A 225,352-nucleotide genomic window follows, 5' to 3' on the forward strand; every position below is an offset into this window, starting at 1 on the left:
CGCGGCCAGGAATGGGGCTGCCATGAACTGACAATCATGAACGCCAACCTGACCGGTATCGTGCTGTTTGCCCCGGATCTGGAGCGTTCGCACGAAACGGTTCGGGTAGTGGCCTATATTCCCGACGACCCCGAACACCCGATCAAGGAGTATTCCTCCACCGGCGCATTCGCCCAGGAACTGATCCAGCGCTTGCGCAACCATGACTATCAACAGTTCTTCAGTCGCTTTATCGACCATGAGGATCGCGGGCACTTTTTCGCTCAGCTGAACAACCGCCTCACCCCCATCACCTGGCAACCGGTTCAACCTGGCGATTCGCGCCCCACGTGGAGAGAAAATCCAGACCAGCGCGTCAACCTGCAAATGGCAGCAGTGCCGATCCAGGGCGATCTGTGGACTCATCTCTACCAGCGCAAACTGGACAAGATCCTCAACGATGCACGGGTCATCGCGGTAACCACTGCCCTGGTCGACCAAAAAGCCCGATGGGCGTTATGGGACTCCTTCACAGAAATTGCCTCGGCGCTGCTGAACATCGCAGCCGTTGTCGCCCTGCCGTTCGTGCCGCTCCTCGGCGAACTGATGCTGGCCTACGTGGCGTACCAATTGCTCGACGAGACCTTCGAAGGCATCGTCGACTGGGCAGAAGGCCTGACAGATCAAGCGCTCGAACATTTCATGGAGACGGTTCAGTCCGCGGTACAGCTGGGCACCTTTGCGGTCGGAGGCACCCTCGTCGTGGGGGAGTTTCGTTCAGTCCTGCCTCGAGAAGTCGTTGAGTTCATTGACCGTTTCAAACCGGTCAAGACACCGAATGGCGAAACCCGCTACTGGAAGCCCGATCTGGCGCCGTTCGAACAACGCGCAGAACTGCCCAAGGGTTCGCCAACCGACGAACGCGGGCTGCACAACCATCAGGGCAAATCCCTGTTGAGGCTGGAAGACAAACTCTATGCCGTGATCGAGGACCCGCAAACCGGCCAGCACCGCATCGACCACCCGACTCGCCCCGACGCCTATAAACCAGTGCTCAAACACAATGGCGAAGGTGCCTGGCAGACTGAGCTGGAGCAACCGCTGGAATGGGATCAGGCCAAGTTGTTGCGCCGTATCGGTCCCGACATGGAACGTTTTTCCGCCATCGAGCGTGAGCGCATGCTCAAGATCAGCGGCGACGATGAAAATACGCTGCGCAAGATGCACACGGACGTCGAACGGCTGCCACCAATGCTTGCCGACACCCTCAAACGGTTCAGGATCGAACAGGACATTCAAACCTTTATCGAACAGATGAACAGTGACCGGCCTGAAGACTTCCTCAAGGCCGATCCCGTGACACAGCTGGAATTACTCCATGAAAACGGCTACTGGCCCGAGCGCAAAGGCCTGCGCCTGATTGATGAAAAGGCTCAAACCCTCTGGCAAAGCCCCGGCTCCACGGTGCCGGACCTGCAAATCGATGTCACACAACTGAACGACGGCGACTTGCTCAAAACGTTTCTTCTGACACTGGATGAAGCCGAAATAAAAACGCTGATGGGGGAAGAATTCGGAACCTCCGTCACCCGTCTCGACACCCGCACTCGCACACTGCGTCGCACGCTGGCTGAGATTGTCGAACGCAAAAGAGCCATCTTGTTCGACTATCGCTACCGCAAACTCGAACGCGGCGCTCGCGCACCAGCACACACCATCATCAACGCCGAACCCGGCCTGCCGACGAGCTTCGCAGAAGCGGTGCTCGACACGGCGAGCGATCAGGAACTGCAACAACTCAAACAGGGAACATTGCCCGGACGACTGGCGGACCTGAGCCGTGAGGCCGCGTTGCAAACACGGGTGACACGCGCCTACGAAGGCCTTGAGCTTAAGTCGACCGCCGATAACCTCGACACACAGCGACTGGCCCTGCACTCGCTCGAACGTTTACCGGGCTGGTCGGGGCAAGTGCGCATCGAGCTCCGGCAGTACAGCTATGAGGGACAACTGATCGATAGCGTCGGCAACGTCGATGCGTCGCTGCGCAAAGTCCTGGTCATGACCGAAGAAGGCCCGTTTCAGGCTTATGACGAGACAGGCCAGGCACTCAACTCCGTCAGCGACTTGTATACCAGCATGCTGCAGGCACTCCCCGACATCGAGCGTAGCGCGTTGAAGATCCATATCGGCGAAGGTGAAAAACTCAAACAATCGATCCGCGAACATGCCTTGAGTCGCGACGAGTTGCGCGCACTGCTATCGCATCACCCCATCTTCAAACCCACTTACGACCCATCAGTGATGCGTCTGCTGGGCGGCTCCGACGGCTATCGGCGTATGCCGAACCAGCCACTGACGTTACAAGCCAGAGCCCATAGTCTGTTCCCCCATCTTTCGGCCGAAGAACTGCAAGCGTACGTCGAACGGCTACAGCTGCATCCGAGCGGACCGCGAGCAGAATTGACGCGACTGATCGGCGAACACGAAAGGCTCGTCGATGAACTGCAACTCTGGACCGGTGATATCCCGCTGTATATCCCGGATACCGATGTCAGAATCGTCGCCAACCAGTTCTCCACACAACAACGCAATCGCAGGCAGTTCATGAACCAACTGCTCGACTGCTGGCGTCGGCAGGCTTCCCACCCGCTGACCGACACCTGGCACGTCGATTTTATTTTTTCCCGGCCGATTTTGGGCGAGCTCCCGGTGCTGAGCGTCGATTTCACTCACGTGAGCAACCTCTCATTGACCGGCCATCGAGCCACTGGGGGCGTGAATGGATTCTTGAAGCGCTTCTCCGGGCTGCATCGTTTGGCCCTGCGCAATTTCAACCTTGGCAATATCCCGGACGCCATCACCCAATGGCCGCACCTCAACGAACTGATTATCAGCGACTGTGCGCTCACCCTCACCCCGCAGAGCCAGGCGACACTCGCTGCACTGAGCGAGCTGACAACACTGGAGCTGTATCACAATCCGCTGGGGTTACTCCCCAACGTCGAAAACATGCACGATCTGGATTACATCGATGTGGCAGGGACCGGCATCTCCAGCATCCCCACCGGTTTGCTGACGCGTCCCCATCTTCGAACCGCCCTGCTCAATGACAATCGGATCCCGGAACTGCCTGCCGCCCTCTTCGAATTGCCACCGGACATACAGAATGGCTTTGACCTGGGCGGCAACCCGATTTGCGCAACAGACCGCGAACGCATCAAGCGCTACTTCGTCAAGACCGGCCTTGACTTCGGTGTCTTTGCTGAACAGGCGGATATCCAACGATTACAACGACTCTATCCGCGACTGGATCAAGAGCGAGCCAGCGATTTCATTTATCGCCTGCCTGGCACATTGCAAGAGGGCCAAACAGAGCTGACACGCCTGGAAGGCGAGTTCGAAACGCTGAGGACCACCCTGGAAATCTGGACCCAGGACATTCCCACCCACCACCCGGTTTCTGGCCAAGCCCTGACGGACGCGGAGCGGGTACTCGAAGAGTTGAACCGAATTGAAACCAAACGGATTCTGGAGCGTTGCTGGCGCCATGAAACCAATGTGGATGGCTTCAACGCGACACTGACGCCCACTTATGATTTGACGCTGACCATCAACATCACTGGCAACCTGCCGGTGCTGAGCGCCGACTTCAGTCACGTCACACTGCTCTATTTGCACAGTAATGCCGGCATGACCTCAGGGGCCGGGCGTTTTCTGGAATGCTTCCCCCGCCTCAAAAGCCTGACCATCCGCGAATACACACTGAACGAAATCCCCGACGCCGTTTTCAGGATGGGCGATCTGACAGCATTGGCCCTGACCCGGTGTCAACTCACATTGACCACGCAAACCCTGCTCGAACTGGCGCAAATGGAGCGCCTTGACTATCTGGAGCTGAGCAACAACCCATTGGGGCTGACACCCGACGTCAGTCAGATGCCCGAGCTTGCCGTACTGCTGTTAAACAACACCGGCATCACTGAGTTTCCCCCAGGGCTGCTGCAACTCGAGTTTCTGGACGTGGTTGATCTGAGTGCAAACGCGATCATTGAGATACCCAGCGACATTCTGGAGCTGCCGATGGAAATTGGCGAAAGCCTCAACCTGAGAGGGAATCCGTTGTCCGAAGACAGCCTTCGACGACTCTTTGATTATTTCAGGTTGAACAACGTTGACTTCGGGCTTGATGAAATCATCGATAACGCGCAAATGGAGGTGTCGTCCTCTGGAAACTCAGAGGTTGACGAATAATCAACGCCTGGTTCGAGTGCAGCCTTGCGCAGATTCAACCGCGCTCGGACGGCACCGACGACAACTCGAACGGGCTGCTGCTGCGCCGCTGGTTGCGATCTTCCCGCGGCGTGGCGCCGAAGAAGTTGCGGTAGGCGCTGGAGAAATGCGGCCCCGAAGAAAAGCCACACGACAGGCCGATCTGGATGATCGACTTGCTGGTTTGCATCAACATCTGTCGGGCCTTGTTCAGGCGCAATTCCAGGTAATACTGGCTCGGCACACGGTTGAGGTATTGCTTGAAGATGCGCTCCAACTGCCGACGCGATACGCACACATGCTGGGCGATTTCGTCGGTGGTCAGCGGCTCCTCGATGTTGGCTTCCATCAGCAACACCGCCTGGGTGAGCTTCGGATGACTGGAGCCCAAGCGGTTCTGCAACGGAATGCGCTGGCGCTCGCCGCCCTCGCGGATTCGTTCGACCACCAGTTCTTCCGACACCGCACCGGCCAGTTCGGCGCCGTGATCGCGAGCCAGCACCGCCAGCAGTAAATCGAGCACCGACATCCCGCCGCACGCGGTCAAGCGATCGCGATCCCAGTCGAACAGATGGCTGGTGGCAATCACCTTCGGGAAACGCTCAGCGAAATCGTCCTGCCAGCGCCAATGCACGGCCGCGCGGTAACCGTCGAGTAAACCCAACTGCGCCAACGGGTAAACACCGGCCGACAACCCGCCGATTACACACCCGGCGCGCACCAGTTGTTTCAGCCCACTGCTGAGCGCCGGCGCAAGCGAGGTCGGCGGCTCGTCGGCGAGCAGGAACAGTTTCTGGAAGTTCTCGAGCCTGCCGGCCCAGGGTTCGCCCGGCAATTGCCAGGCGCCTTCGGTCGGTGGTTCGGCCTGCAAAAACGACAGTTCGTAAACAACGTCCGGATGCACACGCTGGGCAACACGCAAGGCCTCCTCAGCCAGCGCAAGCGTCAGAGCTTTTGTGCTGGGCCAAATCAGGAAACCAATTCGATGGGCAGTCATGGCGGGCAATCCGAAGCAAAGAACAGAATGAAGGCATGGGCCAAGGCTAGCCCGTAAATGAACACAAATCTTGAAACCGATGGAAATCAAACTGTGGGAGCTGGCCTGCCAGCGATGGCGGTGTGCCTGTGCCAAAGATGCAAACTGGCCCACCGCTATCGCTGGCAGGCCAGCTCCCACAGGGATCGGGACCGGCCTCTAAATCGCGAAGCATGCACTATCGCGGTGCACAACGGCAGTCCTGATTATTTCAAGCTGCCGGACAAAAATTGCTGCAAACGCTCAGACTGCGGATTGACCAACACTTCGCGCGGGTTGCCGCTTTCTTCGACGACGCCTTTGTGCAGGAACACCAACTGGTTCGACACTTCACGGGCAAAGCCCATTTCGTGCGTCACCACCACCATGGTCCGGCCTTCCTGCGCCAGGGCCTGCATGACTTTCAGCACATCACCGACCAACTCAGGGTCGAGGGCCGAAGTCGGTTCGTCGAACAGCATCACCTCAGGCTCCATCGCCAGCGCACGGGCAATCGCCACACGCTGCTGCTCGCCGCCGGACATGTGGCCAGGGTAAGCATCTTTGCGATGAGCAACACCGACCTTGTTCAGGTAGTGCTCGGCCTTCTCGCGGGCTTCGGTCTTGGACATGCCGAGCACGTGCACCGGCGCTTCCATGATGTTTTCCATCGCGGTCATGTGCGACCACAGGTTGAAATGCTGGAACACCATCGACAGGCGCGAACGCATGCGTTGCAGCTGTTTCGGGTCGGCGGCTTTCAGCGCGCCGTCCTTGTTGGCGACCAGCTTCAGCTCTTCGTTGTTGAGCAGAATCTTGCCGGCGTGCGGTTGCTCGAGCAGGTTGATGCAGCGCAGGAAAGTACTTTTGCCGGAGCCACTGGAGCCGATGATGCTGATCACATCGCCAGCCGCCGCTTTCAGGGACACGCCCTTGAGCACTTCGTGACTGCCATAGCGTTTATGCAGGTCTTGGACTTCAAGTTTGTACATGCGGTCGGTTCTCACAAAAACAGTCAGTCAGTCGTTGAGCAAGCGCCCGTGACGCAGCGCTTCGCGCCCCGCCACCTTGGCCAGCCAGAAACCGGGTTGGGCATAACGCAGCCGTTCAATGGCAAACAGCACCCCGGACGTACCAGCACACACCGTGCTGACCCGATCCGATAACGGATCGATCACTTCAAAAATCTCGTCACCCGCTTCAACCCACTCACCGGGTTTACGCAGAAAACTCACCACGCCCGGATGCGGCGCGAACAGCAATTCAGTGCCTTCGAACGGCATGCCTTCGCAAGCGTCTTGTGCAGGCTTTGGCCATTCGCCGCTGATCAACCCTTGTTCAGCGAGGAACGCCAGAATCCCTTCGGCGTAAGCCACAGCCTCTTCGCGACCGGTATCGGACTGGCCACCCAACTCGATGGTCGTTGCCAGGCACGCCAGTGGAATCTGAGCGTCCGGAAACAGCCGCGACAGACGCAGCCATGGCAGCGAACACGCTTCATCAAAGGAGCTGCCGCCGGAGTCTTCCGCCAACAGCCCGACCTTGACGTTCAAGTGTGCTGCCAGCGAACGCCAATGCGGCCAGTGTTGCGGCAAGGCGTACATGTGCAGCGCCGCTTCGCAATCGCAATGCAAATCCAGCACCACGTCGGCATTGCAGGCATGGCTGAGCAAGATGCGCTGCATGCCTTGCAACTGACTCGCGGCAGGCGGCAAGGCAGCCAGCACATCGCTCATGGTTTCACGGATCAAACGGACATTGGCGTGAGGATCGTCACCCAGATGCCCTTGCAGCTCAGCGGCCACGGGCTCGCTCAGTTCGACGAAATCGCGGTTGAAATTCTTGCCGCTGCCCGCCTCGAAACGCCCCTGATGGTTACCCTGAAGCAGTTGACCCAGGCCCAGTGGATTGGCCACCGGCACCAGTTCGATCACACCGTTCAGCAAACCCTGAGCTTCGAGTTCGGTCAGGCGCTTTTTCAGCTCCCAGGCCGTGCGCATCCCCGGCAGTTCATCGGCGTGCAGGCTGGCCTGGATGTAGGCCTTGCGCTCGCCAGCGCCGAAGCGGAACACCGAAATCCGGCGTTCACTGCCCAGGTGGCTCCACGGCAATACATGATCGATGCGTTCCATATCAGTGCTTCCGCGGGGCCAGATAGCCCAGCCAGCGGTGCTCGGCCATCTTGAACAGGCGCACCAGAATGAACGTCAGGCACAGGTAGAACACGCCGGCGGTGATGTAGGCTTCAAACGGCAAGTAGAACTGAGCGTTGACCGTGCGCGCGGCACCGGTGATGTCAATCAGGGTCACGATGGACGCCAGACTGGTGGTCTGCAGCATCATGATCACTTCGTTGCTGTACTGCGGCAGTGCCCGGCGCAGGGCCGATGGCAGCAGGATCCGCTTATACATTTTGACCCGCGACATGCCCATGGCCTTGGCCGCTTCGATCTCGCCGTTCGGCGTGGCGCGCAGGCTGCCGGCGATGATTTCAGCGGTGTAGGCGCTGGTGTTGATGGCGAAGGCCAGGCACGCACAGAACGTGGCGCTGGACAGCCATGGCCAGAGGAAGCTTTCACGCACCGCCTCGAATTGCGCCAGACCGTAGTAGATCAAAAACAGCTGCACCAGCATTGGCGTGCCGCGAATCACGTAGGTGAACAACCAGGCACTCATGTTGACGACCGGCTGCTTGGAGACGCGCATCAGCCCCAGCGGCAGTGCCGCCAGCAGACCGAAGAACAGCGACAGCGCGAGCAGTTTGAGGGTGGTCACCAGGCCGCCGAAGTACAGCGGCAAGGCCTCCCAAATGACGTTGTAGTCGAAGATCATAGATCAGCCGCCCTTACGCCTACCGAGTAGCGCTTCTCAAGGTGACGCAATGCCAGCAACGAGACGCTGGTGATCACCAGGTACATCGCCGCCACTGCGAGGAAGAAGGTGAAAGGCTCGCGGGTAGCGTCTGCCGCCTGCTTGGCCTTGAACATCATGTCTTGCAGACCGACCACCGAAATCAGCGCGGTCGCCTTGGTCAATACCAGCCAGTTATTGGTGAAACCCGGAATTGCCAGACGAATCATCTGCGGCACCAACACCCGGAAGAACACCTGAAAACTGCTCATGCCGTACGCCATGCCGGCTTCGGCCTGCCCCTTCGGGATTGCCATGAAGGCACCACGGAAAGTTTCCGACAGGTACGCACCGAAGATGAAACCCAGGGTGCCGATACCGGCGGCCAACGGATTCAGGTCGATGTAGTCGTCATAACCGAGCATCGGCGCGACACGGTTGAGCAGGTCCTGGCCGCCGTAAAAAATCAGCAGGATCAGCACCAGATCGGGAATACCGCGGATCACCGTGGAGTACAGGTCGCCCAGCCAGGCCAGCCAGCGTATCGGGGACAGACGCAGCGCAACGCCGATCAGACCCAGAACAATGGCCAGGACCATGGACGACAAGGCGAGCTGAAGCGTCAGCCATGCGCCATCGAGGATGACAGCCCCGTAGCCTTTCAACATGATTCAGGTCCTCGAAAGTTGGGATGAAAAAATGGCGCAAACCTCAGAGATCCTGTTGCTTGCGCCATTTCGCAGGTGTTGCGGGGACGATTACTTGCCGTAGATATCGAAGGCGAAGTACTTGTCCTGGATTTGCTTGTACTTGCCGTTCTCGCGAATGGCCGCGATCGCGGTGTTGATCTTGTCTTTCAGCGCGTCGCCCTTGCGAACTGCGATACCCACGCCGTCGCCGAAGTACTTGACGTCGGTGAAGGCCGGGCCAACGAAGGCGAAACCTTTGCCGGCGTCGGTTTTCAGGAAACCGTCATCCAGCAGGGTAGCGTCTGCCACGGTGCCGTCGAGGCGACCGGCGGCCACGTCGAGGTAGATTTCGTTCTGCGAACCGTAAGGCTTGATCTCGACACCCAGCGGAGCCAGGACTTCGCGGGCGAAACGCTCGTGGATCGAACCACGTTGCACGCCGATGTTCTTGCCCTTCAACTCAGCCAGGTTTTCGCTGACCTGAGTGCCGGCCTTCATGACCAGGCGAGCCGGGGTGTTGTAGTACTTGTTGGTGAAGTCCACGGACTTCTTGCGGTCTTCGGTGATCGACATGGACGACAGGATCGCGTCGATCTTGCGCACCTTGAGTGCCGGGATCAGGCCGTCGAACTCTTGCTCGACCCACACGCACTTGACCTTCATCTCTTCGCACAGGGCGTTGCCGATGTCGTAGTCAAAACCCACGATGCTGCCGTCCGGCGCCTTGGAGGCGAACGGAGGGTAAGCTGCTTCGATACCGATTTTTACGGGCTTGTCATCGGCGAAGGTCGGCAGGGACAGCACGGACAGCGCCAAGGCGCCAAGCAGCACAAGTTTCTTCATCTTGGGACTCCATCGGTAAAGGGCAAAAACGGCAGAGTGAGCAACAGCCCAATATGCGAATGGGTTAAACCGCAAAGCGGTGCTGCGTCCTAGGAACCGTGCGCTGATTTCAACACAGGCAACGACGAGCGAGTGATCGGCATTCTAACGACAGGCCCGAAGCCGATATTTCTTCAATGCGACAACAAATTACAGATGCACCGAGAAAGCCGCTTGAACGCGTTGACAGCCTTGCAATTTCATGCAAGAGCAAAAGACAGTGAACCGATCTATATTGCAAATTGCGGGCCTATTATTGGCAAACCCTTCTAATCCGGCAAGCGCAGCGTGGTGTCTTATTTTCAAGGCCGGATTGAAGGGCCCTGAAACGGGGCTTTGCGTTTCCCAATGCCTCGTATCGGAACGTGCGGTTACACATTCAGTCACTTGAAGGGTGATGGGTAACAGTGGGAATGGGCCTACATAGGAAGCCGATAATTATTGGTCGTTGTTTATGTGGTGTCGGACCTGGCCTCATCGCGGGCAAGCCCGCTCCCACAAGGATTTGTGGCGTGCGGGCAATCTCAACCAATCCCGAAAACCTGTGGGAGCGGGCTTGCCCGCGATGAGGCCCGGACAGCCAAAACATAAACCGCAGACCAAAAAAGCCCCATCCGGCACGACACCGGATGGGGCTTTCACTAACTCAGAACCGTGCTTACGCGACGTTCATGGTCTTGTGCGTATCAATCAAATGCTGCACCACACCCGGATCGGCCAGGGTCGAAATATCCCCCAACCCATCGTATTCGGCCGTCGCAATCTTGCGCAGAATCCGGCGCATGATCTTGCCCGAACGGGTTTTCGGCAGCCCCGGCGCCCACTGGATGACATCCGGCGAAGCAATCGGACCGATTTCCTTACGCACCCAGTTTTTCAGTTCCAGGCGCAATTGCTCGCTCGGCTCTTCGCCAGCATTCAACGTGACGTAGACATAAATGCCTTGGCCCTTGATGTCATGCGGCACACCGACCACTGCCGCTTCGGCGACTTTCGGGTGCGCGACCATCGCGCTTTCAATCTCGGCGGTACCCATGCGGTGCCCGGATACGTTAAGCACGTCATCCACGCGACCGGTGATCCAGTAGTAACCGTCTGCGTCACGACGTGCACCGTCACCGGTGAAATACATGCCACGGAACGTCTTGAAGTAAGTGTCGACGAAGCGGTCATGGTCGCGATACAGCGTGCGCGCCTGGCCTGGCCACGAATCGAGAATCACCAGGTTGCCCTCGGCAACGCCTTCGATGATGTTGCCCAGATTGTCCACCAGCGCCGGCACCACGCCGAAGAACGGCCGTGCCGCAGAGCCAGGTTTCAGGCCATGAGCGCCCGGCAACGGGCTCATCAGGGTCGCGCCGGTTTCGGTCTGCCACCAGGTATCGACGATCGGGCAACGGGATTGACCGACATTCTTGTAGTACCAATCCCACGCTTCCGGGTTAATCGGCTCACCGACCGAACCCAACAGACGCAGGCTGCTGCCATCGGCGCCTTCTACAGCGGCGGTGCCCGACGCCATCATTGCGCGGATCGCGGTCGGAGCGGTGTAGAGGATGTTGACCTTGTGCTTGTCGACGATCTTCGCCACCCGGGTGATGTCCGGGTAGTTCGGCACGCCTTCGAACAGCAACGTGGTCGCGCCGTTGGCCAGCGGGCCATAGACGATATAAGTGTGGCCAGTGACCCAACCGACGTCAGCGGTGCACCAGTAGATTTCGCCCGGACGGTAGTCGAACACGCGCTCGTGGGTCATCGCCGCATACAGCAGGTAACCGCCAGTGGTGTGCTGCACACCCTTCGGCTTGCCGGTGGAACCGGAGGTATAAAGGATGAACAGCGCTTCTTCAGCGCCCATCTCTTTCGGCGCGCACACACTGCCCGCCACTTTCATCAGGTCTTCGTACCAGATGTCGCGATGCTGGTTCCACTTGATGTTGCCACCGGTGCGCTTGCACACGATGACTTTCTGGATGCTGCTCGTTTCCGGGTTGGTCAGCGCGTCGTCGACGTTGGTCTTCAGCGGAATTTTCTTGCCGGCACGAATGCCTTCGTCAGCGGTGATCACCACTTTCGAGCGGCAGTCGATGATGCGACCCGCCAAGGCTTCCGGCGAGAAACCGCCGAACACCACCGAGTGAATCGCGCCGATCCGGGTACAGGCCAGCATGGCGACCACGGCTTCGGGGATCATCGGCATATAGATCGTCACCACGTCGCCGCGATGCACATCCTGGCCGCGCAAGGCGTTGGCGAACTTGCAGACTTGTTCGTGCAGCTCGCGGTAAGTGATGTTGCGGCTTTCGGCAGGGTCATCCCCTTCCCAAATGATCGCGATTTGATCGCCGCGCTCGGCCAGATGACGGTCGAGGCAGTTGTAGGAAACGTTCAGCGTGCCGTCGGCGAACCATTTGATGTCGACGTGGTGATCGTCGAAGGACGTTTGCTTCACCGTGGTGAAAGGCTTGATCCAGTCGAGGCGCTTGGCTTGTTCACGCCAGAAGCCGTCCGGGTTGACGACCGACTGCTGGTACATGGCCTTATAGGTGGCCTCGTCAGTCAGCGTGTTGGCTAGAACCTCGGGACGAACGGGATACAAAGAAGCCGCACTCATCTTTCTTACCTCGGTGGAATAGTTGTTTTTGTATGGCTCCAGTTGTAGCCGGGCCGGGCCTATAGAACCATTCGACGATGGTAGTAACAAGCCCCTACAAAATGTGGCTATACCGCGACAAGACGCTCAAACCCGGCTATTAGGGCCTGCGTAGAAGCGGGCGAAGCCTGTGATCTTTTGATCTTCGGCTTTTTAAGTCGAAAGAACGCAATCTTCGGCAGATTCTGCGCAGTGGAAATGGGCGGGCTCTCGAGGGATTGTTACCAAATCTGCCAAAAGTGTTTATCAAAAGCACGGCTATATGCACGCCACCGCCAGGCCTAAAATCAGCCTCGCCAACAAGGCAACGTGATTAACCCAGTTGCAGCCCCCACGAAGGCAGTTAATCCAAGACTCTTTATTAAAGCTCCACACGCAATCCAAAAAAGATTGCGCGACCCCATTCGACCTCAGAAAGGTAAATTTGAAATGAAAGCTTTATGGGTTCTGGTCCTCAGCAGTCTGTGCGTAACCGCCATGGCGGATGAGGTCCCGACTGATGTCGCACAGCAACAACCCGCTATCGAGGAATACACCTACTCCACCCACCTGGACATCGCCAAAGTCATATCGATGAGCGAAATCCCGAATGTCTGCGAAGTGGTTCCGGCCAAAATGGAATACGACGACTCCAAAGGTCAGCGGCACATTCTGCGCTACAGCGTCATGGGCAACGGCTGCTCTAACGGCTGATCCGCCCCCCTCTTATTTATCAAGGCTCGACCCACCCGCCCGCTTTAAAGGCAGATGAAGCGCCGAGCATTACATCGATAAATACGATTGCTTTAAGCGTTTTTTTGCGCTTTTTTATCAAAATAGTTGGCGTAGGATGAATTCCACACCCAAGGCACACAACGCCAACGAACCTGGAGATACCACCATGAAAACCAAACTGATCCTCGCCCTGACCCTTTCCGTCCTGGCCGCTAACACCTTTGCCGCTGATGGTTACGACCACACTGGTTCGGCTGCTTTCACTGAAGCGGCTGTCGCTTCTGACGGTTACGACCATACCGGCTCGGCTTCTTTCGCTTCCGATGGTTTCGATCACACTGGCGCTGCCAAAGTCGCTGCTGACGGCTTTGATCACACCGGCGCTGCCAAGGTCGCTGCCGATGGCTCTGATCACGTAGGTGCTGGTCGCCTCAGCTGAAAACCGAAAGCGACATTACAGCCCGACTTCGGTCGGGCTTAGTTGTGTCTGGAGTGGTCAAAAATCGACCAAAACCACTACATGTAGTAAAAAATGCCGTTTCTGGTTGTTTTTTGAGCAATCCATTTCAAGAACATTTTCAGCCAAAAACTGCACTCCAAGAAGCGACTCCCCTCCCCCGAAAGCCCCGCCCCACCTGGCTTGCAACACAACAGCAGACCATAACCACGCGAACACCCAGCCCTCACCGTCAAAAACCAGCCAAAACAGACGAAAAAAAAACTTCCTCCGCCAAAGCCCTGTAAACCCTCGCTCCAACCTGAAAACGGCCTTCGCCGACCACTCTAGGTGCCATTTCGCCGCACCACGGGGCCGAAAATTTCCTTATAATGCGCACTTAAACGGGCCTGCAATATTCCCTTACAGGGGTGAAAAGCCAGTCTGAAGCCCACGCAGAGCGGTTCACGTTTTCTGCGCCCATCAGTGGCTTCGGAACACCCGTACAAAATTCTGTTTATTGCCTGCGTTGTACTGCTGCAAAAAACGATTTCCTTTAGATCCAACGCGGCCAGAAACGGCTGTGTGAAAAACCAACCTATCAGTTTTCACACGGGCAATCTGGCCCTCACGCAGGAGACGACACGTCATGCTGAGCTGGGACGAATTCGACAAAGAAGATGACGGCGAAGTCGCTGTAAAAGGCGCCAACGCCGGCCACGCTTCTGAAGCCAACATGGACCGCCTCGACAGCGCCGGTGGTGCCGCCGCTCAAGAGGCCCGCGCCGTGACCGCGACGGACTCCGCCGCGATCGCCCGCGCCAAGGCTGCCCTGGATTCCCTCGACGTCGCCGAAGGCCTCGCCGAACTGGAAGGCGCCTCCGCTCGTGTAGCTGTCGATGAAAAGCGCATGATCAACTGCCGCGCCGACCTCAACCAGCTCGTCCCATTCAAATACGACTGGGCATGGCAGAAGTACCTGGACGGCTGCGCAAACCATTGGATGCCGCAAGAAGTCAACATGACCGCCGACATCGCCCTCTGGAAAAACCCGGAAGGCCTGACCGACGACGAGCGCCGCATCGTGATGCGCAACCTCGGCTTCTTCTCCACCGCCGACTCCCTGGTTGCCAACAACCTGGTCCTGGCCGTGTACCGCCTGATCACCAACCCGGAATGCCGCCAGTACATCCTGCGCCAGGCCTTCGAAGAGGCGATCCACACCCACGCCTACCAGTACTGCATCGAATCGTTGGCCATGGATGAAGGCGAGATCTTCAACATGTACCACGAGATCCCATCGGTCGCGAAAAAAGCCACCTGGGGCCTGAAATACACCCGTTCGATCTCCGATCCGAAGTTCGAAACCGGCACCGTCGAAACCGACAAAGAGCTGCTGCGCAACCTGATCGCCTACTACTGCGTTCTGGAAGGCATCTTCTTCTACTGCGGCTTCACCCAAATCCTCTCCATGGGCCGCCGCAACAAAATGACCGGCGTCGCCGAGCAGTTCCAGTACATCCTGCGCGACGAATCCATGCACCTGAACTTCGGCATCGACGTGATCAACCAGATCAAAATCGAAAACCCGCACTTGTGGGATGCTGAAATGAAGGAAGAAGCGAGCCAGATGATTCTGCAAGGGACTCAGCTGGAGATCGAATACGCACGGGATACCATGCCTCGTGGGGTGTTGGGCATGAATGCGGCGATGATGGAGGATTACCTCAAGTTTATTGCTAACCGTCGTTTGAGCCAGATTGGGTTGAAGGAAGAGTATCCGGGGACTACGAACCCGTTCCCTTGGATGAGCGAGATTATGGACTTGAAGAAAGAGAAGAATTTCTTTGAGACTCGGGTTATTGAATACCAAACTGGTGGTGCGCTTAGCTGGGATTGATTTCCAAGCTCACCGCGATTTGAATGATAGCGATCTGAATCGTCAAATCGAAAAGCTGAAAGCCCCGACCTGATCGGGGCTTTTTTATTGGACGGGAATAATTTTTTTATCCCTACACAACGCCGCTAAATCTCCTACAGAACTTACGGCTGCTTCCGTATTGATGACTATTCAAAGCACCTCTAAGCTCCATCGCAGGTGCCTAAGAAACGCCCAACGTAAAAGGCTTAGCCAATCACACAGATTCGCAATTCACCCTTTGGTGGTTTGTCGTTGGTATGTGATGGCTTTGCTCGTTGGGATTTCTTAATTCCACTCTACGTTGGGTCAGGCCCTGCCCCCTTAATACGTAGAGGTCACGGATTATGTCCACTCAACTCGCATCCAGAAATTTATCCACACCAATGAACGACGAGTGGGAGCCTCTCCCATCCACCCTATTCACTCGCCACGACATTCATCTCCACGCCCTACTCTTCGAAAACCAAGCCTGGTTTTGCGCGCGCGATATAGGGCGGTTGATGGGCAAGTATTTGGACGAGCGAATGTCCCGAAAACTCGATATGGATCAGCGACGGATGTTATTGGTACATGCTCATGGAGCAGCAGAGGAGCGACTGATGCTCAGCGAGTCGGGCGTGTATGCATTATTGGTTTATCACTATTGCCCGGAATATCGCTCACTACGCGAATGGCTGACGCATCAGGTTGTAACTGCACTGCGTGACGCAAGACCGGCGCAGGCAGTTGAGCGTCCAACCTTGAGCGTTTTGGATTGGCCTCAGATGCAACTGAGTTTGTTGCACCGGCGGAATGAACCATGGATACGGATGCGGGACATGCCTTGCATCCTGCTGCCCCAACAGCAAACATCTTGGTGGAGGAAAGCTTCACGGCTATTTCTATTTTAGAAAGCCGCTAAAGATGGGTGCAGCTTTCTGCACCCATTTGATTGGGAGCGTTGAGCATCACGCCAACCGTTCACTTGATCGCTGTTGCTGAGAGTGAAGCGGGAACCCTTCAGGAGCCCCTAACAATACGCCACGTTCCATATCAAACGGCAGCACCCAAAGCTTGAGTTGCGATGCAAACTCAAATACCTGCAACGGCGCATCAAACGCAGATCGTCTTGGATAAATCAGCACCAACTCCCCCTCACCCCCTAGGTATTTGTGGCCATAGGCGAACAACTGATAGAAATCGGACTGCTTCAAACCGTAGCTCTTATCCTCACCAGATGAGTTCAACCGCTTCCATTTTGTGTCCAGCACCCAGCTTTTATTCTGATGGTGAACCATCAAATCCGGCCGCAATTGAAAGAAGTTTTTGCCTTTGTGCTGACACAAATATTCAGTGTGGGCTTGAGTTTGAAGTCGAGCGTCTTGCAGCAGATCCCTGTCTAGACTCGCAGCTACATAACGCTCAAACAGCTTCTCCATAGGAAACAACAAGCTCATGCCATGCCACTCCCCGGCGACCGCCAAAGGCATCTTTTGCTTGATAATCAGCTCACACCAGGGTTTCACTGGCATGTAGTGCGCCATCAGCCGCTCGCTGCTCCATTGGTTGAAATCCTGCTGCACATTGCGGCTTGTAGGAACCTCTAACAACACACTTCTTAACTCGTGAGCCAGACGCCAGTTACCAGCATCTTTTGTTGCTTTGCAAACCTCATCTAACGCGAATTTGAGTAAGCGGTTTTCTGGTCGGTCGGGCAAATAGATATCGTGTCGAATCTGGAAATGGTGCTGGCGTCCAGGGGGTTGACGCATTTGCTTAACCACATCCAATTGACCACGTAGGAACCGTTGTTCCTCCTCTACGCGCTGGTAGTCAAAGCGTAGACCTCGCTTGATCAAATGATCCAGAGCCAGTAGGAATCGGCCCATGACCCATTCGCTCAGCGGTGCATCGAAATTTTGAAGATCTGCCGCGCCGACTTCACGGGTAGATAAATTTAGAGAAGCTTGGATCATGCGCCGCAACAACACTCTGCTCTGCTTAATGCAGTCCTCTCGCTCAAAATGTTTGGGGAGAATTTCAAGACGAGTGCCACAGGGTGTTTCCAACACACCAACGTAGTTGTCGAGTTTGAGTAAACACCGATTTTCAAGCTGAACCAGTGCAGTTCCAGCATTGCTGAAAGTAGCATTCAATTTGCACAGCCAGTCAAAGGCGGAAACCGATACCTGAGCAAGATCCAATGTCGGCTCAGTGATTTTATCTGTCGTCAGCCTCGCGTACTCGCGGACCGTGATGACGGGTTTCACACCGTCACGCCTTTCAATGCGCTGATTACGGCCGCGCCAAGATGGCGAGTATTAAACTCAAGACCACTTGCATGGTGTGTTGTCAGGCCATGCGCTGCGGCAAGCTCTCGCAAAATAGGTTTAGATGGGCTGACGATCTTCCCAGACTTTAAAACCTCGATTGATCCGCTTTCAAGCTGACGAACCTGAATGTCGTCTTTTTCAGCTTCGATAGCCTCCTGGACCTTTGGAGGTACTGCTTGGTGATCAATGACACCCCAAAAAGACTCAATCCGAGCAAAGGCGTCTTCGTTGATGATCCATTGGTTATTTTGGTTACTTAGCACCACTTGATCGCCAAACAAAGATCCTGAGTTGAATAGCGCCTGCGCGATAAAGCAGTTTTCAGCGGCCTTGCGATGATCGTTAAGGACCCATTGAATCCGTAGCCAATCTTCGAAGAAATACTCTTGCAGCAATGGGAGCACTTGCTCGCGAAAGATTTGGCCCAATCGCTCCAGCGTTGGCTCATCCTTTAACGGCATGAAATACGCGTGTCCTAAGCAATGATCTCGGTCTAAAAGCATTTCAATTCGTTGATTCATCACTATTAGGAGTTGGGCAACATTGAGTTCCCCCACGGTGACGTCGTTCAGCAGCTCAGGCTTAGGCGGCATTTCGCGGAACGTGAAACGACGACGCAGTGCGATATCTAGACCGGCCAATGAACGATCAGCGGTGTTCATGGTGCCAATGAGGTAGACATTACTCGGTACGCTGAAATGATCCTTCGAATACGGCAGCGTCACCTTTAATGCCTCGTCGACTCCTGCACGCTTGGATGGCTCGATGAGAGTAATCAGCTCACCGAAAATCCGAGAGATATTGCCGCGATTTATTTCATCGATGATGAGTACGCGTGCGTCGCTGGATTGAGTTGTTTCCTTGACCTTTGCGTCGTCGGATGACGTTTCCAAAATCCGCTGAACCAAAACCGGCAAAATATTGTTGTAGCCATTGATGAGATATGGTTCCAGCTTAGTTTCTGACACTTTGTCAAAAACTAGCTTGTTGCGAACATCTGCGACGGTTAACCGCCCTGCGCGCACATATTCAGCGAGCGTGTGAAGAATACTCATCCCAATCGGTAGCTCTTTACCATTAGGTTTAACCAAGCTCAGCAACTCAGCAGATGCACTCGCGACTATGTACCCCGAACCAAATGACTCCCCCTTTATAAATAGAGCACCGGGGCTCTTTACTTTGGCCATGGCAGAGGTGCACATTTTTTTGAACACTCCATCGACGACTTCGTAGCGCAATTGCCCATCTTCTCCGCTTTCAGCACGTAGACCTTCGACGAAGTCCTCGTAGCTGAAGCTTTGATGAAAGGTGACGAACTCAACGTGCCCATCTTCGGCTAACTCATCAAAGCGCTTTTTTAAAGCCACCCGTTTGCCTTTGTTGGCCCGAAGAAACTCAGGAGCAAGAATTTCCAGCGCGGCCTCGATAGTGGCGAACGTCTTACCGGTTCCCGGTGGGCCAAACAAGATTTGGTTAAGTGCAGGCGAAGTCATCGAGTCGCTATCCTTGCTACGTGAGCAAATGGTCATTGCGGGGTGCGGCTCGATCACGGTCGACACGGGTTGCAGAAACCGAAACTCGACGTAGGAAATAGCGCACAGCCGCAGGAAATTTATCCTACAACGGTAGCTACATTGCCATCACTGGTAAAGCCGCACAGAGAAGTAGATCGCGCAGTGGAAAAAGCTGTGCAGGACGAAAGCTTAGCGACTATAGAAACGATCCCCTCAAAGAGCCCGATAGCCCATGAAATTCGACCTTGCCTACTGCCTCAGCCTCGACGACAAGCTGTCGATCTATGACGTGCGCGATTTGAATTTCGACGAAACCATGGAGTTCGATTCCGCCAAAGAACACTTCCAGTGCCCCAACGATGCCTGCCGCTTGGCGTTCGATGCGACCAACGTGTTGGGGACGTTCAACGCCAAGAACGTGAATTACGTGCGTACGCCGCACTTCAAGAACATCCCCAGCACGCGGCATGTTGAGGGTTGTCCTTATGTCAGCCTGAAGACGCCGGCGTCGGGCCTGGAGGCGGACGGTGCGGAATCGGATGACAGTCGAGAGGAGCATTTTCCGTCGGAGTTGTTGCTGACTCGGCGTGAGTATGTGCGTAAGCCTGCGAGCCCGGCGGTGGCGGCGGATGTCATGCGGGATGACCCAAAACCAGCTTCAGCGGCCAGTAATGTCGAGCACCCGAGCCGGGAGTCGGCGCCGGACAAGACCAGTGTCTTCGCCCATCCGGTGGAGTGTTTTGTGTCGAACTTCGAGGACAAGGAGCTGCTCAAGCGCATGCCGCTGAAGATTGGCGAGCACTCGGCGCCTTATGGGTCGTTCTTCAAGAAGATCGAGTATCTGCAGGACAACAAGGGGCTGATTTACTGGGGCAAGATCAAGGAGATCAAGGATTACACCCAGAGCTTTCGCATCGATTTCGAGCAGAAGGTCTGGTTCAAGCAACCGGACGAGGCGAAGAAGAAGCCTTATTCGGTGAACGTTTACTTGAGCAAGAAGCTGATCGACAACTACCGCAAGCGCAAGGCGTTTCTGGAAGAGATCAAGCACGCGGTCGACAGTGACGCCGAGTTGTATTGCTTCTTTTATGGGGTGACGCCGGAGTTGAAGCAGGTGCCGAGCAAGAAAAACCCCGAACAGACGTTCGGGGTGTTCAGTGCCAATATCGAAAACCTGGATCACTTCATCATTCGTGAAGCGCCGGGGTTGGCGGGTAACTAATCGGTGTCACAGCGTTATTGCTGTGGCTGATATCGCGTCGGGACGGCGGCCATCGTGTCGTTCAAACACGTGCTCTGCGCAGATAACGCCGATACAAAACAACCCCCATAACAATCGAAAGCATCCCAACCCCCGCATTACCCAAAAGCCAAATTGCAAAGTTCCGACGTTGGTCCGCTTCACTTTCGTAGAACGGCCCAAAGTAGTCAGACACTGCCACGAATAACAAATTAAATGCCCCAATGGCCAAGGTAACCATAAGGATGACGAACAATGCCCCTTTAACAATTTTCATATGACCTTCCAAAACCATATTTCCTTCGACTCGTGGTAGTCGGAGAAACTGCCCTCAATGGAAAACCCCAACTGAATACGAGGGTAGCTCAGCCAGTCCGTTAGAACCTGGATCACTTCATAATTCGTGAAGCACCGGGGTTGGCGGAGAAGTAAATTCGCCTCAGGGCAGTTGCAGCGCTACCCCGCCTGGGTGTTGTTTTATGAGGTTGTAGGGCAGGACGCTCCATTCAACATACCCACACGAAGCGGCTACATGAGGAAATGATGGCTCTAGCTTGATGCCGTTTTCGGCGAAATGCCAAGACAGGAAACGCCACGGTTCTACATCACTGTAGGCACAGTCTTCATCACTGGTCATCTGATCCGGATAGAGCTTACTGAGCTGGTCCACCAACCATGGCGCGAACTCGTTGGAACGGTACGCGGAAAACGCGGTGAACGTGTCAGGTGACTGATCGCTTTCACCGTCGAGTTCATCGTAATGCAGCGGTTTCCCCTCCCCCACCCAAAGAACATCCTCAAGTACCAAGGGCTTGCCGGTCTTGGCATCGAGGTTGAGCGGCACATCGTTCTGATCCGGGTAAGCGCCGCCACAGCTGTACTCAGTACCGATGTTCACGCTGATGACCGAAGGCGTCATCAACAACGGTTTGATCGTTTGGTGATAGAAATTCACGCCACCGCCGGCGAGACATCCGTAATAACCCACTACTTCCAGCCACAAGCGCCCCATCAACTGTTGATTGATCCGCTGACGCTCTTCGGCGGTGTAGCCCGAAACGACTTCAAATAGCGTCGTCTTGGTTTGCGGCTCGCTCCACCATTGCAGCGAGTAGCCATTAAACGTTTCGGTCTTGCCTTGTTTGAGCGTCATGCCTTGAAGGCGCAAGTATTCGTAAGGCGAGTTTTCATGGAGTGCTGCGAGATAGGGCAAGGTATCGGCGGAAACTGGCGGGAGATTCGCTTGCTGCAACTCGACCTTGAGGACTTTGCCCTGAGGGCTGGTCCATTCGCCGGACCAACCGTTGGGTTTGTCCTGCAAGCGAATTTGCGGAAGAGCAGTATCCTCACCATACCGCTGGTTTCCCTCGACAAGGACCAGGGTTTCCCCTTCCTTTGTGCCACTGAGCACCAAGTCCTTACGGTACTTCTGATAGAAATAGCGGCCCTCACCGCTGTTGACGTTCAGCTCCAGCACAATCGGCATTTTGCCCAACGTGCCGGTGTAAACCCGCTCGCCATTGCCGGCCCACAGCACGGTCGAAAAAGTTGAACAGGCCAGCGCGACAATGCCGGTCAGGCCAAACAGTCCTTTGAACATCACATCATCCTTGAAGGAAGCGAGCATCTGCTCGCGAAAAAGTGGCGCGGAGTATGGCGAATCAGCGTCTGAGAATCGATATGGGCAATGTCCGATCAATCCTGCTCAAGCTGCTGCATCAGTTCTTGAGTTTCCCGTCTTCCTTCTTTGCGCCGATCACGTGCAGCCTGGATGCCGGACTCGTCGAGACCGCAATACTGACGTAACCAGTGCACCATCATCTCTTCGCTCGGGAAGTAATAGTCTTTATGGCCTTTACTGCCTCTGAGGAAGTCGTTCATCTGCGCGTCGAAGCGGCCAGCCGCATACTCGTCCGGCGGTAAGGTGCCCCACTCTGCAGCGCAATCCTGGAAGAACCAGGCGATATCGTCGATGTGCTTTTGCGCACCGCGATGTCGGCGTTTGTACAGTCGGTACTCGCGATTGCTTTCCTCAAAGCGCTCCATCATTGGCTCATCTTCGACCCAGCGAAGGATGTCGTGCTGCCCCGCATGATGGATCAGGCCGTTTATCCATCGCTCGGAAAAACGTTGAACAAAACCTGCGACATCGGCCTTTTTCGCGTCCGCGAAAATCATGCAATAACGGGTTTGCACATGGATGACGAACAATACGTGCTTGCGTTGAACGGTAATCGCATGGACCAGCCACTGTTCGGTGGATTCAACTGACTCATCGTCTTCGATAACAGGCGATGGCGGTTTCTCCACCGAAGTGATTTTCTTGCCCTTGCTCACGCGACTGAAGAAGTCACTGGCCGCTTCGGTGCAGTTGAAGATCAACATCCTTGGTCCTTTTGGTCCATGTATTGAAGGACACTCAGTCCTGTCTCACGATCTCGTCAACCCATTCAAGCTCATAGGGTTGGCGAACAACTTCCGAGATGTAGTCCAGCGCATCTTCGCTGAGAACTGATAATTCGGCGTCGGTCAGCAAGTCGTGCATGACCATCAACCACAAGCCTCTGAGCGCACTGGAACGGGATTGACTGTTATGGTCAAAGGCTTGGGCCATGTCCTTGTTCCGATCCTGGATCAATCCATAGAGCATTCCGTATCGAGCGTGAGCTGACAGCGCCCCGTGTTGGGCGATCGTCTTGGCATCGGCAAGAACACCTTGGCAAAATCTATCGAGCGCAATCTTGCGCAGTTCCTTGAACTTCTTCCAGTCACTTTCGAGGATCGGCATGACATTCTCCTGCGTGAAATCTTGAACAGTGCGAAGGCCTATTCTTGCGAATAAGCCGACTGATTCCAACCTCACTTGGCGCACAGACTCAGCATCACCAAAACTAGCAAACCAATATAAACCCGCGCATGTATTTGGTCCGGTATCCGCCCGATCCACGGCGTCGCCAGGCGAATCCCCACCAGCGACCCCACCGACAACACCGCAAACGCCAGCACATCCACATAACCGACAAACCACGCCCCCAGATCAAACTCGGTAAACCCCGCCATCGCCATGTAAGTCAGCGTCCCGGCCAGCGCAACCGGCAGACTCAACGGATTGGCCATCGATGTAGCCCGAGACATGCTCAGCCCACAACGTCGCAATAACGGCACGGTCATGACGCTGCCGCCCACGCCGAGAAACGTGGCGATGGTGCCGATGCCTACACCGCCGCCCGACACTTCTGCCCTGCCCAATCGCCGTGGGATGATGGCGTCGGACTGGGTGAGAAAACCGCGTCGGAACAGGCAGTCCAGAATCGTCACGCCGAGGTAGGCGATGAAGGCAAAACGAATCAACTCGCCACTTGCCCACATCGCTGCAACGGCGCCGATGATCGCGCCCAGGCCGATGAACCCGCCCAACGGCCACAGGTAATGGCGAATGAGATTACCGGCGCGGTGATGTTTACCGGTGGCGATCAGGGCGTTGACGATCATCACGCAGGTCGAGGTGGCCACGGCGATGTGCATCGCCGATTGACTGATGGGATCGTCGGCCCCGTGGCTGGCCGTAAGCATGCGGTACAGCAAGGGCACGACGACGAAGCCGCCGCCGAAGCCGAACAGCACGGCGGTGACGCCGGTCATGCAGCCGAAGAGTGCCAGCAAGAGGTAGAAGAACATCGCGCATCGTCCGTTGGTTGGGAGTGGTCGACGATAGAGCGATGGGGGTTGGCCTGCTTCAGCAAGTCAGCCAATAATGTTTGCGTTTACGCCAACCGCTGGGTACCGCTCGATGCGCAATGTTTCGATTGATCTGCTGGACGACACGCCACGCTCGGTGGTGGCCCTCGGCACGGATTACCCCGACGGTCATCAGTTGCCGCACCATACCCATCGGCGGGCGCAGTTGTTGTACGGCGCCACCGGGGTGATGCAGGTGAGTACGCACGACGGCAATTGGGTGGTGCCGCCGCAGCGGGCGGTGTGGATTCCGCCGGGGGTGGCGCATGAGGTGTTGATGTTGGGGGTGAGCACTCGCAGCTTGTATATCGAACCGGGGGCGGTTGATTTGGGCAATCGCTGTCAGGTGATCAGTGTTTCGCCGTTGATGCGGCATTTGTTGATGGAGGCGGTGGAGGTTGCGCTGGAGTACGACGAGGCCGGGCGCGACGGTGCGCTGATCGACTTGCTGCTGCACGAGTTGGCCCGTAGCGCTCACTTGCCGTTGCACATTCCGCTGCCTATGGATGCGCGGCTGCTTGGGTTGTGTCAGATGTTTCTCCAGCAACCGAACACTCATCAATCGCCGCAACAATGGGCTGATCAGTTGCATATCAGTTTGCGTACTTTCAATCGCCTGTTCCGCCAACAGACCGGGCTGAGTTTCAGCCAATGGCGGCAGCGGGCTTGTGTGGTGCTGGCTTTGGCGCGGCTGGCGGTGGGCACGCCGGTGACGCGGATTGCGCTGGATTTTGGCTATGACAGCCCGGCGGCGTTCTCGACGATGTTTCGTCGCGTGCTGGGGCAGGCACCGTCCGTTTGGCTGGAGGGGGCGAAATAGCGAGGCCAAAAAAAGCACCTGCCAAGTGCAAAACCTGTGGCGAGGGAGCTTGCTCCCGCTCGGCTGCGAAGCAGTCGCAAATCCGATGCATGCGGTGTACCTGACAGAACAAGGTTGCAGGTTTTAGGACTGCTGCGCAGCCCAACGGGAGCAAGCTCCCTCGCCACAGGTGCAATGTTCGTCTCACAACTCCATAAGCGTCAGCCACTACCTTGTTCTGACAGCAACTCAAAACTCTGCTCCTTCACATTCTGGGAATCCAGGCCGATTTGCACCCGGAACTCACCCGGCTCGGCGGCGTATTCCAATTGGGTGTTGAAGAACTTCAAGTCGTTCTCATTAATGCTGAAATGGACCGCTTTCTCTTCTCCGGCCTTGAGCATGATTTTTTGAAAGTTCTTGAGTTCTTTGACCGGACGGCTGACGGATCCCACGACATCGCGGATGTACAGCTGAACCACCGTTTCGCCGTCGCGCTGGCCGGTGTTCTTCACCATGACGCTGGCGACGAGGTTGTCGGTCTTGCTCAGCGTGGTCGACGACAGGGCCATGTCGGTCAGGCTGAAGTCGGTATAGCTCAGCCCATAGCCGAAGGGATAAAGCGGACCGTGGGATTGATCGAAATATTGAGACGTGTAGTTGCGAAGCGCACCCGCTATGTAGGGGCGACCGGTATTCAAGTGGCTGTAGTAATTGGGGATCTGGCCCACGGAGCGTGGAAAGGTGATGGGTAATTTGCCAGACGGGTTGTAGTCGCCGAATAGCACATCAGCCACGGCGTTGCCTCCTTCCGAGCCGCTGTACCAGGTTTCCAGAATCGCATCGGCCTGTTTCTGCTCCTTGCCGATGGACAGTGGCCGGCCGTTCATCAACACCAGTACCAACGGCTTGCCGGTGGCTTTCAGGGCGGTGATCAATTCACTCTGGCGCCCAGGCAGGTCGAGGCTGGTTCGACTGGCCGCTTCGTGAGACATGCTGCGGGGCTCGCCTACCACTGCGATCACGACATCGGCTTGCTGTGCAGCCTTGACCGCTTCATCAATCATTTCTGCCGCCGGGCGAGGGTCGTTCGCGATTTCGGACACTCCCTGGTATTCCAGGTATTTAACGACCTCCTGATCCTCCTCGAGATTGGCGCCTCGGGCATAGATCAGCGAGCCCTGGTTCATCGCGTTTTTCAGGCCGTCGTAGATCGTCACCGATTGCGCGGGCACGCCGCTTGCGGACCAACTGCCCATGATGTCGACGGTACTTTTTGCCAATGGGCCTATGAGTGCGATCACGCCCTCTTTTTTCAGCGGCAAGAGGCCGTTTTCATTCTTCAGCAGCACCAATGTCTTGCGTGCCACCTCACGGGCCTGGGCTCTGTGCAGACGGTATTCGGCATTGTTGTCAGCGGGGTCTTCACTGGCAATGCCGATGCGCCGGTAAGGGTCTTCGAACAGCCCCATGTCGTACTTGGCACCCAGTACTTCCCGCACCGCGTTATCAATATTGCTCTGGGAAATAGCGCCCGACTCAAGCAGCCCCGATAGCTCCGGACCGTAGGAGAAGTCGTTCATGCTCATATCGACGCCCGCCTTGATCGCGAGCCTGGCGGCTTCTCGGTGATTCTTCGCCACACCATGCTGAACCAGATCGTTTATCCCGTTGTGGTCGCTGATGACCAGCCCCTTGAAGCCCCATGCCTTGCGCAGCAGGTCTTGCATCAACCAGGCATTGGAAGCGGCTGGCACGCCATTTATCGAGTTAAGCGCAACCATCATCGCCCCCGCGCCCCCCTCAATTGCCGAACGATAAGGTGGCAGGTAATCCTGGTGCATTCTGGCCAGGCCCATGTCGACGCTGTTGTAGTCGCGCCCACCCTCGACAGCCCCGTACAACGCAAAATGTTTGGCGCTGGCCATGATGCTGTCGGGTGCATTCGGGCTTGCGCCCTGGTAGGCCTGAACCATCGCTTTGGCAATGCGCGAAACGAGGTAGGTGTCTTCGCCAAAGCCTTCGGAGGTGCGCCCCCAACGAGGATCCCGGGCGATATCTATCATCGGGGCGAAGGTCAGGTCGATACCGTCCGCACTGGCTTCTTTTGCCGCTATTCGACCGCTTAGCTCAATAGCGCCAATATCCCAGCTGGAGGCCAGTGCCAGACCAATGGGGAAAATGGTTCGATGGCCGTGTATCACGTCCCAGCCGAAAAACATCGGGATTTTCAGGCGGCTTTGTTGAGATGCGTCCTGCATGGGGCGGTTTACGAAACGGCTTACAGAGCCGTAGGTACCGCCGATTCGCCCGGCGGCGATCTCTTCGCGTATTTTTTCGGGGGTCATCTTTTCATCAATAGCGATCAGCCGCAGTTGGCCGATTTTTTCCTCCAGGGTCATTTGATTTATCAGGTCGCTGACAAAGGCCTCTTTGCTCAACGATGCCATATCAGCCGCGACGGGCAAGCTTGTAAAACCGATCAGGGCACATAGCAGACGTAGTCTTTTCATGATTCCCTTCCCTGCATAACGCGGTGGCGCACTGCGTCATAAACGCCACTTTCCCTGTATTGAAAATCAGAAAGCTGACGTTCAATCATTGCTGCTCACGGGCGTTGAAAGCCTTGAGCTTTCAGGTGCCCGCATAGAAACAGCGTAGTCGCTCTCAAGCGCCTGCCGGAGCGAAAAACAGAATCGATCAAAAAAATGAGTTTGATCCGGGATCAAAACAACTGTACAAAAACACAGTATATTTTGAATCAGCACTCTCGAGCCCGGAGAACACCATGGCCACTCTTGCGATGAAAATCACCCTGGAACGTATCGCCCTCTTCCAGTTCACCCCCGCCCACTGTGCCCAGGCCCGAGCGATGCTGGGCTGGAGTGTTGAAGAGTTGTCCGAGGAATCCGGGGTTTCCGTTGACGCCATTCAGCGCTTCGAGGCAGAACGCGAGGTGCTCGATGTCACCCGGCTGGCGTTGGCGTATCGGTTTGAGTCGCAAGGCCTGGTGTTCTTCCCGGGATTTGCACCGGGCAGAGGGATGAATGTGAGAGGGTCGACACCGGATCCGGTGGGGCGGGCGGATTATGCAATGGTTGAGTGAGGTGTCAGCAAATGAATGAAATCGATGGAAGCAACCGCTGCGTTCATGAGGCGCCGGGCTACCCCGAGGCGGGTGAGATGCGGGCCAAAGCCGAACACGTCATGAAGATTGGCCTGCTCCTCCAAAACGGTCGGCTGAGCAAGACTGAGGCCGCGCAAAGGCTCGGACTGTCGCAGGAAGAACTGGACGAATTACTGAGTGGAAAATTTCGCGATTTGACCGTGGCAAAAATCTCGGAATATCCAAACCTGCTACTGGATGAACGTAGATAGATCGATCCAGAACTCGGGCCGCCCCCACGGCAAGCGGCCCGGCAGCACAACATCAAGCGTTCTGAGGCGCCGCCTGATCGCTTTCACCTTCCACCTCAAACCACCACGCACTGCCCCGTTGCGGATACATCACGTTGAACGCTTCGCCCATCTGCGGCGTGGTGATCGACACGCTCCGCTCCCAGGCCAATGCCAAAATACGGTCGAAGGGTTCGTACCAGGCGTGCATCGACAGGTCGAAGGTGCCGTTGTGGATCGGCAGCAACCAGCGCCCTTTAAGGTCGATGTGCGCTTGCAGGGTTTGCTCGGGCTGCATGTGAACATGCGGCCACTCGACGTTGTAGGCGCCGGTTTCCATGAGCGTGAGGTCGAACGGGCCGTACTGTTCGCCAATGCGTTTGAAGCCGTCGAAGTAGCCGCTGTCGCCACTGAAGAAGAGCCGCGTGTCACCGTCGATCATCACCCACGATGCCCAAAGGCTGCGGTTGCCGTCGAACAGGCCGCGACCGGAAAAGTGCTGCGAAGGGGTGGCGACGAATTGAAGGCCATCGACCTCGGTGCTCTGCCACCAATCCAGTTGGCGCACTTTGCTGGCATCGATGCCCCATTTGATCAAGGTGTCGCCCACACCCAACGGAGTAAGGAAGTATTGGGTCTTGTCCGCCAGTTTGAGCACGGCCTGATAGTCGAGGTGGTCATAGTGGTCGTGAGACAGGATCACCGCTTCAATCGACGGCAGGTCTTCGAGGCTGATCGGTGGCTGATGGAAACGCTTCGGGCCGGCCCATTGCACTGGCGAGGCGCGCTCGGCGAAGACTGGGTCGGTGATCCAGAATTTATCTCGCAGTTTCAGCAGTACAGTGGAATGACCAAGGCGATAGACGCTGTGGTTGGGCGCAGCGATCAACGCTGCCTGGGTCAGGGTTTGCACCGGGACGGGAGCAGACGGACGGGTGTCGCGCGGTTTGTGGAAGATAAAGTCCCACAGAATGCGCAAGGTTTTGCGAAAGCCTTGGCGCTTCACCGGTACATGATTTCGATATTGCCCTTGCGCCTGTCGTGAAGCTTCAGGCGTTGCGGCGTTATCCGCTGGAGAAGTTAAAGTGGCCATGACTGAATGACTCCAGGAAAACCGCAGATTCGCGATTTCCCCCCTTGGGGACGATAGATGGCCAAAGCACGCACGCATCAGCCGCAGATTCTATTTTTTACTGGGCAGGATTAACAAAACATTACACTGCACAGTGTAGTTTCAAGGTTGCATCAAAGCCGTTCGCAAGTAAACTGCCAAGTGTAGTTCTCCCCTTATTTTTGCCTAAGCGTATTTATGACAGCTCCACAACGCCTCACCGATCGTAAACGCGAAGCCATTATTCAGGCGGCGATTGCCGAATTCCGTGCCAATGGTTTCGACATCACCAGCATGGACAAGATCGCCGCCACCGCTGGCGTGTCGAAGCGCACCGTGTACAACCACTTCCCGAGCAAGGAAGAGTTGTTCGCCGAAATCCTCAATCAATTGTGGGCGCGGGTAACGGCCGAACAGGAAACCGCCTACCGCCCTGACCTGCCCCTGCGCGACCAGTTGCGCCTGATGTTGCAGGCGAAATTGCAGATGCTGGCCGATGACAATTTTCTCGACCTGGCACGAGTAGCGATCGCCGCCACCATCCATTCTCCCGAGCGCGCGCAGAACATGGTCACCCGAATGGGCGAGCGCGAAGAAGGCATGACTGTATGGATTCGAGCTGCTCAGGCCGATGGCCGATTGAAACCGGTCGCACCCGAATTCGCCGCACAACAGGTCCAGGGATTGCTCAAGTCCTTTGCGTTCTGGCCGCAGATCTCCATGGGCCAGCCAGGCTTGTCGCCCGAGATGCAGCACACCGTTGTGGAGTCGGCCCTGGACATGTTTCTGGCCTGTTATCAGCGCTGAATCGGGTTGCAAAAAATGACAATGTCCGCCGCGTTATCGCTGACTGGTCGCTCTGAGTAGAAACACCGAAATGTGTTTCAGAATGAAACTGGCGCTGGGTCTATAGTGAGCCTCAGTCCCAGCAGCCATGCAGAGAGCACCATGAGCACCCCGACCCGCGAAACCGAAATCCCCGGTTCCATCGATCACCTGCGCTTCCATCGCCCTCACGCTCATCTGGCGCCCACTTTCGGCACTGACCGTTTTGCCCTGCGCGCCGAGGCCTTTGCACGGTTCTTCGGCACGCCGACTTTTCTCGGTGCCCAAACCCTGATTGTGGTGGTCTGGATTTGTCTGAACCTGTCAGGCGTGACTCAGTTCGATGTGTACCCGTTCATCCTGCTTAACCTGGCGTTCAGCCTGCAAGCGGCCTATGCCGCGCCGCTGATTCTGCTGGCCCAGACGCGCCAGGCGGCGCGGGACAAAGCCCACTCAGACGCCGATGCGCGACATCGTGAAGCCTTGGCCGTCGCCAACAGTGAACGTCAGGCCCAGGCCGCGCGACACACCGCGCAACTGTTGGAACTGCTGGAGCAAAACACCCGGCTTACCGAAATCACCAAAACCCTGACCGAGCGTATCGAAAGTCTGACGTCGGAAATGCATCAACACTTCGTAGGCAAAGAGCCACCGAAGGCGTGATCCGACTCAAGGAAACTTCAGCGCGCGCCCCAATTCATCGAACAACGTCACCACCGAGCGCAACGCGCGGCAGTCCGGGCGTGTGAGCAACCACAGTGCCGTGTCGTAACCGTGCAAGGGCTCGGTCAACGGTTGCAGTCCATCACCGATCAAAAAGTCCGGCAACGCCGCGACACCCAGCCCGGCCCGCACTAACTCTGTCACTGACAACATGCTGTTACAGCGATAACCAGGCGTCACGCCAGGCAACTGCTGACGCCGCCATGCGACGGTGGGGTGATCGGGCAGGAAGTCGTCCGGGGCGATCCAGGTCAATGCAGCCAGGTCGTGGGAATCGACTGATTGCAGATAGGCCCCGCTGGCACAGACCCGGTAGGAAATATCCGCCAACCGCCGACCCACCAAATGTTCGGGCGGTGTGCGGGTCAAGCGCAAGGCGATGTCGGCGTCGCGACGGCTGAGGTTGGCGAAGTCGTTGGAGGTGCAGAGTTCAATGGTCAGCGCCGGGTAAGACGGCATGAACCGCGCCAGCGCCGGCAACAACAAACTTTGCAGGACCGAATCGGTGCACGTCAGGCGCACCGTGCCGCTGATGATTTCACCGCCCTGCTCCACACCAATGCGCGCCGCCTCCAGCGCTTGTTCGGCGCGTTCAGCCTGCTCGGCCAGGGTCTGCGCCAGCGTGGTCGGCAGGTAACCGGCGCGGCTCTTCTCGAACAGTTGCTGACCCAACGCGGCTTCCAGTCGGCGGACGGCGCGAAACACCGTCGACACGTCGACCTTCAACAACGCGGACGCCCGGGCCAGAGAGCCGCCGCGCACCAGGGCGAGGATCAAGGACAGATCCGGGTAGTCCAGTCGATAGTGCATCGGTGCATTGATCACTTGGGATAACGCCAATATTGATTGCGTGAACGCCAATCTATAGTGGGTGCCAGGAATCAACAAGCGTCGAGATCACTCATGGAAACCAGCGCCATCCGCATCGCCCTGATCGGCGATTACGACCCACAGGTCACCGCCCACCAAGCCATTCCCGTCGCCCTCGGCATGGCTGCCGAACACTCAGGCCAAGACATACAGCTCCAATGGTTGGCCACTGATACCGTCAACGCCGCTACGCCACTGAATGACTTCGATGGTTTCTGGTGCGTGCCCGCCAGCCCTTATCGCGACATGGACGGCGCGTTACGGGCGATCCGTTTTGCCCGCGAGCAGCAGCGACCTTTCCTCGGCACTTGCGGTGGTTTTCAGTACGCGGTGCTCGAATTCGCCCGCAACGTTCTGGGCTGGAGCGATGCCGAACACGGCGAGACCTCGCCCGATGCGACGCGAGCATTACTCACGCCGCTGACCTGTTCGCTGGTGGAAGCCGTCGACAGCATTCATTTGGTTGAAGGTTCGTTGATCGCAAAGGCGTACGAAAACGCTGAAATTCGCGAGGGATATCGCTGCCGTTATGGTGTGAATCCCGAGCTTGAACGGGAGTTGCTGAAACAACAGTTGCACGCGGTTGGCCACGATTCAACGGGAGGGCTGCGGGCGGTGGAGCTAAAAGATCATCCGTTCTTCGTCGCCACGCTGTTCCAACCGGAACGCGCCGCGCTTAAGGGTATTCTGCCGCCGTTGGTCCGGGCGCTGATCGAGGCCTGTGCGAGGCAACAATCATGATCGCCCAAACGCCTGCAGCGCCTTACTACGCGGTGATTTTCACCTCACTGCGCACCGACGGCGATCACGGTTACGAACAGGCCGCCGAACGCATGGTGCAACTGGCCCGGGAGCAACCCGGCTTCCTTGGCGTGGAATCGGCCCGAGGTGCGGATGGGCTTGGAATAACAGTGTCCTACTGGGATAGCGAAGCGGCGATCCTGGCCTGGAAACATCACCCTGAGCACAGTGCGATTCGCGAGCGCGGGCGGTCGACCTGGTATTCGGCGTGTCATACGCGGGTGTGCAGGGTTGAGCGGGCGTATCTGTTTGAGCAGTGATTGCTGTGGTGTTTTTAGCATCGCCTTCGCGAGCAAGCCCGCTCCCACAGGGGGATCTCCTGCGCACACAAGATTTGTGCCCAACAGGGATCAAATGTGGGAGCGGGCTTGCCCGCGAAGAGGCCCGACCTGACACCACAAAACCCTCAACCCCGCACCAAACTCCTCACCGCCGTAATCTGCGGCACTTCCCGCCGATTCATATACACCCGCAACGGTTCGGTGATGTTGATCCGGTCGTCGATGTTCTGGTCCAGCAGCAACTGGATCAGTTCTCGCTTGAGCGTCATGGTCTGCTCGGGGCCAGGAGCCCAGACGAATTCACTGGTGGGGATGATGCCGTCATCAGCCACGTCCATGCCGAACGAGTCTTCGCTAAAACGAACGATGTACTGGCCGGTCTTGCGATTGAGGCCGACGAAGCCTTTGAGTTGGTCGGCGGCCTGGCAAATGAGCTGGGAAGTGATGCGCATGATAAACCTCACAAAAGGTCGCAAAGGACCGGTGATCGATGGTTTACACGCTGGGCAAGCGAACGGGTTTCCCTCTGCCGGGGAAATTGCCGGAGCCAAGAGTACTGCAAAGAACCGCACAAATGCGCTGAAAAAACTCCTTTAAACACGTTTATGTCGGTCTGGCGATAGCGCAAGCGGCGCTCAGTTGTTAAAAGATACGTCTTTGAAAACCCATCGCAAAAGGACTTCGAGCATGCCTGTCAACTTCACCAAGAGCGCCTTGCTGCTGAGCCTGATGCTCGGCCTCGGCCAGGCACAGGCCACCAACGAGCCAAGCCCCACCGCACTGGCGACCCGTTTGGGCATTCCGCACCCGGCGGTGATCGCTCACCGTGGCGCGTCTTTCGATGCACCGGAATCCACCGCTGCGGCCTACAAACTGGCCCGTGATCTGGGTGCCGATTACCTGGAATTGGACCTGCAACGCAGCAAGGATGGCGTGCTGTTCGCCCTGCACGACAACAACCTGCAACGCACCACGGATGTCGCCACCAAGTTCCCTGAGCGCAAGGACAGCCTGGCCAACGAGTTCACTATTGCCGAACTCAAAACCCTGGATGCCGGCAGCTGGTTCAACCGCGCTTACCCGGATCGCGCGCGTCCGGGCTACGCAGGTCTGAAGATCCTGACCCTGGATGAAATCATCGACATCGCCCAGGGCAACCCGCTGCACAAGCCGGGCCTGTACATCGAAACCAAAGAGCCGAAGCAGTTTCCCGGTATCGAGCGCGACCTCAAGGATAAATTGCAGGACCGCGGCTGGCTGAGCCCGGTCGGTTCGAAACTGGCGAAGAGCGAACTGGCGGTCGGCCAGGGTAAAGGCAAGGTGGTGCTGCAAACCTTCGAGAAGAGCAGTCTCGAACTGCTCGAGAAGGAAATGCCGCAAGTGCCGAAAATCCTGCTGCTGTGGGTGGGCGAAGGCAGCATCGAGCCGAAATCCAAAGTGACGTTCGCCGAGTCCGGTGACAAGGACAAAGCGACCTACTACGCCAGGCAGGAGCCAAAAGACAAAGCCGAATTCCAGCAATGGGTCGAGTACGCCAAGGCCCAGGGCGCTATCGGTACCGGCCCTTCGGCCGCACTCACCAAGGGTGGCGATCAGAGCTACTCGGACCTGGTGAAACCGTGGATGAACCAGTACACCCACGATCAGGGCCTGTTGGTGCACGTCTACACCATCGACGATGCGGTGGATTATCAGAAAGTGGCGGATGCCGGGGTCGATGGCATCTTCACCAACCGCGCCAGCGAACTGCTGAAGTTCTATAAGCGTCCGGCGGCGGCGAGTGTTGCGCAGTTGTTGCAGAACAACGGTTACTGAGTGACGCAAAATAACGAGTGGACAGGCCACCTGTGGTTAGGGCGTGATTATGGTCTGATCCATGGAAAGCTGGGGCGCACTGCGCCCCATGCCCATTACGCCCATCAACTGATCCTGGCCCCTGATCGACCGGTCACCGTCAATCTCGACGGCGTGAACCAAACGGCCCATCGCCTGTTCATCCCCTCTCAAATCTGCCACTCCATTGTCGAGGCGCCGGATGCGGTGTTCACGGTCTATGCAGAACCACTGATATTCGACGCCCAGGCGCTGAACAACGTCGTCTTCAAGGCCGCATTGTCCCTTGAAAGCCTCGACAACGCCGTTCGTCATTGCCCACGCCGATCCCTTGGCGATCCTCGGATCGAGCGCGCCTTGTCCACCCTCGACGGGTTGCTGACGACCAAGGTGCCGGCAAGCGCATTGGCTGCCGAGGCACACCTGTCCTTAAGTCAATTGCAACGGCTGTTCGCCAGCCACCTCGGCCTGCCTGTGCGCAGGCTGGTGCTATGGCGGCGACTGCGGCTGTCGATGGTGCTGATCCTGGCCGGCAGCGCCGTGACTGACGCCGCGCACGAGGCCGGGTTTGCCGATTCTGCGCACTTCTCCCGGAGTCTGAAAAAGCTCTTCGGCGTGACCGCTCGCCAAGCGTTGCAACACATCGATCTGCGTCTACTGGCTTGATTCAGCGCCGCAACGGCTCAGGTACCGCGGGTTCTTTGCTCAACGACACCGGTCCGAACGGGTCCAGCAGTTGCGCTACGTAGTCCCGAGGGAAGTCTGGTCGGCTGCCGATGCCCAGGTCGCCCTGACGGATTTCATAATCCGCCGTGTAGAACCCGGTCCCCAGAAGCCAGTCCCACAGGTTGAAGAACAAGGCGAAATTCACGTCGCCGGCCCGTCCATATTTCATGTGATGAAAGCGATGCACCGGCGCCCAGGCGAATATCCAGCGCAAGTACCCCAGCTGCATATCGACATTGGAATGTTGCAGCAGCAACTGGATGGCGATGGCAAATGCCAGCAGTGCCGCCACGTCCGGCGGGATGCCCAGCAGCAACAACGGCAACAGCCCCGCAGAGGCTTCCAGCAGTTGATGCAACGGATGTTTCATCAAGCCATTGAAGCCGTATAGCCGTTGAACGCTGTGATGCACCGCATGCAGACGCCACAACCACTGCACGCGGTGGCTGGCGTAGTGCATCAGGCTGAGACCGGCGTCGGCGATGAAAATCGCCAGCGCCAGTTGCAACCACAGCGGCCACCCCCTTGGCCATGCCCCATCGAACGACAGCAGCGCCACCAGGCCCGGTAACGCCAGCAAACCGAGAGCATTCAACGCCTCGTTGACCAACCCGTGAACGATGTCACGAGCGCGATCACCGACCGAGCGATTCCAGCACACCTCATAGGGTAAAGCCCATTCGGCCAGAAACGACAGGGCCAGGGCTGCGAGAAACAGCGGCAACAGCCACCCCTCTCTTAACCCGGCAACTCCCGTTAGCCAAAGGCTGGCCCCAATAAATCCGCCCCAGAACGCTGGGGCATAGATCCGCGCAAAGATGTATTTCATCACCACCTCCATTGATCGAGGTCGCAGCATGAAAGATTGTCGGGATGACGGAATTGAACAAACGGCGCAATCGAAGCCCGAAACGTTTTTTAAGGGTGAATTAAGTTGCGCGAGCTAACCTGATCCCACTTAAACAGTTCACCCAAGGAAAGAACTTCATGAAAACTTTAACTGCCCTGTTCACCGCTGCTGCCCTGACCCTCACCGCTGGCCTGGCCCAGGCTGACGTTCGCGTCGACCAGATCCCCGAGTTGGTCAAGAGTGGCAAGATCAAACCCCTGGAAGAACTGAACCAGGCTGCCTTGAAGTTGCACCCGGGTGCCACGATTACCGACACCGACCTGGATAACCACTTCAACGGTTACGAATATGAAGTTGAACTGCGCTTGGCTGACGGCACCGAGTGGGACGTGGACTTCGATGCCACTACCGGCAAGGTTCTGAGCAACAAACAAGACACGTGATTTATCTGCAAAAAGCCGCACGATCCTCGGGTCGTGCGGCTTTTTTGCGTTCAGCGTCAGGCAGTTCGCTGAAGCGACGAACGAAGCCGCGACAATTCGCGCAAGCCCGCTAGAATCCCTCAAAACCATTTGGCATGTTGAAGTAGAGAACCAAGGATATGGGGCAAACAGCGGCAGCAGACATCGCCACAATCGGCCGGATCAGCGCGGTGCCGGCGATTCTCCGGGTGATCAGTGAGTTGACCGGTTTGCGGTTCGCCGCGGTGGCCCGTGTTAACGAAGACTCCTGGACTGCCTGCGCGGTGCTTGATCGACTGGATTTCGGTTTGAAGGTGGGCGATGAGTTGGACCTGGTGTCCACCCTGTGCAACGAAATTCGCCAGGGCCACCACTCGGTGGTGATCGACAAGGCCAGCGAAGATCCGCTCTACCGCGATAACCCCACGCCCCGCACCTATCAATTCGAAAGCTACATCGCCGTGCCGATTTTGCGCACCGACGGACGTTTTTTCGGCACCATTTGCGCCCTTGATCCCAACCCTGCGCCGCTCAAGTCCAGCACGATCCAGAGCACCATGGAATCGTTCGCCCGAATGCTCGCGTTGCAAATAGAAGCAGAAGAAACCCTGCAACAGACCGAAGCGGCGCTGGTCAAGGAACGCCAAACCGCCGAACTGCGCGAACAATTCATCGCTGTGCTTGGCCATGACCTGCGTAACCCCTTGTTCGCCATCAGCGCCGGTGCCGAAATGCTCCTGCGTAAACTTTCCGACCCCGCGAATGAGCAGCGCGTCCGACACATCCTCACCAGCGCCCGACGTGCGACCAAACTGGTGGAAGATGTGCTGGACTTCGCGCGGGGTTCACTGGGCCGAGGCATCCCCGTAAATATCGAGCCGTGCCCGGATCTGGCGGATGCATTGCGGCATGTGATTTCCGAGATCCAGAGCATTCACCCCAGACGCATCATTCAGTCGTCGATTGGCGACCTGAGCAACGTTCATTGCGATCGCGAACGGGTCGCACAGTTGCTCTCCAATCTGCTGGCGAACGCCGTTGTCCACGGAACTCCCGATGACCCGGTCGAGGTCAGTGCGCAGGTCGACGATGGACACTTTGTGTTGAGCGTGAAGAACCAGGGGCTGATTGCCGAAGATGCGCTGCCGTATCTGTTCCTGCCCTACTCGAAACCAGCCGGCGGCACACCGCAGGTCGGCCTCGGGTTGGGGTTGTACATTGCCAGTCAGATTGCGCAGTCCCATGGCGGGAAACTGGAGGTGCTATCGACCGAGCAACAGGGCACGACGTTCACCTTCAGCTTGCCCTCACGGGCTTAAGCAAATCCGTGATCGACGGGCACGGCTTAAACTTGAGAGCGACTGTGTACCGATTCGGTAACCGAACCGGTACACAGTCCATTTCACTAGGCGCTCAACCGCGCCGTGACTTCATTCAACTGCCCCGACAAACCATGCAGATTGTGGCTGGCCGCTTCGGTGCGCTGCACGTTGTCCAGGTTAGTACTGGCGATGCTGGTGATTTCGGTGAGGTTGCGCGAGATGTCTTCGGCCACTGAAGTCTGTTCTTCAGCGGCGGTGGCGATCTGGCGGTTCATGTCGCGAATGGCCTCCACGGCATGGGTGATGCGCTCGAGCATGGCGCCGGCCTGGGTCACTTGCTCGACGCTTTCTTCGCTGCGCGACTGACCGCTTTCGATCGCCTGGGCCGCGTCCACTGCGCCGGTTTGCACGGTTTGAATGATCTGGTTGATCTCGATGATCGACGCCGCCGTGCGCTGGGCCAGGCTGCGTACTTCATCGGCGACCACCGCAAAACCACGCCCGGCTTCACCGGCACGGGCCGCTTCGATTGCGGCGTTGAGCGCCAGCAGGTTGGTCTGTTCGGCGATGCCGCGAATCACTTCCAGCACTTTACCGATGCGCCCGCTGTCGGCTTCCAGACGACGGATGACCGTGGCGGTGTTGGCGATTTCGCCGCGCATTTGGGTGATGGTGTGAATGGTGCCCTGCATGACTTTTTCGCCCTGCTGGGCGGACTGGTCGGCGTCATCGGCCGCACGTGCCGCGTCGGCTGCGTGACGCGCGACTTCTTGCGCGGTGGCGGACATTTCGTTCATCGCCGTGGCCACCTGATCGGTGCGGTTGAATTGCTCGTTGGTGCCGCTGGCCATGAGGCCGGCAATCGAGTTCAGTTCGCCGCTGGCGCTGTCCAGATCCGTCGCGCTGCGCTGCAAACGGCTGAAGGTTTCGGCGAGGAAATCGCGCAAGGTGTTGGCGGCCTTGGCCAGGTTGCCCAACTCGTCCTGACGGGTGCTGGCCACGCGCTCGGCGAAGCGCCCTTGGCTGAGCTGCGCCACGTAGTCGATCAGTTTGCGGATCGGTTCCACCAGGTTGCGGTTGACCAGCCACAGGCTCAACAGGCCAATCAGCAGACCCGACACCAGCATCACGATGATCCCCAACCACACCGTCTGATCGGCGCTGGCGCTGATCAGCTTCGATTGCTCGGTGCCCTGCTTGCGCAACTCACTGACCAACTCGCTCATCTGCTCACTGGCTGCACGGTCCACGCCTTTGACCGCGTTGTCGCCGGCTGTTGGGTCGGCACCGGCCGCCACGTAGGCATCACGGCCCTTCTGATAGGCCGCACCTAATACACGATGCTCTTCACGCAGGCGTTCGATGCGGGTCTTGAGTTGCGGCTCGATGCCTTTCTGCCCGGCCAGTTCACCGAGGATGCCCTGCACGTCGCGCTGGCGGTCCTCGAACTGCTTCCAGTATTTGTCCAGGTTCGCAGGTTCCTTGCCACGCAGCAGAACGTTCTTCCACTCCTGAACCTGCACCTTGAATTGCAGGTTGGCTTCATCGATCAATTGCGAGGTGTGCAACGGACCTTCAATCAGGTTCGCGTAGTTCTGAACGCCATTGGACAGGAAGTGAAAGCAGGACAAAGCGATCAGCAACATCGCCAACAGGCTGCCGCTCAACAGGGCGAGGATTTGCGCTCTCAGGGATTTTTGCAAAAACATCGAGTGATATCTCATGACAGGGAAAAGGCACGCCCAAGGGGTATGCAAGATGTCTGGACATCCCTGTCAGCGACACTGGTTCACCACCAGAATCGGAAGATCAACATCAGCCTCATCGGCGCGCCAGAGCCTTTCTTGAGCGCTCTCCGACGACCGGTAGAAGGTAGATTTGCGGCGCTGTCCAACCGTCACAAAACCTTCAAGTTGCGTTGCGATGATGAGGCTCAAGTGAACCTGTGAAACCCGCGACAGGCGCTTCCTCGCAGCGAGACCTCATGAACCACAGCATCGACCAGCGCCATCGCGATTCCGACCTGTTCGGCCTGCTTTACGGTTTCAGTTTTCGCCCTGGTGAGCGTGGCCGGGAGATCGACTCGGCCAAGGCGCTGCACCGCCTGCACCAACCTGAGGACAGTGACGAATTCCTCTGGCTGCACCTGAATCTGGCCCATGCCGCCTGCGAGCGCTGGATGAAAAGTCATCTGGCATTGCCCGATGAATTTTTCGAAGCACTGCACGAAGGTTCTCGCTCGACGCGCATCGAGCATGTCGATTCGGCGTTGCTGGCGGTGGTCAACGACGTGGTGTTCAACCTCAGCAGCATGGTCTCCTCGGATGTCTCGACGCTGTGGGTCTGCGCCCGCAGTCGGCTGATCGTCAGCGCACGCCTGCAACCGCTGCACTCGGTGGACAAGCTGCGTTCTTCGGTGAAGGCCGGTGAATGCTTTCGCTCACCGCTGGAGCTGCTGGTGCATTTGTTGCGCGATCAGGGCGAAGTGCTGACGCAGATCGTGCGCAAAACCAGCCTCAGCGTCGATCAGATCGAAGATGAGCTGCTGTCTTCGCGCCTGTCCACCAACCGCGCAGAACTGGGCGCCAATCGGCGGGTGCTGGTGCGCCTGCAACGCTTGCTGGCGCTGGAGCCGGGCTCGCTGCTGCGCCTGCTCAATCGCCCACCGCAATGGTTGCAGAAGGAGGACGTCAAGGAGCTGCGCAAATCCACCGAGGAGTTTGCGCTGATCATCAACGACCTCACGGCCCTCGGTGAACGGATCAAGCTGTTGCAAGAAGAGATCGCCGCCAATCTCAACGAACAGAGTAACCGCACGCTGTTCACCCTCACCGTGGTCACGGTGCTGGCGCTGCCGATCAACATCATTGCCGGCTTCTTCGGCATGAACGTCGGCGGCGTGCCGCTTTCCGGTGATCCGGAGGGGTTCTGGATTCTGGTGGCGCTGGTCGCGACGTTTACCCTGATTGCCGGGCGCTGGGCGTTTCGCAAGCGGCAGGATTATTGATCACTGCCATGACCACCACCGCCCCTGTAGGATCGAGGCTTGCCCGCGAAGAATGCGCTGCGGTCTACCCGAACGACCGCGTTATCGTTCTTCGCGGGCAAGCCTCGCTCCTACAAAGGCGGGTCAGGTTGTGGATTGGATGACTTGACCCAGCCAGTCCATGAACGCCCGGACCCGCAATGGTAAATGCCGTTGCCGGGCATAGAGCAGCGAGACTTCCATGGACGGTGCATTGAACTGCGGTAGTACCGCGACCAACTCGCCGCTGCGCAGGTACGACTGCAGCCCCGTCACTGGCGCCTGAATCAAGCCGAAACCACCCAGGCATGCCGACTCATAAGCGTCGGTGCTGTTCACCGTGATGCTGCCCGCCATTGGCACTCGATGCAGTGTGCCCCCCTCCTCGTACAGAAAACCGTCCGAGCGCGCGCCCAATACACCGACGTAATGGACCAGCCGATGCTGTGCCAGATCTTCAACTTGTTCAGGCACGCCATAGTGCTGCAAATACGCGGGGCTGGCGCAGTTGACCATGGCGAAATCGCATAAATGACGCGCGACCACCGATTGATCTGGTTGCGCGCCAATCCGCACCACGCAGTCAAACCCTTCGCTGAGCAAATCGACCCGGCGATCGGTGCTGCTGATTTCGAGTTCCAGATGAGGGTGCCGCGCCATGAATTCCGGCAAGCGCGGCATCACCACGCGACGGGCCAGGATGTTCGGCATGTCGATACGAATCCTCCCGATGAGTGAAGCCTCGTCCTGGCGAAACAACCCCTCGATTTCATCCATGTGCGACAGCAAATCCTTGCTGCGTTCGTACAACACCAGACCGTCCTGCGTCGCCTGAACCTTGCGTGTGGTGCGTTGCAGCAGACGCGTGCCCAGCAGCGTTTCCAGGGCCTGGATGTGCTCGGACACCGTAGACCTGGGCAAGCCCAGGCTTTCACCCGCCAGGGTAAAACTCGACATTTCGCTGACGCGAACGAAGGTGCGCAGCAGTTCCAGTTTGTTCATGGGCCGACCTTCTATTGTTCGGATTAACCGACCAGTGATTCCGATTCCAACCTGTTTATCACCATGAGGCGGATAAATAAACTTTCTCCACATCATCACTCACTGCTCTGAGGACATCCCATGAACCGTAAAATCGCATTGATCACCGGCGCCAGTCGCGGTCTTGGCAAAAGCACCGCCCTACATCTGGCAGCGCAAGGCATCGACATCATCGGCACCTACAACCGCCAGGCTGGCGATGCGCAGGCACTGGTCGCGGAGATAGAAAAACTCGGTGGCCGCGCCGCCATGCTGCAACTCGACGTCGGCCAGAGTGAACACTTCGCCGATTTCAGCACCCGGGTTGGAGAGGTGTTGCGCGAACACTTCGACCGCCAGCATTTCGATTTCCTGATCAACAACGCAGGCGTCGGCATTCACGCGAACTTCGTCGACACCACGGTGGCGCAGTTCGACTTGTTGATGAACGTCCATTTGAAGGGACCGTTTTTCCTCACTCAAAGCCTGCTGCCGTTGATGGCTGACGGTGGGCGCATCATCAATATTTCCAGCGGCCTGACCCGCTTCAGCCTGCCGGGTTATGGCGCCTACGCGGCGATGAAGGGCGCGATGGAAGTGCTGACGCGCTACCAGGCCAAGGAACTCGGTGCGCGCAATATTGCGGTGAATACGCTGGCACCGGGCGCCATCGAAACCGATTTCGGCGGTGGGACAGTGCGCGATAATAACGACGTGAACAGCTACGTCGCCGGCAATACAGCGTTGGGTCGTGTAGGTAAACCTGACGATATCGGGGGCGCGATTGCGTTGCTGCTGGCGCCGGGTGGCCAGTGGATCAACGGGCAGCGCGTCGAGGCTTCGGGGGGGATGTTTCTGTAAGCAAAGATCAAAAGATCGCAGCCCCAGGCTGCGATCTTTGCTTTTACCCTTCCAAAGCCCTGCGCACCAACAGCCGCTCACGCACCACGTCGTAGCCCCAGTGATAGACGTAGGTGTACGGCAGGAAAAACAGCAGCACACCGATATCCAGCAGGAACGCCTGCCACAGGCTGACCTTCAGCCACCAGGCAATCAACGGCACGCCGAACGCGACCAGGCCGCCTTCGAACAACAACGCATGCACCACACGCACCCCAGCGTTATGCACAATCGCAAAGCGCTTGAGCAACCGGTCGAACAGGCCGTTGAAGACCACGTTCCAGGCCAGCGCAAGGGCTGCAATGGCCATGGTGACCGCGCCCATTTCCAGCATGGGTTTGTCCATGATCCAGGCCAGCAGCGGGGTACAGATCAATATCGCCAGCAGTTCGAAACCGATGGCCTGGAAAATTCGTTCAGTGATGGATTTGTTGGCGTTCATAGCCATGGCTCCCCTGAGTGACTGTGGTTGCCATGATCTGTTATCACGCCGATACTTCATAACCAATAACCATCGACCAAGGCGATAGTTTATGGCTTCCCACGAAGTGCTGCTGGCGTTTGTCCAGGCGGCGACTCAAGGCTCGTTTTCTGCTGCGGCGCGCAAGCTCGGCCGCAGTCAGTCGACCATCAGCGCCGCCGTGGCCAGCCTGGAAATCGACCTGAACCTTGTCCTCTTCGACCGCAGCAGCCGCAAGCCGAGCCTCACCCCGGCCGGGCATGTCATGTTGCAGCGGGCCGAGGAGATTCTGGCCGCCACCAGCCGTCTGGAAATGACCGCCAGCCAACTGTCCCAAGGTGTCGAGCCGAAGCTGACCGTGGCGATTTCCGACACTTACCAGTCCAACCGTTTTGAAGCGACGCTCAGTGCTTTTGAGCAGCGCTATCCAGACCTGGAATTGGAATGCCTGATCGCTGAATGTGATGACCTGGTGGCACTGGTGCAACGCGGTCGAGCGCATGTTGCCTTCGCCGAGATGCAGGACAGTTACCCACCAGACCTGGTCAGTTCGACGGTGGACGAGCGCACGGAAATCGCTCTGTTCGTGTCCCACGCTCACCCGTTGGCGAAACTGAGTGACATCGATCAGGACGTGCTGCAACAGCACCGCGAGCTGCGTCTGGCGACGATCGTCAATCCGTATGAAAGCAGGGCGAAGGGGCGTGTCTGGTCGGCACCGAGTTACCTGATGTTGCTGGAAATGGCCCAAGGCGGGTTCGGCTGGGCACCGCTGCCCCGCTGGTTGGTGGGGCGGTTCGGGGCCGGGTCATTGATGGAACTGAATGTGCGCGGCTGGCCGAAAGCGGTGTACGTCGATGCGCTGTGGTCGCGGCTGCATCCGCCGGGGCCGGCGGGGAGTTGGTTATTGAGCAAGATGCTGGAGTGAAGGTCCTGCGGCCCTTATCGCGGGCAAGCCTCGCTCCCACAGGGTTCTGCGCCGGACACAGATTTTGTGCACATCATCGATCCACTGTGGGAGCGGGCTTGCTCGCGAAGAGGCCAGCCGCCGCACCACACATCCATGATCATCCCAACTCCCGTATTCGCCCCTCAATAAACCGCCGCTCTGGCACTTGCTGCGTCAATTCCAGCGCCCGCTCATACGCCGCTCGCGCCTCTTCCACCCTCCCCAACTGCCGGTAAAACTCTGCCCGCGCCGAATGCGCCAGGTGGTAATCCAGCAATTCGCCCCGCGCCAGAATCCCTTCGATCAGCAGCAACCCCGCCAATGGCCCATCGCGCTTGGCCAGCGCCGCCGCGCGGTTGAGTTCGATCACCGGTGACGGCACGGCCCGCAGCAGCACGTCATACAGACCGACAATCTGCGGCCAGTCTGTCTGCGCGGCCGTGAGCGCTTCGGCATGTACCGCCGCAATCGCCGCTTGCAGGCAATAAGGCCCGAAGCGCCGCATTGTCAGCGCCCGTTCCACCAATGCGCAGCCTTCGGCAATCAGCTCGGCATCCCACAACGAGCGATCCTGTTCATCCAGCACAATCAGTTCACCGCTCGATGAGGTCCTGGCCGGGCGCCGGGACTCATGCAACAGCATCAGCGCCAGCAACCCCATCACCTCCGGTTCGGGAAGCAATTCCATCAACAACCGACCGAGACGAATCGCTTCACGCGTCAGGTCTTCGCGGGTCAATTCGTTGCCGATAGACGCCGAGTAGCCTTCGTTGAACACCAGGTAAATCACCCGCAGCACACTGTCGAGACGTTCGGGCAGTTCCGTCAGGGTGGGCACCTGATAAGGGATTTTCGCGTCACGAATCTTCGCCTTGGCCCGCACGATGCGCTGGGCGATAGTGGCCGGTGCCGAGAGAAAGGCCCGGGCGATTTCTTCGGTGGTCAGGTCGCAGACTTCGCGCAAGGTCAACGGCACTTGAGCGTCCGCCGCCAGTGCCGGGTGACAACAGGTGAAGATCAGCCGCAGGCGATCGTCTTCCACATCTTCATCACTCCAGTCAGCCTGCTCCAGCGCTTCCAGTTGAGCGATCAACATCGGCCGGGACGCATTAAAACGCGCGCGCCGGCGCAACACATCGATGGCCTTGAAGCGCCCGGTGGACACCAGCCAGGTGCGCGGGTTGTCCGGCACACCGTCACGCTGCCAGCGCTCGACCGCGACGAAGAACGCCTCGTGCAGCGCTTCTTCGGCGAGGTCGAAATCGCCGAGCAGACGGATCAGGGTCGCCAGAATCCGCCGCGAGTCTTGGCGGTAGACCTGCTCGACTCGCGCTCGTACCGACTCGCCAGGCATCAGTGCGGCGTGCCTTCGGCGGGTTTTCTTTGCAACGGTGGCAGACTCATCAAAGAACTCCTGTTGTGCCGGTTATTCAGGGATTCAACTGGCGAACGGGCCGCACCTCGACACAGCCGACCCGGGCCGCCGGAATATTGCCGGCGACCTGGAGGGCTTCATTGAGGTCCTTGGCATCGATCAAATAGAAGCCTGCCAATTGCTCCTTGGTTTCAGCGAACGGGCCATCGGTGATCGACATCTTGCCGTTGCGCATGCGCACGGTGGTCGCAGTCTGCACCGACTCCAGCGCTTCGGCGGCGAGCATCCGCCCACTGCCCTGGATCGATTCGGCGTAGGCCATGCACTCGGCGTCCTGGGGGCTTTCGGGCAGCGAGTGCAATTCCTGCTCATTGCTATAGACCAGGCATAAATACTTCATGGGGGCTCTCCATTTCTTGGGGACTGTGCCCTGATCGAACGGATCAACTATGGCTGCAGATGGGCGCTTTGGCGCTGCTTTCCGATAAACAGCCCGGCAAATCAGACCGACCATCAGGGCTCCAGATTGAACAGCGCCGCGCCGCTTGTCATGTCGAACGGCGCCGACCAGTGTTCGTGGACGATCTGCCATAGCCCCGCTTCCTGGCGGTAGCACGCGGTGACGCGCATCCAGCAGGCCTGGGTTTCACCCTTTTCATTGGTGCCGCCGCAATGCGCCAGCCAGTGCGCGAAAGCGATCTCCTGCGACGGCACAATGTCGATCTCGTGGAACTCGAAAATGTGCGGGCCAGGGCACATCTCCATGCATTCCTGCCAATGCGCACGGTAGGCCGCCTTGCCCTTGAATTGCAGGGCTTTGACGGCATCGAAGGAGACGATGTCATCGGCGTACAGGGCCATGACCTTTTCCACGTCCTTGGCGATGACCGCCTGACGATAGTTCTCGATCAGGTTATGAATTTGTGTCTGAGCGTTCATGATGGTTCTCCGTGGTTTTTTTGTTGAAGACACCCTTAGTCGTCTGGCGAACAGCCAAATCGACAACCGAAATAAAAATAATCCATGGGAGCAAATTCGCTAGAATCCGAAGCTCATTCCCGTTGGAAAAAGGACACTCCAGTGACAGCCCGACTCGTGCCTTACGAAAGCCTGAACGCCCTGCAGCGTCAACAGGTCGAGGCGATCGAAATCCACGCCGAACAAATCCGATTCTCCGGCGACATCCATGGTGCATTGCACACTTTGCTGTCCAAGCCAGCCCCTGGGGTCAAAGGCTTCGCGCTGCTGGTGGAGGATGCTCCGGTGGCCTTCCTGCTGCTCAAGCGCCCGCCGGTGCTGCCGGCCTGGGCCGACGAACACAGCGCCACCTTGCACGCCCTGCAAGTCGATCGCCGCGCCCAGGGCAAAGGCTATGGCAAAGCCTGCCTGCAAGCCCTGCCCGAGGTTGCGCGCCAGGCCTGGCCGGAAATCAAAGGGCTGGAGCTGTCGGTGGATGCGGACAATGAGTCGGCCATCGCGCTGTATGCCAAGTATGGCTTTGTCGACAGCGGCGAAGCGTACAAAGGCCGGATCGGTTATGAACGGCGGATGGGGCTGGTTTTCTGATTCGTAGAGGGATGAACGATGTTGAATTCAATCGAAGCGCTGGAAGCGATCTACGGCCAGCCCCATGACCGCGCGGTGCGCAAGCAGATCCCGTTTCTGAACGAGGACTATCAAGCGATGGTCCGCGCCTCGCCACTGGTAATTATCAGCTCGGTCGGCCCCGACGGCCTGGACGGTTCGCCGCGTGGCGATACGCCGGGTTTCGTGCGGATTATCGATGAGCGCACGCTGGCGATCCCGGATCGACCGGGCAACAACCGCATCGACACGCTGCGCAATGTCGTGCTCGATTCGCGGGTATCGCTGCTGTTCATCATCCCGGGGATCGGCGAGACACTGCGGGTCAACGGCACAGCGCAGATCAGCGCCGAGCCCGAGTTGCTGGAGAGTTTTGCAGTCAATGGCAAACCGGCACGCACGGTGATGCTGGTGACGGTGCAAGCAGCGTATTTCCACTGCTCGAAAGCGATTGTGCGTTCGGATCTGTGGAACCCGCACAAACACCTCGAACGCTCTGCCCTGCCGACCGCCGGGGCGTTTCACAAGCGCCTGAACGATGGGCAGTTCGATGCCGATGCGTATGACCGGGAAGCACCGGTGAGAGTGCGAGATAGTCTCTACTGACACGACGCCCCCAACTTTACTCCTACAGCCTCTCGGGCTATGAACTGTAGGAGTAATCTTTCAAAGAAAAACAAAGTTGCTTTCCTAGATTGAATACCTGGGCATCAACCCCTGTAAGACACTTCTGATTTTTTTATAAGTATTGACGACCTGCGCATATCGACACTAGGGTTCTGTACATGAGTGCTATTACCTCTGAGCGGTGAGACGAGCCCAGTAAAATACTTGCCACCTATTTTGGAGTGAAGCCTCTCACAACTTACAAAACCATTGCACAGGGAGTAATAGGCAATGACCGCGCTAATAAAAACTTCGCAATCGAAAATATTTGACAATGAAATCTCTATATTAGATGGAAAAATCTCAATCCCAAAAAAATATCTACGCGAAAGAGCTTTTTTAGAAAGCACAAGCATTCTCGTTATTTCAGGTTCTTTAATCGAGGGGATTGGGACCATTCATTCCGATATCGACTGCATTATTCTATGCGATCAACGACCTAAAGCTAACAACATCAAAAACAGCCAACACGCCTTGGTTACAGATATAAACTACCACTACATCACCCAAGATGAAGAGGTTCATAACACAACAGATTTTTACGGTAACACCAGCATCCACATTGATGCTGACTATATAACATTTTCCGAGCTGGAAGATATTATTAAGAAGATCGAGAAAGCATTTGATGAGATCACTTATGATCAGCGTTTCCTCTATGGCCCAGTGTTGTCAAACACTGAAAACAACGTCATTCATAGATCATTAATTGGGCATGCATTGGAGAACGAGGAGAAATTCAATCAATTGAAGTCCGAGATACCTCTGGAGAAACACATTTATGTAGCTCATCGTGAAAAACTTCCCGTATTTTATGCATTCCAGGATGTTCAAGGCTGTTGGCAGTCGGGAAACCTTTGGATGGGTTGTGAGATAGCCCGGGATATGATGCTAAAGACAACAATGAGCTTTACCTACTTAACAGGCACAACAAACAAGCACTACAAGTGGGTTTATTCAAACATGTTCAGAGTTAATGGGTTTGATGAAATTAAAAATAGATTCTTTACCTTGTCCAGACAGGGGGCGGTCACAGAGGCTGAATGCCGATCATACATTCAAGAAACGCTGGAATATATGGACCTGGTATTTCTAGCAATCGAAGAACTGCTAAAAAAATCCAAAATTTACCCATCAACACAAAAGTCTCTTTCCGCACTGGATAAAGAATTCAACAAACGAAAACAAACAAAACACAAAATATCGATGTGCGAGTACTACTTCAGGAAAAAATATTTTGCTGCGGAAGGAACACCCTCTTTAATTAGCCTACTCAAAGAATGGGATTGAGAAGAGCGACTTGCAAACACGGCTAACCTCGACATTTTTCAGGCCTTAACTTTATATTTATGACAAACACGGGCGATCAAACCTCGTAACACTCTAACAGACAGCGACCCTCAGTAGATTTCCTAATGAAGCTTGGAAAGAAAATGTCAGAAATATATCGCAAAGAAGGGTTTCAACCATTAATTGAGGGGAGCGGTAGAAACTCGTTAGATACCGAAGCCTATTTGGGAGGATTTTTATGAATTTTCCAGCTGCGAGGAAAGCTATATTTATCGCATTTGAAGGCACTGACGGCGCAGGAAAATCTACAGTTGCAAGGGCAACATATGACAAGGTTTTTGAGTCCTATTCCGAATTGAATTATATAGATAAAAATCGACCGCCTGTATCATCAGGATATACGGAATTTCATATGTCCCGCATACGTGAAATCCTTTGGGATTACCCGGACAATGCCCCTCTGGACCAATTAGGCGACAGGCATTGGATAAGCTTAATTGCCGCTTGGTTTCAAGCCACAGATTATGCCGCCATCAGACCGTTAATCAACTCTGGAGTTAGTTGCATCGCAGATGGTTGGTACTACAAATACCTGGCACGCTTTTTACTTAAAGACACATACTTGGCTGAAGAGGCATTAGCGATATTTTCAACAATTAGAAAACCTGATGCCGTTATTTTTTTGGATGTCGACCCGGTTCTTGCAGCGAAAAGAAAAGGATCTTTTCGTCTTAGCGAGAGTGGGGCCTATGATGGCGGTAATGAAGATCGAATTAAAAGTTTCATCGCGTATCAAAATCGAGTTCGATCCAGTTATGAACAATGTGGTTTGGCAAATTGGGTAAGGATCGATACGACCGACCTTAGTGAGGAGGCCGTACTCGATAGAGCGGTGAGTGCAGTAAAAAATATATTCAGCAAAACATAGAGCACAGCAGATGAAGGCTGCAATCTTCAGTCATGTGCGAAGATCAGCCTTGCCGGTAAGGCAAGGCAGTCTTCGCCTCTTCCGCATACCCCATGACCCCGACCCGCTCACGTTCAAGGAAGTCTTTCACCGCCGCCTTCAAGCCCGGGTGGCGCAGGTAATGCCAGGAATGGGTGATCACCGGTTCAAAGCCACGAATCAACTTGTGCTCGCCCTGAGCGCCGGCGTCAAAACGCTGAAAGCCGTTGGCAATCGCGTAATCCATGCCTTGATAGAAACAAGTCTCGAAATGCAGACGATCGAACTCCGCGAGGCAGCCCCAGTAACGGCCATAGAAGCTATCGCCACCGACCAGACTGAAGGCCATGGCCACCGGTCGTGAGCCCTGTTTAGCCAACACCACACGGATCGACTCCGGCATGCGCTCGGCCAACAGACTGAAAAACTCCCGCGTCAGGTACGGCGTTTGCCGACGCACCGCGTAGGTATTGGCGTAGCAGGCATACACAAAGTCCCACTGCGCCTGATCCAGTTGCCGTCCTTCCAGCCATTCGAAGTCGATGCCCTGCCCCGCCACTTGCTCACGCTCCTTGCGCATTTGCTTGCGCTTGCGCGAACTGAGGGCGTCGAGGAAGTCCTGAAAATCCCGATAGCCGCGATTCTGCCAGTGGTACTGACAGCCAATGCGCTGCAACCAGCCTGGCTGTTCGGCCAATGCCGCGTCGGTGAATGGATCGGTGAAGTTGATGTGGGCGCTGGAGAGTTTTTCGATTTCCAGATAACCCGGCAGGCTCTGCAGGAGTTCGAAACCGTCCTCGATCGTCGCCGCCAGCAATCGCGGCCCGCTGACCGGGCTGAACGGCACCGCCGTCAACAGTTTGGGGTAGTAGTCGATGCCGGCACGCTCACAGGCTTCGGCCCATGCATGGTCGAACACGTACTCGCCGTAGGAATGCCACTTGCGGTAACTGGGCAGCGCGGCGATCAGGCGATCGCCTTCGACATGCAACAGATGCTCGGGCTGCCAGCCGGAATGCGGGCCGAGGCTGGCGCTGTCTTCCAGCGCGCTCAGAAAGGCATGGCGCAGAAACGGCTGAGTTTCCGGTACCAGCGCGTCCCAGGTATGCGGCGCGATTTCGGACAGACTTTCCAGACGTTGCAGCGGCATCAGTATCCCCGACCATCATTTTCTACAGATGGGAGGAGTATCGCTTATCTGATTGCCTAACCCGAAACAAAAAAACCCCGCCGAAGCGGGGTTAAACGAGAGGAGCTTTAACGGATGAAGAAAGAGCTCTCACAGCGTTTACTGCAATTTAGAACACGTATTGAGCGCGGACCACGAAGCCGTCACCGCTGTCATCACCGGTGCGACGGGCAGGCGTCGTGCCGCTGGCCGCTGTGGCATTGGTCACGTTGTCCGTCTTGGCCTTGAGGTAGGCGCCAGTGATTTTCACCGCTTCGTTGGCGTACCAGTTGACGCCCAGGGTATGCACTTGGGCTTCGGCATCGCCGACATCGCGGGTCAGGCTGGCGGTGGTGATGTTGTCGTCTTCGACGGTCAGGCTGTCGTAACGATAGAACAGCTCCCAGGCGCCGATGGATTTGTTGGCTGGCTTGATCGCGTCGAACTTGCCGACTTTATAGCCACGGGCTTCGCCGGTGAGGGTGTAGGCACCCTGAACGTAGAAACCGTGACCTTTGATGTCTTCACGGCTGCTGTCATCGGCCTTGGTTTTGCGGGCGATGTATTCACCCTGGATCGAGGCCGGGCCCATGGCGAATGCGGCTTCCAGGCCGTAAGCGTCGTCACGGTCATAGGAGCCGGCCGGTGACGAGGAACTGCCGCCCAGCACTGGTCGGTTACCGTTGGTGCCGGCATCGTTGCCGCCGAGGGTTTCTACGCCACGCATGCCCATGCGGGTGCGATAACGCGAATCGAAAGCCGTGTCGGAGACATCACGGGAAGCCACGTTCACACCGAAGTGCAGCACGTTGCCGGCGTCATGCATCGGCGCGAAGACAAAACGGCCGTTGGCCTGTTTAACGCTGTTGCCATCGGTATCGTCGGTGTCTTTGCTGAACACGCCGGCGGAAGCGTAGAACGAATCAGCGAAGGTGCTGGAGGCTTGCAGGCCCAGACCATTCTGGTGGCTGTTCGCCCAATCGACCATGTCGTACGCCATGTTGCGTTCTGGCGCAGTGACCCACTTCGAGCTGGTGGCTTTTTCCAGGCCGAAGTCCGGGTCGAAACGACCGACTTTGATCGAGACCGGTTTGAAGCCGTTGTAGGCCAACGACGCTTCGTCGAAGTAACCGTTATCGGAATCACCGCTGTTGTGGGAGAAGTCGTAGTTGATGGTGTAAGCCCAATCGGTGTACAGCACACCAGACAGTTCCAGGAAGCCACGACGGATGTAGGCCGCGTCAGCGGTATCGCCGTTTCGGGTGTAGACACCATCGAACTGGCTGTAGTCAGCCTGCAAGCGACCGCCGAGTTTGAAGCTGAATTCTTTATCGGTGGTGGCGACTTCGAGGCCGCCCTTGGTTTTGACTACGATATCGGCGCCGTCAGTGGTGACGGTGCCAGCGAAAGCCTGGGCGGTTACTGCCATGGCCAATGCGCTGGCGGCAAAACCGGCGAAGTGCTTACGGATCATCGAAGAGTTCCCCTAATTGGTGGTCTGTAGCTTGGAAACACGCGGGTCTGGCCCGCTTGTGTTGGGAGGGAATCTTGGAGGCGGGGTATTTCAGCCGGGTTGCTGATAGATAAAGATTTTATGACAGGGGAACTTTTTTACTTCGAATCGAAATAACAGAAAAGCAGCGCCAAGGGATGAGCTGCAAGCCGCAAGCTAGAGCGGCTGAAGGGGTGTGTTACGGACGGGGAAACTACGGTTTGTTCTTCAGATGTTCGTTGGCAAGCCGTTCAGCCAGCGCATCCAGATCAGGTACAGGCGGCTCGGGCATCACTTTCAAGGTGGCCTGCATCAACCGCATCTGCCGAATGAACCGTCGGCAATTGGGGCAAAACATCAAATGATGTCGCATCATCAGTCGTTCTCGAAAACTCAGTTGGCCATCGAGATAATCACTGGAGCGCGCCACTTGTTCCTTGCAGGTCAACATTCGCCGGTTTCCTCAAAATGCTCCACGGTCGCAAAGACCTTCAACCGTGCCCGATGCAGCAGCACACGAACATTGGAGAGCGAGATCTCCAGAAGATTACAGATCTCCTCCAACTCCAGCCCCTGTCGCTCACGCAACAGCAAAACACTGCTTTGCAGTTCCGACAGGCTGAGCAGCGTGTGCTCCAGACATTCGCGCAACTCGTTTTCGGTCAACAGGGCCTCTGGCGTGTCCTGATGCCAAGCGTACGGCGCCACCAGCCAATGTCCATCCGTCGATGAAAAACGATCGTCATCGAGGGTGCCGTGAGGCGACGGCAGGTCATCGAGCAGCACTTCCCGGCGGTTTTGCTTGTAGCGGCTCTTGGCCGTGTTGGCGGTGATGGTCAGCAGCCAGGTCTTGAGGCTCGAACGCCCCTCGAACCCGCCGAGATTGCGCACCACCGACAGCCAGGCATCCTGTACCACCTCGTCGACGTGTCGGTTGCCGACAATGGCATAGGCCACCGCGCGCATGGCGCTCTGGTAGGTGCTGACCAGTTCCTTGAAAGCCCTCTGCTCGCCCGCCAACAGGCGTTCGAGCAATAAGGTGTCGTCAGCTGCGGCCATGCAAACCTCGTTTCAGAACCATCGATGTTCCAGCATCAGACAACATTGTGGCGAGGGGGGGTGCCCCCGTTGGGTGGCGAAGCCGCCCCAAAATCAGCCAGCGCGGACCATTTCAGGCAAACCGCGATAATGGGTTTACGACTGCTTCGCAGCCGAACGGGGCGATGCGGCGTTCCGACAAGCCCCCCCGCCACAACAGCCCTCTCACCACAATCAGGCGCACTCAGCGCTTGCGCAGAATCACGCTACCGATCGAGTAGCCGGCGCCGAACGAGCTGAGTACCGCCAGCGAACCGCTGACCAGATCGTCCTGATTCTTGTGAAACGAAATCACCGAACCGGCAGAGCTGGTGTTGGCATAGGTGTCGAGAATCACCGGGGCTTCTTCTTCGGTGGCTTCGCGGCCCAGCAGCTTCTTGACGATCAGGTGGTTCATGCTGAGGTTGGCCTGGTGCAGCCAGAAGCGCTTCACGTCGCTGACGTTGAGCTGGTTTTCTTGCAGGTGCGTGGCGATCAGCTCGGCGACCATCGGGCAGACATCGCGGAACACCTTGCGGCCTTCCTGGACGAACAGTTTGTCGGGGGCACCGATGCCCTCTTCCGCAGCGCGGTTGAGGAAGCCGAAGTTGTTGCGGATGTTGTTGGAGAACTTGGTCAGCAGTTTGGTGCTGACCACGTCGAACTGGTACTTGGACGTCGCCAGATCCGCACGTTCGATGATCACTGCGGTGGCGGCGTCGCCGAAGATGAAGTGGCTGTCGCGGTCGCGGAAATTCAGGTGACCGGTACAGACTTCCGGGTTGACCATCAGGATCGCCCGGGCCTGGCCCAGTTGCACGCTGTTGGCCGCTGCCTGGATGCCGAAGGTCGCCGAGGAACAGGCGACGTTCATGTCGAAACCGAAACCCTGGATGCCCAGCGCTTCCTGGACTTCGATGGCGATGGCCGGGTAGGCACGTTGCAGGTTGGAGCAGGCGACGATCACACCGTCGATGTCAGCGGCGGTCTTGCCGGCACGCTGCAAGGCTTGTTCGGCCGCACCGATGGCCATCTGGCAAAGCACCGACCACTCGTCGTTGGAACGTTCTGGCAGGCGTGGTGCCATGCGCTGCGGATCGAGAATGCCGTCCTTGTCCATGACAAAGCGGCTTTTGATGCCGGACGCTTTTTCGATAAACGCCGCGTTGGATTCGGTCAATGCCTCGACTTCGCCGCGCGCGATGGCGTCGGCGTTGTCGGCGTTGAACTGCGCGACGTAAGCGTTGAAAGACTGCACCAGCTCTTCATTGGAAATGCTGTTGGCCGGGGTGTACAGGCCGGTGCCGCTGATGACGACGTTATGCATGGTCGTTTCTCTAATCTGTTCAGGCAGAAAGCGCTGGCACCGACGTACCAACACACAAAGGGTCTATTCCAGGCTCCGGACGCAAACCTGGCATCGCTTTATTCCGATCCGCCCGGGCCCGTGGAGGCTCAAAACCGCGGGGCTGGCGTTTATAGGCGCGAAGTTTGCCATAAACGCTGGCTTTTGGCGCCTTTTGCAAGAGCAAACGCAAACCTGTGGGAGCGGGCTTGCCCGCGATGAGGCCATCACATTTAACATTTATGTTGAACGGCAGGCCGCCATCGCGGGCAAGCCCGCTCCCACAAGGTTATGGTTCGACCTGGCTCCATTGCTTGTTCAGGCGCTTGTCGGAGATCGGCACCTTGGTCCCCAATTGCTGCGCGAACAGCGAAACCCGGTATTCCTCCAGCCACCAGCGATAGAGTTCCAGTTGCGGATCGCGTTTGCCTTCCTGGGCGTGTTTGTTGGCGCGGGTCTGGTATTGGGCCCAGAGGCCGGACAATTCGCCGCTCCAGACCCGGTCTTTCTGCACCTGAGCGCCGAGTTTTTCGAAACGTTGCTCGACGGCCTTGAGGTAACGCGGCAGCTCCTTGAGCCACGGCATCGGCGTTTCGCGCACGAACCCCGGATACACCAGATGGCTGAGCTGCTGTTTGATGTCGTTCAAGGCCACAGCTTGCGCCAGGTCGATCTTGCCCTTGAAGCGTTTTTGCAGGCCGTGCCACAGCTTGAGAATCTCCAGCGTCAGCTTGGCCAACCGTTCGGCGTGCTCGGTCCAGCCTCCGCGCTTGCGTTCGGCCAGCGACGCCAGCCCGGCGCCATCCCGTGGCAATGGGTCTTCGCCCTCGAGAATGCAGCTGTCGAGACTGGCCAGCAGAATGTCTTCCACCAGGCTGTCGACTCGCCCCATGTCGCGGTACATCAGGCCCAACTCGGTCAGCCCCGGCAACTTGCTGCGCAGGAACTTTGCCGGTTCCGCCAATTGCTGCATCAGCAAACGCTGCAAGGCCCGGCGATGCTGGAACTCGGCTTCGGCCGGAGTCGAGAATCGACCTTCCTTGACAGTCCCGCCCTCTTCCACCAGCGCCGGATACACCGTCATCGATAGCCCGGCGATTTTCTGCTGGGTTTTCTCGGCCACGGCGGCAAAGACTTTTGGCTCCACCGGTTGTTGGCTCTTCGCCGTTTGCGGCACCGCCAACGCAGCCTGACTGGCCTCGGCAAAGCGTGCGGTCAGCTCGGCCAAGTCACGGCCTTCGCCGAGGAACTTGCCCTGACCGTCGACGATTTCCAGGTTCATCCGTAAATGGCTTTCAACCTGTTGCGAGGCTTCGGCCCAGGCTTCATCGCTGACCCGCGCGCCGGTCATGCGCAGCAACTCGCGGCCCAACGCCTGAGGCAACGAGCCCTCGGCAAATGTGATGCGCTGCAACGCGGCTTTGACGAAGTCCGGCACCGGCACGAAATTCTTGCGCAACGCTTTAGGCAGGTTGCGCACCAGCGCAATGCACTTAGCCTCGATCACGCCCGGCACCAGCCATTCCAGTCGTTCCGACGGCAGCATCGGCAACAACGGTGCCGGCACGCGCAAGGTCACGCCGTCGCGAGGATGGTTGGGTTCAAAGTGATAACTCAGCGCCAGTTCCAGATCACCGATGTGCAGGGTGTCCGGGTAATGCGCGGCGGTGACTTCACTGGCTTCGCGGGCCAGCACGTCTTCTTCGCGCATGATCAGCAGCTGCGGGTCTTTCTGACTGTTGACCCGGTACCAACTGTCGAAGGTCGCGGTCTGGTGAATCTCTGCTGGCAGTCGCGCATCGTAGAAGGCGAACAAGGTTTCTTCGTCGGCGAGGATGTCGCGGCGGCGCGCCTTGGCTTCCAGTTCATCCAACTGTTCCAGCAATTTCTGGTTGGCCGTCAGACATTTGGCTTTGGATTGAATCTCGCCGCGCACCAGACCTTCGCGAATAAAAAATTCACGAGACACCACCGGATCGATCGGCCCGTAATGCACCGGCCGGCGCCCGACCACGATCAGCCCGAACAGGGTGATTTGCTCGAAGGCCACGACCTGACCGCGCTTCTTCTCCCAATGGGGTTCGAAGTGGTTTTTCTTGATCAGGTGCCCGGCCAGCGGCTCGATCCAGTCGGCGTCGATCTTGGCGACCATCCGCGCGTAGAGTTTGGTGGTTTCCACCAGTTCGGCGGTCATCAGCCATTGCGGACGCTTCTTGCCAAGGCCCGACGACGGGTGAATCCAGAAGCGCCGCTGACGGGCACCGAGGTAATCGCCTTCATCGGTTTTCTGACCGATCTGGCTGAGCAGCCCCGAGAGCACGGCTTTGTGCAGTTTCGGGTAATCCGCCGGCTCTTTGTTGAGGCTCAACTGCATGTCGCGGCAGATCAGACTCAACTGCCGATGGGAGTCGCGCCACTCGCGCAGACGCAGGTAATTCAGGAAGTTCTTGCGGCACCAATTGCGCAGCGGGCTGGCGGTCAAGGCCTGGCGTTGCTCTTCAAAACCACGCCACAGATTAACCAGCCCGGCGAAGTCCGAGTCCACGTCTTTCCACTGCGCGTGGGCCTGATCGGCGGCTTGCTGACGCTCCGGCGGACGCTCGCGCGGGTCCTGAATCGACATGGCACTGGCGACGATCAGCACTTCCTGCAAGCTGCCAAGTTTCGCCGCTTCCAGCAGCATGCGGCCCATGCGCGGGTCCACCGGCAACCGCGCCAGTTGGCGACCGAGTGGCGTCAGCTGACTGTTGCGATCCACCGCCGAGAGTTCTTGAAGCAGGTTGAAACCGTCGCTGATCGCCTTGCCATCTGGCGGCTCGATAAACGGGAAATCGGTGATCTCGCCGAGGCGCAGATGAAGCATCTGCAGAATCACCGCCGCGAGGTTAGTACGCAGGATTTCCGGGTCGGTAAATTCCGGCCGACCGATGAAATCTTCTTCGCTGTAGAGGCGGATGCAAATACCCGGTTCGACCCGCCCGCAACGACCTTTACGCTGGTTGGCGCTGGCCTGGGAAATCGCTTCGATGGGCAGGCGCTGCACCTTGGCGCGGTAGCTGTAACGGCTGATGCGCGCGGTGCCGCTGTCGATCACGTAACGAATGCCCGGCACCGTCAGCGAGGTTTCGGCGACGTTGGTCGCCAGTACCACGCGACGTCCAGGGTGAGACTGGAAAATCCGCTGCTGCTCGGCCGGCGACAGCCGCGCGTACAACGGCAGAATCTCGGTGTGTTTGAGCTGGGCCTTGCGCAGCATGTCGGCCGCATCGCGAATCTCGCGCTCGCCGGGCAGGAACACCAGCACATCGCCCGGGCTCTTGCGCTCGCTGCGTTCGAACGCGGCAATCTCGTCGAGGGTGACGAGAATCGCCTGATCCACGGTCAGGTCATCCTCGACGCGGTTGCCCTCCTCATCCTGCTCCTGGGTCAGCGGGCGGTACCAGGTTTCCACCGGGAAGGTACGACCGGAGACCTCGACGATTGGTGCATCATCGAAATGCTTGGAGAAACGCTCCAGGTCGATGGTGGCCGAGGTGATGATGACTTTCAGGTCCGGACGACGCGGCAGCAGGGTTTTCAGGTAACCGAGCAGGAAGTCGATGTTCAGGCTGCGTTCGTGGGCTTCGTCGACGATGATCGTGTCGTAGCGTTCGAGGTAGCGGTCGTTCTGGGTTTCCGCCAGCAGGATGCCGTCGGTCATCAGTTTGATCAGGGTGTTGGCATCGCTCTGATCCTCGAACCGCACCTGATAGCCGACCAACGCGCCCAACGGCGTCGCCAATTCTTCAGCGACCCGGCTCGCCACACTGCGGGCGGCGATTCGACGGGGCTGGGTGTGGCCGATCAGGCCGTGCTGGCCGCGACCGATTTCCAGGCAGATTTTCGGCAACTGGGTGGTTTTACCCGACCCGGTTTCGCCGGCAATGATCAGCACCTGATGCTTGAGCAGCGCCGCTTTGATTTCGTCGCGCTTGGCGGCGATTGGCAGGCTGTCATCGTAACGAATCACCGGCAGGCTGGCGCGCCGCGCCAACACCTGATCGCAGGACGCCTGCGTGCGCGTCACCCACTGGGCCAGCTTGGCCTCGTCAGGTTTCTTGCGCAGCTCCAGCAACTGCCGCCGCAGCCGGTGGCGGTCGGCGAGCATGGCGTGATCGAGGTTTTTCAGCAGTTTGTCGATTGAAGGCGATTCGTCAGTCATCAGGTACGCAAAAGTCGTCTAGTGGCGCAGGGGGCGGATTGTCGCAGATTTAGGGGACGGAGTGACGCGCTTTTGTGGCGAGGGAGCTTGCTCCCGCTCGGCTGCGAAGCAGTCGTAATCCTGTCATCGCGGCTTGCCTGAAGCTTCGAGATGAATGGTTTTGGGGTCGCTTCGCGACCCAACGGGAGCAAGCTCCCTCGCCACAGTGTTCACTCAGGTGGGCTACTCGTTATCGAGGCCTTTGCGGCGGTAGGGGAACACATCAATCACCTTCCCCGCCCGAATCGCCTCCTGCAAACTCTTCCAGTAATCGGCGTTGTACAACTCGCCGTGCAACTGATCGAACAACTTTCGTTGCCCCGAATCGGCAAACAGAAACGGTGGAAATTCCTCGGGGAATACATCCAGCGGCCCGATCGAGTACCACGGTTCGGAGGCCATTTCGTCTTCCGGTGTGCGCGGTTGCGGGATGTGGCGGAAGTTGGCTTCGGTCAGGAAACAGATCTCGTCGTAGTCATAAAACACCACACGACCGTGACGGGTGACGCCAAAATTCTTCAGCAACATGTCGCCGGGGAAAATGTTCGCCGCCGCCAGTTGCTTGATCGCCAGACCGTAATCCTCCAGCGCCTCGCGAACCTGCGCCTCGTTGGCGTGTTCCAGATAAAGGTTCAACGGTGTCATCCGGCGTTCGGTCCAGCAGTGACGAATCAGCACCGTATCGCCTTCCAGCGAGACCGTGGACGCGGCCACTTCGAGCAACTCTTCCAGGCATGCCGGTTCGAACTTGCTCAAGGGGAAACGGAAGTCGGCGAACTCCTGGGTGTCGGCCATCCGCCCGACCCGGTCGACGCTTTTCACCAGGCGATACTTTTCGATCACCGTGGCGCGGTCGACGTTTTTCGACGGCGAGAAGCGGTCCTTGATGATCTTGAAGACGGTATTGAAGCCCGGCAGGGTAAACACGCTCATGACCATGCCGCGCACGCCGGGGGCCATGATGAACTGGTCGTCAGTGTTGGCCAGGTGATTGATCAGCGCACGATAAAACTCGGACTTGCCATGCTTGTAGAAGCCGATCGAGGTGTACAGCTCGGCAATGTGCTTGCCTGGCAGGATGCGTTTGAGAAAGCCGATGAATTCCGCCGGCACCGGCACATCGACCATGAAGTAGGAACGGGTGAAGGAGAAGATGATCGACACCTCCGCCTCGTCAGTGATCAGCGCATCGATCTGGATTCCCCGGCCTTCGCGGTGCAGCAGCGGAATCACCAGTGGCCATTGCTCGTCGGGGGTGTAAATGCGCCCCACCAGATAGGCGCCCTTGTTGCGGTAAAGCACCGAGGAAAACAGTTCGACGCTCAGCTCCGGGTCCTTGCAGACCCAGTCCGGCAGGTTCTCGCGCAATTGCGCTTCGAGGCGACGCAGGTCGCCGGCCAGATCGGCGTAATCTTCGCTGAAGCGGTAGTCGGCAAAGATGCTCGTGAGCATGCCGGACAACTGCCCCTGCGGCTTGTAGGTGCGGGTTTGCGCGGCCCGGGCGCGGCGCAGGCTCGGCCGCGTGGTGTGAATGAACATGCAGCCATCGCTGATCAGGTCATGGCTGAACAGGCCGCAGAAAATCGAGTTGTACCAGGTCTCGGACAGTTCATCGTCGAAGCGCAGGTCGATCAGGCTGATGTAAGCGCTTTTGACCAGCGGCCAGTTGCTGACGTCCATCAGCACATCGGTCTCGAACGAAGCATGCAAGCGCCCTACCGTTTCGCCGACCTTTTCTTCGTAGAGGTTGATCCGCGCCGCCGACGCGACTTGCGTCTCTTGCCATTGGGCCTGCTCGAAACGGGCTCGGGCGCCGTCGGTGATCTGACGGAAATGCTCGCGGTAATCGTCAAAGCCATCGAGGATCATTCGGGCGATGTCGGCGGCTGGCCATTGCTGCGGCATAGGTAAAACCTCGGCGGCTGTTCTTGTCGTTGGAGCCTGAGCTTAGTGGCCCTGTGTGACGCAACGCAACCATTGCCTTGCGCCCTGACTGGCGCGACACTTGCGCGCCAATCAAGGAAGGAAAGCGCTGTGAACCCCGTCGATATCCTGCGTATGTTGTCGCTTGCCGCCATTTGGGGTGCGAGCTTTCTGTTCATGCGCGTTATTGCCCCAGTGATTGGCACAATCCCCACTGCTTTTTTTCGCGTGTCGATTGCCGCCGTCGGGCTGCTGGTGATCCTTGGGCTGATGCGCATCAGCTGGGATTTCAAAGGTAAATTCAAGACGGTGATGCTGCTGGGGATGATCAACTCCGGGATTCCAGCGACCCTCTATTCCGTGGCCGCCCAGGTGCTGCCGGCCGGTTACTCGGCGATTTTCAACGCCACCACGCCGCTGATGGGTGTGCTGATCGGCGGATTGTTCTTCCATGAAAAACTCACTGCAGCCAAGCTCGGCGGGGTGTTTCTCGGACTGTTCGGCGTTGGCATCCTCACCCGTGCAGGGCCGGTGGCGTTCAACATGGAACTGCTGATGGGCGCACTCGCGTGCCTGATGGCCACCACCTGCTATGGTTTTGCCGGCTTCCTCGCCCGGCGCTGGCTCGACCATGCCGGTGGCCTCGACAGTCGCCTTTCGGCGCTGGGCAGCATGCTCGGCGCGACGTTGTTGTTGCTGCCGTTGTTTGGCTACAGCGTGATCAGCCAGCCACCGGTGAGCTGGGGTGGCTGGAGTGTCTGGCTGTCATTGCTGGGGTTGGGTTTGGTCTGCACAGCCTTTGCCTACATTATTTACTTCCGTTTGCTGACGTCGGTTGGCCCGGTGAAATCGATGACCGTGACCTTCATGATCCCGCCGTTCGGCGTGTTGTGGGGGGCGCTGTTGCTGGATGAGCCGCTGTCGATGGCGCACCTTTATGGCGGGGTGTTGATTGCGCTGGCGTTGTGGCTGGTGTTGAAGCCGGCGGTGGTGAAGCCGGTTGAGGTGGCTGCCCGGTAGTAATGTGGTGTTGCTGATGACGCCTTCGCGGGCAAGCCTCGCTCCTACACTGGAAATGCATTTCCCCTGTAGGAGCTGCCGAAGGCTGCGATCTTTGATCTTGCTCTGCGGCGGCCCCGAAAAGATCGCAGGCTACCAGCTCACTGGATCGGTGTTGCGACGAAGATCCAGTGCAGGAGCTGTGCTTGGAGCGGCCTTTCGGTTTCAAGCGTTCTTACGGAACACAAACACCAGGCCGACGATGATCAGCCCCATTCCCAGCAGGCTCAACGCCGCCAGTCGGTTGCCGAAAAACAGGTAATCCATCACCGCCGTCACCGCCGGCACCAGGTAAAACAGACTGGTGACATTCACCAGATTGCCCCGGGCGATCAGCCGATACAGCAGCAGCGTCGCCAGCACTGATACCACCAACCCCATCCACAACACCGGCACGATGAACCCGGTGCCGTGTTCGAAATGAAACGGCTGGAACGGCACGAATATCCCGCAGAGCAACAGCCCGGCAAGGTACTGCACCGGCAGCGTGCCGAGGGGATTGTCGGTGATGCGTTTCTGCATGATCGAGCCGAACGTCATGCTCGCCAGCGCCAACAGACCGAAGAGCATGCCAGCCAATGACATGCCGGCCAGACCGATGCCTTGGTAAACCACCATGATCAACCCGGCCAGGCCCAGCGCCAGACCGAAGATCCGGCTTATTGACCGGTGCCGCTCCATGATCACTACGGTGAGAATCGGTTGCACGCCCATGATGGTTGCCATCATGCCGGGGGTGACCTTCAGGTCCAGGGCCAGCAGATAGAAAATCTGATAAGCCCCCAGCAACACCACGCCCGTGGCCATCGCATACAACATCGGCTTGCCGCCCTTGGGTAGTTTCAGCTTGAGCAACGGCATCAACAGCACCAGCCCGCACAAGGCAATGGCGAAACGAATCAACAAAAAGGCGAAGGGTGACGCGTGCGCCAACCCCCATTTGGAGAAGATCGCGCCGCTGCTCCACAGCAAAACGAACAGGCTCGTGGACGCCGCCGCGAGCGCGGATTTTTTCGAAAGGACAAACATGAATACCACCTGTAGTCAGGCAAAAAGCCAACTCAGCCGAAGCTGAAATTCAGTAGTTTTTTCAGGCGCTTTTTCAGATGGGCACAGGAACAGCAGAAAAAAGCTGATCAGCCCGAGAAGCCAACGCCTGGCGGTGATACGACTGCGCACACCGGCGTGCTACTGACAGGTGGGGGGTAATGACTGATCTGCGCAGGCTGCTGATTCCCGCACGGCACGACGCCAGCGTTGACCGCTGAATCGACTACCGCGTTGATGGGGGAAGCTGGCATGGGCTGATCTTTTTTGATGGGTGAAAAGGTGGTTCGGGAAACCACCGAGGGCCGACTATAACCAGCGTGTGACATGGATTGCAATGAGTTAACGTCAGAGCCGAGAAACAGGAGCCTGACACGATCCCTGTGGCGAGGGGGCTCGCGGGGGCAAGCCCCCTCGCCACAGGTCACTCAGCAATCGGTCTCACCCAAACAGCCAAGCCCCCAACAACGTCAACACCACCACCGCCAGCACCGGCCGCAGTACGCGGTAGGCCTTGGGGTTACGACGCTTCCACTGTTTGACCAGACCGCTGAATTTGTCGCTGAAATGCTTGCTCCTGGCGTAAGCCTGGTTGATCCCGCCAACGCGTTCATCATCAAGGTTCTGGGGTGCAGTGGCGCGCCCCAGCCAGCCGCTGATCGAGCGGTTGATGTGGGTCATCAGACGGTTGCTCAGCGGCCGTTCGATGTCGCAGAACAGAATGACTCGAGTTTGCTCGGTTTCATTCTTGACCCAATGCACGTAGGTTTCGTCGAACATCACGTCTTCGCCATCACGCCAGGCGTAGACCTGACCGTCGACGAAGATCCGGCAATCGTCGGAGTTCGGCGTCGACAGCCCCAGGTGATAACGCAGGGAACCGCCGAACGGATCACGGTGCGGGTTGAGGTGGCTGCCGCCTGGCAGCAACGCGAACATGGCGCCTTTGACGTTGGGAATTCTGCTGAGCAGTGCCACGGTGTTCGGGCATAGGGCTTCGGCTGATGGCAGTGGTTTGTCGTACCACTTGAGGTAAAAGCGCTTCCAGCCTTTCTTGAAGAACGAACCGAACCCGGCGTCGTTGTTCCTTTCGGCGGCTCGAATGTAGCCCTCGTCAAACAAATGCATCGCTTCGTCGCGAATAACTTCCCAATTGTCCCTGAGCACATCCAGTTCGGGGAACTTGCTGCGGTCCAGGTAGGGTTTGGATGGCACGCTGGAGAACAGGTACATCAGGGCGTTATAAGGTGCGAACAGGGCCGAGTGATTGACGAACTGACGCAGAACCGGCAAACGCGCCTTGCCACGCAAGTGCATATAGAGCGTGCTACCGAGAAACAGCAACAACACCGACGCCTTCGCGACAAAGGAAAAGTTCATCTACAACTCCTTGATAGTAGGTAACTTTGCACAACGCCATTTACCCGACGTGGCAATCAGCCATGATCAACACTACCGGCCTCGGGAAATACCCGCATCATTCAACATCCAGTGTTAAGGATTACGCAACAAACACTTATTAACACAAGGTTCCTGAACGGGGGCTGACCTGAATCACCCCCCTTTCATACGAGATTCAAAAACAAGATCAAAAGATCGTCCGAACGCGGCCCGAACCTTCGGCAGCTCCTACTGCTGATTCTCCTGTTCGGTAAACAGATCGCTGAACAGCATGCTCGACAGGTAGCGCTCGCCAGAGTCGGGCAGAATCACCACGATGGTCTTGCCCTGCATTTCCGGGGTTTCGGCCAGCCGCACAGCCACCGCCATGGCGGCGCCGCACGAGATACCGCTCAAAATCCCTTCTTCCTGCATCAGGCGCAGGGCCATCGCCTTGGACTCTTCGTCGCTGACCAGTTCGACCCGGTCGACCATCGACAGGTCCAGGTTCTTAGGCACAAAGCCAGCGCCGATGCCCTGGATTTTGTGAGGGCTCGGCTTGATCTCTTCACCCGCCATCGCCTGGGTGATCACTGGAGACACCACCGGCTCCACCGCCACCGAGATAATCGGTTTGCCCCGGGTATTCTTGATATACCGCGAAACCCCGGTAATGGTTCCACCTGTCCCGACACCCGCCACCAGTACGTCGACCGCACCGTCGGTGTCGTTCCAGATTTCCGGCCCGGTGGTTTTTTCGTGGATGGCCGGGTTGGCCGGGTTTTCGAACTGCGCCGGCATGAAGTAGGTCGATGGATCACTGGCGAGGATTTCGGCGGCTTTCTCGATCGCGCCTTTCATGCCTTTGGCCGGTTCCGTCAACACCAGTTCGGCGCCAAGGGCTTTGAGCACCTTGCGCCGTTCGATGCTCATGGACGCGGGCATGGTCAATACCAGTCGGTAACCGCGGGCAGCGGCAACGAACGCCAGGCCGATGCCGGTATTGCCCGAAGTCGGTTCGATGATGGTCATGCCGGGCTTGAGTTTACCGCTGCTTTCGCCCTCCCAGATCATGTTCGCGCCGATCCGGCACTTGACCGAATAGCCGGGGTTTCGCCCTTCGATCTTGGCCAGAATGGTGACACCGCGCGGGGCGATACGGTTGATCTGAACCAGCGGCGTATTGCCAATGGAATGGGCGTTGTCAGCATAAATACGGCTCATGGCTGGGTCCTTATACAGCGTTGAATTAGCTGTCCAAGGTATGCCTGTTACCCGTGGTCGTCCAGTCAGTCGAACGTCCGCTTACCCCCGCAGTCAATCGCTTTATACCGCCAGAGATTTGCCGCCATGAAGCGTCGATACAGTTGGCCCCTGTGGACCCTCGCTGGCCTTGTTGTGCTGCTGGTTGCCCTGCACATAGCCCTGCCCTACGTGGTGCGCGATTACCTCAACGAAAGATTGGCGAACATGGGTGACTACCGCGGGCAGATTACCGACGTAGACCTGGCTCTGTGGCGCGGCGCCTACAAAATCAATGGACTGAAAATCGTCAAGGTCAATGGCAAGGTTCCCGTGCCTTTCGTCAACGCGCCATTGATTGACCTCTCCGTCAGCTGGCACTCGCTCTGGTATGACCACGCGGTGGTGGCCGAGGCGCAGTTCGACAACCCCGAGGTGAACTTCGTCGACGGCGGTGCCAACAAGAAAAACTCCCAGACCGGTGAGGGCACCGACTGGCGGGCACAATTGGAAAAATTGCTGCCGATTACCCTGAACGAAGTGCGGATCAACGACGGGCGGGTCACCTTCCGAAACTTCAATTCAAAACCGCCCGTGAACATGAATGCCACTCAGGTCAATGCCAGCATTTACAACCTGACCAACGTGGTCGACACCAAAGGCAAACGCGATGCCCGATTCGACGGCAAGGCGCTGTTGCTGGGGCATGCACCGCTGGAAACCACGGCGACCTTCGATCCGCTGAGCGACTTCCAGGACTTCGAATTTCGCTTGCGCGCCAGGAACCTGGAACTCAAACGCATGAACGACTTCGCCTCGGCCTACGGCAAGTTCGACTTCAATGCCGGCCATGGCGACGTGGTCATCGAAGCCGAAGCCAACAAGGGCCAACTCACTGGCTACATCAAGCCGTTATTGCGCGACGTCGATGTGTTCAATTGGCAACAGGATGTGGAGAACAAGAACAAAGGGATATTCCGTTCCATCTGGGAAGCACTCGTCGGTGGCACCGAGAACGTGCTGAAGAACCAGCCGAAAAACCAGTTCGCCACTCGCGTCCAGCTCAGAGGCAGCGTGCATCAGAAAGATATCAGCGCATTCGAGGCTTTTTTGCAGATTTTGCGAAATGGTTTTATCGAGGCGTTCAATGCCCAGTACGAGCGGCCCAAGCCGGATGCGGAATGAGTCAAGATGTGACGCCCCATTCAGAGACTGAATAAGCCGTCTGCGTTCACAGTCGACCGGGCAGCGCGTTATAGTCGGGTACTACAATTATTGCGCCCCGCCCTGCCTCGTTCAGGTCGGCGTTACCGTTCGAGGATTAGCAGATGAAGTTCGAAGGCACCCAGGCCTACGTCGCCACCGATGACCTGAAGCTGGCGGTCAACGCCGCCATCACTCTGGAACGGCCACTGCTGGTCAAGGGCGAACCGGGCACCGGCAAGACCATGCTCGCCGAGCAACTGGCCGAGTCCTTCGGCGCCAAGTTGATCACATGGCACATCAAATCCACCACCAAGGCACATCAAGGCCTGTACGAGTACGACGCGGTCAGCCGCCTGCGAGACTCGCAGCTGGGCACAGAAAAAGTTCACGACGTTCGCAACTACCTGAAAAAGGGCAAGCTCTGGGAAGCTTTCGAGTCCGAAGAGCGGGTGATTCTGCTGATCGACGAAATCGACAAGGCCGACATCGAGTTCCCCAACGACTTGCTGCAAGAACTCGACAAGATGGAGTTCTACGTTTACGAGATCGACGAGACCATCAAGGCCAAGAAGCGCCCGATCATCATCATTACCTCCAACAACGAGAAAGAGCTGCCGGACGCCTTCCTGCGCCGCTGCTTCTTCCACTACATCGCCTTCCCGGATCGCGTCACGATGCAGCGAATCGTCGACGTGCATTACCCGAACATCAAAAAAGACCTGGTCAGCGAAGCGCTGGACGTGTTCTTCGACGTGCGCAAGGTGCCGGGCCTGAAGAAGAAGCCATCGACCTCGGAATTGGTGGACTGGCTGAAATTACTGATGGCCGACAACATCGGTGAAGCGGTACTGCGCGAGCGCGATCCGACCAAGGCCATTCCGCCACTGGCCGGCGCCTTGGTGAAGAACGAACAAGACGTGCAATTGCTTGAGCGTCTGGCGTTCATGAGCCGTCGCGGCTCTCGCTAAGCCCCGATAGAGAGAGGCGATCGCCATGCTGCTCAACCTGTTCAATGAAATGCGTGCCGCCAAGGTGCCGGTCTCGGTACGTGAGCTGCTGGACCTGATCAACGCGCTGAAACAGCGCGTGACCTTCGCCGACATGGACGAGTTCTATTACTTGTCGCGGGCGATTCTGGTGAAGGACGAAAAGCATTTCGACAAGTTCGACCGGGCCTTCGGTGCCTACTTCAACGGCCTGGAAAAGCTCGACGATCACCTCCAGGCGTTGATTCCGGAAGACTGGCTGCGCAAGGAATTCGAGCGTTCCCTGACCGATGAAGAGCGGGCCGCGATCCAGTCCCTGGGTGGCCTGGACAAGCTGATCGAAGAGTTCAAGAAACGCCTGGAAGAACAGAAAGAACGCCATGCCGGCGGCAACAAGTGGATCGGCACCGGCGGCACCAGCCCGTTCGGCTCCGGTGGCTTCAACCCGGAAGGCATTCGGGTCGGCGATGCCGGCAAGCGCCAAGGCAAAGCGGTCAAAGTCTGGGATCAGCGCGAGTACAAGAACCTCGACGATTCGGTCGAACTGGGCACGCGCAACATCAAGGTCGCCCTGCGGCGCCTGCGTAAATTCGCCCGTCAGGGTGCGGCGGAAGAACTGGACATCGACGGCACCATCGACCACACCGCTCGCGATGCCGGACTGCTGAACATCCAGATGCGTCCGGAACGCCGTAACACCGTCAAGTTGCTGTTGTTGTTCGACATCGGCGGCTCGATGGACGCCCACGTGAAGATCTGCGAAGAACTGTTCTCGGCCTGCAAGACCGAGTTCAAGCATCTGGAGTACTTCTACTTCCACAACTTCATTTATGAATCGGTGTGGAAGAACAACATGCGTCGCACCTCCGAGCGCACCGCCACCCAGGACCTGCTGCACAAGTACGGCGCCGACTACAAAGTGATCTTCATCGGCGATGCCGCCATGGCGCCCTATGAAATCACCCAGGCCGGCGGCAGCGTCGAGCACTGGAATGAAGAAGCCGGGTACGTGTGGATGCAGCGTTTCAAGGAAAAGTACAAGAAGCTCATCTGGATCAACCCATACCCGAAAGACACTTGGGGCTATACCTCATCGACCAACATCGTGCGGGATTTGATTGATGACCAGATGTTCCCGCTGACGTTGCGGGGGTTGGAGGAAGGGATGCGGTTTCTTTCCAAATAATCTCTGTTGTCTGGGCTGACGCCATCGCGGGCAAGCCCGCTCCCACAAGGATTAGCGTTGTTCACACATTTTGTGAGCACCATCTACCCTGTGGGAGCGGGCTTGCCCGCGATGCTTTAGCGGCCTAAAAACCGCCGCAAATACTCGACCTGCTCCCGATGCGCCACATCCTGCACCACCGGCCTCAACCGCACCTTCGCCCCCGGCAAACACTGCGCCAATCGCGCCAAGGCCAATGGCGTCAACGCCCCCAGGCGCGGATAACCGCCAATGGTCTGCCGATCATTGAGCAGCACAATCGGCTGCCCGTCCGGCGGCACCTGGACCGCGCCCAGCGGGATGCCCTCCGAGATCATCGGCTTGCCCTGGTACTGCAACGCCGTTCCCAACAGGCGAATACCCATGCGGTCGGCGCGGCTATCGAGGGTCCAGACGCTGTTGAACGCATCGAACAAACTCTGTCCACTGAACTCGCCGATCTGTGCGCCGAGCACCAGGTCCAGCGGCGCATTGAGTTTGAAATCCGGCACTTGTTCGGGCGCCAACTCCCGCAGCAGTAGCAGCGAGCTCCCCGAGTAGCTCAACTGCGCATCTTTGGCCAAAGCCCGCCCCATGCCATCCAGCCCACCGAGCTCCTCACGGACCACCGTTGCGCTACTGCCCAACACTTTTGGCGCATCAAATCCGCCCGGGGCCGCCAAATAGGCCCGAGCGCCAAGCAGTGGCTGGGTGAATTGCAATTGCTGACCTTTGTTCAGCCTGAAACTGCGCCACGGCGTCAATGTCTCGCCATCCACTTGCGCCCCCAGATCCGCCCCGGCCAATGCCAGCACACAATCTTCCTGAGCAACGACCGTAAACCCGCCGAGGGTGATTTCGATCACCGATGCATCCAGCCCATTGCCCAGCAGCCAATTGGCCCACGACATCGACCGCCAATCCGCCGCCCCGCCCTGGGTCACGCCCAGATGCCGCACGCCAAATCGCCCGGCGTCCTGCAACAGGCACAGCGGTGTACTTGCTTCAATCGTCAGTCGGCTCATGCCAGGGCCTCCAACGGCGTGTCATCACCGCCCAGATTGATGAACTCGGCATGGCTGACCGCTTCGAAGCGCACGGTGTCGCCCGGTTGCAACAGGCTGTAGCCGTCGCGCTCGCGGTCGAACAATTTGGCCGGGGTGCGACCGATCAGGTTCCAGCCGCCGGGGGATACCACCGGATAAGCCGCGGTCTGGCGTTCGGCGATGCCAACACTACCGGCAGCCACTTTTTTGCGCGGAGTATTCATACGCGGTGCAGCCAACACTTCCTCCACCAATCCCATAAAGGCAAACCCCGGTGCGAAGCCCAATGCGAACACTTGATACTCGCGCTCGCTGTGACGACGGATGACCTCTTCCACCGCTAATCCGCTGCGCTGAGACAGTAACGTCAGTTCCGGACCAACACTCAGGTCGTACCAGACCGGCAACACATGGCATTTACCCCTGGCCCGAGCGTTGGGCGACAGATCGATCAAGGCTTCAGCAATCAATTCCCGCGCCTGGGCCGGGTTCAGCGCCATCAAATCGTAATGCACCATCAGTGTCGTGTAGGACGGCACCAGATCGATCAAATGGTTGCCGAACGCCTCCCGCAGACGCTCGCTGGCGGCGAGCATCCACGGCATGTTGGCTTCGCTGATTTCATCGAACAGACGCACCATCAGGCAATCCAGCGCCACCACTTCTACCCGTGGTTTCATGACGCGCTCTGCTGATTCAAGGCTTGGCGAATGCGCTGCACGGCAGCCACCGAACTGGCGTTGTCGCCGTGTACGCACAAGGTATTGGCTTGCAAGTGCAAGGCGCTGCCATCGCTGGCCGTGAGGTTGTCACCGCGAGCAATGATCAGCGCCTGTTCGATAATTTTCTCGGGATCGTGATGCACGGCTCCCGGCAGTTGCCGCGAGACCAGCCTGCCGGCGCTGTCGTAAGCGCGATCGGCGAAGGCTTCGAACCACAGTGTCACGCCATATTCATCGCCGAGTTGCTGCGCGGCACTGTTGTCGCGGGTGGCCATCAGCATCAATGGCAGCGTCCGGTCGTAGGCCGCCACGGCCTGAATTACCGCGCGCAATTGCGCCGGGTTGGCCATCATGTCGTTGTACATCGCGCCGTGGGGTTTGACGTAACTCACCCGCCCGCCCTGTGCCCGGCAGATGCCGTCGAGGGCGCCGATCTGGTAATGCAACAGGTCCTGCAGTTCCTGGGCGGTGTAAGCCATGGATCGGCGACCGAACCCCACCAGATCCTGATAGGCCGGATGAGCGCCAATCTGCACCCCGTGGCTCAGGGCCAGGCTGACGGTCTTGCGCATGATGCTCGGGTCGCCGGCGTGGAAGCCACAAGCAATGTTGGCGCAGTCGATGAAGGGCATAACCTCGGCGTCCAGACCCATGGTCCAGTTACCGAAACTCTCGCCGATGTCGCAGTTCAATAGCAGGCGGTTCACGGTGAACACTCCTGTAGGCTTTTATCTTCTTAGCTGAAGGACATATGCCCCTCAGATTATCAGTTACCGGATATTCGGTTATTGAGCGTCGAGTTGCTTGCCACGGGTTTCCGGCAGGCTGAGGGCCGCCAGGATCACTACCCCGTAGGACACGGCCGCAAAGGCGCCGATTCCCACGCTCAGTGGCACCTTCTGGCTGAGCAAGCCGATCAACAGCGGAAACAATGCCGCCAATGCCCGACCGATGTTGTAGCAAAAACCCTGGCCAGAACCACGAATCCGCGTCGGAAACAGCTCAGTCAAAAACGCGCCCATCCCGCTGAAAATCCCCGAAGCGAAGAAGCCCAAAGGGAAACCCAGCCAGAGCATCACACCGTTGCTGACCGGTAATTGGGTGTACAGCAGAACAATGGTGAACGAGCCGACCGCGAACAGAATGAAGTTCTTTTTACGACCGAGGATGTCAGTCAAATACGCGCTGATCACATACCCGACGTAGGACCCGACGATCACCATCGCCAGATAACCACCGGTGCCGAGTACGCTCAAGCCCCGTTCGTTTTTCAGAAAGGTCGGCAGCCAGGAAGTGATCGCGTAGTAACCGCCGAGGGCGCCGGTGGTCAGGATCGACGCGCGAATCGTGGTGAACAGGATGCCCGGGGCGAAGATCTCGTAGAACTTGGCCGGGTTGCTTGGCTCTTGCTTGGCTTTGGCTTCGCGGTAAATTTCCGGATCCTTGACCAAACGACGGACGAAAATCACGAAGATCGCCGGCACGATGCCAAGGAGGAACAGAGCGCGCCAGGCGTCTTCCGGCGGCAGCACCGAGAACAGCAGCGCATACAGAATCGCCGTCAGCCCCCAACCCAGCGCCCAGCCCGATTGCACCATGCCGACGGCTTTGCCGCGGTCCTTGGCGCGAATCACTTCCCCCATCAGCACCGCGCCAGCGGTCCATTCACCGCCGAAACCGAAGCCCATCAACGTGCGGCTGATCAACAGCTGCTCGTAGTTCTGGGCGAAGCCGCAGAGGAAGGTGAAAAAGGCGAACCAGAGCACCGTCAGTTGCAGGGTGCGTACCCGACCGATGCGGTCAGAGAGAATCCCCGCCACCCAACCACCAATGGCCGAGGCGATCAGGGTGCTGGTGTGAATCAGCCCGGCTTCGCCAGTGGTAATGCCCCACATGGCAATCAGGGTCGGCACCACGAAGCTGAGCATCTGGGTGTCCATGCCGTCCAGGCCATAGCCGATCTTGCAACTCCAGAACGTACGACGTTCCTGCTTGTTGATGTTGTGGTACCAATCGAAGGGTCCCGGGCGAGCCGTGGCTTTTGAAACGAGGGTGTCGGGCGCACTCATGGCAAGTCTCCGTGCAAATTTTATTGGTATTGTTCTGAGCCCCGACGACGCCTATCGTGGGAACCGGATGCGTCGATTTTTGGACGCTTGGCCCTGCTGCGTCCAACTAATAAAAACCCGGCCAAGGCATAAGAAAAAGTTGATCCCATGAACCTGAAGTTTCTTGAGACCTTTGTCTGGGTCGCCCGACTCAAGAGTTTTCGCCTGACGGCAGACAAACTCTTCACCACCCAGGCGTCGATTTCCAGCCGTATCGCCGTGCTCGAAGGCGAGCTCGGGGTGAAGCTGTTCCTGCGCGATTCTCGCGGCGTGAGCCTGACGCCCGAAGGCTTGAAAGTGCTCGAATATGCCGAGCAGATGATGGACACGATGCAGGCGCTCAAGCATTCGATCGAGACTCGCTCAAGCAAGGTCGGGCGGGTCCGGATCGGTGTCATGGACACCGTCATCCACACCTGGCTCAGCCCGTTGGTGGCGCAGATGATGGATCATTACCCGCTGGTGGAAATCGAGCTGGTGGCCGATACGGCGCTCAACCTCTGCGACCAGCTGCAAAAAGGCTTTCTCGATCTGATCCTGCAAACCGACCTGTTGCGCCAGGAGAGCGTGCGCAGCCTGGAGCTGGCCAGTCATCCGATAGGCTGGATCGTGGCCAGCAACTCCATCTACAACCGCGAGTACTCGGGTGTCGCCGATCTGGCGCGGGAGCGGATCATCACCTATTCGAAAAATTCCCAGCCACACCAAGAGATTCTTGCCCTGATGCAGGCCAACGGGGTCATGGCGCCCCGGCTCAACTGCGTGAATTCAGTGTCGGCGATTACCCGACTGCTGAGGGACGGCTTCGGCATTGGTGCGCTACCGCCGGTACTGGTGGCCGAAGAGTTGGCACGAGGGGAATTGACCTTGCTGGCCATCGATCAGCGGCCGCCGAATTTGCAGGTGGTGGTGTCGTGGCGGGTTGGCGTGGAATGGGTCGAGGAGATTGTTTCGTTATGTCAGCAGGTGCTGGACGGGTATGCGAAGAAGGTGGGTGAGAACTACATCGTCCTCGCGCGCTGATCGTTCCCTGTTGATCATTCCCACGCTCCGCGTGCGAATGCAGCCCGGGACGCTCCGCGTCCCATTCAAAGCCGAACGCAGAGCATCCGTTGAGGCATTCCCACGCAGAGCGTGGGAACGATCAAGGCTGCGATCTTTCGGCGGCTCAAAGGCCGCGCACATCCCGGTCTTCAATCGGCCGGCTCTGGCGCAAACGCTTGCCGCCCAGCACCACCCAGTCGATCAGCCGGAACAGGCATTCAATGCCGAACGACAGCAGCAACGCGCCGCTCATGCCCCAAATCATCGCTTCCGGCGTCAGCAGGATCTGGTAGCTGTAGCCGTTCCAGGTTTCCTTGCGAATATCCGGGTCGGCGGCCAGTGCAACTTGCAGGACGCGTATGTACCACGGCCCCTGCATGGCCTGGAATTGCTTGTCCAGGGCCAGTTGACGGGTGAGCAAGGTGTTCAGGCTGTCGGCATCGCTGCGAAAGATCGGGTCTTCACTGGCACGGTAATGGGCCACGAGCGCTTGCATATCGCCCTTGAAAAACTGATTGGCGGTGCCCTGAAAACCGCTCAAACCGGTCTGCGCCTCGATCAGATGCGCCTCGACCCGCTTGGCATAATCACTGATGAACCCAGGCACCTGGACACCAATCAACAGGCCTGCCGCGAACAACACCAGCCGAAGATAACTGAGCAACATGGGGGAGAGATCCTTATTCGGTCTTGCCCTGGCTGACGCATTCACCGCGTCGCCAGAGGCTCCATTGGCCCGGTTCGTAGCGGGTCCAGGTTTCGTTTTCGGTCAAGGGTTCGGTGGCGATCACCGTGACGACGTCGTTGGGCGTGGTTTCGGCCTGGAAGTCGACGATCACGTCGACGTCCTTCAACCGCGCCGGCCCGAAGGGTGCACGGCGGGTGATTTGCGCCAATTTGCTCGAGCAGTAACAGAACAGCCAGTCGCCATCGCTGAGCAAGCAGTTGAACACGCCTTTGCTGCGGTACTCGGCGCAGGCGGCCACCAGGTCCGGCAACAGCGCTTCGATCTCTACTGGCTCGGGGAACGCAGCGCGTACCCGATTGAGCAGATCGCAAAACGCCGCTTCGCTGTCGGTATCACCAATGGGGCGGTAAAAACTGGCGGTCGGGTTGAAATCGGCCAACTGGCCGTTGTGGGCGAAACACCAGTTGCGCCCCCACAACTCGCGCACGAACGGGTGGGTGTTGGACAGGCAGACCTTGCCGACATTGGCCTGGCGGATGTGCCCGATCACCACTTCGCTTTTGATCGGATAGCGCTGCACCAGGTTCGCCACTTCCGACTCGCTGCTCGCCGCCGGGTCCTGGAACAGCCGCAGGCCACGGCCTTCATAAAAAGCGATGCCCCAGCCGTCACGGTGCGGCCCGGTACGGCCGCCACGCTGCATCAGCCCGGTGAAGCTGAACACGATATCGGTCGGGACATTGGCGCTCATGCCCAATAACTCACACATGCTCGGACTCTCGATTCAGTACTGGGGCACGGTTACAGGCGCGGTTCGACCCGCGAACGCTGAGGATTGCTCGGCACCGGTGGCCGGCCGTAACGATCATCGCCGGCGCCGCCGAAAGGCTGATCGTCGTCAGGCTCGTCGGCCCGCGCGGCTGCTTTGGCGGCAGCCGCCTGTTCCTTGCGAGCGTTGGAGGCGCGCTCGATGGGAAAACGGATGGCCACGAACACCAGGTAAATGCCGAAGACAATCATGCCGTACATGAACAGATCAGAAACCGCCCGCCAGGCGTTGTTGCCGACCTTGAACAGCAAGTCGAGGGCAGTAATGGCGATGGCCGGAGCAACCTTCTCTTTCACCGGGTCGATGATGGTCGGGCTGAACAGCAACACCGCCACCAGCAGCCGCAGCGGCTCACGCAGCCAACGCCACATCCAGCGGGTGATGCGCATCCACACCAACAGGCAGCCTAAAGCGGCAAAGGCGTAGAGGCCCCAAGCGATCAGATAGTCGTTCTCGGTCATGGTGTCCATGGCAAGGCAGGCAAAGAGACGCTTATAGTAACGACTTTTCGCACGTCAGGCTTGTCCCAATACCAGTCGGGCAAGACACAGACCCTGTGGGAGCAAGCTTGTGTGGGGAAGGGGCTTTTGTGGCGCGGGAGCTTTTGTGGCGAGGGAGCTTGCTCCCGTTGGGCTGCGAAGCGGCCCCAAAAAAGGAACTGCTGCGCAGTTCAACGGGAGCAAGCTCCCTCGCCACAGGTAAACTCCCTCACCATAAGCCCGCTCCCACAGGTTGCGAAGCCCTTATTCCGTACATTGTTCGAGAGCCATTCATGCCCCTATCCGCCAACGTCACCAGCGCTCCAATTGCCCACAAGGCCGACGGTTGCGACCCGTATGCCTGGCTGCAGGAGCGCGACACCGACGCGGTGCTCGATTACCTGAAAGCTGAAAACCGCTATCAAGAGGCGCAAACCGCCGATCAGGCCGGCCTGCGTGAAACCCTGTTCGAAGAGATCAAGGGACGGATTCTCGAAACCGACCTGTCGCTGCCCTCGCCCTGGGGCCCGTACCTGTATTACACCCGCACCACCGCTGGCGACGAATACGCCCGCCACTACCGCTGCCCGCGTCCGGCCGATGGCAGCCTGCAGATCGACGAAAGCCAGGAACTGCTGCTGCTTGATCCGAACGTGCTGGCCAAGGGTGGCTTCTTTTCCCTGGGCGCGTTCAGTATCAGCCCGGACCACCAGCGTCTGGCCTACAGCATCGACTCCAGCGGCGAAGAGGTTTACACGCTGTTCGTGAAGGAATTGTCCAGCGGCCGCGTCAGCGAGCTGGAGTTCCAGAACTGCGACGGCAGCATGACCTGGGCCAACGACAGCCTCACGCTGTTCTTCGGCGAACTCGACGACACCCATCGCCCGCACAAACTGTTGCGCTATCGGCTGGACGGCACTGCGGCCGAAGAAGTGTTCCATGAGCCGGACGGCCGATTCTTCCTGCATTGCTATCGCTCAAGCTCCGAACGGCAACTGCTGTTGTCGCTGGGCAGCAAGACCACCAGCGAAGTCTGGGTACTCGACGCCTCGCTGCCGCATCAGGCCTTTACCTGCCTCGCGCCGAGGGTCGAAGCGCATGAGTACGATGTCGACCACGGCAAACTCGATGGCGAGTGGACGTGGCTGATCCGCACCAACCGCGACGGCATCAACTTCGCCCTGTACCAGGCCGCCGACACTGGCGTCGCGCCGACCGAAGCCGACTGGCAGAACCTGCTTCCCCACAGCGACACGGTGATGCTCGAAGGCATGAGCCTGAACGCCGAGGCCATGACCCTGAGCCTGCGTGAAGGTGGCCTGCCGATCATCGAAGTCCGCCCACGGGACTTGGTGCCCTATCGCGTGCAATTGCCGGATGCGGCCTACAGCCTGCATGTGCAGAACAGCCTGGAATTTGTCAGCGACCGGATCCGTCTGCGCTACGAAGCCTTGAACCGTCCGGCGCAGATTCGCCAACTGATACTGACCACCGGCGAGCAGACAGTCCTCAAGGAAACCCCGGTGCTCGGCCCGTTCGACGCCGATGCGTATGTCAGCCAGCGGCTTTGGGCGACGGCACCGGACGGTACGCAAGTGCCGATCAGCCTTGTGGTCAAACGCGAGTTCCTCGGCAAGCCGACGCCGCTTTATCTGTACGGCTACGGCGCCTACGGCGAAAGCCTCGACCCGTGGTTCTCCCACGCGCGCCTGAGCCTGCTGGATCGCGGCATGGCGTTTGCCATCGCCCATGTACGCGGTGGCGGTGAGCTGGGCGAAGCCTGGTACCGCGCCGGCAAGCAGGAACACAAACACAACACTTTCAGCGATTTCATCGCGTGCGCCGAACACCTGATCGCCAACGGTTTCACCACCCCATCGCAGCTGGCGATCAGCGGTGGCAGCGCCGGTGGTTTGCTGATCGGCGCGGTACTCAATCAACGGCCGGAGCTGTTCGCTGCTGCGATTGCCGAAGTGCCGTTCGTCGACGTGCTCAACACCATGCTCGACCCGGAGCTGCCGCTGACCGTCACGGAATACGACGAGTGGGGCAACCCGCAAGAGCCGGACGTCTATGATCGGATCAAGGCCTACGCCCCGTACGAAAACGTCACCGCGCAAGCCTATCCGGCAACGCTGGTGATCGCCGGTTACAACGACAGTCGCGTGCAGTACTGGGAAGCAGCCAAGTGGGTGGCGAAATTGCGCGCGACCAAAACCGACACAAATCCCCTGCTGCTCAAGACTGAACTGGGCGCCGGGCATGGCGGCATGAGCGGTCGTTATCAGGGATTACGTGACGTAGCCCTCGAATACGCATTTGTTTTCAAGGTTTTGGGCATCGCCTGAGGAACTTGGCCCGGTGTGCCGGTCTTAACACCAGACACCGAGGCCCGAGACAACACACATTTCCTGTGGGAGCGGGCTTGCCCGCGATGAGGTCATCACATTCAATGTCAACATTGGCTGTGACATTGTCATCGCGGGCAAGCCCGCTCCCACAGGGGATGATGGGTGACTGAAGGCCCGGAACAGACACAGACACAAGAAAAAGACCGTGACGACATGTCAGAACCGACCTTACTGAACAACGAAATTCGCGACTGGCTGATGGACTGCGGCCTGTTCGATCAACTGTTGCCGGCAGACTTTGTGGCGGCTTCGGGTTACTTCAGCATCAGCACCATCGCCGAAGGTGAAGAGATTTTCCATGAGGGCGATGCCGGCAGTTTCATGTGCATCATCCACACCGGCCAGGTCGCGGTGCAGAAGACCAATAGCGACGGGCAACGAGTGACCATGGCCACCTTGCGCAGCGGTCGGGCGTTCGGCGAAATGGCTGTGCTCGACGGTGAACGACGCTCAGCCAGTTGCGTGGCCGCGAGCAATTGCCAGTTGCTCAACCTGGGCAAGGACTCCCTGGAAAAGATGCTCAACGACGCGCCGAAAATCGCCGCCAAGATCATCCGCGCCCTCGCCGTCTCCCTCTCCAAACGCTTGCGCATGGCCGATGGGCAACTGCTCTCGCAACAGGTCTAGCCTCCCGGTGTTTTGATTTTCGTCGTGTTCGGTTCAAGGCCCGGCAAGGTCTGGTCCTTGGGTGGATTGGGCATTTCGATCGGCGGCAACAGCGGTGGCCCGCCACTGCCGGAACCGGCCTTGGGCACGCTGGTCGGGGTGATCTGCGGATACGGTGTCGGAGTGGCGGTGCCGGGTGAACCGGGTATCGGCGCGGGACTGGTGGGGATGGTTTGCAGCTCTTGGGCCTGCACTGCAGTTATCGAGAGCGCGGCCAGGGCAATGACCGTTAGAATGGTGCGCTTCATCAATGGCTCCGTTGGCCTTGTGGTCTTTTTGCAGGCTACTCCCAACTGCGCGTGTTTGCCTTCCTCCATCTGTCAATTTCTCTTCAAGAGCGCCCCATGAAACGTTTCGTTCTGCTCGACACCACCCCCATCCCTGAAAACGGCGGTGCCCTGTGCCTGTTCGAATACGGCGAGGACTTCGTTATCAAGATTCAGGGTGGTGACGGCGGGCAGTTGATGAATACTCGCATGCACGGCTCCGAAGATGCCCTGGCCGAAATTCCCTGCCGCAAGGTCGCCGGCCGGCCGAATTCGCGAGTATTGATCGGTGGCCTGGGCATGGGCTTCACCCTCGCCTCGGCGCTCAAGCATTTGGGCAAAACGGCTGAAGTGGTGGTCGCCGAATTGGTGCCCGGCGTGGTGGAGTGGAATCGCGGGCCGCTGGGCGAAAAAGCCGGCAATCCGCTGCTCGACCCGCGCACGGTGATCCGTATGGAAGACGTGGCCAAAGTGCTGCAAGCCGAGCCACAAGGTTTCGATGCGATCATGCTCGACGTCGACAACGGCCCCGAAGGTCTGACCCAGAAGGCCAACAGCTGGCTCTACTCCGCCGGTGGCCTGAGCGCGTGTGCCAAGGCCTTGCGGCCAAAAGGCGTGCTGGCGGTGTGGTCGGCCAGCGCCGACCGGCAGTTTTCCGACAAGCTGAAAAAGGCCGGCTTCAAGGCCGAGGAAGTGCAAGTCTTCGCCCATGGCAACAAGGGCACCCGCCATACCATCTGGATTGCCGAGAAGCTCAAGGGCTGAGCGTGGGCCTGTCATCACTTATTTACTAGGCCGCGTTGCGCCTGAAAACGAGCCAGGCAAGGCGCAGTCCGATGGTAATGGTCGCTCCCTTGCCAAGGACTGCAACGCAGCCTGGCTCGTTTTCAGGCACAACCCGAAGGGCCGGTCTGCTGTGGCGCAGGGCTGCGTTGCTCGGAGCTCGTTTGGAATGACCAAACCACGCTCCTCGCGCCTTGCCCTGCGTCACAGCAGACCCGGCGCGGCCTAGTAAATAAGTGATGACAGGCCCTACACTCACGTCATAACCGCCATTAGTCTTTTTACAAAGGTGAACCCATGAGTTCGTCCACCCCAACCAACACATCGAAGCTGGACCGCATCCTCGCCGATAACCAGCGCGACAAGGAAATGGGTTACCGCGACAAAGCCCTGAAGATGTACCCGCACGTGTGCGGCCGCTGCGCCCGTGAATTCTCCGGCAAGCGCCTGAGCGAACTGACCGTGCACCACCGCGACCACAACCACGACAACAACCCTCAGGATGGCTCGAACTGGGAACTGTTGTGCCTGTATTGCCACGATAACGAGCACTCGCGCTATACCGATCAGCAGTATTTCGACGAAGGCTCGCTGAGTACGCCGAAGATTGCCAAGGCGACGCACAACCCGTTTGCGGCGTTGGCGGGGTTGATGAAGAAAGAAGACTGAGACCTTCAGCGCCTGAACCGGCCCCATCGCGGGCAAGCCCGCTCCCACAGTGATTGGCGGTGAGCACAGATGTTGTGTACACCGCGGCCCTCTGTGGGAGCGGGCTTGCCCGCGATAGCATTTGTCCGGGCACCACCAATCTCCAAACTGAACACCCCTCCCCCAATCCCCGTATAATCGCCGTTTTTTTCCCGAAGGCACCCCGCTCGTGGCAGACAAACGGTACAGCTGCATTGGTTTGTACAACCCCAAATCACCGGAGAATGTCGGTTCGGTCATGCGTGCCGCCGGTTGCTATGGCGTGGCGTCGGTGTTTTACACTGGCAAACGCTATGAACGCGCCGCGGATTTCGTTACCGACACCAAGAAAGTCCACTACGACATTCCGCTGATCGGCATCGACGACCTGAAGAAAATCCTGCCTCTTGGCTGTGTGCCGGTCGCGGTCGAACTGGTCGACGGTGCCCGCTCGCTGCCGGAATACACGCACCCGGATCGCGCCCTCTACATCTTCGGCCCCGAAGACGGTTCGCTGGATAAAGAGATCCGCGACTGGTGCGAAGACGTGGTCTACATCCCGACCACCGGCTGCATGAATCTGGCGGCCACCGTCAACGTTGTGCTGTACGACCGCATGGCCAAAGGCAACAACACCCGCTCCGGGCCGAAATTCCGCTGAATTGCCACATATTCGATGGAACAAGCCGCTCCCCCAGGCAGTCAGCTAAATATCTATTGCTGAAGCAACCCTTCCCTGCCTGGAGACCGATCATGCGCGAGTTCAATCCTGTAGAACGTATCGAAACCACCCCGTTCCAGAGCCCTTCCGAACAGAACGTTCATGGTTGGGAACGCGCCGGCTCCCTGGCGGGTGGTGTGGTCATGCTAAGCAAAGGTCTGCGACGCGGCGGCGTGTTCGGATTGATTGAAATAGCCATTGGCGGCATGGCCCTGGCGCGGGGAATCACCGGGCATTGCTCGGCGAAAAGACTGTTGGAAAAGAACCGTCAGGACATGGAAAACGCACGCGCGAGGATCGAACGCGCCGGGGATGAGCTGGCCCGCATGAAAGCCAATGCCGAAGCGGCGACCAGCACGGCGACCGTGACGGGAAATGATTCGTTGGGCTCGCCGAAGGCTGGAGTCTGATCCGAACGTTGCGATGGGGCTCAGGGCCTCTTCGCGGGCAAGCCCGCTCCCACAGTGATTGGCGGTGAGCACAAATGTTGTGTACACCGCAGCCCCCTGTGGGAGCGGGCTTGCCCGCGATTGCGGTATTACTGAAGCAAGGAGGTCAGGCTCCAGACACCATGGGCCTGCTTGGCGTTTAAACGGCGACGCTTAACCCGCGCGAAAAATCAGATGGTCTTCCCAATCCTCTTCCGCCACGCTGCCCTCGGCGAGCATGCGTCCGGACTGGGAAATACGTTCGTGATGCACCGCCTCGCGATCACCGCACACCAGATGATGCCAGAGCGGCAAATCCTTGCCTTCGCTGACCAGTCGATAACCGCAGGTCGGCGGCAGCCATTTGAACTCATCGGCCTTGCCCGGCGTGAGCTGAATGCAATCGGGCACCGAGTCGCGACGGTTGGGGTAATCGGTACACTGACAGGTTTTGAGGTCGAGCAATTTGCAGGCGATACGCGTGTAGTAGACGGAGTTGTCGTCTTCGTCCTCGAGTTTTTGCAGGCAGCACAGGCCACAGCCATCGCACAGCGATTCCCATTCCTCTTGATCGAGTTGATCGAGGGTTTTGCGTATCCAGAACGGTTCGACTTTGGCGGCCATGGCTCAAGCATCAACATCAGGTGGTGAAAAGGCCGCCAGTCTAGTGCCAAGGCACCGGCGGGCCAAGCATTGGCGACTGCCGGTACAACGGAACTTGTCAGTTATAGCGTCGCCAAGCAGCTTTGCCGTCGCAAAGAGCCATGCTCAAATGCCATTAACGCTCAACCGCGTTGCATTCAGGTGAACTACCCAGGCTCTCGAAAAACCTCATCGCTCAGCTCAACTGCGCCCGCAGGTTTCAGACGCCCCTCACTTTCAAACGTAAAGGAATCTCTTGATGAGTGCTAACCCACGCGTTGCCGACTACGCCATTCACCCTCAGTTCACTGATCGCTGGTCGCCCCGCGCGTTCACCGGCGAAACCATTCCCGTCGAGACTCTGCTGAGCTTCTTCGAAGCCGCACGCTGGGCGCCATCGGCGTACAACTCGCAGCCTTGGCGGTTTCTGTACGCGCGTCGCGACACGCCGAACTGGGAGCGTTATCTGGGTCTGCTGAACGAGTTCAACCGCAGCTGGGCGCAGCACGCCTCGGCGCTGGTGATCGTGATCTCGAAAACCACTTTTGCGATACCTGGCGCCACCGAAGAAACACCGGCGCTATGGCACACCTTCGACACCGGTTCGGCCTGGGGCCACCTGGCGCTGCAAGCGAGCATCAGTGGCTGGCACACCCACGGCATGGCCGGTTTCGATCAGGAGCTGACCCGTAAAGAGCTGAATATTCCTGAGGGCTATGCGCTGCACGCGGCGGTGGCGATCGGCAAGCTGGGCGACAAGGCGACGCTGGCGGACTACCTGCAAGCGCGCGAAGAGCCAAGCCCGCGTCGTCCGCTGAGCGAGTTGGCGACTGAAGGTGATTTCACCCTCTAAAAGCAAAAGATCGCAGCCTTCGGCAGCTCCTACAGGTGTTCACAAAACCCTGTAGGAGCTGCCGAAGGCTGCGATCTTTTCGGCTACGCCTCAATACCCGCGATTGAAATCCACTTCCCCACGCAACGCTTCGCCCGCCTGATACGCCCGCAGATTTTCGACGAACAACTTCACCATCATGGGTGGCGAAGTCGGTGCCGAACTGTGACCCGTCAGCAGCAGGCCCCACGCGGTCCAGAACGGATGGCGTTGTGGCAGCGGCTCCTGACGGCAGACGTCGATCACGGCCCCGGCCAGATGCCCTTCCTTCAGGGCTTCCACCAGATCCGCATCGACCACCGCCACGCCGCGCCCGACATTGATGAACAACCCGGTCGGCTTGAACTGCTTGAACAGCGCGGCGTCGTACAGGTCGTGAGTATTCGGGGTGTTCGGCAGCAGATTGATCACGTAATCCACTTCGCCGACCAGTCGCGGCAAGTCGCTCAGCGCGCCGACTTCGACAAAGGGCGCCTGCTCGCGGGCTTCGCTGGCGATGCCGTACAACTCGACGCCAAATGGCACAAGGAACTGCGCCACGGTCTGACCGATGTCACCGGTGCCGACGATCAACACCTTGCGTCCAGCCAGGCTTTGCCCCTGGCGACTGTCCCACTTTCGCTCGACCTGGCTCACCAACCGCGGCAGTACTTCGCGCTCGTGACCTAGCATGTAAGTCAGTACGTATTCGGCCATGACCTGACCGAAAATCCCTACCGCGCGAGTCAGGCGATAGTGCCGAGGCAGGCCGTCGGCCAGCAACGGCGTAATGCCGGCCCAGGTCGACTGCAGCCATGCCGGCGTGTGGCCCTGACGCAACAGCGTCGCCAGCAGGTCCGGCTGGCCGAGCCAGACCTGGCACTCGGCGGCCTGACGGGCCAGTTCGGCGGAGTCGCCGCTGGTCAGTACTTCCAGATCAGGCGCGGCCTGACGCAACAGTTGGGAATACACAGGGTGGTCGTGTTCAGCAATCAGAACGCGCATGGTTCAAACCTTTCAAAAACAGTGCAGACGGCCGCCGACGGAGTATCACTCCATCGCCCTGGCCATCGCCAAAATCATTCCAGTGTTTCATAAAGGCTCTGAACAGAGCCTGTCTCGATTACATCGGATCGTTGCGTCGCAGCAATTCTTCCGGAAGGTGTTCGATGTATTCGTCTTCGGCCGGCGGCATTTGCAGGTGGTAGCCCTGCTTCTCGAGGTTTTCCAGCACCACAGTGATGTCTTCGCGCGACAGCTTACGCTCGGGCGTCAGCACCAGATCGAAAGCGTGGTGCGGTTTGCCGAAGGCCGCCATCAGACTTTCCGGAACGCGCTCCAGTGCATCGCTTTTGAGCACATAGAGGTACATCTCGTTTTTCTTCAGGCTTCGATAGATGGAGCAAATACGTTTCAAGGCTGTTCTCCGGCGGTGGCCAGGCTGTCTAGCAGCGCCTGGCCCATCAATTCGCGGCGCCAGCCACGCAGCGAATCAGGCAATTGGTAAGGACCATTGGGGAAACCGCTCTTGAGCAGCGCTTCCAGGGTTTTCTTGCGCAGCATCAGTTCTGGGGCGATGTTCAGACGCTCGGCTTCGGCCTGGCCGATGGCGCGCAGCTGTTTGACCAGCGCGGCGGCTTCCACCGGCAACGGCTCCGGCACTGCTGGCGGCCATTGATCAGGCGACACACTGCCAGAGCGCTTGATCAGATCAAGCAGAAATTCGCCGTCCTGACGCACGGTACGCGGGTGCATGTCTTCGATTTTCGCCAGCGCGCCGAGGTTGTCCGGTTGCGTGCGCGCCAACGGCCACAGGGAATGTTCACGGATGATGCGGTTGCGCGGCAGATCACGGGCGCGGGCTTCGCGCTCGCGCCAGGCACAGAGCTCACGCAATACGGCGAGCTGGGCGCGGGACAGCTTCCAGGCCAGTTTGGCATCGCGATAGACCTCATACGGGTCGACCTCGCGACGCAGGTTGGCCACCAGCTCGGCACCGTCTTCCAGGACCCAGGCGTATTTATCGTCAGAAAGCTTCGGACGCAGTTGTACGAAAACTTCCGCCAGATGCAAGGCATCTTCGGCGGCGTAGCTGATCTGGGTGTCGGACAGCGGACGTTGCAGCCAGTCGGAACGGGTCTCGCCCTTGGGCAGATCGATGCCGAGCACTTCCTGCACCAGCCGCGAATAGCCCATGGAAAAACCCAGGTTCAGGTAAGCGGCGGCCAGTTGGGTATCGAACAACGGCGCCGGCAGGCTGCCGGTCAGACGCAGCAGCACTTCGAGGTCTTCGCTGCACGCATGCACGACTTTGACCACGGCCGGGTTTTCCAGCAACGCGGCCAACGGCTGCCAATTGTCGATAGTCAGCGGGTCAATCAGGTAAGCGCGTACGCCATCGCCGATCTGCAGCAGGCCTGCAATCGGGTAAAAGGTGTCGACCCGCATGAATTCGGTGTCGAGGGCAACGAATGGCAGCTGCTGCCACTCGGCGCAAAACTGACCGAGGCTATCGTTGTCGCGAATCCAGTGAATATCGATGGCCACACGGCTCTCCCTTGAAGAATGGCGCGCAGTATATATCGCCCCCGGCAATTTCCGCGCCTCCACTGAACAAGAGCTTTAGCGAAAATACCTGCTGGATCGCAAGAATTGTCTGACAGGAGGGGACTAACTGGCCTTACGCAGCACGTAGACCCGCATCCGCGCGCAACCCGGCAAGAAGTCCTGATGGCTGAGCAAGCGGAAACCCGCCTGCCTGAACTCGGCCTCAAGCTCGGCCTTGCTCGCCTGTGGCTGGACGTGTGCACCTTCCACACCCGATCGGCGCCGCGTGAAATGCGCATTGACTCGCACCGCCACAATCACCGTATCGCGACTGACCCGATGGAACTCGCCCAGCAGGGCCAACCGATGCTCAGGACTGGCGATATGTTGAAACAATTGCATGCAAAAAATGCAGTCCACCGCGTTCGCCGACAAACCGATGGTGAAGGCCGAACTCTGAAAGGTCTTGACCCGCTCCAGCAGGTGCTGCGGATGGTGGGTGCGGGCGTGATCGAGCATATCCTGAGACGGATCGCTCGCAAGAATCACCCGATTCGCATGCTCGGCCAGTATCGACCAGAAGCGCCCGACACCGCAGGCTACATCAAGAATCAATCCCGGTTCGCCAGCAACCTGAAGCGCATTACGCACCAGTTGCTCGTCGCGCCAGAACGTCAAACGCCCCGCCAGCCCACGCGGTCGCGACTGAAGGCAGACGCGGGCATGTTCCTGATCATAGCGCCGGGCGAACTCAAGCTCGATGGCGGATGGGGGCAGCGCGGACATGTGCAAGGGCTCTTGTTGGAATATCGACTGGCGGCAGGTTAACGACTGGCGCGTGAAAAAAAGGTCGACGGACTCATTTTTTGGCCAGCACACCGTCAATCACTGCGCCGCGGCAGCCGGCAAACATGTCCAGCCCCGGGTCGTAGACCTTGCTGTTGACCTCCAGCAGGCCAAGCATGGAATGGAACAGGTTGTCCTGGCTCAAGGGCTTTTCGCGACTCAATTGCAGGCAATGAGTGTCCACTGAGAACGACTTTTGATAGCTGTCGGAGAACCACGCCAGCATCGCTACATGCTTCTGTTGTTCCGGCGCCAGCATGTAAGGCGTGCCATGAAGGAACAGGTTGTATTCGCCCAGGGATTCGCCGTGGTCCGACAGATAAAGCATGGCGGTATCGACTTTATCCTGATTGCTGCGCAACAGATCGATCAGGGTCGACAGCACATGGTCGGTGTACACCAACGTGTTGTCGTAGCCATTGACGATACTTTCGCGGCTGCAATTGTTCAGTGCATTGCTTTCACACACCGGGGTGAAGTGTTCGTACTCTTTGGGGTAGCGCTTGAAGTATTCCGGACCGTGACTGCCCATTTGGTGCAGTACCAGCACGGTGTCTTTATCCAGGGTGTCGATGAAGTGCTGCAAACCTTGCAGGAGAATTTCATCGCGGCACTCGCTATTGGCACACAACGCCGGGTCTTTCAGGTTACTCACGTCGTCGACAGTGACCCGATCGCAAGTGCCTTTACAGCCCGACTGATTATCCCGCCAGATCACCTCCAGACCGGCGTGCTTGAGCACATCCAGCAAACCTTCTTCGTTCTTTGCCTTGCTGGCGTTGTAATCCTTGCGGCCCATGTTGGAAAACATGCAGGGCACCGACACGGCCGTTTCCGTGCCGCAAGAATGCACATCGGTGAAGGCGATCAGGCCGGCTTCCTTATCCAGTTGAGGGGTGGTGTCGCGGTCATAACCCAGGATGCCGAAATTCTCGGCCCGGGCACTTTCGCCCACCACCAGTACCGTCAGGGATTTACGGCCGTGGGTTTGCCAGACCGGGTTTTTCTCGGCATCTTCACCGAGTTTGACAAAGGGTTGCCGGGCAGAAACGACTTGCTCGCGCAGGTAACCGAGCGAGGCTCCGATGTAGTTGCTTGGCACCACCATCAGGCGCAATTCATGGTGATTGCGAAACAACGACGACAAGCCTTGATAGTTGACCAGGGCGACACCGCCGATCACTGCAACCGACGCGACACTTACCAGCACTTTACTTAATAACTCACGGTGCCAGCGACGGTAATTAACCGGCGTTTTCCACAACAACCACGACGGCAAAACTCCGAGAAAAATAATATAAACAAACAATTTCACGGACAGTAAGTCACGAACTTCTGTGGCATTGGTTTCTGCGAAGTTACGAAACATACCAGCGTCGATCAATACACCGTATTGGCTCATGAAATAGGCCACGCCGGCACTGACCAAAAAGATCAGCGTCAACACGGGTTTCATCACAGATCGAAACGCCAGCAAGGTCAGCACTATGTTGAAGGCCGTCAGGATCATTACCCCGAATGCAACACGCATGGCGATGCCTTGACCGTCTGCCACGGTGATAACGAACAAGTGTTGCCAGAGTACTGAATTGAACCCAGCCAATAAAAAGGCGCTGGCAATCAACGTCACCCATTCGGGACGCACGGCTTTGAACTTCAACATGATGATTGGCTGTTCCTGAAAGAAGTGTCCGCGGCAAATGTGAAAATTTCAGTTACCGCGACAACACAAATCTTAGGCAGCCGACCATCAATTTTTCGTGAAAAAGAAGCCAACGATTAGTTGGCTCATGGCATCAGGCTCAAACTTTCAATTTCAATCATGCAGACTCGTTTCAGGCCTGATGCAGATACCAGCGCCAGTCCTGCTCACCGACTTCGCCCATGAACTGCCGGTATTCGGCACGTTTCACCGCCAGATACACGCCAAGAAACTCACTGCCAAATGCTTCCCGCGCCCAGTTCGATGCCTCCAGCGCTCGCAACGTGGTCAACCAGTCGGTGGGCAGCAACTCCGTAGCCTGGGCGTACCCGTTGCCCTCCACGGGTGCTCCAGGGTCAAGCTGCTCGCGGATGCCGCGATGAATCCCGGCCAGGATCGCCGCAGCCGCCAGGTACGGGTTGGCGTCGGCACCACAGATGCGGTGCTCGATATGCCGGGAGAATGCCGGCCCACCGGGCACCCGCAAACTCACGGTGCGATTGTCCACGCCCCAGGTGGCCGCCAGTGGTGCGTAGCTGTTGGTCTGGAAACGACGGTACGAGTTGGCGTTCGGACAGAACAGCAGCAACGAATCCAGCAACGTGCTGAGCATTCCGCCGACCGCTTGTTTAAGCAGCGGCGTGCCGTCCGGGGCTTCGCTGGCGAACAGGTTATTGCCCTCCTTGTCCGCCAGGCTGACGTGCATGTGCATGCCGGTGCCGGCCAGATCATCAAAAGGCTTGGCCATGAAGCAGGCCGCCATCCCATGCTTGTGGGCCACGCCCTTGACCAATCGTTTGTAGCGCACCGCTTCGTCCATCGCCTGCAAAGCATCGGTGCGGTGTTCGAGGGTGATTTCCACCTGCCCCGGCGCGTATTCGGAAATCGCCGTGCGCGCCGGAATGCCCTGCAGCTTGCAGGCGCTGTAGAGGTCGGCCAGAAACGGCTCGATCTGCTCCAGCTCACGTAAGCCATAGACCTGCGTGGAGCGTGGCCGCCCACCATCGACATCCCGCGCCGGCTGCGGCCGACCGTTGCTGTCGCGCTTCTGATCCAGCAAATAGAACTCCAGCTCCGCCGCCATCACCGGGTAATAACCGTCGGCCTGCAAGCCTTCGATGACCTTGGCTAGCAGGTGCCGTGGATCGGCGATGGTCGCGGGCATGCCCTCCTTTGGATGCATGCTGACCTGCACCGCCGCCGTGGGAATCAATCGCCACGGCATACGCTGCAAACTGCCGCTGATCGGGTAGGCGCGGCAATCGATATCACCGACGTCCCAGACCAGACCGGAGTTTTCCACATCGTCGCCATTGATGGTCAGGCCCAGAATGGTACTCGGCAGCGGCCGCCCACCCTCGTACACCGCCAGCAGTTCATCGCGATGCAGCAACTTGCCCCGTGGCACACCGTTGTTGTCGAGGATGAACAGCTCGAACATCTCGATATCCGGATTGTGTTCCAGGAAGGACAGGGCTTCTTCTTTCGTGGCGAAGTATGTCGTGGCACAGCTCATGGGAATTCTCGTCTATCCGCGTCAGGCAAACGCACAGGCGCCGCCGGTTTGATCCCGGCGCACAGCGCGGGACCTGTCAGAACAATCAGCGGGACAGGCAGGAATCCGGCGGGCGGGCGTGGCGGCAGTGCCACAATGCCCAGAAGGCCAGTTCGGAAGGGAGTGCAGACAGGCTTGGCGCGCTGGCAGGCCTGAATGGACGACGTGGCTGAAGGCTTGAAGTGGCACCAGACGCCCCCTCGTGTTTGATGCTGATCAGCCAGACGTCCATGGAAAAGACCGCAGTAAACAGATGCAAAGCAGCGTCACACGGGCAGATAAGCCGTTAAATCCAGACTTGATGAACCTTGGTTGCAGATTGGCTAAACATTCCTCCCGGTAACCAACCTAATTTCTCGATAGTGCCAGCGACTTTTCAGTTTGCCCCTGCAGGCTTGGAGCGGCCTAATCACACCCTTGTAAATTTGGGGTTCCGTTATGGAAAACGTTCGTACTACAAGCGCCTATGCCGGATGGCTGATGGTCAGCGTGGTATTGGTGGCACTGAACCTGAGGCCTTCGATGGCCGCTGTCGGGCCGTTGTTGTCGGCCATTCGCGGGGATGTTCCATTAAGTTTCAGTACCGCGTCGCTGCTGACCATGCTGCCCGTCATGGCGATGGGCCTGGCGATGTTCCTGGGAATGCGCATTGCGCAACGGGTTGGCGAACACCGCACCATCATCCTGTCCTTGTTGATCATCGGTGTGGCCACGGTTTCGCGGCTGTATCTGGACAGCACCCTTGAGTTGATCCTGAGCGCAGTATTGGCCGGGCTGGGGATCGCCCTTATTCAGGCGGTGATGCCTGTGCTGATCAAGTCACGCTTCAGCGACAACGTTTCGCTGTTCATGGGTTTGTATGTCACTTCGATCATGGGCGGCGCAGCGATTGCAGCATCGTTCTCGCCTTTCGTCCTGGCGCAAACCGGTAGTTGGCGGATGGGCCTGGCCATCTGGGCGCTACTGACGCTGGTCGCCCTGGCCTTCTGGCTTGCCCAGCGCTCGGCAATCGCGCCATTGCCGGCGGCCCCGATGGGACGCCAGGAGTCCTTCGTCGGTAACTCTCGGGCCTGGCTGCTGGCGATTTTCTTCGGTTTGGGCACGGCCTCCTACACCTGTGTGCTGGCCTGGCTAGCCCCGTATTACATGGAAAAAGGCTGGAGTGAACAGAATGCCGGCTTATTGCTGGGGTTTCTCACGGCCATGGAAGTCGTGTCCGGGCTGATAACACCCGCGATTGCCAACCGCAGCCAGGACAAACGCCTGGTACTGGTCGTTCTGCTGGCCTTGATCATGGCCGGCTTCTGCGGCCTGATCCTCAGCCCGGAAGGCTTTAGCCTGCTATGGCCGTGCCTGTTGGGCCTGGGCATTGGCGGTCTGTTCCCGATGAGCCTGATCGTGTCCCTTGATCACCTGGATAACCCGCGTCGTGCCGGCGGCCTGACGGCCTTTGTGCAAGGCATCGGTTACCTGATCGCGGGCCTCTCACCGCTGATTGCCGGGATGATTCGCGACCAATTGGGTAGCTTCGAATGGGCCTGGTGGTCACTCACAGCGGTGATGGCGGTGATGATTGTAATGGTACTGCGCTTCAACCCCAGGCAATACGCGCAGCATATTCAATAGTCTTCGAAGGTTCTGCTTTTCGTAGGAGCCAGCGGTGCGGCACCGTCGGCTCTTACAGGTTCGATCAAGCGCAGGAAAAGGAACTCATGAAACAAGTCGGTTTTGCAGAAGCTCATTGGGGCATGCTGATCTGGGCAATGCTGATCTCATCGTCGTTCTTTGCGGCGGCAGAGGTCAGCCAATCGATAGATCCAATATTGTTGACCGGGCTGCGTTTGCTGTTTTCAGCCTTGATGTTCTTGCCACTGCTGTTATTGAAAAATACGTCACCGATCTCGGCCAGAGGCTTACTGGCGCATGCGGTTCTTGGGCTGCTGCTGGCAACGTATTTCGGTTCGCTGTTTGAAGCGCTACGCCATACCACCGCGGTCAATACCGCAACGCTGTACACGCTGGTGCCACTGATGACGTTATTTTTTGAGGTATTGCTGCTGCCGAGCCCAAGCCTGAAGAGCCGCTTGCTGCCGATGTCGATTGCAGCGATCGGTGCCCTGCTGCTGACGCTCAAAGGGGCTGCTCCAGGCGAACTGCCTGCACTGTATCCGGTACTGGTCTTCGGCGTCGGCTGCCTGGCGATGGCGCTTTATTCGCCTCTGAGCCAGCGATTCAAGGTCAAGACCTTGAAGGGGCGTGACCCGGTGGCGATGACCTTCTGGAACATGCTTTTCGGTTCGCTGTTTCTGTTTGTGTTCTGTCTGTTTAACGGCGGTTGGCGCAGCGGCGCGCAGTTGTCGTCGAGCGATATGTTCTGGCTTGTATACCTGGCGCTGTTTGGCACCCTCGGGACATTCTGGCTGCTGCATCGGGCAATCGGGGTGATTTCACCGTCAACGGTGGTTTCCTACGTCTACCTGAACACCTTGTTTGTCACATTGTTTCACTGGTTCTGGCTCAGACAGCAACCGGTGTTGATAGAAGTCACCGGTGCCGTGCTGGTGGGTGTCGGCATGCTGGCATTGGTGATCACCAGCCGTACCGCCAAAACCGTTACAGCTTGAGATCCGTCAAAGAGTGACCGTGTCCAACGGGGCCACCGGACTCCAGCGCTCCAGTTCGCGCTCCAGGAAATTGGCCACGGCCAGCAGTCGCTCCTCCTGCCAGTGCGGCCCGACTATCTGGATGCCGATCGGCATCCCGTTGGCCGGATCATGTCCGGCGCGAATGACCACCGCCGGTGAACCGGAGAGGCTGAACGGAAACACAAAGGCATAGCGATCACGATCCTGCAAAGACTCGCCATGAGCGAACGCCACGTCCGGGAATACCGGGCAGATGAACAGATCGTGCTGATTGAAAAACTTCGCCAGGTGATAGCGAAACGTATCCATCAGAATCCAGTCGCGCTTCATTTCATCCACGCTCAATTCAACCTCTTCGCTCAAGCGAATCAACCCTGAGGTGGCGGACGTACAGGTCTGTTTGTTCATGGACTGGAACAGACGCTTCCAGCCACGCCCGGCATCCGCGCCCGTGATGAAAATCCGCCAGAGCACATCGCAGGCCTCGTCGAGCATCAGCGGAGCCGTCAGTGTAACCTGCGCCACCACATTGCTCAGGCAACTCTCGACCCGTTGCAGAACCTGCTTCACCGCCGGGCTCACCCGGGTCCTGGTGGACTCCCAGGACAGTGCGACACGCAATTGGGCCAGCGGCTGGCTGGCTGCGAACGGCACATCGACGGTGTCCGGATCGTGACCGTCAGCGCCGCTGATCAGTTGCCCGAGTAACGCCAGATCGTCGACATAACGCCCCATCACGCCAAACGCCGACGTCAGATGAAACAGCCCGGAGCGATCATAGGGAAACTGGCCGGTCAACGGCACGCGCCCCTGGGTCAGTTTCATGCCGCAAATACCGTTGAAATGCGCCGGGATCCGCACACTGCCGCAAGCATCCGAGGCCAGCCCGGCCGGCGAGCAACCGGCCGCGATGGCCGCTGCTTCACCGCCGCTGCTACCGCCAGCGGAGCGCCGCCCGTCATAAGGATTGAGTGTGCGGCCATACAGCAGATTGTCGGTTTCAAACGCCATGCACAGCTCGGGAACATTGCTGATCCCAAGGATGATCGCACCCGCCTGGCGAAGCCGGGCAACGACCGTGGCATCCTCCTGACTGGCCTCGCCCAGCAACTCCTTCAGGCCTCGCGACATTCGGAAGCCTCGCACATGGCAGACGTCCTTGATGGTCAGGGGGATGCCATGTAAGGGGCCACGGATCTTTCCGATGCGGGCCATATCATCGGCCTCCCGGGCCTGTCGACGCAGTTCGTCGACAGACTCCAGTTGAATCAAGGCGTTGATCTGCGGATTGCGTTCATCGATACGCTGCAGGTAGAACTCCAGCAAGTTGACACTGGTCAGCACACCGCGGCGCAGCAGACCGGCCATTTCGCGCAGGGTCAGAGTATCGGGATTGAACATACTCAGCGCTTCCCGTTGCTGCGCAGTAGCTTGTTGGGGATGTGGTACATGTTTCTGACCACCAGCGAAAACGCCTTGACCGCCAGCTTCGGACGCCGGGCGATCGCCTCAAGGGCTTCTTCGGTCATCGTCAGGACATGCCGAAGCGCTTCGGGCGTGATGTTCAGCGGCGGGTAAAACCGCAGAACCGGGTGCGCGGCTTTTTCATTCATGGAATGCCCGGCATGCACGCCACGCTTGCCTAATTCCATGCTCATCAGCGCTTCGTAGACCGAACCGCGCAAGCGCAGGCCGGTCATCAGGCCGACACCGGGCACATCCTCGACAATCTGCGGATAACGCTGAGCCAGCCGTTGCAGGCCATGGCGCAGCAAACCGCCATTGATCCGTGATTGCTCGACCAGGTTGTGCTGCTCGATGTAATCGATGGCGGCCAGTGCCGCGGCGCACGCCACCGGATGCCCGCCATTGGTCCGCTGGTCAGGCTCGATCTCGCTCAGCGGGTATTGCGTGGCCAGTCGCTGGCTGTACATCGCGCAGGCAAACGAGGTGTAACCGCCCGTCAGGCCTTTGGAGAGGATCATGATGTCCGGCACGACGTCGTCATACTGCACGGCGAACCACTTGCCACAGCGGCCGAAACCGGTCTGGATTTCGTCGGCCACCAGCAAGGTCTCAGTGGCATCGCACAGGGCGCGGATGTTCGCCATGTAACCCACAGGCGGAACCTGTAAGTGGGCGCCCCCCAGAATCGGCTCGACATACACCGCACGCACCCCCTCGCCTACCGCTCTCTGCAAGGCGGCGAAGTCACCGTACGGCACATAAGTCACTTCCGAGGCCGCGGTGCCGTAGCTGCGATGGTGCTGTTTCTGCCCAAGAATGCTCATCGCCGCCAGCGTCTTGCCATGATAGGAATCACTCATTACCACGATTCCACGCCGGTGCTGCTGCACCTTGAGCACATAACGCATGCTCTGTTCGATGGCTTCAGCACCCGAGACCATAAACTGCACATCCCCCCAATCACCCGGTACCAGATTCCGGAGGCGCTCGGACAATGCGCCTTGCAGCGGATGCACCCGCCCCTCCGGAATCCAGGCCATCTGGTTCAACTGGGTCTGCACCTGCTCACGCACCATCGGATTACGATGGCCGACGATGAACACCCCATAGCTGCAGGCGCAATCGATAAAGCGCTTGCCGGCATGGTCGGTGACATAGATGCCATCGGCGTCCTTTTCGACGCTGGTTTTACCCAGACGATAGAGCTTGGCCGCCGAGGCACTCCAATGCCGCTGGCAATCATCCAGCAGTTGTTCATGCGATAGAGTTAAGGACATGGCTTAAAGTCTCCTTGAGGATCCGGGATGCGCGCTGGATGTGTTCGGCTCGTGCAGTGATCGGACAACGCAGAATTAACTCGCGGCCACGGGGTGCACTGACATAGATGCCACGCTGATAAAGCTCCTCGCACAATTCGGCGGGTTTGAGATCGTCTGGCAGCGGCAGGCTGACCCAGGCACCGCAGGCGACAGCGCCGAATGAGGCGAGCGCTTGCGCCAGGATCTGCCCGTTATTGAGGCATTCTCTGGGCAAGTCGTGTGCCTGCACGTAATCCAGTGCTGCCATGGCGGCCACGCAGGCCATCGGATTGCCGGCCGTGGTGCTGCCATGTTTCGCCGGGCTGCTGCGACCATAGACTTGATAGGCCATCTGTTCGCTGCAGGTATAGGTGCCGACAGGAATCGCACTGCCGCCCAGTGGGCCGCCCAACACCACAATGTCCGGGGTGTTGCGATAACGCTGAAACCCAAACAGCGTGCCCAGGCTCCCTAGACAACTTTGCACGTCGACCGCGATGACCGGCACCGACGCATTGGCCGCCGCGACATACAAGTGATCGAGTAGCACCTGCTCTATCAGGCGCAAGCGACCGTTTTCATCAATCACGGTGCTGGTGTGGCAAACCGCGAAGCAATCGTTCCAGTCCACTTTATCCAGGTCGCGGACATGCCTGATCGCCACGAGCTCGAAGCCCAGGAAACGCTGCATCTGCAGATAGTTTTGCGGCGTGCTCAGGCAACGTCCGTAACTCAGCGAGCCATAGTCACCGCCCTGGACAACAACAATGGTGTTGCCCTTGGGCTTGAGACCTTTGCATAGTTTCAAGGCGCCTTCGAATGCTTCATCGCCGGAGCTGCACACATAAGAGCTGACCAGCGGTTGCGGTAGCAGCTCGGCCAGGCGCCGGCACAAAGCGATCAATGGGTCGGACATCAGCACTCGATTGGACAGCCCCATGTTCTGCGCCTGAAGGCTGACCGCGTCGATTACCGCCGGTACCTGAAAGCCAAACCCGCCGGCCAGATCGACTATCTGGCGACCGTCACCGTCGATATACGTCTCGTACTGACCTGAAATGATCTGCTTGTTATTGATCTTCATGAATAGGTCTCAGCGGTAGCTCAGGGCGTTGAAGATACGGCGGCGCTCATCAACGATGGCCTCACGACCGTGCATTACCCGACGGTTGTCGATCATCACCATGTCGTGGTCACGCCAGCCGACCGGGTAGGTGTATTGCGCGGAAACCTCGGCGATTTCGTGCAGGAATTCGCCGGGAATGGGCAGCCCGGACGAGGTATCGATCACTGGCACTTCATAGTTGAAGGACGGCCCGAGAATACTGTTGGCAAACGCCGGACGCTGGCTGAATTCGGAGACCAGAATCGCCGGGGTACTGAAGGCGTAGTGAATCGAATCATCAAGCGGATTGAAGGAGATCTGTGTCTGCGGATCGTCGCCGATGATCTGCATCAGATCTTCGATCCTGACCGCCGCCGGGTCCGAGAGCGCTGGCGAATAATGGCAAACCAGCCGGCGCCATTTGTCGCCGGCAACGGTGCGGCTGTAGCGAATCGGGTTGTCTTCGAAAAATGTGCGGCAGGCGGATGACAGCTTCGCCAGTACTTTCTCACCGTCGCACAGGGTGGTTTGCGAACCGGTGCGCGGCGCTTCCTGGCAATAAAACCAGGTGATGTCCGGCCAGAACGGTGAGTTACCATTTTCGCAATGCAGACCGATCGCCTGGCGGCCCGCATCCACCAACTGCGCGGCTCCACCGACCATGACACGAGCCGGGTCGAGGCTCAGTCGCGAGCTGTTCTGCTTCACATAGGCGCTGAAATCCTCGGGGTTGTGGATGCAGTTACGTAACAGGACGACGCCGTAATGCCCCAGCAAGTCGTACAGCTCGGCCTTGCCCAGGCTTGCAAAATGGCGCGGCTCAATAATGGATACATCGGGGCTTTCACAATGATAGGCAGGCGTGTTCATCAGATGCATTCCCTTGCAGATTGGCGAAAACAGTAGCGATGTCGGCGCGTTTTGGACGGCCGGTGACGGTGTAGAGTTGCTCGAGCAATGGATCATCCTTGGTCAGCAACCACAGGCGACTCGGGCGCTCGATGTCGGAAAAGCGCCGGGCTGACCAGCTGGCCAGCTCATCGCGATCCGGTGCCGATTCAACACACAACAACGCCACCAGCCCCTGGGCCTCATCGAAAAACACAGCGGCATCGCGCACACCGGGGTATTCGCGGTATTCCAACTCGACCTGTTCCGGGCTGACGTTGCGGCCATTGGGCAGGCAGATCACATTTTTCTTGCGACCGCGAACATAGAGATAGCCATCAGCATCCAGTTCTCCCAGATCCCCGGTGTCCATCCAGCCATCGTCGGACATCGAACAGGCGCTCGGATCCTTGCCCGAGTAGCCGCTGAACAACGAACTGCTCTTGACCTCAATCGTCTGGTCGGCACCGATGCGCACCTGAACATGCGGCAACGGCCTGCCCACACTGCCCAGGCGTTGGTGCTGCAAGGTATTCATACTGACGACCGAGGCGTTCTCGGAGAGCCCGTAACCCTGGAACACCGCAATACCATCCTCGGCGAGGGCATGCAGAATATCGATGCTGACGGCCGCGCCGCCGCAGGTTATATGCACCCCCGAACGCAGGTAACGAGACAGGCGCTCGCCTTGCGCGCCGCCTTGGGTCAATAGCTCGTGAAAGCGATTGAGCATCACCGGTGGCACCGTCAAGGCCGTCGGTTCGACCTGCAGGATCCATTCGATCAAGCGCTGCGGCGACATCCCCGGTTCCCCCAGCAGTGCTTCGCCTTCAGGCAGGAAATACACGGTCCCACCGGCCAGCAGCGGTAAATACGCGGCGGTCACTTGTTCCAGCAGCAGGCTCAATGGCACCAGTGACAGATAGCTGCGATGGGCATCGACCGGCATCCACTGGCGCAGGGAAGTCAATACCGCCCCCACCGCCGCCGTGCTCAGGCGCACGCCCTTGGGCCGACTGGTAGTCCCCGAGGTATGAATGATTTTGCAGATCCATGCACTATCGCCGTCCGGTTCTCGCAACAACGGCTGCTCCAGGGCAGGTTCACTGATACGCCTGAGACGGCTGTCGGGAAAGTCCAGCCTCCACCGCTCAGCCAGCGTCCGCTCGCCTGCGGCATCCACCAGAAACCCGTCACAACGCTCGGCAAGGTGTTCGGCCTGGGACTGACTGAATGCCAGCGGCAAAGGCAATGCGGTAATGCCGGCAAACAGGCAAGCCAGATCGGCAATCAACCAGTCACTGCTATTACGCGTCGCAATCCCCAGCACAACGTGATCGCCATGAGCGGCCGAGTCGAAGCGCCGCTGCAGTTCTGCCGCCAGATTCAGCGCCCGGGATTCCAGCTCGCCATAGGTCATGACAGCGGCGTGTTCCAGGCCGGTCGGAGCACAATCGATAGCGCAGACCTTCTGACGATTGACCTGCAATGCAAGCCGCAAGTCAGCAATGAAATGACCGCTCATGGCTGCGCCCTCGCCGGCAAATCGGTCGACAGCTGGGTGAACAAAGTACCGAGGGTCATAGCGGCGAATCGCGAACGTTTCGGGTCCACGCGGATAAAACCGGTGACAGGTAATTTCGAGTAGTAGGTACCCCAGTTCTTGCCACCATCGTCGGCCAGACGTTGAGGGTCCGCTGTGAGCAGCGGTTCGAAATCGATCTGACAGCTCTCCATCATTTGCCGGACCCGAGGTGTGACGGTGCAAAGCAAATATTGAGCCCCCATGCACCAGGCCAACAACGGAACCATGTTGACCATGATCATCCCGGCTGTCCGATGATGAGAAATCAAACTCCCTATTTCAGCAATAACTGATCGATCGATCATTTTTTCATAACGCTGGGACAGAATCGCTTCTATCGGTTGCGACAGGTATTGCTCCGAAAACAGTGTGCGATGATCCGCAAAAGTTATACCGGCGCAAGAAAGAATGCGCTCCTCACTGTCTTGGGTGACCGCAAAATACTGCGGGCTTGGCTCTACGGATGCCTTATAAGAGCTGCGAAACTTTTCTTTCACAACTTCAGTCGCCTGCATCCATAACGGCGTTTGACTTTCCGTGACGCGTACCAACACTTCGCCCTCCTATCCCTGGTCAGGGTTCTCTCTAAGTGGAACGAGAATATATTGAGGAAATCTCCTACAGACTATTTAAAAAACCAATTGCTTCCACTAATATATAAATAAACAACCTTGTCACAAAACACGACGTAACGTGACACACATGGATTTTCACCGAGATGGACCTTTATGCTTAATAGCAATCTGCTACGAAAACTGGATATGCAGGACCTTATGGTTTTCGTGGCTGTGTATGAACAAAGAAGCGTCACCGAGGTCTCCGAAACCCTCTGCGTCAGCCAGTCCACGGTAAGCTACTGCTTGAAAAAGCTTCGCACGAGTTTCGAGGACGAGCTCTTCATCAATACCCGCAATGGCATGTGGCCAACACACAAAGCCGCCACAATGTACAGCCATGTTCTCAAAATCCTGAAGAGCATAAATATATGCCATTCCGGACTACACTCATTCGACCCGGCGCAAAAAGAGATCACTTTTAATATTTGCGCACCTGAATATTTTGAACTTCTTATACTTCCAAACTTATTGAAACGCTTTATCGGCAGTAGTTTTCCGGTCATAGTAAATATCCAGAAACTCCACATAGACATCCCTAACGACGAACTTATGGATGGCCGTTTCGATCTGGCAATTTGTTTCGGGCCCAACTTTCATCACAGTGCTAAAAATTTGAAATCACAAGTGCTGCTGGAAGATGACCTGGTCTGCGTCGTCGATAAAGACTATGCGCCTCCAGAGGGCGAGTTCAGCCTGGACACCTTTGTCGCACGCCAGCATATCTTCCCGACTCCTTGGACTTCAGACACCAACATGGTGGATGGCTGGCTCAGCAAATTGGGCTACACCCGCCAAATTGTCGCACGAGCTAATAGTTACGTTGCGGCACTCAACATGATCCCCGGAACCGATTTTGTTCTCACTCTGCCTCGACGCATCCAGATGCTGATCAGCAATGAAGCCAGATTCAGCCATTGCAAACCACCGACGGGTTTACCGAACTTCACACTGGACATGTTGTGGAACGAGAAACCAGGTCAAGACAGCGCCAATAACTGGTTTCGCGAACAAATTGTCAGCGTGTGTGCGCAGGACGGATTACTGTAATAAGACTTCACTTTACTGACCGACAGCAGCCAAGTGTCTGGGCGTAACTTCAGCGCTTGGCCGGTGAGATACAGCACCTGGCACTCGATACAGGTCACCTTCGAGCAATCTGCGCTGATCCAGAAAATCCCGCCCCCCCCCCTCAGGCCAGTGATGTGTAGGTCGTGTTACCTACACGTTGTGTCCCACATCTGACAATGAAGCTTCCTACAAGCCATTTTCCTGGCACTATCGTTCCGTTATCCTGTTGGATCGCATTCAAAACAGGACAGGGAGTTCATAGAAATGGGTCACATGCTTAACAGCAATTTACTTAGAAAGCTCGATATGCAGGACCTCATGGTGTTCGTCGCCGTGTATGCACAAAACAGCGTCACCGCCGTCTCCGAAACCCTTGGGGTCAGCCAGTCCACCGTCAGCTATTCGCTGAAAAAGCTGCGCACCGGCTTCGAAGATGATTTGTTCATCAACACCCGATCAGGAATGCGTCCAACCTACAAAGCCACCACTATGCACGAGCATGTGCTGAAGATTCTGGAAGGCATCAACTTCTGCCATTCCGGTGCTCAAGCCTTTGATCCGACTCTAAAAGCCGTCACCTTCAACATTTGCGCGCCGGAATACTTCGAACTGCTGGTACTACCGCGGCTGTTGAGGAACTTCGACTTCGCCAACCTGCCGGTGATCGTCAATGTGCAAAAACTCGATACCGCTCCGCCCATCGATGAACGGCGTGACGACAGTCTCGATCTGGTGATCTGCGTCGGCCACGACTTTCAACACAGCCACACTGACTTCAAATCCCGGAGGCTGGTTGAAGACGAGCTGGTTTACGTCTTCGATAAACGCGTAACTCCGCCGCAATTACGCCCAAATTTGCGATCCATTGAACATCGTCACGTGCTCTCTCCACACAAGACCTTCGACACCCACAGTGTCGATCACAAACGACAGCTTATCGCGCAACCCGCCAGCTACAGGGCAGCCCTCAAGATGATCACCGGCACCGATCTCATCCTGACGCTACCGCGGCGCATTCAAACGCTGCTGGCCAATGACGCGGTATTCAGTCATTGCGAAGCATCAAAGGGCTTGCCAGGATTTATCCTCGACATGCAATGGAGCGAAGCCAGCGATCAGGACAGCGCCAATACGTGGCTTCGCGAGCAAGTGGTCAAAGCCTGCGCAGAACAGGGTTTGCTCTGCACCCCCTGACCTGATCTGTCAGAGTCCGATGGCCGTCTTGGTGTAGGACTCGCGATCAATATCCAGAATTTCCGCACACAACTGCACTTCTACGTTGGCCGGCCATTCGCACAAGTCCTGCAACACCGCCAACAGGCTTTGTGACAACTGCTTCTTGATCTCTGCCGAACGCCCGCTCAACAGTGCCAGCTTGATATGCACAAAAGCCCGCTCGCCCAGTGCGGTGCCAACCTTGAAGCTCTCGACCTTTACTGCACGGCTCTTGATATCGAGCTCGGCCGCAAACTGACCGGAAGCCATCAACGCATTGTTGAGTCGCATCAACGCCACGTCGGCATTCAGTTCGGGCAAGTTAGCGGTGTATTCCATGTGCAGGTGAGGCATAACGGGGCTCCTGTGAAGATTGGTAGAAAGTTCGTACATATAACACAGCGCCGCCCTGCTCAATGGCACAGCGGATGGATCGCTTTGGCGGTGTGAGACACCAACACCTGCGACCGCACGCAATATTCATCAAGGGTCAGCGGTGTGTCCAAGGCGTCTGCACGCAAAATACCGGGTTGGATGTGTCGCGGCAATTTGCGCTTGGCATTGACTGGCAGGCCGCGGCCCCCCGATCCCTGAAAATCCGGGACTTATACGAGCGTTCGGAAAATAAAGAAGCTGCTCTGACTGAGCAGCTTCACCGCCCTGGAGTCTATATCTCCTTGACCGGGGTCTGATCATGAGTCCCTTTGATCAAACTGATGGCATGCACGCAATCAGACTTGTTGACGTAAGCCTCCCCACTGGCAATCGTTTCATGATTCCCCGCCCGCAAACGCCAGCGCCATTGGCCCTTGCCAGTTTGTGCGATACCACGGGTTTGCCTGTAAATCTCAAAATACATTGATCGCTCCTTGCGACTGCTGATTACGACAGGTCAGTGACCTGCAGAACCAGAGTAGATGAGGAATATTGGCGGCAATGTCTTTCAATGTGAGGGGATATTTCGAAGATAACCTCTTGATTCACGAAGTGATCAACAAATACAGGGGGTGGTAATTAAAGCGACTCAGTGGAGGTACTTTTCTCGGGAACAGGCATATTTTTCTTACGCTGTTGAGCTGATTTATCCGACGCGGAAAACCTGAGGCAAATGAAGTGAAAGTGGCCGGTCGGAAAAATCCGCGCAAACGAAAAAGCCCCGTAGATTTTCATCTACGGGGCTTTTTATGTATGGCGGAGAGATAGGGATTCGAACCCTAGGTACCGGTGAAGGTACAACGGATTTCGAATCCGTCCCATTCGGCCACTCTGGCATCTCTCCAACGGCGCGCATCATAACAACACTTTTGCCGGAAGCGAACCCCCTAAGCGAAATTTTTCCGTGCTATCAGATGCTTGCGTCGATTAAAGCGGTACGCCCAGACGATTGGCGACTTCTTCGTAAGCTTCGATGACGTCACCGAGGCCCTGACGGAAGCGGTCCTTGTCCATTTTCTTGCCGGTGGCCTTGTCCCACAGACGGCAGCCGTCCGGGCTGAACTCGTCGCCCAGGACGATGGAGCCGTCGGAGAACACGCCGAATTCCAGTTTGAAGTCGACCAGCAGCAGGCCGGCGTCGTCGAACAGTTTGCTCAGGACTTCGTTGACCTTGAGCGACAGTTCTTTCATGCGAACCAGTTGCTCGGCGGTGCCCCAACCGAATGCCACGACGTGGGATTCGTTGATGAACGGGTCGCCCTTGGCGTCGTCCTTCAGGAACAGTTCGAAGGTGTAAGGGTTGAGCTTCATGCCTTCTTCGACGCCCAGACGCTTGACCAGGCTGCCGGCGGCATAGTTACGCACGACGCATTCGACCGGGATCATGTCGAGCTTCTTCACCAGGCATTCGTTGTCGCCTAGCAGTTTGTCGAATTGAGTCGGCACGCCGGCTGCTTCGAGTTTCTGCATGATGAAGGCGTTGAACTTGTTGTTCACCATGCCTTTGCGGTCGAGCTGCTCGATGCGCTTGCCGTCGAACGCCGAGGTGTCGTTGCGAAACAGCAGGATCAAGCGGTCAGCGTCATCGGTCTTGTAAACCGATTTGGCTTTGCCGCGGTAGAGTTCTTCACGTTTTTCCATGATGGGCTCCGCTTGCTAAGTAGGTGGGCTAGGCGATATGTCGCCAGTCGAGCCCTGAATCTTGATCGGCCAGTTGCAGCCAGTCCGGGTCGCACCCGAGGGTGTCGACAAAACATTGCCGGGCCAGCTGCGGCAGGTTGTTCTTGCTGCTCAGATGGGCCAGGACCAGATGTTGCAGGCCTTGCCAGCCCAACTCGGCCACCAGGAATGCCGCCTGATGGTTGTTCAAATGTCCCAATTCACCGCCCACCCGTTGCTTGAGAAAGTACGGGTAGTGACCGCGAGCCAGCATGTCACGGCAATGATTGGACTCGATCATCAATGCATCGAGGTCCCGGTAGCCGTCCAGCACCTTGTTGCAATATGAACCCAGGTCGGTCAACAGGCCGAAACGCCGCTGACCGTCGCTGAAGACATACTGCGTCGGCTCCTGTGCATCATGGGCCACGGCAATGACGCCGATGCTCAGATTACCGATTTGCAGTTGCTCGCCGCCAGCCAGAAAGCCTGCGGGTTCAATCGGTTTGCGCATCCCGCGCAGGGTCCCGCGACTGAGGTAGACAGGCAGATTGTAACGCCGAGACAGCAAACCCACGCCATGCACGTGGTCGGCATGTTCGTGGGTCACGAGTATCGCGCTCAGCTGCGAAGGGTTCACACCCAGTCGCAGCAGGCGTTTTTCGGTTTCTCGCAGGGAGAAACCACAATCCACCAGTACATACGTGTCGTCGCTGGCTATCAGCGTGCCGTTCCCTTGGCTACCGCTGCCGAGAACGGCAAAACGCATGTGATCAGCCCAGGTTGTCCTGAATCACGCTCAGCACTTTACGCGCCACGTCTGCTGGCGCCACGGTGTTGATGTTTTTCTCGACGGTGACTTGCACGTTCTCGCCAACCTTGCTCAGGCGAACCTGATAACGCTCGGCGCGAGCTTCAACTTCTTCCTTGTCCGGCTTGCTGCCGAACAGACCGCTGAAGAAACCTGGCTTCTCGTCCTTTTTCTCGGCTTTTTCGGCGAGGTTGATGTAGTACAGGCCCAGGCTGCGGTTGATGTCTTCAACACGCCATTCGCCCTGTTCCAGCGCACGACCGACACTCGACCAGGCGCGATCCAGGTCGGAACCGACGTTGAGCACCGGGTTGCCGCTGCCATCTTCGGTCAGGCTGACACGACTTGGCGTATCGAAATCACGAGAGGCCAGCATGGAGACCGAACCGCCCTTCTCCGAGGTGCGGCTCATGCTCGCGAGCATGTCGTCGACCAGTGCTGCGTCCAGGCCGGTGTTAACCGAACGATTGGTGAAATCCACATTGGCGGTACTGCCGGCAGGACGCTCGGCGCTGACCACGTAGACTTCACTGGTGTTGCGCTGCACGCCTGGCTCGATACGCACCCGCACACGGCTTTCACTGTCGGCGCCGACACCGGCTGCGCTCAGGCGCTTGGCCATTGCTGCGGACAGTTCGTCGGAACGCTGCCAAGTGGTGGTGAATTCGCCGGTTTGCGGGCGTTGCTCGTCCAGACGGAAACCGTTGTCCTGGAAGAACTGCACGGCCACAGGCCAGACTTCGGCCGGTGGATGCTGGGCCATGACCCAACGCGAATCGCCGCTCTTCTGCAGGGTGTAGTCGCTGGCATCAGCCGCGGCCGACAACGGCTGCGGACGAGGCACGATGTATTCGCCCTTGGCGGTGTCGTCGGCCACGTTGCGCGGGATCGGCAACAGCGGATCCAGGCGCTTGGCGGTGCTGACGTCCGGTGGCAGTTGCATCGGTGCAGTCTGTTGCGCTTCCAGGTAGTCGCTACCGCGGTCACGGAAATAACCTTCCGGGCCCCAGACCCATCCGCAGCCACTGGTGCTGGAGATGATCAAGGCAAGTGCGGAAAGTCCGGCCAATCGCTTCATGCGTAGTACTTCCTCAATTAAACCAGGACGCCGGACTGGCGCATGGCCTGCCGCAGCGGTTCGTGACAGGCAGCACTGAGCCAGGTGAGCGGCAGACGGATACCGTCCGGCATCAAGCCCATTTCATGCAGTGCCCATTTCACGGGAATAGGGTTGGATTCGATAAACAGGGTTTTATTGAGCGGCATCAGCTTTTCATGGATCGCCCGGGCTTTGACGGCATCACCGGCCATGGCCGCGGCACACAACTCGCTCATGGCGCGCGGTGCGACGTTGGCGGTCACCGAAATATTGCCCTTGCCGCCGAGAAGCATCAGCTCGACCGCGGTCGCGTCGTCACCGGAATACACCAGGAAGTCGCTGCTCACGCCGGACAGGATGTCCTTGGCGCGCTGCAGGTCGCCCGTGGCTTCCTTGATGCCGATGATGTTCTTCACGGTCGACAGGCGGATCACCGTCTCGGCCTGCATGTCGCATGCGGTACGGCCCGGCACGTTGTAGAGAATCTGCGGGATGTCGACGGCTTCGGCGATTGCTTTGAAGTGCAAGTACAGGCCTTCTTGCGTCGGCTTGTTGTAATAAGGGGTTACCAGCAGGCACGCGTCGGCGCCGGCGTTCTTCGCGTTGGTCGTCAGTTCGATCGCTTCGCGCGTCGAATTGGCGCCCGTACCGGCGATCACCGGAATACGCCCTGCAACCTGGGCAACCACGCGACGAATCACTTCGATGTGTTCGTTTACGTCAAGCGTGGCCGACTCACCTGTAGTGCCGACCGCCACGATGGCGTTGGTGCCCTCTTGCAGGTGGAAGTCCACCAGTTTGCTCAGGCTGTCCCAGTCGAGACGACCCTGTGCATCCATGGGTGTGACCAGTGCCACCATACTGCCCGCAATCATGCAACCGCTCCTGCCGGAAAAAGAGAGCGGTAATGGTACTGGCGCCAAGATGCTTGTACAAGCGAAGTACTGCGCTGCTGCCATTCCCCTTGGCGCTGCTTTTCGCTACCCTTCAGACTTTGATCGGTACTGATAAGCTCGTACGCCGTGTTCCAGCCTCCATTTTCGGCATCACAAGCCCCGATCCAGCGTTGCCACCCCTCGCTCTCGCCACTCTGGAGCACGTCGCAACCTTCGGCCGGGTTTTCTGAATTCGCATCCGCAGGCTCGTCCCGGTAAAAAAAGCCCTTAAAAGTATCGACCGCTCATCGCTTTAGGAATGCTGCATGTCCACCCCCACAGTTCGCGAACAATTCCTTGTCATCAGTGCCCTCGGCGCCAACCCCATGGAGCTGACTAACGTCCTGTGCCGTGCCAGCCATGAAAACCGCTGTGCCGTGGTCACCTCTCGTCTGACCCGCCATGGCGAATGCAGTGCGCTGATCCTCGAGATCTCCGGCAGTTGGGACGCCCTGGCGCGCCTCGAGGGCAGCCTGCCAGTGCTGGCCAAACGGCACGCCTTCACCGTTAACGTGGTTCGCAGCGCGGCCCTGGAGAACCGTCCCCAGGCCCTGCCATACGTTGCCTACGTCAGCTCGGCCTACCGTCCGGACATCATCAACGAGCTGTGCCAGTTCTTCATGGATCACAACGTCGAACTGGAGAACCTGACCTGCGACACCTATCAGGCTCCGCAGACCGGCGGCACCATGCTTAACGCCACGTTCACCGTGACCTTGCCGGCCGGCACCCAGATCAGCTGGTTGCGTGACCAGTTCCTGGATTTTGCCGACGCCATGAACCTGGACGCACTGATTGAACCGTGGCGCCCACAAAACCCAATGTAAGGAAGCTTTCATGGCCGTAGCCATCGACCAACCGGTTGCCGACTTCGAAGCACCCGCCACCAGCGGGCAATCCGTCAGCCTCGCGGGCCTCAAAGGCAAGCAAGTGGTGATTTACTTCTATCCGAAGGACAGCACGCCAGGCTGCACCACCCAGGGCCAGGGTTTTCGTGATCAGCTCGATGCCTTTAAAGCCGCCAATACCGAAGTTTTCGGCGTGTCTCGCGACAGTCTGAAATCCCATGAGAACTTCAAGGCCAAGCAGGCGTTCACCTTCGAGCTGATCAGTGACAAGGAAGAAGCGCTATGCCAGCAATTCGACGTGATCAAGCTGAAAAAGCTCTACGGCAAGGAATACATGGGCGTTGATCGCAGCACGTTCCTGATCGACAAGAACGGAGTACTGCGTCAGGAATGGCGCGGCGTGAAGGTGCCGGGGCATGTGGATGCGGTTTTGGCTGCTGCTCAGGCGCTGAACAAGGCCTGATTCATTTAGTGCCCGTTCGGACGCCATCGCGAGCAGGCTCGCTCCCACAGGATTTGCGCAAACTTTGTGGGACCGAGCCTGCTCGGGATGGGGCCATCAGCCTCACCGCATAACCAGTACTGACCGTTAAAGCAGCGGCGCCACCATCGGTTCCTTGCGCGGCCAGGCATCCAGCACAGCCTTGAACAGCGTCGCCAGGGGAATCGCAAAGAATACCCCCCAAAAGCCCCACAACCCACCAAACAACAGCACCGCGCAAATGATCGCCACCGGGTGCAGGTTGACCGCTTCCGAGAACAGCAGCGGCACCAGCACGTTGCCGTCCAGTGTCTGGATGATCCCGTAGACCGCCATCAAATAGATGAACTGATCGCTCCAGCCCCACTGGAACAGTGCAATCAGCAGCACTGGCACAGTCACCACCACCGCCCCGACGTAAGGCACCACTACCGACACACCCACCAGCAACGCCAGCAGCGCCGAATAGTTGAGCCCCAGCGCCACGAACGCGATGTAGGTCACGCCACCGCAAATGAAGATTTCGATGACCTTGCCACGAATGTAATTGGCGATCTGCCGGTTCATTTCCTGGGCGACCCGGGTAATCAGCGCCCGCTCGCGCGGAAGATAACCTCGGACCCACTGGCCGATCATCTCCCGGTCCTTGAGAAAGAAGAACACCAGTATCGGGACCAGCACCAGGTAGATCATGATGTTCACCAGCAGCGGCAGGCTCGACAGCGAAAATGTCAGCGCCCACTGGCCGAACTTGCCGATCTCGCCCCTCGCCACGTCGATCGCCTGCAGTACTTGCTCATCCGACACCAGATGCGGATAGCGCTCGGGCAGCAGCAACAGCAGCGACTGCCACTTGGCGAGCATGCCGGGCAATTCGTTGAACAACGTGATCAGTTGGTGCCAGAGCAGTGGCACCACGACGATGATAAAGACCAGCAACAACCCCATGAATAACGCGAAAACCAGCCCCACCGCCACGCCACCCGGCACGCGCAGGCGCTCGAGGGTCACCACCAGGCCCTGCATCAGATACGCCAGCACCATACCGGCCAATACTGGCGCGAGCATTCCACCCAGGGTGAGCACCGCGGTAAATGCCAGAAACAGCAGCACCGCCAGCACCACGGCTTCTTCATCCGAGAAATAGCGCTGAATCCAGTCGCGTAACACCTTGAACATCAATAATCCTTAGAAACGAACGCAGCAGGTTTCAGGCTTTTTTCAACCAATAGCGGTAAACGCCCGCCTCATCTTCTTCACGAAGCAGCGTATGACCGGCCAATCGGGCAAAGGTGCGAAAGTCGCGCTGGGAACCTGCATCGGTGGCGATCACCTTGAGTACCGCTCCGCTGGCCAGTCGGTTGAGCTCCAGTTTGGCTTTGAGCAACGGCAACGGACAATTCAGACCGCTGGCGTCCAGTTCGGCGTCGTGGGTTACTGCGTCAGTCATTGAATCACTCCGGGGCGGGGGTTAAGCCGCTTAGAATATCTGGTCCCAAGCGTAGTGTCCGGCTACAGTAAGGTCTTTGTCGACTAAGGCTTTGTGCATGACTTTTTTGCGCCCTACCCTGCTGACGCTCGCTTGCCTGCTCGCCTCACCGGGCTTCGCCGACGACTTGCCGTCACTTGGTGACGCCAGTTCTGCCATCGTCTCGCCGCAACAGGAACACCAATTGGGCCGTGCCTGGCTGGCGCTGTTGCGCAGTCAGGTGTCGCAACTCAACGATCCGCAGCTCAAGGATTACGTCGAATCCAGCGTCTACCGTTTGGTAGAAACCAGCCAGGTCAATGACCGGCGTCTGGAGTTCATCCTGATCAACAGCCCGCAGCTCAACGCTTTTGCCGCGCCGGGCGGAATCGTCGGCGTCAACGGTGGCTTGTTCCTCAATGCCCAGACCGAGGGTGAATATGCTTCGGTAATGGCCCACGAACTGGCTCACTTGTCGCAGCGTCACTTCGCCCGCGGTGTCGAAGCGTCGCAACGCATGCAAGTGCCCATGATGGCTGGGCTGCTGGCTGGCATCGTGATTGCTGCGGCCGGTGCAGGCGATGCAGGGATCGCGGCCATTGCCGGCACCCAGGCAGCGGCGATTCAGGAACAACGACGCTTCTCGCGCCAGAACGAACAGGAAGCCGACCGTATCGGCATCATGAATCTGGAAAAGGCCGGCTACGACCCGCGCTCGATGCCGACCATGTTCGAACGGCTGATGCGCCAATACCGCTTCGACGCCAAGCCACCAGAATTCCTGCTGACGCACCCGGTAACCGAATCGCGGATCGCCGACACCCGCAACCGTGCCGAACAGGCCAAACCGGGCGGTATCGAAGACAGCATGCGTTATCAGCTGATTCGCGCACGTGTGCAACTGATCTATGAAGAAACCCCAGGCCTGGGCGCCAAGCGTTTTCGGGCCCAACTCGATGAAAACCCGAAAAATGACGTCGCGCGCTATGGCCTCGCGATCGCCCAGATCAAGGGCGGCCAGCTGAATGAGGCTCGGGAGAACCTCAAGCTGCTGCTGGCCAAATCGCCGAACGAGATTATCTACAATCTGGCGCAGGTCGATCTCGACATCACCAATAATCGTCTGCCCGATGCTCAATCTCGGGTCGACCGGATGCTCACTCAATACCCCGGCAACTACCCGCTGAATCAGGTGCGCGTCGACCTGCTGCTCAAGCAAAATCGAGCGGCCGATGCGGAAAAAGCACTGGAGACCCTGCTCAAGACCCGACCCGATGATCCGGACGTCTGGTACATGGTGGCCGAGACTCGTGGCCTGTCGGGCAACATCATCGGTCTGCATCAGGCTCGTGCGGAGTACTTTGCGCTGGTCGGCGACTATCGCCAGGCAATCCAGCAACTGGACTTCGCCAAGCGCAAGGCTGGTAGCAACTTCCCGCTGTCATCGCGCATCGACGCACGCCAACGTGAGTTGATGGAGCAGGAACGCATGGTCAAGGACATGATGGGCTGACCGCTTCAGAAACAAAAAATCCAGGTACAAAAAAACCGCCTCTTTCGAGGCGGTTTTTTATTCAGCCGACAACCGGTTTATTCAGCCAGTTTGAAGGTGATGAAGCTGGCGCGACCTTGACGCAGAACCCGCATCGACACCGAGCGGTTCTTCGGCAGCGCCTTGGCAATGTCCGTGAACTCCTTGGAGGAGCCAATCGCCTGGTTGTTCAAGTGAGTGATCACGTCGCCCGGCTGCAGTCCGATCAGTGCAGCAGGACCGTCCTGAACTTCCTTGATCACCACACCACCCTTGAGGTCGAGGGTTTTCTTCTGCTCTTCGGTCAACTCGACCACGGAAACACCCAGGCGATTGCTGCTGCGCTCGACGCTGGATTTAGGCAGGGCTTCCAGCTCTTTGCCTTCCTCAGGGATAGCGCCGACGGTCAACTCGACGTTCTTGCGCTTGCCTTCGCGGATCACTTCAAGATCAGCTTTCGAGCCAGCCTTCAGCGCGCCCACCAGATGCGGAAGATCGGCAGACATGACGATCGGTTGACCATTCATGCTGAGGATCACGTCGCCCACTTGCAGACCACCCTTGGCAGCCGGACCGTCATCCTGGATCTGAGCCACCAGCGCACCGGCCGGCTTCTCGAGACCGAACGACTCGGCCAGATCCTTGTTCACTTCCTGGATGACTACGCCCAACCAGCCACGACTGACTTTACCGCCGCTTTTCAGCTGATTGGAAACGTCCATCGCCACATCGATAGGGATCGCGAACGACACGCCCATGAAGCCGCCGGAACGGGTGTAGATCTGCGAGTTGATGCCGACCACTTCACCGGCCAGGTTGAACAGCGGACCACCGGAGTTACCCGGGTTGATCGGCACGTCGGTCTGGATGAACGGCACATAGTTTTCGTTCGGCAGGCTACGGCCGATGGCGCTGACGATACCTTGGGTCACCGTGTGATCAAAGCCGAACGGCGAACCGATGGCCACGACCCACTGACCGGCTTTCAGGTCCTGCGACTTGCCAAGCTTCAGAACCGGCAGGTCCTTGCCTTCGATTTTCAGCAAAGCGACATCGGAGCGCGGATCGGTACCGATCAGCTTGGCCTTCAACTCACTGCGATCGGCGAGGCGCACGAGAATCTCGTCGGCATCGGCAATCACATGGTTGTTGGTCAGGATGTAACCGTCGGACGAAATGATAAAGCCCGAGCCCAGGGATTGCGCTTCACGCTGACGATCGCCACGGGGGGAACGCGGCTGCTGCGGCATGCCCCGTTCAAAGAACTCGCGCAGCATCGGCGGCAAGCCTTCAAGGTCAGGCATTTGTTCGCTGGACACCTTACGGTCCGGCAACTTCTGGGTAGTACTGATGTTAACCACCGCGGGCGAGGCTTGCTCGACCAACTGCGTGAAGTCAGGCAACTCGACCGCTTGCGCAGCGACCGCCTGACCGAGCACCAGCACGGTGGCAAAAATGGAGAGATAAGACTTCAAGCGTGGTATCGACATACGGCTCCCGTTACGACGAGCATGGTTAAGCGATATGGAGCAAGGAACACCGGAAACGATACGCCGGTATTTTTGTTCCGGGAACAACAAACAAGGCCAGAGCCGAGGGGTTCTGACCTATAAAAAAATTCGGGATATTTGCAAATGAAAATGCTCGGCAAAACATTTCGAGACATTAATGGCGCGACAGCCATTACCGATCCTCGCTCCAACCAGCCCCAGATAGGCGAGCACGGCTGACTCAACTCACTGCTTGCTGGTAGCCGCGGCATCGTTGCGCATGGACAGCGCAATCCGTTCGGCGGTGCCAATCGGTATTTCACCGACAACGGTCACCATCATCTCGCCTTGCGGTGTAGTCAATCGCCGGGAGACAGCAACGGTTGGCCCCAGCTGGGTGCGCGTATCAGTGACTGTTGCGCCATTCAACGGCTCAAGGAATACCGAGAATCGGGCCAGACCGTCGTCGAACATCAGACTGTTGACCTGGGCTTTGGTCTCCGGGTCCTTGTGAGAGGTACTGCTGGTCAGCTCGAAACCTGGCGGTAACCAGTCCGAATGCCAGACCTGCGCAGTTTTGACGGCGGAAGCCTTGTCACTGTCGAGGGTAATAGGTTTGCAATCAGAACCTGCCTGCAAATCGCTGTCGGAAGGCATCTGGGCAGTGTCCAGTCGGGTGAACTGGAACCGCTCCAGCAGTTGCCCTTTGTCATTGAGCAGCAATGACTTCAACGGCAAACCGGTTTCCTTGTCCAGATGCAGCTCAAAACCGTAACGATGCTGATCGCGAGGCTTTAACGACACGATCACCGCCGCACGCCCGGCCACACGCGACTTGCCAATGACGGCAAGGTCATACCAATTCTTTAGCTTTTGTGGATCGAGTGCACGAGCGGTGGAGTTGGGTGTGTCCCCCAGCCCTGCTATCAGGGTGCCGCTCACGCATTGAGTATGCCCATCAATGCGCACGACTTCCTGTGCCGAGCCGTCGAGCTGGAGTAAACGCTCGCGGACCTTGCCATCCTGGACGCGATGCCAGATGTTATGGGTAGAGAAACTACCGTTACGCTCGTAGACGAAAGTACCGTGGAAGCTCTGCGTTTGCTCCGCCTGCCCCAGACGCTTCAGCCAGTCCTGGGCTTCATCGGCGTGGGCTGGAACAACAAACCAGCCGCTGAGCAGAAGCGTAAGTAGAGGTATGGCGCGCATGATCCTCCTTAACGGTTTTCCAGACTTGCTGCACGAGCGTAAGGCAGAGCGCTCTCAGTACCTTTCAATGCAGCCTGTTGAGCATGTTGGCGCAAGTAACCTGGCAGACGCTGATCGTGCCAGCCTGGCTGACCTTGCAATACGCCGTTGGCCATAGGGCCAGTGGCTTCCGAGCTCTCATTGTAGCCTGCCAATACAGCGGGGCCCTTGACCTGAGGAGCGGTCAGACCCGGTTGACTGGATTGCTGGGCCAACTCGACACCGGCGATCTCGTCCTGGTTGTACAGACGAACACCCGCCAGCACGGCAACCGTCACCGAAGCAGCGACTGCCAGACGACCCAGGCTGCGCCATGGACCGCGAGAGGCTTTTGCCGGTACGGCTTCGTCAGCCAGCGCAGCAGAGACTGCCGCAGCGATGTCCAGACGAGGAAGCAACAAATCCTTGTGCATAACTGCCCGAGCGATCTGGTAACGAGCCCAGGTATCGCGGGTTTCAACATCGTCGAAGGCATTCAACACCCGACGCAATTCCAATTCGTCCGCTTCGTTATCCATCACCGCGGACAGCGATTCCTGCAGGGCTTCACGACTCATGGCGTTCCTCTCTTGGCTGTCGCCGCTGTCTCAGTTTTCCTGCAACAACGGCTGCAGGGCTTTATCGATGGCCTCCCGGGCGCGGAAGATCCGGGAGCGCACGGTACCCACCGGACACTGCATGACGCTGGCAATGTCCTCGTAACTCAGACCATCGAATTCACGTAAAGTTAAAGCCGTACGCAAATCTTCTGGCAGTTGCTGAATGGTTCGATGGACGGTGCCTTCGATCTCATCCCGCAGCAATGCACGTTCTGGCGACTCGAGATCCTTGAGGCCATGATCGCCGTCGTAGAACTCTGCATCCTCGGAACTGACATCGCTATCCGGCGGCCGGCGGCCGCGTGAAACCAGATAGTTTTTCGCCGTGTTGATGGCGATGCGGTAAAGCCACGTATAAAACGCGCTGTCTCCGCGAAAATTACCAAGTGCACGGTATGCCTTGATAAAGGCTTCCTGTGCGACATCCTGGGCTTCATGGGTGTCGTGCACGAACCGCACGATCAACCCGAGAATTTTGTGCTGGTATTTCAGCACTAGCAGATCGAAAGCTCGCTTGTCGCCGCGTTGAACGCGCTCGACCAGCTGCTGATCCTCTTCCTGGGTTAGCATGAACACTCCTCGATAAGCTCGAAGGAGGCTTGCATTACTGAACGACCAGACTTGCAAACATAGACTCGGGCTTTTCGCAAAAGTTCTCCCCCTCCAAGCAAGTTTCCTGCGGGCTCTGATTTGGCACGCACGAAAAGCGCAGCGCGGGATAACCCGGCTGCGCGAATAATCTTGTCATCGGATTCATCAGCAAGGACCCAATCGCAAGTCCTGCACCGAAGCCGACGCTGTCCCTTGTTTCAGGCAACCGTCTATTGATCTTGGGCCTTTGGCAAAAGTTCCATATTTATAGCTGCCCGAAACCGACATTGTGCAACCGTGAAGAGAAAAAGACTGTTAAATCCGCGATACAGTCCTCTTGTCGCCGAAGCCATCAAAAAAACTTCCGACGAAGTGTCCAGCCTTTTCCGTCACAGTAGTTTCACAATGCCATGCTGGCCCGGCTATTGTGCCGCTCCCCCCCTCTATATACTAGTGGGCTGTGTGGCTGTCTTGACTCGCCGATCCAGCTGTCTTGCGCCAACCCCGTCCCGGGTCGCTTTGAGCGGAATCCTGAAATGAGCCAACAGTTTCAACACGATGTTCTGGTAATTGGCAGCGGTGCTGCCGGCTTGAGCCTTGCGCTGACCTTGCCCGGTCATTTGCGCATCGCCGTATTGAGCAAAGGCGACCTCGCCAACGGCTCGACCTTCTGGGCCCAGGGTGGTGTCGCTGCTGTTCTGGATGACACCGACACTGTCGAGTCCCATGTCGATGACACCCTCAACGCCGGTGGTGGCCTGTGCCATGAAGATGCCGTGCGCTTTACGGTCGAGCACAGCAGAGAGGCGATTCAATGGCTGATCGACCAAGGCGTGCCCTTTACCCGCGATGAACAGTCCGGCACCGAAGACGGTGGTTTCGAGTTTCACCTGACCCGCGAAGGCGGTCACAGCCATCGGCGCATCATCCACGCAGCTGACGCAACGGGCGCAGCGATCTTCAGAACCCTGCTCGATCAGGCCAAGCAGCGTCCCAACATCGAACTGCTGGAGCAGCGGGTCGCGGTCGACCTGATCACCGAAAAGCGCCTGGGCCTTGAAGGCGACCGTTGCCTCGGCGCCTATGTGCTTAACCGCGGCACCGGTGAAGTCGACACCTACGGCGCACGCTTCGTGATCCTTGCCTCGGGCGGCGCGGCAAAAGTCTACCTCTATACCAGCAACCCCGACGGTGCTTGCGGTGATGGCATCGCTATGGCCTGGCGTTCGGGCTGTCGGGTGGCGAACCTGGAATTCAACCAGTTCCACCCCACCTGCCTTTATCATCCACAAGCCAAGAGCTTCCTGATCACCGAAGCCCTGCGCGGCGAAGGCGGCCATCTGAAGCTGCCCAATGGCGAACGCTTCATGCAGCGCTTCGACCCACGGGCCGAGCTGGCACCACGGGACATCGTCGCCCGCGCCATCGACCATGAGATGAAGCGCCTGGGTATCGACTGCGTCTACCTGGACATCAGCCACAAACCCGAAGATTTCATCAAGACGCATTTCCCGACGGTTTATGAACGCTGCCTGGAATTTTCCATCGACATCACCAAGCAACCGATCCCGGTGGTACCGGCGGCGCACTACACCTGCGGCGGCGTGATGGTCGATCAGCGGGGCCGCACCGATGTGCCGGGCCTGTATGCGATTGGCGAAACCAGCTTCACCGGCCTGCATGGCGCCAACCGCATGGCCAGCAACTCGCTGCTGGAGTGTTTCGTTTACGCTCGTTCGGCGGCGGCGGATATTCTTGAGCAGTTGCCAGAAGTATCGATTCCAACCGCCCTGCCCGTTTGGGATGCGAGCCAGGTCACCGATTCAGACGAAGACGTGATCATTGCGCACAACTGGGATGAACTGCGGCGATTCATGTGGGACTACGTCGGCATCGTGCGCACCAACAAGCGCCTGCAACGGGCCCAGCACCGGGTGCAACTGTTGCTGGACGAAATCGACGAGTTCTACAGCAACTATAAGGTCAGCCGGGATTTGATCGAGCTGCGCAACCTTGCTCAGGTAGCAGACCTGATGATCCGGTCAGCCATGGAGCGCAAGGAAAGTCGCGGCCTGCATTACACCCTCGACTATCCGAACATGTTGCCGGTCGCCCTGGACACTATTCTGGTGCCGCCCACCTACGCCGACTGAACTTGAGCCGAACCCGCAGGCGTCGGTGCACATCCGCCGCCTGCGAATCGCGCGGCACACAGATCGCCCTGATCCGTCGCTCATCGCGCAGACGAAAACGCAGCACCACAATCAATGGCAACGCCAGACTGTCCGGCCGCAGCTGCACGGGCTGCCAACCTACCGCCTGATTCCACAACTGCCAACCATCGGCATCGCGACGCAAGCCGCGAAACGCCTGAGGGTGTGTCAGCAAAATCTGTCGCGGCAATGCCCAAACGCCATGAGCCAGGCAGCAAAAAGCGCCGAGCAAACTGGCCCAGACCGGCATGGAAAGAAGAAACAACGAACCCAGCGCGAAAAGCTGGGCCAGAAGATACGCCGCCAGCAACTGCCGTGAGGCATGCCAGCGGCATTCGAACGCGTTACTTGGGCTGGACACGATCCAGGATCATGCGAACCATGCGCTGAAGCTCCGGATCTTCCGATTCGGCACGTTCCATGAACCAGCCGAACATGTCCTGATCTTCGCATTCGAGCAACCTGACGTAGCACGCGCGATCGACCTCGTTGAGGTGCGGGTAAACTTCCTTCACAAACGGCACCAGCAACACGTCAAGCTCAAGCATGCCACGGCGGCTGTGCCAGTAGAGGCGATTCAGTTCAACATCTTCGACCATGGAGCGCTCCTCAAATAGGCGGCAAGTATACAGCCCCGGGCCCGCTCGAACAGTCGGCGTTGGTCGCCCCCATCGATCCTTTGTGAACTACCCATTTCATGGGCGCCCCCTTATGATGTCCCTCGGACTCTTTACCCTGCGATGACCCATGGCCGATTCTGCTTTTTTCTGCACCCTGTCTCACGAAGGCGTTCTCGCGGTACGCGGCGCGGATGCCGGCAAATTCCTGCAAGGCCAATTGACTTGCAACCTTAATTACCTGAGTGACACCCAGGCCAGCCTTGGCGCGCGCTGCACGCAGAAAGGCCGGATGCAGTCGAGTTTCCGCATTCTGCTGGAAGGCGACGGTGTGCTCATGGCAATGGCCAGCGAACTGCTGGAGCCGCAACTGGCGGACCTGAAAAAGTACGCGGTGTTCTCCAAATCGAAACTGACTGATGAAAGCGCCCTTTGGGCTCGCTTTGGCCTTGAGCATGGCGATGCAGCACTGGCCAGCCTGGGCCTGGAACTACCGGCAGAAACCGACAGCGTCGTGCGCAATGACGGCCTGATCGCCCTTCGCGTCTCGCCGGATCGCGCTGAACTCTGGGTTCGCGCCGATCAGGCCGACGCCATCAAGGGCAAGCTGTCCGCTCTGTTGGCCGAAGGTGAATTGAACCAATGGCTGCTGGGCCAGATCCGCGCCGGGATCGGCCAGGTCATGCCGAGCACCCGCGAGCTGTTCATCCCGCAGATGCTCAATCTGCAAGCCGTCGGTGGCGTGAGTTTCAAGAAAGGTTGCTACACCGGCCAGGAAATCGTCGCGCGCATGCAATACCTGGGCAAGCTCAAGCGCCGTCTGTATCGCCTGCAGCTGGAAGCCAGCGAATTACCGGAGCCCGGTACCCAACTGTTCTCCCCGACCCACAACAGTTCGATCGGTGAAGTGGTGCTGGCCGCCCGCGCCGGGCAAAACATTGAACTCCTTGCCGTGCTGCAAGCCGAAGCGGCAGAAGATGGCAACCTGCACCTTGGCGCACTCGAAGGTCCGGGCCTGCATCTGCTCGACCTGCCTTACCACCTGGATCGCGATCGCGAAATCCAGCGTTAATAGCAGCACTTGTCGCAATACCCTAGAGAAAAGAAATGAGCGAGCTGGCGGATAAGGTCCAACAGGATTTGGTTGAGGCCATCGATAACGATGACCTGGTTCTGCCAACGTTACCGGAAGTGGCCCTGCAGATTCGCAAGGCCGCCGAAGACCCGGAAATCAGTGTCAGCACACTGAGCAAAGTGATTGGCCGCGATACCGCGCTGTCGGCGCGCCTGATCAAAGTGGTCAATAGCCCGTTGCTGCGCGCGACCCAGGAAGTGACTGACCTGCACACGGCCATCACCCGGCTGGGCGTCAATTACAGCAGCAACCTGGCCATCGGCCTGGTGATGGAACAGATCTTCAATGCCCGTTCCGAAGTGGTGGAACAGAAAATGCGCGAAGTCTGGCGCAAGAGCCTGGAAATCGCCGGCGTCAGCTATTCGTTGTGCCGCAATTACACACAGCTCAAGCCTGATCAGGCCGCGCTCGGCGGGCTCGTGCATCAGATTGGTGTACTGCCGATCCTGACCTACGCCGAAGATCACTATGAATTGCTGTCTGACCCGGTCAGCCTCAACCATGTGATCGACCGGATTCACCCGCTGCTCGGCGATAAATTGCTCAGAGTCTGGGAGTTTCCGGAAATGCTGGTGCAATTGCCGGGGTTGTATCTGGATTTCAAGCGGCAATCGGAGCGGGTCGACTATGTCGATCTGGTGCAAGTGGCCAGCCTGTATTGCCACAAGGACACCGATCACCCACTGGCCCGTATCGATCCCTTCAGCGTACCGGCCTTCAAGAAGCTGGGGATCGATCCGGAGAACGAGGCGATGTGCAGGGATCTGGAAGAATCGCGGTCGATGTTTTATTGATTGTGAACGAGTAACTGTGGCGAGGGAGCTTGCTCCCGCTCGGCTGCGCAGCAGTCGTAATCCGGACAACACGGTTTAACTGAAATACTGTGGTGTATGGTTTTGGGACTGCTTCGCAGCCCAGCGGGAGCAAGCTCCCTCGCCACAGGTCCTGTGTTCACTCTCCTGCGATAAAACTCACCCGCACCTTCAACCCCGCCTGCTCGCCATCATGCAGGCTGATCTGCGCCAGGTGGGCGCGGCAGATCTCGCCGACGATGGCCAATCCAAGTCCCGATCCGGCCACCTGCTCGTTACGCCGATAAAAACGCTCGAACACCCGATCCCGCTCTTCAAGGGGAATTCCCGGGCCATCGTCCTCAACCTCCAGCACCGCCGGTGCCATGACCCGCAAGATCACATTGCCGCCCGGTGGCGTGTGGGCCAGTGCGTTGTCCACCAGGTTGCTCAACAATTCATTCAACAGCGTCGGCTCGCCGCGCAGCCACACCGGCTCGTCGGCTTCCAGCGCCAGCGCCACGCCACGGGCATGGGCCAGCGGTGCCATGGCCATGCCCAATTCACGGGCCAACTGACTGAGGTCGAGTAACTGCGCACCGCCCTCGGCGATTGCCCGGGCGCCATTCTCGACCCGAGCCAGCGAGAGTAATTGATTGGCCAGGTGAGTCAGGCGATCTGTGCCCTGGGCGGCGGTTTCCAGAGTGCTGCGCCAGGTGTCGGGTTCGTTCGAGCGCAAGCCCAGTTCGAGCCGTGCCTTGAGCGCCGCCAACGGGGTACGCAATTCATGAGCGGCATCGGCGATGAACTGCGCCTGACGCTCGAACTGTCCACGCAAACGCTCGGTAAAGTGATTGAGCGCACGCACCAGCGGCCCCAACTCGTGCTGAACTTCCACCAACGGCAAGGGCCGCAAGTCATCGGGCTGACGCTCTTCCACCGCCGTGCGCAAGCGCTCCAGCGGGCGTAGCGCCGCACTGACCGCAAACCACACCATCAGCAATGCACCGATCGCCAACATACCCAGACGCAACAAGGTGTCGGCCATCAGGCTGCGAGCCATGCGGACCCGTGCTTCATCGGTTTCCGCCACGCGAATTTCCGCCATGCCGTTCATATTCGGCTCGCTGACCGCTTTGAGCAGGCTGACCACTCGCACGTTCTGCCCCTGATAGGTGGCGTTATAGAAACGCGCCAGCGCCGGATAATCATCGGTGCGCGGCGTTCCCGGCGGCGGTGCCGGCAGGTTTTCGTAGCCCGAGATCAGCTTCTGGTTGATGTCGTTGACCAGGTAAAAAATTCGCCCGGCGCTGTCGTAGGCGAACGTATCGAGGGCCACGTAAGGCACGTTGGCGCTGAGGCTGCCATCGCGCTGGGACAGGCCGGCGGCGATGGTCCGCGCCGAGGCCAGCAGGGTCCGGTCATAAGCGGTGTCGGCGGCTTCGCGACCGTTCCAGTACGCGCTCAAACCACTGGCGAGCATCAACACCACCAACAGCAGCGCGAGGTTCCACAGCAGCCGCCAACGCAGGCTGCTGAGCTTATGCATCGCGACTTTCCAGCAGATAGCCAAGGCCGCGGAAGGTCACGATGGCCACCGGTTGGCCGTCGAGTTTCTTGCGCAAGCGGTGGACATAGATTTCGATGGCATCGGGACTGGCCTCCTCGTCCAGACCGAAGACCTGGGCGGCCAGTTGTTCCTTGCTCATCACCCGACCGGGACGGGCGATCAGGGCTTCTAGCACCGCCTGCTCACGAGAGGTCAGGGTCAGCAATTCTTCGCCAAGGGTAAAGCGCCGGGTGTCCAGATCATAGGCCAGCACGCCACAACGCTGCTGACGTTCACCGCCGAGCACACTGCGGCGCAGCAAGGCTTTGACCCGGGCCTCGAGCTCTGTCAGCTCGAAGGGTTTGGCCAGGTAATCGTCAGCCCCAAGGTTCAGGCCGTGAACCCGATCCTTGACGTCGCTGCGGGCGGTCAGCATCAGCACCGGCAGGTTCTTGCCCCGGGCCCGCAAGCGCGCCAACACTTCGAAGCCATCCATGCGCGGCAGGCCGACATCGAGGATCGCCACGGCGTATTCCTCGCTGCTCAAGGCCAGGTCAGCCGCCACACCGTCGTGCAACACATCCACGGTCAACCCGGTGCTCTTGAGCGCCTGGGCGACACTTTCGGCAAGCTGCAGATGGTCTTCAACGAGCAGAACACGCATGGATCTTTACCTCATTCAGGGATGGTCGACGCCATTCTTTGGCGCGGAGTTTACAGCCGCATCCGTCGCTGTGAAGCCCGAAAACCGGGAAAGTCAGCTGAAAGGTTAGCGAAAGGTTGGCCGGTTAGAGTCCAGCCACGGACAGTTTCGACTGCCGTTGCTAGTGCCCATAGCAGTACGAGAAACGCCTCGAAGCGTTTTCGCCAATAAGAACAATAAACGGAGTACGTCACCATGCTGTCCATGCAGCTTCAGGCTCGCCCGCCTGTTCGTTTTTCCCGCCTCAGCCACACCGCCCTTGCCAGTGCCGCCGCCCTCGCCGGCTTTTCGCCGTTGAGCCAGGCTGCCTTCTTCGAAGACAGTACGGCAACCTTCGAAACCCGCAACATGTATTTCAACCGCGACTTTCGCGACGGCACCAGCGCCCAGCAATCCAAGCGGGACGAATGGGCTCAGGGGTTCATGCTCAATCTGCAATCGGGTTACACCGACGGCACCGTGGGGTTCGGTGTCGATGCGCTGGGCATGCTCGGGGTAAAACTCGATTCGAGTCCGGATCGCACTGGAACCGGCCTGTTGCCGACCCATGACGACGGACGCGCGGCGGATGAATATTCCAAGCTCGGCCTGACCGGCAAAATGAAAATCTCCGCCACGGAACTGAAAATCGGCAGCCTGATTCCGGAACTGCCGATCCTCAAACCCAACGACGGGCGCATTCTGCCGCAGACCTTTGAAGGCGGCCTGTTGACCTCCAAAGAGATCAAGAACCTGACCTTCACCGGCGGCCGCCTGGAGAAAGCCAAGGACCGCGACAGCACCGACTTCGAGGATATTGCCCTCAACAACAAGAACAGCCGTTTCGCCGGCACCGTGGCTGGCAAGCACTTTGATTTTGGCGGCGTGGATTACAAGTTCACCGACAAGATCACCGGCAGCTACCACTTCGCCCAACTCGATGAAGTCTACAACCAGCACTTCCTCGGCGTTGTCGCATCGCAACCGTTCGGCCCCGGTACTTTCGGCACCGATCTGCGATTGGCCATCAGTGACGACGAGGGCGCGGCCCGGGGCGGCAAGATCGACAACCAATCCCTTAACGGTCTGGTGAGCTATGCCTTGAGCGGGCATAAATTCAGCGCCGGTTATCAGCACATGTCCGGTGACAGTGCCTTCCCCTACGTCGATGGCAGCGATCCGTACCTGGTCAACTTCGTGCAGATCAATGATTTTGCCGGCGCCGAAGAACGTTCCTGGCAGGCACGTTACGACTATGACTTCGCCAAACTCGGCATTCCCGGCCTGAGCTTCATGAGCCGTTACCTGAGCGGCGATAACATCAAGCTCAAGAACGGTGACGAAGGCAAAGAGTGGGAGCGCAACACCGAGATCAAATACGTCGTACAAAGCGGCGCCTTGAAAGATGTCGCCGTACGCTTGCGCAATGCCACCTACCGTTCCAATTACTCCGCTCGCGATGCCGATGAAGTGCGTCTGCTGGTGAGCTATAGCGTTGCCCTTTGGTAAACATCACGTCCAATAACAATAATGCCCGTGGAGACTCAAATGAACTTATCACTGCGTAAAGTTGCTCTCGCCGCCAGCTGTGTGCTGTTTGCCAGCCAATTGATGGCCGAACCGAAACGTCCGGAATGCATCGCCCCGGCCTCGCCAGGCGGCGGCTTCGACCTCACCTGCAAACTGGCGCAAAGCGCGCTGGTCAACGAAAAACTGCTGACCAAACCGATGCGCGTGACCTACATGCCCGGCGGTGTCGGCGCGGTAGCGTACAACGCGGTGGTCGCTCAACGCCCTGCCGATGCCGGCACGCTGGTGGCGTGGTCCAGCGGTTCGCTGCTGAACCTGGCACAAGGCAAGTTCGGTCGTTTCGATGAAACCAACGTCCGCTGGCTGGCCGCCGTCGGCACAAGCTATGGTGCCATCGCGGTGAAAAGCGATTCGCCTTACAAGACCCTGGACGATCTGGTTCAGGCGCTGAAGAAAGATCCGAGCAAAGTGGTGATCGGTTCCGGCGGCACCGTCGGCAGCCAGGACTGGATGCAAACCGCACTGATCGCCAAGGCCGCCGGAATCAACCCGCGCGACCTGCGTTACGTCGCCCTCGAAGGCGGTGGTGAAATCGCCACCGCGCTGCTCGGTGGCCACATCCAGGTCGGCAGCACCGACATCTCCGACTCCATGCCACACATTCAGAGCGGCGACATGCGCCTGCTCGCGGTGTTCTCCGAGAAGCGTCTGGACGAGCCGGAAATGAAAGACATTCCGACCGCTAAAGAGCAGGGCTACGACATCGTCTGGCCGGTGGTTCGCGGCTTCTACCTCGGGCCAAAAGTCAGCGACGAAGACTACGCCTGGTGGAAAGACGCCTTCGACAAACTGTTGGCCTCCGAGGACTTCGCCAAGCTGCGCGATCAGCGTGAACTGTTCCCGTTCGCCATGACCGGCCCGGAGCTGGACACCTACGTGAAGAAGCAGGTCGCGGACTACAAAGTGCTGGCCAAAGAGTTCGGCCTGATCCAGTGATCGCCTCTGTCTAGCGGCCACGGCCCCGGTTCTCGGGGTCGTGGCCCAGGAGTTCCTCATGCTCATACAACGCATTTTCGCTTCGGTGCTGTTGCTGGCCTGTATCGGCCTGGCCCTGATGGCGTGGCCGTATCAAGCGGCTTTTTCCTACGAACCGGTCGGGCCTCGGGCCTTCCCTCTGTTGATGCTCGGCCTGATGGGCCTGGCTTTGCTGTACATGGTGTTTCGACCGGCGCCGATCGTGCACAGCGACGATGACCCGAAACTGGACCGCGAAACCCTGATCAAAATCGGCATTTGCGTGCTGCTGTTGCTGGTGTTCGCCGGGACCTTCGAACCTCTTGGTTTCATCGTCGCCAGCATTCTGATCGGGGTCCCGATGGCACGCCTGTATGGGGGCCGCTGGCTGCCCAGTGCGGTGATCATCAGCCTGATGGCCATCGGTCTTTATCTGCTGTTCGACAAGTTGATGGACGTGCCACTGCCGCTGGGCGTGCTCGACGTTCTGGAGAACTGATATGGATACTTTAGGCTATTTGGGTCAGGGCTTCGGCGTCGCGCTGACCCCATACAATCTCGTGACCGCGCTGTGCGGCACCCTGATCGGTACCGTCGTCGGACTGTTGCCGGGGCTGGGTCCGATCAATGGCGTGGCGTTGCTGATTCCGATCGCATTCGCCCTTGGCCTGCCACCGGAGTCGGCGTTGATCCTGTTGGCGGCGGTGTACCTGGGTTGCGAGTACGGCGGCCGGATCAGCTCGATCCTGCTGAACATTCCGGGCGAAGCCTCCACCGTGATGACCACCCTCGACGGTTATCCGATGGCCCGCAAAGGCCTGGCCGGTGTAGCGCTGTCGCTGTCGGCGTGGAGCTCGTTCATCGGTGCATTCATTGCGACGTGCGGCATGGTGCTGTTCGCCCCGCTGCTGGCGAAGTGGGCAATTGCCTTCGGACCGGCGGAGTATTTCGTGCTGATGGTGTTTGCGATTGTCTGTCTTGGCGGCATGGCCGGCGACCGACCGCTCAAGACCTTCATTGCAGCGCTGATCGGTCTGTTTCTGTCCAGCGTCGGGATCGACGCCAACAGCGGCGTATACCGTTTCACCGGGGATAACATTCACCTGACGGACGGCATTCAGTTTGTCGTGCTGGTGTTGGGCCTGTTCTCCATCAGCGAAATCCTCCTGCTACTGGAAAAAACCCATCGCGGCCAGGAAGCGGTGAAAGCCACCGGGCGCATGATGTTCAACTTCAAGGAAGCCTCGGCGGTGTTTCTGGTAAACATCCGTTGCGGTTTTCTGGGCTTCATCATGGGCGTGTTGCCGGGTGCCGGTGCGACATTGGCCAGCGCTGTGGCCTACATGACCGAGAAACGTATCGCTGGCGCCAAGGGCACGTTCGGACAAGGCGACATGCGTGGCCTCGCGGCGCCGGAAACCGCCATCGGCGGCGCCGCCTGCGGTGCACTGGTGCCGATGCTGACCCTCGGCGTTCCGGGTTCGGGCACCACGGCGGTGATGATCGGCGCGCTGTCGCTGTACAACATCACCCCTGGCCCGCTGTTGTTCCAGCAGCAACCGGACATCGTCTGGGGGCTGATCGCGTCGTTGTTCGTCGCCAACGTGATGCTGGTGATCCTCAACATTCCGATGATCCGCATCTTTACCCGCATCCTCGCCGTGCCAAACTGGGCGCTGGTGCCGGTGATCGCGATCATCACCGGGATCGGTGTCTACGCGGTGCATGCCACCACGTTCGACCTGTTCCTGATGATCGGCATCGGCATCTTCGGCTACATCCTGCGCAAGCTGGACTTCCCGTTGTCGCCGGTACTGCTGGGTTTCATCCTTGGAGGTCTGATGGAGCAAAACCTGCGTCGCGCCCTGTCGATTTCCAACGGTGCGCTGGAAATCCTCTGGTCGAGCCCGATCACATTCGGTTGCTGGGTGTTGACTGCAATCATGTTGCTGATGCCGCTGCTGCGTATCTGGCGCAAACGTTCGGTCGCCCGGCGCGCTATCGCCGATGTCTGATCGCACCCCGTTCAAAAGCTGGTGGGGAACACCGCTGGTCGGTCTGCTGGGCGGTTACCTCGCCAGCCAGATCGGCTGGCCGCTACCGTGGATGGTCGGCTCGTTGCTGGCGATCATCCTGGTGCGCTGCCTGACTCCCTGGCAATTGGCGGAAATCCCTGGCGGGCGCAAGTGCGGCCAGTGGATCGTCGGCATCGGCATCGGCCTGCACTTCACCCCGGTGGTGATGGAGCAGGTGCTGAGCCACTTCGGTCTGATCTTCTTCGGTGCGTTGGTCACCAGCCTGTCCGCGGTGGTCGGGGTCTGGTTGATGCGGCGCACCGGGGAAGATCGCGCCACCGCATTCTTTTCCAGCATGCCCGGTGGCTCCGGCGAAATGGTCAACCTTGGCGCCCGCAACGGCGCGGTGCTCAGCCGTGTCGCGGCGGGGCAGAGTTTGCGGGTGCTGGTGGTGGTGCTGTGTGTGCCGGCGGCGTTCAAGTATCTGTTGGGCGACGGTGCGCCGGTCTTGCATCCAACGACCGTCAATTGGTGGTGGCTGGCCATTCTGTTCCCGGCGGGCGCCCTTGCCGCCTGGATCTGGCAACGTCTGCGCCAGCCCAATCCGTGGCTATTCGGACCGTTGCTGGTGACTGCGACGGTGAGCATTGCCTGGGACCTGCACATCGGTCTGCCCAATGGCGGCAGTCAGATTGGCCAGTGGCTGATTGGCAGCGGGTTGGGGTGTCACTTCAATCGGCAGTTCTTCCGGCGGGCACCGTCGTTCATGGGCCGAACCCTGCTTGGCACGGTGTTGACCATGTTGATCGCAACTCTGGCGGCATTGGGTTTGAGTGCGCTGACTCAGCTGGATCTGCGTTCGCTGACCTTGGGCATGATGCCTGGTGGAATTGCCGAAATGAGCCTGACGGCGGAGACACTGCAATTGTCGGTACCGCTAGTGACGGCTATGCAGGTGATGCGGCTGTTGTTTGTATTGTTTCTGGCGGAGCCGTTGTTTCGGTATTGGAACCGGGAACCGGATTCTCCCTGATAGACCGAGTCGCTTTTATCGCGGGCAAGCCCGCTCCCACAGGGTCCGCGTAGTCCTTGTGGGAGCGGGCTTGCCCGCGATGGGGCCTCCCGGTCAACACATCAGACCGACGGCAATCGCCACTCGATCGGCGTCTCGCCATTCTGTTCCAGAAACTTGTTCGCCCGACTGAAGTGCCCGCAGCCGAGGAAGCCGCGATAGGCGGACAGCGGCGACGGATGGACCGAGGTCAGCACCAGGTGTTTGGTGGCGTCGATGAGTTTCTGCTTGCTCTGGGCATGCGCGCCCCACAGCAGGAATACCAGATGTGGCTGATGCTCGCTGACCACTTCAATAATCCGGTCGGTAAAATATTGCCAGCCCTTGCCCGCATGGGCGTTGGCATTCGCGCGTTCCACGGTCATGGTGGTGTTGAGCATCAACACGCCCTGCTCTGCCCAACTCTGCAGGTAGCCATGATTGGGAATGTCGATGTTCAGGTCGCGCTTCAACTCTTTATAGATGTTCACCAGCGATGGCGGCGCCGGTACGCCCGGTTGCACCGAGAAGCACAACCCATGGGCCTGACCCGGGCCGTGGTAAGGGTCTTGACCGAGAATGACCACTTTGACCTTGTCCAGCGGCGTGGAATTGAGCGCGTTGAAGATCATTGGTCCGGGAGGATAGATCTCTTTGCCCGCCGCGCGCTCCTGTTGCAGGAATGTGCGCAACTCTGCCATGTAAGGCTGGTCGAATTCGGCACGCAGTGCCTCCTTCCAGCTCGGTTCGAGTTTGATACGGTCGTCAGCAGTCATGGTTACATCCGGCAAAAACAATGGGGCGAACCCTAGGAAACCCTATCTCCCTTGTCAATTGATCTGATACAGATCCGGCACTTTCCTATAGAGCGATCATACTAAACGCTCAATTTACCGATCGAGGTCACGATGAATCTGCACTTCGAAGAACTCACCGGCACCGACGGCGCACGCATCGGCATCGCCAGCCTGGATGCCGAAAAGTCCCTCAACGCCCTCTCCTTGCCGATGATCAACGCCCTGCGCGATCAACTGGATGCCTGGGCCAAGGAGCCACAGATCGTTTGCGTGCTGCTGCGCGGCAATGGCACTAAAGCTTTTTGCGCCGGCGGGGAAGTACGCAGCCTGGTGGAGGCATGTCGCGCCCTTCCCGGCGAAGTGCCGCCCTTGGCTGCACACTTCTTTGCGGCAGAATATCGCCTCGACTTCAACCTGCACACCTACCCGAAACCGCTGATCTGCTGGGGTCATGGTTACGTGCTGGGCGGTGGCATGGGGCTGCTGCAAGGGGCGAGCATTCGGATCGTCACGCCAAGCAGCCGACTGGCGATGCCGGAGATCGGCATCGGCTTGTACCCGGACGTCGGCGCCAGTTGGTTTCTGTCGCGGTTGCCCGGCAAGCTCGGATTGTTTCTCGGCCTGACCGGCGCCCAGATAAACGGTCGCGATGCGATCGATCTGGACCTCGCTGACCGCTTCCTGCGCGATGATCAACAGCATGAGTTGATCGAAGGTTTGCTGCAATTGAACTGGCAGGAACAGACAGCCATGCAGCTCAACAGCCTGCTCAAGGCCTTGCAGCAGGAAGCGATCGCGCAGATGCCCGAGGCGCAGTGGCTGCCTCGACGCGAGCTGATCGACGAACTGCTGGATGTCAGCGACGTTCGTTGCGCCTGGAAAGCCATCAGCGCGCTGCGCGATCATTCCGACCCGCTGCTCGGGCGTGCCGCCAAAACCATGACTGAAGGCTCACCCCTGACCGCTCATCTGGTGTGGGAACAGATCGTTCGCGCCCGGCATCTATCGTTGGCTCAAGTCTTTCAGATGGAATACACCATGAGCCTCAATTGCTGTCGTCATCCGGAGTTCAGCGAAGGCGTACGAGCGCGGTTGATCGACAAGGACCAGAAACCTCGCTGGCACTGGCCGGACATCAATACTGTGCCGGAGGCGGCGGTGGAGGCGCATTTCCATAAGGTCTGGGAAGGACGGCATCCTCTGGCGGATTTATCGGAATACTGAAAATTCAGGCACAAAAAAAGCGGCGCTTCATGCGCCGCTTTTTTATTGAGTGTTTACCAGCGATTGCCTCGGCCATCCCGATCGCCATCACGGTGATCGCTCCTATGACCTCTATCGCCACGATGATCCGACCTGCTGTGGCCTCGATAGTCATCACCCCGACCGCTGCGGTGACGGCCATCCCAGCCCCTACGATCATGACGGTCCCATCCACGATTCTGATAGACCCGGTAGTCTGCTCGTGGCGCCGGCTGGTAATAGCGCGGTGCCGATTGATAAACCCGCGGCTGGTGGTAGTAACGCGGCGATGGCTGGTAATACCGTGCAGGCGGTGAGTAATACCTGCGCGGCGCGGTGTAGTAACGGCCGTCGGAGTAATAAGACCCGCCACCGGAGTAATACGGCGCTGGGGACGTGTAGACCTCGGAACGGTAGTAGCCGGATCCTCCATCGGAATAGGGCACGCATGCACCAAGAGACAATCCCGATAAAACAATCAGCAGAATTTGACGGAGCTTTTTTTGACAGAGCATGGCGGCCTCCTGGACCGCGGGTGAGCCACACCAGCGACGCTGGCAGGCGACAGTCAATGGTTCGGCGACTGTCGAAATATCAGACAGTGAATTCGGAATCTGGTGCGCTCCCGCAACACGTTGAAACAAGTAGCCGATGAAAGGTTTTTCATCTTTTCAAAGAAAACGGCGCTTCCGTGAGCCGGACGCGCCGCTGTATTGATGAGCTGATTAACGGTGTCCGCGATGGTGTCCTCCGTGGTGATGACGGGGATGCCCACCGTAATAAAAATAGCGATAGCCCCCATAAAAACGCGGGCCGCCGTAGTAGTAAGGAGAGTAGTAATAGCCAGGGTAGTAATAAGGTGTCGAATAAACATCGGCACCACCTACGTAGTAATAACAGCCGGACAAGCCCAAACCAAAAAACAAAAAGAGCAGTATTCGGCGGAGCTTTTTCTGAAAAAGCATGGCGGCCTCCTGGAAGACCCGCAACAGCAGTCGGCACAGGCCGGCTGACACCTGTTTTGACTTTCAAACCGGTATCGAGTGCCAGACAGCGTCGGCCTTCAGATCAGCGGCCACTGCGTCCATCTACGGTGCATAGACATGCGCCAACGCACCATGACAAGGCAGGGCATGCCGCTTGTTTATCCCTCCCCTTTTCCTCGATGCCCAAGCTAGAGGGCTCAAACCGACTTGGCACGGCTCTCGCTTAACCAAAGGCGTGCAGGAGTCATCACAGGTTCGCGGCACCACAATTTGCAATGGCTGACTAGGGTTCCGGCTCGCTTAGGCGAGTGGCTGGTCCGAGAGTTGGCGACCTCCAGTTGAGGTTACACGGCGGGACAAAAGCCCGGGAGACAAGCCACCGTTCGCGGTGCCGCTGCCTTCCTGTCCGCCCTTGATCAACTGGAGAACCATCCCATGTCCCGACTTCGTTTACCCACCCTGCTTGCCGCTGCTTTTGCAGCCCTCGTGAGCGTCTCGTCCCAAGCCGCACAGAAAGACCATTTCAGCGTCTGCTGGACTATTTATGCCGGCTGGATGCCCTGGGAATATGCAGGCAGCCAAGGCATCGTCGACAAATGGGCGAAAAAGTACGGCATCAAAATCGATGTGGTGCAGCTCAACGATTACGTCGAATCCATCAACCAATACACCGCCGGCCAGTTTGACGGCTGCACCATGACCAACATGGATGCGCTGACCATTCCGGCTGCCGGTGGCGTCGACAGCACGGCGCTGATCGTCAGCGACTTCTCCAATGGCAACGACGGCATCGTGCTCAAAGGCGAAGGCAAGAAAGTCGCCGACCTCAAGGGCATGGACGTCAATCTGGTGGAACTCTCGGTGTCCCACTACCTATTGGCCCGGGCGCTCGATTCGGTGGACCTCACCGAGAAAGACCTGAAAGTGGTCAACACCTCCGACGCCGACATCTCGGCCGCCTTCAACACCGCCCAGGTCAACGCCGTCACCACCTGGAACCCGATGCTCTCGGACATCAAGGCCAAACCCGGCGTGACTGAAGTCTTCAACTCCAGCCAGGTTCCCGGCGAAATCATGGACATGATGGTGGTCAACAGCGCCACCCTCAAAGACAACCCGGCCTTGGGCAAAGCGCTGACCGGCGCCTGGTTTGAAGTGGTGGAGTTGATGAACGCCAAAAACGCCGCCAGCAAAGCCGCTCTCGAACACATGGCCAAAGCCTCGGGCACCGACCTGGCTGGTTTCCAGGCGCAACTCGACACCACCAAATTGTTTGCCACACCAAAAGAAGCGTTGGAATTCGCCACCAGCAAGCAACTGCCCGACACCATGCGCAAGGTCGCCGAGTTCTCCTTTCAGCACGGCTTGCTGGGTGAAGGCGCCAAGGACACCAGTGCCATCGGCATGGCCTTCGCCAATGGCGTGACCAGCGGCGACAAGACCAACCTCAAGCTGCGCTTCGACCCGAGCTATGTGCAGATGGCTGCCGACTCCACGTTGTAACAACGGAGGACTAGGCCATGCGCCTGATCAATCGCCACCCGGATCGCCCGAGTCGCCTGCTGTTGGTGATCCTGCCGTTCGCCCTGGTGTTGTTTGCCTACTTCATGGGCTCGGCCGAGCGGCTGATGGACAACCCCAACGACAAACTGTTGCCCAGTGCCGTGCAGATGACCGACGCGGTGAAACGACTGGCCTTCACCGCCGACACCCGCACCGGTGAATACCTGCTCTGGCAAGACAGCGCCGCCAGCCTGCGACGGCTGGCCATCGGCCTCGGCATCAGTGCATTGGCCGGGCTGTGCCTGGGCATCGCCGCCGGGACCCTGCCGCTGTTCGGCGCACCTTTGTCGCCGGTACTCACCGTGCTTTCGATGGTGCCGCCACTGGCGATCCTGCCGATTCTGTTCATCGTGTTCGGGCTGGGGGAGTTGTCGAAAGTGATGCTGATCGTGATCGGTATCACCCCGTGCCTGGCCCGGGACCTGGAACAGCGCGCCCGGGAAATTCCCGTCGAGTTGCTGATCAAGGCGCAGACGCTTGGCGCTTCGACCTGGACCTTGATGCTGCGCGTGGTGCTGCCGCAATTGTTGCCGCGCCTGTTGATCTCGCTGCGACTGATGCTGGGTTCGGCGTGGTTGTTCCTGATCGCTGCCGAAGCCATCGCCTCCACCGATGGTCTCGGCTACCGGATTTTCCTGGTGCGCCGCTACCTGGCGATGGACGTGATCCTGCCTTATGTCGTGTGGATTACCCTGCTTGCCTGGCTGATGGACTGGGGCCTGAAACGCCTGACCCAGCGTGCTTTTCCTTGGTATGAAGGAGCGCGGGTATGAGCTTCATCACGGTGAAAAACGTCTGGCAGCAATACGCCGATCAGGTAGTGCTCGAAGGTCTGAACCTGAACGTCAACGAGGGCGAGTTCTGCACCTTGGTCGGTGCGTCAGGTTGCGGCAAATCGACTTTCCTGCGGCTACTGCTGGGCCAGGAGCGCGCCAGTCGCGGCGAGATTCTGTTGGACGGCCAGGCCCTGGCCAGCGAACCGGATGCCAGCCGCGGCGTGGTGTTCCAGCGCTACTCGGTGTTCCCGCACTTGAGCGTGCTGGACAACGTCGCCATCGGCCTCGAACTGCCGCGCTCGCCCTTGCTGGGGCGGTTGTTCGGCAGCGCCAAACGCGAGGCGCGGGAACAGGCTTCGGTGCTGCTGCACAAAGTCGGCCTCGGTCACTCGCTGGACAAATACCCGGCGCAGCTCTCCGGCGGTATGCAACAACGCCTGGCAATCGCCCAAGCGCTGATCATGAAGCCGCGCGTGCTGTTGCTCGACGAACCCTTCGGCGCGCTCGATCCGGGGATCCGCAAAGACATGCACGGCTTGCTGCTGGAACTGTGGCGCGAGACCCAGCTAACGGTGTTCATGGTCACCCATGACCTGTCCGAAGGTTTCAGTCTCGGCACCCGTTTGCTGGTGTTCGACAAGGTCCGCATCGATCCGCACGCCCCCGGCGCCTATGGCGCACGCATCACCTACGACATCCCTTTGAACAGCGACCGCCGTGCCAATCGCGCCGCCGTCGACGCCCTGCCGGCTCCGTTGGCAGGTTCGCTTCGCATCGCTTAGAGGAATTTACACATGACTGATTCGACCCAGCTGTTCCCGCCCTTCGCCGAAGAAATGCTCCCCGGCGGCGGCCATCGTTCTTTCGTTCTGAAACGCGGCCAATTACTGCGCCTGACCGACCTGCGCGGCGGTGCCAATGTCAGTCTGACGCTACTCAACGCCAACGAAAAAACCGAACGCCTGAACCTGCCCGACAGCCTCAAATGCCAACACACCGCCAAGCTCACCACTGGCCATTGCCTGTACTCGGACATGGGCCGCGTATTGGCGGCAATCACTGCCGACACCTGCGGCTGGAGCGACAGCCTCGGCGGCGTGCTGTGCGCTGAAGAGGTCGCGCAAAAGTACGGCGCGGGCCGCTATCAGGAACTGCGTAACGGCTTCTTCCGCAACGGCACCGACAACCTGTTGGTGGAATTGGGCAAATGGGGGTTGGGCCTGTCCGACCTGCTGATGACCCTCAACCTGTTCAGCCGTGTGAACGTCGATGAGGCCGGGCGCTTCCACTTCGTCGAAGGCCATTCCAAGGCCGGTGATTACATCGAATTGTACGCGCCGATGGACACCCTGGTGGTGCTCACCGCGCTGCAACATCCGATGGATCCGGCGCCTGAGTACGCACCCAAACCGCTGAAGCTCAGCTGGATGAACGCCGATGCGAGTGTCGCCGAACACTGCCGCACCTCGCGCCCGGAAAACGAGCGCGGCTTCATCAACACCGACCGTCTGTTCGCCTGAGGATCGCTGCCATGTCACTTGCTATCGCCACCGCTGCCGTTACTACCAACAGGCAACCAGAAACCGCGATCTACCGCGCCACCATCCCCGCCGGCGAACCCTGGCTGATGGAGGTCAAGGCCGGCCAGACCTTGCGCATCCTCGACCTGGAAGGCAATCAGGCCGTCGACACTCTGTTCTACAGCCTCGCCAATCCCAAGGAGCGCTATGACGTACATCGCACGTTGCGTCGGCAGAACAGCGTCTACCTGAGCACCGGCAGCGTGCTCTATTCCAACCTCGGCAAACCGATGCTGACCATCGTTGCCGACACTTGCGGGCGTCACGATACCCTCGGCGGTGCCTGTGCCCAGGAGAGCAACACCGTGCGTTATGCGCTGGAGAAACGCTACATGCACAGTTGCCGCGACAACTACCTGCGCGCCTGTGCCCACGATGGTCGGCTGGGCAAGGGAGACATCGGGCCGAACATTAACTTCTTCATGAACGTGCCGGTGACGGCCGACGGTGGCCTGACCTTCGAAGACGGGATTTCGGCGCCGGGCAAATACGTCGACCTGCGGGCCGAGATGGACGTGATCGTGCTGATCTCCAACTGCCCGCAACTGAACAATCCGTGCAACGCCTACAACCCCACACCTGCGGAGCTATTGGTATGGAACTGAAATTTTCGCGTTTGCGGCGGTGGTTGTTTGTCTTGTGCCAGGCCCGTTCAGGCCAGTGCATCAAAAAGTAAAAACACCACCAAACCTGTGGGAGCGGGCTTGTCCGCGATAGCGGTGTGTCAGTCGACATCATTGTTGAATGTGCTGGCCCCATCGCGGGCAAGCCCGCTCCCACAAGGTCAGCGGTGGTTTCAAATTTAGTAATTCTGCCGCCGAGGACGACCTCGGCGCCTATCGAAAAACTGCGGGACGGCCCGCATCCCAGGTCGAGGCTGATGCTTTATCGCCTCCGGGGGTTATGCCATGTTCGAAAAAGTCCTCATCGCCAACCGCGGCGCCATTGCCTGTCGCATCTTGCGTACCTTGAGTGAATTGCAGGTCAAGGGCGTTGCCGTTTACTCCGAAGCCGATGCCGCCAGCCTGCACATCCTGCAAGCCTTTGAATCCCACAGCCTCGGTGAAGGCGCTGCCGCTGGCACTTATCTGGCGGTCGACAAAATCCTCGCCATCGCTAAATCCAGTGGCGCCACGGCGATTCATCCCGGCTACGGCTTTCTCTCGGAAAACGCTGCATTCGCCCAAGCCTGCGAAGCGGCCGACATCGCCTTCATCGGCCCCACACCGGAGCAACTGCGGGTGTTCGGCCTCAAGCACACCGCCCGCGCACTGGCCAAGCAACACGGCGTGCCAATGCTCGAAGGCACCGAGCTGCTCGATAGCCTCGATGCAGCGTTGATAGCCGGCGAACAGGTCGGCTACCCGGTGATGCTCAAAAGCACCGCCGGCGGGGGCGGCATCGGTATGCGCGTGTGCCGCAGCGCTGCTGAATTGAGCGAATCATTCGAAGCCGTCAAACGCCTTGGTCAGAACAATTTCAGCGACGCCGGCGTGTTCATCGAGAAGTACATCCAGCGCGCCCGGCATCTGGAAGTGCAGGTGTTCGGCGACGGCCAGGGCGAGGTGCTTGCCCTCGGCGTGCGCGACTGCTCGGTGCAGCGGCGCAACCAGAAAGTCCTCGAAGAAACCCCGGCGCCGAACCTGCCCGAGGGCATGGCCGAGGAACTCTGTGCAGCGGCCATCAAACTGGCCAAAGCGGTGAATTACCGCAGCGCGGGCACTGTTGAGTTCGTCTTCGACAGCGATGCCCAGCGTTTCTATTTTCTTGAAGTGAATACCCGTTTGCAGGTGGAGCACGGCGTCACCGAACAAGTGTGGGGCGTGGATCTGGTGCGCTGGATGGTGGAACTGGCAGCCGGTGATTTGCCGCCGCTGCGCGAGTTGAGTCAGGGATTGAAAGCCGACGGTCATGCGATTCAGGCACGACTCTATGCCGAAGATCCTGGCCGGGATTTCCAGCCGAGTCCCGGTCTGCTCACTGCCGTCAATTTCCCGGTTACCGATGGCAAACACCTGCGCATCGACACGTGGGTCGAGGCCGGTTGCGAGATCCCGCCGTACTTCGATCCGATGATCGCCAAGGTCATCAGCTGGGCACCGACTCGCGAAGCAGCGCGCGTCGATCTGCATCAGGCTCTGGGCGACAGCCTGCTGTACGGGGTGGAAACCAACCGTGATTACTTGCGGCAGATTCTGCTCGATACGCCCTTTGCCAGCGGCCAGCCGTGGACCCGTTGCCTGGAAGATCTGGCCTATCAAGCCAACACCCTTGAAGTGCTCAGCGCCGGCACGCAGACCAGCGTTCAGGACTATCCGGGACGCCTCGGTTACTGGGCGGTGGGCGTGCCGCCGTCGGGTCCGATGGACAGCCGGGCACTGCGTCTGGGCAATCGCTTGCTGGGTAACGATGAAGGTGCAGCTGCGCTGGAAATCACCATGAGCGGGCCGCTGCTGCGTTTCAATTGTGAGGCGGTGGTGGCCGTCACGGGTGCGGTGATTGCGTTGATGCTGAACGGTGAAGTAGTGCCGATGAATACTGCACTGTTGATTCCCGCCGGTGCCACTTTGAGCCTCGGCACCATTGGCGGTGCAGGCGCGCGCAGCTATCTGTGCCTGCGCGGCGGCGTGCAAGTGCCAGATTATCTGGGTAGCAAGAGTACCTTCACCCTCGGCCAGTTTGGTGGCCATGCCGGTCGTGCATTGCGTGCTGGGGACGTATTGCATATTCCGGCCTTGAGCGACCACAGCGCCGGGCAACACCTGGCGATCCAGCACGTTACCGAGTTGCCTGCCGTGCGGCAGATTCGGGTGATCTACGGCCCTCACGGTGCCCCGGAATATTTCACCGAAAACTACATCGGCACCTTCTTCGTCACGCAGTGGGAAGTGCACTTCAATTCCAGCCGCACCGGAGTGCGGCTGATCGGGCCGAAGCCTGAGTGGGTGCGGGCCGACGGTGGTGAAGCGGGATTGCATCCGTCGAATATTCATGACAATCCGTACGCCATTGGCGCGGTGGATTTCACGGGGGACATGCCAGTGATTCTGGGGCCGGATGGCCCGAGCTTGGGCGGGTTTGTCTGCCCGGTGACGGTGATCGAGGCGGACCTTTGGCAGCTGGGGCAACTCAAGGCTGGGGACAAGGTTCAGTTCGTCCCGGTCGATCTCAAGACCGCGCGCAATCTCGCCTTGAAATGGGATTCCTGTGGGAGCTGGCTTGCCTGCGATGAGGCCCGACCAGACACCGCATCAACTTCATCGCAGGCAAGCCAGCTCCCACAGGGGGCTGTGTCGCCTGTGGTGTTGGATTTGGGTCAGGGGAATACGCAGCTGGTTGCACGTCTGTCGGGCGACACCCATTTGTTATTGGAAATCGGTGCCCCCGAACTGGACCTGGTCCTGCGCTTCCGAGCCCACGCGCTGATGCAGGCGCTGGAAAGCAAAAACCTGCACGGTGTGATCGACCTGACGCCGGGCATTCGCTCATTGCAGGTGCATTACCAACCGGAGCAACTGCCGCTGGCCGATCTGCTGGGCATTGTCGCCGGTGAATGGGACGCGGTGTGTGCCGCCAAGGACCTGCAGGTGCCCTCGCGCATCGTCCATCTGCCACTGTCCTGGGATGACCCAGCCTGTCAGTTGGCGATCGAGAAATACATGACCACCGTACGCAAGGACGCGCCCTGGTGCCCGAGCAATCTGGAGTTCATCCGCCGCATCAACGACCTGCCGAACCTCGACGAAGTGCAACGCACCGTGTTCGACGCCAGCTATCTGGTGATGGGGCTGGGCGATGTTTACCTCGGCGCACCGGTCGCCACCCCGCTCGATCCTCGGCATCGTCTGGTGACGACCAAGTACAACCCGGCCCGCACCTGGACCGCGGAAAATTCGGTAGGCATCGGCGGCGCCTACATGTGCGTGTACGGCATGGAAGGCCCGGGTGGTTATCAGTTCGTCGGCCGTACGCTGCAGATGTGGAATCGCTATCGCGAAGTCTCCGCGTTCGATGGCAAGCCGTGGCTGCTGCGCTTCTTCGACCAGATCCGGTTCTACCCTGTGAGCGCCGATGAACTGTTGCGCATTCGTCGGGATTTCCCGCTTGGGCGATTTGATCTGAACATCGAACACAGTCAGCTGAATCTGGCGGATTACCAGGCGTTTTTGGCGAAAGAAGCCCAGAGCATCACGGCATTTCGGGATCAGCAAAAAAGCGCGTTCAACGCCGAGCGCGAACGCTGGATCAGCAGCGGCCAGGCGCACTTCGACAGCGAAGAGTTGGCCCATGAAGTGACTGATGATGCACCGTTAGCCGACGGTCAACAGAGCGTCGATAGCCACATCGCCGGCAACCTCTGGCAAGTTCAGGTGCAGGCAGGCAGCCGGGTCGCGGCGGGGGATGTGCTGGTGATTCTGGAGTCGATGAAGATGGAAATCCCGCTGCTCGCGCCCATGGCGGGCGTGGTACGGGAGATTCGCGCGCAACCGGGTTCGGCGGTGCGCGCCGGGCAACGTGTGGTGGTGCTGGAACTCGACTCAAGCCATTAAAAAAGGATTAACGCCATGAACATCAATCTGCAACTCGACGCCCTGCGCAACGCTTACCGTGACGGCAGCACTACGCCTCGGCAACTGCTGTTGAACCTGCGGGAAAAAGCCGCGGCACTGAACCCGGACTATCACCTGTTCATCCATTTGCTCAGTGTCGAGGAACTGGAACCGTACCTCGCCGCACTCGACGGTCGTGACCCAGGCAGCTTGCCACTGTACGGCGTGCCGTTCGCAATCAAGGACAACATCGACCTGGCGGGCATTCCCACCACCGCAGCGTGCCCGGCGTTTGCTTATGTGCCGGAACGCTCGGCAACCATCGTCGAGCAACTGCTGGCGCTGGGTGCGATTCCGTTGGGCAAGACCAATCTCGACCAGTTCGCCACTGGCCTCAATGGCAGCCGCTCGCCGTATGGCGCTTGCCCGAACAGCGTGTTGCCGGAGTATCCGTCGGGCGGCTCCAGCGCCGGATCTTCATTGGCGGTGGCACTCGGCGTGGCGAGTTTTTCCCTGGGCACAGACACGGCAGGTTCCGGTCGCGTACCGGCGGCGTTGAATAATCTGGTCGGTTTGAAAGCCAGCAAAGGGCTGATCTCCACGGCCGGAGTGGTTCCAGCCTGTCGAACGCTCGATTGCGTCACGACCTTCACGGCCACGGCCCGGGAAGCCAGTCAGTTGCTCGCGCTCACCGCTCATCTCGATCCACGGGACGAATACAGCCGCAGTAATCCGCTGTGGAATGATGGTTCGGCCTTCGGCACACCGCGTCCATTGCGTTTCGGCGTACCCCGTGCGCGGGATCTGGCGTTCTTCGGCTGTCCTGAAGGACCGTTGTTGTTCGGCGACGCCATCGACCAGCTCAAAGCCTTGGGCGGCGAAGCGGTCGAGCTGGATTTGTCGCCGTTTCTCGAAGCCGCCCGGTTGCTCTACGAAGGGCCGTGGGTGGCGGAGCGCTACAGCGTGGCCGGCGAGTTGATGGAGCAACATCCTCAAGCCGTGCTGCCGGTGATTCGCGCCGTATTGGCCAAGGCGCCAGCGGTGACTGGCGTGCAAACCTTCCGCGCCCAATACCGTCTGCAGGCTTTGAAAGCGTTGTGCGACAAAGCCCTGGAAGGCCTTGATTGCGTGGTCACGCCAACCATCGGCCGCCCGGTGACACTGGCGGAGCTTGCGGTCGAACCGGTGCTGCGCAACTCGGAACTGGGCTACTACACCAACTTCATGAACCTGCTCGATTACGCCGCCGTCGCCGTGCCCAGCGGATTCATGGGCAATGGTTTGCCATGGGGCGTGACGTTGTTCGGCCGGGCGTTTACCGATCAGTATCTGTTGAGCGTGGCGGATGCCTTGCAACGTCAGCAAGGGTTGACCGCGTCTGCGCCGACGAATATTGCGCGCAATGATCGCGCACGGCTGGTGGTCTGCGGCGCGCACCTGGATGGGCTGGCGCTGAACTGGCAACTCAAGCTGCGTGGAGCCCGTTTGCTCGAAGCCACTCACAGTTCCCCCGACTATCAGCTGTATGCCCTGGCCGGCGGCCCACCCTATCGCCCGGGCATGATCCGAGTGAAGGAAGGTGGCGCGGCGATTGCGGTGGAAGTGTGGGAGTTGCCGAGCAGTGAGTTGGGCTCGTTCCTGACCGCTATTCCGGCACCGCTGGGGTTGGGCAAGGTACAACTGGCGGATGGGCGTTGGGAGAGCGGGTTTATCTGTGAGCCCTATGGCTTGGAGGGGGCGGTGGATATCAGTCATTTGGGCGGGTGGCGTGCGTATCTGAACGATCGGCGTTGATTTCCAGGATCGCCGGCTTGCGCAGGAGTGCTTGCCGGCCGATCATGCGCGGTCTCGGGCCAGGCTAACCGGCCGTAATCGAATGCTCCTTCATGAATAAACCTGACCTCTGCCCAGCCTGCGGCGCCTCCAACGACTGCAGCCTGGCTGACCCGCGAACCGTCGATCGTGCCTGCTGGTGCTACGGCGTCAGCATCGATCCGGCGGTACTTCAGGCGCTGCCCACCGAATTGCGCGACAAGTCCTGCCTGTGCCCGTCCTGCGCCCAGGTCGAGATGCAGTTGCAAGCAGCCGCCGAGCCGATCACGTAAGATGCGCGGCGCTCTCCCACCGAATCCCCCCACCGAACCCTAGCCATGCGCGTTGACCGCTTCCTCAGCAACCTGCCCCGCTTCAACCGTAAGCAGGTACGCCTGTTGCTGGTGGAAAAGCGCGTCAGGGTCGACGGAGAAGTCGTCAGCGATCCCCACGCCGAGGTGCTCGAGTTCAGCCGAGTGGAAGTCGACGACGAGGTGCTGCAAGTTGGCAAGCCGGCCCGCTACTTCATGCTGCACAAACCACCCGGTTGCGTCAGTGCGACCCGCGACCCGCAACACCCGACCGTGCTCGACCTGATCGGCGAACCGGACAAGGAAGACCTGCACATCGCCGGTCGCCTGGACTTCAACACCACCGGCCTGATGCTGATCACCAACGATGGCAGCTGGTCGCGACGCCTGACCCAACCGCAGACCAAACTGCCCAAGGTCTACTACGTCGAGACCGAGCAGGACATCACTGCCGAATACGCGATCACCTTCGCCAAAGGCCTGTATTTCGCCTTCGAAGACCTCACCACACAACCGGCCGAACTGGTCGTACTCGGGCCAAAATCTGCGCGCCTGAGCATCGTCGAGGGCCGCTATCATCAGGTTAAACGGATGTTCGGCCACTTCGATAACAAGGTGTTGCGCCTGCACCGCGAATGCATGGGTCCGCTGGTGCTCGACGACACATTGAAGCCCGGCGAATACCGGCCGTTGAGCAGCGATGAGATCCGAATGATCTAAGCAGGCGACCGCTCAGCAGAAGCCGCTGAAAATTTTACGAAAGATACTTGCGCGATGACGTGACCCCTGCTTGAATCAGGACGTCGGCGCGAAATGTGACCGGCGAGTCACCAAAACTACTCTAAGAAACTTTTTGCCGGCAGAGAACCCTCAGGTTCCGCCTTCCCCCGGCAAACTGCCCGCTTATAACAATACCCGTCGACCAGCGTGCAATGGATCGACATGGGCCTTCAAAATTCCAGGCGTATGCCTACCTGTCACAAAGCTCGTGCAATCTGATTTGCGCGCATACCCGCTTGCCAGGAGTCTTATGTCATGAGGCCAGAAATCGCTGTGCTGGATATACAAGGTCAGTATCGGGTTTACACGGAGTTCTATCGCGCAGACGCCGCAGAGAAGACCATTATTCTGGTCAACGGATCGATGTCCACGACTGCGTCGTTTGCACAGACCGTGAAAAACCTTTACCCAGAGTTCAATGTGGTGTGCTACGACCAGCCCTACGCGGGCAAGTCAAAAGCCCACAACCTGCATGAGAAAATGCTCACCAAGGAAATCGAAGGGCAGATCCTCCTTGAGCTGATCGACCACTTCGCCGCCGAACACGTGCTGTCGTTTTCCTTTGGTGGCGCCGCCACTCTGGTCGCCCTCGCCCAACAGCCACGGCGCATCGAAAAGGCCGTGATCAGCTCGTTCTCGCCGGTGGTCAACGCGCACATGCTCGACTACCTTGAGCGCGGTGTCGATTATCTCGGCAGCCGGGACGGTAACCGGGTCGGTGACCTGGTGAACAGCACCATCGGCAAACACCTGCCCTCGCTGTTCAAGCGCTTCAACTACCGTCACGTCAGTTCGTTGGCCGAACATGAATACGGGCAGATGCATTTTCACATCAGCGACGTGCTCAACAGCGACCGCCAGTGCTACCTGAACGCGGCGAAGAAAATCAACGTGCCGGTGCTGTTCATGAACGGCGAATGGGACGAGTACACCGCCGCCGCCGATGCAAAGCTGTTCGCCGGTCACGTGCAGCACAGCACCTTCAGCACCCTGCAGGCCACCGGCCACTTTCTCGACATGGAGCACAAAGCCGCCTGCCGAGACAGCCGCAACGCACTGCTGGGCTTTCTGAAACCGACGCAACAAGAAAGCCGACCGCGTTACCACTACGTCCAGGACCACCATGCATTGGCAATCTGAAACAGAGTCATCGCGAGCAAGCTCAGCCCTGCAGCGTTAAGCGCATTCCTGCAGGAGCGAGGCTTGCCCGCGAATGACCGCACGCGGTCGATGCTTTCGTTTCACCCGTGCTAAAGCCATCGCGCGCAAAGAAAAACTTCATTTTCACGCGCACATCTGGTACAAAGTCAGCCGCTCTGAGCGGGTGTCGTATAATGGCATTACTCCAGCTTCCCAAGCTGATAACGAGGGTTCGATTCCCTTCACCCGCTCCAATCGAATTTTTGTCTCACGTCAGTTTTTTTGGCGGGGGATGCAGGAACACAAAAAAACCGGCCTCGATGGCCGGTTTTTTTGTGTCTGGGATTTGGCGACCCTCCAGACCTTGACGCTTACCGCTCAGCATGCTAGCGAATGCTATACTTCCTACGAATTGCATCAAGTGTGCAGCGTTCCCCACGCGCACAGACATCGACTGCAAATCTCAGTTAACGGCTGCAGGACAGAGGAGGTCTACAGCCAACACGAGATGGGAGGTGTGGCATGAATCGGCACTATTACATCAGTGACAATCTCGACGATCTCGAGGCCGTTGAAAATGAACTGGAAGCTAACGGCATCAATACCGAACAAATTCATGTGCTCAGTGAACAAGTGGCTGATGTTGAAGAACATCACCTCCACGAGGTTAACTCGCTGATGAAACAGGATGTTGTTCACTCTGGCGAGATTGGTGCGTTGGTCGGCTTTCCACTCGCGGCGCTGGTCCTTGGCGGCGCCTATTGGATGGGCTGGACCGAATCCGCCGCAGGCTGGGTGCCTTTTATCTTCCTGGCCATTGTTATATTTGGCTTCTGCATCTGGGAAGGCGGCTTCTTTGGTATCCAGGTGCCTAATGCTCACTTCCGCAATTTCAAACAGATGGTAGAAGAGGGAAAACATATCTTCTTTGTGGATGTTGAACCGAATCAGGAACCGATATTGGACCAGGTAATCGAACATCATCCAAAGCTGACGATCGCCGGCACGGGAACGGCAGCCCCCCACTGGACAGTGGCCTGGCAGCACAAATGGCATCAGTTCAAGCGAGTGATATCGGGTTAGCCCTGGAGACTCATGGCCATTCGGAAGCTGCTTATTGGCCGAAGGAAATGACCCGGCTGAGGAAAACATAGTCTGCCTCGGTGGCCATCAGTCCGACGAGCACCAGTAAACATAAAGGTGGCAACAGTATGGCGTAGACCATGGCCAACCGTTCCCAGGCCATATGCATGAAGATGGAGACAATCAAACCTGCCTTCAACAACATGAAAGTGATAATCAGGGACCACCGAAGGTAGCCATGGAAGTGGAAATAGTCGACAAGGTACGACAGCGTGCTGAGGACGAATAACAGCCCCCAGATTTTAAGGTACAAACTGATTGGATGTTGCTGACCCTGAGCATGTGCCATCACCCGTGCTCCTCTACCATAAATAGAAGAATGCAAAAATAAACACCCACACCAAATCCACGAAGTGCCAATAGAGCCCGGCTATCTCGACGTTCTGATAGTTTCCGGAGCGCTCATAATCTCCCCGCAATACTTTCATCGCCACAATGCTGAGGTAGATGGCGCCGATTGACACATGCAGCCCGTGGAAACCGGTAATCATGAAAAAGCTGGCACCAAATTGCGCTGCCCCCATGGGGTTCCCCCAGGGACGCACTCCTTCTGCGATGAGCTTGGTCCATTCAAATGCCTGCATGCCGACGAAGGTCACCCCCAAGGCAGCGGTCGCCAGCATCAGGGCAGTGGTTTTCGCGCGATCACGGCGATAGGCGTAGTTAACGGCCATGGCCATGGTGCCGCTGCTACTGATCAGCACGAAGGTCATGATGGCGATCAGAATAAGCGGGATTTCCTTACCGCCAATCGTCAACGCGAACACTTCACTGGGGTTTGGCCAGGCGGTAGTGATGGTCATGCGTACCGACATGTAGCCGGTCAAAAAACAGGTAAAGATAAACGTATCGCTGAGCAGGAATATCCACATCATCGCCTTGCCCCAAGGGACCTGCTTGAAGACCTCTCTATCCGAGGACCAGTCGCTGGCGATGCCCTCCCATCCCGGAGCAGGCGGTGAGTCTGGCGGATTGGATGAACTGGATTCGACTGGGGCAAGTGGGGGCGATGCCATGGCTTTTTCACCTCAGGCCGCAGAATCTGGCGATCGCTTCATAGGTTTGCGGCGTGCTGGCCAGCAAAGCGAATAGCACGAACCAAAGACCCAGTAAGTAATGCCAATAGATGGTACAGAGCTCGACGCTGACGCTGAGTTGCGCCAACGGCACGCGACGCAGGAATTTAGCGACGATTATGCTCCAGGCTATCAGCCCGCCCAGCAGGTGGAGCCCATGCAGGCCGGTCAGCAGGTAGAAGAAACTGTTGGCCGGATTGCTGGCGACAAAGTAGCCCCAGGCGACAAACTGCTGCCAGACCCAGAATTGCCCCACTAGAAAGGCAATGGCAAATACGCCCCCCAATGCAAAGCCAATCACAGTTGCACCCAGTCGAGCCTGTCGGGCCGCCATACGCGACCACTGCAGTGCGACGCAACTGAATACCAGAAAAGCCGAATTCAGCCATAGCTGCCAGAGATTGGCTAACGGCGCCAAGGGGTCTGTCAGTGGGAGCCAGTCGGCCATTTGTGAACGGGCAATAAAGGCGAAAAGGAAGAGAAAGAATAACGAACTCACCACGACCAGAAACAAGCGCAGGCCCACTCTTGCGATTTGGCCTCTATCAGCCTCGGGGGCCTGGAGACGTCCGGGGCCGCGACTCCAACTGCCGCCGGGGTCAGCGCCGTCGGCGTTTCTCAATAGCAGCCTTTTCATGTTTTAACGCCCGCTATCTTGGCTTCGGCACTGAGTTGCCGCATCTGCTCCAGCTCCTCGGCGGAGACCGTTTGCGGAACGAAATCCTGTTCTATCCCCGGCACACTGTAGTCATAGGCCCAGCGATGCACGACCGGCAGCTTCGCTCCCCAGTTACCATGTATCGGCGGGGTGTTCGGTGTTTGCCATTCCAGACTGGCAGCGCCCCAGGGATTACTGCCTGCGGGCTTGCCCTTGAATGCACTCCAGGCCAGGTTGAACAAGAACAGCAACTGGGAAACGCCGACGATCAATGCGATCACTGTAATGAAGGCATTCAACTCTTGCGCCGACTGCGGGATGAACGCGTAGTTTTCATAGGCGTAGTAGCGGCGAGGCATGCCCTGGAAACCGAGGTAGTGCATGGGGAAGAAGATGGCGTAGGTGCCCAGAAAGGTAATCCAGAAATGCAGCTTGCCCAGGGTGTCGTTCAACATGCGCCCGGTGACTTTCGGGAACCAATGATAAATGCCGCCGAACACCACCAATACCGGTGCGACCCCCATGACCATATGAAAATGGGCGACGACGAAATAGGTGTCCGAGAGCGGAATATCCACGATCACATTGCCGAGAAACAACCCGGTCAGACCGCCGACCAGGAAGGTGACGATAAAGGCCAGGGCAAACAGCATCGGCACGGTCAGATGAATGTCGCCGCGCCACAGGGTCAGCACCCAGTTGTAGACTTTCAGTGCGGTCGGCACCGCGATGATCAAGGTGGTGACGGCGAAGAAAAAGCCAAAATACGGGTTCATTCCGCTGACATACATATGGTGCGCCCAGACCACAAAGCTGAGTACGCCAATCGCAATAATGGCCCACACCATCATCCGGTAGCCGAAGATATTTTTCCGCGCATGCGTGCTGATCAAGTCGGAGACCAGACCAAACGCAGGGAGAGCCACGATGTAGACTTCCGGGTGGCCGAAGAACCAGAACAGGTGCTGAAATAATATTGGGCTGCCACCCTGATGATCGATCTGCTGCCCCAGCGAGATCATCGCCGGCATAAAGAAGCTGGTGCCCAACAGCTTGTCAAACAGCATCATGACCGCACTGACGAACAACGCCGGGAAAGCCAGCAAGGCCATGATCGAGGCCATGAAGATTCCCCATACGGAGAGCGGCATGCGAAACAATGTCATGCCGTGCGTGCGCGCCTGCAACACCGTGGTGACGTAGTTCAACCCGCCCATGGTGGCTGCAACAATAAAAATAGCCAGTGAGACGAGCATCAGGACGATGCCCCACTCGACCCCCGGTGTCCCCTGAGAAATGGACTGCGGCGGATAGAGCGTCCAGCCCGAACCGGTGGGGCCGCCAGGAACAAAGAAACTGGAGAGCAACACCACTACCGCTACCAGGTAGAACCAGTAACTCAGCATGTTGACGTAGGGGAAGACCATGTCGCGGGCGCCGACCATCAGCGGGATCAGATAGTTACCGAAGCCACCCAGAAACAAGGCCGTCAGCAAGTAAATGACCATGATCATGCCGTGCATGGTCATCGCCTGATAGTAAGCACTGGCGTCCATGAACTCCAAAGTGCCGGGAAAGCCAAGCTGTATGCGCATCAAGCCAGACAACACCACGGCGATAACGCCCACGAATAAAGCCGTCAAGGAGTATTGAATGGCAATGACCTTGTGGTCCTGACTCCAGATATATTTGGTCAGGAAGCTTTTGGGTTCGTGTAGCGCTTCTGTTTCGGCTTGCTCCGCATAGGCCATCACGTCATCCTCCTGTTCGAAGTTTCGGTGCATTCCTGGCTGCTTTACGGCTACTTCCCTGGCTCCGCCTTGCTCGCATCAGCGTCGGCATTCGCTTTGGATTTGATAAAAGCGATCAGTGCGTTCAACTCCTGATCACTCGGGGTAAAGGCCGGCATGACGGCTGCATAGCCTTTGACGATTTTGGCGCCGGGATTAAGAATCGAATCCTTTATATAGCCCTCATCGGCCTTGATACTCGTACCGTCGGCAAGGGTTACGGTCTTGCCATACAGGCCCTGCCAGCTGGGGCCGACGCCCTTGCTGCCATCGACACTGTGGCAGGCCAGACAGCCGAGCGACTCGGCCAGCCGCTGCCCCTGCGTCGCCAAGTCGTCACCTCTGTCCAACTTTTCGCTAGCAGAAGGCTCTTGCTGCGCGGCACCCAGCGACTTGATCAGGGCGACGACAGCGTCCAGTTCATCTTCAGTGAGAGTATAGGCCACCATGACTGGCGGGTAGCCCTGCACCAGCCGGGCCTTCGGATCGAGAATCGACTCTTTCAGGTAGGCCTCATCAACCAGCGCACGGGTGCCATCGGCAAACTGTTCAGTGCGGCCGTACAGCCCCTTCCATCCCGGGCCGAGACGGGTACTGCCATCCTGGCTATGGCAGGCACCGCAACCGTATTGCTCGACCAGCAAGCGGCCTTTTTCCAGCACGCTGTCCTGACTGGGTTTGGCAGCTGTCGCTAATGTCTGCGCAAAAGTCGGTTGGCTGTTCAGCCATCGATCGAAGGCGCCCTGCTCTTCCACGATCATCTGGCCGCGCATGTTGTAATGACCTACGCCACAATATTCAGCACAAAGGATTTCATATTTCCCGATTTTAGTTGGTGTAAACCAAAAGTACGACACCATCCCCGGCACCATGTCCATCTTGCTGCGAATTTGCGGGATATAAAAATTGTGCAGCACATCTTTAGAGCGCAGTAAAACTTTCACTGGCTGATCGAGTGGAAGGCGAATTTCATTGCTTTTTATAAGCACATCGTCCTGCCCGACAGGATCCTTGGGATCAAGGCCGAGGGGATTGGTAAAATCAACAAACTTGATATCCGATTTACCCAGCTTCCCGTCCTGGCCGGCAAAACGAAAGGCCCACTGCCACTGCTGGGCGACCACTTCAAGTTCATAAGCATTTTTCGGTACCCGGATGAAATCACTGTAAACCACCAGGCCTGGCGCCAACATTGCGGCAATCCCTACCGAGGTCACGATAATCAACCATGTTTCCAGTTTTTTACTTTCTGGCTGGTAGTGCGCCCTGGAACCCTCCTTGTGACGATAACGCATCACGGCTACCGCCATAAATACCGTGATAGCAATGAAAAATATTCCACTGATGATCATTGTAATGAACAGGGTGGTGTCTATAGATCCCCAGTTGGAAGCTGCCGGTGTCGCCTGCCAAGGCGCTAGTAGATGGAACAACACGGATGCAATAACGATTAATATCAAGATAATTGCTATTGCCATTTTCTGTTCATCCTATTCCTGTTGTTCACTGGTTATGCAAACGCATCGCCACTGACGTCCAAGCAGGGCAGAAAATACCGTCCCATTCGGCGGTAAAGTCAGCAAGAAGTATAGTGCACGGACGGAACAAGTGCTTTTTTGAAAAACCTGATGCAGGGATGTTCCAACGAATATTAAGCTAATCGTTTAAAGCGATTCGCTACATACAACTATGGATATTCAGCATTACGTTTCTATGGACTAAACGGGCGTAGCGCACAGCAAGCGAGACCAGGTTGCCAGCTATACTCAATCCTGATGACGGGATGGCAGAACTGGCCAGAAGCGGATGGCTTGAGAAGAGACAAGAGCTACAGAGTCCAGCAGTCCACGACGGAGGTTTCGTCATGAGTAACCTGACGATCGAAGGCTGGTGCAAACCCAGCGGCGCCCCAAAGTCCACCCCGGTGGGTGAGATCAGTTTTGATGTCGATGGCCCTCTCCATCTGCGTCTGGAGCAAGCTGAAGAACGCCTACAGAAAACCCATGAGCCTGAAGCCATGGTTGATGTCGACATGAACTCAATGGATTTGGTCTTGCCAGAGGGATACGGTCCCTTGTCCGACTGCCAAATGCGCGTCTACCTGCAGCACGATCGCGGTCAGTTCCATTTGGTCGGGCATCGAGCGAGCGATGGAAGCTTGATCTATACCAACGCGGTTTTGATTGATCAGCTGATTTAGAAGCTACTACTCAATCTCAGTCAGTTAAGCGAGCAACCCCTTTTCGTAGGAGCCAGGCTTGCCGGCGAAAGCGCTCTTAAGGACGCCTTCGCCGGCAAGCCTGGCTCCTACATGTCCGATTCGCCCAACTCACTGACATTGATCCGAAGTGGCCGGTTTTTTATGCATGAAATTTGATCTCCCACGCTCTCCAGCGCCTCGGCAAAACCCTGCAATACAGAAAGCAGACCTCCCCCAAGCCATCGCCAAATGCCCTCCTAGACTCATTTCATACCGCTAGTACATCAGTGCTGAGGACGCATTGGTGGTTATAGTGTTGATTAGTGAATTTCAGTAGGTATAGTAACCACACGCAGCGCCTTCGGAGAATGACAAACATGCTTTACCCAATTGCGATTTCCATGGGCGATGACGAACACGCCTGGGGCGTGGAAGTACCGGATATTCCGGGTTGTTTCTCTGCTGGGGAGGATCTGGATGACGCCATGGCCATGGCGCGCGAAGCCATCGAAGGCCATTTCGAAATACTGGCCGAAGACGGATCAACGATTCCACCCGCCAACAAAGTGACCCTGCATGCGGCCAATCCGCAGTACGCAGGGTGTACGTGGGCCGTGGTGGACATCGATGTCACCAAATACCTGGGCAAGGCCCAGAAACTCAACATCACGCTGCCCGGCTACTTGCTCAACCGCATCGACGAATACGTACTGCATCATCCGGAAGAGAAAAGTCGCTCCGGATTTCTGGCTTCGGCCGCACTCAAAGTTTTGCAGCAGGGCTGATGGTTCGAAGGTTGGTCAACCAAAGGGACAAACGGCCACGCATGTCCCTTTGTACGTCAGCGCGTCGCCACCATGAACAAACGCGGAAACGGCAACAGCACAGAACCATCACTCAGCGTCGGATAGGCCTTCTCGATTGCCGTCAGATACTGCTCGAGATACTGCACTCGCTCCGCTTCATTCAGCGGCTCAAGAAAAGGCCGCAAACCGCTGCCCTTGAACCACTCGACCACACCCGATGCGCCGCCCGAGAGGGGATGATAGTAAGTGGTGCGCCATACATCGACGCGGGTGCAATGGGCACGCAGCATCGAGTAGTAACCACCCGCATCCTCCATTTCCGTTCGCTGGCTAGCAGCCCTTGCCAGTTTGTCAGCCCAAGGACCGTTCGCTGCGACCTCGCGCATCAACCTGTGCGACGGTTCGTTGAGGTTGTCGGGCATCTGAATCGCCAGGCTGCCGCCAGGCGCAAGCCTGGCCACCAATGACGGCAGCAACCGGGCGTGATCGGGCAGCCACTGCAACACGGCGTTGGCGAAAATCACGTCAAACGGGCCGGTCTCGTTCCAGGCATCAATGTCTGCAGTGTCGAAACGCAGGTGAGGCAAGCGCTTGCGAGCGGCCTCGATCATATCGGGTGAACTGTCCACCCCTCGCACCGCGGCATTGGGAAAGCGCTGCACCAGCAACTCGGTGGAATTACCCGGGCCGCAACCGATGTCGATTGCCGATTGGACGTCCATTGTGGGGATGGCGGCCAGCAAGTCACGCGCCGGGCGCGTGCGCTCATCTTCAAACGCTACGTATTGTTTGGCGGACCAACTCATATCGTTCTCCTGTCGGTGCAGGTTGTAGCCAGAGGCAGACAACCGGTTCGCTACGATACATCGACCGATGTGCTCTGCCCTATCCCGACTTTTGGAGGGCGTAGGATCTGAGTGAGTCTTTTCTTATCGCAAAATCATCGAAAGTCATAACCAAAAGGACCGTTCGTCGACCGAAGGGCGAAGCGATTTTGACAGTATAAAAATGACATCTATAGTCCTACTCGCGGCCTGTTGGAAGGAACCCAACCCGTCATTTCAAGGCAAGGAGCAAGGCCAGCTCGCACCCGTGATCGAGTGGGTTCCCCAGTAGTGTGTTCGCAACGGCCGCAAGGCAAAGCGTTGTGCCTGGTAGGTAGCCAGGTAATCACTATCAAAGGAGCTTTACTATGTCTCGAGTCACGGATGTACTTGTTTCGATCGACACCGAAACCATTCTGAAAAACTACCCGAACATCAGCAAAAACCCTGCTGCACCGACGATGATCGACGTCAACCATGTATACATGGTGACCAATCAGAACAACGTGGTGAGTGGCCAGGCCGGTGGCGAGCTCAACTTGAAAGCACAGGTAGGCGATCTGATTCGCTGGCGTGAAACCAGCCTGTCGCTAGGCTTCGAGCAAGCAGTGATTTTCTACAAGTTCGTCGGTAACGCAGGCAACGAGTTGATCTCTACGCCCACGCCACGCAAGGCTACCGCCTCCTTTGCAGTCCCTAACACCAGCAATCCGTCGGTGCCCAGCTGCCAGAAGGTCGATAACCATTACTGGTCTTCGGAAACCCTTGCTTGCGGCAGCGTGACCTATCACTTCCAGTTTCTGATCGTGAATCGCGACTGCCAGATCATCGGCTGCTGCACATGGGATCCGTTCATTACCATCCATAACTGATGCTGGGCCGGGCCCCTTGGCAACGAGGGGCCTACCGAGCTCGTTGCCGCCTCGGCTGGAACAGGATGTCTCGCTTGAACCGAAGCGGTTACCGTTTTGCGTCAACATCATGAAAGGAATCCATGATGACTTCCGAACCGATTACCTCCCCTTCGGCGAGCGTCGTGAGAGCCAGTAGTGTGCTGCTGATCGTCGATGCCGAATCGCTGCTTTCCCGTTATCCGCAACCCAGTCTTGAAGCGCAAAAACCGACGGTGATTGAAGACGGCTTCATCTTCGCCATCAGCGGTACAGAAACAACAAAAAAAACCAAAAATGACAGCAAAGTGACGCTAACAGCCAGTAACGGCCAAGTCTTCCATCTCCGCGGCAGAACCGTCAGCCTGCTGGCCGAACACAGCGTTGTCTTTCACAACATTTCGGTGAGCGATGCCGGGATCCTTTCGCCACCCAAACTGGTCGTCAACGGCGAGCAGACAGTCCCCGCGCCCGACCCGGCCAACCCGACCCAACCGGGCAGTCACAAAGCCGATGATCATTACTGGGAGTGCTCGCAATTGACCCCAGGCGTGGTGGCCTGCGAACTGAGCTTTATGCTGATCAACCAGCGCTGTGAAGTGTTGGGGTATTTCAGCTGGAAGACTGAGGTGACGTTGTTGGTGTGAACCAGACACGCACAAAAAACGGTCTCAAGGGCTAATGCCGGTCAGAATCGTCAGACACAAGACTGTGGCGAGGGGGCTTGCCCCCGTTGGGCTGCGAAGCAGCCCTGAAACCTGCAATCTCGTTCTGCCAGGCATACCGCATGCACCGGGTTTGCGACTGCTTCGCAGCCGAACGAGGGCAAGCCCCCTCGCCACAGGTGTCCTTATCTTGACTAACGGGCATTAGTCTCAAGGCGGGCGACTCACCGCTATTTACTATCCGCCCCCTTCTCCTGCATCTGCACCGATGACTTGGTGCCATCAGTATTGTCTTTAGTCTCGTTATCCGAGTTATCGAAGCAGCCCTGCAACGCAAGCAGGCAGCAACAAAGGTAAAACGTGCGAGCGAGGTTCATGCTGGTCTCCAGTTTCACAGGCTTGAAGTAGTGACCTCATGTCGGTGGAAATGGTTGCGACTTTTTCGGCCCCGACGATCAGCCTCTGACAGAGGGTTCACGCATCCATGCGCAGGCACTATTCAGCAGAATTTTCGTTATGCCCGTGCTGTCTGAAAATCAGGCGCATCCCTATAAGGAGCACGGCAATGAAATTCGCAAAAATTGCACAGAAACTCTCCCTGTGGGCCGGCCTGCCCCGGACATTTCTGGGGGCGATCGTTCTGATTATCCTGTGGGGTTTGAGCGGGCCGATTTTTCATTTCAACGATACCTGGCAATTGATCATCAACACCTCGACCACCATCATCACTTTCCTGATGGTGTTCCTGATCCAGAACACCCAGAACCGCGACACGGACATTTTGCACTTGAAGATCGATGAGTTATTGCGAGTAACGAAAGAAGCGCAGAACGCGATGCTGGGTCTCGAATCGCTGGATCTCAATCAGCTGGAAGAATTGAGAAAGAAATATCGCAACCTCGGCGAGGGCGAAACGATTCCTCTGGACGGCACTGTCGTCCCGAAAACAAAGAAACAGGATTGAATGAATGTTGACTCATGCCCCGCGGGTGACCGGTGACGTCACCCGCGCCATTGGTGCTAACGACTGGCTTGCAGCTCTCTGGCCATTTGCAGGTGGTTTTGCAGTTTGGGCAAGGTTTCTTCGGCGAACGCTTTGATTTGCGGCACGTCCGTGGTCTGCGCTTGTTGTTGAAGCTGCTCGATGGTCTCTTGGGTGGTTTTCACCTGACTGGCGGCGTACGCCTGATCGAAGGACGCATCGTCCTTCACCTCCGGAATCAGGGTTTTGGCCTTGTCCATCACCTCTTCGCGTGGTGCGACCGGTAAATCGAGTTGCTTGGCAATTTTCGCCAGATGCTGGTTGGCGGTGGTGAGGTCGTTGATCACCACGATGGTGTAATCCTTGACCTCTTTGGATTCGGTTTTCTGGTGCGCCAGGCGACTGGCTTCGATGTCGGCCATGCCTTTGGCTGACGCTTCGTTGATGAATTCAGCAGCTGACTGGGCAAAGGCACTGTTGGCAAACAGCCCCAGTAACGTAACAAAACTGGCATTGCGTAAACGGGTGGCCATCCGGCTCATGGTCGCGCCCTCCTTCTTTGAAAATTCAAACGGGAGCTTGCGCCCCCGTCTTTTAATAAAACCATCTTCACTATTACCGGGATTTCTGACCACCTTTGCGGCCCATGCCGCCTTTCGCGGAGTCTTTATCAACGGTCGTCGTGGTGGTTTTCCCACCTTTGCGACCGGCTTCAGACGCCTTCGTTCGATCATGGGCACTACCCGGACTCGGATTTTTTGAAGTAGGCATGGTTTTCATCCTCTTGATGATGAGAGCAGCGAGCAGCCGCCCGCATAGAATAAGAATTTCCATAGTCAAAAAGGTTTAGAAAAACTGGTAACGCTGCGACGAACGGTGACGGGCTTTCAGGCCCCGAGACGCAGGTGATGCTGGCGCTTGGCGCTGTACATCGCCTCGTCGGCATGCCTGAACAACTGATTTTCTTCAGTCCCGTGTTCGGGGTAGCGCGCAACGCCAATGCTCGGCTGGATGCTCAGGTTATGCCCGTCCAGGCGCAGGGGCTGAACCAGCACCTGACGGATCTTTCCCGCCACACGCTCGGCATCCTCTGCGGCATGGATGCTGTGCAACAACACCACAAATTCATCACCGCCGATGCGCGCCACGGTATCGGTTTCACGCACGCAGCCCTTGAGCCGATTGGCGACCGCTTGCAGCAGCATGTCGCCAACCGTATGACCGTGGGTGTCGTTGACATGCTTGAAGCGGTCGAGGTCGACGTAGAGCAAAGCCATTCGACCGGAGTCTGTTCGGGCCAGCTCCAGCGAGGCTTTGAGGCGTTCGCGCAGCAACTCGCGATTGGGCAACTGAGTCAGTTGGTCGTACTGGGCCATGCGCTGGAGCCGGGCATGCAATTGCTTGCGCTCGATAGCGGTCGCGACCTGGGCGCAAACATACTGCAGCAGCTCTTTGTCTTGCTCGGTGTAACGCTCACCGCCCGGTACGCTTTTAACGATCAATGCGCCAATGGTGCCGTTCTTCGAACTCAATGGCACGCCCAGCCAGCAGGGCGAATCCTGGCCGGCGACCAGTGCCGCAAACCCCGCCGGCGGATTGTCCTGATCCGGAGTCAGCAGGATCGGCAAGCCGCTGCGAATGACTTCACTGCAAAGACGCCCGGTCACAGTCCCGGGCTCCTCGGGTTGCGGTTCACGGTCGTCGACGTGATAGGGGAAATTCAGCTGCGCGCAGTGCTCGTCATACAGCGCCACGGAGAAATTCAACGCCGGGAGCCATTCGCCGATGATCGAATGGACGCGTTTGAACAGCGCCAGCAGATCTTCCGCCGCGTGGGCCGCCTCGGAGATTGCGTACAGCGCCGCTTGTCGGGACTCGGCCTGTTTGCGCTCAGTGATGTCGTGGGCCACGGCAATGCGCAATTGGTCGACTTCCGACCAGCGCGCAGACCAGAGAATGTGCGCCACCCGGCCATCCTTGCGCAGGTAACGATTTTCAAAATTGAGCTTGGGTTCGCCGCCCATGATCTCCCGCGCGGCGTCGAGGGTGCGCTGTCGGTCGGCGGGATGCACCAGATCGATCATCGGCTGGCCGACCAACTCGTCGGGGGTGTAACCGAAAATGCGCTCGCAGGCCGCGCTGACAAATACGAAGCGACCTTGTTTATCCACCGCACAGACGGCGTCCAGCAAGAGGTCGATGTAGCTCGCCAGTGGGGCGGAATTTCTGGTTTCCATAATGCCGAGAGCGTGTCCGGACAATGCAACATTGAACAACCCTCCCTGACCGGTCATACGCCCGAGCGATGACGGTACGCTGACGCTTCCCTGCGATCAGCCTCAAGCCTTGTTCGTCACCAGCCCCGGCAGCGCATGCGCCAGGGCATTGATGGCAAAGCCGATGAACATTACCCCGCACAACCGGGTGATCGCCAGTTCATGACGCTGATACAACGTGCGCACCTGACGCGCCCCGACGATGCCTATGAGAATAGCGTAGGCCAAAAGGCCACCAACGAAGCTCAGGATGATCAACCAAGGCAACATCGACCAATGCAGCAATTCTGCACGGCTGGACAACAGCGCAGTAAAGGTCGCCACCGCCACCGGATAAGCCTTGGGGTTGGTCAAACCGAACAGGATACCGTGCCAGAATGGCTGCCGCGCCGGCCCCTGAGGCGCCTCGGCGCTGCCGCGACGAGCCCGCACCGCGCGCAGACCCAGCCAGAACAGGTAGAGCCCGCTGAGTACGCCCAACACATCGAACGCGGTGCTGCCGATTTCCCGCGCACCGACAATCGCGATCAGCGCCGTGCTGCACCAGACCACGTCGCCCAGCAAATGCCCGCACAGAAACCCCGCTCCGGCCCGCCGCCCGCGCGCCGCGCCGATGCCGAACACCGCCAGCACACCCGGCCCCGGTGTGATGCCATAAATGAAGCCCGAGGCAAGAACGGCCATTAGCAGCGATGGAGTCATGGGGATTCCTGTTGAAACGCCGGATGAATGGACGCAAGTCTATCTCACCCCCCCGCGCATCGACTCACTGATCGTCGAAGAACTTCATCCCCGCATACGGCCGTTGCCGACACGCCGCCAGCCGCGACACCAGATCCCCGACATGCGCCTCAAGCTTGTGCCCGTCCGGGTCGAGAAAATAGAACGATGCGCCTTCGCTGCGGTTGTCCCGCCACTCCTGCACGTTGGCCGATCGCAGGTGTTCGACGAACAACGGGAAGTGCGCTGAATCGATACTGAAGGCGTAATGGGTGTAGTCAGCGGTGGCCGTAGATTCGCATTGCGGATCGAGAGAAAGACACAACCACAGACCCGGTAGTGAGAGATAGGCGCCGGTGTCCCACGTGGCTTCTAGCTGGAGTTGCAGCAGATCGCGATAGAACGCCACGCTGCGGTTCAGGTCGGTGACGGCGAGGGTCAGGTGGTTGAGGCCGGTTAGCATGGATTGAGTAACCTTGAGGCTGGTTCCGACCGGAGCGTACAACTTAAACGTCCTTGAGCGTAGAACCACTAGTGCATCGTTGGCTATTAGTCAGTCATCGCGAGCAGGCGCGCTCCCACAGGGGTTATCGTCGTTCACAGATTCCGAGTACGACACACATCTACTGTGGGAGCGAGCCTGCTCGCGATGGCGTCCGGTCCAACACCGCAAATCTCAGAACTTATCGAGCGTGCGCAGCTTCTGCAGCAATCCCCATAGCAGCAACTTCACAAGGGAGTCCCGATTGTTTTTGTTGTCTGGCTGAGGTGTTCAGTGAACGCGCTTTTTTGTAGGAGCGAGGCTTGCCCGCGAAGGCGGTTTGTCAGCCTCCATCAATGCTGAATGGCAGACCGCTTTCGCGGGCAAGCCTCGCTCCTACAGGGTTCGTGGTGGGTTCAGGAAGGCGTGGGGTGCAGGTCGCAATTGCGCCCGGCCTTGGCGAGTTGTCCGGGTACTTCGTGGCCCAACAACGCGGGCAATCCTCGGGACAACCTCAGCAACAACGGCAGATCGATGCCGGTGTGAATACCGATTTCATCGCACAGATTGACCAGATCTTCAGTGCAGATATTGCCCGAGGCACCCGGCGCAAACGGGCAACCGCCAAGGCCGCCGAGGCGGCGAATCAGGCTTTTCTGCAACATGGGAGGGCTCGATGATTTCGGTTCGACTGAGTCGGCAGGATAGCCCGGTTTCGTTTCGTCTCCGCCATCCAATTACCCAATGAACCAGACATGCCCCCCTGGAATTCGCCGCGTTACAGGAAAAACTTCAGGTTAATATCCGCCTCTTTGTCAGTCTCAAACGAACCGAACAATACAGCCAGGGCATCGGCTGCTGAAAAACTCAGGGAAGATCAAATGAAGAGCAGCACCACCCTCCTCATCACCTGCTGCACGGTTTTTCTCGCTCAATTGGGCATGAGCATTTATCTGTCGGCGCTGCCGGAAATTGCCCGGGATCTAACCGCCGATGCCTCGCAGGTTTCATGGGGGCTAGCGGTGTATCTGATCGGCATGGCGCTGCCGATGCTGTTCTGGGGCAGCCTCGGTCAACGTATTGGTCGTAAACCGGTATTGCTCGCGGCGCTCGGTATCTATGGGGTGGGTAACCTGGCCCTGCCCTTAGGCCAGACGCTGGAGTCGTTCCTGTTTTTTCGACTGATTCAGGGTGTAGGCGCCAGCGGAATTTCGGTCATGGCCCGAGTGTTGATCCGCGACAGTTTCCGCGGCGACCTGCTGGCCAAGGCGTTGTCCTGGATATCGATTTCCTTTGTGGTGGCGCTGGGAATCGGCCAATACCTGGGGTCGATTATCCAGGTGGCGCTGGGTTGGCCGATGATCTTCTACTTGTTGGGCGGCGTAAGCCTGTTGATGGCGGTGGTGGTGGCCCGACTCACGTTCCCGGTGCTGGCAGCAGAGAACACACTGTCATCCGCCTGGACGAGCTACTGGCACATTCTGGGTCATCGGGCCTTCCTGTTGCCGGCCCTTGTCGGTGGCCTGGGGTACGGGGTGATCGTCGCATTCAACACCGCCGCGCCGTTGATTCTGCAAGGCCCCTTCAGCTGGTCGGCAGTGGAATACGGATTGTTGGGTTGGCCAATCAGCGCGGCCTATTTTCTCGGGGCTGTGGCGGTCAATCGCTTTGTGCTGCGTACCGGTCAGCGCCAGCTGATGACGGCGGGCGTTGGGCTGGTACTGGCCGGCAGCGCAGTCATGTTGCTGGGTAGCATCGCCGGTACGTCAATAGCACTGCTGTTCTGGTTGCCCTATTGTTTTGCGGTGTTTGGCCAGTCGTTGAATTACCCGATCAGCCTGTCCCTGGCCAACGAAGGTTCGCCGGTCGGCGGTGCTTATGCGATGGCATTGAGCGGTTTCATTCACCAACTGATGGCCGCCATTATCGGCGGTATCGCCAGCCTGATAGCGAGCCAGCAGGCATGGCCATTGTCGCTGCTATGCACCTTGCTGGCCGTGGGCGCGTTACTTTGCGTAGTGCTTGCGCCCGGCCGTCGAACCACTTAGAACGCGCTGCGGAAAATCTCCTCGATCTGCCGCTGATCCGCCTTCCGTGGATTGGTCAGTCCACAGGCGTCTTTCAAGGCGTTGCTGGTCAGCACCGGGATGTCGTTGAGCCTGGCACCGAGCTCACGTAAGCCGGCGGGAATTTCCACGTCCTTGGCCAGAGTGCGAATGGCCGCGATCGCTGCCTGAGCACCCTCCTCGGGGCTGAACCCGCGAATGTCGGCGCCCATCGCGCGGGCGACATCGGTCAGGCGGTCGGCGCAGACCAGCGCGTTGAAACTCTGCACGTGAGGTAGCAGCACCGCATTGCACACACCGTGGGGCAAGTCATAGAAACCACCCAACTGGTGAGCCATCGCGTGAACGTAACCGAGGGACGCATTGTTGAATGCCATGCCGGCCAGGAACTGCGCGTAAGCCATGTTTTCCCGCGCGATCATGTCACTGCCGTCGTGTACGGCCAGGCGCAGGTTATTGCTGATCAAGGTGATGGCTTTCAGCGCACAGGCATCGGTAATCGGGTTGGCCGCCGTGGAGACGTACGCTTCGATGGCGTGGGTCAGTGCGTCCATGCCAGTGGCGGCAGTCAGGCCCTTGGGCATGGCGACCATCAGCGCCGGGTCGTTGACCGACAGCAGCGGCGTGACGTTGCGATCGACGATGGCCATTTTCACGTGACGGGATTCGTCGGTGATGATGCAAAAACGGGTCATCTCGCTGGCAGTGCCGGCGGTGGTGTTGATCGCGATCAGCGGCAACTGCGGTTTGGTTGACTGATCGACGCCTTCGTAGTCACGAATCGTCCCACCGTTTGTGGCGCACAAGGCGATGCCCTTGGCGCAGTCGTGAGGCGAACCGCCGCCCAGCGACACCACGAAATCACAGCGACTTTCCTTGAGCAGGCCCAGGCCAAGTTCGACGTTGGCGATGCTCGGATTCGGCTTGGCGCCGTCGAAGATCACCGAGTCGATGTCCTGGATCGCCAGTTTCTCGGCAATCATCGTCGCCACGCCAGCCTTGGCCAACCCGGTGTCGGTGACGATCAGTGCCTTGCGAAAACCATACTTGCGAATGGCGTCCATGGCTTCGTCGAGGCAACCGGTGCCCATGATGTTCACAGCGGGGATGAAAAACGTACTGCTCATGCGCGAGTCTCCTGGCTGAAGCCGAATCAACAGCACCGATCCGGCGGGTGCGCACAGGATCGACCCATTAGTCGTGCGGTAACTTGATCTGGCTCAAGTCCGGGTCGTGATAAAGTCGCCGTCCATCAGACCTTTTGCTTTGAGACAACGAACGCAATGACCGATTTCCAGGATGTCGATGCCCAACTTGAAGACTGGAACGCCTTGCGCACCACCGCCTCTTTCGGCGGCCTGCTGGTGGGTAACGGTGCCAGTCGTGCGGTATGGGACGACTTCGGCTATGACTCGCTGTTCGAAAACGCCCGCACTGTCGAAGAGAAGCCGCTGAGCCAATCCGAATTGAGCGTGTTCGAGGCGATGCAGACGCGCAGTTTCGAACAGGTGCTTGGGGCGCTGAAAACCACCAGCCGGGTCAACAAGGCCTTGGCCGTCAGCTCAGCGGCACCGCGCAATCGTTATTACGCGATCAAGGAAGCGCTGATCAATACCGTGCATGCGGTGCACATCCCTTGGCGGTTGGTGGTGCCCTCGACGCTGGCGACGATCAATCAGGAATTGGGCAGCTATCGAACGGTGTTCACCACCAATTACGATTTGCTCAACTACTGGGCGATCCAGCACCGGCCTGAGGCGATTACCGATCTGTTCCAGGGCACCGAGCCGCGTTTTGACCTGAGCCTCACCACGACAGACAAAACCCGGCTGTTGTACCTGCACGGCGGCCTGCATCTGGTGCGCAATCAGGACGGCACCGCGCGTAAATTGATGTCGACCGAAGGTACGTTGCTGGGCAGTTTCGCCATCAACAATACGATCAAGACCCTCGACGATGTGCCGCTGTTCGTCAACGAAGGTCCGACCCAGGACAAGCTCAAGACCATTCGCAGCTCCGATTACCTGTCGTTTTGCTACGACCAGTTACTGGGCCATGGCGATGGGCTGTGCATCTTCGGGCATGCCCTTGGCGAGCAGGACAGTCACATCATTCATGCATTGCGTCAGGCGAAGCCGAAGACAGCGGCGATCTCGATTTACCCGCGCAGCAAGGCGTTCATCCAGCATCAGAAGCGGCATTACACGAAGGTGTTTGAGGGGACGGGAGTGGAGCTGCGGTTTTTTGATTCGAAGACGCACGCGCTTGGTAGTCCGAAGCTGACTGTACCGGTCGAAGTTTAGCGGCGCCGCGGCCGGCCTCTTCGCGGGCAAGCCCGCTCCCACAGGGATTTGTGAACGCTGCCAAACCAATGTGGGAGTGAGCCTGCTCGCGATAGCGGTCTGACATTCAACATATGTTTGACTGTTATGGCCTCATCGCGAGCAGGCTCGCTCCCACATTAGATATCGGTGTGTTTAGAGCACCGGCAAGGTCTTGTCCTTGATCACCGTGGTCGGGCCGTTGGCCTTGACGCTGGCGATGCCTTTATCCCGCGCGGCGTCGGATGAGTAGGACTCGCTGCTGCCGATGATCTCGTGATTACCGGCCTTCAGGTTGAAATAAGGGTGACCGTCCTTGGTGGTTTTTTTCTCGTAGCGTTCGTCCAGTGGACTGTTGGCCTGAACCGAGGCGATACCGCCATCGGCCGCACCGCGAGAGGTATACAGCTCACTGGTCAGAATGGTTTCGGCATTGGCCGCTTTCAATACAAACTTGAATTGACCGTTGACGGTTTTGCTCACTTCGTACCATCCAGACATGCTTCTACTCCTTGGCGATTGAGAGGTTTGGCGCTTCAGAGTAAAGACCAAGTCAGGATTTCTGTCGCCTGTACCGGCCCCATCGCGAGCAAGCCTCGCTCCTACTGGTTTTGGGTCGGACGCAAAAATTCGCGGTCAACCGAAACCTGTGGGAGATTCTATGGTTGAGGGGAAGCCCTCAACCGGCTTTGGGTTGATATTCGCTCTGTCCTTTCAGCAGGGCGAATACGACCCGAGCCAGCTTGCGAGCCAGCATTACCAGCGCCTGAGTGGTGCTGAAACCCCGCGTTCTTTGTTCTTCGTAATACCCTTTCCAGGCTTTCGTACGGCTAGCCGACATCGCTGCATTGTGCAGAAGCCGGCGGGCCTCGGGGTCGCCGCGCTTGGTCAAACTGCGGCGAGCGTCCTTCTGTCCTGATTTCGCCACCCGTAAATCCATGCCCAGGAAGGCGATAAATGCATCCGCGTTTCTAAAATCTCCTCGCTGAAATGCAGTTATCAAGCGGGCCCCAGTCAAAAATCCAATACCCTCAACTTTCAGGCAGCGCTTCAATTGACCGAGCAAACCAGCTTCTTTGAGCTGATCGTTGATCGTCTTTTCGATCAGCGTCTCAAGCTGCTGCATGGACTTCACTTGCTCGGCAAAAGCCGCCTTGAGCAGCGGTTCATTCGACCAGCTCTGCACCAGGCCGACCCTGGCCTGGACCAAGGCTGCGCGACGGCGGAAAAGGCTCAGGAGCTGGCGGTACAGCGGTGAGGGCGGGGTCCAAGGACGCAACTCCTCGGCTTCGTTCTTCAGGTAACGAGCCAGCAGCTTGGCATCCAGGGCGTCGGTTTTGGCACGGATCTTCACGCCTTCGCGATAATGTTTGAGTTCATAGCCTCCCACCATGTAAATCGTGCAACCGGCCTCATAGGCCAGATCAGCGAAGTCCAGGTGGTAAATGTTGGTCGCCTCAATGGCAATAGCCACCGTCCCCGACAACGCCTTCAGCCACTGCTTGATGGATGTTCTGGTGTTGGGAATCTCTTCAAGAAAATCACCATCAGACTGATAAATCACCAGTTCATTCTTGGCGACATCCACACCTACGATCGGTTTTGATAGAGAGACCGGCATTGCCACAGGATTTCCTCCGGGATAAGGTTTGAGCACTTGAAGGGCTCACCCAGAGGCGCAGGCTTGTTCCTATCGTCGGTCTAGCCAGATGCATTCTTTATCGGCGCTTGGGTGAAAGGAGGAGGGGCGAAATCTCCCACGGTCTGTACTGCGTCAACAGTCAGAATCGAGCCTTGTCCCTCCTCCTCCCTTCAAGTCCTACCATACAAGCGAGGCTTGCCCGCGAAGGCGTCCTCAAAATCGACACAAACCGCTCTATTTCAACGCAGCCCGCACCACTGATAACTCAGGTGTCTGCACCCGTCGCTGGCTCAAGTAGCGCATGCAGCTAACCCGCAAGAACGAGGCGAAATTCACCACTTCGCCGCGGTAGTCCATCACCTCTTCATACAGCTTGGCGATCAACTGATTGGTGGTCATGCCGTCGACCTCGGCGATTTCGCTGAGGATGTCCCAGAACTGATTCTCCAGCCGCAGGGTGGTCACCACCCCGCAGATGCGCAGCGAGCGGGAGCGCGATTCGTAGAGAATCGGATCGGCCTTGACGTAGAGCTCGCACATGGAAACGTCCCTCGTTACAGCGTGATTTTGGTGCCCAGCAACCCGAGGAAACCGGCCAGCCAGCTCGGGTGCGCCGGCCAGGCTGGTGCAGTGGCCAGATTGCCTTGAACGTGACCTTGCGTCACCGGGATATCGATGAACGTGCCGCCAGCCAGGCGTACTTCCGGGGCGCACGCCGGGTAGGCGCTGCACTCGCGGCCTTCAAGAATACCTGCCGCGGCCAACAGTTGCGCACCGTGACACACGGCGGCGATCGGTTTGCCAGCCTTGTCGAACGCTCGCACCAGGTCCAGGACTTTTTCGTTCAGGCGCAGGTACTCCGGCGCACGACCGCCCGGCACCAGCAGCGCGTCGTAGTCTGCTGCATCTACCTTGGCGAAATCGAAGTTCAGGGCAAACAGGTGACCGGGTTTTTCGCTGTAGGTCTGGTCGCCTTCGAAGTCATGGATTGCCGTGCGCACGGTCTGGCCGGCGGTTTTGTCGGGGCAAACGGCGTGTACCGTGTGGCCGACCATCAGCAGCGCCTGGAACGGCACCATCACTTCATAGTCTTCGACGTAATCGCCGACCAGCATCAGAATTTTTTTAGCCGCCATGGGGAGGACTCCTCTGGAAAATGCATGGGCATGCAGGAGTATTCAAAGTAGTCCTTATCCAGCGGGGTGGGTAATAACCAGCTACTACGAACAATATGTATTGGATTGGCTTTTTGTGGCGAGGGAGCTTGCTCCCGCTGGGCTGCGAAGCGGCCCCCTTGCATTCCTTCAGAGAAACCACTTAAGCAGGTTTACGACTGCTTCGGGGCCGAACGGGAGCAAGCTCCCTCGCCACAGGGATTACATCAACTGTACGGATATTTCTGAACTCAGCTGTAAGCGCGAAAAACGCCGGTTTATGGCTAGATGATGACTCTTCCCGCCACCCTGATTCTGGTTGCCATCATGTCCTCGCGCGAAAACACCGGCATGGCCCTCGGCCTGCTCGGCGTCGTTATCTTCAGCCTGACCCTGCCCTTCACCCGGATCGTCGTGCAGGAACTTCATCCGCTGCTCAACGGCCTGGGCCGTGCGTTGTTCGCGGCGATTCCGGCAGCGCTGTTATTGCTGTGGCACCGGGAGAAGTGGCCCACCTGGAAACAAGTCAAAGGCCTGACGCTGGTGATCGCGGGGGTCATCCTTGGTTTCCCGGTGCTGTCGGCCTGGGCCATGCAGACCTTGCCCGCCTCCCATGGGGCACTGGTCAACGGCCTGCAACCGCTGTGCGTGGCGCTGTATGCCGCGTGGCTGTCCCATGAACGTCCGTCGAAAGCCTTCTGGGCCTGCGCCGCGTTGGGCAGTGCGTTGGTGCTCGGTTATGCGCTGATCAGCGGCGCGGGCAGTATTCAGGCCGGTGATTTGCTGATGCTCGGCGCGATTGCCGTGGGTGGGTTGGGTTATGCCGAAGGCGGCCGGTTGGCCAGGGAGATGGGTGGCTGGCAGGTGATCTGCTGGGCGCTGGTGCTGTCGACGCCGCTGCTGATCGGTCCGGTGGTGTATCTGGCGCTGCAACACCAAGGCGAGATTTCGGCCAAGACCTGGTGGGCCTTCGGTTACGTCTCGCTGTTTTCGCAGTTCATCGGGTTCTTTGCCTGGTACGCGGGGCTGGCCATGGGCGGCATTGCCCGGGTCAGTCAGATCCAGTTGCTGCAGATCTTCTTCACCATCGCGTTTTCGGCGCTGTTCTTCGGTGAACACGTCGAGCCGATTACCTGGCTGTTTGCCGCCGGGGTGATCGTGACGGTGATGTTGGGGCGCAAGACGGCGGTGCAACCCGCGCGTGTTGCCACGGCGTAATCCTGTAGGAGCCAGGCTTGCCGGCGAAGGCGTCCTCACAATTGCCTTCGCCGGCAAGCCTGGCTCCTACAGAATTAGCGGCGACCGTCGTCCCGCAACCGTCGTCCCACAGCAGCGATCAGAGGTAGCCATCAGCCCGCAGCAATGTTTCCAGGCAATGTTCGCTGATGTGGTAGAAATCCTTCAGTTCCTGGATCTTCACCAACAGCTGAGCCGGGTCCACCGGCTCGGCGCGTTTGACCGCCAGGATCATCTTGTTCTTGTTGGTGTGGTCCAGTGAGATGAACTCAAAAACCTTGGTCTCATAACCGCAGGCTTCCAGGAACAACGCACGCAAACTGTCAGTAACCATTTCCGCCTGCTGGCCCAAGTGCAGGCCGTATTGCAACATCGGCTTGAGCAGCGCCGGGCTCTGGATCTGCAGGCGGATCTGCTTGTGGCAGCACGGTGAGCACATGATGATCGAAGCGCCGGAACGAATGCCGGTGTGAATCGCATAGTCGGTGGCGATGTCGCAGGCATGCAGCGCGATCATCACGTCCAGCTCGCTCGGCGCGACGCTGCGCACGTCACCGCATTTGAACACCAGCCCCGGATGCTCCAGCTTCGCAGCCGCGCTGTTGCACAGGTTGACCATGTCTTCGCGCAGCTCGACGCCGGTCACCTCGCCCTCGGCCTTCAGGGTGTTGCGCAGGTAGTCGTGGATCGCGAACGTCAGGTAGCCCTTGCCCGAGCCGAAATCCGCCACCCGCACGGGCTTGTCCAGCGCCAGCGGCGACGAAGTCAGCGCATGGCTGAAGACTTCGATGAACTTGTTGATCTGCTTCCACTTGCGCGACATCGCCGGGATCAGCTCATGCTGCGCGTTGGTCACGCCGAGGTCTTTGAGAAACGGCCGGCTCAGGTCGAGGAAACGGTTCTTCTCGCGGTTGTGCTCGGCGGACGGCACTTCGCGCAATTGCTGAGGTTTGCTCTTGAACAGCGAAGATTTGCCCTTTTTGCTGTATTCGAGCTGGGCTTCGTCAGTCAATGACAGTAAATGCGCATTCTTGAACGATGCGGGCAACAGCGCAGCAATGGTCGCCACGCCCTCGGCAATTGGCAGGTTCTTGGTGATGTCGCGGGTTTTGTAGCGGTAGACGAAGGACAGGCACGGCTGATCCTTGACCGTCAGTTGCTTGATGATCAGCCGCTGCAAGTCCGCCTCTGTACCAACGTACTTGGCCAACACCAGTTTGATGAAGGCGTTCTGATCGAGGCTGGTTTGCAGCAGGTCGATGAACTGGGCGTTATGATCCGGCGCGAGGCTGGCGGGAGTGGCGGTAACAGACATGGGAAAAAACGGCCTCGGGCGGTGCGGATCGGGGAATGGTGGGTATTTTAGGGGGGATGGAGTTCAGGAACACTGTTATTTGCCAAACGGCAAATATTCTGTGGCGAGGGAGCTTGCTCCCGCTCGGCTGCGCAGCAGTCGCAAAGCAGACAACGTGGTTTATCTGATGGAGTGCGTTTGCCGATTTTGGGGCCGCTTCGCAGCCCAGCGGGAGCAAGCTCCCTCGCCACAAAAGCACCTCAAACAAAGCACCTCAGGCTGAAAATGGCGTCAGCTCAACACCACCAACCGATTCGGCAATTCATTGCGCACATGGGTCACCGGCACATGCACCTTGAGCAACTCGCCGCATGCCTCGATGCATGTCACAAACCCCTGCAACGTCTGCCCCTGTTTCACCTGTTGCGTAAACGCCGCCACAATCGCGTCCCAGTTTTTGTTGTCCAGCCGTTTGGAAATGCCTTCATCCACCAGGATCTCCACATAGCGCTCGGCCTCGGAGACGAAAATCAGCATGCCGGTGCTGCCGACGGTATGGTGCAGGTTTTGCTCCAGGAACTGCCGACGCGCCAGGTTCGACGCCCGCCAGTGACGCACCGAGCGCGGGATCAGGCGCGTGGTGACTTTCGGAATCCGGAACAGCAGGCACAGCACAATGAAACTGAACCATTGCACCAGCAACAGGCTGTGCATGGTCAGCCAGCCCGTCAGGTAATGCACGATACCCGGCACCACCAGCGCCAGCAGACTGGCCCAGAGCAGCGGGATATACGCGTAATCATCGGCGCGGGCTGCAAGCACCGTGACCAGTTCAGCGTCGGTGTCGCGCTCGACCCGGGCAATTGCCTCGGCGACTTTGCGTTGTTCGTGTTCAGTCAGTAATGCCATGTTTATGAATGCCTGCTCGCTATTGTTGTTTTTACCTGCAGTGTTATCACCAGCCGCCCGACGAACCGCCGCCCCCGAAACTGCCCCCGCCGCCGCTGAAGCCGCCGCCGCCCCCGCCGCCGAAACCTCCGCCGCCGAAACCGCCTCCCGAGCCGCCACGGCCTCCGCCGCTTGGCAGAATACCGAACATCTGGCCAATGAAGATCGTCAGGATGAACAGCAACACCAGGAACACGACCAACCCCGGCGGCCGCTCAACGGAATCACTCTCCTGATCACCGCGCGATTCATACACTGTCGACGGCTCGTCCAGTGGATTGCCGCCCAGCACCACCAGCATCGCCGCGACCCCGTCGCTGATGCCTTTGCTGAAGTTGCCAGCTTTGAACGCGGGCGTGATCACCTGATGGATGATCACCGAACTCTGCGCATCGGTCAGGCGCCCTTCCAGGCCATAACCGACTTCAATCCGCAGCTTGCGCTCGTCACGCGCGACGATCAGCAGCGCGCCGTTGTTCTTGTCCTTCTGGCCTATGCCCCAATAGCGTCCCAGCTGATAACCGAAATCCGCGATGTCGGTGCCCTGCAAGTCTGGCAACGTGACCACCACCAACTGCTCGCCGGTGGTTTTTTCGTGGGCGTTGAGCTGTTGCGTCAGTTGCTCGCGCACCGCAGGCTCGATCATCTGGGCGTTGTCCACCACCCGACCGGTCAATTCCGGGAACTTCAACTCGGCCTGGGCCGTCAGGGCAAACACCCAGAACATCAGCATCAGGCCCACTTTCAACACGCGCATTGGCAACCTCATCCTTGGTGACGCTTCAAGCCCGTTCCGGCGCTTACTGGAACTTCACTTCAGGCGCTTTCTCGGCATCGGGGCTGGTGGCCTCGAACGTTTCGCGGATTGGCAGATCGCTATACAACACGGTGTGCCACAGGCGACCGGGAAAGGTGCGGATCTCGGTATTGTATTTCTGCACCGCCAGGATGAAGTCGCGACGCGCCACGGCGATGCGGTTCTCGGTGCCTTCAAGTTGCGATTGCAGCGCCAGGAAGTTCTGGTTGGCCTTGAGGTCCGGGTAGCGTTCGGACACCACCATCAACCGACTCAGCGCGCCGGTCAGCTGATTCTGCGCCTGCTCGTACTGTTTCAGCTTTTCCGGATTGTCCAGCGTGCTGGCATCCACCTGAATCGAGGTGGCCTTGGCGCGGGCTTCGATCACCGCGGTCAGGGTTTCTTGCTCATGCCGGGCATATCCCTTGACGGTTTCCACCAGATTGGGAATCAGGTCGGCGCGACGCTGGTACTGGTTTTGCACCTGGCCCCAGGCGCCCTTGGCTTGTTCGTCGAGGGTCGGGATATTGTTGATGCCACAGCCGGCCAGCAGTGTGGTCAGCCACATCAAGGCTGCAACCTGCAGGCTCGACCGATAGTGAAGTCGTACATTCATCTGGTTGATGCTCCCTTGCATATTCCGTTGATGAAACAACCTGCGAACTTTGAACCCGGCTCTTGGGGCATAATCTGCGCCGCTACTGGATTGCATCGAGCCAATGGGCTAAAAGATGCCCCGGCGCTAACACATAAGTGTGCTGCATCCACCTGAACAACAATAGTCGCTCCCAAAATTTTGGCTGACCGGCGTGTATTCACTGCCGTTTAGGCTTTTGAGAAAACCATTCATGAAGAAGCTGTGTTTGCTGGGCCTGTTCGTCAGCCTGGCCAGTCATACCGTATTGGCCGCCACGACGCCCGCACCTATAGAGAACAAGGACGCTTTCATCAGCCACCTGATGAAGCAAATGACCCTCGATGAAAAGATCGGCCAGTTGCGCCTGATCAGCATCGGCCCGGAAATGCCGCGGGAGATGATCCGCAAGGAGATCGCCGCCGGCAATATCGGCGGCACGTTCAACTCGATCACCCGCGCCGAAAACCGTCCGATGCAGGACGCGGCCATGCGCAGCCGGTTGAAGATCCCGATGTTCTTCGCCTATGACGTGATCCACGGCCACCGCACCATTTTCCCGATTCCACTGGCCCTGGCCTCGAGCTGGGACATGGACGCCATCGGTCGCTCCGGGCGCATCGCCGCCAAGGAAGCGGCGGCTGACAGCCTCGACATCACCTTCGCGCCAATGGTCGATATCTCCCGCGACCCACGCTGGGGCCGTACGTCCGAAGGCTTCGGCGAAGACACCTATCTGGTTTCGCGGATCGCCGGCGTCATGGTCAAGGCGTTCCAGGGCACCGGCGCGAATGCGGCCGACAGCATCATGGCCAGCGTCAAGCATTTTGCCTTGTACGGCGCGGTCGAGGGCGGTCGCGACTACAACGTCGTCGACATGAGCCCGGTCAAGATGTACCAGGATTACCTGCCACCGTACCGCGCAGCGATTGACGCCGGTGCTGGCGGGGTGATGGTTGCGCTGAACTCGATCAACGGCGTGCCGGCCACCGCCAACACCTGGCTGATGAACGACCTGCTGCGCAAGGAATGGGGCTTCAAGGGCCTGGCGGTCAGCGACCACGGGGCGATTTTCGAGCTGATCAAGCACGGCGTCGCCGCTGACGGTCGCGAAGCCGCGAAGCTGGCGATCAAGGCCGGCATCGACATGAGCATGAACGACACCCTCTATGGCAAGGAATTGCCAGGGCTGTTGAAGGCCGGTGAGATCGAACAGAAAGACATCGACAACGCCGTGCGTGAAGTGCTCGCCGCCAAGTACGACATGGGCCTGTTCAAAGACCCGTACCTGCGCATCGGCAAGGCCGAGGATGACCCGGCCGACACCTACGCCGAAAGCCGTCTTCACCGCGCCGAGGCCCGTGATGTGGCGCGTCGCAGCCTGGTGTTGTTGAAAAACCAGGGCGACACCCTGCCGCTGAAGAAAACCGCGAAAATCGCTCTGGTCGGTCCACTGGCCAAGGCGCCGATCGACATGATGGGCAGTTGGGCCGCTGCTGGCCGTCCCGAGCAATCGGTGACGTTGTTCGACGGCATGACCAATGCGCTTGGCGCGCAGTCGACGCTGATCTACGCCCGTGGCGCGAACATCACCAGCGACAAGAAGATCCTCGATTACCTGAACTTCCTCAACTTCGACGCGCCGGAAGTGGTGGATGATCCGCGTTCGGCCAATGTGTTGATCGATGAAGCGGTGAAAGCCGCGCAACAGGCCGATGTGGTGGTCGCAGCGGTGGGCGAATCCCGAGGCATGTCCCACGAATCGTCGAGCCGCACTGACCTGAACATCCCGGCCGCCCAACGCGAGTTGATCAAGGCGTTGAAAGCCACCGGAAAACCGCTGGTATTGGTGTTGATGAACGGCCGTCCGCTGTCGATTCTTGAAGAGAACGAGCAAGCTGACGCGATTCTGGAAACCTGGTTCAGCGGCACCGAAGGCGGTAACGCCATCGCTGACGTGCTGTTCGGCGACTACAACCCGTCGGGCAAACTGCCGATCACCATCCCCCGCTCGGTGGGTCAGATTCCGACCTACTACAACCACCTGAGCATTGGCCGGCCGTTCACTCCGGGCAAACCGGGCAACTACACCTCGCAGTATTTCGAAGACACCACCGGGCCGCTGTTCCCGTTCGGCTTCGGCCTGAGCTACACCCGGTTCAGCCTGACCGACATGGCCCTGTCTTCGACCACACTGAACAAGACCGGCAAGCTCGACGCCAGCGTCGTGGTGAAGAACACCGGCAAGCGTGACGGCGAAACCGTGGTGCAGCTGTACATCCAGGACGTGACCGGTTCGATGATCCGCCCGGTCAAGGAACTGAAGAACTTCCAGAAAGTAATGGTCAAGGCCGGCGAACAGAAAGTCGTGCACTTCACCATCACCGAGGATGACCTGAAGTTCTACAACGCCCAGCTCAAGTACGCCGCGGAACCGGGCAAGTTCAACGTGCAGATCGGCCTGGACTCCCAGGATGTGACGCAGCAGAGCTTTGAGTTGTTGTAATTAGTCGTACGCCACAAAAACCTGTGGGAGCGGGCTTGCCCGCGATGAGGCCATAACATTCAACATCCATATCGAATGTAAGGCCGTCATCGCGGGCAAGCCCGCTCCCACAGTGGTTTAGGGTGTTGCGAAAATTGGGCTTAGCCCCGTCGATCCAACAGATTCACCACCAGCCGATCCACCCATCCCCACACCCTTTGTTTGACCCGCCGCCATAACGGTCGGCGTTTCCATGCCTCGAGGCTGACTTCCTGGCTCAGGGCAAAGTCATTTTCGAAACTCGCCGCCACCGCCCGGGTCAGCCCGAGGTCCAGGGCTTCGAGGTTGGCTTCCAGATTGAAGCGCAGATTCCAGTGATCGAAGTTGCAGGAGCCGATGCTCACCCAGTCATCGATCAACACCATCTTCAGGTGCAGGAAACACGGCTGGTATTCGAAGATCTTCACCCCGGCCCGGAGCAGACGCGGGTAGTAGCGATGCCCGGCGTAGCGCACCGACGGATGATCGGTGCGTGGCCCGGTCAGCAGCAGACGTACATCGATGCCACGAGCCGCCGCCCGGCGCAGTGAGCGACGGACTTTCCAGGTCGGCAGGAAATACGGCGTGGCCAGCCAGATTCGGCGTTGGCCACTGTTCAGCGCGCGAGTCAGCGATTGCAAAATATCGCGGTGTTGGCGGGCGTCGGCATAGGCGACCCGGCCCATGCCCTCGCCCATGACTGGCACTCGCGGCAAGCGCGGCAAACCGAAGTGTGCAGTGGGTTTCCAGGCGCGCCGATAGCGGTTGGCAATCCATTGGCGGTCGAACAGCAACTGCCAGTCGATGACCAAGGGACCGGTGATTTCCACCATCACTTCGTGCCATTCGCTGGTGTCTTCGCCCGGGGTCCAGAACTCATCGGTGACCCCGGTGCCGCCGACCACCGCCAGGCATTGATCCACCAGCAGCAGCTTGCGGTGATCGCGATAAAAGTTGCCCACCCAACGGCGCCAGCTCAGGCGATTATAGAAACGCAACTCGACACCGGCGGCCATCAGGCGCCGACGCAAGGTCAGGGTGAATGCCAGGCTGCCATAGTCATCGAACAGGCAGCGCACCCGCACACCGCGTTCGGCAGCCTGGACCAGCGCCTGAACCATCGCCTCGGCGCAGGCCCCCGCCTCCACCAGGTACAGTTCCAGTTCGACTTGCTCTTCGGCGCGGGCAATCGCCACCAGCATTCGCGGAAAAAACTGCGGGCCATCAATCAGCAGTTCAAAGCGGTTGCCTTCACGCCACGGGAAAATTGCGCCGCGCATCTTAGCGCGCCGTGAAAATCAGCACCGCACCCACCGGCACCGACAGACTGATGGCCGACAAACCGGCAACCTTGCGCAAGCTTTCCAGGCCTGGGGCCAGGTCGAAATCTTCAGCGCTGATCACCAAAGGTTCGAGGGTCACCACTTGGAAGCGCCGGTCATCGAGACGGGTCGCCAGCAGTTCGGCGTTGTATTGGTGTTGTTTGCCATGCAGGTTGACGGTCAGCGGCAAGCGCAACTCCAGTTGCGCACCGGGCGCCAGGTCGTTGATCGGCCGTAGATCGATTTGCGTGGTGATCAGTGCTTCAGGGAACGTCTGGATATCGAACAGTTCCTTGCGCATGCGTTCGTCACGCAGCGGAATGCCGCTGTTGACCGACTCCAGCTCGACCTCCACCTGCGCCAGGCCCTTGGGATCGACCTTGCCGTGCAGCACCAGAAAGCGCTGCACTTCGGAGATGTTGGCGTTTTTAGTGCTGATGAACGACAGCCGCGAGGACTCGCCGTCCAGGTACCAATTGGCCTGGGCCGACACGGTGACACCGGCCAGCAGCAGGGAAGCGAGGGTTTTGCAGACAAAGCGGTTGAACATAGAGACTCATGGGCAGATAAACCTGAGCGAACCTTAACTGGCCTGAGGCAGGTTGCAAACTTTCTGTTGCTCCGACCCAACCTTTGTGGCGAGGGAGCTTGCTCCCGCTGGAGTGCGAAGCGCTCCCAAAATCAGACAATGAGTTCTTCCAGTAAGACCTCGGCCGCTGGCATTACGACTGCTTCGCAGCCGAGCGGGAGCAAGGTCCCTCGCCACAAAAAAACTGACCGCTTTCACGGTTGCAGGCGACATCCCTGCCGTTCACCAACCCAAACAGCGCTATGGCTGCGCCCCATACCACCCACCGTCACGCGCTTGTTCGCGGCGTCATCGACGAACCCGCTGGTGGGCAAATACTGCTTCACATAGCCCTGGCAATACTCGGCCGGATTGTTCATCACATAGCGGCACGAGCAGTATTCCTTGGCGGTGTAGGCGCTGATGATGTCCGGGAAAGCCCATAGCGCCACCCGCTCCTGCCAGCCCCAGCCAAGCAAGGCGATCAGCAGCACTAGCAACAGCATGCTGATAGGCCGACGGCGAATAAAGCTGCGGCGGCTCATGGCTGCACCTTCATGGCAAACGCCTTGAGCGCGAGTCTGAGCAATTCGTTGTGCCGATAACTCCCATCGCGATCATCGCCGTAGCGCACGATCACCAGGTTTTCGCTGGGAATCACGTACATCGCCTGACCCCAATGGCCCAGTGCGGCGAAGGTGTCGACAGGGGCGTCGGGCCAGGGTTGTGTCGCGCCATCCACTGCGCGATTGAGCCACCAATGCCCGCCGGGCACGGCTTCATCCTGGTTGGCCTGATAGCGGGCGAAAGGCTCACGACTGAAGTCGACCCAATCCTTGGGCAGCAATTGCCGCTCACGCCAACGACCGTCGCGCGCCATCAACAGGCCGACCCGCGCCAGGTCCCGGGCAGTGAGATAGGCGTAGGACGATGCGACAAACGTGCCCGTGGCATCCGCTTCCCACACCGCACTGCGAATCCCCAAGGGTTCGAACAGCGCAGTCCATGGATAATCCGGATAACGGGCCGGGCCGACGATGGTTTTCAGCGCGGCGGACAGCAGGTTGCTGTCGCCGCTGGAATAGCGGAATGCCTGACCAGGATTGGCATATTCGTCGTGGTCGGCAGTGAACGCGGCCATGTCGCGGTGACCACGGGTATAGAGCATGGCCACCACCGAGGACTTCAATGGGGCATATTCGTAGTCTTCCTGCCAGTCCAGGCCGGAGGCCCAGTGCAGCAGGTCGGCCATGGTTATGGCGGGGTGTTTTTCCAGCGCAGGATAGAATTTGCGCACCGGTTCCTGGAGTTTGAACAGCCCTTCGCCATAGGCCACACCGAGCACCGCGCCCATCAGGCTTTTGCTGATTGACCAGGTCAGGTGCGGCGTTTGCGCAGTGGTCGGGCCGGCGTAGCGTTCATAGATCAGCTGACCGTCGCGGATCACCAGCAACGCATCGGTGCGAATGCCTTGGTGAGTGGCATCGTCGCGGGGTGGGAAAGCGTAGTTTTCCAGGACCTGAAGTGTCGGGCCGGAGACTTTCGGGCCGGGCGACCATTGCTCGGCCGGCCAGTTTTCGGCCTGGGCTGTGAGGCTGAGCAACAACATGAAAATCAGGGACAAGCCTTTGAACATGAGGGGCGCTCGGAGGGATGAACCTGCCGAGCCTAGTCGAGCTTGATGACAGTTTTGGGATTTGAGTATCCAATTAGGCCGCCATCGCGGGCAAGCCCGCTCCCACATGATCTGCGTCGTACACAATATTTTGCACATCAGAGATCCTTGTGGGAGCGGGCTTGCCCGCTAAGGGTCCCTTCAGCCTTATAACAATTCCGCCAACGCTTTGGCCAACCGCTTGCCCCGCGCCCCTGCCGCCAAATCCATCACGGTCTGATCGCGCTGCCACATCGCCGCCCATTGTGGCGGGCCATCGGCCAGGGCCTGATTCACTTCAGCCTTGAGCCCGTCGAACTGCGCAAACAACCCGCCCAGCAATACATGCCCGGCCGGATTGTTCGGTGCCTGGCGGCTGACTTCCGCACACCCGGCCAGCAGCGCCAGCAAGCGCAGTTGCAAGGTTTGCGGCCAGTCGCTGTCCTGGCCAACGCCGAACAGCCACGCCGTCATGGCGCTCAGCACATAGATGTCTTCCAGGGTGCGGAACGGTTTGACGTAAGCATCCCAGCCATCCCCCGCCAGCAATTCGCACAGCGCGTTGTCGAGAAACAACCGGCCGTGGCTGATGTCCGGCATCAGCGGCATGGGCGCGAGCTTTTCCAGACGCACACCCGGTTCGCCGGGGTAAACCACCGCAAGGTTCAAGCGCGGCACTTCGCCGGGTTCTTCACTGCGAGCAGCGACCAATAGCCAGTCGGCGGAATCGCCAGCGGTGACGAAATCCTTGCGCCCGCTCAGACGTAAATCGCGCAGCCGGGTCTGCATGTCCGCCACCCGCAAACTGCGCTGTTCGGTCGCGCACAACGCGCCGAGGCTCAGTGGCGCGCTCGGCCAGAGCATGCGCAACGCCGCCTGATAGCCCACCAGAAACGCCAGCCCCGGCGTCGCCATCAGCCGTCCGCCGGCCACCGCCAATTCGAACGGCGACACCGCGCCCAATTGTTGCAACAAGGCTGCAAAGCCTTCGCCCAGATCCGGGTTGGCGGGCAGGCGATCGCGGCGTTTCAACAGGGTTTGCCAGGGCATAAGAGGCTCCTCATGGGCTGTCATATAAGCATCACCAAAGCTTCATGGCGATGACACCGGGGCTACATAGCCTGACTTTGCACAACACGGCTGCATAAAGAAAGTCGATCGGCTGTAACCCAAGACGGGTGGCCAGCCCGCACGGAGACTCACAATGACTCAGATCGCCCGCATCAGCGACACCGGCAATGAACGCCGCCTGCAAGCCGAACGCCTGGTGGGCGCCGAGGCGTTGCAGGAAGCCCAGGCCTTGCGCTTCAACGTGTTCAGCGGCGAATTCAACGCCAAGCTGAAGGGCGCGGAGCTGGGTCTGGACATGGATGACTATGATGTTCACTGCGCCCACATCGGCGTGCGTGACTTGAACACCGGGCGCCTGGTGGCGACCACCCGGTTGCTCGACCACACAGCGGCCAGCAGCCTGGGCAAGTTCTACAGCGAAGAAGAATTCAGCCTGCATGGCCTGGTCCATCTCAAAGGCCCGATCCTGGAAATCGGTCGCACCTGCGTCGACCCGGCCTACCGCAACGGCGGCACTATCGCTGTGCTCTGGGGTGAACTGGCCGAAGTGCTGAACCAGGGCGGCTACAGCTATTTGATGGGTTGCGCGAGCATTCCAATGCAGGACGGTGGCATCCAGGCCCACGCGATCATGCAGCGTCTGCGCGAACGCTACCTGTGCACCGAACACCTGCGAGCCGAGCCGAAGAAGCCATTGCCGACGCTCGATATTCCGTCCAACGTCATCGCCGAAATGCCGCCGCTGCTCAAGGCCTACATGCGCCTGGGCGCGAAAATCTGCGGCGAGCCGTGCTGGGACGAAGACTTCCAGGTGGCCGACGTGTTCATCCTGCTCAAGCGTGACGAGCTCTGCCCGCGCTACGCCAAGCACTTCAAGGCGGCTGTGTAATGAGCCGCTTGCGGGTGTACGCGCGAATTGCGCGAGTGCTTTTGGTGGTGGCGCTGGGCTTGAGCATGGCCAGTGTGTTCGGGTTGTTTGAGCGACTGGGAATTGCCCACTCGATGGTCCGCCGCCAGCGCTGGTCGCGGTTTTTCATGGCGCGGCTGAGCAATGCCCTGCCCTTTCGCGTCACCGTCCATGGTGAATTACCAAAGGCGCCAATGCTCTGGGTCAGCAACCACGTGTCCTGGACCGACATTCCGCTGCTGGGCATGCTCACGCCGCTGTCGTTCCTGTCCAAGGCCGAAGTGCGCACCTGGCCGGTGGCGGGTTGGCTGGCAGCCAAGGCCGGCAGCCTGTTCATTCGCCGTGGTTCAGGCGACAGTCAGTTGATCCGCAAACAGATGACCCGCCATCTGGAGCAGGAACATCCACTGCTGATGTTCCCGGAAGGCACCACCACCGATGGTCGCTCGCTGCGCACGTTTCATGGCCGCTTGCTGTCCGCGGCGATCGATTCCGAAGTGGCGTTGCAACCGGTGGCGATTCGTTATCTGCGCGATGGCGAGCTCGATACCCTGGCACCGTTCATTGGCGATGATGATTTGCTCTCGCACCTGATGCGCTTGTTCGCCAATGATCGGGGTGAGGTGGAGATTCATCTGCTCAAACCGATCGAGTGCCAGGACCGGGAACGTGCGGCGCTGGCGTTCGAAGCGCAGCAGGCGGTGCAGAAGGCGTTGTTTGGGGCGATTCCAGAACCTCGGCAAGTCCCAATTCGACCCGCTATCGCAGCTTAAACACACATCCCTGTGGGAGCGGGCTTGCCCGCGATGGCGGCTCAACATCCAATGACGATGTTGAATGGCATACCGCAATCGCGGGCAAGCCCGCTCCCACAGTGGTTTTATGTCGCTGGATGGTTCTGGGCGAAATCCTGAAGCTGCGGATAGAACAACCGAAAATCCTCACTCAACGGTTCATACAACCGTCGCAACTCCTGCATAGCCCCGGCCAACTCCTCCGGCCGGGTCAACCTGCGTGAAATCCCCCGCAGCACCTGCTCAAGCACCGCGAATTCCCGGTAAGAACCCAACCAGTCATTGGCCACCATGTGCGGCGCGATCTTCGCCAGGCGCTCCGGTAACTGCGGCTCGGCGGACAACACCCGGTAAACGTCAGAAGTGAACTGCGCCAGCGGACGGTCGGCATACAACTCCCAATCCCGCGCCAGGCAGTGGTCGAAAAACACGTCGAGCACGATCCCGGCGTAGCGCCGGCGCGTGATGGAAAACCGCGACAAGGCGATGTCCACCCGCGGATGGCGATCGGTAAACACGTCGATGCTGCGGTGCAACTGAATGGCCGCTTCGATCTCCGGATCGAACTGCCCTTGCAGCCGTCCTTTGACGAAATCGCCATACAGACTGCCGAGCATTTGACCGGGGCGCTGGCCACCGAGGTGCAGATGTGCGAGATAGTTCATGCGCGCAGCTTAACACTGCGCCATCCATATCGTTATAACCCGATATACCGATTTATGCGGTCATCAGACCAAAATCATATTGGTATATCGCGAAGTACCGATTTAAAGTTCGCCTCATCGCGATATAGCGTTTTACTCATCACGAGCCCAAACCATGACCATCGACCTCGACGAAATAATAAAAGCGCTGGCACACCCAGTACGCCGAGACATCCTCATCTGGCTGAAAGACCCCAAGGTCCAGTTCCCGGAACAACTCCACAACCATGAGTACGGCATTTGCGCCGGACAGATCGATCAACGCTGCGGCCTGTCGCAGTCGACCGTGTCCGCCCATTTGGCGACCTTGCAACGGGCGGGACTGATCAGCAGCCAGAAAGCCGGTCAATGGCACTTCTTCAAACGCAACGAGGACGTGATTCAGGCGTTCCTCGACGCCATCGACAAGGAGCTCCGCGCTCCGACAAGGAACTGACAATGCCCCTCTCGCTACTCATTCTGGCCTTGAGCGCCTTCGCCATCGGCACCACCGAGTTCGTCATCATGGGCCTGTTGCCCGAGGTGGCGGCCGATCTCGGTGTGTCGATCCCCGGCGCCGGCTGGCTGGTGACCGGTTACGCCCTGGGCGTGGCCATCGGTGCACCGTTCATGGCACTGGCCACCGCCAGGCTGCCGCGCAAGGCCGCATTGGTAGCGTTGATGGGCATCTTCATTATCGGCAATCTGCTCTGCGCCCTGGCCAGTGACTACAACGTTTTGATGTTTGCCCGTGTGGTCACTGCTCTGTGTCACGGTGCCTTCTTCGGCATCGGTTCGGTGGTGGCGGCAGGTCTGGTGCCGGCCAACAAACGTGCATCGGCCGTGGCCCTGATGTTCACCGGCCTGACTCTGGCCAACGTTCTCGGTGTGCCGCTGGGCACCGCGCTCGGTCAGGAAGCCGGCTGGCGTTCGACCTTCTGGGCGGTGACCGTGATCGGTGTGATTGCACTGATCGGCCTGATCCGCTTCCTGCCGGCCAAGCGCGATGAAGAGAAACTCGACATGCGCGCCGAACTGCGCGCCCTTAAGGGCGCCGGCATCTGGCTGTCCTTGAGCATGACTGCGCTATTCGCTGCCTCGGTCTTCACCTTGTTCACCTATGTCGCCCCGCTGTTGGGCGAGGTCACCGGAGTCTCACCACGCGGCGTGACCTGGACCTTGATGCTCATCGGCCTGGGCCTGACGGTCGGCAACATCATCGGCGGCAAGTTGGCTGACAAAAGCCTGGCCGCGACGCTGATCGGTGTGTTCATCACCATGGCGGTCGTGTCCACCGTGCTGACCTGGACCAGCATCGCCGTGATTCCGACCGAGATCACTCTGTTCCTCTGGGCCACCGCGTGCTTCGCCGCCGTGCCTGCCCTGCAAGTGAATGTTGTGACCTACGGCAAGGCGGCACCGAACCTGGTGTCGACCCTCAACATCGGCGCTTTCAACGTCGGCAACGCACTCGGTGCCTGGGTTGGCGGCAGCGTCATCGCCCATGGCTTCGGTCTCACCCGCGTACCGCTCGCGGCTGCTGCACTGGCGGTACTCGCGCTGTTGGTGACCCTGATTACTTTCCGTCAGAGCGGCAATGCCGAGCTGACCCCTGTTACTAACTGATCTTTAACGAGGGTTGTATTAAATGACGACTATTTTCGATCCGATCAAACTGGGCGACCTCGAGTTGTCTAACCGCATCATCATGGCCCCGCTGACTCGCTGCCGCGCCGATGAAGGCCGGGTGCCGAATGCGCTGATGGCCGAGTACTACGTACAGCGCGCCTCGGCCGGCCTGATCCTCAGCGAAGCGACTTCGGTGACGCCAATCGGCGTGGGTTACCCGGACACTCCCGGTATCTGGTCCAACGACCAGGTGCGCGGTTGGAGCAATGTAACCAAAGCAATCCACGGCGCTGGCGGCAAAATCTTCCTGCAACTGTGGCACGTGGGCCGGATTTCCCACCCCTTGTACCTGAACGGCGAAGCACCGGTCGCGCCGAGTGCCATCCAGCCTAAGGGTCATGTCAGCCTGGTGCGTCCATTGGCCGACTTCCCAACCCCGCGGGCCCTGGAAACCGCGGAAATCGCCGACATCATCGACGCTTACCGCGTGGGTGCCGAGAACGCCAAGGCGGCCGGTTTCGACGGTGTGGAAATCCACGGCGCCAACGGTTATCTGCTCGACCAATTCCTGCAAAGCAGCACCAACCAGCGCACCGACAACTATGGCGGCTCCCTGGAAAACCGTGCGCGCCTGTTGCTGGAAGTGACCGACGCCGCCATTGAAATCTGGGGCGCGGGCCGCGTGGGTGTGCACCTGTCACCACGTGCTGATCTCCATGACATGGGCGACGACAACCTGTCCGAGACCTTCACCTACGTCGCTCGCGAACTGGGCAAACGTGGTATCGCCTTCATTTGCTCGCGCGAAAAAGAAGCCGGCGACAGCCTCGGCCCACAACTGAAAGAAGCCTTCGGCGGCCCGTACATCGCCAACGAACGCTTCACCAAGGACAGCGCCAACGAGTGGCTGGCCAGTGGCAAGGCTGACGCGGTGGCATTCGGTGTACCGTTTATCGCCAACCCGGACCTGCCGGCGCGTTTGAAGGCCGATGCGCCGTTGAATGAAGCACGTCCGGAACTGTTCTATGCGAAGGGTCCGGTCGGTTACATCGACTACCCGGTGCTGTAAACATCCGCCGTTGAAATGCAAAAGCCCCGACTCGAAAGAGCCGGGGCTTTTGCATTTTGCATAGAGAAGATCAAAAGATCGCAGCCTTCGGCAGCTCCTACAGATCTTGTCAGCGCTTGCGCTGTCCCCAGGCGACCGCAAGACCGCTGAGGCAAATCACCGTGATCCCGATCACGCCGAAGCTGTCCGGGGTATGGTCGAAGATCAAATACCCGTACATCCCCGCAAACAGGATCTGCCCATAACTGAAGGGTGCCAGCATCGCCGGCGCTGCATGGCGGAAGGCCTGGGTCAACAACATGTGACCGAGCATGCCGCAAGTACCCAGCCCGATCATGAACAGGCCGTGCAGCAGCGTCGGCGTGCTCCAGAAAAACGGCAACAACGCAGTCATGATCAGGCTGTTGAGAATACCGGTCAGAAAGTTGCTGGTGGTCGGGCTGTCGATACCGCTGAGCATGCGGGTGAGCAATTGATAGAAGCCAAAACACAGCGCCGAACACAGCGGCAGCAGAATCGCCGGGGTGAACAGCGCACCACCAGGCCGCACAACGATCAACACGCCAACAAACCCACCCAGCACCGCCAGCCATTGGTTACGCGTCACCCGCTCATGCAGCAACGGCACAGACAGCGCCGTCACTAATAGTGGTGCCAGGAAGTTAACGGCCGTGGCTTCGGCCAAGGGGATGTAACGCAGGCCGCTGGTAAAAAACAGGCTGGTGCCGATCAGGCACAGGGCCCGCAGAAACTGCAACCCGGGCCGTTTGGTACGCACCACCGCTGAAACACCAGTGCGCGGCACGAAAATCACCAGCATCAACAAGGTGTGCACCACGTAGCGTGCCCACACCACCATCACGATCGGGTAAAACCCGGACAGGTATTTGGACAACGTATCGTGACTGGCGAATAACAACACCGCCAGGCAAATCAGTGCGATACCCTTTATCGGCTGCTCGGCGCCCTTGTAGCCCGGGTTGTTAACATTCATTCACAGACTCGACACAAAATTCCTACAAAATACGTAGCTCGCTACCTATCAACTCGGCGAACGTACCTATATAAAAGCACCCCATTACAAAAAGGCGAGTGAAGCGAGGGCGTCTTCTCGCTTCAAGTCTTGACACAAATGGATCCAATTACTCATTTTGTTTCATTTGCGCAGGCTGGGACTCAAGCGCAGCATATCCAACGCTGTATCGACACAGCGCTCGGCTTCGGTGTGCAGTTGAAAACTGTCGGGAGCCAATAGCCACTGATACAGGATGCCATCAACGTACGCATGCAGGCTGATGGCCGCGCGAGCAGTGTCGAGGTTTTCCGGCAATTGCCCGCGATTCACCGCATTACTCAGGGCCAGCGCGATTCGCACATTGCAATCGAGACTGACCGTTCGGCGCTGCTGGCGCAGGTCGCACATTTCATCAGTGAATTCGCACTTATGAAACAGAATCTCATTGATGCGTCGGGTTTTCGGGTCCAGCGCAACTTGATGGAACAGATGAATCAGCAGCTTGCGCATACAGCCCAGCGGATCGAGTTCATCTTCGCTTTCACTGGCCTTGGCCATTTCATCCAGCGGCTCATGCAAGGTATCGAGCATCGCCTGCACCAGATCCGCCTTATTACTGAAATGCCAGTAGATGGCCCCGCGAGTCACGCCGGCCAGGGTCGCGATATCCGCCAGCGTCGTGCGGGCCACGCCCCGCTCGTAAAAGGCTTTTTCTGCCGCTTCGAGTATCTGGCTTCGGGTTTCTTGAGCTTCCTCTTTGGTACGACGGACCATGGCAGTAAAACCTCAATCAGGGGTGCTTCAGCGATGTCTGAATATCAGCTGAAGAAAAGTGGGGCGAGCGCTCTCGGGACTCGTCTGCGGCCTACAATTCAAACCTTTGGATGGCTTTTGTAACCGTGTGGATACTCCGTCAAGCCTTTACAAACAACCATGAACGTAAGTATATTCCTTAGCAAGCTACTTATCCACCCGGCAAAAATTTTTTAACCTTCCACATTTCTTGTGCGCAATTGCGCGCCTGACCCGAGGATCTTCATGCAATTCAAGCCAGCTGTTACCGCTCTGGTTACTGCCGTCGCCCTGGCATCGCTGCTCAGCGGATGTAAAAAGGAAGAGGCGGCACCTGCCGCACCAGCCCCTCAGGTCGGCGTCGTAACCCTGCAACCTCAAGCCTTCACCCTGACGTCCGAACTTCCGGGGCGCACCAGTGCGTTCCGCATCGCCGAAGTTCGCCCACAGGTCAACGGCATCATTCTCAAGCGACTGTTCAAGGAAGGCGGCGACGTCAAGGCTGGTCAGCAGCTTTATCAGATCGACCCATCGGTCTATGACGCGACCCTGAAAAGCGCCGAAGCCAACCTGCGTTCGACCAAGTCGATCTCCGACCGCTACAAGCAACTGGTCGACGAACAGGCTGTCAGCCGTCAGGAATACGACACCGCGCTGGCCAACCGCCTGCAATCGGAAGCGTCCCTGCAAAGCGCCCAGATCAACGTGCGCTATACCAAGGTTTACGCACCGATCTCCGGTCGCATCGGCCGTTCGTCTGTGACTGAAGGCGCGCTGGTCAGCAATGGCCAAACCGACGCCATGGCCGTCATCCAGCAACTGGACCCGATCTATGTCGACGTCACCCAGTCTTCGGTGGAGCTGCTTGAGCTGCGTCGCGAACTGGAAAGCGGTCGTCTGCAGAAGGCTGGCGATAATGCCGCCGCGGTCAAGCTGACGCTCGAAGACGGCAGCCAGTACCAGCTGGACGGCAAGCTCGAATTCTCCGAAGTTTCGGTTGACCAGACCACCGGCTCCGTAACGCTGCGTGCCGTGTTCCCGAACCCTGATCACACCCTGCTGCCGGGCATGTTCGTTCACGCTCAGTTGCAGGCTGGTGTGGACAGCGCGGCGATTCTGGCCCCGCAACAAGGCGTGACCCGCGACCTCAAAGGCTCTCCGACCGCGCTGGTCGTCGGTCCGGACAACAAGGTCGAACTGCGTCAGCTCAAGGCCAGCCGCACCGTCGGTAACCAATGGCTGATTGAAGACGGGCTGAAGGCAGGCGATCGCGTGATCACCGAAGGGCTGCAATTCGTCAGACCTGGCGTTGAAGTGAAAGCCACTGAAGCCACTAACGTTGCCGCAAAGAGCCCGGCCACCGCACAGGCAGCTAATACTGCTGCCGGCGGCAAAGGGGAGTAAACCATGTCGAAATTTTTTATCGACCGTCCGATTTTCGCCTGGGTAATTGCCCTGGTGATTATGCTGGTCGGGGCTCTATCGATTCTCAAACTGCCGATCAACCAATACCCGAGCATTGCGCCTCCAGCTATTGCGATCTCGGTGACCTACCCGGGCGCATCTGCACAAACCGTGCAGGACACCGTGGTGCAAGTGATCGAGCAACAGCTCAACGGTATCGATAACCTGCGTTATGTCTCCTCGGAAAGTAACTCCGACGGCAACATGACCATTACCGCGACCTTCGAGCAGGGCACCAACTCCGATACCGCGCAGGTTCAGGTCCAGAACAAGCTGAACCTGGCCACCCCGCTGCTGCCGCAAGAAGTGCAGCAACAGGGCATCCGCGTGACCAAGTCGGTGAAAAACTTCCTGATGGTCATCGGCGTGGTATCGCGCGACGGCAGCATGACCAAGGACGACCTGTCCAACTACATCGTGTCGAACATGCAAGACCCGATTTCGCGCACCGCCGGTGTCGGTGACTTCCAGGTCTTCGGTGCCCAGTACGCGATGCGGATCTGGCTGGACCCGGCCAAGCTGAACAACTACAACCTGACCCCGGTGGACGTGAAAACCGCCATCGCGGCGCAGAACGTCCAGGTCTCGTCCGGTCAACTCGGCGGCTTGCCTGCCCTGCCCGGCCAGCAGCTGAACGCGACGATCATCGGCAAGACCCGTCTGCAGACCGCCGAGCAGTTCAAGGCGATCCTGCTGAAGGTCAACAAGGACGGCTCGCAAGTACGTGTCGGCGACGTTGCGGAAGTCGGTCTGGGTGGCGAAAACTACTCGATCAGCGCCCAGTTCAACGGCGCCCCGGCCTCCGGCCTGGCGGTGAAACTGGCCAACGGCGCCAACGCCCTCGACACCGCAAAAGCCCTGCGCAATACCATCGATACCCTCAAGCCGTTCTTCCCGGAAGGGATGGAAGTGGTGTTCCCGTACGACACCACCCCGGTGGTGACCGAGTCGATCAAGGGCGTGGTTGAAACCCTGGTCGAAGCGATCGTGCTGGTGTTCCTGGTGATGTTCCTGTTCCTGCAAAACTTCCGCGCCACCGTCATCACCACGATGACCGTGCCGGTGGTATTGCTGGGTACGTTCGGGATCCTCGCGGCGTTCGGCTTCAGCATCAACACCCTGACCATGTTCGGTATGGTATTGGCCATCGGCTTGCTGGTGGACGATGCCATCGTCGTGGTGGAAAACGTCGAACGGGTCATGAGCGAAGAAGGCCTGTCACCCAAGGAGGCCACCAAGAAATCCATGGGGCAGATCCAGGGTGCCCTGGTCGGTATCGCCCTGGTGCTGTCGGCGGTACTGCTGCCGATGGCGTTCTTCAGTGGCTCCACCGGTGTGATCTACAAGCAGTTCTCGATCACCATCGTTTCGGCCATGGCCTTGTCGGTATTGGTGGCATTGATCTTCACCCCGGCGCTCTGCGCAACCATGCTCAAGGCGATTCCGAAAGGTGAGCACGGGACGCCGAAACGCGGCTTCTTCGGCTGGTTCAACCGCAGCTTCGACCGTGGCGTCAAAAGCTACGAGCGCGGCGTGGGCAATATGCTCGCGCACAAGGCTCCGTACCTGCTGGCGTACCTGATCATTGTGGTCGGCATGATCTGGCTGTTCACCCGTATTCCAACGGCGTTCCTGCCGGAAGAAGACCAGGGCGTACTGTTTGCGCAAGTGCAGACACCGGCCGGTTCCAGCTCCCAGCGTACGCAAGTGGTCGTGGACGAAATGCGCGAATTCCTGCTGCGTCCGAGCTCGGAGGGCGGTGAAGGCGATGCAGTGGCCTCGGTGTTTACCGTGACCGGCTTCAACTTCGCCGGCCGTGGTCAGAGTTCGGGTATGGCGTTCATCATGCTCAAACCGTGGGAAGAACGTAACGCCGACAACAGCGTGTTCAAACTCGCGGCCCGTGCCCAACAGCACTTCTTTACCTTCCGCGACGCCATGGTGTTTGCCTTCGCACCACCGGCTGTACTGGAACTGGGTAACGCCACCGGTTTCGACGTGTTCCTTCAGGACCGCGCCGGTATCGGTCACGAAAAGCTGATGGAAGCCCGTAACCAGTTCCTCGGCATGGCGGCGCAAAGCAAGGTCCTGTCGCAAGTCCGTCCTAACGGCCTGAACGACGAGCCGCAATATCAGCTGGAAATCGACGATGAGAAGGCCAGCGCCCTGGGCGTGACCCTCACCGACATCAACAACACCCTGTCGATTGCCCTGGGCAGTAGCTATGTGAACGACTTCATCGACCGCGGTCGAGTGAAGAAGGTTTACATCCAAGGCCTGCCTGGCGCTCGCATGAGCCCCGAAGACCTGAAGAAGTGGTACGTGCGCAACAGCGCCGGCACCATGGTTCCGTTCTCATCGTTCGCCAAGGGTGAGTGGATCTACGGTTCGCCGAAACTGGCCCGTTACAACGGCGTAGAAGCGATGGAAATCCTCGGTGCCCCGGCGCCAGGCCATTCCACTGGTGAAGCGATGGCCGAAGTCGAAGCCCTGGCCAAGAAACTGCCGGCCGGTGTCGGTATTTCCTGGACGGGCCTGTCGTACGAGGAACGTCTGTCCGGCTCGCAAGCGCCAGCGTTGTACGCCTTGTCGCTGCTGATGGTGTTCCTGTGTCTGGCGGCGCTGTATGAAAGCTGGTCAATCCCGATCGCGGTGATGCTGGTGGTACCGCTGGGGATTATCGGTGCGCTGATGGCGACCAGCATGCGTGGCCTGTCCAACGACGTGTACTTCCAGGTGGGGCTGTTGACCACGATCGGCCTGGCGGCAAAAAACGCCATTCTGATCGTCGAGTTCGCCAAGGAACTGCATGAGCAAGGACGTAGCTTGCGCGATGCCGCGATCGAAGCCTGCCGGATGCGTCTGCGACCGATCATCATGACCTCGCTCGCGTTCGTGCTCGGTGTGGTTCCGCTGGCCATTTCCACGGGTGCAGGTTCGGGTAGCCAGCATGCGATCGGTACCGGGGTGATTGGCGGTATGATCACAGCCACTGTGCTGGCGATCTTCTGGGTCCCCTTGTTCTTTGTCACCGTGTCGTCCATGGGTCAGCGCAAAATCGCCGACCAAGATGATGACGCCATTGAACCATCTAAAGAGGCTGGCTAATGAGCAAGTCGCTACTCTCCATCGCAGTCGCCGCCTTCGTGCTGAGCGGCTGCTCGCTGATACCCGATTATCAGCAGCCTGAAGCTCCGGTGGCGGGCCAATACCCGCAAGGCCCGGCCTATTCGCCGGCCCAGGCGCCTAACCAGGCCGCTGCCGAACAAGGCTGGAAGCAGTTTTTCCACGACCCGGCGCTGCAACAGCTGATTCAGACCGCGCTAGAGAACAACCGTGACCTGCGCGTCGCGGCGCTGAACATCGACGCTTATGCGGCGCAATACCGCATTCAGCGGGCCGATCTGTTCCCGGCCGTTTCGGCCACCGGCAGCGGCAGCCGTCAGCGAGTTCCGGCACGGGCCTCGCAGACCGGTGAAGCAGCCATCAGCAGTTCCTACTCGGCCACCGTCGGCATCAGCGCTTATGAACTCGACCTGTTCGGTCGGGTTCGCAGCCTGAGCGAAGAAGCCCTGCAGAAATACTTCGCCACTGAAGAAGCACGCCGCAGCACGCAGATCAGCCTGGTGGCCAGTGTGGCCAATGCCTACCTGACCTGGCAGGCCGATAAAGAGCTGTTGAAGCTGACCCAGGAAACCCTCGGCGCCTACGAGGAGAGTTACAAGCTCACCTCGCGCAGCAACGAAGTGGGTGTCGCCTCGGCGCTGGATCTGGCCCAGTCGCGTACCTCGGTGGAAAACGCCCGTGCGCAACTGGCCAAATACACCCGTCAGGTTGCCCAGGATGAAAACAGCCTGGTGCTGCTGCTCGGCACCGGTATTCCGGCCAATCTGCAAGCGGCCAAGCCACTGTCGGACGACGTGCTGAGCGAAGTGCCGGCCGGCCTGCCATCGGACTTGCTGCAACGTCGTCCGGACATCCTTCAGGCCGAGTACAACCTCAAGGCTGCCAACGCCAACATCGGCGCGGCACGGGCTGCGTTCTTCCCGAGCATCAGCCTGACCGCCAATGCCGGCTCCCTGAGCCCGGACCTGTCCGGTCTGTTCAAGGGCGGTTCCGGCACCTGGTTGTTCCAGCCGCAGATCAACTTGCCGATCTTCAACGCCGGCTCCCTGCGCGCCAGCCTGGATTACTCGAAAATCCAGAAAGACATCGGCGTGGCGAACTACGAGAAGTCCATTCAAACGGCCTTCCAGGAAGTCGCCGATGGCCTGGCCGCACGCCAGACCTACACCGAGCAGTTGCAGGCTCAGCGTGATTTCGTCAGCGCCAACCAGGACTACTACCGTCTGGCCGAGCGTCGCTACCGCATCGGTGTCGACAGCAACCTGACCTTCCTCGATGCCCAGCGCCAGCTGTTCAGTGCCCAACAGGCGCTGATCACCGACCGTCTGGCGCAGCTGACCAGCGCGGTCAATCTGTACAAGGCGTTGGGTGGTGGCTGGAATGAACAGACGGCGAAGAACGAGCCGTTGAAAGAAGAAGCGCCGAAGATGAAGTTGTTCTGATAGCGCGGTAAAAACACGAAGCCCACCGATTGGTGGGCTTTTTGTTGGCGGTGGGAAAAGTTGTATTAGCCGACAGGCCCTTTCGCGGGCAAGCCCGCTCCCACAGGTTCAGCGGGGCTCACAGAATTTGTGTTCGATACGGCCCCTGTGGGAGCGGGCTTGCCCGCGATGGGGCCGGTCCCGACACCACAAAACCCCGATCAATCTTACGTTCGATAATCGCCCAGAACCCGCCCTCCCCCGATTGAACCATTTAGTCCGTTTCCCTCACCATCTGTCGTACAAAACCAATAACAACAGGTTCGACACCATGCCCCCGCGCCCTGCCCTGTCCGGCTGACTTCGCCCCCGCTTTTCTGAATTCGAATCTTTTGTCTGCAACCCGAACGTTGCGGCATCGCCCTGTTTCACCTCCAAGAATTAGAGAGACCCGAGCCCATGACCCCTTCCACCGCGCAGTATTACTTTCCCAGCCTGATCGCCATCGCACTGGCCGGTGCGGCCTTGCCCGCCATGGCCGAGGAAGCCGGTTTTGTCGAAGGCGCCAAGGTCAACCTGAACCTGCGCAATTTCTACATCAACCGTAACTTCACCAACCCGACCAAAAGCCAGGGCAAGGCTGAAGAGTGGACGCAAAGTTTCATCCTCGACGCCAAGTCCGGGTTCACCCAGGGCACCGTCGGGTTTGGCATGGACGTGCTGGGTTTGTACTCGGTCAAGCTCGACGGCGGCAAAGGCACCGGCGGTACGCAGTTGTTGCCGTTGGATCACGATGGTCGCCCGGCAGACAATTTCGGTCGAACCAACGTGGCGTTCAAGGCCAAGCTGTCCCAGACCGAAGTGAAGGTCGGCGAGTGGATGCCGGTGCTGCCGATCCTGCGTTCGGACGACGGTCGCTCGCTGCCGCAAACCTTCCGTGGCGGCCAGATCACCTCGAAGGAAATCGACGGCCTGACGCTCTACGGTGGCCAGTTCCGCGCCAACAGCCCGCGCGATGACAGCAGCATGAATGACATGTCGATGACCGGCAAAACGGCGTTCACCTCAGACCGCTTCAACTTCCAGGGCGGTGAATATGCCTTCAACGGCAAGCGTACTCAGATCGGCCTGTGGAACGCTGAACTCAAGGACATCTACAGCCAGCAATACGTCAACCTGATCCACACCCAACCGCTGGGCGACTGGACATTTGGCGCCAATTTGGGGTTCTTCTACGGCAAGGATGACGGCAGCGCCCGGGCCGGCGAGCTGGACAACAAGACCTGGTCGGGCCTGTTCTCGGCCAAATATGGCGGCAACACCTTCTACGTCGGCCTGCAAAAACTGACCGGTGATAGCGCCTGGATGCGGGTCAACGGCACCAGCGGCGGCACCTTGGCCAACGACAGCTACAACGCCAGCTATGACAATGCGAAGGAAAGATCCTGGCAATTGCGCCACGACTACAACTTCGCCGCCCTCGGCGTGCCGGGCCTGACCTTGATGAACCGCTACATCAGCGGCGACAACGTACACACTGCAACCACCAGCGATGGCAAGGAATGGGGCCGTGAAAGCGAACTGGGCTATACCGTGCAGAGCGGTACGCTCAAAGACCTCAACGTCAAATGGCGCAACTCCACCATCCGCCGCGACTTCAGCAACAACGAGTTCGACGAGAACCGGTTGATCGTCAGCTATCCGATCAGTTTGTTGTGAGACTCCAGGACGCCTTCGCGGGCAAGCCTCGCTCCTACAAGGTCATGGTTAACCTGTAGGAGCGAGGCTTGCCCGCGAAGGCGTCAGCTCAGACAACACGACTTTCGCGAATCACTCCCGCGATTCAACCCCCAACTCATCCCACACCGATTCAGCCAGGTGGAAGGTCGCGTTGGCCGCCGGGATGCCGCAGTAGATCGCGCTCTGCATGATCACTTCCTTGATCTCGCCGCGGGTCACGCCGTTGTTGGCGGCGGCGCGCAGGTGCAGTTTGAGTTCTTCGTTGCGGTTCATGCCGATCAGCATCGCGATGGTGATCAGGCTACGGGTGTGGCGCGGCAGGCCCGGGCGGGTCCAGATGTCGCCCCAGGCGTGGCGGGTGATCATCTCCTGGAACTCCGAGTTGAACTCGGTCAGCGCATTCAGGCTGCGGTCGACATGGGCGTCGCCCAGTACTGCACGGCGAACGTTCAGGCCCTCGTCGTAACGTTGTTTCTCGTCCACAACAATCCCCTCAATGAGCTGACAAAAATGCCAGAACCCGGTCGCTGAACGCAGCGCTGGCCTGGACGTTGGACAGGTGCGCGGCGTAGAACTCGGCGTACTCCGCGCCACGCACTTGTTCCTGAATGAAATGCCCGCCGGACGGCGGCGTCACCGCATCTTCGCTGCCGGAAATCACCAGCAACGGCACCTGAATCGACGACAGCTGATCACGGAAATCGGCATCGCGCACCGCCGCGCAATTGGCCGCGTAACCTTCAGGCGAAGTCGCCGCGAGCATGTCGGTAATCCGCTTAACCGCTGCCGGATTGGCCTCGGCAAAATCCGCGGTGAACCACCGCGCAATCGACGCATCACGCAGGGCAACCATCGCCGCCGAGCCGTCACGCAGCACGGTTTCGATCCGTGGATTCCACACCGATGGGTCGCCGATTTTCGCCGCGGTGTTGCACACGATCAGTTTGTTCAATCGCTGACTGGCATTGATCCCCAGCCATTGACCGATCAACCCGCCCATGGACAGCCCACAGAAATGCGCGCGGTCGATGTGCAGCGCATCCAGCAGCGCCAGCACGTCGCGGCCCAGTTGCTCGATGCTGTACGGCCCCGGCGTCACCAACGATTTGCCGTGACCACGGGTATCAAAACGCAACACCCGAAAATGCTCGGTGAACGCAGGGATTTGCGCGTCCCACATGTGCAGGTCGGTGCCCAGCGAGTTGGACAGCACCAGCACCGGCGCATCCGCCGGTCCATCGAGTTGCGGCCCTTGAATTTGATAGTGCAGTTCGCCCTCGGCGAGTTGTACGAATGCCACGGCAGTCTCCTTCAAGCTATCAACGCAAAATGTTCAGCCACCGCTCGCTCGACCCAGGTATGGGCCTGACCGAGGTAATGGGCGGGGTCCAGCAGACGATCGAGTTCAGCGTCCGACAGTTCGGCAGTCACCTGCGGCTCGTCACCGAGTACCGCGCGCAGATGACGTTGCTCGGCCACTGCGCGTTTGCAGCACTGCTCCAGCAGATGGTGCGCAGTGTCGCGACCGACCCGTTGTGCCAGCACGATGCTCACGGCTTCGGCCAGCACCAGGCCCTGGGTCAGGTCGAGGTTGCGTGTCATGCGGTCGGCCTCCACTTCCAGTCCGTCGGCCACCAACAGCGCTTGCTGCAGGCTGCCTGACACCAAACAGCAAATCTCCGGCAGGGTTTCCCATTCGGCATGCCACAGGCCCAGGCTGCGTTCGTGCTCCTGCGGCATCGCGCTGAACAAGGTCGAGAGCAAACCCGGCACCCGCGTCGCCGCACCGATCAGCACCGCCGCGCCCACCGGGTTGCGTTTGTGCGGCATGGCCGAAGAACCGCCCTTGCCCGGCGCCGACGGTTCAAACACTTCGCCGGCCTCGGTCTGCATCAACAGGCTGATGTCACGACCGAGTTTGCCGAGGCTGCCAGCGATCAGTCCGAGCACCGCGCCAAACTCCACCAGACGATCACGCTGGGTGTGCCACGGTTGTTCCGGCAAGGTCAGTTGCAGGTCTGCGGCCAAGGCTTCGGCAATCGGCATCGCCTGCTCGCCGAGGGCCGCGAGGGTGCCGGAGGCACCACCGAATTGCAGCACCAACAGGCGCGGTTTGAGTTCCCGCAGGCGCTGACGGCTACGCGTCACCGCCCCCAGCCAACCGGCGATTTTCATGCCGAGGGTGACCGGCGTCGCATGCTGCAGCCAAGTGCGTCCGGCCATTGGCGTGGCGACGTAACGCCTGGCCTGGGTCGTGAGGGTTTCCCCCAGTTGCGCCAGATCAGCTTCGATCAATTCCAGTGCGCGGCGCAGTTGCAACACCAGGCCGGTGTCCATTACATCCTGGCTGGTCGCGCCCAAATGCACGTAACGCTCGGCTTCGGCATTGTTCTTTGCGATCTGTTTGCCCAACGCCTTGACCAGCGGAATCGCCGAATTGCCCGCCGTGGCAATCGCCTCACCCAGCGCGGCGAAGTCGTAATGCTCGGCCCGACATGCCGCGTCGATAGACGCAACAGCCGTCTGCGGAATCAGCCCAACCCGCGCCTCGGCCCGGGCCAGTGCCGCTTCGAAATCAAGCATGGCCTGAACCCGGCCCTGATCGCAGAACACCTCACGCATGTCGCGTGCCGTGAAGTAGGCATCGAACAATTGATTGCCCGGTCGCTGATTCATAAACAGTCCTTGCAGGCGAGGGCCGGTCAGGCCGACGCGTAAAGATCAAAGGTCGTGGTGCAAATACTACGCCGACACGTATCAGTGAACATTTCGAGTCCAGACAGGCGTTGCAATATCCCGTTCCATGCTATCCCTGTGGGAGCGGGCTTGCCCGCGATGACTGATTCACATCCAACATTAATGTTGACTGACCCAACGCTATCGCGGGCAAGCCACGCTCCCACAGGTTTGCGGCTTTCACTCAATAATCGAAGAACACCGTCTCGGCATCCGTCCCCTGCAGAACCACATTCCACTGATAAACACCCGCAGCATCCCGCTTCGCCAGCAAGGTACCGCGGCGTTCGGCTGGCACGCACTCCAGCAACGGATCCGCCACGTTGGCCGGTTCGCCATCAAAGTAAATCCGCGTCAGCAAGTGCTTTACCAACCCGCGAGCAAACACCAGTACCACCAAATGCGGCGCCTGGGTCGTGCCCTTCAAGCCTTCCACTGTGCCCGGTTTGATCGTGGTAAATCGAAAGCGCCCTTCTGCATCCACCGGCACCCGGCCAAACCCTTCGAAATTCGGGTCCAGGGGTTTGTCTTGGTCGTCTTCGGGATGGTCGTACTTGCCGGCGGCATTGGCCTGCCAGACTTCGAGCATCGCGTCGTTGACGAAGTCGCCGTTGCCATCGACGACTTGCCCGGTGATCGCCACGCGCTCGCCGAGGGTCTGTGCAACGGTCAGGTCTTCACGGTTCAGCCAGGTCAGGCCGATGTGGTAATACGGCCCGACGGTGTGGGACGTGGTCGCGTTCAGCGTCATCTTATTTCTCCATCGGCGTGGCTTCGCGGCCGCGCAAGACGATGTCCCAGCGATAACCGAGGGCGTAGGAAGGGATGGTTTTTTCCAGGTCGAAACGGGCGATCAGGCGCTCTTTGGCGCTGGTATCGGGCACGCAGTTGTAGATCGGATCGTAGGCCAGCAACGGGTCGCCCGGGAAATACATCTGGGTCACCAGCCGCGTGAGAATACTCGGCCCGAACAGTGAGAAATGGATGTGCGCCGGGCGCCAGGCGTTGTGATGGTTACCCCACGGATAGGCGCCTGGCTTGATGGTCTGGAACTGATACCAGCCATCGGCGTCGGTCACGGTGCGGCCGGTGCCGGTGAAGTTCGGGTCCAGCGGCGCGTCGTGCAGGTCGCGCGCATGGTTGTAGCGACCGGCGGCGTTAGCCTGCCAGATCTCCACCAAAATGCCCGGCACCGGCAGACCGTTTTCATCCAGCACACGGCCGTGAATGATGATCCGTTCACCCAGTGGTTCACCCTGATGCTGCGCGGTCAGGTCGTTGTCCTGCGCTTGAATGCGCTCGGCGCCGATGGTCGGCCCGGTGATTTCCGACAGCGAATGAGGCAAAAACACCAACGGCTTGGACGGCGAGCGAAGGTTGGTGGATTGATAAGGAGGGTGCAGGTATTCCGGCTGAGTGCCCGCCTGCGGGCGACGGTAACCAGGCTTGTCAGTCATTACGCTTTCCTCAGTTCTTATTAGTCGACGCTTTATTCACAACCAAGGGTGTCAGACCCGTTCGATCGCCAAGGCCAGACCCTGGCCGACACCGACGCACATGGTCGCCAGACCTTTCTTGCCACCGGTCTTTTCCAGTTGATGCAGCGCGGTCAGTACCAGTCGTGCGCCGCTCATGCCCAATGGATGGCCCAAGGCAATGGCGCCACCGTTCGGGTTGACTTGGGCGGCGTCATCCGCCAGCCCCAGTTCACGCAACACCGCCAAACCTTGGCTGGCGAACGCTTCGTTAAGCTCGATCACGTCGAAATCGCTGACCGCCAGGCCCAGGCGCTCAGTCAATTTACGCACCGCCGGCACCGGGCCAATGCCCATCACCCTGGGTGCGACACCGGCACTCGACATGCCCAACACGCGAGCGCGGCCAGTCAGGCCATGTTTCTTCACCGCGTCGCCAGAAGCCAGAATCAACGCCGCCGCACCGTCGTTCACCCCGGAGGCATTGCCAGCGGTGACGGTTTTGTCCGGGCCATTGACCGGTTTGAGTTTGGCCAGGGTTTCCAGTGTCGTGTCAGCACGGGGATGCTCATCCTGCGTGACGACGCTTTCACCCTTCTTGTGGGCAATGCGCACTTCGACGATTTCTTCGGCGAAAAATCCGGCGGCTTGCGCGGCGGCCGTGCGTTGCTGACTGCGCAGGGCGAACGCATCCTGATCGGCGCGGGAAATCCGGTAATCGTCGGCCACGTTATCGGCGGTCTGCGGCATCGCATCCACGCCGTATTGGGCCTTCATCAACGGGTTGATGAAACGCCAGCCGATGGTGGTGTCTTCCAGTTTCATGTTGCGCGAGAACGCCGCATCGGCCTTGCCCATCACGAACGGTGCGCGAGACATCGACTCGACGCCACCGGCAATCGCCAGCTCCATCTCGCCGCTGGCGATGGCCCGAAACGCCGTACCGATCGCATCCATGCCCGAAGCGCACAGGCGATTGAGGGTGACCCCGGGAATGGTTTCCGGCAGGCCCGCCAACAACAACGCCATGCGTGCCACGTTACGGTTGTCTTCGCCGGCCTGGTTGGCGCAACCGAGGAACACCTCGTCCACCGCGCTCCAGTCCACCGAGGGGTTGCGCGCCATCAGTGCCTTGATCGGCACGGCGGCCAGATCATCGGCGCGAACCGTCGACAGGCCGCCGCCGAAACGGCCGATGGGGGTGCGAATGGCGTCGCAGATATAAACGTCACGCATCAGGCTTCTCCGGGTGCTTGGCCGTGGGCGGCAGCGGTGCGGGCTTCCAGATCGCGCAGCGCCGTCAACTCGACATCGGTGGGCTCGGCGGTGTTCTCCACCTGATCGGCAAAACGAATCGCCCAGCCGGTGGCGGCAATCACTTGCTCGCGGGTCACGCCTGGGTGCAGCGCAGTTACCACGAATTCATGAGTATCCGCTTCGGGTTCCATGATGCACAGGTCGGTAATAATGCCGACAGGACCGGCGCCCGGCAGGCCGAGACGCTTGCGTGAATCACCGCCCTCGCCATGGCCGACCGAGGTGATGAAGTCGAGCTTGTCGACAAAGGAGCGCGCCGACTGCTTGAGGATGATCAGTACGCTTTTGGCGGAACCGGCGATCTCCGGTGCGCCACCGGCGCCCGGCAGGCGAACTTTCGGCTGATGGTAGTCGCCCACCACCGTGGTGTTGATGTTGCCGAAACGGTCGACTTGCGCGGCGCCGAGGAAACCGACGTCGATGCGCCCGCCCTGCAACCAGTAGCGAAAAATCTCACCGGTCGGGACGACAGTGTCAGCGGTTTCCGCCAGTTCACCGTCACCGATCGACAACGGCAGTACGCTGGGCTTGGCACCAATCGGACCCGATTCATAGATCAGGACGACATCTGGCGAGGAAGTCAGACGTGCCAGGTTGGCGGCTTTCGACGGCAGGCCGATGCCGACGAAGCATACCGAACCGTTTTTCAGACGGCGGGCGGCGGCGACGGTCATCATTTCATTGGTGGTGTAAGTCATTACTTGGCCTCCGAAGCAGCGGCCAGCTTGGCCTGGAACTCACTGAAGTCAGCGCAACCGTGGATGTACTCGTTGATCCACGCGGTGAAGGTTTCACGGTCGCGGGCAATCGGGTCCCAGGCTTGATAGAAGCGGTTGTCGCGTTCGGTGTAACCGTGGGCGTAGGACGGATGCGCGCCCCCCGGTACATGGCAGACCGCGCTCAAGGCCCAGGTCGGCAGCACGCAAGCGTTCATCGGTGCGTTGAGGTCGTCGACGATTTCCTCGACGGTGACAATGCAGCGCTTGGCGGCCAGCGCCGCTTCTTTCTGCACGCCAAGAATGCCCCAGAGCAGCACGTTGCCTTTGCGGTCGGCTTTTTGCGCGTGAATCACGGTGATGTCCGGGCGCACCGACGGCACCGCCGCCAGCACTTCGCCGGTGAACGGGCATGTAACGGTTTTAATCAACGGATTGACCTTTGGCAGGTCGGAGCCAGCGTAGGCGCGCAGCACCGCGAACGGTAAGCCCGAAGCGCCCGCGACGTAGGCATTGGCCAGGTCGGCGTGGCTGTGCTCTTCGATTTCCAGCGCATGCGGCCACTGCCTTTCGACCGCGTCACGCAGACGGTGCAGCGAGCCCACACCTGGGTTACCGCCCCAGGAGAAAATCAGCTTGCGAGCACAACCGGCACCGATCAATTGGTCGTAGATCAAGTCGGGCGTCATCCGCACCAGGGTCAGATCTTTCTTGCCCTGGCGGATGATTTCGTGACCCGCCGCCGTAGGAATCAGGTGAGTAAAGCCTTCGAGCGCGACGGTATCGCCGTCGTTGACGAACTGCTTTACCGCGTCATGCAGCGAAAGGATTTCAGCCATGGGGCAGGCTCCCGTTTTGTTATGAACCGACAGTGGTAGAAAAAGGCGCGAGGTTCGGCGCCGGAATGACTGAAGGTTAAGCCCCTGAAAAACGCTAAACAATCCGATAATCGACTGAGTGTTCGTTTATCGAACAGATTGTTGTCTCGCTACCGATCCCTAAAAGCTTCGCGGGCAAGCCCGCTCCCACAGGTTGATGCGCAATCCTTGTAGGAGCGAGGCTTGCCCGCGAAGAGGCCATCAGACTCGCTGAAGAATCTGAAACTTGCCCTCAGGTTGCATCCGCATGGCTGACCATGCCCTTGATCACCACCGCCGTGGTCGCCAATGCGGCCGGAATCACCAGCGCCGTCAGCACCTGTTCGAAGTTCCAGCCCAGGCCCAGCAACGTTGCGCCCATCCACGCACCGAGGATCGCGCCGAAGCGGCCAATCCCGAGCATCCACGACACACCCGTCGCCCGCCCTTGAGTCGGGTAAAACCGCGCCGCCAGCGACGGCATCGCCGATTGCGCGCCGTTGACACACATCCCGGCCACCAGCACCAGGGTCGCCAGCAATGTGATGCTGCCCAGGCTCTGCCCTACCGCGTAGGCAAATACCCCGGCGAATAAGTAGAAAATGCCGATGACCTTGTGCGGATTGAACCGGTCCATCGCCCAGCCCACACCCACTGCGCTCAACACCCCACCGAACTGGAACAGCGCACCAATGAACGCCGCCTGCTCCATGCTCGCGCCGCTGTCACGCATCAGCGTCGGCAACCAACTGGTCAGCAGGTAAACGATCACCAGGCCCATGAAGTACGTCAGCCACAGCAACAACGTGCCAGTGCTGTAAGTCCCGGAGAAGATCACCGCAAACACATTGCGCGCCTTCACGGTTTTCTGTTCCGGCACGCTGAAGCTCGAAGCCTGAGCCACCACCGTCGGGTCGATCGGCGCCAAGGCCTTGCGCACTTTGTCCGTGCCACGATTGCGCACCACCAGGTAACGCGCCGATTCCGGCAACCAGAACAGCAAGACGACAGCGAGGATCAACGGCAGAATCCCGCCGATCATCAACAGACTGTGCCAGCCGAAGGCCGGGATCAGTTTGGCCGAGATGAACCCGCCCCCGGCCATGCCAAGGTTGAAGCCGCAGAACATGCTGGTCACCAGCAGGGATTTTTTGCGCTCCGGGGTGTATTCGGACAGTAGCGTGGTGGCGTTCGGCATACCGGCACCCAGGCCCAGACCGGTGAGGAATCGCAGTACCAGCAGTTGATCAACATTGGTGCTATAGGCCGACGCCAGGCTGAAAGCGCCGAACACCAACACCGCGCCCACCAGTACGACTTTTCGCCCGAAGCGGTCAGCCAAGGGGCCGGAACCCAAAGCGCCGAAGACCATCCCGATCAACGCCGCACTCATCACCGGGCCGAGACTGGCGCGATCGATGCCCCAGTCCTGGGACAGTGCCGGCGCGATAAACCCCATGGCCGCGGTGTCGAGGCCATCGAGGAAAACAATCAGGAAACATAGAATCACCACCCGCCATTGGTAACGCGAAATGGGTTGAGTGTTGATGAAGGACTGCACGTCGAGGCAGCTTCCTACAGCAGACTGAGGCTGGTTCATTATTTTTATTCCACGCAAAGAACGCAGTCGAACAGGTGCCAGCCGGGGCTGACGCTAGGACAAGAAAGGAGGTCGGGATCAGGCAATCCGGTTTCGGCAGCTAAACCGATGGGAACAGCGACAGTCGGGTAACGTGCGCATGACGATGCCTCTTCTCATTATTATTGGGGCGTGATCCGGCGGCTGACTGAAGCCCCGTAGTGCCGGATGACGCTGCCGCGACATTAATGATCCAAGGGAAAGAGCGTCAATTCGATAAACGCGACTCTGTGCGTTTATCGAACAGCTTAGGCAAAGAGTTGCGCGCTCAGGTCACGACTGGCACTTAGCAGGCCTGGCAAGAAACGTTGCTCCAACTCGTTGCGACTGACCCGGCCGGCGTGGGTACTGACGTTTAAGGCCGCCACCACTTGGCCAGAAGCGTCGTACACCGGCACGGCAATTGAGCGCAGGCCCTGCTCCAATTCCTGATCAACGATGCACCAGCCTTGCTGCCGTACCTCTTGCAGGCATTCGAGCAACGCCTCGGGGGTATGCAACGTGCGACTGGTCTTGGCTTGCAGCTCTGCATGGTCGAGGTATTCGCGCAGTGACGTGTCGTCCAGCGCGGCGAGAAGAATCCTGCCCATGGACGTGCAATAGGCCGGCAATCGCCCGCCCACCGAAAGGTCGACGGAAATCAGTCGCTGGGTGGTCGCCGAGCGCGCGATGTACAAAATGTCATCGCCCTCCAGCGTGGCCATGTTGCAGGCCTCATGCAGTTGCTCGCTCATGCGGTCCAGATACGGCTGGGCAGAAACCGCCAATGGCGTCGACGACAAATAGGCATGGCCCAGGGTCAGTACTTTGGGCAACAGCGAATAGGTGCGTCCGTCGGTGGTGGCGTAGCCGAGCTTGATCAGGGTATGCAGGCAACGTCGCACAGCGGCGCGGGGAATTTCCGTGCGATGGCTGATCTGCGCAATGGTCAGGTGCCGCTTGCGCTCCTGGAACGCTTGCACCACCGCCAAGCCACGGGCCAGGGAGGTCATGAAATCCGGGTCACCGGTCAGCGCCTGGATTCGCTTGGCGGGCGAGGCAACGATAGGCGGTGCCACTGAAGCGAAGGAATTGCGCATTTGATCGTTCATATCGGTTGTTTCCCACACGGATCAGCGACTATTACAAGCGGCTCCCGGTCTGACACACAAGCCACCGGCCACCAAGATTGGGCGATTATCGAACCATAGGCCGATAATCGCAATCAGCGGTTACTTATAGTGGGCCCTACTGCTTTCATCCCCCTGCAATATATTTGTTATTTTCGGTCACGTTTTAAAGAAGCATCGGAGTACTAATTCGTTCGGCTTAATGGCGCCAGAAAATCACCGCTGCAACTGGCATCACGGCACCGTAGTTACCGGTAAAAGTTTGCGAGTAACAAAACAATCACACACCAGGAACTACTTTTAACTCTCAAGAGATAGTGTTCTTCGGATCGACCGCTATAATGCATTTCAGTGGCGACCGGTTTTTTACGTGCCGATTTCGCCAACCGGCAGCGCAATATCCATTGCCGCTGTCCGCAGCAAGCGCCTGACGCTCATTTCATATGCTCCGCCAACGCGCTCGCTGAAACAGGAGACTGATGCTACGTCAGCTGTTTTTCTCTGGTGCCGTGGCCGCCTGCAACAAGGACGAATTGATTGCTCCGAGGGAACGATGCCGTGTCAGGCATTGTCCCTTCAACGAGCGTGGTCAATAAATCGATGCAGCGCGTTTCACCAGAATTAATCTCAACTCAATCAGGTAGCACTGTGACGAAAGACGAACTGCGCGCGGAACTTGAGCGCCAGGAACAACGTTACAAGGAAGTTTACGGCGGGGAAGTCACCACCTACGCCGCTCAGCCCGAACCCGAACGCAAACCCTGGCGTAAACGCGCCACCGTTCAGGACCAGGCCTTCTCCCAGGAATTGCAGAAGATGGAAAAGGAACTCAAAGCCGAAGAGCCATGACTGCCTCGGTTTGAATTCTTTCAAGAGCCTGCATCTACACCTGTTAAAAGCGGGCTGTATCGATGATGCTTTTCGCGCCCGCTACAAGCGGGCGGCGGTCCCCTCATCCATTGGATGAGGTAAATGGCTCCTGTCCGACCTTCTTCTCAGATATTTCATACACGCATTCAAGCCTCTCGCCCTGCCGGGAGAAACCCTTGTGGCTACGGCCTTTGCAAGTAAATTCAATGACTTGTAAAACGCCGAAAAAACCTGGGGCCTGGGGGATTGCCACAAAATAATTCGTTGAAGAATGTAACCGATGAGCAGCTAGTGCATCGATTACCCATCTTTTCTGGCATAATCGCGCCCCCTTACGACCGGGTCAGAAAACCTTCATGATCGATTTATTCAGCGGACTGGATGCTTGGGTGCTTGTGAGCCTCTTGCTCGCCCTGGCCTTTGTCCTCGCCTTCGAGTTCATCAACGGCTTTCATGACACCGCAAACGCGGTGGCCACTGTTATTTACACCAAAGCCATGCCGCCTCATCTGGCGGTGTTCTTTTCCGGTGTGTTCAACTTCCTCGGCGTGCTGCTGGGCGGTGTGGGCGTGGCGTATGCCATCGTCCATTTGCTGCCGGTAGAACTGCTGATCAATGTGAACACCGGTCACGGACTGGCCATGGTGTTCTCGTTGCTCGCTGCCGCCATCACCTGGAACCTGGGCACCTGGTACTTCGGTATCCCCGCCTCCAGCTCTCATACGCTGATCGGTTCGATCCTCGGTGTCGGCCTGGCCAACGCCCTGATCAACGATATTCCGTTGGCCGATGGCGTGAACTGGCAGAAGGCGATCGATATCGGTGCGTCCCTGGTGTTCTCGCCAATGGCCGGTTTCCTGATCGCAGCCCTGGTGCTGATCAGTCTTAAATGGTGGCGTCCGCTGTCCAAGATGCACAAGACACCGGAACAGCGCCGCAAGATCGACGACAAAAAACACCCGCCATTCTGGAACCGTCTGGTGCTGGTGATTTCGGCGATGGCTGTCAGCTTCGTACACGGCTCGAACGATGGCCAGAAAGGTATCGGCCTGATCATGCTGGTGCTGATCGGCATCGTGCCGGCGCAGTTCGTTCTCGACCTGAACAGCACCACCTACCAGATCGAACGTACTCGCGATGCGACCCTGCACCTGAGCCAGTTCTACGAGCGCAACCGCGAATCCCTGGGTGAGTTCCTGGCACTGGGCAAAAGCGTGAAAGGCGATCTGCCGGAGAAATTCCGTTGCAACCCGCAACAGACCGAACCGACCATTTCAGCGCTGCTTGGCACCCTTAAAGGTGTAGCCGACTACCATTCGTTGCCGTCGGAAAGCCGCATCGAAGTACGTCGCTACCTGCTCTGCCTGGACGACACCGCGAAGAAAGTCGCCAAGCTGCCAGGCCTCGCTGCCCGTGAAAAGGCTGACCTGGACAAACTGCGCAAGGACCTGACCACCACCACCGAATATGCCCCGTTCTGGGTAATTCTGGCGGTCGCCCTGGCCCTCGGCCTGGGTACCATGGTCGGTTGGAAACGCGTGGTACTGACCATCGGCGAGAAAATCGGCAAGCAAGGCATGACCTATGCCCAAGGCATGTCGGCGCAGATCACCACAGCGTGCATGATCGGCGCGGCGAACATCTTCAGCCTGCCGGTTTCCACCACCCACGTCCTGTCTTCAGGCGTAGCCGGTACCATGGTCGCGAACAAAAGCGGCCTGCAAGGCGGCACCGTCAGAACCATCCTGCTGGCCTGGGTCCTGACCCTGCCAGCCACCGTGGCCCTGTCGGCCGGCCTGTTCTGGCTGGCGTCGAAAGCACTGGGTAGCTGATACGCAGTGGCACAAAAAAGGCGCGTTCCGTGAGGTTCGCGCCTTTTTTATTGCCAATGTCTAAGTTCGGCGCAGATCCCTGTGGGAGCGGGCTTGCCCGCGATGACGGCGGCAGATCCAACATTGATGTAACAGATATACCGCTATCGCGGGCAAGCCCGCTCCCACAGTTGACCTGCATTCACCTGATAGAAATTCGCGCACAAAAAAAAGGGCGACCGAAGTCGCCCAAAATGCCTTGCGTGCTCATTGCTCCAGAAAGACCCTACGGTTTTTTCCGCTTATGCGAATCCTTCCAGATAAAAAATCCAAACCCTGCAAAAAACAGAACCATGAGGCCGACAGTCAGCACTCCGGCGATCACCACGTTGTCAAAAAACATGACTGGCCTCCTGCACTTGCCCTGTTGCGATGGGGCTAAGTTAACCAATTGGGCAGGAGAGAAAATTGACCGGGATCAATGCCGCCCTATACGGGCGTAAAAGGAAGGGAAATAACTGACCTGCATCAACCGATGCAGGGTGTTTCAACGCTTTTTCGGTTTGTTCTTCGGCTTTTTCTTCGCTTTGCCCAACGGCATCGCCTGCTCGAACGCCTGGCGTACTTCATTCAGGCGCTTTTCATTAAGGTCATGAACCCGCTTGGCGCGTTCGGCGTTGAGGTCGATCAGCTTGTCATCTTGGCTCATGGCGTTCAGTGCATCGCTTGGAAATGAATTCAACTGCCGGTAAAGGCGACAGGATTACGCCAATAATGCGGTCTGGCGCGGGCGCTGACCAGTGATCCGACACTTCAGATCTCGATATCGACCCACAACCCCTGACGCGGCTGATCCTCCATCAACGGCACCACCGGTACGGTGTTGTCGGCATTGAGCTCATTACCGGGAATCGCCAGGTGCTCTTCAGGATCCTCATCGGCCTCACGACGACGGCGCTCGCGCTCCTGTTGCCGACGCTGTTCCTCGCGCAGCTGCAGGCCTGCCTCTTCCGGATCGCGTTTTTGCAGGTCGATGGTGCTTTCGTTGGAGCTTTCCTGCACCGGCACCACAGGCGGAATATCCGGGCGCTGGCGAATCGGATCCTGCTGTGAAGTGATTGGTACGGCGCTCAAGGGGAGCATCGGTGGCAGCATATTGTTAGTCTCCTGTCAGCAGGCTGTCGGCTGCGGGAATGGCGACTTGAGCCATCGGTCGCAAACTTGTGACCCGCCTGGCACCGTAGGAGCTGGTGCAGCCTGCGATCTTTTGATCTTCATCTCCCGAAAAGTTCGCATCCTCCATCAGCGCGCGCATGTAATCCTTTGGTCCTGAAGGCTCATTCCGTTAAGATAGCCCGCTTTTTCAAGGTGGGAGTCAGGCAGCATGGCGCAGCAGTATCAACCGGGGCAACGCTGGATCAGTGACAGCGAAGCCGAGCTGGGTTTGGGCACCGTTCTGGCACAGGACGGCCGCTTGTTGACCGTGCTCTATCCGGCCACTGGCGAGACTCGCCAGTACGCGCTACGGAATGCGCCCCTCACCCGCGTGCGGTTTTCGCCGGGTGACAGCATCACTCACTTCGAAGGCTGGAAACTGACCGTCCAAGAAGTCGACGACGTCGACGGCCTGCTGGTCTACCACGGCCTCAACGCGCAGAACGAAGTGGTCACCCTGCCGGAAACCCAGCTATCGAACTTCATTCAGTTCCGTCTGGCCAGCGACCGTTTGTTCGCCGGACAGATCGACCCGCTCGCCTGGTTCTCCCTGCGATACAACACCCTGGAACACACCAGCCGCCAATTGCAATCCTCGCTCTGGGGCCTGGGCGGCGTGCGTGCGCAACCGATCGCGCACCAGTTGCACATTGCCCGTGAAGTCGCCGACCGCATCGCGCCGCGGGTTCTGCTGGCAGACGAAGTGGGCCTGGGCAAGACCATCGAGGCCGGTCTGGTGATCCATCGCCAACTGCTTTCGGGTCGCGCCAGTCGCGTATTGATCCTGGTGCCGGAAAACCTCCAGCACCAGTGGCTGGTGGAGATGCGCCGCCGCTTCAACCTGCAAGTCGCGCTGTTCGATGAAGAACGCTTCATCGAAAGCGATGCCGCCAACCCGTTCGAAGACACCCAGCTCGCACTGGTTGCACTCGAATGGCTGGTAGATGACGAGAAGGCCCAGGACGCGTTGTTCGCGGCCGGCTGGGATTTGCTGGTGGTCGACGAAGCGCACCACCTGGTGTGGCACGAAGATCAGGTCAGCCCTCAGTATTCGCTTGTGGAGCAACTCGCCGAAGTCATTCCCGGGGTCTTGCTGCTGACCGCGACTCCGGAACAACTGGGTCAGGACAGTCACTTCGCGCGTCTGCGCCTGCTCGACCCGAACCGTTTCCATGACCTGCACGCCTTCCGCGCCGAGAGCGAAAACTATCGCCCGGTGGCCGAAGCCGTTCAGGAGCTGCTGGACAAAGGGCGTCTGTCGCCTGAAGCGCACAAGACTATCCACGGTTTCCTCGGCAACGAAGGCGAAGCCCTGCTGACCGCCGTCAATGATGGCGACACCGAAGCCAGCGCCCGTCTGGTCCGCGAACTGCTGGACCGTCATGGCACCGGCCGCGTGCTGTTCCGTAATACCCGCGCCGCCGTGCAAGGTTTCCCGGAACGCAAACTGCACCCGTACCCGCTGCCGTGCCCGGCCGAATACCTTGAACTGCCATTGGGCGATCACGCCGAGCTGTACCCGGAAGTCAGCTTCCAGGCCCAGCCGGACGCCAACGAAGAAGAGCGCTGGTGGAAATTCGACCCGCGTGTCGAGTGGCTGATCGACACCCTGAAAATGCTCAAGCGCACCAAAGTGCTGGTGATCTGCGCCCACGCCGAAACCGCCATGGACCTGGAAGACGCCCTGCGCGTGCGTTCCGGCATTCCGGCCACGGTCTTCCACGAAGGCATGAACATCCTCGAGCGCGACCGCGCCGCCGCCTACTTCGCCGACGAAGAATTTGGTGCGCAGGTGCTGATCTGCTCGGAAATCGGCAGTGAAGGTCGCAACTTCCAGTTCTCGCACCATCTGGTGCTGTTCGATCTGCCGTCGCACCCGGACCTGCTGGAGCAGCGTATCGGTCGTCTCGACCGGATCGGTCAGAAGCACATCATCGAGCTGCACGTGCCGTACCTGGAAACCAGCCCGCAAGAGCGGCTGTACCAGTGGTATCACGAGGCGCTGAACGCGTTCCTCAACACCTGCCCGACCGGCAACGCCTTGCAGCATCAGTTCGGCCCGCGCCTGTTGCCGCTGCTGGAAAACGCCGACGATGGCGAGTGGCAGGCGCTGATCGACGAAGCCCGCGCCGAACGTGAGCGTCTGGAAGCCGAACTGCACACCGGTCGCGACCGCTTGCTGGAACTCAACTCCGGCGGCGCTGGCGAAGGTGATGCGCTGGTCGAGGACATCCTCGAACAAGACGATCAGTTCGCCCTGCCTATCTACATGGAAACCCTGTTTGACGCCTTTGGCATCGACAGTGAAGACCATTCGGAAAACGCGCTGATCCTCAAGCCAAGCGAAAAAATGCTCGACGCCAGCTTCCCGCTGGGCGACGACGAAGGCGTGACCATCACCTACGACCGCAACCAGGCGCTGTCTCGCGAAGACATGCAGTTCATCACCTGGGAACACCCGATGGTTCAAGGCGGCATGGACCTGGTTCTGTCCGGCTCGATGGGCAACACCGCCGTGGCGCTGATCAAGAACAAGGCGCTGAAACCGGGCACCGTGTTGCTGGAACTGCTCTACGTCAGCGAAGTGGTTGCCCCGCGTTCGCTGCAGTTGGGCCGTTACCTGCCGCCGGCCGCCCTGCGTTGCCTGCTCGACGCCAACGGCAACGACCTGTCGACCCGGGTGTCGTTCGAAACCCTGAACGATCAACTGGAAAGCGTACCCCGCGCCAGCGCCAACAAGTTCATCCAGGCCCAGCGCGACCAGCTGACGCCACGGATCAACGCCGGCGAAGAGAAAATCACCCCGCGTCACGCCGAACGCGTGGCCGAGGCGCAACGTCGTCTGGCGGCGGATACCGACGAAGAACTGGCACGCCTGACCGCGTTGCAAGCGGTCAACCCGACCGTGCGTGACAGCGAACTGGTTGCCCTGCGCAAACAGCGCGAGCAAGGCCTGGCCATGCTCGACAAAGCCGCGCTGCGACTGGAAGCGATTCGGGTGTTGGTGGCGGGTTAATCCCCCTGCTCCACCGCTGGAACAAAAAGGCCCGCAGTGATGTGGGCCTTTTTTTGTCTGCTTGATTGTTGTGGTGTTCTTGACGGCCTCATCGCGGGCAAGCCCGCTCCCACAGGGCTTCGGGTGAATACAAGTATTGTGAGCAACCGAGATCACTGTGGGAGCGGGCTTGCCCGCGATGGCGATTAGGCAGTCACCGCAGAACCCGCAGGCTCAACCACCGCCACCAACCCCTCCTTCATCCGCTTGGCATCCCTTACAAAACACCGCGAGGCCAAAAACAGAAACACCATGGTAAAGAACAACGCCACCGGGATCAGGTACATCGCGTCATGCAGGCCGACCGCCTTGAACGCTTCAGTCATCTGCTCGGCGCCGGCCGACAGCATGGCCGTTTGCGCAAAGTGATCCGACAATCCGCCGACCACCACCGGCCCCAATCCGCCGCCCAGCAAATACAGACCGGCAAAGAACAACGCCATGGCCGTGGCCCGCAGGCGCGGTTCGACCACGTCCTGAATCGCCGTGTACACGCAGGTATAGAAGTTGTAAGCAAACAACCAACCCAGGCTGAACACCGCGACAAACACCCCGATCTCGATGCGTCCGGCGTGCAGGGCCCAAGCGGTACACACGGTCGAAATGATCAGGCTGAACGCCGCGAACAGCAGCCGCCCATTGGCCACGCGTTGGTGAATCTTGTCGGCGATCCAGCCGCCGAGCGTCAGGCCGAACAGCCCGGTCACCCCGACGATCACCCCGGTCGCCACTGCTGCCTCCTGCAATGGCATCAGGAAATATCGCTGCAACATCGGCACCAGAAACGAGTTGCAGGCGTAAGTCGCGAAGTTGAAACACAGCCCCGCCATGACCAGCCACAGGAAAGTCGGCACCGCCAGCACTCGACGGATCGGCCGGTCCACGCGTTCCTGAGACACTTGCACGCTTTCCGCCGCGCCGCGTTTCGGCTCTTTGATGAAGAACATGAACACCGCCAGGATCAACCCCGGCACCGCCGCGATAAAGAACGGCGCGCGCCAGCTGTCGAACGTCTTGACCATCCAGCCGATGGTGAAGAACGCCAGCAGTAACCCCAGCGGAAGACCCAGCATGAAAATGCCCATGGCCCGAGCCCGACGATGAGCCGGGAACAAATCGCCGATCAGCGAGTTGGCGGCCGGCGCGTAACTGGCTTCACCGATGCCGATGCCCATGCGCACGATCAGGAAACTCCAGAAACTGCCCACCAGCCCGTTGACCGCAGTCAGCCCGCTCCATGTTGCCAGGCCCCAGCCCATCAACTTGCTGCGCGAACCGGTATCGGCCAATCGCCCAAGGGGCAGGCCGGCAATGGCGTAAACGATGGTGAAAGCGGTGCCGATGATCCCCAGTTGAAAGTCGCTGAGGTGCCATTCCATGCGGATCGGCTCGATGATGATGGCCGGGATGGTGCGATCGAAGAAGTTGAACAGGTTGGCCAGGAACAGCAGGAACAGAATGCGCCAGGCATTCGCCGCTTGGGTCGAGTTCTGCATGGGTCCGTCTCTTTTATTGTTATTGGGGCTTCACTGCCAACGCATTCGAGCCCGGAACCGTCAATCTAGTCAGGCGGACCCGCGCTGTCTGTAATTATTCGTAATGCTGATACCCGTCCATGACAGCCAATGCGAGCCATGAAACAATTTATTTCCAATCGTTCTAAACGCCATTCCAAAAACATTGGCATTACTGTGCCATCACCTCTTGCGCTCCTTGCAAGGCCTCTATACTGCAAGCATTCGCCAGCGTACATGGCGCAGGATGATTCAGAGATGGGGCATGCTATGGAGTGGCTTGGTTTGCATTTCATGACCGGGCTGCCAGAGAGCGGACAGGTCATACTCGATTGCACCCATAACCCGTTTTTGGTGTTGCTGGCCTATCTAGTGGCTTGTGCGACCGGTTTCGCCACGCTGGGCATGACCGAGCGAGTCGGCCATGTGGAAAAACCTGCCTCCCAACGACTCTGGCGCTGGGTCGGTGCCGGGTGCTTGGCAGGTGGTATCTGGGCCATGCATTTCATCAGCATGCTGGCGTTCCAGGCGCCGATCGAAATCCATTACCACTTGCCCACTACCCTGCTCTCGCTGTTGTTCGCCCTGACCGCCTCGTGGCTGGCCATGCACACCCTCAGTCATCCTCAGCTGAATTTCTGGCAATACCTGCGGGCCGCAGTGTGGATCGGCCTGGGCATCGCAACCATGCATTACGTGGGCATGGCCGCCCTGCGATCGAATGCGATGGCCTACTACCAACCCGTGCTGTTCGTGCTTTCCATTGTGATCGCCATCGGTGCCAGCCTGGCCGCCCTGCTGATTTCCAGTCACCTGCGCGATGGTGCCGGCGTGTTTCATCAATTGCTCAAATACACCGCCAGCCTGGTGCTCGGAGCCGGCATCGTGAGCATGCATTTCACCGGCATGGCGGCGTTCAGCCTGGTGCTGCCCGTTGGCAGCCTTGAGCCCCTGCCCAGCGACAACAATCACCTGCAACTGGGGCTGACGGTAGCGGTAATGACGCTGCTGATCATCGGCAGCGGCATCAGCGCTGCATGGGCGGACAAGAAACTGCAACACAAAGAGCATGACCTGCAACGGGTCAACGCCCTGCTCAGTCAACTGGATCAGGCACGCATGTCGCTGCAACAGGTGGCGCATTACGACCCCTTGACCAACCTGATCAACCGACGAGGCTTCAACCAGATCTTCGCCGAGAAACTCATCGAGAAAACCAATGAAGGCGGCATGCTGGCGGTGATGTTCCTCGACATCGACCATTTCAAGCGGATCAATGACAGCCTCGGCCATGACGCCGGTGACGAATTGCTCAAAGTCCTGGCCGGCCACATCAAGGCTGCAGTGCGCAGCCATGAAGACGTGGTGGCGCGCTTCGGAGGCGACGAATTCTGCATCCTGATCACCCTGTATGACCGTGAAGAAGCGCGGCAAATGGCCCAGCGCATCATGCTGAAAATGAAGGAGCCCATCGAGTTGTCCGGACGGCGCATGGTCATGACCACCAGCATCGGCATCAGCCTGTTTCCGGAAGATGGCAAGACCTGTGAAGAACTGCTGAAAAACGCTGACCTGGCGCTGTATCAGTCCAAGGATTGCGGTCGTAACGCCCTGCATTTTTTCAGTGCAAACCTGAAAACCCGCGCCACCCTGGAGTTGCAACTCGAAGAGGAACTGCGTCACGCCCTGCGCGAAAACACCGGGTTGATGCTGTATTACCAACCGATCTATGACCTGAGAACCGGCCAGGTCACCAAACTTGAAGCGCTGATTCGCTGGCAACATCCGGTTCACGGCTTGCTCACGCCGGATCGATTCATCGCCATTGCCGAAGCCAACGGCCTGATTGCCGAGCTGGACAACTGGGTGCTGCGCAAGGCCTGCGAGGACTTGGGCGAGCTGTCCCGGCACGATTGCGAAGAACTCAAAATCGCGGTGAATTGCTCGCCCCTGAACCTGGCGCGAGAAGAACTGGCCAATGAAATCGAACACGCCCTGCACGCCTTCGGGGTGGCACCACACCGGCTGGAACTGGAAGTCACCGAGAATGCGCTGATGGGCAATATCAGCAACACCCTGGTGTTGCTGCGCCAGATTCGCGCTCTCGGGGTCTCGTTGTCGATCGATGACTTCGGCACCGGCTATTCATCCCTGGCCTACCTCAGGCGCCTGCCATTAAACACGTTGAAGATCGACCGCTCGTTCATTCAAGACATCCCCAAGGCCACCCAGGACATGGAAATCGTCCAGGCCATTATCGTCATGGCTCATACCCTGCATTTGCAGGTCGTCACCGAAGGCGTCGAAACCTTCGAACAGTACGACTTTCTCGAACGCCACGGCTGCGACTTCGTTCAGGGCTACCTGCTCAGCCGTCCGGTGCCGCTGGCTGAGTTGCGTCCGGTGCTGGCCGAAATCAATCAGCGCAAGCACGTGCACACCTTCAATCCTTTGAGTCTGGCGCGCGGTACAACTGCACTAACGTCGACGGATCCTTTTTCAGGAACCCCTGCCCCCCATGGAGGCGCATCAGTTGTGCGGCCAATCCGCTGATCGGTGTGGCCGAACCCTGTTCGCGGGAAAATTTCACGGCGGTGTCCAGATCCTTGAGCAGCGTGCGTACGTGCCACTTCACCGGTTCGAAACGGCTGTCGGCCATTTGCGGCGCAAGAATCTGCAGCGGTTTTGAATCGGCGAAGCCACCGGCGAGCGCCTCGGCGATCACGCGGGCGTCGACCCCGGAACGCTCGGCCAAGGCCACCACTTCGGCAATCACCAAGGCATTGCACGCCACGATCATCTGATTGCAGGCCTTGGTCACCTGCCCCGCACCGACGGCGCCCATGTGGGTCACGCGCTGGCCAAGGGTCAACAACACCGGCCGCACGCGCTCAAGGTCTGCCGCCTCGCCGCCGACCATGATCGCCAGGCTGCCGGCCTCGGCGCCGACCACCCCGCCGGAGACCGGCGCATCGAGCCAACTCATACCGGTTTTACTGGCCAATGAGTTCGCCATTTCCCGCGTCGCGGTGGGTTCCAGGCTGGAAAAATCCACCAGTAGCTGGCCGCTTTTCGCCCCCTCGGCAACGCCTGCCGCGCCAAACACCACCTCACGTACAACAGCTGTGTCGGCCAAGCACAGCATCACCAGGCCCGCGTGTTGGCACAGTTCGGCCGGTGTCGCCACTTGCCGCGCGCCGGCCTCCACCAGCGCTGCGCACTTGTCGGGGTTGCGGTTCCACACCGTCAGCGGATAACCCGCCGCCAACAGACGTCGGCACATTGGCAAGCCCATCAAACCGATTCCGGCAAACCCCAGCGCTGGAAACGTTGCCATCATTTAGCCTCCCTTTGATTAAAGATCATCGAATATTGGCCGATTCATCATGATTAAGGAAAGGATTCCCCCGAGCGACGCACAGGCCAAGGCCCTGACGCTTGGGCCACATTCGCGCTGCAAAAAGACGCGAGATCTCATTCCGTGATGACTCGATGACACTTGTCGCCGAGCCGACCAGTCCAGGTATATGGCGCACAATGACTTCTAAAAATAATCCGGCCACCGCGGTATCCGACCTGACCCTGAGCCCCGCGGCGAACAGCCCCTCATCGTCGAAGCCATTGATCCCGTCGCGTCCGCTGGCGACTCAGCAATACCTTTACTTCACCGAAACCAATACAGACCGCATCCTCGACAACCTCGACGGCCTGCGCGACTTGGTGTTCCCGCGCCCGCCCCATCTGGAAGGCGACAACGAACAACACAGCGATCAGGAATTCCCTTCGGTGTGCCTGATCGGCCTGGGCCGCTGTGGTTCGAACATCGCACTGGACGTCGCGGAGCTGGTGTACAACGCCCGCAAGTTCTACCTCAACGAATTCAACAACGAAGACCGTCTGTCGCCAGACAAACGCTACGCCGAAAAGGGCTACAGCCCGGCGCAGTGGATTCGCAACAACCTGCGCCTGGGGCCGAACAAGGCCAGCAAACCGGTGTTTCTGGTCGAGCCGCTGGTGATGCTCGGCGACCTGGACAAGGACATCGCCGGTCGCATCCGTTTCTCGCGCAAGGGCGAAAAAAGCGGCTTTTTGCGCGACTACAGCAAAATGAAAATCATGGACTTGTCGGAAGTCCACGCCGGTGGCGCCGGTAACGCGCCGATCCTCGGCCAGTACCTGGCCAAGATCATCCTGAACAAGGATACCCAGCGGTTCTCCAGCCCTGACTGGAAGATGATTCACTCGTACCTGATCGACAGCTGCGGGATCAAGGCTAACCAGTCGCGCCTGTATTTCTCGATCTTCAGTGCCGGCGGCGGTACCGGTTCGGGCATGGCCTCGGAGTTCGGCCTGGCCCAGCAGCACTCGTACATGAACAAGACATTCGACACCAAGCCGATGGACGAGCACGACAGCAAGAGCGGTCATTCCTTCGTCTTCGAACCGATCTTCACCAGCGGCATTTGCGTACTGCCCAATATTTCCGATCACCGCAGCGAAATGTCCGAGGCGCTGCACATCAACGCCGGTCGCCTGTTGTGCAAATACCTGTCGGAAGAGTGGGACTTCTCCTACAACTTCGCCAACGAAGACAGCAGCGAAGCCAGCGTCATGGGCCGTATCCGCCCATGGAACGCGATGATGCTGATCTCCAACGACATCATGCGTTACGCCGAAGAAAGCGATGACGGCAACATCCAGAACATTGATGTCAATGCCATGGAAAAGCACGCCAACCAGTACATCTCACAGCAGATCTTCAACATTCTGACCGCGCAGGCGGTGACCACCGACTACGACCAGAACTATTTCCGTCGCGCCGGCATCGACATCGGCGAAACCATTCGCCTGGACGCCAACGACCTGTTCATGAGCCTGGCCGGCCCCGTGGCGATTGCCTACGCCGAGTCCGTCGTACCGGAAACCCCGCCGCCGAGCAGCGACAAGTTCAAGGTGTTCGAAAAAGAGCCGCAACGCCTGAACATCGACGACCTGTTCTTCCGCTCGATCGACCTGCCGCACTTCAACAAGGTCACGCAGGCAATCGAAGGCATCAGCCTGTTGCCGATCGAGTCCAAGCGCTATCGCGCCTCGCTTGAGCAGTACAAGAATTCGGGCTATGACGCGGCCGCGTTGCACGACCTGCACTTCTTCAAGAATTGTTCGTCAGTGGTGTCGATTGTGTCCTTGCCCAAGGACTACAAGCTGTCCTACATGGACCTGAACCGGCTGAAGACCCACCTCAACAGCTTGTTCCCCAACACCACGCTCAAGCGTTATGCGCTGGTAATCGGCGCCTCGGCCAACTTGTCGCTGACCACCCTCATCGCCAAGAGCCCGTGCCTGTCGGACGACTTTTTGACCCTGATCGTGGCCTTCATCAAGCGCTGCTTCGCGAAAAACCCGTATCGCTTCGACGAGACGCTGGACAACTCGATCCTGGACTTCATCATCAACGAAGACTTCGACGAAGACCGGATCGATGAACTGCTCAACGAATTCGAAAACCCGGCGAAAATCCTCGATACCAACTGGTACGCGATCAAACCGATGTACGAGAAAAAGTACCGTGAGCTGATCAACGACAAGGACAAGTTTGTCTCGATCAATGACATTCGTTTGTCTCGGGATTGCGTGAAGAAGTCGATCAAGTATTTGCGCGAGATTTACCGTCACCGGATTGGCAAGACCAAGGTTATTTCTTTGAATAACCATACGGGCAAGACGGCTTAATCGGCGGTGCACCCAATCGCGGGCAAGCCCGCTCCCACAAGGACCGCGTTCTCTTTTGAAAAACGCCGTACCTGTGGGAGCGGGCTTGCCCGCGATGGCGACATAAAATTCACCACAAACCCCAACATCCAGAAACAATTAAGCAGCCCATCGGCTGCTCAATAAACTGTTCCCGTTACGTTTACGTCACCCTCGCCAAGACCCTTCTGTGGCCTTTCTCTACGGCAACATGCCATCACGCTACTCGGCTACACACTTTTAACCGGTAGCGCAGCGCACCAATTAAGTGCAAGCGTTCAGCTCGTCGCCCTTTCCTGGATCAGAATCCACGGTGAAACCACCACGGCCCACAGCTCGGGATCGCGCTCGAAAAGATCCAGCGCCCGCGTTTCAGACAGCTTGGCGACCTTGTCGGCGGCCAGCCAGGCAGCGACTTTCTCGCCTTCATCGGTTGCCACCGCTTCTGCCGCAGCGATCAAATCCAGGCCTGGATCGACCCACAATAGGGCACCCCTGGCAAAGAACGGCTCCAACTCTTTCCAGGTAATAGATGCGGTCTCACCAAGCAGCTTGGCATAGAGGGTGCTAGGTTCTTGAGTCATGGGTTTCTGTCCGCAAAGAAAATCGACGTGAATGATAACGTCGGTATTGCGCCAGAAAAACCCGGATGCAATTGCGTTACCGATTGAAAAACGCAGGAAAGCCAAGGAATGCTGCTGAATCAAGTATTAGCCAGCTAACATCCCGCCGTGATTCTGTCTTTTTCTTTCAATAAAGCGACACCCTCAGGTTTTGCCCCCCGGCGCTGCCTTCCCAGGCTAACAATCGGCGCTCTACACTGTACCGGTACAGTTGCCGGGGGCATTTTCCGGAGGATATCAACGATATCTGACCCGGTTCTGCTGCTACGGCGCCAGGACTATAAAAACTACAACAGTAAGAGTGGAGCACTATGACTAAGGCTACTAAGCAGATTTCAAAACTGTTTGCCGCTATGGTTCTGGCCGGGGTTGCCAGCCATTCGTTCGCCGCTGACACCATCAAGATCGGCATCGCCGGCCCTAAAACCGGCCCTGTAGCCCAATACGGCGACATGCAGTTCAGTGGCTCGAAAATGGCCATCGAACAAATCAACGCCAAGGGCGGCGTCGACGGCAAGAAGCTCGAAGCCGTTGAATACGATGACGCCTGCGATCCAAAACAAGCGGTTGCTGTTGCGAACAAAGTCGTCAACGACGGCGTCAAGTTCGTGGTGGGTCACCTGTGCTCCAGCTCCACTCAACCGGCTTCGGACATTTACGAAGACGAAGGCGTGATCATGATCACTCCGGCTGCCACCAGCCCGGACATCACCACTCGCGGCTACAAAATGATCTTCCGTACTATCGGTCTGGACAGCGCCCAGGGCCCTGCCGCCGGTAACTACATTGCCGATCACGTCAAACCGAAAATCGTTGCTGTGCTGCACGACAAACAGCAATACGGTGAAGGCATCGCCAGCGCCGTTAAAACCACCCTCGAGAAGAAAGGCGTCAAGGTTGCCGTGTTCGAAGGCATCAACGCTGGCGACAAAGACTTCTCTTCGATGGTCTCCAAGCTCAAACAAGCCAACGTCGACTTCGTCTACTACGGCGGCTACCACCCGGAGCTGGGTCTGCTCCTGCGTCAATCCCAGGAAAAAGGCCTGAAAGCCAAGTTCATGGGGCCGGAAGGCGTGGGTAACGACTCCATTTCGCAGATCGCCAAGGAAGCTTCCGAAGGCCTGCTGGTGACCCTGCCGAAATCCTTCGACCAGGATCCGGCCAACATCGCCCTGGCTGACGCGTTCAAAGCCAAGAAAGAAGACCCGAGCGGTCCGTTCGTGTTCCCGTCCTACTCGGCTGTGCAAGTCATCGCCGAAGGCATCAAGGCCGCCAAGAGCGAAGACACCGCAAAAGTGGCTGAAGCTATCCACAAGGGCACGTTCAAAACCCCGACCGGCGACCTGTCTTTCGACGAAAAGGGCGACCTGAAGGACTTCAAATTCGTGGTTTACCAGTGGCACTTCGGCAAACCTAAAACTGAAGTTTCGCCTCAGTAAGGCCTTGGCCTGACTGACTGCCAATAAAGCCCACGGCGTGCCGTGGGCTTTGTTTTACGAACGTATTGGGCCGCGCTGGCGTGATCCGCCAGTCTCCCCACCTGAAAATCTCAAAACCGTCATCAGCGGTTCGCTGGCAAACCTCGAATTCGAAGTGGATGCAGATCCACGGGGCTCGAGCGGGAAAATGACTCCACCAGTGAAATGCGTATCAGGTTTTTAGGAGCGCTGTAATGCCTGACATCTATCACTTCTTCCAACAGCTGGTTAATGGTCTGACCATTGGCAGCACGTATGCCCTGATCGCCATCGGCTATACGATGGTTTACGGCATCATTGGAATGATCAACTTCGCCCACGGCGAGGTGTACATGATCGGCTCTTACGTGGCGTTCATCGCCATCGCCGGGCTGGCCATGCTGGGACTCGACAGTGTCCCTCTCTTGATGACCGCGGCTTTCCTCGCGACCATCGTCGTGACCAGTGCCTACGGTTACAGCATCGAACGGATCGCCTACCGCCCCCTGCGCGGCAGCAACCGTCTGATCCCGCTGATTTCCGCCATCGGCATGTCGATCTTCCTGCAGAACACGGTTCTGCTGGCGCAAGACTCCAAGGACAAATCCATCTCCAACCTGATCCCTGGCAACTTCGCCATCGGGCCAGGTGGCGCACATGAAGTGCTGATTTCCTACATGCAAATCGTGGTGTTCGTGGTGACCCTGGTCGCCATGCTCGGCCTGACGCTGTTCATCTCCCGTTCTCGCCTGGGTCGCGCCTGCCGCGCCTGTGCCGAAGACATCAAGATGGCCAACCTCTTGGGTATCAACACCAACAACATCATCGCCCTGACCTTCGTCATCGGTGCGGCACTGGCGGCCATCGCGGCCGTGCTGCTGAGCATGCAATACGGCGTGATCAACCCGAACGCCGGTTTCCTGGTCGGCCTCAAGGCCTTCACCGCAGCAGTATTGGGCGGTATCGGCAGCATCCCCGGCGCGATGCTCGGCGGGCTGGTGCTTGGGGTGGCGGAAGCCTTTGGTGCCGATATCTTCGGCGACCAGTACAAGGACGTCGTGGCGTTCGGTCTACTGGTTCTGGTGTTGTTGTTCCGGCCAACCGGCCTGTTGGGCCGTCCGGAGGTTGAGAAAGTATGACTAGGAATCTTAAACAGGCGTTGTTCAGCGCCTTGCTGGTGTGGGCGGTTGCCTACCCGGTACTGGGTCTGAAACTGACCATTGTCGGCATCAACCTCGAAGTCCATGGCACCAGCACTGCAACGCTGATCACCATCGCCGTGTGCTCGGTGCTGATGTTCCTGCGGGTGCTGTTCGACCAGCAGATCAGCTCGGCCTGGAAAGCCTCGCCCAACTTGCCGGTGATGCCGGCCAAGGCCAGTCACTTCCTGACCCTGCCGACCACCCAGCGCTGGATCATCATCGCGTTGATCATCGGTTCTCTGGTCTGGCCGTTCTTCGGCTCTCGCGGTGCGGTGGACATCGCCACGCTGGTGCTGATCTACGTGATGCTCGGCCTGGGCTTGAACATCGTGGTCGGCCTGGCTGGCCTGCTCGATCTCGGTTATGTCGGCTTCTACGCCGTGGGCGCCTACAGCTACGCGCTGCTGTCGCACTACTACGGCCTGAGCTTCTGGATCTGCTTGCCGATCGCCGGGATGATGGCGGCCACCTTTGGCTTCCTTCTCGGTTTCCCGGTACTGCGTTTGCGCGGTGACTACCTGGCAATCGTGACCTTGGGTTTCGGTGAAATCATCCGTCTGTTCCTGCGTAACCTGACCGACCTCACCGGCGGCCCGAACGGCATCAGCAACATTCCCAAGCCCACGCTTTTCGGGCTGAGCTTTGATAGAACTGCCGCAGAAGGTCTGCAGACCTTCCACGAGTACTTCGGCCTGGAATACAACTCGATCAACAAGGTGATCTTCCTTTACCTGATCGCGGTGTTGTTGTCGTTGTTCGCGCTGTTCGTCATCAACCGCTTGCTGCGCATGCCTCTGGGCCGTGCCTGGGAAGCGCTGCGTGAAGACGAAATTGCCTGCCGTGCGCTGGGGCTCAATCCTACTGTCATCAAGCTGTCGGCCTTCACCCTCGGTGCCTGCTTCGCCGGTTTCGCCGGTAGCTTCTTCGCCGCGCGCCAAGGCCTGGTGACACCGGAGTCCTTCACCTTCATCGAATCGGCGACCATCCTCGCCATCGTGGTGCTGGGCGGCATGGGCTCGCAACTGGGCGTCGTACTCGCCGCCACGGTGATGATCCTGTTGCCGGAAATGATGCGTGAGTTCAGTGAATACCGCATGTTGATGTTCGGCGCCTTGATGGTGCTGATGATGATCTGGCGTCCACAAGGTCTGCTGCCGATGCAACGCCCCCACATGGAGCTGCGCAAATGAGCCGTGAGATCCTGAAAGTCACTGACCTGAGCATGCGCTTCGGCGGCCTGTTGGCGGTCAACAGCGTGGCCCTGACCGTCAAAGAGAAACAAGTGGTATCAATGATCGGCCCCAACGGCGCCGGCAAGACCACCGTGTTCAACTGCCTGACCGGTTTCTACCAGCCCACCGCTGGCAGCATCGTGCTGGACGGCGAGCCGATCCAGGGCCTGCCGGGCCACAAGATTGCTCTCAAAGGCGTGGTGCGCACCTTCCAGAACGTGCGGCTGTTCAAGGACATGACAGCGGTCGAGAACCTCTTGATCGCGCAACACCGTCACCTGAACACCAATTTCCTGGCCGGTCTGTTCAAGACCCCGGCGTTCCGCAGAAGCGAACGCGAGGCCATGGAATACGCCGAGTACTGGCTGGAAAAGGTCAACCTCAAGGAGTTCGCCAACCGTCCGGCCGGCACCCTGGCCTACGGTCAGCAACGTCGCCTGGAAATCGCTCGCTGCATGATGACCCGCCCGCGGATCCTCATGCTCGACGAACCGGCTGCCGGTCTCAACCCGCGGGAAACCGAAGACCTCAAGGCACTGATCGGCATCCTGCGTGAGGAGCATGATGTGACCGTGCTGCTGATCGAACACGACATGAAACTGGTCATGAGCATTTCCGACCACATCTTCGTGATCAACCAGGGCACGCCTCTGGCCGACGGTACGCCGGAACAGATCCGCGACAATCCTGAAGTGATCAAAGCCTACCTGGGGGAAGCGTAAATGCTGCAGTTCGAAAACGTTTCCACCTTCTACGGCAAGATCCAGGCGCTGCACAGCGTCAACGTCGAAGTCCGTCAGGGCGAGATCGTGACCCTGATTGGCGCCAACGGTGCCGGCAAGTCGACCCTGCTGATGACCCTCTGCGGCTCGCCGCAGGCCCACAGCGGCAGCATCCGCTACATGGGTGAAGAGCTCGTCGGCCAGGACTCGTCGCACATCATGCGCAAGAGCATCGCCGTGGTCCCGGAAGGTCGTCGGGTGTTTGCTCGCCTGACCGTGGAAGAGAACCTCGCCATGGGCGGATTCTTCACCGACAAGGGCGACTATCAGGAACAGATGGACAAGGTCCTCGGACTTTTCCCACGCCTGAAAGAGCGCTTCGCCCAACGCGGCGGCACCATGTCTGGCGGCGAACAGCAAATGCTCGCCATCGGCCGTGCGCTGATGAGCAAGCCCAAGCTGTTGCTGCTCGACGAGCCATCGCTGGGCCTGGCACCGATCATCATCCAGCAGATCTTCGACATCATCGAACAACTGCGCAAGGACGGTGTGACGGTGTTTCTGGTGGAGCAAAACGCCAACCAGGCGCTGAAAATCGCTGACCGTGCCTATGTGCTGGAAAACGGCCGGGTGGTGATGACAGGGACTGGCGAAGCGCTGTTGACCGACCCGAAAGTGCGCGAAGCGTACCTTGGCGGTTAAGCGATTGCGGTAAACAAAAAACGGCCTTCGGGCCGTTTTTTTGTGCCTGCCCCCCACAACAATGAAGATCCTACGGGGGTCTGCGTATTCACAACACGAACAAACTTGCTCCATAGAGACATATTTCATATATTTGTATCTACAGACCATATCAAAGTGACCGCCATGACAGCAACCTCCCTGGCACAAGCCTTCAGCAAAGACCAGTGCGTGACTGGTTTGCGAGCGGCTGTAGGCATACTCGAAAAGTGGCAAGCGTCGAGCGATCAGGCCTGTCGCATCCTGCGCATTTCCCGCAGTACGTACTCCCGGGCAAAGCAGCGCGATCCCGATTGGTCCGTCAGCCTGGATTCAGACCAGATGCAGCGCATCAGTTTTATTCTCAACATCCATGCCACCCTGCGCCTTGTCTTTGATAACCCTGAAAACGTCTATGGTTTTGCGGCGATGGCGAACGAGAACGAGTTCTTCAACGGGCGTAGCCCGCTCGAAATCATGTCCCAAGGGGATATGATTTCCCTGTACGAGACGTTTCGGCGGATCGACATGCTGCGAGGCGCACAATGGTAACGGTGGGCCAGCTGGCTGTATTGGCCGGGGAACAGTTGCAGGCCTACCGATTGATCAATTCAAAATTTCCGCCCATTGCGCTGTTTGACGACGTGGCAAACGCGGACGAATTTGATGTGCTGTATCAGATCCAGGCCCTCACCAATCCGAGGCTGCAAAATGAAGTCGGCCGGCTTGAGCTGATACCGCGTGCGCAGATTCCCTTCGGCATCCCTGGGTGCTCTTACGCAATCGCTCCTTTCACCCACATCAACCCAGCGGGTTCGCGTTTCAGCGATGGCAGTTTCGGCGTGTTGTATCTGGCTGCCTCGATGGAAACCGCACTGGCTGAGGTGCAGCATCATCAGAACCAGTATTGGTCGAAAGTCCAGGGGCTCAATTACGAGAGGTTTGTTTTCCGCGGGTTATCCTGCACTTTCGTTGACGAAGCCATGAGGGATGCGGTGTCCATTGCGATGGACGATCCTGTCTACGATCCTGTCGATTACACGCACTCCCATCGCTTGGGAAAGGCCATCAAGGATGCCGGAATCCCTGGTCTGCGGTACAACTCCGTGCGCATGCAGGGGAGCCACTGCTGGGCATTGATGACTCCCACCCCCCTCTCATCGATCACTCAAACAGCCCACTACGAGATGGTCTGGAACGGTCAGATCACCAGCGTCAGTAAAATCAGCATTGCCTGACGACCTTATCGGCAAAAAAATTTTTGGGTGGCCTGTAACGCATCGCCCTGTCGTTTCTCTAGAGCAGTAAGCAAGCACAAACGCTTGCCAACCCAAGCTCAATTTCGGAGAAACATCATGACTGCTACCACCCGCACCCTGTCCGCCACCGCCCTGGTGCTGGCCCTCGGTTCTGCCCTGAGCATCGCCGCTGTCTCCACTGCCCATGCCGCTGACGCCAACATGGAAAAATGCTTCGGCGTGGCCATGAAAGGCAAAAACGATTGCGCAGCAGGCGCTGGCACCACTTGCGCCGGCACGGCAAAAACCGACCATCAGGCCAATGCCTGGAAACTCGTCCCTAAGGGCACCTGCGTCACCACGATGAGCAAAACCTCGCCAACCGGTTTCGGCCAATTGGAAGCCTACAAAGCCAAGTCGTAATCAGCACCCAGCCTGAGTGTCGACCATGAACCCTTTACTTTCCGGGCTCCCGCCCCGCTCCGGGCTGGGGCTCAAGACCGAGCACTTTCGTGAAGTGCTCGGTGCTCAACCGGACATCGGTTTCTTCGAAGTCCACGCCGAAAACTACATGGTGGCCGGCGGCCCGTTTCATCATTTTCTGGGGTTGATTCGCGAGCAGTATCCGCTATCGCTACACGGCGTTGGCCTGTCCATTGGTGCCGAAGGTCCGCTGGACAGTCAGCACCTACAAAGGCTTGCCGCGCTGATCGAACGCTATCAACCCCAATCCTTTTCCGAACACCTGGCCTGGTCCAGTCATGGCCCGGTGTTTCTCAATGACCTGCTGCCCCTGGCCTACGATGCGCCGACGTTGAACCGCGTCTGCGAGCATATCGATCAGGTGCAGAGCACCCTCAAACGTCCGATGCTGCTGGAGAACCCGGCGACGTATCTGGCGTTCCAGCGCTCGACAATCGATGAAGCCGACTTCATCAGTGAGGTCATTCGCCGCACCGGTTGCGGCCTGCTGCTGGACGTCAATAACGTCTACGTCTCCTGCATCAATCACCAAAGGGATCCGCTGGCCTACATCGACGCGCTGCCGCTGCACGCAGTGGGAGAGATTCATCTGGCCGGGTTTGCCGAAGACACCGACAGCCTCGGCGACCGTCTGCTGATCGACGATCACGGTGCGCCCATCGATAACGCGGTGTGGGTGCTGTACAGGCAGGTGCTGGAGCGAGTTGGCCCGATCGCCACGTTGATCGAGCGCGACAACCAATTGCCGGCCTTCAGCGTGCTGCATGCCGAAGCCCGTCAGGCTGATGAGTTGCTGCATTGCGCGGGGGGCCGATCATGAGCACTCAAGCTGCGTTTGCCGCCGCTCTGCTCGATCCGCAACGGCCCTGCCCCGACGGTTTGTTCAGTGCCAATGGCGCCGATCCCGCCAGCCGTTTCGCGGTGTATCGCAACAATGTGCAGAGCTCGCTGATCAACGCCTTGGCCGACAGTTACCCCGTGGTTTTGCAGTTGGTGGGCGATGAGTTCTTCCGGGCGATGGCGGGGCTGTATGTGCAGAGTTACCCGCCTCAAGGCCCACTCATCAACGACTACGGTAAGGACTTTTCCGAGTTCATCGACAGCTTTGAACCGGCAGCCAGCGTGCCTTATCTGGCCGACATGGCGCGGCTGGAGCGGTTGCGCGTTCAGGCCT

The 225,352-nt window shown here is 58.6% G+C and carries 217 protein-coding genes, 2 tRNA genes, 2 pseudogenes and 1 riboswitch (2 of these 222 only partly in view); of the genes and pseudogenes, 97 read left to right on the forward strand and 124 right to left on the reverse strand.

From position 1 onward, the window contains the following. Positions 1–4,233 carry the 3' portion of a dermonecrotic toxin domain-containing protein gene (locus tag AB7M26_RS27900; RefSeq protein ID WP_429387121.1) on the forward strand. 801 nt of this gene lie to the left of the window's left edge, so only the last 4,233 of its 5,034 coding nucleotides appear in the window; the start codon falls outside the window, past its left edge; its stop codon occupies positions 4,231–4,233. Between the two features lie 34 nt (positions 4,234–4,267). Here the strand turns inward: AB7M26_RS27900 and argR are convergent, their stop codons facing one another. From argR to acs, 7 genes are all read right to left on the reverse strand, one after another. Beyond that, positions 4,268–5,248 carry a transcriptional regulator ArgR gene (argR, locus tag AB7M26_RS27905; protein ID WP_429387124.1) on the reverse strand — a complete coding sequence of 327 codons (981 nt, stop codon included), beginning with the start codon at positions 5,246–5,248 and terminating at the stop codon, positions 4,268–4,270. Positions 5,249–5,493: 245 nt separating this feature from the next. Next, entirely contained in the window at positions 5,494–6,258 is a 765-nt protein-coding gene (locus AB7M26_RS27910; RefSeq protein WP_007904680.1) for an ABC transporter ATP-binding protein, read from the reverse strand. Positions 6,259–6,285: 27 nt separating this feature from the next. Beyond that, a complete protein-coding gene (locus AB7M26_RS27915; RefSeq protein WP_123495819.1) occupies positions 6,286–7,398 on the reverse strand; it encodes a M14 family metallopeptidase in 1,113 nt (370 codons plus the stop codon). 1 nt (position 7,399) lies between these two features. Beyond that, positions 7,400–8,098 carry an ABC transporter permease gene (locus AB7M26_RS27920; protein ID WP_123495817.1) on the reverse strand — a complete coding sequence of 233 codons (699 nt, stop codon included), beginning with the start codon at positions 8,096–8,098 and terminating at the stop codon, positions 7,400–7,402. Beyond that, complete coding sequence (locus tag AB7M26_RS27925) at positions 8,095–8,784, reverse strand: ABC transporter permease (protein ID WP_007904805.1); 690 nt, start codon at positions 8,782–8,784, stop codon at positions 8,095–8,097. The genes AB7M26_RS27920 and AB7M26_RS27925 overlap by 4 nt, the downstream gene beginning before the upstream one ends. A 90-nt stretch (positions 8,785–8,874) precedes the next feature. Continuing rightward, complete coding sequence (locus AB7M26_RS27930; protein WP_429387129.1) at positions 8,875–9,648, reverse strand: ABC transporter substrate-binding protein; 774 nt, start codon at positions 9,646–9,648, stop codon at positions 8,875–8,877. A 697-nt stretch (positions 9,649–10,345) separates the two neighbouring features. Then, positions 10,346–12,301, reverse strand: a complete 1,956-nt coding sequence (acs, locus tag AB7M26_RS27935) for an acetate--CoA ligase (RefSeq protein ID WP_123495815.1) — start codon at positions 12,299–12,301, stop codon at positions 10,346–10,348. A 468-nt stretch (positions 12,302–12,769) separates the two neighbouring features. On the opposite strand from acs, the gene AB7M26_RS27940 reads away from it, so the two are divergent. From AB7M26_RS27940 to AB7M26_RS27955, 4 genes are all read left to right on the forward strand, one after another. Next, positions 12,770–13,033: a DUF2790 domain-containing protein gene (locus AB7M26_RS27940; protein ID WP_123495813.1), complete on the forward strand. Its 264-nt coding sequence runs from the start codon at positions 12,770–12,772 to the stop codon at positions 13,031–13,033. 187 nt (positions 13,034–13,220) lie between these two features. Beyond that, positions 13,221–13,493: a hypothetical protein gene (locus AB7M26_RS27945; RefSeq protein ID WP_123495811.1), complete on the forward strand. Its 273-nt coding sequence runs from the start codon at positions 13,221–13,223 to the stop codon at positions 13,491–13,493. 646 nt (positions 13,494–14,139) lie between these two features. Continuing rightward, on the forward strand, positions 14,140–15,390 hold the full coding sequence (locus AB7M26_RS27950; protein WP_007934889.1) for a ribonucleotide-diphosphate reductase subunit beta: 1,251 nt from the start codon (positions 14,140–14,142) through the stop codon (positions 15,388–15,390). A gap of 365 nt (positions 15,391–15,755) precedes the next feature. Further along, positions 15,756–16,301, forward strand: coding sequence for a BRO-N domain-containing protein (locus AB7M26_RS27955; protein ID WP_429387133.1), 546 nt, complete (start codon positions 15,756–15,758; stop codon positions 16,299–16,301). A 57-nt stretch (positions 16,302–16,358) separates the two neighbouring features. Here the strand turns inward: AB7M26_RS27955 and AB7M26_RS27960 are convergent, their stop codons facing one another. After that, complete coding sequence (locus AB7M26_RS27960; RefSeq protein ID WP_429387136.1) at positions 16,359–17,660, reverse strand: McrC family protein; 1,302 nt, start codon at positions 17,658–17,660, stop codon at positions 16,359–16,361. Then, positions 17,657–19,216 (reverse strand): McrB family protein, encoded by a 1,560-nt coding sequence (locus AB7M26_RS27965; RefSeq protein WP_218398064.1) that lies wholly within the window; start codon positions 19,214–19,216, stop codon positions 17,657–17,659. The genes AB7M26_RS27960 and AB7M26_RS27965 overlap by 4 nt, the downstream gene beginning before the upstream one ends. A 253-nt stretch (positions 19,217–19,469) precedes the next feature. Here AB7M26_RS27965 and AB7M26_RS27970 point away from each other — a divergent pair, with 253 nt between their 5' ends. Next, a complete protein-coding gene (locus AB7M26_RS27970) occupies positions 19,470–20,459 on the forward strand; it encodes a hypothetical protein (RefSeq protein WP_429387139.1) in 990 nt (329 codons plus the stop codon). Positions 20,460–20,520: 61 nt separating this feature from the next. Here AB7M26_RS27970 and AB7M26_RS27975 read toward each other — a convergent pair whose 3' ends face one another. The 5 genes from AB7M26_RS27975 to AB7M26_RS27995 all read right to left on the reverse strand — a co-directional run bounded on the left by AB7M26_RS27975 (position 20,521) and on the right by AB7M26_RS27995 (position 24,155). Further along, on the reverse strand, positions 20,521–20,754 hold the full coding sequence (locus AB7M26_RS27975) for a hypothetical protein (protein ID WP_429377676.1): 234 nt from the start codon (positions 20,752–20,754) through the stop codon (positions 20,521–20,523). Positions 20,755–20,916: 162 nt separating this feature from the next. Continuing rightward, positions 20,917–22,077: a hypothetical protein gene (locus tag AB7M26_RS27980; protein ID WP_429387142.1), complete on the reverse strand. Its 1,161-nt coding sequence runs from the start codon at positions 22,075–22,077 to the stop codon at positions 20,917–20,919. A gap of 95 nt (positions 22,078–22,172) precedes the next feature. After that, on the reverse strand, positions 22,173–22,862 hold the full coding sequence (locus AB7M26_RS27985) for a DUF6933 domain-containing protein (RefSeq protein WP_429387144.1): 690 nt from the start codon (positions 22,860–22,862) through the stop codon (positions 22,173–22,175). Between the two features lie 34 nt (positions 22,863–22,896). Then, the gene (locus tag AB7M26_RS27990; RefSeq protein WP_038979409.1) at positions 22,897–23,265 is read right to left on the reverse strand and encodes a hypothetical protein; all 369 of its coding nucleotides are present in this window, start codon (positions 23,263–23,265) and stop codon (positions 22,897–22,899) included. A gap of 71 nt (positions 23,266–23,336) precedes the next feature. Next, positions 23,337–24,155 (reverse strand): sulfite exporter TauE/SafE family protein, encoded by an 819-nt coding sequence (locus AB7M26_RS27995; protein ID WP_123495781.1) that lies wholly within the window; start codon positions 24,153–24,155, stop codon positions 23,337–23,339. 112 nt (positions 24,156–24,267) lie between these two features. On the opposite strand from AB7M26_RS27995, the gene AB7M26_RS28000 reads away from it, so the two are divergent. Beyond that, entirely contained in the window at positions 24,268–25,035 is a 768-nt protein-coding gene (locus AB7M26_RS28000) for an AraC family transcriptional regulator (RefSeq protein ID WP_123495779.1), read from the forward strand. 200 nt (positions 25,036–25,235) lie between these two features. On the opposite strand, the gene bglX (AB7M26_RS28005) is transcribed toward AB7M26_RS28000, so the two are convergent. Further along, positions 25,236–27,464 carry a beta-glucosidase BglX gene (gene bglX, locus AB7M26_RS28005; RefSeq protein ID WP_429388964.1) on the reverse strand — a complete coding sequence of 743 codons (2,229 nt, stop codon included), beginning with the start codon at positions 27,462–27,464 and terminating at the stop codon, positions 25,236–25,238. Between the two features lie 338 nt (positions 27,465–27,802). Here bglX (AB7M26_RS28005) and AB7M26_RS28010 point away from each other — a divergent pair, with 338 nt between their 5' ends. Then, positions 27,803–28,120, forward strand: coding sequence for a helix-turn-helix domain-containing protein (locus tag AB7M26_RS28010; protein ID WP_123495775.1), 318 nt, complete (start codon positions 27,803–27,805; stop codon positions 28,118–28,120). A gap of 11 nt (positions 28,121–28,131) precedes the next feature. Then, positions 28,132–28,392, forward strand: coding sequence for an XRE family transcriptional regulator (locus tag AB7M26_RS28015; RefSeq protein ID WP_123495773.1), 261 nt, complete (start codon positions 28,132–28,134; stop codon positions 28,390–28,392). Between the two features lie 52 nt (positions 28,393–28,444). Here AB7M26_RS28015 and AB7M26_RS28020 read toward each other — a convergent pair whose 3' ends face one another. Beyond that, a complete protein-coding gene (locus tag AB7M26_RS28020) occupies positions 28,445–29,503 on the reverse strand; it encodes an MBL fold metallo-hydrolase (RefSeq protein WP_123495771.1) in 1,059 nt (352 codons plus the stop codon). Between the two features lie 216 nt (positions 29,504–29,719). On the opposite strand from AB7M26_RS28020, the gene AB7M26_RS28025 reads away from it, so the two are divergent. Continuing rightward, entirely contained in the window at positions 29,720–30,328 is a 609-nt protein-coding gene (locus tag AB7M26_RS28025) for a TetR/AcrR family transcriptional regulator (RefSeq protein WP_123495769.1), read from the forward strand. Positions 30,329–30,469: 141 nt separating this feature from the next. After that, the gene (locus AB7M26_RS28030) at positions 30,470–31,009 is read left to right on the forward strand and encodes a DUF1003 domain-containing protein (protein ID WP_123495767.1); all 540 of its coding nucleotides are present in this window, start codon (positions 30,470–30,472) and stop codon (positions 31,007–31,009) included. A gap of 6 nt (positions 31,010–31,015) precedes the next feature. On the opposite strand, the gene AB7M26_RS28035 is transcribed toward AB7M26_RS28030, so the two are convergent. Further along, positions 31,016–31,957 (reverse strand): LysR family transcriptional regulator, encoded by a 942-nt coding sequence (locus AB7M26_RS28035; RefSeq protein ID WP_123495765.1) that lies wholly within the window; start codon positions 31,955–31,957, stop codon positions 31,016–31,018. A 15-nt stretch (positions 31,958–31,972) separates the two neighbouring features. Between AB7M26_RS28035 and AB7M26_RS28040 the strand changes: the two genes are divergently transcribed. After that, a complete protein-coding gene (locus AB7M26_RS28040; RefSeq protein WP_123495763.1) occupies positions 31,973–32,680 on the forward strand; it encodes a CTP synthase C-terminal region-related (seleno)protein in 708 nt (235 codons plus the stop codon). Beyond that, positions 32,677–33,000, forward strand: coding sequence for an antibiotic biosynthesis monooxygenase family protein (locus AB7M26_RS28045; RefSeq protein WP_429387151.1), 324 nt, complete (start codon positions 32,677–32,679; stop codon positions 32,998–33,000). Before AB7M26_RS28040 ends, AB7M26_RS28045 begins: the two co-directional genes overlap by 4 nt. A 146-nt stretch (positions 33,001–33,146) precedes the next feature. Here AB7M26_RS28045 and AB7M26_RS28050 read toward each other — a convergent pair whose 3' ends face one another. Then, positions 33,147–33,473 (reverse strand): DUF2025 family protein, encoded by a 327-nt coding sequence (locus tag AB7M26_RS28050; protein WP_030132586.1) that lies wholly within the window; start codon positions 33,471–33,473, stop codon positions 33,147–33,149. Positions 33,474–33,708: 235 nt separating this feature from the next. On the opposite strand from AB7M26_RS28050, the gene AB7M26_RS28055 reads away from it, so the two are divergent. Together AB7M26_RS28055 and AB7M26_RS28060 are read left to right on the forward strand one after the other, a co-directional pair. Then, positions 33,709–34,836, forward strand: a complete 1,128-nt coding sequence (locus AB7M26_RS28055) for a glycerophosphodiester phosphodiesterase (RefSeq protein WP_429387154.1) — start codon at positions 33,709–33,711, stop codon at positions 34,834–34,836. After that, positions 34,837–35,520 (forward strand): helix-turn-helix transcriptional regulator, encoded by a 684-nt coding sequence (locus AB7M26_RS28060; protein WP_429387157.1) that lies wholly within the window; start codon positions 34,837–34,839, stop codon positions 35,518–35,520. Position 35,521: 1 nt separating this feature from the next. Here AB7M26_RS28060 and AB7M26_RS28065 read toward each other — a convergent pair whose 3' ends face one another. After that, the gene (locus tag AB7M26_RS28065; RefSeq protein WP_429377704.1) at positions 35,522–36,409 is read right to left on the reverse strand and encodes a sterol desaturase family protein; all 888 of its coding nucleotides are present in this window, start codon (positions 36,407–36,409) and stop codon (positions 35,522–35,524) included. 158 nt (positions 36,410–36,567) lie between these two features. On the opposite strand from AB7M26_RS28065, the gene AB7M26_RS28070 reads away from it, so the two are divergent. Together AB7M26_RS28070 and AB7M26_RS28075 are read left to right on the forward strand one after the other, a co-directional pair. Continuing rightward, entirely contained in the window at positions 36,568–36,873 is a 306-nt protein-coding gene (locus AB7M26_RS28070) for a PepSY domain-containing protein (protein WP_123495750.1), read from the forward strand. A gap of 158 nt (positions 36,874–37,031) precedes the next feature. Then, the gene (locus AB7M26_RS28075) at positions 37,032–38,210 is read left to right on the forward strand and encodes a GAF domain-containing sensor histidine kinase (protein ID WP_429377706.1); all 1,179 of its coding nucleotides are present in this window, start codon (positions 37,032–37,034) and stop codon (positions 38,208–38,210) included. A gap of 86 nt (positions 38,211–38,296) precedes the next feature. Here AB7M26_RS28075 and AB7M26_RS28080 read toward each other — a convergent pair whose 3' ends face one another. Beyond that, a complete protein-coding gene (locus tag AB7M26_RS28080) occupies positions 38,297–39,922 on the reverse strand; it encodes a methyl-accepting chemotaxis protein (protein ID WP_429387162.1) in 1,626 nt (541 codons plus the stop codon). 275 nt (positions 39,923–40,197) lie between these two features. Here AB7M26_RS28080 and AB7M26_RS28085 point away from each other — a divergent pair, with 275 nt between their 5' ends. Then, entirely contained in the window at positions 40,198–41,220 is a 1,023-nt protein-coding gene (locus AB7M26_RS28085) for a transporter (protein WP_427625486.1), read from the forward strand. 123 nt (positions 41,221–41,343) lie between these two features. Here the strand turns inward: AB7M26_RS28085 and AB7M26_RS28090 are convergent, their stop codons facing one another. Next, complete coding sequence (locus tag AB7M26_RS28090) at positions 41,344–42,240, reverse strand: LysR family transcriptional regulator (RefSeq protein ID WP_123495742.1); 897 nt, start codon at positions 42,238–42,240, stop codon at positions 41,344–41,346. Between the two features lie 120 nt (positions 42,241–42,360). On the opposite strand from AB7M26_RS28090, the gene AB7M26_RS28095 reads away from it, so the two are divergent. Next, complete coding sequence (locus AB7M26_RS28095; protein WP_123495740.1) at positions 42,361–43,119, forward strand: SDR family NAD(P)-dependent oxidoreductase; 759 nt, start codon at positions 42,361–42,363, stop codon at positions 43,117–43,119. Positions 43,120–43,162: 43 nt separating this feature from the next. Here the strand turns inward: AB7M26_RS28095 and AB7M26_RS28100 are convergent, their stop codons facing one another. Next, positions 43,163–43,600: a multidrug/biocide efflux PACE transporter gene (locus AB7M26_RS28100; protein ID WP_429387165.1), complete on the reverse strand. Its 438-nt coding sequence runs from the start codon at positions 43,598–43,600 to the stop codon at positions 43,163–43,165. A gap of 91 nt (positions 43,601–43,691) precedes the next feature. Between AB7M26_RS28100 and AB7M26_RS28105 the strand changes: the two genes are divergently transcribed. Continuing rightward, positions 43,692–44,546 carry a LysR family transcriptional regulator gene (locus AB7M26_RS28105; protein WP_429387168.1) on the forward strand — a complete coding sequence of 285 codons (855 nt, stop codon included), beginning with the start codon at positions 43,692–43,694 and terminating at the stop codon, positions 44,544–44,546. Positions 44,547–44,685: 139 nt separating this feature from the next. Here the strand turns inward: AB7M26_RS28105 and AB7M26_RS28110 are convergent, their stop codons facing one another. From AB7M26_RS28110 to AB7M26_RS28120, 3 genes are all read right to left on the reverse strand, one after another. After that, entirely contained in the window at positions 44,686–45,921 is a 1,236-nt protein-coding gene (locus AB7M26_RS28110) for an RNA polymerase sigma factor (protein ID WP_429387170.1), read from the reverse strand. A 76-nt stretch (positions 45,922–45,997) separates the two neighbouring features. Beyond that, on the reverse strand, positions 45,998–46,342 hold the full coding sequence (locus AB7M26_RS28115) for a YciI family protein (protein ID WP_008071916.1): 345 nt from the start codon (positions 46,340–46,342) through the stop codon (positions 45,998–46,000). A 113-nt stretch (positions 46,343–46,455) separates the two neighbouring features. Then, a complete protein-coding gene (locus tag AB7M26_RS28120) occupies positions 46,456–46,881 on the reverse strand; it encodes a YybH family protein (protein WP_007898742.1) in 426 nt (141 codons plus the stop codon). Between the two features lie 141 nt (positions 46,882–47,022). Here AB7M26_RS28120 and AB7M26_RS28125 point away from each other — a divergent pair, with 141 nt between their 5' ends. From AB7M26_RS28125 to AB7M26_RS28140, 4 genes are all read left to right on the forward strand, one after another. Continuing rightward, positions 47,023–47,508, forward strand: coding sequence for a GNAT family N-acetyltransferase (locus AB7M26_RS28125; RefSeq protein ID WP_123495729.1), 486 nt, complete (start codon positions 47,023–47,025; stop codon positions 47,506–47,508). A gap of 18 nt (positions 47,509–47,526) precedes the next feature. Continuing rightward, positions 47,527–48,132 carry a pyridoxamine 5'-phosphate oxidase family protein gene (locus AB7M26_RS28130; protein WP_429387175.1) on the forward strand — a complete coding sequence of 202 codons (606 nt, stop codon included), beginning with the start codon at positions 47,527–47,529 and terminating at the stop codon, positions 48,130–48,132. Positions 48,133–48,423: 291 nt separating this feature from the next. Further along, the gene (locus tag AB7M26_RS28135) at positions 48,424–49,482 is read left to right on the forward strand and encodes a hypothetical protein (protein WP_123501132.1); all 1,059 of its coding nucleotides are present in this window, start codon (positions 48,424–48,426) and stop codon (positions 49,480–49,482) included. A 238-nt stretch (positions 49,483–49,720) separates the two neighbouring features. After that, on the forward strand, positions 49,721–50,410 hold the full coding sequence (locus AB7M26_RS28140) for a dTMP kinase (protein ID WP_123501130.1): 690 nt from the start codon (positions 49,721–49,723) through the stop codon (positions 50,408–50,410). Between the two features lie 43 nt (positions 50,411–50,453). On the opposite strand, the gene AB7M26_RS28145 is transcribed toward AB7M26_RS28140, so the two are convergent. The 7 genes from AB7M26_RS28145 to aceK all read right to left on the reverse strand — a co-directional run bounded on the left by AB7M26_RS28145 (position 50,454) and on the right by aceK (position 61,655). Next, entirely contained in the window at positions 50,454–51,578 is a 1,125-nt protein-coding gene (locus AB7M26_RS28145) for a GNAT family N-acetyltransferase (protein ID WP_123501128.1), read from the reverse strand. 148 nt (positions 51,579–51,726) lie between these two features. Further along, positions 51,727–53,070, reverse strand: a complete 1,344-nt coding sequence (locus AB7M26_RS28150; RefSeq protein ID WP_123501126.1) for an OprO/OprP family phosphate-selective porin — start codon at positions 53,068–53,070, stop codon at positions 51,727–51,729. Between the two features lie 232 nt (positions 53,071–53,302). Next, on the reverse strand, positions 53,303–53,539 hold the full coding sequence (locus tag AB7M26_RS28155) for an anti-sigma factor family protein (RefSeq protein WP_123501124.1): 237 nt from the start codon (positions 53,537–53,539) through the stop codon (positions 53,303–53,305). Continuing rightward, positions 53,533–54,147, reverse strand: a complete 615-nt coding sequence (locus AB7M26_RS28160; RefSeq protein ID WP_123501122.1) for an RNA polymerase sigma factor — start codon at positions 54,145–54,147, stop codon at positions 53,533–53,535. Before AB7M26_RS28160 ends, AB7M26_RS28155 begins: the two co-directional genes overlap by 7 nt. 223 nt (positions 54,148–54,370) lie before the next feature. Continuing rightward, positions 54,371–55,492 carry a beta-ketoacyl-ACP synthase III gene (locus AB7M26_RS28165; RefSeq protein WP_123501120.1) on the reverse strand — a complete coding sequence of 374 codons (1,122 nt, stop codon included), beginning with the start codon at positions 55,490–55,492 and terminating at the stop codon, positions 54,371–54,373. Between the two features lie 307 nt (positions 55,493–55,799). After that, positions 55,800–59,711 carry an ATP-dependent RNA helicase HrpA gene (gene hrpA / locus AB7M26_RS28170; RefSeq protein ID WP_123501118.1) on the reverse strand — a complete coding sequence of 1,304 codons (3,912 nt, stop codon included), beginning with the start codon at positions 59,709–59,711 and terminating at the stop codon, positions 55,800–55,802. A gap of 222 nt (positions 59,712–59,933) precedes the next feature. After that, positions 59,934–61,655: a bifunctional isocitrate dehydrogenase kinase/phosphatase gene (aceK, locus tag AB7M26_RS28175; protein WP_123501116.1), complete on the reverse strand. Its 1,722-nt coding sequence runs from the start codon at positions 61,653–61,655 to the stop codon at positions 59,934–59,936. A gap of 129 nt (positions 61,656–61,784) precedes the next feature. Here aceK and AB7M26_RS28180 point away from each other — a divergent pair, with 129 nt between their 5' ends. Further along, entirely contained in the window at positions 61,785–62,693 is a 909-nt protein-coding gene (locus AB7M26_RS28180) for a DMT family transporter (protein ID WP_123501114.1), read from the forward strand. A 204-nt stretch (positions 62,694–62,897) separates the two neighbouring features. Here the strand turns inward: AB7M26_RS28180 and AB7M26_RS28185 are convergent, their stop codons facing one another. The 4 genes from AB7M26_RS28185 to cysK all read right to left on the reverse strand — a co-directional run bounded on the left by AB7M26_RS28185 (position 62,898) and on the right by cysK (position 66,383). Next, positions 62,898–63,761 (reverse strand): DMT family transporter, encoded by an 864-nt coding sequence (locus AB7M26_RS28185; RefSeq protein ID WP_123501112.1) that lies wholly within the window; start codon positions 63,759–63,761, stop codon positions 62,898–62,900. A 107-nt stretch (positions 63,762–63,868) separates the two neighbouring features. Then, the gene (locus tag AB7M26_RS28190) at positions 63,869–64,033 is read right to left on the reverse strand and encodes a hypothetical protein (RefSeq protein WP_218398126.1); all 165 of its coding nucleotides are present in this window, start codon (positions 64,031–64,033) and stop codon (positions 63,869–63,871) included. A gap of 187 nt (positions 64,034–64,220) precedes the next feature. Next, positions 64,221–65,159, reverse strand: coding sequence for an aspartyl/asparaginyl beta-hydroxylase domain-containing protein (locus tag AB7M26_RS28195; RefSeq protein WP_123501110.1), 939 nt, complete (start codon positions 65,157–65,159; stop codon positions 64,221–64,223). A 249-nt stretch (positions 65,160–65,408) separates the two neighbouring features. Beyond that, the gene (gene cysK / locus AB7M26_RS28200) at positions 65,409–66,383 is read right to left on the reverse strand and encodes a cysteine synthase A (RefSeq protein ID WP_123501108.1); all 975 of its coding nucleotides are present in this window, start codon (positions 66,381–66,383) and stop codon (positions 65,409–65,411) included. A gap of 126 nt (positions 66,384–66,509) precedes the next feature. Between cysK and AB7M26_RS28205 the strand changes: the two genes are divergently transcribed. The 3 genes from AB7M26_RS28205 to AB7M26_RS28215 all read left to right on the forward strand — a co-directional run bounded on the left by AB7M26_RS28205 (position 66,510) and on the right by AB7M26_RS28215 (position 69,779). Beyond that, positions 66,510–67,586, forward strand: a complete 1,077-nt coding sequence (locus tag AB7M26_RS28205) for a DUF748 domain-containing protein (protein ID WP_123501106.1) — start codon at positions 66,510–66,512, stop codon at positions 67,584–67,586. Positions 67,587–67,729: 143 nt separating this feature from the next. Next, a complete protein-coding gene (locus tag AB7M26_RS28210) occupies positions 67,730–68,575 on the forward strand; it encodes an AAA family ATPase (RefSeq protein ID WP_038979370.1) in 846 nt (281 codons plus the stop codon). 25 nt (positions 68,576–68,600) lie between these two features. Beyond that, positions 68,601–69,779, forward strand: a complete 1,179-nt coding sequence (locus AB7M26_RS28215) for a vWA domain-containing protein (RefSeq protein ID WP_038979369.1) — start codon at positions 68,601–68,603, stop codon at positions 69,777–69,779. 116 nt (positions 69,780–69,895) lie between these two features. Here the strand turns inward: AB7M26_RS28215 and AB7M26_RS28220 are convergent, their stop codons facing one another. The 4 genes from AB7M26_RS28220 to AB7M26_RS28235 all read right to left on the reverse strand — a co-directional run bounded on the left by AB7M26_RS28220 (position 69,896) and on the right by AB7M26_RS28235 (position 73,634). After that, positions 69,896–70,822, reverse strand: a complete 927-nt coding sequence (locus AB7M26_RS28220; RefSeq protein ID WP_123501104.1) for a 5-oxoprolinase subunit C family protein — start codon at positions 70,820–70,822, stop codon at positions 69,896–69,898. Then, complete coding sequence (gene pxpB, locus AB7M26_RS28225) at positions 70,819–71,523, reverse strand: 5-oxoprolinase subunit PxpB (RefSeq protein WP_123501102.1); 705 nt, start codon at positions 71,521–71,523, stop codon at positions 70,819–70,821. The genes AB7M26_RS28220 and pxpB overlap by 4 nt, the downstream gene beginning before the upstream one ends. Next, complete coding sequence (locus AB7M26_RS28230) at positions 71,520–72,272, reverse strand: 5-oxoprolinase subunit PxpA (protein WP_123501100.1); 753 nt, start codon at positions 72,270–72,272, stop codon at positions 71,520–71,522. The genes pxpB and AB7M26_RS28230 overlap by 4 nt, the downstream gene beginning before the upstream one ends. 78 nt (positions 72,273–72,350) lie before the next feature. Continuing rightward, entirely contained in the window at positions 72,351–73,634 is a 1,284-nt protein-coding gene (locus tag AB7M26_RS28235; RefSeq protein ID WP_123501098.1) for an MFS transporter, read from the reverse strand. Between the two features lie 147 nt (positions 73,635–73,781). Between AB7M26_RS28235 and AB7M26_RS28240 the strand changes: the two genes are divergently transcribed. Further along, positions 73,782–74,696 (forward strand): LysR family transcriptional regulator, encoded by a 915-nt coding sequence (locus AB7M26_RS28240; RefSeq protein WP_429377739.1) that lies wholly within the window; start codon positions 73,782–73,784, stop codon positions 74,694–74,696. A gap of 145 nt (positions 74,697–74,841) precedes the next feature. Here the strand turns inward: AB7M26_RS28240 and AB7M26_RS28245 are convergent, their stop codons facing one another. From AB7M26_RS28245 to AB7M26_RS28255, 3 genes are read right to left on the reverse strand one after another with little or no spacing between them, the layout of a single operon-like run. Then, complete coding sequence (locus tag AB7M26_RS28245) at positions 74,842–75,384, reverse strand: DUF2937 family protein (protein WP_429387188.1); 543 nt, start codon at positions 75,382–75,384, stop codon at positions 74,842–74,844. 13 nt (positions 75,385–75,397) lie between these two features. Then, positions 75,398–76,174 carry a class II glutamine amidotransferase gene (locus AB7M26_RS28250; protein WP_429387191.1) on the reverse strand — a complete coding sequence of 259 codons (777 nt, stop codon included), beginning with the start codon at positions 76,172–76,174 and terminating at the stop codon, positions 75,398–75,400. A gap of 32 nt (positions 76,175–76,206) precedes the next feature. Then, entirely contained in the window at positions 76,207–76,704 is a 498-nt protein-coding gene (locus AB7M26_RS28255) for an MFS transporter (RefSeq protein WP_123501092.1), read from the reverse strand. Between the two features lie 302 nt (positions 76,705–77,006). Between AB7M26_RS28255 and AB7M26_RS28260 the strand changes: the two genes are divergently transcribed. Beyond that, entirely contained in the window at positions 77,007–79,061 is a 2,055-nt protein-coding gene (locus AB7M26_RS28260) for a S9 family peptidase (protein WP_429387194.1), read from the forward strand. Positions 79,062–79,277: 216 nt separating this feature from the next. Next, entirely contained in the window at positions 79,278–79,751 is a 474-nt protein-coding gene (locus AB7M26_RS28265) for a cyclic nucleotide-binding domain-containing protein (RefSeq protein WP_008067546.1), read from the forward strand. Here AB7M26_RS28265 and AB7M26_RS28270 read toward each other — a convergent pair. Continuing rightward, a complete protein-coding gene (locus tag AB7M26_RS28270; RefSeq protein ID WP_123501088.1) occupies positions 79,748–80,038 on the reverse strand; it encodes a hypothetical protein in 291 nt (96 codons plus the stop codon). The genes AB7M26_RS28265 and AB7M26_RS28270 overlap by 4 nt on opposite strands. Before the next feature lie 96 nt (positions 80,039–80,134). Between AB7M26_RS28270 and AB7M26_RS28275 the strand changes: the two genes are divergently transcribed. The 4 genes from AB7M26_RS28275 to AB7M26_RS28290 all read left to right on the forward strand — a co-directional run bounded on the left by AB7M26_RS28275 (position 80,135) and on the right by AB7M26_RS28290 (position 82,657). Beyond that, positions 80,135–80,821, forward strand: coding sequence for a spermidine synthase (locus AB7M26_RS28275; protein ID WP_007898703.1), 687 nt, complete (start codon positions 80,135–80,137; stop codon positions 80,819–80,821). Between the two features lie 315 nt (positions 80,822–81,136). Further along, on the forward strand, positions 81,137–81,508 hold the full coding sequence (locus tag AB7M26_RS28280; RefSeq protein WP_007898702.1) for a YajD family HNH nuclease: 372 nt from the start codon (positions 81,137–81,139) through the stop codon (positions 81,506–81,508). A gap of 208 nt (positions 81,509–81,716) precedes the next feature. Continuing rightward, positions 81,717–82,187 carry an RNA methyltransferase gene (locus AB7M26_RS28285; RefSeq protein ID WP_007942196.1) on the forward strand — a complete coding sequence of 157 codons (471 nt, stop codon included), beginning with the start codon at positions 81,717–81,719 and terminating at the stop codon, positions 82,185–82,187. 92 nt (positions 82,188–82,279) lie between these two features. After that, entirely contained in the window at positions 82,280–82,657 is a 378-nt protein-coding gene (locus tag AB7M26_RS28290; protein ID WP_123501086.1) for a YgaP family membrane protein, read from the forward strand. A gap of 192 nt (positions 82,658–82,849) precedes the next feature. Here the strand turns inward: AB7M26_RS28290 and AB7M26_RS28295 are convergent, their stop codons facing one another. Continuing rightward, the gene (locus AB7M26_RS28295; protein ID WP_008073139.1) at positions 82,850–83,299 is read right to left on the reverse strand and encodes a YcgN family cysteine cluster protein; all 450 of its coding nucleotides are present in this window, start codon (positions 83,297–83,299) and stop codon (positions 82,850–82,852) included. 277 nt (positions 83,300–83,576) lie between these two features. Between AB7M26_RS28295 and AB7M26_RS28300 the strand changes: the two genes are divergently transcribed. Then, a complete protein-coding gene (locus AB7M26_RS28300; protein WP_429377749.1) occupies positions 83,577–84,170 on the forward strand; it encodes a nitroreductase family protein in 594 nt (197 codons plus the stop codon). 90 nt (positions 84,171–84,260) lie between these two features. Here AB7M26_RS28300 and AB7M26_RS28305 read toward each other — a convergent pair whose 3' ends face one another. From AB7M26_RS28305 to AB7M26_RS28330, 6 genes are all read right to left on the reverse strand, one after another. After that, complete coding sequence (locus AB7M26_RS28305) at positions 84,261–85,193, reverse strand: D-2-hydroxyacid dehydrogenase (protein WP_123499038.1); 933 nt, start codon at positions 85,191–85,193, stop codon at positions 84,261–84,263. Positions 85,194–85,311: 118 nt separating this feature from the next. Next, positions 85,312–85,605, reverse strand: a complete 294-nt coding sequence (locus tag AB7M26_RS28310) for a YcgL domain-containing protein (protein WP_007898694.1) — start codon at positions 85,603–85,605, stop codon at positions 85,312–85,314. Then, a complete protein-coding gene (gene rnd / locus AB7M26_RS28315) occupies positions 85,602–86,735 on the reverse strand; it encodes a ribonuclease D (RefSeq protein WP_123499040.1) in 1,134 nt (377 codons plus the stop codon). The genes AB7M26_RS28310 and rnd overlap by 4 nt, the downstream gene beginning before the upstream one ends. Before the next feature lie 123 nt (positions 86,736–86,858). Beyond that, positions 86,859–87,521, reverse strand: coding sequence for a class I SAM-dependent methyltransferase (locus AB7M26_RS28320; protein ID WP_123499042.1), 663 nt, complete (start codon positions 87,519–87,521; stop codon positions 86,859–86,861). 73 nt (positions 87,522–87,594) lie between these two features. After that, the gene (locus AB7M26_RS28325; RefSeq protein WP_123499044.1) at positions 87,595–89,244 is read right to left on the reverse strand and encodes a phosphoethanolamine transferase; all 1,650 of its coding nucleotides are present in this window, start codon (positions 89,242–89,244) and stop codon (positions 87,595–87,597) included. Between the two features lie 172 nt (positions 89,245–89,416). Beyond that, positions 89,417–90,799 (reverse strand): glutamine synthetase family protein, encoded by a 1,383-nt coding sequence (locus tag AB7M26_RS28330; protein ID WP_123499046.1) that lies wholly within the window; start codon positions 90,797–90,799, stop codon positions 89,417–89,419. A gap of 477 nt (positions 90,800–91,276) precedes the next feature. On the opposite strand from AB7M26_RS28330, the gene AB7M26_RS28335 reads away from it, so the two are divergent. Continuing rightward, complete coding sequence (locus AB7M26_RS28335) at positions 91,277–92,464, forward strand: cyanate transporter (RefSeq protein WP_123499050.1); 1,188 nt, start codon at positions 91,277–91,279, stop codon at positions 92,462–92,464. 86 nt (positions 92,465–92,550) lie between these two features. After that, a complete protein-coding gene (locus tag AB7M26_RS28340; protein WP_123499053.1) occupies positions 92,551–93,462 on the forward strand; it encodes a DMT family transporter in 912 nt (303 codons plus the stop codon). A gap of 6 nt (positions 93,463–93,468) precedes the next feature. Here AB7M26_RS28340 and AB7M26_RS28345 read toward each other — a convergent pair whose 3' ends face one another. Genes AB7M26_RS28345 through AB7M26_RS28370 form a run of 6 tightly spaced genes read right to left on the reverse strand, consistent with a single transcriptional unit; the run spans position 93,469 to position 100,380 of the window. After that, on the reverse strand, positions 93,469–94,884 hold the full coding sequence (locus AB7M26_RS28345) for an amidase (protein ID WP_123499055.1): 1,416 nt from the start codon (positions 94,882–94,884) through the stop codon (positions 93,469–93,471). Positions 94,885–94,886: 2 nt separating this feature from the next. Then, positions 94,887–96,227: an aspartate aminotransferase family protein gene (locus AB7M26_RS28350; RefSeq protein WP_123499057.1), complete on the reverse strand. Its 1,341-nt coding sequence runs from the start codon at positions 96,225–96,227 to the stop codon at positions 94,887–94,889. Continuing rightward, positions 96,205–97,332 (reverse strand): aminotransferase class III-fold pyridoxal phosphate-dependent enzyme, encoded by a 1,128-nt coding sequence (locus tag AB7M26_RS28355; RefSeq protein ID WP_123499059.1) that lies wholly within the window; start codon positions 97,330–97,332, stop codon positions 96,205–96,207. The genes AB7M26_RS28350 and AB7M26_RS28355 overlap by 23 nt, the downstream gene beginning before the upstream one ends. 9 nt (positions 97,333–97,341) lie before the next feature. Further along, a complete protein-coding gene (locus AB7M26_RS28360; RefSeq protein ID WP_123499061.1) occupies positions 97,342–98,223 on the reverse strand; it encodes a TauD/TfdA family dioxygenase in 882 nt (293 codons plus the stop codon). Continuing rightward, on the reverse strand, positions 98,198–99,766 hold the full coding sequence (locus AB7M26_RS28365; RefSeq protein ID WP_123499063.1) for an AMP-binding protein: 1,569 nt from the start codon (positions 99,764–99,766) through the stop codon (positions 98,198–98,200). Before AB7M26_RS28365 ends, AB7M26_RS28360 begins: the two co-directional genes overlap by 26 nt. After that, the gene (locus AB7M26_RS28370) at positions 99,763–100,380 is read right to left on the reverse strand and encodes a thermostable hemolysin (protein ID WP_123499065.1); all 618 of its coding nucleotides are present in this window, start codon (positions 100,378–100,380) and stop codon (positions 99,763–99,765) included. The genes AB7M26_RS28365 and AB7M26_RS28370 overlap by 4 nt, the downstream gene beginning before the upstream one ends. 174 nt (positions 100,381–100,554) lie before the next feature. Here AB7M26_RS28370 and AB7M26_RS28375 point away from each other — a divergent pair, with 174 nt between their 5' ends. Beyond that, complete coding sequence (locus AB7M26_RS28375; protein WP_123499067.1) at positions 100,555–101,490, forward strand: LysR family transcriptional regulator; 936 nt, start codon at positions 100,555–100,557, stop codon at positions 101,488–101,490. A gap of 294 nt (positions 101,491–101,784) precedes the next feature. Then, positions 101,785–102,705, forward strand: a complete 921-nt coding sequence (locus AB7M26_RS28380) for a LysR family transcriptional regulator (protein WP_123499370.1) — start codon at positions 101,785–101,787, stop codon at positions 102,703–102,705. A 9-nt stretch (positions 102,706–102,714) separates the two neighbouring features. On the opposite strand, the gene AB7M26_RS28385 is transcribed toward AB7M26_RS28380, so the two are convergent. The 8 genes and pseudogenes from AB7M26_RS28385 to dapA all read right to left on the reverse strand — a co-directional run bounded on the left by AB7M26_RS28385 (position 102,715) and on the right by dapA (position 107,605). After that, on the reverse strand, positions 102,715–103,080 hold the full coding sequence (locus AB7M26_RS28385; RefSeq protein ID WP_123499069.1) for a 5-carboxymethyl-2-hydroxymuconate Delta-isomerase: 366 nt from the start codon (positions 103,078–103,080) through the stop codon (positions 102,715–102,717). 86 nt (positions 103,081–103,166) lie between these two features. Further along, positions 103,167–103,304 (reverse strand): annotated as a pseudogene (locus AB7M26_RS28390) (LysR family transcriptional regulator); the annotation flags it as partial. Between the two features lie 89 nt (positions 103,305–103,393). Continuing rightward, positions 103,394–103,585 carry a YegP family protein gene (locus AB7M26_RS28395; RefSeq protein ID WP_008074435.1) on the reverse strand — a complete coding sequence of 64 codons (192 nt, stop codon included), beginning with the start codon at positions 103,583–103,585 and terminating at the stop codon, positions 103,394–103,396. Positions 103,586–103,915: 330 nt separating this feature from the next. After that, a tRNA-Ser gene (locus AB7M26_RS28400) sits at positions 103,916–104,005 on the reverse strand. Between the two features lie 83 nt (positions 104,006–104,088). Then, on the reverse strand, positions 104,089–104,802 hold the full coding sequence (gene purC / locus AB7M26_RS28405) for a phosphoribosylaminoimidazolesuccinocarboxamide synthase (RefSeq protein ID WP_007898671.1): 714 nt from the start codon (positions 104,800–104,802) through the stop codon (positions 104,089–104,091). A 28-nt stretch (positions 104,803–104,830) separates the two neighbouring features. Continuing rightward, on the reverse strand, positions 104,831–105,589 hold the full coding sequence (locus AB7M26_RS28410) for an MBL fold metallo-hydrolase (protein ID WP_007898669.1): 759 nt from the start codon (positions 105,587–105,589) through the stop codon (positions 104,831–104,833). 4 nt (positions 105,590–105,593) lie between these two features. Continuing rightward, complete coding sequence (bamC, locus tag AB7M26_RS28415) at positions 105,594–106,709, reverse strand: outer membrane protein assembly factor BamC (protein ID WP_123499072.1); 1,116 nt, start codon at positions 106,707–106,709, stop codon at positions 105,594–105,596. 17 nt (positions 106,710–106,726) lie between these two features. Then, entirely contained in the window at positions 106,727–107,605 is an 879-nt protein-coding gene (gene dapA, locus AB7M26_RS28420; protein ID WP_123499074.1) for a 4-hydroxy-tetrahydrodipicolinate synthase, read from the reverse strand. A 326-nt stretch (positions 107,606–107,931) separates the two neighbouring features. On the opposite strand from dapA, the gene AB7M26_RS28425 reads away from it, so the two are divergent. Continuing rightward, positions 107,932–108,492: a glycine cleavage system protein R gene (locus AB7M26_RS28425; protein WP_007898662.1), complete on the forward strand. Its 561-nt coding sequence runs from the start codon at positions 107,932–107,934 to the stop codon at positions 108,490–108,492. A gap of 10 nt (positions 108,493–108,502) precedes the next feature. Then, entirely contained in the window at positions 108,503–108,976 is a 474-nt protein-coding gene (locus tag AB7M26_RS28430) for a peroxiredoxin (protein WP_008074467.1), read from the forward strand. A gap of 126 nt (positions 108,977–109,102) precedes the next feature. Here AB7M26_RS28430 and AB7M26_RS28435 read toward each other — a convergent pair whose 3' ends face one another. Next, on the reverse strand, positions 109,103–110,173 hold the full coding sequence (locus tag AB7M26_RS28435) for an AI-2E family transporter (RefSeq protein WP_123499076.1): 1,071 nt from the start codon (positions 110,171–110,173) through the stop codon (positions 109,103–109,105). A 31-nt stretch (positions 110,174–110,204) separates the two neighbouring features. Continuing rightward, positions 110,205–110,444: a sulfurtransferase TusA family protein gene (locus tag AB7M26_RS28440; protein WP_007898654.1), complete on the reverse strand. Its 240-nt coding sequence runs from the start codon at positions 110,442–110,444 to the stop codon at positions 110,205–110,207. Positions 110,445–110,541: 97 nt separating this feature from the next. Between AB7M26_RS28440 and AB7M26_RS28445 the strand changes: the two genes are divergently transcribed. Further along, entirely contained in the window at positions 110,542–111,975 is a 1,434-nt protein-coding gene (locus AB7M26_RS28445; protein ID WP_429387214.1) for a M48 family metalloprotease, read from the forward strand. 77 nt (positions 111,976–112,052) lie between these two features. On the opposite strand, the gene AB7M26_RS28450 is transcribed toward AB7M26_RS28445, so the two are convergent. From AB7M26_RS28450 to rpoE, 4 genes are all read right to left on the reverse strand, one after another. Next, positions 112,053–113,483 carry a DegQ family serine endoprotease gene (locus AB7M26_RS28450; protein ID WP_007898652.1) on the reverse strand — a complete coding sequence of 477 codons (1,431 nt, stop codon included), beginning with the start codon at positions 113,481–113,483 and terminating at the stop codon, positions 112,053–112,055. Between the two features lie 246 nt (positions 113,484–113,729). Continuing rightward, on the reverse strand, positions 113,730–114,692 hold the full coding sequence (locus AB7M26_RS28455) for a MucB/RseB C-terminal domain-containing protein (protein ID WP_123499083.1): 963 nt from the start codon (positions 114,690–114,692) through the stop codon (positions 113,730–113,732). 8 nt (positions 114,693–114,700) lie between these two features. After that, on the reverse strand, positions 114,701–115,288 hold the full coding sequence (locus tag AB7M26_RS28460; RefSeq protein ID WP_007898648.1) for a sigma-E factor negative regulatory protein: 588 nt from the start codon (positions 115,286–115,288) through the stop codon (positions 114,701–114,703). A gap of 30 nt (positions 115,289–115,318) precedes the next feature. Further along, positions 115,319–115,900, reverse strand: a complete 582-nt coding sequence (gene rpoE, locus AB7M26_RS28465) for an RNA polymerase sigma factor RpoE (RefSeq protein WP_003172477.1) — start codon at positions 115,898–115,900, stop codon at positions 115,319–115,321. A gap of 557 nt (positions 115,901–116,457) precedes the next feature. Here rpoE and nadB point away from each other — a divergent pair. Beyond that, positions 116,458–118,074, forward strand: coding sequence for an L-aspartate oxidase (gene nadB / locus AB7M26_RS28470; protein ID WP_008074472.1), 1,617 nt, complete (start codon positions 116,458–116,460; stop codon positions 118,072–118,074). On the opposite strand, the gene AB7M26_RS28475 is transcribed toward nadB, so the two are convergent. Further along, positions 118,043–118,495 (reverse strand): protein YgfX, encoded by a 453-nt coding sequence (locus AB7M26_RS28475; RefSeq protein WP_192344359.1) that lies wholly within the window; start codon positions 118,493–118,495, stop codon positions 118,043–118,045. The two genes, nadB and AB7M26_RS28475, sit on opposite strands and share 32 nt — an antisense overlap. Continuing rightward, a complete protein-coding gene (locus tag AB7M26_RS28480; protein ID WP_007898624.1) occupies positions 118,479–118,733 on the reverse strand; it encodes an FAD assembly factor SdhE in 255 nt (84 codons plus the stop codon). The genes AB7M26_RS28475 and AB7M26_RS28480 overlap by 17 nt, the downstream gene beginning before the upstream one ends. A gap of 148 nt (positions 118,734–118,881) precedes the next feature. Here AB7M26_RS28480 and ygfZ point away from each other — a divergent pair, with 148 nt between their 5' ends. After that, complete coding sequence (gene ygfZ / locus AB7M26_RS28485; RefSeq protein WP_123499088.1) at positions 118,882–119,823, forward strand: CAF17-like 4Fe-4S cluster assembly/insertion protein YgfZ; 942 nt, start codon at positions 118,882–118,884, stop codon at positions 119,821–119,823. Positions 119,824–119,858: 35 nt separating this feature from the next. Further along, complete coding sequence (locus AB7M26_RS28490) at positions 119,859–120,680, forward strand: HDOD domain-containing protein (protein WP_123499090.1); 822 nt, start codon at positions 119,859–119,861, stop codon at positions 120,678–120,680. Positions 120,681–120,837: 157 nt separating this feature from the next. Here AB7M26_RS28490 and AB7M26_RS28495 read toward each other — a convergent pair whose 3' ends face one another. Further along, positions 120,838–122,226: a sensor histidine kinase gene (locus AB7M26_RS28495; protein WP_123499092.1), complete on the reverse strand. Its 1,389-nt coding sequence runs from the start codon at positions 122,224–122,226 to the stop codon at positions 120,838–120,840. Next, positions 122,219–122,890 (reverse strand): response regulator, encoded by a 672-nt coding sequence (locus tag AB7M26_RS28500; RefSeq protein WP_007898613.1) that lies wholly within the window; start codon positions 122,888–122,890, stop codon positions 122,219–122,221. Before AB7M26_RS28500 ends, AB7M26_RS28495 begins: the two co-directional genes overlap by 8 nt. A 234-nt stretch (positions 122,891–123,124) precedes the next feature. Between AB7M26_RS28500 and AB7M26_RS28505 the strand changes: the two genes are divergently transcribed. Genes AB7M26_RS28505 through AB7M26_RS28525 form a run of 5 tightly spaced genes read left to right on the forward strand, consistent with a single transcriptional unit; the run spans position 123,125 to position 128,500 of the window. Beyond that, the gene (locus tag AB7M26_RS28505) at positions 123,125–124,417 is read left to right on the forward strand and encodes an OprD family porin (protein ID WP_123499094.1); all 1,293 of its coding nucleotides are present in this window, start codon (positions 123,125–123,127) and stop codon (positions 124,415–124,417) included. A 39-nt stretch (positions 124,418–124,456) separates the two neighbouring features. Beyond that, positions 124,457–125,434, forward strand: a complete 978-nt coding sequence (locus tag AB7M26_RS28510) for a Bug family tripartite tricarboxylate transporter substrate binding protein (protein WP_095051498.1) — start codon at positions 124,457–124,459, stop codon at positions 125,432–125,434. Between the two features lie 58 nt (positions 125,435–125,492). Continuing rightward, on the forward strand, positions 125,493–125,951 hold the full coding sequence (locus AB7M26_RS28515) for a tripartite tricarboxylate transporter TctB family protein (protein WP_123499096.1): 459 nt from the start codon (positions 125,493–125,495) through the stop codon (positions 125,949–125,951). A 1-nt stretch (position 125,952) separates the two neighbouring features. Beyond that, positions 125,953–127,467 (forward strand): tripartite tricarboxylate transporter permease, encoded by a 1,515-nt coding sequence (locus tag AB7M26_RS28520; protein ID WP_123499098.1) that lies wholly within the window; start codon positions 125,953–125,955, stop codon positions 127,465–127,467. Next, positions 127,460–128,500 carry an AbrB family transcriptional regulator gene (locus AB7M26_RS28525; protein ID WP_123499101.1) on the forward strand — a complete coding sequence of 347 codons (1,041 nt, stop codon included), beginning with the start codon at positions 127,460–127,462 and terminating at the stop codon, positions 128,498–128,500. Before AB7M26_RS28520 ends, AB7M26_RS28525 begins: the two co-directional genes overlap by 8 nt. A 101-nt stretch (positions 128,501–128,601) precedes the next feature. Here AB7M26_RS28525 and ung read toward each other — a convergent pair whose 3' ends face one another. After that, positions 128,602–129,294: a uracil-DNA glycosylase gene (ung, locus tag AB7M26_RS28530; protein ID WP_008074486.1), complete on the reverse strand. Its 693-nt coding sequence runs from the start codon at positions 129,292–129,294 to the stop codon at positions 128,602–128,604. Between the two features lie 132 nt (positions 129,295–129,426). On the opposite strand from ung, the gene AB7M26_RS28535 reads away from it, so the two are divergent. Then, positions 129,427–130,539 carry an enoyl-CoA hydratase/isomerase family protein gene (locus tag AB7M26_RS28535; protein WP_123499102.1) on the forward strand — a complete coding sequence of 371 codons (1,113 nt, stop codon included), beginning with the start codon at positions 129,427–129,429 and terminating at the stop codon, positions 130,537–130,539. Between the two features lie 53 nt (positions 130,540–130,592). On the opposite strand, the gene AB7M26_RS28540 is transcribed toward AB7M26_RS28535, so the two are convergent. Both AB7M26_RS28540 and AB7M26_RS28545 read right to left on the reverse strand, forming a co-directional pair. Continuing rightward, positions 130,593–131,072, reverse strand: a complete 480-nt coding sequence (locus AB7M26_RS28540) for a hypothetical protein (RefSeq protein WP_123499104.1) — start codon at positions 131,070–131,072, stop codon at positions 130,593–130,595. A gap of 210 nt (positions 131,073–131,282) precedes the next feature. Then, a complete protein-coding gene (locus AB7M26_RS28545) occupies positions 131,283–131,522 on the reverse strand; it encodes a hypothetical protein (protein ID WP_123499106.1) in 240 nt (79 codons plus the stop codon). A gap of 293 nt (positions 131,523–131,815) precedes the next feature. Then, a riboswitch (guanidine-I (ykkC/yxkD leader) is annotated at positions 131,816–131,916 on the forward strand. 62 nt (positions 131,917–131,978) lie between these two features. On the opposite strand from AB7M26_RS28545, the gene AB7M26_RS28550 reads away from it, so the two are divergent. The 12 genes from AB7M26_RS28550 (at position 131,979) to AB7M26_RS28605 (ending at position 145,138) form a co-directional block, all read left to right on the forward strand. After that, complete coding sequence (locus tag AB7M26_RS28550; RefSeq protein ID WP_123499108.1) at positions 131,979–133,046, forward strand: putative urea ABC transporter substrate-binding protein; 1,068 nt, start codon at positions 131,979–131,981, stop codon at positions 133,044–133,046. Between the two features lie 17 nt (positions 133,047–133,063). Beyond that, a complete protein-coding gene (locus tag AB7M26_RS28555) occupies positions 133,064–133,879 on the forward strand; it encodes an ABC transporter permease (protein ID WP_123499110.1) in 816 nt (271 codons plus the stop codon). Then, positions 133,876–134,664, forward strand: a complete 789-nt coding sequence (locus tag AB7M26_RS28560) for an ABC transporter ATP-binding protein (protein WP_123499112.1) — start codon at positions 133,876–133,878, stop codon at positions 134,662–134,664. Before AB7M26_RS28555 ends, AB7M26_RS28560 begins: the two co-directional genes overlap by 4 nt. Before the next feature lie 12 nt (positions 134,665–134,676). Then, entirely contained in the window at positions 134,677–135,402 is a 726-nt protein-coding gene (locus AB7M26_RS28565) for an urea amidolyase associated protein UAAP1 (protein ID WP_123499114.1), read from the forward strand. Between the two features lie 11 nt (positions 135,403–135,413). Further along, entirely contained in the window at positions 135,414–136,067 is a 654-nt protein-coding gene (locus AB7M26_RS28570) for an urea amidolyase associated protein UAAP2 (protein WP_123499116.1), read from the forward strand. A gap of 303 nt (positions 136,068–136,370) precedes the next feature. Further along, positions 136,371–140,012 (forward strand): urea carboxylase, encoded by a 3,642-nt coding sequence (uca, locus tag AB7M26_RS28575; RefSeq protein WP_123499118.1) that lies wholly within the window; start codon positions 136,371–136,373, stop codon positions 140,010–140,012. Positions 140,013–140,027: 15 nt separating this feature from the next. Continuing rightward, positions 140,028–141,806 (forward strand): allophanate hydrolase, encoded by a 1,779-nt coding sequence (gene atzF / locus AB7M26_RS28580; RefSeq protein ID WP_123499120.1) that lies wholly within the window; start codon positions 140,028–140,030, stop codon positions 141,804–141,806. 92 nt (positions 141,807–141,898) lie between these two features. Next, positions 141,899–142,117, forward strand: coding sequence for a cysteine-rich CWC family protein (locus AB7M26_RS28585; RefSeq protein ID WP_123499122.1), 219 nt, complete (start codon positions 141,899–141,901; stop codon positions 142,115–142,117). Between the two features lie 45 nt (positions 142,118–142,162). Beyond that, positions 142,163–142,855: a pseudouridine synthase gene (locus AB7M26_RS28590; RefSeq protein WP_123499124.1), complete on the forward strand. Its 693-nt coding sequence runs from the start codon at positions 142,163–142,165 to the stop codon at positions 142,853–142,855. Between the two features lie 315 nt (positions 142,856–143,170). Beyond that, on the forward strand, positions 143,171–144,055 hold the full coding sequence (locus AB7M26_RS28595; RefSeq protein ID WP_123499126.1) for an alpha/beta fold hydrolase: 885 nt from the start codon (positions 143,171–143,173) through the stop codon (positions 144,053–144,055). Between the two features lie 180 nt (positions 144,056–144,235). Then, positions 144,236–144,309: transfer RNA gene (locus tag AB7M26_RS28600), tRNA-Gly, on the forward strand. Positions 144,310–144,577: 268 nt separating this feature from the next. Beyond that, the gene (locus AB7M26_RS28605; RefSeq protein ID WP_123499128.1) at positions 144,578–145,138 is read left to right on the forward strand and encodes a magnesium transporter; all 561 of its coding nucleotides are present in this window, start codon (positions 144,578–144,580) and stop codon (positions 145,136–145,138) included. A 31-nt stretch (positions 145,139–145,169) separates the two neighbouring features. On the opposite strand, the gene AB7M26_RS28610 is transcribed toward AB7M26_RS28605, so the two are convergent. The 5 genes from AB7M26_RS28610 to AB7M26_RS28630 are packed head-to-tail and all read right to left on the reverse strand — an operon-like array spanning position 145,170 to position 150,200. Continuing rightward, complete coding sequence (locus AB7M26_RS28610; protein ID WP_123499130.1) at positions 145,170–145,487, reverse strand: cytochrome C oxidase subunit IV family protein; 318 nt, start codon at positions 145,485–145,487, stop codon at positions 145,170–145,172. 13 nt (positions 145,488–145,500) lie between these two features. Beyond that, entirely contained in the window at positions 145,501–146,214 is a 714-nt protein-coding gene (locus tag AB7M26_RS28615; protein WP_123499132.1) for a heme-copper oxidase subunit III family protein, read from the reverse strand. Positions 146,215–146,221: 7 nt separating this feature from the next. Further along, positions 146,222–146,911, reverse strand: a complete 690-nt coding sequence (locus AB7M26_RS28620) for a cytochrome c oxidase subunit 3 (protein WP_123499135.1) — start codon at positions 146,909–146,911, stop codon at positions 146,222–146,224. Next, the gene (gene ctaD / locus AB7M26_RS28625; protein WP_123499137.1) at positions 146,908–148,683 is read right to left on the reverse strand and encodes a cytochrome c oxidase subunit I; all 1,776 of its coding nucleotides are present in this window, start codon (positions 148,681–148,683) and stop codon (positions 146,908–146,910) included. Before ctaD ends, AB7M26_RS28620 begins: the two co-directional genes overlap by 4 nt. A 50-nt stretch (positions 148,684–148,733) precedes the next feature. Continuing rightward, positions 148,734–150,200: a c-type cytochrome gene (locus AB7M26_RS28630; protein ID WP_123499139.1), complete on the reverse strand. Its 1,467-nt coding sequence runs from the start codon at positions 150,198–150,200 to the stop codon at positions 148,734–148,736. Positions 150,201–150,586: 386 nt separating this feature from the next. Here AB7M26_RS28630 and AB7M26_RS28635 point away from each other — a divergent pair, with 386 nt between their 5' ends. Together AB7M26_RS28635 and AB7M26_RS28640 are read left to right on the forward strand one after the other, a co-directional pair. After that, the gene (locus AB7M26_RS28635; protein ID WP_123499141.1) at positions 150,587–150,922 is read left to right on the forward strand and encodes a hypothetical protein; all 336 of its coding nucleotides are present in this window, start codon (positions 150,587–150,589) and stop codon (positions 150,920–150,922) included. A 377-nt stretch (positions 150,923–151,299) separates the two neighbouring features. Next, the gene (locus tag AB7M26_RS28640) at positions 151,300–151,707 is read left to right on the forward strand and encodes a type II toxin-antitoxin system HicB family antitoxin (protein ID WP_123499143.1); all 408 of its coding nucleotides are present in this window, start codon (positions 151,300–151,302) and stop codon (positions 151,705–151,707) included. A gap of 56 nt (positions 151,708–151,763) precedes the next feature. On the opposite strand, the gene tam is transcribed toward AB7M26_RS28640, so the two are convergent. Further along, positions 151,764–152,534: a trans-aconitate 2-methyltransferase gene (gene tam / locus AB7M26_RS28645; protein ID WP_123499145.1), complete on the reverse strand. Its 771-nt coding sequence runs from the start codon at positions 152,532–152,534 to the stop codon at positions 151,764–151,766. A 386-nt stretch (positions 152,535–152,920) separates the two neighbouring features. Between tam and AB7M26_RS28650 the strand changes: the two genes are divergently transcribed. The 3 genes from AB7M26_RS28650 to AB7M26_RS28660 all read left to right on the forward strand — a co-directional run bounded on the left by AB7M26_RS28650 (position 152,921) and on the right by AB7M26_RS28660 (position 155,071). Beyond that, positions 152,921–153,424: an inclusion body family protein gene (locus AB7M26_RS28650; RefSeq protein WP_095630996.1), complete on the forward strand. Its 504-nt coding sequence runs from the start codon at positions 152,921–152,923 to the stop codon at positions 153,422–153,424. 125 nt (positions 153,425–153,549) lie between these two features. After that, complete coding sequence (locus AB7M26_RS28655) at positions 153,550–154,089, forward strand: AidA/PixA family protein (protein ID WP_123499147.1); 540 nt, start codon at positions 153,550–153,552, stop codon at positions 154,087–154,089. A gap of 583 nt (positions 154,090–154,672) precedes the next feature. Beyond that, on the forward strand, positions 154,673–155,071 hold the full coding sequence (locus AB7M26_RS28660) for a low affinity iron permease family protein (RefSeq protein ID WP_123499149.1): 399 nt from the start codon (positions 154,673–154,675) through the stop codon (positions 155,069–155,071). Positions 155,072–155,127: 56 nt separating this feature from the next. Here the strand turns inward: AB7M26_RS28660 and AB7M26_RS28665 are convergent, their stop codons facing one another. The 6 genes and pseudogenes from AB7M26_RS28665 to AB7M26_RS28690 form a co-directional block, all read right to left on the reverse strand. After that, positions 155,128–155,631 (reverse strand): DUF4142 domain-containing protein, encoded by a 504-nt coding sequence (locus tag AB7M26_RS28665; protein ID WP_123499151.1) that lies wholly within the window; start codon positions 155,629–155,631, stop codon positions 155,128–155,130. 73 nt (positions 155,632–155,704) lie between these two features. After that, positions 155,705–155,860 (reverse strand): KGG domain-containing protein, encoded by a 156-nt coding sequence (locus AB7M26_RS28670; RefSeq protein ID WP_008014777.1) that lies wholly within the window; start codon positions 155,858–155,860, stop codon positions 155,705–155,707. Between the two features lie 116 nt (positions 155,861–155,976). Next, a complete protein-coding gene (locus AB7M26_RS28675; protein ID WP_123499154.1) occupies positions 155,977–157,326 on the reverse strand; it encodes a sensor domain-containing protein in 1,350 nt (449 codons plus the stop codon). A gap of 102 nt (positions 157,327–157,428) precedes the next feature. Next, the gene (locus tag AB7M26_RS28680; protein WP_123499156.1) at positions 157,429–158,067 is read right to left on the reverse strand and encodes a LysE family translocator; all 639 of its coding nucleotides are present in this window, start codon (positions 158,065–158,067) and stop codon (positions 157,429–157,431) included. Positions 158,068–158,131: 64 nt separating this feature from the next. Next, complete coding sequence (gene fos, locus AB7M26_RS28685; protein WP_123499158.1) at positions 158,132–158,548, reverse strand: fosfomycin resistance glutathione transferase; 417 nt, start codon at positions 158,546–158,548, stop codon at positions 158,132–158,134. 434 nt (positions 158,549–158,982) lie between these two features. Continuing rightward, positions 158,983–159,204 (reverse strand): annotated as a pseudogene (locus tag AB7M26_RS28690) (hydroxymethylglutaryl-CoA lyase); the annotation flags it as partial. A 243-nt stretch (positions 159,205–159,447) separates the two neighbouring features. On the opposite strand from AB7M26_RS28690, the gene AB7M26_RS28695 reads away from it, so the two are divergent. Further along, the gene (locus tag AB7M26_RS28695; protein ID WP_123499160.1) at positions 159,448–160,614 is read left to right on the forward strand and encodes a multidrug effflux MFS transporter; all 1,167 of its coding nucleotides are present in this window, start codon (positions 159,448–159,450) and stop codon (positions 160,612–160,614) included. Here the strand turns inward: AB7M26_RS28695 and yiaY are convergent. Then, positions 160,611–161,759 (reverse strand): L-threonine dehydrogenase, encoded by a 1,149-nt coding sequence (gene yiaY, locus AB7M26_RS28700; RefSeq protein WP_123499162.1) that lies wholly within the window; start codon positions 161,757–161,759, stop codon positions 160,611–160,613. The two genes, AB7M26_RS28695 and yiaY, sit on opposite strands and share 4 nt — an antisense overlap. Positions 161,760–161,915: 156 nt before the next feature. Between yiaY and AB7M26_RS28705 the strand changes: the two genes are divergently transcribed. Continuing rightward, positions 161,916–162,935 carry a DUF4917 family protein gene (locus tag AB7M26_RS28705; RefSeq protein WP_123499164.1) on the forward strand — a complete coding sequence of 340 codons (1,020 nt, stop codon included), beginning with the start codon at positions 161,916–161,918 and terminating at the stop codon, positions 162,933–162,935. A gap of 174 nt (positions 162,936–163,109) precedes the next feature. Here the strand turns inward: AB7M26_RS28705 and AB7M26_RS28710 are convergent, their stop codons facing one another. The 4 genes from AB7M26_RS28710 to AB7M26_RS28725 all read right to left on the reverse strand — a co-directional run bounded on the left by AB7M26_RS28710 (position 163,110) and on the right by AB7M26_RS28725 (position 165,731). After that, a complete protein-coding gene (locus AB7M26_RS28710) occupies positions 163,110–163,454 on the reverse strand; it encodes a YegP family protein (RefSeq protein WP_095632345.1) in 345 nt (114 codons plus the stop codon). Positions 163,455–163,632: 178 nt separating this feature from the next. Then, a complete protein-coding gene (locus tag AB7M26_RS28715; RefSeq protein WP_123501455.1) occupies positions 163,633–164,574 on the reverse strand; it encodes an IS110 family transposase in 942 nt (313 codons plus the stop codon). 255 nt (positions 164,575–164,829) lie between these two features. Beyond that, a complete protein-coding gene (locus AB7M26_RS28720; RefSeq protein WP_123499166.1) occupies positions 164,830–165,135 on the reverse strand; it encodes a ribbon-helix-helix domain-containing protein in 306 nt (101 codons plus the stop codon). Between the two features lie 14 nt (positions 165,136–165,149). Continuing rightward, positions 165,150–165,731 (reverse strand): DJ-1/PfpI family protein, encoded by a 582-nt coding sequence (locus AB7M26_RS28725; protein WP_008010833.1) that lies wholly within the window; start codon positions 165,729–165,731, stop codon positions 165,150–165,152. A gap of 345 nt (positions 165,732–166,076) precedes the next feature. Here AB7M26_RS28725 and AB7M26_RS28730 point away from each other — a divergent pair, with 345 nt between their 5' ends. Beyond that, complete coding sequence (locus AB7M26_RS28730; protein ID WP_123499372.1) at positions 166,077–166,967, forward strand: DMT family transporter; 891 nt, start codon at positions 166,077–166,079, stop codon at positions 166,965–166,967. Between the two features lie 118 nt (positions 166,968–167,085). Here AB7M26_RS28730 and AB7M26_RS28735 read toward each other — a convergent pair whose 3' ends face one another. The 4 genes from AB7M26_RS28735 to AB7M26_RS28750 form a co-directional block, all read right to left on the reverse strand. Continuing rightward, a complete protein-coding gene (locus AB7M26_RS28735; RefSeq protein WP_123499167.1) occupies positions 167,086–168,300 on the reverse strand; it encodes a class I SAM-dependent methyltransferase in 1,215 nt (404 codons plus the stop codon). Between the two features lie 270 nt (positions 168,301–168,570). After that, positions 168,571–169,188, reverse strand: coding sequence for a TPM domain-containing protein (locus tag AB7M26_RS28740; RefSeq protein ID WP_123499169.1), 618 nt, complete (start codon positions 169,186–169,188; stop codon positions 168,571–168,573). A 46-nt stretch (positions 169,189–169,234) separates the two neighbouring features. Further along, a complete protein-coding gene (locus AB7M26_RS28745) occupies positions 169,235–169,984 on the reverse strand; it encodes a TPM domain-containing protein (protein WP_123499171.1) in 750 nt (249 codons plus the stop codon). Positions 169,985–170,027: 43 nt separating this feature from the next. Further along, the gene (locus AB7M26_RS28750; protein WP_123499375.1) at positions 170,028–170,639 is read right to left on the reverse strand and encodes a LemA family protein; all 612 of its coding nucleotides are present in this window, start codon (positions 170,637–170,639) and stop codon (positions 170,028–170,030) included. Between the two features lie 232 nt (positions 170,640–170,871). On the opposite strand from AB7M26_RS28750, the gene bglX (AB7M26_RS28755) reads away from it, so the two are divergent. Beyond that, positions 170,872–173,163, forward strand: a complete 2,292-nt coding sequence (gene bglX / locus AB7M26_RS28755) for a beta-glucosidase BglX (protein WP_123499173.1) — start codon at positions 170,872–170,874, stop codon at positions 173,161–173,163. A gap of 140 nt (positions 173,164–173,303) precedes the next feature. Here bglX (AB7M26_RS28755) and AB7M26_RS28760 read toward each other — a convergent pair whose 3' ends face one another. From AB7M26_RS28760 to AB7M26_RS28780, 5 genes are all read right to left on the reverse strand, one after another. Then, complete coding sequence (locus tag AB7M26_RS28760; RefSeq protein ID WP_123499175.1) at positions 173,304–174,461, reverse strand: phospholipase D-like domain-containing protein; 1,158 nt, start codon at positions 174,459–174,461, stop codon at positions 173,304–173,306. A gap of 1 nt (position 174,462) precedes the next feature. After that, positions 174,463–175,053: a YceI family protein gene (locus AB7M26_RS28765; RefSeq protein ID WP_123499177.1), complete on the reverse strand. Its 591-nt coding sequence runs from the start codon at positions 175,051–175,053 to the stop codon at positions 174,463–174,465. Positions 175,054–175,286: 233 nt separating this feature from the next. Further along, entirely contained in the window at positions 175,287–175,616 is a 330-nt protein-coding gene (locus AB7M26_RS28770) for an amidase (protein ID WP_123499179.1), read from the reverse strand. Then, complete coding sequence (locus AB7M26_RS28775) at positions 175,613–176,707, reverse strand: serine hydrolase domain-containing protein (protein WP_123499181.1); 1,095 nt, start codon at positions 176,705–176,707, stop codon at positions 175,613–175,615. The genes AB7M26_RS28770 and AB7M26_RS28775 overlap by 4 nt, the downstream gene beginning before the upstream one ends. Positions 176,708–176,893: 186 nt before the next feature. After that, positions 176,894–177,775: an acyl-CoA dehydrogenase middle domain-containing protein gene (locus AB7M26_RS28780; protein ID WP_123499183.1), complete on the reverse strand. Its 882-nt coding sequence runs from the start codon at positions 177,773–177,775 to the stop codon at positions 176,894–176,896. Positions 177,776–177,929: 154 nt separating this feature from the next. Between AB7M26_RS28780 and olsB the strand changes: the two genes are divergently transcribed. Both olsB and AB7M26_RS28790 read left to right on the forward strand, forming a co-directional pair. Beyond that, positions 177,930–178,685 (forward strand): L-ornithine N(alpha)-acyltransferase, encoded by a 756-nt coding sequence (gene olsB / locus AB7M26_RS28785; RefSeq protein WP_007903792.1) that lies wholly within the window; start codon positions 177,930–177,932, stop codon positions 178,683–178,685. Next, on the forward strand, positions 178,685–179,476 hold the full coding sequence (locus tag AB7M26_RS28790) for a lysophospholipid acyltransferase family protein (protein ID WP_123499185.1): 792 nt from the start codon (positions 178,685–178,687) through the stop codon (positions 179,474–179,476). The genes olsB and AB7M26_RS28790 overlap by 1 nt, the downstream gene beginning before the upstream one ends. A 107-nt stretch (positions 179,477–179,583) precedes the next feature. On the opposite strand, the gene AB7M26_RS28795 is transcribed toward AB7M26_RS28790, so the two are convergent. Then, a complete protein-coding gene (locus AB7M26_RS28795) occupies positions 179,584–180,162 on the reverse strand; it encodes an acyl carrier protein phosphodiesterase (protein ID WP_123499187.1) in 579 nt (192 codons plus the stop codon). Between the two features lie 154 nt (positions 180,163–180,316). On the opposite strand from AB7M26_RS28795, the gene AB7M26_RS28800 reads away from it, so the two are divergent. From AB7M26_RS28800 to AB7M26_RS28810, 3 genes are read left to right on the forward strand one after another with little or no spacing between them, the layout of a single operon-like run. After that, positions 180,317–180,637: an ArsR/SmtB family transcription factor gene (locus AB7M26_RS28800; RefSeq protein WP_007903797.1), complete on the forward strand. Its 321-nt coding sequence runs from the start codon at positions 180,317–180,319 to the stop codon at positions 180,635–180,637. A 2-nt stretch (positions 180,638–180,639) separates the two neighbouring features. Next, a complete protein-coding gene (locus tag AB7M26_RS28805) occupies positions 180,640–181,806 on the forward strand; it encodes an MFS transporter (protein ID WP_123499189.1) in 1,167 nt (388 codons plus the stop codon). Positions 181,807–181,828: 22 nt separating this feature from the next. Then, positions 181,829–182,878: an alkene reductase gene (locus AB7M26_RS28810; RefSeq protein WP_123499192.1), complete on the forward strand. Its 1,050-nt coding sequence runs from the start codon at positions 181,829–181,831 to the stop codon at positions 182,876–182,878. A 109-nt stretch (positions 182,879–182,987) separates the two neighbouring features. Here the strand turns inward: AB7M26_RS28810 and AB7M26_RS28815 are convergent, their stop codons facing one another. Beyond that, positions 182,988–183,872: a DMT family transporter gene (locus AB7M26_RS28815; protein WP_123499194.1), complete on the reverse strand. Its 885-nt coding sequence runs from the start codon at positions 183,870–183,872 to the stop codon at positions 182,988–182,990. 162 nt (positions 183,873–184,034) lie between these two features. Next, entirely contained in the window at positions 184,035–184,667 is a 633-nt protein-coding gene (emhR, locus tag AB7M26_RS28820; RefSeq protein ID WP_123499196.1) for an efflux system transcriptional repressor EmhR, read from the reverse strand. Between the two features lie 264 nt (positions 184,668–184,931). Here emhR and emhA point away from each other — a divergent pair, with 264 nt between their 5' ends. The 4 genes from emhA to AB7M26_RS28840 all read left to right on the forward strand — a co-directional run bounded on the left by emhA (position 184,932) and on the right by AB7M26_RS28840 (position 192,415). Further along, positions 184,932–186,089 carry an efflux RND transporter periplasmic adaptor subunit EmhA gene (emhA, locus tag AB7M26_RS28825; protein WP_123499198.1) on the forward strand — a complete coding sequence of 386 codons (1,158 nt, stop codon included), beginning with the start codon at positions 184,932–184,934 and terminating at the stop codon, positions 186,087–186,089. Between the two features lie 3 nt (positions 186,090–186,092). Beyond that, entirely contained in the window at positions 186,093–189,257 is a 3,165-nt protein-coding gene (gene emhB, locus AB7M26_RS28830; RefSeq protein ID WP_123499200.1) for an efflux RND transporter permease subunit EmhB, read from the forward strand. Further along, positions 189,257–190,717, forward strand: coding sequence for an efflux RND transporter outer membrane subunit EmhC (emhC, locus tag AB7M26_RS28835; protein ID WP_123499202.1), 1,461 nt, complete (start codon positions 189,257–189,259; stop codon positions 190,715–190,717). Before emhB ends, emhC begins: the two co-directional genes overlap by 1 nt. Before the next feature lie 438 nt (positions 190,718–191,155). Beyond that, positions 191,156–192,415, forward strand: coding sequence for an OprD family porin (locus AB7M26_RS28840; RefSeq protein ID WP_123499204.1), 1,260 nt, complete (start codon positions 191,156–191,158; stop codon positions 192,413–192,415). A gap of 111 nt (positions 192,416–192,526) precedes the next feature. On the opposite strand, the gene pcaC is transcribed toward AB7M26_RS28840, so the two are convergent. The 10 genes from pcaC to pcaR form a co-directional block, all read right to left on the reverse strand. Then, positions 192,527–192,919, reverse strand: coding sequence for a 4-carboxymuconolactone decarboxylase (pcaC, locus tag AB7M26_RS28845; RefSeq protein ID WP_008005892.1), 393 nt, complete (start codon positions 192,917–192,919; stop codon positions 192,527–192,529). Positions 192,920–192,929: 10 nt separating this feature from the next. Further along, entirely contained in the window at positions 192,930–193,736 is an 807-nt protein-coding gene (gene pcaD, locus AB7M26_RS28850) for a 3-oxoadipate enol-lactonase (protein WP_429387256.1), read from the reverse strand. Positions 193,737–193,747: 11 nt separating this feature from the next. Next, positions 193,748–195,112 (reverse strand): 3-carboxy-cis,cis-muconate cycloisomerase, encoded by a 1,365-nt coding sequence (locus AB7M26_RS28855; protein ID WP_429387259.1) that lies wholly within the window; start codon positions 195,110–195,112, stop codon positions 193,748–193,750. A gap of 244 nt (positions 195,113–195,356) precedes the next feature. After that, positions 195,357–195,923, reverse strand: coding sequence for a protocatechuate 3,4-dioxygenase subunit alpha (pcaG, locus tag AB7M26_RS28860; RefSeq protein ID WP_429387261.1), 567 nt, complete (start codon positions 195,921–195,923; stop codon positions 195,357–195,359). A gap of 1 nt (position 195,924) precedes the next feature. Then, complete coding sequence (gene pcaH, locus AB7M26_RS28865) at positions 195,925–196,629, reverse strand: protocatechuate 3,4-dioxygenase subunit beta (protein ID WP_123499211.1); 705 nt, start codon at positions 196,627–196,629, stop codon at positions 195,925–195,927. A 51-nt stretch (positions 196,630–196,680) separates the two neighbouring features. Further along, the gene (gene pcaF, locus AB7M26_RS28870) at positions 196,681–197,886 is read right to left on the reverse strand and encodes a 3-oxoadipyl-CoA thiolase (RefSeq protein ID WP_429388968.1); all 1,206 of its coding nucleotides are present in this window, start codon (positions 197,884–197,886) and stop codon (positions 196,681–196,683) included. Beyond that, positions 197,883–198,662, reverse strand: coding sequence for a CoA-transferase subunit beta (locus tag AB7M26_RS28875; protein ID WP_008005876.1), 780 nt, complete (start codon positions 198,660–198,662; stop codon positions 197,883–197,885). Before AB7M26_RS28875 ends, pcaF begins: the two co-directional genes overlap by 4 nt. Then, a complete protein-coding gene (locus tag AB7M26_RS28880; protein ID WP_007903838.1) occupies positions 198,662–199,519 on the reverse strand; it encodes a CoA transferase subunit A in 858 nt (285 codons plus the stop codon). Before AB7M26_RS28880 ends, AB7M26_RS28875 begins: the two co-directional genes overlap by 1 nt. Positions 199,520–199,790: 271 nt before the next feature. Beyond that, a complete protein-coding gene (locus tag AB7M26_RS28885) occupies positions 199,791–201,137 on the reverse strand; it encodes an MFS transporter (RefSeq protein WP_429387265.1) in 1,347 nt (448 codons plus the stop codon). A gap of 287 nt (positions 201,138–201,424) precedes the next feature. After that, a complete protein-coding gene (gene pcaR, locus AB7M26_RS28890; protein WP_008074568.1) occupies positions 201,425–202,267 on the reverse strand; it encodes a pca regulon transcriptional regulator PcaR in 843 nt (280 codons plus the stop codon). A 666-nt stretch (positions 202,268–202,933) separates the two neighbouring features. Between pcaR and AB7M26_RS28895 the strand changes: the two genes are divergently transcribed. Together AB7M26_RS28895 and AB7M26_RS28900 are read left to right on the forward strand one after the other, a co-directional pair. Further along, positions 202,934–203,134 (forward strand): hypothetical protein, encoded by a 201-nt coding sequence (locus AB7M26_RS28895; RefSeq protein ID WP_007903846.1) that lies wholly within the window; start codon positions 202,934–202,936, stop codon positions 203,132–203,134. Between the two features lie 377 nt (positions 203,135–203,511). Beyond that, on the forward strand, positions 203,512–204,987 hold the full coding sequence (locus AB7M26_RS28900; RefSeq protein WP_063342708.1) for an inorganic phosphate transporter: 1,476 nt from the start codon (positions 203,512–203,514) through the stop codon (positions 204,985–204,987). A gap of 265 nt (positions 204,988–205,252) precedes the next feature. On the opposite strand, the gene ccoM is transcribed toward AB7M26_RS28900, so the two are convergent. The 4 genes from ccoM to AB7M26_RS28920 form a co-directional block, all read right to left on the reverse strand. Continuing rightward, positions 205,253–205,369, reverse strand: coding sequence for a cytochrome c oxidase subunit CcoM (gene ccoM / locus AB7M26_RS28905; protein ID WP_007906619.1), 117 nt, complete (start codon positions 205,367–205,369; stop codon positions 205,253–205,255). 144 nt (positions 205,370–205,513) lie between these two features. Beyond that, entirely contained in the window at positions 205,514–205,675 is a 162-nt protein-coding gene (locus tag AB7M26_RS28910; RefSeq protein ID WP_008074569.1) for a hypothetical protein, read from the reverse strand. Between the two features lie 104 nt (positions 205,676–205,779). Beyond that, complete coding sequence (locus AB7M26_RS28915; RefSeq protein ID WP_052966937.1) at positions 205,780–206,121, reverse strand: hypothetical protein; 342 nt, start codon at positions 206,119–206,121, stop codon at positions 205,780–205,782. Positions 206,122–206,125: 4 nt separating this feature from the next. Further along, entirely contained in the window at positions 206,126–206,281 is a 156-nt protein-coding gene (locus AB7M26_RS28920; protein WP_429387270.1) for a hypothetical protein, read from the reverse strand. A 69-nt stretch (positions 206,282–206,350) separates the two neighbouring features. On the opposite strand from AB7M26_RS28920, the gene rapA reads away from it, so the two are divergent. Further along, positions 206,351–209,197, forward strand: coding sequence for an RNA polymerase-associated protein RapA (rapA, locus tag AB7M26_RS28925; RefSeq protein ID WP_123499217.1), 2,847 nt, complete (start codon positions 206,351–206,353; stop codon positions 209,195–209,197). Between the two features lie 185 nt (positions 209,198–209,382). Here rapA and AB7M26_RS28930 read toward each other — a convergent pair whose 3' ends face one another. Further along, complete coding sequence (locus AB7M26_RS28930) at positions 209,383–210,732, reverse strand: spinster family MFS transporter (protein WP_123499218.1); 1,350 nt, start codon at positions 210,730–210,732, stop codon at positions 209,383–209,385. A 288-nt stretch (positions 210,733–211,020) separates the two neighbouring features. Here AB7M26_RS28930 and AB7M26_RS28935 point away from each other — a divergent pair, with 288 nt between their 5' ends. Beyond that, a complete protein-coding gene (locus AB7M26_RS28935; protein WP_429388971.1) occupies positions 211,021–213,303 on the forward strand; it encodes a putative bifunctional diguanylate cyclase/phosphodiesterase in 2,283 nt (760 codons plus the stop codon). Here AB7M26_RS28935 and AB7M26_RS28940 read toward each other — a convergent pair. Further along, positions 213,194–214,090, reverse strand: coding sequence for an NAD(P)-dependent oxidoreductase (locus tag AB7M26_RS28940; RefSeq protein WP_429387273.1), 897 nt, complete (start codon positions 214,088–214,090; stop codon positions 213,194–213,196). The two genes, AB7M26_RS28935 and AB7M26_RS28940, sit on opposite strands and share 110 nt — an antisense overlap. Before the next feature lie 197 nt (positions 214,091–214,287). Here AB7M26_RS28940 and AB7M26_RS28945 point away from each other — a divergent pair, with 197 nt between their 5' ends. Next, positions 214,288–216,483, forward strand: coding sequence for a hypothetical protein (locus tag AB7M26_RS28945; protein ID WP_429387276.1), 2,196 nt, complete (start codon positions 214,288–214,290; stop codon positions 216,481–216,483). A gap of 296 nt (positions 216,484–216,779) precedes the next feature. Here AB7M26_RS28945 and AB7M26_RS28950 read toward each other — a convergent pair whose 3' ends face one another. After that, positions 216,780–217,085: a DUF2288 domain-containing protein gene (locus AB7M26_RS28950; RefSeq protein WP_007906642.1), complete on the reverse strand. Its 306-nt coding sequence runs from the start codon at positions 217,083–217,085 to the stop codon at positions 216,780–216,782. A 350-nt stretch (positions 217,086–217,435) separates the two neighbouring features. Here AB7M26_RS28950 and AB7M26_RS28955 point away from each other — a divergent pair, with 350 nt between their 5' ends. The 10 genes from AB7M26_RS28955 to AB7M26_RS29000 form a co-directional block, all read left to right on the forward strand. Further along, a complete protein-coding gene (locus AB7M26_RS28955) occupies positions 217,436–218,563 on the forward strand; it encodes a branched-chain amino acid ABC transporter substrate-binding protein (RefSeq protein ID WP_123499227.1) in 1,128 nt (375 codons plus the stop codon). Positions 218,564–218,796: 233 nt separating this feature from the next. Continuing rightward, positions 218,797–219,720, forward strand: a complete 924-nt coding sequence (livH, locus tag AB7M26_RS28960; protein WP_008074580.1) for a high-affinity branched-chain amino acid ABC transporter permease LivH — start codon at positions 218,797–218,799, stop codon at positions 219,718–219,720. Beyond that, positions 219,717–220,973, forward strand: a complete 1,257-nt coding sequence (locus AB7M26_RS28965; protein WP_123499229.1) for a high-affinity branched-chain amino acid ABC transporter permease LivM — start codon at positions 219,717–219,719, stop codon at positions 220,971–220,973. The genes livH and AB7M26_RS28965 overlap by 4 nt, the downstream gene beginning before the upstream one ends. Then, positions 220,970–221,737 (forward strand): high-affinity branched-chain amino acid ABC transporter ATP-binding protein LivG, encoded by a 768-nt coding sequence (livG, locus tag AB7M26_RS28970; protein ID WP_429387279.1) that lies wholly within the window; start codon positions 220,970–220,972, stop codon positions 221,735–221,737. Before AB7M26_RS28965 ends, livG begins: the two co-directional genes overlap by 4 nt. Further along, positions 221,738–222,439 (forward strand): ABC transporter ATP-binding protein, encoded by a 702-nt coding sequence (locus AB7M26_RS28975; protein WP_007906649.1) that lies wholly within the window; start codon positions 221,738–221,740, stop codon positions 222,437–222,439. It begins immediately after the preceding gene. Between the two features lie 165 nt (positions 222,440–222,604). Next, the gene (locus AB7M26_RS28980) at positions 222,605–223,009 is read left to right on the forward strand and encodes an antitoxin Xre-like helix-turn-helix domain-containing protein (protein ID WP_123499233.1); all 405 of its coding nucleotides are present in this window, start codon (positions 222,605–222,607) and stop codon (positions 223,007–223,009) included. After that, complete coding sequence (locus tag AB7M26_RS28985) at positions 223,003–223,695, forward strand: RES family NAD+ phosphorylase (RefSeq protein WP_429387282.1); 693 nt, start codon at positions 223,003–223,005, stop codon at positions 223,693–223,695. Before AB7M26_RS28980 ends, AB7M26_RS28985 begins: the two co-directional genes overlap by 7 nt. Positions 223,696–223,812: 117 nt before the next feature. Continuing rightward, the gene (locus AB7M26_RS28990) at positions 223,813–224,118 is read left to right on the forward strand and encodes a BufA1 family periplasmic bufferin-type metallophore (protein WP_123499237.1); all 306 of its coding nucleotides are present in this window, start codon (positions 223,813–223,815) and stop codon (positions 224,116–224,118) included. Between the two features lie 25 nt (positions 224,119–224,143). Then, a complete protein-coding gene (gene bufB / locus AB7M26_RS28995) occupies positions 224,144–224,998 on the forward strand; it encodes an MNIO family bufferin maturase (RefSeq protein ID WP_429377858.1) in 855 nt (284 codons plus the stop codon). After that, positions 224,995–225,352, forward strand: the 5' end (the start) of a protein-coding gene (locus tag AB7M26_RS29000; protein WP_123499242.1) for an HvfC/BufC N-terminal domain-containing protein. Its footprint extends 401 nt past the window's final position; 358 of the gene's 759 nt are visible here — the first part of the coding sequence; it begins with the start codon at positions 224,995–224,997; the stop codon falls past the right edge of the window. The genes bufB and AB7M26_RS29000 overlap by 4 nt, the downstream gene beginning before the upstream one ends.

The sequence above is a fragment of the Pseudomonas sp. F-14 TE3482 genome, assembly GCF_053629455.1.

What these genes read in the sequence shown, in the direction of transcription:
- argR (WP_429387124.1), bottom strand. Translation starts at nt 5,248, where the DNA reads ATGACTGCCCATCGAATTGGTTTCCTGATTTGGCCCAGCACAAAAGCT.
- AB7M26_RS27910 (WP_007904680.1), bottom strand. Translation starts at nt 6,258, where the DNA reads ATGTACAAACTTGAAGTCCAAGACCTGCATAAACGCTATGGCAGTCAC.
- AB7M26_RS27915 (WP_123495819.1), bottom strand. Translation starts at nt 7,398, where the DNA reads ATGGAACGCATCGATCATGTATTGCCGTGGAGCCACCTGGGCAGTGAA.
- AB7M26_RS27920 (WP_123495817.1), bottom strand. Translation starts at nt 8,098, where the DNA reads ATGATCTTCGACTACAACGTCATTTGGGAGGCCTTGCCGCTGTACTTC.
- AB7M26_RS27925 (WP_007904805.1), bottom strand. Translation starts at nt 8,784, where the DNA reads ATGTTGAAAGGCTACGGGGCTGTCATCCTCGATGGCGCATGGCTGACG.
- AB7M26_RS27930 (WP_429387129.1), bottom strand. Translation starts at nt 9,648, where the DNA reads ATGAAGAAACTTGTGCTGCTTGGCGCCTTGGCGCTGTCCGTGCTGTCC.
- acs (WP_123495815.1), bottom strand. Translation starts at nt 12,301, where the DNA reads ATGAGTGCGGCTTCTTTGTATCCCGTTCGTCCCGAGGTTCTAGCCAAC.
- AB7M26_RS27940 (WP_123495813.1), top strand. Translation starts at nt 12,770, where the DNA reads ATGAAAGCTTTATGGGTTCTGGTCCTCAGCAGTCTGTGCGTAACCGCC.
- AB7M26_RS27945 (WP_123495811.1), top strand. Translation starts at nt 13,221, where the DNA reads ATGAAAACCAAACTGATCCTCGCCCTGACCCTTTCCGTCCTGGCCGCT.
- AB7M26_RS27950 (WP_007934889.1), top strand. Translation starts at nt 14,140, where the DNA reads ATGCTGAGCTGGGACGAATTCGACAAAGAAGATGACGGCGAAGTCGCT.
- AB7M26_RS27955 (WP_429387133.1), top strand. Translation starts at nt 15,756, where the DNA reads ATGTCCACTCAACTCGCATCCAGAAATTTATCCACACCAATGAACGAC.
- AB7M26_RS27965 (WP_218398064.1), bottom strand. Translation starts at nt 19,216, where the DNA reads ATGACTTCGCCTGCACTTAACCAAATCTTGTTTGGCCCACCGGGAACC.
- AB7M26_RS27970 (WP_429387139.1), top strand. Translation starts at nt 19,470, where the DNA reads ATGAAATTCGACCTTGCCTACTGCCTCAGCCTCGACGACAAGCTGTCG.
- AB7M26_RS27975 (WP_429377676.1), bottom strand. Translation starts at nt 20,754, where the DNA reads ATGAAAATTGTTAAAGGGGCATTGTTCGTCATCCTTATGGTTACCTTG.
- AB7M26_RS27980 (WP_429387142.1), bottom strand. Translation starts at nt 22,077, where the DNA reads ATGTTCAAAGGACTGTTTGGCCTGACCGGCATTGTCGCGCTGGCCTGT.
- AB7M26_RS27985 (WP_429387144.1), bottom strand. Translation starts at nt 22,862, where the DNA reads ATGTTGATCTTCAACTGCACCGAAGCGGCCAGTGACTTCTTCAGTCGC.
- AB7M26_RS27990 (WP_038979409.1), bottom strand. Translation starts at nt 23,265, where the DNA reads ATGCCGATCCTCGAAAGTGACTGGAAGAAGTTCAAGGAACTGCGCAAG.
- AB7M26_RS27995 (WP_123495781.1), bottom strand. Translation starts at nt 24,155, where the DNA reads ATGTTCTTCTACCTCTTGCTGGCACTCTTCGGCTGCATGACCGGCGTC.
- AB7M26_RS28000 (WP_123495779.1), top strand. Translation starts at nt 24,268, where the DNA reads ATGCGCAATGTTTCGATTGATCTGCTGGACGACACGCCACGCTCGGTG.
- bglX (WP_429388964.1), bottom strand. Translation starts at nt 27,464, where the DNA reads ATGGCATCGTTGAGCAAAGAGGCCTTTGTCAGCGACCTGATAAATCAA.
- AB7M26_RS28010 (WP_123495775.1), top strand. Translation starts at nt 27,803, where the DNA reads ATGGCCACTCTTGCGATGAAAATCACCCTGGAACGTATCGCCCTCTTC.
- AB7M26_RS28015 (WP_123495773.1), top strand. Translation starts at nt 28,132, where the DNA reads ATGAATGAAATCGATGGAAGCAACCGCTGCGTTCATGAGGCGCCGGGC.
- AB7M26_RS28020 (WP_123495771.1), bottom strand. Translation starts at nt 29,503, where the DNA reads ATGGCCACTTTAACTTCTCCAGCGGATAACGCCGCAACGCCTGAAGCT.
- AB7M26_RS28025 (WP_123495769.1), top strand. Translation starts at nt 29,720, where the DNA reads ATGACAGCTCCACAACGCCTCACCGATCGTAAACGCGAAGCCATTATT.
- AB7M26_RS28030 (WP_123495767.1), top strand. Translation starts at nt 30,470, where the DNA reads ATGAGCACCCCGACCCGCGAAACCGAAATCCCCGGTTCCATCGATCAC.
- AB7M26_RS28040 (WP_123495763.1), top strand. Translation starts at nt 31,973, where the DNA reads ATGGAAACCAGCGCCATCCGCATCGCCCTGATCGGCGATTACGACCCA.
- AB7M26_RS28045 (WP_429387151.1), top strand. Translation starts at nt 32,677, where the DNA reads ATGATCGCCCAAACGCCTGCAGCGCCTTACTACGCGGTGATTTTCACC.
- AB7M26_RS28050 (WP_030132586.1), bottom strand. Translation starts at nt 33,473, where the DNA reads ATGCGCATCACTTCCCAGCTCATTTGCCAGGCCGCCGACCAACTCAAA.
- AB7M26_RS28055 (WP_429387154.1), top strand. Translation starts at nt 33,709, where the DNA reads ATGCCTGTCAACTTCACCAAGAGCGCCTTGCTGCTGAGCCTGATGCTC.
- AB7M26_RS28065 (WP_429377704.1), bottom strand. Translation starts at nt 36,409, where the DNA reads ATGAAATACATCTTTGCGCGGATCTATGCCCCAGCGTTCTGGGGCGGA.
- AB7M26_RS28070 (WP_123495750.1), top strand. Translation starts at nt 36,568, where the DNA reads ATGAAAACTTTAACTGCCCTGTTCACCGCTGCTGCCCTGACCCTCACC.
- AB7M26_RS28075 (WP_429377706.1), top strand. Translation starts at nt 37,032, where the DNA reads ATGGGGCAAACAGCGGCAGCAGACATCGCCACAATCGGCCGGATCAGC.
- AB7M26_RS28080 (WP_429387162.1), bottom strand. Translation starts at nt 39,922, where the DNA reads ATGTTTTTGCAAAAATCCCTGAGAGCGCAAATCCTCGCCCTGTTGAGC.
- AB7M26_RS28085 (WP_427625486.1), top strand. Translation starts at nt 40,198, where the DNA reads ATGAACCACAGCATCGACCAGCGCCATCGCGATTCCGACCTGTTCGGC.
- AB7M26_RS28090 (WP_123495742.1), bottom strand. Translation starts at nt 42,240, where the DNA reads ATGAACAAACTGGAACTGCTGCGCACCTTCGTTCGCGTCAGCGAAATG.
- AB7M26_RS28095 (WP_123495740.1), top strand. Translation starts at nt 42,361, where the DNA reads ATGAACCGTAAAATCGCATTGATCACCGGCGCCAGTCGCGGTCTTGGC.
- AB7M26_RS28100 (WP_429387165.1), bottom strand. Translation starts at nt 43,600, where the DNA reads ATGAACGCCAACAAATCCATCACTGAACGAATTTTCCAGGCCATCGGT.
- AB7M26_RS28105 (WP_429387168.1), top strand. Translation starts at nt 43,692, where the DNA reads ATGGCTTCCCACGAAGTGCTGCTGGCGTTTGTCCAGGCGGCGACTCAA.
- AB7M26_RS28110 (WP_429387170.1), bottom strand. Translation starts at nt 45,921, where the DNA reads ATGCCTGGCGAGTCGGTACGAGCGCGAGTCGAGCAGGTCTACCGCCAA.
- AB7M26_RS28115 (WP_008071916.1), bottom strand. Translation starts at nt 46,342, where the DNA reads ATGAAGTATTTATGCCTGGTCTATAGCAATGAGCAGGAATTGCACTCG.
- AB7M26_RS28120 (WP_007898742.1), bottom strand. Translation starts at nt 46,881, where the DNA reads ATGAACGCTCAGACACAAATTCATAACCTGATCGAGAACTATCGTCAG.
- AB7M26_RS28130 (WP_429387175.1), top strand. Translation starts at nt 47,527, where the DNA reads ATGTTGAATTCAATCGAAGCGCTGGAAGCGATCTACGGCCAGCCCCAT.
- AB7M26_RS28135 (WP_123501132.1), top strand. Translation starts at nt 48,424, where the DNA reads ATGACCGCGCTAATAAAAACTTCGCAATCGAAAATATTTGACAATGAA.
- AB7M26_RS28140 (WP_123501130.1), top strand. Translation starts at nt 49,721, where the DNA reads ATGAATTTTCCAGCTGCGAGGAAAGCTATATTTATCGCATTTGAAGGC.
- AB7M26_RS28145 (WP_123501128.1), bottom strand. Translation starts at nt 51,578, where the DNA reads ATGCCGCTGCAACGTCTGGAAAGTCTGTCCGAAATCGCGCCGCATACC.
- AB7M26_RS28150 (WP_123501126.1), bottom strand. Translation starts at nt 53,070, where the DNA reads ATGATCCGTAAGCACTTCGCCGGTTTTGCCGCCAGCGCATTGGCCATG.
- AB7M26_RS28155 (WP_123501124.1), bottom strand. Translation starts at nt 53,539, where the DNA reads ATGTTGACCTGCAAGGAACAAGTGGCGCGCTCCAGTGATTATCTCGAT.
- AB7M26_RS28160 (WP_123501122.1), bottom strand. Translation starts at nt 54,147, where the DNA reads ATGGCCGCAGCTGACGACACCTTATTGCTCGAACGCCTGTTGGCGGGC.
- AB7M26_RS28165 (WP_123501120.1), bottom strand. Translation starts at nt 55,492, where the DNA reads ATGCATAACGTCGTCATCAGCGGCACCGGCCTGTACACCCCGGCCAAC.
- hrpA (WP_123501118.1), bottom strand. Translation starts at nt 59,711, where the DNA reads ATGACTGACGAATCGCCTTCAATCGACAAACTGCTGAAAAACCTCGAT.
- aceK (WP_123501116.1), bottom strand. Translation starts at nt 61,655, where the DNA reads ATGCCGCAGCAATGGCCAGCCGCCGACATCGCCCGAATGATCCTCGAT.
- AB7M26_RS28185 (WP_123501112.1), bottom strand. Translation starts at nt 63,761, where the DNA reads ATGTTTGTCCTTTCGAAAAAATCCGCGCTCGCGGCGGCGTCCACGAGC.
- AB7M26_RS28190 (WP_218398126.1), bottom strand. Translation starts at nt 64,033, where the DNA reads ATGCCAGCTTCCCCCATCAACGCGGTAGTCGATTCAGCGGTCAACGCT.
- AB7M26_RS28195 (WP_123501110.1), bottom strand. Translation starts at nt 65,159, where the DNA reads ATGAACTTTTCCTTTGTCGCGAAGGCGTCGGTGTTGTTGCTGTTTCTC.
- cysK (WP_123501108.1), bottom strand. Translation starts at nt 66,383, where the DNA reads ATGAGCCGTATTTATGCTGACAACGCCCATTCCATTGGCAATACGCCG.
- AB7M26_RS28205 (WP_123501106.1), top strand. Translation starts at nt 66,510, where the DNA reads ATGAAGCGTCGATACAGTTGGCCCCTGTGGACCCTCGCTGGCCTTGTT.
- AB7M26_RS28210 (WP_038979370.1), top strand. Translation starts at nt 67,730, where the DNA reads ATGAAGTTCGAAGGCACCCAGGCCTACGTCGCCACCGATGACCTGAAG.
- AB7M26_RS28215 (WP_038979369.1), top strand. Translation starts at nt 68,601, where the DNA reads ATGCTGCTCAACCTGTTCAATGAAATGCGTGCCGCCAAGGTGCCGGTC.
- AB7M26_RS28220 (WP_123501104.1), bottom strand. Translation starts at nt 70,822, where the DNA reads ATGAGCCGACTGACGATTGAAGCAAGTACACCGCTGTGCCTGTTGCAG.
- pxpB (WP_123501102.1), bottom strand. Translation starts at nt 71,523, where the DNA reads ATGAAACCACGGGTAGAAGTGGTGGCGCTGGATTGCCTGATGGTGCGT.
- AB7M26_RS28235 (WP_123501098.1), bottom strand. Translation starts at nt 73,634, where the DNA reads ATGAGTGCGCCCGACACCCTCGTTTCAAAAGCCACGGCTCGCCCGGGA.
- AB7M26_RS28240 (WP_429377739.1), top strand. Translation starts at nt 73,782, where the DNA reads ATGAACCTGAAGTTTCTTGAGACCTTTGTCTGGGTCGCCCGACTCAAG.
- AB7M26_RS28245 (WP_429387188.1), bottom strand. Translation starts at nt 75,384, where the DNA reads ATGTTGCTCAGTTATCTTCGGCTGGTGTTGTTCGCGGCAGGCCTGTTG.
- AB7M26_RS28250 (WP_429387191.1), bottom strand. Translation starts at nt 76,174, where the DNA reads ATGTGTGAGTTATTGGGCATGAGCGCCAATGTCCCGACCGATATCGTG.
- AB7M26_RS28255 (WP_123501092.1), bottom strand. Translation starts at nt 76,704, where the DNA reads ATGGACACCATGACCGAGAACGACTATCTGATCGCTTGGGGCCTCTAC.
- AB7M26_RS28260 (WP_429387194.1), top strand. Translation starts at nt 77,007, where the DNA reads ATGCCCCTATCCGCCAACGTCACCAGCGCTCCAATTGCCCACAAGGCC.
- AB7M26_RS28265 (WP_008067546.1), top strand. Translation starts at nt 79,278, where the DNA reads ATGTCAGAACCGACCTTACTGAACAACGAAATTCGCGACTGGCTGATG.
- AB7M26_RS28270 (WP_123501088.1), bottom strand. Translation starts at nt 80,038, where the DNA reads ATGAAGCGCACCATTCTAACGGTCATTGCCCTGGCCGCGCTCTCGATA.
- AB7M26_RS28275 (WP_007898703.1), top strand. Translation starts at nt 80,135, where the DNA reads ATGAAACGTTTCGTTCTGCTCGACACCACCCCCATCCCTGAAAACGGC.
- AB7M26_RS28280 (WP_007898702.1), top strand. Translation starts at nt 81,137, where the DNA reads ATGAGTTCGTCCACCCCAACCAACACATCGAAGCTGGACCGCATCCTC.
- AB7M26_RS28290 (WP_123501086.1), top strand. Translation starts at nt 82,280, where the DNA reads ATGCGCGAGTTCAATCCTGTAGAACGTATCGAAACCACCCCGTTCCAG.
- AB7M26_RS28295 (WP_008073139.1), bottom strand. Translation starts at nt 83,299, where the DNA reads ATGGCCGCCAAAGTCGAACCGTTCTGGATACGCAAAACCCTCGATCAA.
- AB7M26_RS28300 (WP_429377749.1), top strand. Translation starts at nt 83,577, where the DNA reads ATGAGTGCTAACCCACGCGTTGCCGACTACGCCATTCACCCTCAGTTC.
- AB7M26_RS28305 (WP_123499038.1), bottom strand. Translation starts at nt 85,193, where the DNA reads ATGCGCGTTCTGATTGCTGAACACGACCACCCTGTGTATTCCCAACTG.
- AB7M26_RS28320 (WP_123499042.1), bottom strand. Translation starts at nt 87,521, where the DNA reads ATGTCCGCGCTGCCCCCATCCGCCATCGAGCTTGAGTTCGCCCGGCGC.
- AB7M26_RS28325 (WP_123499044.1), bottom strand. Translation starts at nt 89,244, where the DNA reads ATGTTGAAGTTCAAAGCCGTGCGTCCCGAATGGGTGACGTTGATTGCC.
- AB7M26_RS28330 (WP_123499046.1), bottom strand. Translation starts at nt 90,799, where the DNA reads ATGAGCTGTGCCACGACATACTTCGCCACGAAAGAAGAAGCCCTGTCC.
- AB7M26_RS28335 (WP_123499050.1), top strand. Translation starts at nt 91,277, where the DNA reads ATGGAAAACGTTCGTACTACAAGCGCCTATGCCGGATGGCTGATGGTC.
- AB7M26_RS28340 (WP_123499053.1), top strand. Translation starts at nt 92,551, where the DNA reads ATGAAACAAGTCGGTTTTGCAGAAGCTCATTGGGGCATGCTGATCTGG.
- AB7M26_RS28345 (WP_123499055.1), bottom strand. Translation starts at nt 94,884, where the DNA reads ATGTTCAATCCCGATACTCTGACCCTGCGCGAAATGGCCGGTCTGCTG.
- AB7M26_RS28350 (WP_123499057.1), bottom strand. Translation starts at nt 96,227, where the DNA reads ATGTCCTTAACTCTATCGCATGAACAACTGCTGGATGATTGCCAGCGG.
- AB7M26_RS28355 (WP_123499059.1), bottom strand. Translation starts at nt 97,332, where the DNA reads ATGAAGATCAATAACAAGCAGATCATTTCAGGTCAGTACGAGACGTAT.
- AB7M26_RS28360 (WP_123499061.1), bottom strand. Translation starts at nt 98,223, where the DNA reads ATGAACACGCCTGCCTATCATTGTGAAAGCCCCGATGTATCCATTATT.
- AB7M26_RS28365 (WP_123499063.1), bottom strand. Translation starts at nt 99,766, where the DNA reads ATGAGCGGTCATTTCATTGCTGACTTGCGGCTTGCATTGCAGGTCAAT.
- AB7M26_RS28375 (WP_123499067.1), top strand. Translation starts at nt 100,555, where the DNA reads ATGCTTAATAGCAATCTGCTACGAAAACTGGATATGCAGGACCTTATG.
- AB7M26_RS28380 (WP_123499370.1), top strand. Translation starts at nt 101,785, where the DNA reads ATGCTTAACAGCAATTTACTTAGAAAGCTCGATATGCAGGACCTCATG.
- AB7M26_RS28385 (WP_123499069.1), bottom strand. Translation starts at nt 103,080, where the DNA reads ATGCCTCACCTGCACATGGAATACACCGCTAACTTGCCCGAACTGAAT.
- AB7M26_RS28395 (WP_008074435.1), bottom strand. Translation starts at nt 103,585, where the DNA reads ATGTATTTTGAGATTTACAGGCAAACCCGTGGTATCGCACAAACTGGC.
- purC (WP_007898671.1), bottom strand. Translation starts at nt 104,802, where the DNA reads ATGGAAAAACGTGAAGAACTCTACCGCGGCAAAGCCAAATCGGTTTAC.
- AB7M26_RS28410 (WP_007898669.1), bottom strand. Translation starts at nt 105,589, where the DNA reads ATGCGTTTTGCCGTTCTCGGCAGCGGTAGCCAAGGGAACGGCACGCTG.
- bamC (WP_123499072.1), bottom strand. Translation starts at nt 106,709, where the DNA reads ATGAAGCGATTGGCCGGACTTTCCGCACTTGCCTTGATCATCTCCAGC.
- dapA (WP_123499074.1), bottom strand. Translation starts at nt 107,605, where the DNA reads ATGATTGCGGGCAGTATGGTGGCACTGGTCACACCCATGGATGCACAG.
- AB7M26_RS28425 (WP_007898662.1), top strand. Translation starts at nt 107,932, where the DNA reads ATGTCCACCCCCACAGTTCGCGAACAATTCCTTGTCATCAGTGCCCTC.
- AB7M26_RS28430 (WP_008074467.1), top strand. Translation starts at nt 108,503, where the DNA reads ATGGCCGTAGCCATCGACCAACCGGTTGCCGACTTCGAAGCACCCGCC.
- AB7M26_RS28435 (WP_123499076.1), bottom strand. Translation starts at nt 110,173, where the DNA reads ATGTTCAAGGTGTTACGCGACTGGATTCAGCGCTATTTCTCGGATGAA.
- AB7M26_RS28440 (WP_007898654.1), bottom strand. Translation starts at nt 110,444, where the DNA reads ATGACTGACGCAGTAACCCACGACGCCGAACTGGACGCCAGCGGTCTG.
- AB7M26_RS28445 (WP_429387214.1), top strand. Translation starts at nt 110,542, where the DNA reads ATGACTTTTTTGCGCCCTACCCTGCTGACGCTCGCTTGCCTGCTCGCC.
- AB7M26_RS28450 (WP_007898652.1), bottom strand. Translation starts at nt 113,483, where the DNA reads ATGTCGATACCACGCTTGAAGTCTTATCTCTCCATTTTTGCCACCGTG.
- AB7M26_RS28455 (WP_123499083.1), bottom strand. Translation starts at nt 114,692, where the DNA reads ATGCGCGCCATACCTCTACTTACGCTTCTGCTCAGCGGCTGGTTTGTT.
- AB7M26_RS28460 (WP_007898648.1), bottom strand. Translation starts at nt 115,288, where the DNA reads ATGAGTCGTGAAGCCCTGCAGGAATCGCTGTCCGCGGTGATGGATAAC.
- rpoE (WP_003172477.1), bottom strand. Translation starts at nt 115,900, where the DNA reads ATGCTAACCCAGGAAGAGGATCAGCAGCTGGTCGAGCGCGTTCAACGC.
- nadB (WP_008074472.1), top strand. Translation starts at nt 116,458, where the DNA reads ATGAGCCAACAGTTTCAACACGATGTTCTGGTAATTGGCAGCGGTGCT.
- AB7M26_RS28480 (WP_007898624.1), bottom strand. Translation starts at nt 118,733, where the DNA reads ATGGTCGAAGATGTTGAACTGAATCGCCTCTACTGGCACAGCCGCCGT.
- ygfZ (WP_123499088.1), top strand. Translation starts at nt 118,882, where the DNA reads ATGGCCGATTCTGCTTTTTTCTGCACCCTGTCTCACGAAGGCGTTCTC.
- AB7M26_RS28490 (WP_123499090.1), top strand. Translation starts at nt 119,859, where the DNA reads ATGAGCGAGCTGGCGGATAAGGTCCAACAGGATTTGGTTGAGGCCATC.
- AB7M26_RS28495 (WP_123499092.1), bottom strand. Translation starts at nt 122,226, where the DNA reads ATGCATAAGCTCAGCAGCCTGCGTTGGCGGCTGCTGTGGAACCTCGCG.
- AB7M26_RS28500 (WP_007898613.1), bottom strand. Translation starts at nt 122,890, where the DNA reads ATGCGTGTTCTGCTCGTTGAAGACCATCTGCAGCTTGCCGAAAGTGTC.
- AB7M26_RS28505 (WP_123499094.1), top strand. Translation starts at nt 123,125, where the DNA reads ATGCTGTCCATGCAGCTTCAGGCTCGCCCGCCTGTTCGTTTTTCCCGC.
- AB7M26_RS28510 (WP_095051498.1), top strand. Translation starts at nt 124,457, where the DNA reads ATGAACTTATCACTGCGTAAAGTTGCTCTCGCCGCCAGCTGTGTGCTG.
- AB7M26_RS28515 (WP_123499096.1), top strand. Translation starts at nt 125,493, where the DNA reads ATGCTCATACAACGCATTTTCGCTTCGGTGCTGTTGCTGGCCTGTATC.
- AB7M26_RS28520 (WP_123499098.1), top strand. Translation starts at nt 125,953, where the DNA reads ATGGATACTTTAGGCTATTTGGGTCAGGGCTTCGGCGTCGCGCTGACC.
- AB7M26_RS28525 (WP_123499101.1), top strand. Translation starts at nt 127,460, where the DNA reads ATGTCTGATCGCACCCCGTTCAAAAGCTGGTGGGGAACACCGCTGGTC.
- ung (WP_008074486.1), bottom strand. Translation starts at nt 129,294, where the DNA reads ATGACTGCTGACGACCGTATCAAACTCGAACCGAGCTGGAAGGAGGCA.
- AB7M26_RS28535 (WP_123499102.1), top strand. Translation starts at nt 129,427, where the DNA reads ATGAATCTGCACTTCGAAGAACTCACCGGCACCGACGGCGCACGCATC.
- AB7M26_RS28540 (WP_123499104.1), bottom strand. Translation starts at nt 131,072, where the DNA reads ATGCTCTGTCAAAAAAAGCTCCGTCAAATTCTGCTGATTGTTTTATCG.
- AB7M26_RS28545 (WP_123499106.1), bottom strand. Translation starts at nt 131,522, where the DNA reads ATGCTTTTTCAGAAAAAGCTCCGCCGAATACTGCTCTTTTTGTTTTTT.
- AB7M26_RS28550 (WP_123499108.1), top strand. Translation starts at nt 131,979, where the DNA reads ATGTCCCGACTTCGTTTACCCACCCTGCTTGCCGCTGCTTTTGCAGCC.
- AB7M26_RS28555 (WP_123499110.1), top strand. Translation starts at nt 133,064, where the DNA reads ATGCGCCTGATCAATCGCCACCCGGATCGCCCGAGTCGCCTGCTGTTG.
- AB7M26_RS28560 (WP_123499112.1), top strand. Translation starts at nt 133,876, where the DNA reads ATGAGCTTCATCACGGTGAAAAACGTCTGGCAGCAATACGCCGATCAG.
- AB7M26_RS28565 (WP_123499114.1), top strand. Translation starts at nt 134,677, where the DNA reads ATGACTGATTCGACCCAGCTGTTCCCGCCCTTCGCCGAAGAAATGCTC.
- AB7M26_RS28570 (WP_123499116.1), top strand. Translation starts at nt 135,414, where the DNA reads ATGTCACTTGCTATCGCCACCGCTGCCGTTACTACCAACAGGCAACCA.
- uca (WP_123499118.1), top strand. Translation starts at nt 136,371, where the DNA reads ATGTTCGAAAAAGTCCTCATCGCCAACCGCGGCGCCATTGCCTGTCGC.
- atzF (WP_123499120.1), top strand. Translation starts at nt 140,028, where the DNA reads ATGAACATCAATCTGCAACTCGACGCCCTGCGCAACGCTTACCGTGAC.
- AB7M26_RS28585 (WP_123499122.1), top strand. Translation starts at nt 141,899, where the DNA reads ATGAATAAACCTGACCTCTGCCCAGCCTGCGGCGCCTCCAACGACTGC.
- AB7M26_RS28590 (WP_123499124.1), top strand. Translation starts at nt 142,163, where the DNA reads ATGCGCGTTGACCGCTTCCTCAGCAACCTGCCCCGCTTCAACCGTAAG.
- AB7M26_RS28595 (WP_123499126.1), top strand. Translation starts at nt 143,171, where the DNA reads ATGAGGCCAGAAATCGCTGTGCTGGATATACAAGGTCAGTATCGGGTT.
- AB7M26_RS28605 (WP_123499128.1), top strand. Translation starts at nt 144,578, where the DNA reads ATGAATCGGCACTATTACATCAGTGACAATCTCGACGATCTCGAGGCC.
- AB7M26_RS28610 (WP_123499130.1), bottom strand. Translation starts at nt 145,487, where the DNA reads ATGGCACATGCTCAGGGTCAGCAACATCCAATCAGTTTGTACCTTAAA.
- AB7M26_RS28615 (WP_123499132.1), bottom strand. Translation starts at nt 146,214, where the DNA reads ATGGCATCGCCCCCACTTGCCCCAGTCGAATCCAGTTCATCCAATCCG.
- AB7M26_RS28620 (WP_123499135.1), bottom strand. Translation starts at nt 146,911, where the DNA reads ATGAAAAGGCTGCTATTGAGAAACGCCGACGGCGCTGACCCCGGCGGC.
- ctaD (WP_123499137.1), bottom strand. Translation starts at nt 148,683, where the DNA reads ATGGCCTATGCGGAGCAAGCCGAAACAGAAGCGCTACACGAACCCAAA.
- AB7M26_RS28630 (WP_123499139.1), bottom strand. Translation starts at nt 150,200, where the DNA reads ATGGCAATAGCAATTATCTTGATATTAATCGTTATTGCATCCGTGTTG.
- AB7M26_RS28635 (WP_123499141.1), top strand. Translation starts at nt 150,587, where the DNA reads ATGAGTAACCTGACGATCGAAGGCTGGTGCAAACCCAGCGGCGCCCCA.
- AB7M26_RS28640 (WP_123499143.1), top strand. Translation starts at nt 151,300, where the DNA reads ATGCTTTACCCAATTGCGATTTCCATGGGCGATGACGAACACGCCTGG.
- tam (WP_123499145.1), bottom strand. Translation starts at nt 152,534, where the DNA reads ATGAGTTGGTCCGCCAAACAATACGTAGCGTTTGAAGATGAGCGCACG.
- AB7M26_RS28650 (WP_095630996.1), top strand. Translation starts at nt 152,921, where the DNA reads ATGTCTCGAGTCACGGATGTACTTGTTTCGATCGACACCGAAACCATT.
- AB7M26_RS28655 (WP_123499147.1), top strand. Translation starts at nt 153,550, where the DNA reads ATGACTTCCGAACCGATTACCTCCCCTTCGGCGAGCGTCGTGAGAGCC.
- AB7M26_RS28660 (WP_123499149.1), top strand. Translation starts at nt 154,673, where the DNA reads ATGAAATTCGCAAAAATTGCACAGAAACTCTCCCTGTGGGCCGGCCTG.
- AB7M26_RS28665 (WP_123499151.1), bottom strand. Translation starts at nt 155,631, where the DNA reads ATGAGCCGGATGGCCACCCGTTTACGCAATGCCAGTTTTGTTACGTTA.
- AB7M26_RS28670 (WP_008014777.1), bottom strand. Translation starts at nt 155,860, where the DNA reads ATGCCTACTTCAAAAAATCCGAGTCCGGGTAGTGCCCATGATCGAACG.
- AB7M26_RS28675 (WP_123499154.1), bottom strand. Translation starts at nt 157,326, where the DNA reads ATGGAAACCAGAAATTCCGCCCCACTGGCGAGCTACATCGACCTCTTG.
- AB7M26_RS28680 (WP_123499156.1), bottom strand. Translation starts at nt 158,067, where the DNA reads ATGACTCCATCGCTGCTAATGGCCGTTCTTGCCTCGGGCTTCATTTAT.
- fos (WP_123499158.1), bottom strand. Translation starts at nt 158,548, where the DNA reads ATGCTAACCGGCCTCAACCACCTGACCCTCGCCGTCACCGACCTGAAC.
- AB7M26_RS28695 (WP_123499160.1), top strand. Translation starts at nt 159,448, where the DNA reads ATGAAGAGCAGCACCACCCTCCTCATCACCTGCTGCACGGTTTTTCTC.
- yiaY (WP_123499162.1), bottom strand. Translation starts at nt 161,759, where the DNA reads ATGAGCAGTACGTTTTTCATCCCCGCTGTGAACATCATGGGCACCGGT.
- AB7M26_RS28705 (WP_123499164.1), top strand. Translation starts at nt 161,916, where the DNA reads ATGACCGATTTCCAGGATGTCGATGCCCAACTTGAAGACTGGAACGCC.
- AB7M26_RS28710 (WP_095632345.1), bottom strand. Translation starts at nt 163,454, where the DNA reads ATGTCTGGATGGTACGAAGTGAGCAAAACCGTCAACGGTCAATTCAAG.
- AB7M26_RS28715 (WP_123501455.1), bottom strand. Translation starts at nt 164,574, where the DNA reads ATGCCGGTCTCTCTATCAAAACCGATCGTAGGTGTGGATGTCGCCAAG.
- AB7M26_RS28720 (WP_123499166.1), bottom strand. Translation starts at nt 165,135, where the DNA reads ATGTGCGAGCTCTACGTCAAGGCCGATCCGATTCTCTACGAATCGCGC.
- AB7M26_RS28725 (WP_008010833.1), bottom strand. Translation starts at nt 165,731, where the DNA reads ATGGCGGCTAAAAAAATTCTGATGCTGGTCGGCGATTACGTCGAAGAC.
- AB7M26_RS28730 (WP_123499372.1), top strand. Translation starts at nt 166,077, where the DNA reads ATGTCCTCGCGCGAAAACACCGGCATGGCCCTCGGCCTGCTCGGCGTC.
- AB7M26_RS28735 (WP_123499167.1), bottom strand. Translation starts at nt 168,300, where the DNA reads ATGTCTGTTACCGCCACTCCCGCCAGCCTCGCGCCGGATCATAACGCC.
- AB7M26_RS28740 (WP_123499169.1), bottom strand. Translation starts at nt 169,188, where the DNA reads ATGGCATTACTGACTGAACACGAACAACGCAAAGTCGCCGAGGCAATT.
- AB7M26_RS28745 (WP_123499171.1), bottom strand. Translation starts at nt 169,984, where the DNA reads ATGCGCGTGTTGAAAGTGGGCCTGATGCTGATGTTCTGGGTGTTTGCC.
- AB7M26_RS28750 (WP_123499375.1), bottom strand. Translation starts at nt 170,639, where the DNA reads ATGAATGTACGACTTCACTATCGGTCGAGCCTGCAGGTTGCAGCCTTG.
- bglX (WP_123499173.1), top strand. Translation starts at nt 170,872, where the DNA reads ATGAAGAAGCTGTGTTTGCTGGGCCTGTTCGTCAGCCTGGCCAGTCAT.
- AB7M26_RS28760 (WP_123499175.1), bottom strand. Translation starts at nt 174,461, where the DNA reads ATGCGCGGCGCAATTTTCCCGTGGCGTGAAGGCAACCGCTTTGAACTG.
- AB7M26_RS28765 (WP_123499177.1), bottom strand. Translation starts at nt 175,053, where the DNA reads ATGTTCAACCGCTTTGTCTGCAAAACCCTCGCTTCCCTGCTGCTGGCC.
- AB7M26_RS28770 (WP_123499179.1), bottom strand. Translation starts at nt 175,616, where the DNA reads ATGAGCCGCCGCAGCTTTATTCGCCGTCGGCCTATCAGCATGCTGTTG.
- AB7M26_RS28775 (WP_123499181.1), bottom strand. Translation starts at nt 176,707, where the DNA reads ATGTTCAAAGGCTTGTCCCTGATTTTCATGTTGTTGCTCAGCCTCACA.
- AB7M26_RS28780 (WP_123499183.1), bottom strand. Translation starts at nt 177,775, where the DNA reads ATGCCCTGGCAAACCCTGTTGAAACGCCGCGATCGCCTGCCCGCCAAC.
- olsB (WP_007903792.1), top strand. Translation starts at nt 177,930, where the DNA reads ATGACTCAGATCGCCCGCATCAGCGACACCGGCAATGAACGCCGCCTG.
- AB7M26_RS28790 (WP_123499185.1), top strand. Translation starts at nt 178,685, where the DNA reads ATGAGCCGCTTGCGGGTGTACGCGCGAATTGCGCGAGTGCTTTTGGTG.
- AB7M26_RS28795 (WP_123499187.1), bottom strand. Translation starts at nt 180,162, where the DNA reads ATGAACTATCTCGCACATCTGCACCTCGGTGGCCAGCGCCCCGGTCAA.
- AB7M26_RS28800 (WP_007903797.1), top strand. Translation starts at nt 180,317, where the DNA reads ATGACCATCGACCTCGACGAAATAATAAAAGCGCTGGCACACCCAGTA.
- AB7M26_RS28805 (WP_123499189.1), top strand. Translation starts at nt 180,640, where the DNA reads ATGCCCCTCTCGCTACTCATTCTGGCCTTGAGCGCCTTCGCCATCGGC.
- AB7M26_RS28810 (WP_123499192.1), top strand. Translation starts at nt 181,829, where the DNA reads ATGACGACTATTTTCGATCCGATCAAACTGGGCGACCTCGAGTTGTCT.
- AB7M26_RS28815 (WP_123499194.1), bottom strand. Translation starts at nt 183,872, where the DNA reads ATGAATGTTAACAACCCGGGCTACAAGGGCGCCGAGCAGCCGATAAAG.
- emhR (WP_123499196.1), bottom strand. Translation starts at nt 184,667, where the DNA reads ATGGTCCGTCGTACCAAAGAGGAAGCTCAAGAAACCCGAAGCCAGATA.
- emhA (WP_123499198.1), top strand. Translation starts at nt 184,932, where the DNA reads ATGCAATTCAAGCCAGCTGTTACCGCTCTGGTTACTGCCGTCGCCCTG.
- emhB (WP_123499200.1), top strand. Translation starts at nt 186,093, where the DNA reads ATGTCGAAATTTTTTATCGACCGTCCGATTTTCGCCTGGGTAATTGCC.
- emhC (WP_123499202.1), top strand. Translation starts at nt 189,257, where the DNA reads ATGAGCAAGTCGCTACTCTCCATCGCAGTCGCCGCCTTCGTGCTGAGC.
- AB7M26_RS28840 (WP_123499204.1), top strand. Translation starts at nt 191,156, where the DNA reads ATGACCCCTTCCACCGCGCAGTATTACTTTCCCAGCCTGATCGCCATC.
- AB7M26_RS28855 (WP_429387259.1), bottom strand. Translation starts at nt 195,112, where the DNA reads ATGAATCAGCGACCGGGCAATCAATTGTTCGATGCCTACTTCACGGCA.
- pcaG (WP_429387261.1), bottom strand. Translation starts at nt 195,923, where the DNA reads ATGACGCTGAACGCGACCACGTCCCACACCGTCGGGCCGTATTACCAC.
- pcaH (WP_123499211.1), bottom strand. Translation starts at nt 196,629, where the DNA reads ATGACTGACAAGCCTGGTTACCGTCGCCCGCAGGCGGGCACTCAGCCG.
- AB7M26_RS28875 (WP_008005876.1), bottom strand. Translation starts at nt 198,662, where the DNA reads ATGACTTACACCACCAATGAAATGATGACCGTCGCCGCCGCCCGCCGT.
- AB7M26_RS28880 (WP_007903838.1), bottom strand. Translation starts at nt 199,519, where the DNA reads ATGGCTGAAATCCTTTCGCTGCATGACGCGGTAAAGCAGTTCGTCAAC.
- AB7M26_RS28885 (WP_429387265.1), bottom strand. Translation starts at nt 201,137, where the DNA reads ATGAACCAGCCTCAGTCTGCTGTAGGAAGCTGCCTCGACGTGCAGTCC.
- pcaR (WP_008074568.1), bottom strand. Translation starts at nt 202,267, where the DNA reads ATGAACGATCAAATGCGCAATTCCTTCGCTTCAGTGGCACCGCCTATC.
- AB7M26_RS28900 (WP_063342708.1), top strand. Translation starts at nt 203,512, where the DNA reads ATGATCGATTTATTCAGCGGACTGGATGCTTGGGTGCTTGTGAGCCTC.
- ccoM (WP_007906619.1), bottom strand. Translation starts at nt 205,369, where the DNA reads ATGTTTTTTGACAACGTGGTGATCGCCGGAGTGCTGACTGTCGGCCTC.
- AB7M26_RS28910 (WP_008074569.1), bottom strand. Translation starts at nt 205,675, where the DNA reads ATGAGCCAAGATGACAAGCTGATCGACCTCAACGCCGAACGCGCCAAG.
- AB7M26_RS28915 (WP_052966937.1), bottom strand. Translation starts at nt 206,121, where the DNA reads ATGCTGCCACCGATGCTCCCCTTGAGCGCCGTACCAATCACTTCACAG.
- AB7M26_RS28920 (WP_429387270.1), bottom strand. Translation starts at nt 206,281, where the DNA reads ATGCGCGCGCTGATGGAGGATGCGAACTTTTCGGGAGATGAAGATCAA.
- rapA (WP_123499217.1), top strand. Translation starts at nt 206,351, where the DNA reads ATGGCGCAGCAGTATCAACCGGGGCAACGCTGGATCAGTGACAGCGAA.
- AB7M26_RS28930 (WP_123499218.1), bottom strand. Translation starts at nt 210,732, where the DNA reads ATGCAGAACTCGACCCAAGCGGCGAATGCCTGGCGCATTCTGTTCCTG.
- AB7M26_RS28935 (WP_429388971.1), top strand. Translation starts at nt 211,021, where the DNA reads ATGGAGTGGCTTGGTTTGCATTTCATGACCGGGCTGCCAGAGAGCGGA.
- AB7M26_RS28940 (WP_429387273.1), bottom strand. Translation starts at nt 214,090, where the DNA reads ATGATGGCAACGTTTCCAGCGCTGGGGTTTGCCGGAATCGGTTTGATG.
- AB7M26_RS28945 (WP_429387276.1), top strand. Translation starts at nt 214,288, where the DNA reads ATGACTTCTAAAAATAATCCGGCCACCGCGGTATCCGACCTGACCCTG.
- AB7M26_RS28950 (WP_007906642.1), bottom strand. Translation starts at nt 217,085, where the DNA reads ATGACTCAAGAACCTAGCACCCTCTATGCCAAGCTGCTTGGTGAGACC.
- AB7M26_RS28955 (WP_123499227.1), top strand. Translation starts at nt 217,436, where the DNA reads ATGACTAAGGCTACTAAGCAGATTTCAAAACTGTTTGCCGCTATGGTT.
- livH (WP_008074580.1), top strand. Translation starts at nt 218,797, where the DNA reads ATGCCTGACATCTATCACTTCTTCCAACAGCTGGTTAATGGTCTGACC.
- AB7M26_RS28965 (WP_123499229.1), top strand. Translation starts at nt 219,717, where the DNA reads ATGACTAGGAATCTTAAACAGGCGTTGTTCAGCGCCTTGCTGGTGTGG.
- livG (WP_429387279.1), top strand. Translation starts at nt 220,970, where the DNA reads ATGAGCCGTGAGATCCTGAAAGTCACTGACCTGAGCATGCGCTTCGGC.
- AB7M26_RS28975 (WP_007906649.1), top strand. Translation starts at nt 221,738, where the DNA reads ATGCTGCAGTTCGAAAACGTTTCCACCTTCTACGGCAAGATCCAGGCG.
- AB7M26_RS28980 (WP_123499233.1), top strand. Translation starts at nt 222,605, where the DNA reads ATGACAGCAACCTCCCTGGCACAAGCCTTCAGCAAAGACCAGTGCGTG.
- AB7M26_RS28985 (WP_429387282.1), top strand. Translation starts at nt 223,003, where the DNA reads ATGGTAACGGTGGGCCAGCTGGCTGTATTGGCCGGGGAACAGTTGCAG.
- AB7M26_RS28990 (WP_123499237.1), top strand. Translation starts at nt 223,813, where the DNA reads ATGACTGCTACCACCCGCACCCTGTCCGCCACCGCCCTGGTGCTGGCC.
- bufB (WP_429377858.1), top strand. Translation starts at nt 224,144, where the DNA reads ATGAACCCTTTACTTTCCGGGCTCCCGCCCCGCTCCGGGCTGGGGCTC.